Raw genomic sequence first — 230,686 nt, 5'->3', positions numbered from 1 at the left:
GTAGCTCAGCGCCTGTTGGAGCCGGTCGGAAAAGAGTGCGCGGTTGGGCAGCCCGGTTAAGCTGTCGTGCTGCGCCATAATGCGGTGTCGCTCTTCGCTTTCGCGCAGGGCTTCAATGGCCTGTTTGCGGCCTATCGCAATCTCGGCCAGATAAGCGGACTCTTCAATCAGTTTGATGTCTTCAGCGCTGGGTTCGGCAACCTGCGCCTGATAAATCGCAAAGGTACCCAACACTTGGCCGCGGTGGTTGATAATGGGCTCCGACCAACAGGATGCCAGCCCCGCCTTGGCGGTCAGTTCCTGTATGTTGGCCCAAGCCGGATCATTCTGGATGTCTTTGCTAATCACCCGCTGGCCGGTAATGATGGCGGTGCCGCAAGAGCCAATCGCCCGTGCGATGGGTAGGCCATCGACCGCTTCATTGTAAAAATCGGGCAGACGCGGGGCGGCGACCAGCTTGAGTGTATTGGTGGCGCGCTCAACCAACAGAATGCTGCAGAGCATGTCCGGTTTGATGTGTTCGACCCCTGCGATAATCCCCAACAGTATGTCTTCCAGCGGATCATCGGCCACTATCTGCGCTAGCACATGGTTGTGGCCGCGCTGCCATACATCGGCACTGCGCATCAGGCGTACCATATTGCGCAACTTCTGGTTAACCCGGTTGATATGCGCGGCAACCAGAAAAACGACAAAAGCGCCTATCAACGAAGCGGCGGTGATGTATAACCAGCTGCGGTCAACCGCAATGTTGGTGCGGTACAGGAATCCGTCCAGTGCGTGGTTTTGGGGGAGTAACCCCAGGTCGGCATAGGTGTCGGCAATATGCCGCCAGCGGCCGGGGTTGCTGTAACCCAGCTCAATCAGCTCGGGCTGGATGAGTTCACGGGTGTGCGCCATCTGCTTACTGAGCAGCCCCGCACTCTGTTGTTGGTTGTATTGGTTGCGGATGAGCTCAACTATTTCTTCCGGATGATCCATCGCGTACTGCCAGCCGAGTAGGCTGGCTTTGCGAAAGGCCTCCACCACAGCGGGGTTGCTCTTGAGCAGGCGGGTAGAGGTAAACAGGTTGTCGCCATAGAAATCAATACCGACAGAGCGCGGGCTATACACCTGCACCGGGTATTGCATCTCCTCAAAATAGGGTAGTGCGATGCTGGAATAGGTAGACAGTGCATCGGTCTTGCCGGTAATCAGGTCATTGAGGTTGGCGCTATGGGGCACCAGCGAATACTGGTCGTCACCGAGACCTTCCTGCTGCAGATAGGCCACCAGCTCATCTGGGGTTTTGGTCAACATCAGGCGCTTGCCCGCCAGATCGTGGATATTCTGGGTCGGGCTCCACTGCCGGGCGACCAGCGCCAGGGCGGAGTGTTGGTAGATATTGGCCAGCACGACGACCGGTTTGCCGCGATAATGCTCCAGCAACAGATTGCTGGAACCCACCCCAAAATCTGCTGCACCACTGGTGACCGCAGTGACCACATCGGTCTCTGGTGTTGCCTCCATCAGGCTCACGTCCAGACCAGCGTCTTTGTAATATCCCTGCTCAAGCGCGGCGTAGTAACCCGCAAATTGGGGGCTGTGGTGCCATTTTAATTGCAGCGTCACCTGTTCGGCGGCCAGCGTATTGGCGCACACCAGCAAACTTGTCAGGGCGGTAATGCACCGCCAAATACACCTGTTATTCACCGATATCCTCATTCCATAAGTAATGCGATGCGTGGGAAAGTGGTCGCCCGGCAAGTGTTCCAACCGCAACCAATACTGTGCCGATTTTAATGAACCCTGCGTATGTCTTTGTGGTTAGGGCCTGTCTATGTAGATCCGTAAGCATGACTAAAGCTCCTGTACATCGGTATTCCTGAGTGTAGTGTCAGTTGATTGTCCGGGTTTGTTTTTTTCAGGAAATGCGCACCCGTTACTGTTGCCAATACACACGTAATGAAAGTCTTGGCAATAACTGTGCCTTGGAGGGATTTTGCGAACCAACGTTCAATAAAACGTGGATCTGGGTAGCATTATTAACGCGCCAAATTTTAAAAATTGTAAAAAAGCTCGACTGGTTCGAGTGGGAAAATCGCGCCAAAACGGATTTTTGGAATAAGCCAGTAGAGTTATTTCATTTCAGTTTGCAGCTCAGTTGGCCTGGATCAGGGCGGGCGCTGTGTTGCGGAGCCGCACCAGATCGCGCACCGGTGGCAAGCCAAACAAGCGTTGGTATTCGCGATTGAACTGCGATGGGCTTTCATAGCCAACGCGATGACTGGCGGTGGCGGCATCCAGATTTTCGCTGAACAACAAACGCCGCGCTTCTTGCAGCCGCAGTTGTTTCAGGTATTGCAGTGGCGTCATATTGGTGATGCTTTTGAAGTGCGCATGCAGGGCCGAATTGCTCATGCACGCCATCTGCGCCAGCTCTTCAATCCGCCAGTTTTTATGATAGTTGTGCTTTAGCGTCTTGATGACCCGCGTGATTTGCTGGGCATGGCTATCGGTCTGCGCGGTTTGCTGCAGGATCACCGCCTGCTCATCCAGCAATAACCGGTACAGGATCTCCCGCTCGACCAGTGGTGCCAACACCGCAAGGTCATCTGGAGTATCAAGCAAGCGCATCAGGCGCAAGACTGCATCCAGTAATTGATAATTCGCCTGGCTCACAAACAACCCGCGATGCGGCATTTTTACCGGGCGCAACAACTGGCGGTTCTCCAACAGCATTTCGCTGATCTTGTGCGGTTTCAGCCCCAGGCGGATACACAAATACGGCTGTTCAGGGGTTGCCTCGATCACTTGGCCGCGCACCGGTAAATCTACCGCCGCCACCAAATACGTGGATGGGTTGTAGCTATACAGCTCCTCACCCAGCCGCGCCTGCTTTTGCCCCTGCGCAATGATGCATACGGAGGGCTCATAAAGTGCGTGGGTGATTTCCGTGGGCTGGTTGCTGCGGAACAACTGCATGCATTCCAGCGCTGTGCTGGTCATGCCTTCTTCGGTCGCCAGCCGTTTGGCTCGCAGCGCCAATTCAGGCAAAAGGTTGTTGATATCGCCGCTCATATATCACTCTCGTTCGATGTGGAAATGGCTTAACGAGTGTAGCGGCTTGCCCGATGTGATTGAACCTGTTGGCTGTGAGTCTGGAGTTTTAGGCAATCATCGACGAGGAATTGGCTACCGACGAAAACAGGCGGGTTTCTATAGTGGCTCCATCGGGACGGAATTCTTCTGCCCCTCTTATCAGGAGCTGAACCTATGTCTACATCACACTTAACCCCTCAAACCAGATGCTATCGCGCGGGCCATTGTGTATGCGATTGAGCAACCGGCAGATGTGGATGTCAGTGAAATTATTATCCGCCCGACCCAAAGCCCATATTGATCGATACCCGTATTGATTAATAACAGGATCAGTAATCTGGGTAGCAACTGAGCAGTAACCTGAACAGCACAGTAATCAAGTGACGCTGGATACAAACTGTCACAGTTTCCCGCCAGCTTACTGACATAATTTGCAGGTGCTTGACCTTACCATAATGGAAGGTTCCAGACTGCAGCCTGTTTTACCGAACTCGCTGTGCACTTATACGATCTTCGCAAGAGGAAAATCCCCACAAGGGAAGGAGTCAGTATGCATCACCACCAACATCTGGCCGCACAGGTCAGCCAATTTTTGAATAGCGCCTTATCGGCATCGCATTCACAGACAGAGCGTTTTCTCTCCCAGCAGGTGCGCTGCTGGGGGTTTCCCGAGTTTGATCCGTCCACCCCGGATGAGTATCAAGGTTTTTTTAACTATCTGATCGATGTATTCGACCAGCGTCAATGGTCAATAGAGCAGCTGCTGGCGAGCGACGCGCAGGTGCTGGTGCGCTTTCGCATGAGCGGATTTCACCATGAGGAATTCATGGGGTTGCCAGCGACAGGTGCGTTTTTGGAGTTCAGTGCCAATCTTCTGTTCCGCGTGCGCGATGACTTGATTGAAGAGTCCTGGATGTACAAAAAATCCCTGCGGATGACGAGTAAAAAAGGCAGCGTGTTTGAGTTATTACCAGCGCCCGCACAAGTTGCTTATCCGGCCACGGCGAAGATGTACACCGCCTGCTCCTAGGCGATGTTGTGGTTTGGATGTTGTAGCTGTTCCTTTCAGTGGGTGATCGAGTAAAATTACGCGCTTGATTCGGGCCATTTCCTGCTAGCGTCCTGTTAGCGGGGGCATGGCCTCTGGCCGCTATGAGATCCCCCCATGAGACAACTCCTGCTTTTTTGTGCACTGGCATGTACCAGCTTTGGCGTCCGCGCTGATATTTTTGCGGTTTTCCGGGAGGAAGATGGCAGTACCAAGTGGCAGTACGTAGCCAATACCACGGCCAGTGTATTGATCCTCACGCTGGTGATTGTGCTGGCATTTTTGATCCGTGCTCACTGGCGTGCAGTCCGCTCCAATCGCGCGCTCACCGAAATTAAAGCCACACTGGAAGATCGCGTGGCGCGCCGCACTGCGGTATTGCAAGAGCGCGAGGCCTACATCGCCAGCATCGTCAACTCCATGCCGGTGATGCTGATAGGCCTTAACCAGGAACTGCAAATTACCCAGTGGAACCAAAAAGCCGAAGAGATTACCGGCCGTCCTTTTAAAGACGTGGTCGGGCAAAACCTGTGGACGGCTTATGCGCAAATTACCCTGACGCAGGAACAGGTCAAAACTGTGTTGGCCACAGGTGAAACGCTCAATCTCAAGCACACCCAACGCGGTCAATATACTTTTGATATCACGCTCTATCCGCTGAACAACCAGCAGGAAACGGGCATAGTGATTTTGATTTCCGATGTCACCAAACAAGTGAATGCAGAAAATAAATTGGCCGAGCGCGATAAGGTATCGGCGATGGGTGAGCTTGCATCAGCAATGGCGTATGACATCAGCTTGCCGATCAATACCATTTTTGCGCGCGTCTCCAGTGCGCGTCAGGAAATTGAAGCGGCAGAGTTGGGGGACGTAAAAGAATTTTTATTGCAGGAAGTGGAAACCGTGCGCCAGAGCGCGCATCAGGCAACGGCAATTGCACAAAACTTATTGCAACTGGCGAGCAGTCATCGCGACAGCAAACAATTGGCCGATGTGCCACCGATTATGGATCACAGCATTGAATTGGCGAGCGGATTATTTTCTGATGCCAATGGTCTCACCTTCAAACACATTAATATCCGCCGTAATTACGCCGATCAATTACCGCAAATTCCCTGCTATCCCGCAGAGCTGGCGCAGGTATTTGTACGCTTGATGCGCAATGCGTTTTACGCACTCAATGCCAAATCCTGGGATGACAACAACAAGCCGTGGATCAATATTGAGATTGGCGAGTTTTATGATTCGCTATGGATTAAAGTGGAACACAACGGCAAATGTTTGAGTCCTGCTGAGCAATTGGAAATCTTCCAGCCTTTCTTCTCTATCGAGAGTCAGACCAGTACTTGTCCGGTTGAGCAGCGCCTATCGTATTCTTATTTTATTATTACCGACCATCACCGTGGACAAATGGCGGTTACGTCCGATGAGCAGAATGGCACGTGCTTTAATATCCAATTAGCCTTGAGCTGATCATGGCGTGCAATTGATGCCATCAAAATAGTATTTATTTAAACAAAAATGCCGGCGTTAATGCCGGCATTTTTTGCGTTGGTTTTCAGTTTACACGTTTCCAATGTTCTTCAATTAACACACCGTCTTCCATGCCTTTATGAATCCAGATGCCGTCTTTAAAGGTGCAGTTGAATTCATAGGTTTTCCCCATGAGCCGCGCTTCAGATGTGGCATCAACGGTTTCGTTGTAATTCTCGCCTTTCAAAGTGTAAGTGCCGGAGCCAGCCACAATAAACTTTCCGCTTTTATCCCAAGTGATAAAGGTAAAGTGATTGTCAGACAACACTTTGCGCGAGAGCGTGGCTTTGTCTTTAATTTCACTGACGACTTCGCCTTTGTCATTTTTGTATACGGCGTATTCCAATTCCCATGCGCCGGTTAATTCGCTTGCCGAAACCCATTGGCTGAATACGACTAGCAGGGCGGCCAAACCTATGATCATTTTTTTCATTGTTATCTCTCTGTAATTTACGCAAATCGCAACCCGATTATGCAGCAGGAAAATAGCGCAACCAAACGATTAAACAAAAATTAATAATAATTAAGAACGATCAGAGCAGGGCAAGTGCGGAATTCAGTTTTTGTTCCAGTTCTGCTTTTAATTGTAGATAGTGGCCTAATTGTAAGCCGGTCTGTTGGGCGAGGGTGTCTTGGCAGAGTGATAAGTCCAGATCGGTAATGTAGCAAGGATAGCGCTCACCTTGCTTTCTTCTGCGCACAATATAACTGGCAACTGCTTTAAATAAATCGTCGCCATACACCAGCGATGAAAATTCCTGCTCATTACAGAAAATAGTAAAACGCAACGCTTGCGTGCTATCCATTTCAGCAATGGCTTTGATATTAATGTAATGCAATTGGTTAAGGTTGTTGTGCAACTCTCTGCGCTCGGCAATACCTTGGTGCTGTTTGATATTGCCGGTTAACTCGTAAATCTGGATATCCTGCGGATTGGTGCCATTGTTAAAGTCGATATTGTGCGATTGGCGTTGCAGTGCTGCGCGGATAAAATTTACCATTGGGCGCAACAAGGTTTGCTGGTTGTGATACTCCGTGGTGGTGGTAAACAGCGAGCCTTTTTCGTCGATAATGGTAATCTGTGCTTGCTGTTGATCCAATTGATAAAAAAGATAAATGCCGCACTGCTTGGCAATGTCGCCAATAATGCGCAGTGGTTTATCGCGCAGTGCATAGCGGTCTATCACCATTGGACTAAAGTCTGATTGTGCTTGCGCTAGTTTGTTCAACAGTTTGTCGTAGGATTTGAATCGTTGTATTTGCGGTTGCTGTTGGAAAAATTGCAAGAGCAAATACTCGTCGCCCATCTCCAAAATATAACGGCTGCTGCGCGGCCGTGTGCCGGAATAAAAACAGCTAATCAGGTCGCGCCATAAATCGGTAAGCCGCTGTGCAATATTATTGCCTTGGCCGGTGCTAAAACAGCGAATACTCAGCTCGGGCAAACTAAAATGTTTTCCCGGTGGGAACAATCGGCAATAGTGTTGCAAACAATTGATTAGCGCGTCGCTCGGATAATGCCGGCAGACTAACTCACCCCACGAATTGACCTGGATGATATCGGCATTGATCATTAGATTTTCACGCAAACCGCTATAGCCAAGCGCATCTTTTTGGTTGCTGAGCATTTGCATACCTTTTTTGTGCAAATCGGCTTGGGGCTCAACACCGGTATTGACCAAAATCAGCATGCGTTCAACCGCGGCAGGGCGCATAAATTGTTGGTGGTCGCGCAGCATTGGCAGTGGCAACCACTGTTGCAAAGTTTGAATCAATAATTGTTTTTGGTTGGCACTGATGGAAAAAGTCGGCGCGATAATATCGACTTTGGTATGACTGGCCAGAATCTCATTGGCGTGGCACCACAACAGCAATTCAACCAGACTGCGCGCATGTTTAATTGGTTCAACGTTGATATTGCGCAGCGCCAAATCATTTTGGCTGCCGCGAATCACTTGCCAGTTTTCCTGTTGTTCTTGTTGCTTATGGACAAAACACAATGCATCCTCACTTAGGTCGCGCGAAATGCCGGGGTTGATCCATTCAATTTTTCCTGCTTTGCGTTCAAATGCGGCGTGTAACTTGCGGCCGAGTATTGCCAGTTCATCGCTGCTGATCGCAATATCCTGATACTGATGTTTGCTCAGCTCGCTAAGCAGGCGATAACTTTGGTTGAGCTCGTTCACCAACAAAGTGCGCTCGCTAATAACATGAGGTGCTTTCCAATAAGCGCGGTTATCCAGCATATGTAACTGATGCGAAGACCAGTTCCACTCTTTTACCAATCCTTCCAATAGTTTTCGCTGCCAGGATTTTTGTGTGTGCCTGCTGGTGCGTGATAGCGCTTTATTCACTTTAAAATAAAAACAGCGCCGCACTAATTCCAGGCGCTGCAACTGCCCATGTTCTAGTAGATACTGTTCAATACGGCGATACACCATCACATAAGGGTCGAGCGCATCAGCATCGGGCGTGTCGTTATAAATAGCGCGTTTTAAACTCAGTGCCAGAGGTTCTGCCGCAATATTCGCCGCGCTTTCTTCTTCGGCAGTAGGTGTGTGGAAGTGTGGTTCAGAAAAATCATCCAGACCATCGGCTCCGCTCATTGCTGGCATATCATCAATAATATGGGCGCTGGCATAAACCTCCAGCAGCAATAATTTCAAAACTGATTTATAGGGAGACTCAATCGCTTTGTAGAGTTGCCAAATGCCCGCGCCAATAAATTCATTGGGGGGAATGTGCGGCAAGCTGCCAAAGTCCACCAGATCTTCTTCTTTTAAAAAACGCTTGCCCAGCAATGTATCGCGATAGGCGGTGTAATTTTTTTCTTGCGATGCTGGCACAAACCACCACAGCGGTATTTTTCCGGCGAGCCACAAGGCGGTGCGATAAAACTCATCAAGCAATAAAAAATGCTGTGCAGAGCCACTGGCTTCGCTGCTTAAATGTTGTGTGCGGCTATGGGTGAACTCATCGCAGCGCATTAAAAAGAAATGCACTTCAAGCCGAACTTGTACGGCAGCCCATTGGCTGATGAGTGTGCATTTACGCTCCAGTTCTTGCAGTAGCGGATTGTCCTCGTTGAGGCTGTGGCACACCCATAAATCCAGATCGCTGGAGTCGCTTTGCGCAATAGTGCCGACACTGCCCATAATAAAGAGCGCATCTATCGCACATTTTTTTTCGGCAAGGTCGCGGTTGTACTGGAAGCTGCGGGCAATAATTTTTGCAATGCGAAGGTCATCGTTAGACGGGGCATACTGATAAACCCCTGCCGGAGTACTGTGAGAAATATAGCCGGGCAACATCGGGTGGTTGACGTGAAATAATAATGGCAATACTTGTACAAATTGCTGTTGCCGATCAGTCAGTGCAGCACAGGTCCGCTCATGGCGTTGTGCGTTTAGATCGAGAAAGCGTTGCTTAAGCTGGCTGAGTTGTTTGCGGTCAACGCCGTCATCTATGTTGTGAATGTCGATCGGTCGTGAGTACATAAATGTCAGTGCTGGGTGTTCCCGTTGGATATTTTTTTCTTGCGCAAGATATCGGCGAGAGTGGTGTAGAGTAATTCAGGATTAACCGGTTTTGATAAATAACCATTCATTCCTGCTGCAAGGCAGCGTTCGCGGTCACCGCGCATAGCTTGTGCTGTTACTGCAATAATAGGAATGTCTTGCAGTTGCTGGATGTGTCCGGCGCGAATGCATTGGGTTGCTTCAATGCCATCCATTTCAGGCATTTCCAAATCCATCAAAATTGCGTCGAATATTTCGCTGCTGCTTTCCAATAATTTTAGCGCTTCTATGCCGTTGGCGGCTATGACGCTGCTGATTTTTTTCTTCTTCAAAATACCGCGGATCACCTGCTGGTTGACGACATTGTCTTCAGCAATTAACAGATGGCAGTTTTCCAGTAGTTCCAGAGCTTCATTAGTGATAGTGATTTCCGGGCTGATATCTTGCAGCAATTGCTCGCGGCCTATAGTTTGGCTGATGGCATCGAACAGACGCGACTCGCTCACCGGTTTACTTAAAAATTCATCGACCAGAATCGCGTTAGGGTCAGAGCTTGAAATTTCATCGCGATGATAAGCCGAAATTAAAAACACATGCGGTTTGCTTTTGAGTGTGCGGTCAGTTTTGATAAGGCCGGTGAGTTGTAGCCCGTTCATATTGGGCATGCGGTAATCCAGCAATATAAAATGATAGGGCTGACCCAAATTATCCGCTTGGCGAATCCGCTCTATGGCGCTGACCGGATTATCGATTTCATCCACTTGCAAATGGATGCTCCGCGCCGTGCTGGCAATAATAGTGCGCGCAATTGAATTGTCATCCACAATCAGTACGCGGATATTATTTAGATCGCGCGGGTGATTGACTAATGTTTTTTCGCCAAAGTGACTGCGTTCAAACGATGCGCTGAACGTAATTTTGCAGCCGTGGTTGAGGCTGGACTCAATGGCGAAATCACCTTGCATCAAATGCACAAGATGGCTACAGATGCCCAAGCCGTAGGAATTTTTTTCATGGTCTTGTGCGTTGTGGTTGAACACCAGACGCTCTTTGATGTGCGCCAGTTTTTCTTCCGTCATTCCCAGTCCGCTGTCTTCAACGGTAAATTCCAACATCACTTGCTTGGCGCTTTGCGCGCGGCGGCACACGCGCACGACAACCTGATTGGTGTTGGAGTATTGGAACGCGTTGCTAATCAAATGACTGAGAATTTGGCTCAGGCGCGAAGCATCGCCACGCAAAAACCGCGGCACATCGGGTTTGATGTCGTAAATAATATTGACTGAGCGATGCAGTGCACTAATTTCAAATAGGCGCGATATTTTTTCAAACAATTGGTCAAGATCAAAATGCGCATATTCCAGAATAACGCGGCCCGCTTCGATTTTGGAAAAATCGAGCAGTTGATTAATGATTTGCAAGAGTGAATCGGCTGCGGAATTAATGCTGGAGAGATAGCTTTGTTGCTGTTCATCCAGTTGCGTATCGTTAAGTAAATAACCAATGCCGATGATCGCATTCATGGGTGTGCGGATTTCATGGCTGATGCGCGCGAGAAATTCGCTTTTGGTTCTGCTTGCCAAATCGGCTTGCGCTTTGGCGTTGATCAATTCCTCGCGCGATGACATAAAATCGGTGATGTCGGTATTCACACCAACACAGCGCGTGGCTTTGCCGTTGTGGTCTGGCTCGAATAATTTGGCCTTGGAATTAACCCAGAGTTCATGGCCGTCGCGGTGCAACATGCGGAACTGCAACTGCAAGGATTCGCGTTGGTTTTCAACCGCGGTCTGGTATTCCACGAGCATATTGTCTACGTCGTCAGGGTGGACAAAATAATCGCGCAGCGTATCCAAATTGCCGGGCAGGTCTTCGTAATCGTAGCCGAGCATGCGCAAATAACTGCGGCTGAAATAAATCCGGTTGGTGAGTAAGTTCCAGTCCCAGAGGCCGTCATTGGTCGCTTCCATCGCGTATTGGTGGCGTGTGTCCCGGTCCACCATTATTCGCAGTTGCTCATGTTGCTGCATAAAGCGGAACAACCAGGCAAGCAAGCTGCCCAGCGCCTTGTTGTCTTTCGGGTGCCAAGTGCGTGGATTGTCGCGATGCAAGGTTATCAATCCACGCACTTGCCCTTGTTCGCACAGCGGGATCAGCAGGCTGTTATAAATCCCCTGGGTGCGCAGGCCGAGTGTTACGTCTGCCATGTCGTGGTCAGTAGCGCGCACCTCCAGTGGGGTGCCCTCCTGCAATTGGCGCAGGCTGGCAGAGTCAGGTTGCAGCAATGACTCTAGCCATGCCGGATTTTGCAAATGGCTGCGTGTGCCATCAGGCAGGTCAGCGGTGCACCACTGATACTGAAATTGGTTGGTGTTGGAATGGTTATCCCGGCTCCAGAGCGCTATTTCACGCAGTGCCAGCAGTTCTCCCACTTTGGCCAGAATCTGTTGGATGCTGTTGGGCCGCTGTTGTTTGACCAGGAACTTGAGCGTGTCCAGCACCCAGCTTTCATCAAAGATAGCGCCTTCACCAACGAGGGTCGTGCGGCTGGCAGGTGTGGGTACTTCATCGATAATTTGGGTGATCCCAAACGATGAGTTCTGCAGTTGTTTGACGGTGCGTTTTGCATGCAGTGTCTGTTTTAAGGAGGCGAGTTCATTCTCCAGCAGCCGGATTTTGGCTGCCAGGTCTTCTTCAGAATCTCCTGAATGCACTGATTTTTTACCCATATCCCTTATTTTCGCCTCAGTCGATCCGGACAAAAAATAAACTTTTAGACTCTAAGGCTAGCCCAAGTTGGTGCAAATACCAGTAATGGCGGCAATTTAAAGATGATTTAGGTGACAGGTGTGAGCGAGGCGGTGATGGGTTTCGCAAACCAAGATCAATCGATTGATCTTGGTGGTGTTTGTGGTGATAAGTCATTGATAGGTAAAAGTTGATACGCAAAAACAAAAAGCCGCACAGAGAAGACAATGTGCGGCTTTTCAGGGGCTGGCGTAGTTATTAGCGACCAGCAAGGCTCGCTTTAGCGCGCTCAACCGCCGCTTTTACCTGCGCCGGCGCAGTGCCGCCGATGTGGTTGCGCGCGGCCACCGAGCCTTCCAGTGTCAGCACGTCAAATACATTGGCTTCAATCACGCTGGAGAACTGTTGCAGTTCTTGCAGAGTCATCTCAGACAAATCTTTGTTGGTCTGCACACCATAGGCCACTGACTTACCGACGATTTCATGGGCATCGCGGAAAGGCACGCCTTTGCGCACCAGATAATCCGCGAGGTCGGTCGCGGTTGAGAAGCCGCGTTTAGCCGCTTCGTACATTTCCGCTTTGCGCGGTTGGATTGCAGGCACCATGTCGGCGAAGGCGCGCAGGCAGTCTTTGACGGTATCAATCGCGTCGAATACCGGCTCTTTGTCTTCCTGATTGTCCTTGTTGTAGGCCAAGGGCTGGGATTTCATCAGCGTCAGCAACGCAATCAAATGGCCATTCACGCGCCCGGTTTTACCGCGCACCAGTTCGGGCACGTCGGGGTTTTTCTTCTGCGGCATGATGGAGGAGCCGGTGCAGAAGCGGTCGGGCAGGTCGATGAATTTGAATTGCGATGACGTCCAGAGCACCAGCTCCTCGCTCATGCGCGACATGTGCGTGAGCAAAATGCTGGCAAAGGCGCAAAATTCGATGGCAAAGTCGCGGTCGCTTACCGAATCCAGCGAGTTCTCGGTGGGCGCTTCAAAGCCGAGCAGTTGCGCCGTGTAGGCGCGGTCAATCGGGTAGGTAGTACCGGCCAGTGCAGCGGCGCCGAGTGGCAAATAATTCATGCGCTTGCGGCAATCCAGCAGGCGGCCATAGTCGCGCTGCAGCATTTCAAACCAGGCGAGAATGTGATGACCAAAGGTCACCGGCTGCGCGGTTTGCAAATGGGTAAAACCGGGCATGATGGTATCGGTATTGGCTTCCGCCAATTGCAGCATGCCCTGTTGCAGGCGGGTGAGCTCTTTGGCGATAGCGTCGATTTCGTCGCGCATATACAGGCGTATGTCGGTGGCGACTTGATCGTTGCGCGAGCGACCGGTATGAAGCTTTTTACCGGTGATGCCAATGCGCTGGGTGAGCAGCGCTTCGATGTTCATGTGCACATCTTCAAGGCTGACTGACCAGGTAAATTTACCGGCGACGATTTCCGCGCGAATCTCTTCCAGCCCCGCGATGATTTGATCGCGCTCGGCATCGGTCAGCACACCCACTTTGGCGAGCATAGTGGCGTGGGCGATGGAGCCGTTGATGTCGTGGTGGTAGAGGCGATAATCAAAACCGATGGAGGCGGTAAAGCGCTCGACAAAGGCATCTGTCGCTTCGCTGAAGCGGCCGCCCCAGGGTTTGATGGGCTGATCGTTTTGGCTCATGAGGATGTGTCCACAAACTAGAAATAATGAAAGAGATGGCGACCGGTGTTGGGCTAGAATCCAAGGCGATGCTTGCGCAAATGTCGCTGGATAATCACGCCCCGTGCCGCAGGCCGCGCATTATAGCCCAACAGCGTTTTAAAAAGACCGATTAATCAAGCCAGCAGACAGGTATCTGGACTGCTCGTTATGGAAACCGTATCGACAATGACTGCACCGGAAACCGATAAAAAACAGCCCGTATCACCGGTACAGCCGTCATCACTGGCTGAACCTGCCAATCCATTTTTACCGGAGTTGTGCACTAGCCAATCGGTATTTTTGCTGGTGTTGGTGGCGGAGTTACTGGCGCTGTTGCTGACCATCAGTGCATCCTCCGGGTTGCAGCATTTTGACTGGGACAAGCTCGCGCTGATTTCGGTGCAGGTGCAATGGGTGGTGGTATTCAGTGCGATTGCGCTATGCCGCCTGCGCTTTTGGCTCGCGCGGCAAAGCCATGTACGCGCCGGTTGTACCAGTTATGCATTGGTGCTCGCGATTACACTGGTGCTGAGTGTATTAGGGCAGTGGATCATTTACGGTGTGAGTGGCATGGCATTTATTGAACACCAGGGCTTTGAATTTGATGGTTGGCAGTTACTTAACAATATGGCCATCGCTGCAATTCTGTCGGGTGTTTTGCTGCGCTATTTATATTTGCAGCAGCAGCTGCGCAATCAACAGCAGGCGGAAATGCAGGCGCGCATACAAGCATTGCAATCGCGCATTCGCCCGCACTTTTTATTTAACAGTATGAACTCTATCGCCAGTTTGATTGCTACAGACCCGGATACCGCGGAGCGGGTGGTGGAAGATTTATCGGAATTGTTTCGCGCCAGTTTGGCGGAGCCGAGTTTGATTCCGCTTGAGCGTGAATTGGAGTTGTGCAAACACTATCTGGATATAGAGCAGCTGCGCCTTGGCCGACGTTTGCAGTTGGATTGGCAAATTAGCAATTACAATAAAGATATAAAAATTCCCAGTTTGATGATGCAGCCTTTGGTCGAGAATGCCATTTTTCACGGTGTAGAACCTTTGCCTAAAGGTGGAAAAATCACGGTCAAGGTTTCGCAGAACGATAAGCAGCTCAGTATCGTCATCAGCAACCCTTACTTGCTGGTGAAAAAAAATCATTATCAAGGCGGCTCACAGCGCCATAGCGAACAAAAGCATAATCGTATGGCGCTTGATAATATTCGCCGCAGGCTCACGGCGCACTTCGGGGCGGCAGCGCGGTTATCCAGCAGTGCAGAGAATGGCATTTTTACGACTTATATTTTTTGTCCTTTGACGGTTTGATGTTTGCTTTTTTTCATATCGATTAAAACTGAAAACAATAACAACCAGAGACATAACAATGGATATTTTAATTGTTGATGATGAGCCCCTTGCGCGGCAGCGGTTGCTGCGCATGGTGGAAAAAATTGAAGGGTTTTGTGTGGTGTCCGAGGCGGATAATGCAGAAGATGCGCTGGTTGCTATTACCGCGCATGACCCGGATATTGTCTTGCTGGATATCCGTATGCCCGGGCGCGATGGTTTGAGCCTTGCGCAGGATATTGCCGAATTGGAGGATGCGCCTGCCGTTATTTTTTGTACCGCATTTGATCAATACGCACTCGATGCTTTTGGCACCAATGCTGTCGGGTATTTGCTCAAACCAGTCAAAGCTGAACAGTTATTGCAGGTATTAGAGAAGGCCAAAAAGCTCAATAAAATCCAGCGTGTCGCTGCACAAAAAAATCCTGCCACTGCAACAGAGGCGCAGCGCACCCATATCACCGCCAAAACGCGCCGCGGTGTAGAGCTCATTCCGCTGGAGGATGTTCGCTATTTTCTTGCGGATCACAAATATGTCACTGTCTATCATCGCAACGGCGAACATTTGCTGGATGAAACCTTAAAGGAATTGGAAGAGGAATTCAGTGGGCGCTTTGTGCGTATCCATCGCAATTCATTGGTGTCGATCAAACATATTGAAGCGTTGGAGCGCAATGCGCAGGGGCAATATCATGTGCGCCTCGCCGATACCGAATTGCGTCCTGTTATCAGCCGCCGTCATGTGAGTGATGTAAAAGAATTGCTCAAATTAATTTAATTGAGCATGTGAGCGCGGCGAACCAATGCCGTGGCGATGGGAATGATAAGGCTCGCATCGGCACCTTCCAGCATTGTTAATGTGAGCCAATACCCAGCGCGTTGGTTGTTAAGTAGGAAATAGACTTGACGATGTTGTTGGTTGTTTGTGTTGTATTCGTACATGCGAAAAAATACAGCGATATTCTGCGTTGTACTGAAACTACCTCTTTGGCGAATTGTGAATTCGTTACGATCACTCTTCCTGCGGATCTGATTCTCCAATCGATTCCATAATAATGCATTTTTTTCCCAATCATTAATGCGGGTAGCGGCGATAAAATAACTTGCTTCGCCATTAATATTGCCAGCAATTATCGGGTGTTTAAATTGCTCATGCGGCGCAATCACTTGGAGCGCGAGTGAACCGGGCAATGTTACTTCCAGTCCATATGCTAACTGAACAATCGGTGCTGGTGCTGGTGCTGGTGCTGGTGCTGTCGATGCGTATATTGTAGTTGTATAAAGCAACAGTGCGGCCTGACCAAGTACGGCCAAATAAAATCTGAGGTTGTAAAAGATGCAGGTCACCATGTGGTTACCCTCATCAAGGAATTGCCCGGAAAAATGGGAGCATTGGTTCACTTTATTGTAGAGCTTATGGTTTTGAAACCTGATTTATTGTTGTGGCTATTTTGTATCATTCCACTGTGTTTTTATATTTTTCGGACTTGCCCGAGTGAATACAGTGTAAATAAAAAAGGGAGGTCTTGCGACCTCCCCGGCGATAAATGTGCCTTAAGTGCGTTACATGGGAAATAACTACCCACTATCAACGATAGTGGTATTGCAGCAATCCGTTGCTTCCCTCGTTAAAGGGAATAACGAACTCCTACCAGAAATTGTCTACCGGTGTGGTTGATCTCTCTGGTCATATCCATAGTGCCGTCACCGGTGCCATAGATACGCTCTTTTTCATCGGTCAGGTTGATCATTTCAAGTGTTAACGTCAGGTTATCATTGAAGTGATAGAACGATGAAAAATCGATGTGGGTCGGGCCGTATTTCATTTCTGAAGCGTGGCCGTTATCGCTCGGTTTGCTCAGCAGATAATCATCGCGATTATTGGCTGATACGCGCATCCCGTAATTGTCTACTTCATAGAATACGGTCATGTTGTAGGAGTTTTCCGAAACGCCCAGCATGTCTCCTGCATTTACGTGGGTGTAGTTTGTGACCACGCCAAGATTGGATAAAAAGCCCGGTAAGAAACCAAAGGTTTGCTGATAAATAAGCTCGTATCCTTTTACGTCATAACCTGAGCTGTCATTTACCGGAATGTAGTGGGTGTACAACACTGTGCGCGGATCAGCATTGTAAGCTTCATCGTATTGTGGATCAGACAAAATTGCGTCGTGATATTCAGGATCAATCAGTTTTTCGACGATGTCGGTCTTCAATGAAGTCGTTACATTTTTAAAGAAATAGTTGAATGCAAGCAAACTTTCCTCTGCAAAATACCATTCGGTGCTCAAGTCGATATCATTTGATTCGAATGGATTTAAACCAGGGTTACCAAGATTACTTACCGTGCGTGTCGTGTAGCCAAAACTGGGTGCGGCAATATTTAATGAGCCCAAGTCCGGGCGCGTCATGGTTTTGCCGTAAGAAAGACGAGCGACAACATCTTCGGTAACATCTAATGAGAAATTCATCGATGGCAAAAAGTTTTTATAGCTGCGATCCACTTCAACAGCGCTGCCATTAATCCAGGCTTGGGAGGTTACGTCAGTATTAACAGCGCGAACCCCGAAGTTGGTTTTCAACAGCATGTCGCCCACATCAAAATCACTGTTCAATTCAACGTATGCGGCCAGTGTTTCTTCACCTACTATCCATGCGGATGACAGGTTGTCGGTATAGTCTTTTGAAATGCGGTTATCGCGATAGATTGCATCAAAGTCAGCGACCAAAAATGGAACCAAATTGCCATCCAGTCCTTTACCAAAATCAGACACTGGCAACATTTTGGTATAACCCACAGCAGAAAATGCGGCGGGATAATTGCCATTACCTTCACGCGATTCTACTTTGCGGTCATTGTAGGCAATGCCGGTTTCAATTGAGTAGCGCTCTTGTGTGAAAGTTAAATCAACCTTCGAGGTCAGATTATCTTTTTTAACAAAGTTGGAGCGGTTGTTGGCAGTAGTGACGCTATAGTTTTCCGGGTCATAATAATCATAACCTTCACCCAAAGCGACTGCGGGAATGTCCATGTTATCGGTGAAATCAAACGAATATTGGTGCGAGTCGGAAATGTAATAGAAACGAACTTCTTCGCGATCAGCTTCGTTTGTTGCTTTGCCGATCATGGTGTTTAATTTAAGTGAATCGCTAAGTTCAAATTCGCCTGATAACACGTATTGATCAAAAATAGACTCTGAGGTTTGGTCGCGGCTTTCAATCCAGGATTCAACATCATCGTAGGTTCCCGCCATAATGCGTTTGCCATCCGGATGCACAGTGATTTCCAGTGGTGTAATTTCATTGTGTGTCAGGAACCACTCCATGGAATTGTAATTTACGCGATTATTGGCAAGTTCAGAATGCAAAATATCGAGCGTTACAGTGGCGGTGTCTGATGGGCGATACTGAAGCGATGTAGTGACACCCAAGCGTTCCTGATCGTTACCGAAATAATCAGCGCGCGGTAAACGCGGTGCCCATAAACAGTTGGTTGCCGCAACGGCACTGCCATTGAGTTGGCAATCATCTTCAGCGATATTGCCATTGATGATTGGGTTAGCGCTGGCTGGATAAATATTGTTTGTTGCAACAGGTGTTGTCCAACGTACGGTACCAAAACCTTCCTGACGTACGGTGCGTTCAGAATAGGCAACAGAAAGCAGCGCGCCGAATTTATCATCGGCGAAAGTATCGCTCACCATAAATGCGAGGCGAGGGTCATTTTTTTCGCTCAGATCATTGAAGCTGTTTTGAATGGATGTTGCTAATTTAAAGCCGTCAAAATCAAAAGGCTTTGCTGAGTACAGATCGACGGTGCCTGCAATGCCGCCTTCTTCCATCGATGCAGTTGTCGATTTTTGAATATCAACGCGGTTAAATAATTCCGAGGCAAATACATGGAAGTCAAACGCGCGGCTTGCATTAATGGTTACGCCGCCAGAATCCAGTCCGTCGCTGCCTGCAGGCACTTCCATGCCGTTCAATGTGGTGCGAGTAAAGGATGGGCTAAATCCGCGCAGCGTAATGTTGCGCCCTTCGCCGCCTTCACGTGAGATGGCAACACCGGGAATGCGCTGGATAGATTCGGCGATATTCAGATCCGGAAATTTGCCGATGTCTTCCGCCATGATAGATTCCTGGGCGTTGACAGCGTTGCGTTTTGCATCAAGGCTTTTTAACAGCGAGCCACGAAATCCGGTAACAATTAATTCTTCTACTTCTTGCGCTTGTGAATCCTGCGCAATAGATTGCGCTGCTGCAAGTGATGATATGGCGAGTACAACAGCGGTTGATAATGTGTTTTTTTGCAGCATGGAATGCTCCCCTTCTAAATCGTTATTAGTACGAATAGAAAGCTGGCCGCTGTTATTCACAGCAAGGTAGAGGCCGGAACCTTCAAGCAAGGTTATTGCTCCGTCAACTACCGAATAAGTCCCTACCAATTCACGTGTTCTCACCGACATCACCTTATCGTAAGGAACAATAATGGTGAGGTTGGATTGCCGCGCAAATTCTGTAAGGGCAAGGTCAGCTTTATTTTCAGGAATGCTGAATGAAATTAATTGCGCAAGGTTCGTGTTATCCGCATGTACCTTGTAAGCACAGGTCATGAGTAGGGCAGCTAGCGCAATATTATTTTTATTCAATTCAACTTTCTCCGAGGCGGTTATTCACCGCTATACCAAAGACGATCTAGCGTGTTTTTTCCTCTATTGCATGCAAAAAAAATTAGATAAATAAAATCACTTTTATGGTTTGAGCTTGGCTGTCTATGATAAGCATGATTATTTTTGCAGTGAAAGCTCGATCACTCCCTCGGGCGTGCGAACACTGGTAATGTTGAAATTTTCTTTGAGTGCCGATAGTAATCCATCGACATCGCCCGCTTTATAAAGTCCGGCGATACGCATGCTACTAATGCGTTGATCGATGATTTGAAAACGATCCGGTGTATATCGGCTTACCTCATTAAGCGCGTCCTGTAATGTTTCTCCGCGAAATACCAGATTGCCATCGCGCCACGACAAGCGATCATTAATAATCGCCGCGCCAATACTTTCCACTGCAACCGGTTTGCTGGCGCGCGCACTTAATTTTTCGCCTTGCGCTAATTCCTGAATAATACCGGGTTCTTTAATTGTATCGGCGATGGTATTGGTTTTATGCGTTACCGGTTTTACATGAACCTTGCCTTCCGTCACTATCACATCAAAATCCAATTTGTCTTTCAGGTAGACATTAAAGACGGTACCGACTGCTTCAACGACACGGTCGCCTACTTGCACACGCAAAGGGCGTTGTTTGTCATGTGCAACATCGACTAATAACTCCCCTTTATTTAATACCAGGAGCCGCTCGTGTTCGCTGTAAGTGACTGAAACCTGCGTATTGGTGTTGAGCGATAGCTGGGTTCCGTCTGGCAAATTGATAGTTGAGTTAGCGCCAACACCGGTTTCGTACAGTGTGTTGGTCGTCGTGTCTTTCGCTGGCGGTTGTTGTGCTATTTCTTGCACGGGAGTTACGGGAGCCAGTAAATTAAAGGCGACTATCGCAAACAATGTCGATGCAGCTATGCCCCAGGTTGTGTGCTTTAAACTCCATTTTGTCTTGGTGGTTGTTTGTGTTTGTGCGACGGGCGGGTCAAACAATTCTGATAGCACTGACAAACTATCCATGCGATCCCAGAGTGTCGCCATCTCTAACAGACAATGTTTATGTTTTGGATTTTGCGATAACCACCGGCGCAGCGTATTGGTTTCTTCGTCCGATAAGCCGCGATCGAGGCGTGTCACCCACAGGCTGGCCTCTTCATAAATTTGGTTATCCGTCTGGAACTGATAAATATTTGTCATCACATTACATCCCGGCTTTTGATGGTGCCGGAATCCTCATTAGCAGAAGTGCGATTCATAAATTGACGGCAGCGGACTAAGCCCATAGCGATATGCTTTTCAACCGTGTTTTCACTGATGTTGAGATTCTCCGCAATTTCTTTTTGCGAGTATCCATACACTTTTTTTAATACGAATGCTTTTCTGCATTGCAGTGGCAAGTGGCGAACCGCTTCGCAAAAGTGCTCGAATTCCTGTGTGGCCGATACCTGGTTGTAGACTTGATCAACATCGTCTTCAATCAAATCCAATCCTAAATTGTCATCGTCCAGGCTGACATTTGATTTTGTCTCTGCCCGCTTTAGATGGTCGAGCGCCAAATTTCGCGCAGTGCGATACAAAAATGACCGCGGGTGCATAATCTGCTCGGTTTTATTGACCGCGCAAATACGCACATAGGTCTCTTGCACTATGTCTTCAATTTCTTTTGGCGGCACCAGGCGCGACACAGCCCTCATCAACCCGTTCCTGATGGACAGGTAGACGCTCTCCAAGTTTTCTCTATTTGTCATGATTATTCTTCTGGAATCTGTAGTGTCAAACATTCCTCTGATCATGAGAGCAGGGGAGGTTTGTATCATGACGATTGGCAGGGGAAAATCCGCCAGTCACAGGTAAAGAATAGCATCAACAATAGCGTATGCCCTTGCTGCATGGGCTGGTTCAGCAAGGGCTTGTCCAAAACCTGAAGGTTGATGCGATAGGGTCGATCAGCGTTTGAAGTGCTCGTCCAAAAACGTCACAACCACTGCCGCTGCCGGTTTGATGTAAGGATCGTACAGCCAGAAGGTGTGCGGTGTGTTGGGCAAAGTCACTACTGTGGTGGGGATATTGTAAATATCCATTTTCTTGACCATTTCATCGCGTCCTACATGAAAGCGCTCCTGCGCGCTGTTGAGATAAAGTATGGGCGGACTGGTTTCGCCTACATAATATGTGGGCGATGCATCATGCCAGAGGTCGCGTTTCTCGGCGTAACTGCCACCGAACCATGCCCCGGCAGATGAGCGGCCTACACCGGGTACATCTTCGTGTTTACGCGCTTCTACAGAGGTAAAATCAGACAGCCCATCAATATTTAAAATCAGCTGTGCATCGCTTGAAATGGGGCTCTCTTTTGCCTGCGGATCAAAGCGTTGTAGTCCATTGGTCATTCCTGTCAGGCTGGCAATTTGCCCTCCGGCCGATGAGCCCCCGACCGCAATTTTGGTTGGGTCGATAGCGTATTCGGCGGCGTGGGTGCGCATCCAGCGAATTGCCGCTTTTACATCGTAAATTGCAGCGGGATATTGCGCTTCAGGCGCGAGGCGATAGGTAATGGTGGCGGCAACATAACCGGCTTTGGCCAGTTCAATTGCCATGGGCGTGAGATGCGTGCGATAACCGGAGCGCCAGCCACCGCAGTGCACAAGAATGACCCCGGGTGACAAATTGCTCTGTGCATTGATCGTCAATTTTTGGGGCAGATATAAATCCAATTGCAATTCACGATTGCCGTAGCGCACATAAGTGATATTTTTTCTCTCAACTACATCACTGGGCACAATTGTGCTGGCAATTTGAATTTCAGGAAAATTTTTTACATCACCCGCAAAGCGATTTTCTACCGTGTAAGTATTTTCGTAAGGTGCGGGCGCAGTTGCTATTGGTGATGAGCAGGCAGCGAGCCCAATTAACATAAGTGCTGAACCTATTAAATCAATCGGTTTCATAAGCATTCCTGTTACAGCAGGTTATTGTTCAAAACATTGAGTGGAAAAATATCCGTTGTGTAGGCTCGCCATTAATGGTTGTGCTGTGGTTGCCAATCAACAAATATTTTTTCCAGCGAATAATCTGCCGCTTGTTCGTCGGTTAATTGTGGTCGTTGTGAATTAATCGCTGCACCGGGGCCGCTGCTGCGATATTCAAAGAAGCGCGATTCTTCCGGCGTAAAAATCCGGCTCTTGGTGCCATCGCGCGCGGTGCCTGGCATGCTTGACCAGCCTTGTGGATTGATGTGGCTATCCATGTGGGTGCGGATAAAAACTGCTTTACCTATCGCATCCGGATCGGCGTAGCGGCCGTCGGGGAAGTTGGTGGTCGGGTGCCAGGGGCGGCCCAAGGTAATGCTGTGATCGGGCACACCTTGTTCGCGCATCAATTTGCAATCGATAAACGTTAAACCATATTCGCGTGAAATATGGGTGGACGGTGCGGTAATAAAGCTGTGAATTTCGCCCTCGGCAAATGTGCTGTTGCGCGGGCGGCTGATAATGGTGGATTGATCAAATATCACTGTGCCTTGACCAAAAATAAAATCGACATTGCCGCTAATCGTGCTCTGATAAAAATACGCGCGATACCCATGTACGAATAATGTGTCCTGATAGCCATTCAGTGTGACTCTACTTGCGCTCACGCGATCACTGCGCGTATCCAGCAATAATGCAACGGCTTGGCTGTCTGCGATTGCGCTTGGGTCGTTGTTCGCTTGTTTTGCATCGTTGGTTAAATAATCAAATGTATTTTCGATGGTCAGATCGGCGAGATGTACATCGGTCGAGTTGATCGCCAGAGTTGCTGAGCCGGGTGTGCCCCAGCCATCTTCACGATAATGGCGCGAGTTGGCCGCGTGAGCATCGTAATAAATAACGGTAGCCGTTTCGCCTTCGCCTTTTATGTCCACATTTGCACGAGTAATGGTCAGCTTTTCGTTGTAGCGGCCAGGCTTGATTAAAATGTGGTAGCGGATGGTTTCATCTTTTGGTGCCGCATCCAGCGCAGCCTGGATCGTGGGAAACGCAGACGGTGAATCGCCGCCGACAATAGCATCGTAGGCAGGCGCTACAGATTGGGAGTGGTGAAGTTTATCGCTGCAGGCGCTTAAGCTTATCAGCGCCAATAGTAAAAATAATTGTGTCGTTATTGTCATTAGATGCTCTCTGTCGTGTTGTGCAAGATCAGTGACGTTACACGTTGAGGTAACGCTGCAACCTTAATGACGATTGAAGATAAAAAATCCGTTAGTGTTTTTAATCTGTTCGATGATTCTGGTCATAGCCCTGGTCAAGGCTAGCGGCGCAAGTCCAGGTATCGGTTTAAGTATGAGTATGGAGCAAGCGCTAGCGATTAAATAAACGCTGCCAGAACGATTTGCGTGGCGTAGGTTGGGTGGGTTCCGGTGCAACTGCCTGGGAGGCTTGTGCCGTAGAAGGTGTAGATGTGTCCGGGTCGGCCGACGCTTTGGATTGTTGAAAAAAGATGAGCAGCCGCCCAACCATCTCGCGATCATAATTGAATGGGGAAAACTCGGTTAATCCATGTTGGGCGAGAAAATCGCGCAGGCTTTTTTCGGCCGGTAAATATTTCATGCTCCACTCTTCAAACAAGCGGCGTTTGGCAAAACCTTTTAATAATACCGTGGGGTTTTTGTGGCGGGGGTCGGTGCAAATGCGCTGGTAGGTCTCGATCACTGCATCGCGCGAGCCTTCGAGGCATTGAAAAAAATACCCGTTACCGTAATAAAGAACACCGCCTACCTGAGCGCGCGCATTGTTGCGGCGCGACTGAGCCAAAATGCGGCCCACTTCGGGTTCTATGCCTTGCTCGGCATTACTGCTATTGAATGTTGCTTCGCTGGCGTACACCAGCCTGACCAAATCACTCACGTTTTCTTCTCCTGATGCGAACAAATGCCCTTACGACATGGGTCACATCACGGCGGCACCACCGTGCCTTATCAAACGGTGGTGCCGATCCATTGAGCGTGGTGTCGTGAAAGCTTATTTTTTGCGGAACAACAGGGTTATACGATTGGATTCGCCAATTAGACGATTTTTGGCTTTTTGCTCTTCGCTGCCACTCAGGCTCGGTGGCAAGCGCCAGACGTTATCATCGGCCTGCGGATCGTCTTTGGGGTTTTTATTGATATCGCTCTCGGCCACAAATTCAAAGCCTGCCTTCGTCATCATATTGATCACCGCCGAACGTTTCAGATAACCGCGCTCGCCGGTTGCCCATGCATCGGGTTTATCTTCTGCCATGGCATGTTGGACGATACCTACTACGCCGCCGGGTTTGAGCACGCGATGGGTTTCTGCCAGTGCTTGTTGCAAGTATTGGCCTTTGGCATCAAAGCGCGCGAGGTTGTGCAGGGCGCGGATGAACAACACGGCATCCACTTTCCCGGTCAATTCTGCGGGCATGGTGGCAAAGGTATAGGCCTCGGCTGCAGCGCCATCGGCACCGCCCCAGTTTTTTGCATCCGCAGCCCATTGTGCGGGCCAGGCTTTGCGCTCAGCCAAAAATTTCGGGTCTTTACCCCATGCTCCGAATTCCGGCCACATCGCGTAGTTGTAATCTACCCCGATCAACTTGCCTTCTTTACCCAAATACGGGAACAGGATTTTGGAATACCAGCCTTCACCGGGCAGTGCTTCAATCACGGTATCGCCCGGCTTGATGCCAAAAAACGACAGGGTTTCCACCGGATGGCGCGCGGTATAACGGGCCTGGTGTTCAGTGGACAGGTTTTGGGTGACGCTAACCAAGCGCGCTTTATCTTGCGCACTCAATGCGGGTGAGTGGGATTCGGCAGAGGTATTGAGTTGCGATGTACAGCCGTGCAGCAGGAACGCCGCGGCCAAAAATGCGATTTTTTTCATCTCAGGATTCCTTTGTAGGTAAACAAATACAGCTAAGTGAACGCAGCTAAACAAAACCCTGCGAGTGTGCCAGCCCGCAGTGCTTGCCGACAGCGAGGAAGGATCATTTTTTGTTAAGGGTGTGAGTTTGCAGCCAATAAAAAACCCGCCGAAGCGGGTTTTTTGTGTTCAGTGGGTTGGTTTTGACCGAATACCCTTTTAATCAATACGTCGGGTTAATCAATACACCAGCGTTTGCATCGCGTGCGCAGGAATATTCACGGTGGTTTCCTGGGTGCCGATGTACAAGCGGTAAGTCACGGCTGCATCGCTGTTGTTCATCACGATGGTGGCGAGTTTGTTGTCCGCGTTCATCCAGGATGTTGTTTGCAACACGCTGCGGCTAGGCACTGCGCTTACGCGTTTGGCATCGGGGCGGATAAATTTGGAGAAGTGGCCGATGTAGTAATAGGTTGGGGTATAAATCAGTTCGCCGTTGTTTTCATGGATGGGTGCGAAACAGAAATTGCCTACGTGGTTCGGGCCGCCTGTGTTGTCGAGCAAAATATTCCAGTCAGTCCAGGCTACGGCGCCTGAGTTGAAATCGTTAATGATGGAATCGCCATAGCGCTCTGCGTTTGGCCAATAGTGGTAGCGCTCTGCATTGAATTTTTCCACGGTTGCTTCAGTCACCAGCAAATTTAATTCGGGATAAGCACGGTTTACTTCGGCTACGTTGCCGTACATTGGCTTGCCGCCCGCCCAGGTTTCATACCAGTGGAAGCCAACGCCCCATACATATTTTGCTGCTTCCGGGTCGGCCATGATGGTGTTGACGCGATGCACAATCAAATCGCGGTTGTGATCCCAGACGATAATTTTTTTATCGCCCAAGCCTTCTTTTTTCATCACCGGGCCGAGATGGTTTTTGAGGAAATCGCGCTCTTCTTCAGCGGTGTAAATCATCGACTCCCAAGTTTGTTTTGCCATGGGTTCGTTTTGTACGGTAATGCCCCAGATTGGAATGCCTGCTTTTTCGTAGGCTTTAATAAATTTGGTGTAGTACATCGCCCAGGCGTTGTTGTATTCAGGCAACAATTTTCCGCCTTGCAACATATTGTTGGTGTCTTTCATGAACGCGGGCGCGCTCCAGGGACTTACGTAGGTGGTAATTTTTCCGCCTGCTGCTTTGATGGCCGCTTTGAGCATGGGAATGCGATATTTTTGGTCGTGTTTGATGTTGAAGGTTTTTAATTCTTTATCGCCTTCTTCAATGTAAGTGTAGCTGCCGCTGGCAAAATCTGAACTGTGGATAGTGGTGCGCAACAGGCTGTAGCCGATACCGTCTTTTTTGTCGTAATAGGCTTTTAAAAATTCCGCTTGTTTCTTTTTATTTAATTTGGCGAAGGTTTCCGCGCTCGCATCAGTAATTGCGCCGCCAAAACCTAAAAATGTTTGAAAAGTTTTGTCCGGGTTTACATAAACCGCAATTTCATTTTCCGGATTTTGTGTGGCAGCTTTGAGGCTGAGTGTATCGGTGAGGCTCAGCTTGTGCCCAGTGTCTTTTGCCGTGGTGTAAACGCTCAGGGTTTTACTGTTTTCGGCGGCAAAAGCGCCCAGTGTGGGGCTCGCAAGTGCCAGTGCGATCACCAGTTTTTTTACATGTTTATTCATAACGTGCGTTCTCTTGTGGTGGTGAAAATTAACATCAAAATCTGTATTTCTTTTATGCCAATGATTGGCACAAGCGCTATTGGCATAAAACGATGGACATAAAAGCGACTCACATAAACGATTGGCACTAGACCTTCAGTACTTGAGTAGCTGCGCGCGGTATGCAGCGCGGCAAAGTCATTTATCGGCTCTGCTGTGCTGTTATCCGCGCGCGATGCATTACTGCTGATTATTGTTTTTTGAGCTCAAACCAATTGAGATTCCATTCTTTGCCAATCGAACGGAAGCGCAGGGTGTGGTTGCCCGCGGTCATGGCAAAGGATTTACCGGTTTTGGTGATGTAGGTTTGCCAGCCGCCAGTGGCTGCCAAATCCATGGTGTCTACCACCACATCATCAATCAGCACTTCAAAGCCGGTGCTGCCGGTTTGGCTCGCAAGGCGATAATCAATGGTGTAGTTGCCATCGCTTTCTGCTTTGATTTTGAACTCAATGTAATCGCCTGCTTCAAAGTGGCCGACGTTAGTGCCGCCACCGGTATCGCCCGATGCCTCTGTCTGTATGCCGCTCATCGCAGTGAATTTCTCCGCTTCGATTTTGGCCGGTACAGGGACGTACAGCAGTGGGGTATTGGCGGGTGCACTGGTGTAACCCTCGGCGATGCTGTTTTTGGCAGCGACCGAGTAGTAGTAGGTCTCTTCTTCGCTCAAGCCGGAATCGTTAAAGCTGGTGGTGGTCAGCCCTTCAGCGACCAAGGTGCCTTTGGCACCGGCGGCGGTTGAACGGTAGACGTTGTAGGTGATGCCATTGCCAGCCACTGCACTCCAGGTCAATGCGACACTGGTGCCGGTTTGGGTCAGTGTGACGTTGGTTGGGCGCTCGGGGTAATCGAACACATCGTTGTGTTCATCGGTCACCAACCACTTGGCCAGACCGGCGTTCACGTCGTAGCCCACTTCGCCATAGCTTTTGAACAGAGCTTCAATCGCTGCCACGGGCGCGGTGGTGAAATCCACTTTACCGGCGTTATCGACCACGTCTTTACCTGCGACAGGTGCATCTTCAATCAAGTAGATTTCAGCCCAGGTGTTTACGCTGGTGTTGCCTTTGAAGGTGCCGCTGAATGCATAGCTTTGGCCTGCTTGCAGGGTGATTTGTTGATACACCGCGCCGTTGATTTCACCGCTCACACCATCCGGGCGGGTGATGTGCAGGAAGGCACCCTCGCTACCGGTGGGTGCTTTGCTGGCATCGGCTGCGCTGTAGTTGTAGTTGAGCGATCCGCTGATACTCAATTCGGTCCAGCCACTGCCACTGCCAAAGCCACCATTCACCAGTACTTCTTCATTGGTGGCGGTATTTTTCAGGCTGATGCTGTCGTAGGTCACGTCCGGATTGGCACCGCCGTTCGCGCCGGTTTTCACCACCAGATAATAGGTCTTGCTGCCGGTGCCATTGACCTTGATGGTTGGTGCTTTCTTGGCGCACGCCTCGGCAAAGGTGGAGTTCCAGTTGTTGCAATCCCAGGTGCTGGCTTTGGTGATCAAGCCAACGCCGGTGTCCAGACTGGTATTGATCTCATTGGTCACCATACCCCAGGTGCCTCTACCCTGACCGCCCGCCACCGAGACCAGCTTGTAAGCCCAACTGGTCGATGCCCAGTCATAGGAGGCGTAAATGTCATAAGTCGCGCCGCCGATTTTGCCGCCCAGGTCATTTTCACCCGCGCCTGCGCCCTGCCAGGGTTGGAATTCACCCATCAGCATCGGGGTTTTCAGGGCATCCAGTTTGGTATCCCAGAAGCACACGCCGCCTTTGCCATCGTTACCGCATTTGAGCCAGTCGCGGTGGATGTCGTAGTGGCTGTCGTTCGGGCGATCGCCAAACAGGCCGGGGTAGGGGTGAAGCTCAAATGCGACGTTGGTCATGCCTTTTTCAGCCGGGTTGCCGTAGCCTTCAATGCTGCCGTAGTGGCTTGGGAGCATCACGATGTGTTTATCGTCGATGGCGCGGATTACCTGATACAGCTCGGTGACGCGCGTCACCATATCGGCTTCGGTTGAGCCCCAAGGCTCGTTGAGCGGGTCATAAGCGGCGACTGCTGGTTCGTCTTTATAGCGGGTGGCGATTTGCTCCCACAGCCATTTGGTGCGCTCCTGATATTCCGGTGTGCTCCAGTATTTGTTTTGACCGGAACAGCCGGTGTGGTCGTTAGGGGTTTGGCCGCCCAGCGCGCCGTGCAAATCGAGGATCACATAAATGCCGCGCTTCTTCGCTTCGGCAATGGTCCAGTCGAGGTAGTGCCAGGCATCCGGGCGCAGGGTTTTGGGGTTCTTCTCATCTTCAATCACGCTCCACAAAATCGGCAGGCGGATGATGTTAAAACCGAAATCTTGCAACTGATCAAAATCGCGCTCCTTGATCCAGTTGTCGCGGAATAATTTGATCAGGCGTTCTTTTTCGTCGTAGCCAAAACGGTCGGTAAGTTCAGCTTCCAGGGTGCACTGGTCAGTAACGCCATTGCCACCTTGTCCCATCATCCAGAATTCCTGTACCAGCCAATTGCCGAGGTTGGTGCCTTTGAGGTGGATCTGGGTACCGCTGGCTTTAACCCACTTAGTGCCATCGGTTTTGAGCATGGTCATGCCTTCATCGGGCGCGATACTGCTCGCAGCGCTTGAGGATGAGGGTGCGACCGATGCGGCGGATGAACTGGCCGGTGTGGATGATTTGCTGCCACCGCCGCCGCTGCCACCACCACCACAGGCCACCAGACCAATGATCATGCTGCTGAGCAGGGATGCTTTCAGGATGCCGGCTTTGGATACGCCCGGCAGGGGTTGTGCACTGTTGTTGTGATTAGTCATCGCGGGTTCTCTTATCGTTTTTTAAGTTTATTGTTAGTGCTGCGCCAGAGAGCAAAAACCTCTGGACAGCTATTGCCGCATGTATCCTGACCTAATCAAAAAGGGCTCGCGCCCGACTAAATTTACTCGAACTGGCCCAGCTTGGGTTCTAACTAAACTGGGAACTGATTTGCTCGAACCTACGCGGGAAAAACCGTCGTTTGCGCAAGAATTGGATCACGTCATTACCGTTAATGGGTTCGGATAATTTATCCGAACCTGTTTTTGACGAAGGTGGGATTCATTTCGTCGAATAAAAAAGCCCCGTGCGGGCACGGGGCGCAAGAGGTTTCAGGAAAAATCACCACCGCAGGTTTGCCCGGATTGGGATAAGACAAACCGCGATAGCAACTGACTGATTTCCTGGAACCCAGGGAGAACCCTCCGAAGAAGGTTTTGGTACCTGACTAACAAAGCTTTTAGAAGTTGTAATTGGCGCGAATACCGTAAAAGCGCGGCATGGAAACTGGCCCTTTAATCAAACCATCGCCGCCGGGCGGCTATCGCTAAAGGCTTCGGGGGTATCGGTCACGAACTTTTCGGTGTGTTTATCCACGTTGAAGTAGCTGTAGTAGCTGTCATCGCGCCAGTTCACGCCCATCCACGGTTGTACTAATCCCCCTCCGCGCAGATGAAAGTCATGGCTGTAGTTCAGGTTGATGCAGAACTTGGGCGATGAGGGCAGCTCGTTACCTTTGGTTGGGGTCGTAGTAGCCATCCAAATAAGAATCGTGCTTTTCAGTCATAGTTGTTTTTATGGTGAGTTGTTATGTGTTGTGAGTTGTTTTGTTATGGGTATTAATGCTCTGCAGGAGCAGTGGCACCGCATTCCCTGTAAACCAATAACAGCGATACAAGGTGGGCAGTGCGAGAGCGATTAAAACGTGAGGAGCCATGCGCCGCGTCCGGCCACATGCAAGCGAACCAAAAAGTTAAAACAAGGACGGGTTTTGTTGGTGGGGGCGAGCCGAACGCGGTGAGATTTCAATAAATACAAATAGATAAATCACTGCGCCAGCAGCGATGCGAAAGAAAGCGCTGCACAACAATGTAAAAACTGACCGGATTTTTTTGGCGGGTTTGGTTGGTGAGGGAGTGAATTTCAATTATCCGAACGGGGAGTTTAAAAAGTATCTGTTCGGTAAGACTAATGGAAGCGGCTAGGCCGCTCGCCACTCATAAACTGTCAGCTGGTAGCAATAGCCCGATTGCTATCAGGGCTAAGAATATCGAGCCTAAGAAAATCCACACGCAGTTAGCCAAGGTGAAATTGCTATTGGATTTTCCTTCGGGGTCATTGCAGCTAATGTTAATGGCATATTGAGCCTGCAATAAAGCAAAGCCATAGATAACCATTAAAGGTATCGGAACAAATTCAATTGCTGTTGTCAGCGACCCGGATGCAGTGAGCCGATCAATAATTCGCGATGCCAGTAGCGCAATTACCGCAATAGTTGCCCACAGGTTTGGCTTCCATGAAAAAGCCTTCTCTTTCATGCGAAGGCGGGTGTCAATTGCTGCAAACAGTGCATGGGTAAAGAAAATAGAAAATATCGAACGCATAATTGGCATGGGGGTGTGGTCATCGTAAGCAATTTTGTACTGTTTCCAATTCTTAAAGTGCCAATACAGCCCATACAAACTAAATGTAAAAAAGAATAAGGTTAAAAACTTGGCTGTTGATACCACATAAAAAGCTGGTTCTACTGAATCTGCGTCAGTGTTCGTTAAAGTGGCTTCCGGTGCGGCGTAGATGTTTTCTTCCATACAAATCCCCTTGAGTTGGTTGCTTGTGTTTTGCATAGACTTTTGAAGAGTCGCGGGGTTTTCAAAAGTCTATTTATACATTGCCGTTTTACATTACCGATCAGACTCGCATCGCGCCAACAACGTGCGCCGTTGTTGGTCATTAGTGGCGATGGTGTAGGGCGTTTGCTGCATCGCCCAAGTGAAATGCATCATTTGGTCTGAATGCCACATATCACCTTTAAGGTTGCAATGCCTCCGCTCATTCTCTTCATGTTGTGTAGCTGCTTGATCGGCATAAATCCATGCGTTCTGGCATTGTGAAATCGCAATTTGTCTGACGTTATTTTCAAATTCGGCAGTAGCTTTTCCTATAGTAGTTGCAAAACGTTGATGCTCCTCAACATCGCTGTGCCATCGCTTGTCGCCATAGTCACAGCGAAGCTCAATATTTTGTTTCTGGTAAGTAACTGCCTTAAGGGCATATTCCGCAGCCCAGTCAGGGTAAGTTCCGGCACATGCAGTGTTTACTGCAAATAAAGTAGAGATAAATGCGATTGTCTTTTTCATTTGGTGTTCCTTTCGGTTTTATCCTAATTTTGTTCTTACTTGAAATTCTTTTAAGCTTTATGTTTTTTTACGGGTTAATTCTTTTGCAGTTTTTACCGCAAATAAAGAGTTGGGTGGTAAACCCAATTTGCTGGCTAGTAGCTTTCTGTCACAGTTGAGTTCAATTGGATCAAAAACTCCGCAAAATTCTTTCTAAGAGACGTATCAGTGGCATATTTAATTCTTAATGTGGCATCTTTAGCGTTAACTGGTGTTCCTGGATCTGGGAATCCAAATTCTAAATCTTCCTGTCTTGAGGGGCGATAGGTGTTTGTCTTCTCTATTCCTTTGCTGAATTTAGCCTGCCCCGTGAAGGCGCCTGTTACTAAGCCTTCTATCAATGGTGCCAACATGCTAGTTTTTGCTATTGCCTTGCTGTCTATTGTCCTGGTAAAGACGATAGTGTCAGTAAGTGTGCTGACGACTTCATATTGAATAGACAAGATAACCTCCGTTGTAAATGCTCCGTTTATATCTCCTTTTACAAGATTGACATTAATTTTGAATTTGTCGCTCTCGCTTAGGTAATCATTGCCGGAAAGACTTTTGGCGAACGCTTCTTTTAAGTCTTTAGCAGGGATCTTTCTATAAGACGAAGTCACTGCGCCTATTCTGATTGATTCGTGCAATATATTATTTGGAGTAATTGCCCCAGCTCGAAGATGATTGTATTTGATAGAGTTGGATTGGCAGCCAGTGAATAAAACGAGCGCTATGGTTACAATGATCAGCTTGATTTTCATCGAAATTAATTCAGTTAGATGATTTGTGTTATTTTTTTTAAAGTACGTCATAAACAATGTTAATTATTTTTTCGCTGTTGGAGATAGGCTTAAGGCAATCGTTATCTTCACACAGGGATAATGTAATTGTTCCCTGATAAGTTCCTTTCTTCAATCCTGTGTAGTATGGCTGGGCTGCGTATATCGTGACTGTTGATTCGCTCGACATGCTCACAATAGGCAGATAAACCCGTTCAATTAACTTGGGGCTATTGTTTTTAGCGGAGATGTATACACCGTCGCCAATGTTTTTAATTCTGAATGGCATCTCTTCTTTGTAAACGGTTGTGCTCCCACCTTCCTTTCCTTGTATATAGAGAACAGTTTTCTCCATTGTTATTGTCGGAGTCTTAGATGAGCCTTCGCTTTCTGTTCCTGCACCACCACAAGAAGCCAGAAGTATTGCAGTAGCGGTAATAAAAAGATGGTGCTTCATAATTTTCCTTTTTTTGATCGTTAATGATTTTGTTTGTTTGTTTGTTTGTTTTGGTTTCAGGTTGCTGTATAAAAAAGTCGCAAGAAAATAGAAATGCCACTCTTTATTTTGGGTACGAATTTTACGAGCAGGGAGGATGGAAATAGCGGGAGTATGCGGGAGTGCTTAATATCCATAATTCCATAGCAGCCGAGTGTGTATCCAAAATCCGTAACGCCAATCCTTGGGCGGTAACTGCTGTGGTCATTCCTGTGACGGCAACTGCATAGCGTTTAGGCTATGCGGTTTGAAGTGCCAGATCATATTACAGTTTATTTCAATGGGAAATAGATCTCGGTCAGTAAGTCGCACTCATCGACTTCGTGGATGAAGTTGATGTAGTGGAAAAAGCAGGGGAAGTCGCGGACTTCTTCGCCGCTGTTTGGCAGCCACTCGCGATAAAATGCGTAGATGGCGGTATCGACATTATCGAGACTACCCTGGTGGCGGATCACCGCGCATTTGCCGCCGGGAATGCTGCCAGTTTTTACACCGAATTCATTCGCTGGTACATCGCCATCGATACTGCCGCAAACATCCCAGCGAAACTCATCGGGTGGTGTGGTTTTGGGATCGCTGTAAGGAATGCCAAAGGTTTTGCTGGTTTTTACCGGCGAGAGGCCAGTGGCCTTGCGCCATGCAATAAATTTTCCTGCAGTTTCCAACACATTTTCCGGTGCGCCCAGATGTTCCAGCAGCGCAACTTTGGTGGTTTCAAATTGAATGATGCTAACGTTCATAGGAATGGCTCCAAAAGGCTTTGGCTGAAATTGAAACCGCAAATGCCATGCAGGCCAATTGGGTTCACCCCTGAACGCAGATGGCGATTGGTCAAACGTGCGCTTGAATGCGCGTGCAAACGCTTCGGGGCTTTCAAAGCCCGCTTCCAATGCAATATCAATAACCCGTTTTGTATTTTCAAAAGCCAAACGGTATGAGGCGCGTTTGAGTCTGGCGAGCTGAACATAGCGCGTCACACTCATGCCGGTATGAGCCAAAAATACCCGATGAAAATGGTATTTTGAAAATGCGGCCACATCGCTCAATGCCTCAAGCGTTAATTCCTGATTGAGGTGTTGATCGATGTGTTCGCACACGCGGGCGATGCGCACGTCGTAGCTGTTAATCGTATTGCTCATTCAATTGTCACGTTTATTGTCGCCTTGGTTCAGGTGCTGCGCATTGTGAAAGTTTTGCGCGCGCGCATCCTGATCCAGATTGCTAAGTTGCTAGAGATCTTACCGCGCCTTTGCAAACTCAGCTTCGATCTCTTCAATACTCGGCAAACTGGATTTCAGATTCTCCGGCAGTGCTTGGGTTAATTGATAGGCGGAAATCCCTATAGGTTTGTTGATATCGCAAAGCGCATATTCAGCGACGAGTTTATCTTTTTGTTTGCAGAGTAGTAGACCGATACTGGGATTGTCGTGTTCGGTTTTTAATTGTTTATCGATGGCAGTCAAATAGAAGTTAAGTTTTCCGGTATGTTCCTGCGTGAAGTCACCGGATTTTAATTCAATGACAACATAGCTGCGCAGTTTGAGATGGTAGAAAAGTAAATCGAGATAAAAATCTTTGCTGCCGACGGTTAAGGGTACCTGTTTGCCAACGTAGGCAAAGCCCGCGCCTAGCTCTAATAAAAACTGGGCAATGTGTTGCGTTAGTGCCTGTTCCAGCTCTCGTTCGCTGTAATCGTGGGTGAGGCTTAAAAAATCGAACACATAGGGATCTTTAGGGTTTGCAATGCCAAGTCAGATTGCAGCGGTGGCAGGGTTTGTTCGAAGTTAGTAATTGCCTTGGCATCGCGCTGGTAGAGGCCACTTTCTATCTGGTGTACCAGTACATTACGGCTCCAGCCGTGTTTGAGGGTGTTTTGTACGTAAAACAGTGCTTCGACGTGGTTTTTGCACTTTTGCATAATCGCAATATTGTGCCCCCACGGAATGAGCGGCAATTGCGAAACAGCCTGTTTCGCAATTGATGCCTCAGACCAAAAACGCACCCAGCGCCGTATTAATTCCAGATTTCGTTTGGAAAATCCCTGAATATCAGGAAACTCACTTATCAGGTCTTGACTGAGTTGATTGAGAAAACCATCGCCCCATTGGGCATTCTTTTGCTTTTCAATAATCTCGCCACCTAACTGCCAATAAAATTCGAGCAGTGATGTGTTTACGCTGATGGCGGCTTTGAGTTGTGTTTGTAAGAAGGATTGTTTTATCCCTTTGAGCCAATGTGTGTATTCAGAATTGGTTTTGATGATGCTGTCAGTCACGGCTTTTGCTCCTGTCCTTGTTTAATGTTGTCCTTTGTTCTCGCCGATTGAGGCGAGAGCGGATGCTACCGGTTTTGTGCTTTGCTACACAAACAAAAAAAGCCGATACATTTCTGTATCGGCGAAGGGATCATGATTAACCAGGGTGGAAAATCATGAAGCTATGGAGAGGGCTACAAAATTTCAAACACGAGATAAAACAACTTTCAAAAAAGACCGACACATTGCTGTGCCGGTTAACACTTCGTAGACACTAACGGGCTGAACTATTGTTTGGTGAGTTGCCACCAGTTGATATTCCAGCCACCTTTTCTCACGAAGATCGACAGGTCTTGTTGACCTGCTTGTAAGTTGACGGTGATGCTCACTGTCTGCCAGTTTTGCCAGCCGCCAGTGTTAGGTACAGTCACTACACCCAGATCACTTCCGTTTCTGCTCAGCACCAACGTGCCGCCGCTGTAGGGCGATGCCACGCGCACTTGCAGTGTGTAGTTGCCTGCGGTTGGGATGTTGATTGGATAGCTCATCCAATCGTTGTCATCGGTGCTGCCTGCATTGAAACCGCCACCGGAATCGGTAGTGGTTTCCATGCGGATGCCGTTGTGGTCTTTAAACATTTCGGCTTCGATGCGTTGGCCCACTTCGGCTTTCCAGTTCATCCAGTAGGCGATGCTTTCGTTGCGTACCAGTGGTTGGGTGCTGAATTGTTTGAACCAGTTTTCGATCTGCGCGGCGCTGGCGTTACTCACGTTAATGCCGCTCATGCCGCCACCGTTGGATGAGTTGGTCACCATGCCCCAGTTCCAGCTGCTGGTGTCGCCATTGGAGCCGGTAGCGGATGTGGTTTTCCATGCCCAGTTGGTGGCTGCCCAGCCGTAACTGTTGTAGATGTCGTAAGTTTTACGCGTCATCTGGCCGCCGTAACTGCCGAGCAAGGTCCAGGGTTGGAACTCACCCACCAAGAAGGGGGTTTGCAGGCCGATGATTTTGTTGCGCCAGTCGCAGCTTTCACCCAATCCGTTCTGATTGCAGTGCAGCCAGTTGGCGTGCATGTTGGCTTGGCCTGCGCCGTAGGCGGCGGTGTCATTCCATCCCCACAAGCCGGGGTAGAAGTGCATCCAGGTAGAGACGTTGGTCAGGCCGCGGCTGTTGGGGTTGCCGTAAGCATCGATGCCGGAGTTGTGACCAGGCAAGAGGATGATGGTATCCGGGTCTTTGGCGCGCACCACGTTGAACAGTTCGTAAGAACGGTTGGCGAGGGTGGTGGCATCGGTTCCCCATGGCTCATTCAGCAGGTCATAGGCGACCACGGCGCTGCGACCACGGTATTTCTGCGCGATCATATCCCACAGCCATTTGGTGCGATCCCAGTAATTGGCGTTGGTCCAGAGTTGTGCGGCACCCACGCAGCCATCGTGCTGTTCTGCGGTACCGGCTTGCCCGCCCACTGCGCCATGCAGGTCGATGATGGTGTACATGCCGCGTTTTTCCGCTTCATCGATCGCCCAATCCAAATACTGCCAGGCATCGGCGCGCAGGTTGTAAGGGTTGTATTCGTCTTCGATCAAGCTGTACAGGAATGGGATGCGTACCACGTTCATGCCCATGGCTTTCATCATGTCGAAGTCGCGCGCAGTGATGAAGTTGCTGCGGAACACTTTCATCAAGCGCTCTTTTTCAGCATTGCCAAAGCGCTGGGCGAGGGTCGCTTCCAGCGTACATTGGTCGCCAATGCTGCCGTTGTTGGTGGACATAATGCCGCCCATCATCCAGAACTCCTGGATTAACCAGTTGCCGAGATTGGTGCCGCGCAGGTCAACACGCTGGTTGTTGTTGGCGTTTACCCACAAGTGGCCGCTTTGCTTAACACGCGGTAGCGGCGTCCAGCCTTGGGTTTGCACCGGAACGACTCTGAACCAGTTAAGGTTAAAACCGCCTGCAGGAATGGCGATACCAAAGCGGCGGGTGCCTGCTGCCAGATTTACGCGCTGCTTGATGGTCGTCCAGGTCTGCCAGCCGCCGGTACTGGGTACGGCGATGGTGCCGTAGTTAACCGATCCGCCCGCTTCTTCCAGGCGAATCGTGCCGCCACCGCCTTGGCTGGCCACGCGGTATTCAATGTCATAGACACCGGCGGTGCTGATGGTGACGGGGCTGTTGCTGTAGGCCATCCAGTCATTTGCATCAATCCAGCCGACGTTTTGCCCGCCGCCGGTATCCGCTGTGGTTTCCAATTGCACACCATTCATATGGCTGTAGGCTTCGGCCTGTATGGTGGTGGGCACTTGTGCATTGCTTAATTGGCTGAGGAAGGCACCAGTAAGGCCGAGTGCCAGAGCCGGCCATTTGCGTAGCAAAAAGCCTGATTTGTGGTTGGTTGTCATTTCAAAGTACCTGTAAAAGTTATTGTTATTGCTCACAGAGTACGAAAGCCGGGTCCGCTGTTACGACATTCCTTTATGGTTGTTATCGGGGTTTCGCAAGGCTAGGTTAGGGGTGATGCTAGTGTGCGTCGTTCGACAATAGGGGCAGGTGTAAAAAAATATCGACGCGAACGGGTTCGACTGTCTAAAAAAAGCTAGTACGCCCTTGGGGAAAACCCTGATGCGCCATTTTTTCTGGCTCGCTGGCATCATCTTCTATAGTATCCGGCTACAAACAGCCACCAGATGGGTTGGCAAAAAACAACAACTATAAGCACGAGAGAAGAGAGTCATGTATCTAAATCAGGTCGTCTTTAACTTTCACGATGTCATCTTGCTGATGACCGCCATGCTGTGCTGCTTTTTTGCAGTGCTGCTGATTGCGACCAATCCCCCCAAAAATATCAGCAACTATTTTTTGGCCGCGTTTCTGATTGCCCACGCGTTTATTCCGCTGCATGAGCTGATTATGTGGGGCGCAGAATTCAAACTGCATGTGCGCAACCATTTGCCCCAGGTCTACTTCATCGGTTCCTTTGCCTATTATCTGGATGCGGTGTTGTTGTACTTCTATGTGAAGTCATTGGTGTTCCGCGATTTCCATCTCCGCCGCAAGGATTACTTGCACCTGATTCCTTTTGGCCTGTTCGCAGTGTTTATGGTGGTGGCGTTCTATCGCTTTCCGGCAGAGGTACGTCAGGAATGGATTAACACCGAAACTTTTGTTTACAGCCATGGCTATATCGGTATGGATCTGATGGTGAAGGTGATGCGTGTGGCTTACTGCATCGCGGCGTTCCTGTTGATTTTCAAATACAAGGACATCCTCAAAAATACTCACTCCAACATTGAGAAGGTGGATATTCTCTGGCTTAAAATCCTCGTGGTCGGGTTTACGCTGGTCACCTGTATGGAGGCCTTCCTTGCGCTGTCCAAACTGGTTGGCTTGCTTGCGAATTACGATTTCCAACATCCAGACCCCGATGGCAATGTGATCGAATACATCGGCCTGAGTGGTTACTACGCGCTCTTTTTCCTGGTGTGCACATTGGTGTTTACCAGCATGCGTTACTTCAGCAACTTTGAAGCGGTCAAACAAAAAGAAAACAAAGAACCGGCCAAAAAGACAACGCAAGAAAAGCTGCTTAACCCTGAATACGCTGCCAAAATCGACAGTGTGATGCGCTCGCAAAAAACCTATCTCAATCCGGAGCTGACGCTGGATATGCTGGCCGATACCCTGGGTATTCCCGCCAAAGATTTATCCATGATTATCAATCGCCATTTCAATTTGAACTTCTATGAATTTGTAAATGGCTACCGCATTGAAGAAGCGCAAAAGCGTTTGCTAGATCCGGCGAACAAAGACAAAACCATCACCGATATTTATCTGGAGGTGGGTTTTAACAGCAAGTCGGTTTTTAATACGTTTTTCAAAAAATTGGTCGGGAAGACCCCATCAGAGTATCGCCAACAGCCAGTGGATGCGGCAGTTGCACCTTAATTTATTATTCATTACAACAAGAGCATTCACTCATGACTTACACATCTAGCTTGGGAAGAACTTATCTGCGTAATCCATTGTTTATTACGTGCACCCTTTTACCAATGATTAGCGCTCCACTGGCTTTAGCTGACACAACTGCATCCGTAGAAGAGGTTGTAGTGACCGCGTCCAAGCGCAACCAAAGCCTGCAGGATTTTTCCGGATCGGTCAGTGTAGTGAATGATTTTTCCGGGATTAAAAATCTGGGCGATATTGCCGCACAGGTGCCGGGGTTTTCGCTGGTAGATGTAGGTCCGCGCAACCCCGCCGTATTAATTATGCGCGGTTTGCGCTTGGATGAAATTGGCTCCAATGATTTGGGCGGCGACGGCTCTGCCATTGCGAGCTACGTGGATAACATTCCGCTGCAAGGTTATTTTGTGCCGCCTGCATTTAGTTTAAAAGATTTGCAACAAGTAGAAGTGTTGCGCGGCCCGCAGGGCACGCTCTACGGCAATGCATCGATCGGCGGCCTGATTCGCTACGTGACCGCGAAACCGGATGTAAAAAAATATTCCGTGCGCGTGAGCGGCGAATTATCGCAAACTGATCACAGCGATGACCTGAATTACGATTCTGATCTGGTGGTGAATACGCCCTTAATTGAAGACACTCTTGCACTGCGCCTGATGTTGGGCAAAACCGAAAATGCCGGATTTATCGATAACCCCTATTTATTATCCGGCGCACAAGACGATATCAATGACGATGAAACCAAGCAGGCGCGCATCAGTTTGCTGTGGCAAGCAAGTGACAATTTCTCGCTCAACAGCAGTTATCACTATCAAAAAATCAATGTAGGCGACCGCCAGGCTACGAACGAAAGTTTTACTGGTGATGAGTACGCCGCATCCAGCCGTTATTTGCAGCCGATGCAAGGCGAATTGCAATTGGCGAGTATCGATGCCAATTATGAAATGCCTTGGGCAACGCTCACCGCCAGCCTGAACCACTACGACTATGCACACCATGAGCGTGCAGACCAAACCGATTTGTACATTGGTCTTGACCCGACTGTGGAGTACTACAACCTTTACGAGAATCTCTCTGCGTATAACGCGAGTGATATTGATATTGTAAAAGACAGTGCGGAATTGCGTTTGGTATCACCTGATAACCAACGTTTGCGCTGGTTGGTCGGTGCGTTTTATAGCCGCGATGATCTGGATGCCTACATGGGTGATTACACCCCCGGTCTGGGCGAGTTTTTTGAAATGGATTTACCCGGTGATCTGGAATATCTCGCCACCCAAACCGAAACGCTGGATGAGTACTCTACCTACGCTGAAGTCACTTACGATCTCACCGAAAAATGGGAGGCAACTGTCGGTGCGCGCCATTTCCGGTATGACGATGATCTTGATGTATGCATCAGCTATTTTCCTGGTCCCATTGAGGATTGCAGCAATGGCGATGACGTTAGCAAAGACACGCTCGGAAAATTCAGTACCAGCTATAAATTCAGCGACGATAAAAAAATCTATTTTCTCGCTGCAGAAGGGTATCGCCGCGGCGGTGCCAATACGGCTCCAGCAGAGGTACTCAACAATCGCTTCTATCGCCCGGATGTTGCTACCAATTACGAACTCGGTTTCCATTCCCTATGGTTGGCGCAGCGCCTGGAATTAAATGCAGCGCTGTTCAATATCGAGTGGGATGATTTGCAAGTTCAGTTGGAAACAGTCGATGGTCGCACGGCGTGGGATAATGCCGGTAAAGCGCGCACCAAGGGCATTGAATTTGATGCATCGGCGCAATTGAGCGATGCCTTTGCCCTGCACGCGGGCTATGCCTATACCGATGCAGAAATTACCGAATCGGTTGCGGAGATAGGCGTGTATAGCGGCAACCAATTGCCCGGCTCACCGCGCACGCAGTGGAGTCTCTCGCTGGATTTCAATCAGGAATTCAATGGCACATTGTGGGATGCCAGTATTGGTGTGAACCGCATTGGTGATGTTGCTACAGCGCTTAATCCTGAGTTTTCCAACTATCAAAAGCTGGACTCCTACAGTATCGCCAGCGCACGCGTTGGTGTAACACGGGGTAATTGGCGATTGGGTGCCTTCGTGAATAATATCGACAATACGCGCGCCATCACGAGTGGCCGTGCAGATGATTTTTTTGGCGAGCAAGGTCAGTTTGAATACATCACCCGCCCGCGCACGATTGGTTTGTCGGTGAGCTATCAGTATTAATGCGTCTCGTGATGCGTATTGGCAACTCATATGGCAGTTGCCTGCGCATGTGCATTTTATGATCTATGCTTGCCTTGCGATATTTGTGATCGTTCTATTTACAGCTGCTTTCTGGGAAGAAGGCAGCACACAATCAAAAAGCCGTTATTTTTGATGTGATGATCATTTAGGGAATTCACACACTTAATTAACAGGAAAATTCAAGATGGCAGCAGAAAAGAAAAAAACAGAAAAGAAAGCAGCAGAGAAAAAGACTGCGAAAAAAGTTGTTGCGACAGTCGCGAAGGCAGCAAAAACGCCAGTGAAAAAAGGTAAGAAAAAAACCGAAGGCGATTACAGTGTTGAAATTAATGTCCCAAGAGGCGGTCAGGTTATCCAGAATTTTAACTTGGTACCTGCATTCCCAACCGCGACTGGGGCAGGGGATTGGATTTTTTCAGAGCCCGGCAGCACAACAGACATTACAGGTTTAACTGTACGCTTTCAGTTAAATCCATCTGCGCTGGAGCGCACCTTCGAACGTGCAATTTTAGTGGTCAGCATGCAGCAAAATCCAGCCACTAATGGAACCTGGCGTTTTGCATTAGATGGCGTTGCTACCGCCGATGGTGATTGTGATCCAGACAACGACATTGTTGTAGAGGTCATTGATAACGGGTTTACTCTGCTGATTTACGTGCAGGTACTGGAAAACTCAGAGGAAATGATCCCGTTCCAGTTTGTAGCGTCGTTTACAGATGCAGTGACTGGCGCTGTATCTATATATCAGTCGCAAGATCCAACAATTTACCCCAAGAGACCTTAACGTAAAGATTCGGGGCATCTATTTGATGCCCCTGTGCTGTTTATCAGGTGAATGAAGCTTTCTTTTTTGCAAAGAGAATCGAACCAAGAAAAGCTGAACCATGCAGGGTGCATTCCATTTTTTAATGAAATTGAGATATTCAAAATTGCCGATGAATCATTATTGGCGAGCGTGTGGACTAGAGCTGCGGTATAAGCGGTTTCTATATTCTGTGGATCTAATTTTTCCAATTCTCTGAGAGAGAGCAATGCTTTTTCAATTTGTCCTATATGGGCATATGCCTGTGCGAGCCTTAGATGGTGCTCGCTTAAATATGCATCTTTCTCTAATGTGGATATTATGCTGCTGTAAATGATCCGTGATTCAGCAATGTCACCTTTCAGATTATAGGCGTCCGCTTTATTTAATTTGTGAGCCGTATTTTGAGGGTCAAGTTTTTCGGCTTGAGAAAACTCTTCAATTGCTTTGTCAAAGTTTTGTGATAGCAAGTAGCATAGACCAAGATTTCCACGGTTATAAATGTCATTCGGATTTTCATTGACGGCTACTTCAAACGCTTTTTTTGCACTTTCAATGTTCCCTTCAAGTAACTCTATTAATCCGTACAGGCTATGAACTTTATAGTTCTTAGGCGCCATGAGCATTGCTTGTTTCAGAGTTTCTTTGGCGTTCAGCATATTGCCAGCGTAACGATAGGAATTTGATAGTCCAATTAAATTTTTCACGCTATTTTTTGAACTGACTGCTTTTTTGTAGAGTGTGATGGCGGCATCAAATTTATTCTGAGCATTCATCAGGTATGCTGTTAGTGCATTTATTGATGATTGATTGGCGTCAATGGCTTTTATTTTTGAAATTGTTTCTTGTGCTTCCAGGAAGTTTCTTTGCGCAGTTTGCAAATAAAAGGTGTTGTATAAAAAAATTATGTGATCGTTTTTTGTGTTGCCTTTATCAAGTAGCAATTCAATTTTACTTAAAATGTCTGATGATTGTGTCTCATGGTACAAGTCAAGACCTATTTCACTGAATAGGGACTGCGTTGTTGAAAGTTTTTGTGTGTTTTTGCTCAGCGTTTCTATGCTATTAAACAGGGCTTCGCTCGCACCTTTCTCATAGTATGAAACGTTAACCGATAGTAATTTCTCATACTCCCCTTGATTCAGTTGTTCAAAGGAGCTTGAAAGACTGCTTTTATACATCCCGCCCACATTAGATTGTACTATCCCTGCTATTGATAAGTAGTTCTCGGTGAGGATGTCAATGGTCTTGGTGTCATGCGCCTTTAAGCGGCTATTAGGGATGCTATTTTCAGGTGTGAGCCGTGATAGCCTGATTGTACATATCTCAATTTTACACTGAAGCTCTGTGGTAATTAATTCATCTGCTGCGGTTGCATTGCGAACCGTTTCATTATCCCCATTTACGTCCACCACTTCTTCTCTAGGGATTAAATAGTACCCGTCTAATTGAATAACGCTTTGTTGAATCGCATCATAAACAGCCTCTTTCACAAGCTCTTGCTGTGACTCCTGCATTCCCTCTGCAATCATCTTTGGTGGAATGACAGCTACATACTTTGGCGGCTTCGGTTGTAGTTGCCACGCGATCACACCCGCAACAATCAATATGCTGATAGCGGCTGAACTCACCGTAATAATATTGGCGGCGATGAATTGTTTAATTTTTTGCCATGCCGATACTTTCGGAATCGTCGGTGATGCAGCAAATCGCGTTTCAAATGTCGGGTGATCTTGCGTGTGCGATGAGCGGGTGTTTGCCGCTGGCGCGATCAGCGCCTGGGTTTCATCGCCCAGCGCGGTTTCTTGCCAGCGCAAGGTTTTTAGTTTTTCAAATTGCGCGGCAACCCAATGGGTATTGTCTGGGCGCTTGTCCGGATCTTTGCTGAGTAATTGACCGAGTAGATCAATACATTCAGGGGGTAAGTCTGGATTGTATTTTTGCGGCGCGGTGGGCGGGTGGGAAATAATCCGCTGCATGGTTTGCAGTTTGTTGGTGGTATCGCCAAATGGATGCGCGCCGCACAATAATTGGTAAGCCAGAATGCCCAGTGAAAATAAATCGCTCTTGAAAGTGATGGCCTCGCCCATTGCCTGCTCGGGCGACATAGAGCAATAGCTCCCTGCAATGTGATCGGTCAGGGTGCCTTTAAAGTCTTGTGATTTTGCGATGCCCAGGTCAGTAATTTTTGCCTGGCCGCGTTTATTGATGAGGATATTTTCGGTTTTTAAATCGCGGTGGATGATGCCGGTATCGTGCGCCGCTGCGAGTCCTTCGGCAATTTGTGCCAGCCACTGCAAACGCTGTGCGACAGGTGCGATGTGCTCGCGCAAATAAGTTTGCAGGTTTTGCCCATCTACCAATTCCATCACCAGCGCCAGTTGGTCAGGCGCTTCAATGTAATCGTAAATCTGCACAATATTCGGGTGATTTAATTTGGCGAGCAGCAAGGCCTCGCGTTTGAATCGCTCAACGTAGTGCGCTTCAAATAATTCGGTGCGCAAACATTTCACCGCGACCTCGCGCTCCAGCTTGGTGTCGCGCGCGCGATACACCAAACCCATACCGCCACGCCCGATGCAATTGCGCAGCTCATAGTGGCCGATGCGCAGTGGCTCGGTGGTGCTGTTGGATGAGTGTGGCGGATTGGGGTTGGTCATTCAGCGATCAACAATTTTTATAGGGCGAGGCAAGCGTAAGCTGGTCGCCTTTATAGATTTTGAATTTTTCGCAGCCAAAGCGGATTTTGCCTCCGCGCCTTTCCAGCAAGCATTGCTGTCCTGCGGTATCGGGCAGGCAGTCGGCCAATTGTTTGCGTGCGCGGAAAATCTGGATGTTCAGATGCGTACCATCAACCCCCAATTCTGCCGCAAGTTGGTCGGCATAAACCCAGCCCTGGCTCTTGCTGTCCAGCCCGCGCTCGGCGTCTTCGGCGCGGTGGCGGGCGAGCTGCAATAACAGATAGTGATGGGTGCGCACTGCCAAATCCAGGGTTTGTTGGTGGTGCAATTCGAGCTGGGTAGTTTCTTCATCCATGCTCATATTAAAAATAAATTCGTAATCATTCAGGTGGCGCGATGCTTTGGCTTCGGTCGGGCCGTAAATTTGCGCACGCACAAATTGCCAGTGGCTGTTACCGAATTGCACCAGATCGCCATCGTTCAACTCAGGCTGCTCATTTTCGTTTTGTTGGTGCAGGGCTTCGCAGTGCCACTGTTGGGTTTGCTCGTTATAAAACACCGCGAGCTCCGGTTCATTGGCATCGGGCAGCAGGTGATAGCGCGACAGGGCGATGGGGCGCAGCTGGTCTACCGGCTGGTCGAGTGGCCAGAGCATATCGGTCGGCGGGGTGAGGTCGGCGACGATAAACCCGGGATCGGTCTGCTCGGCAAAATGGATTTCATCGTGGATGTTTAGGTCGCGGCTATCGCCCTGGCTGAGGCTGATCCCATTGATCCAGGTGCCATTGAGGCCGAGGTTTTTAATCCGCCATTGGCGACCGTTCCACTCAATAGCGGCATGCAGCTTGGACACATAGGGTTTATCGATATGCGTCTCCACACTGTTGGCGAGTCTGCCAAAGGTGTGGTGGGGGGCGAGAGGAAAGTGCGTCTTCGCAGCTACATCCAGCAAATAAGCCATAGTTTTTCCGCGTAAAAAGTCTGCAGTTAAAGGTCGTGGGTGCCGGTTTCAGTCGCTCCTTTAAGTGATTTCACCCTGCGCCTGTAATCTCGTGTAATTGCCTGTAATTGGCAGTTCCTTATTTGCGCTATAGATTGCCACAAGATGTCGGCATTTTCCCAATTTATTGTCTTGGTGAATTGATTGTAGACCGTACCGCTCTTGAGAGATAAAACGAGATGGCCGCTATATTTGCCTTATTTCAAGCCGCAATAAATTACAAACCTGTCTCCCGTGCGATTCACAAGTTCAACCAATCGGCGACTGCCAAGTGGGTTCCGGTCAATAAAAGCTTTATCAGCCTGAATAAAATTATTCTGCGCGCGGCGGTAGAGCGTCTGGAGCTTGTCCATGTTGCCATCACTCTGCGCTGCGTCACCCATCAGGGGTATCGCCATTTATTATTAGTCAACGATGAGCGCGATTTGCAAATTGCCGCCGCTGGCCGCGTGGATGATTTTATTATTTCCACCCAGGAGGCGAATGCATCGCCATTTGAATATTTTGAGGCGGAGAAGGCGATCAGTTTGCCGCTCAACTTTAAACAGCCGCAAGGACAACCGCAACGCTTGGGGTATCTGGTTGCGCAAATTGCACCTGATGCCCGCCTGAGTCGCGAGCAATTGGTGAAAGAATTGACGCTGGTTGCGGATGAAATTATCCGCACCATTGGCCGCTACCAAACACGTTACCGCGCCATCCATATTTATGGCGACCAAAGTTATTGGGTGGGTAATAGCAAAGCATTGCGCCAGTTAGATCAACGGATCGATCAATTGGCCAAAGGGAGTCAGCCGGTGTTGATCCGCGCTGACAAAGGCAGTGGCAAAGTGATTGCCGCGCGTTCGCTGCATTGTTTATCGCGCGCGGATACTGCTCCTTTTATCGAATCGGATTGCCGCGAATGGGAACAGGGCGGTGCTGCAGGGATTTTGCAATCGCTGCATACCTACGCCAAGGGCGGCACCTTGTTCCTGCGCAATATCGATGTGTTATCGCGCAGTGAATTCCAGTCGCTGTGTAATTTCTGGAAACAGGCGGCAGTTACCCGGTTTGATAACAGCTACAGCCTGCGTTTGATTATGAGCCTGAGTAGCCAGCATGTTGCGCTGGAGTCATTTCAGGTGCAGTGGCTCGCCCAGCATACGCAAGAATTATTGCTGCCGAATTTGCTTGACCGGCGCGATGATGTGCGCGATCTGGCGCAGTTTTATATCCGTGAATTTACGCTCTCGTCTGAATTTGATCTCACCGAAGATGCCTGGCAGCTGCTGGAGTCCCATCACGAGTTGATCAATGTCGAACAATTAAAAGCGCTGATCCAGGCCTTGGCGCTGACAACAGATGGCAAACTGGTATCTGCGGAGGAATTGCGCGCGGCCCTTGTCTGATCCTTCCTGTTCGTATTTCTGCTGGCCCCTTCTTGATTCCGCATCCGAATTGCGTCGCTTGTGCGTGGGGTGACGCTGGCTATTGCGCGAGGTTATACTGCCCCGTCTTTAATAATGCCCTGAGTAATGCAGGGTGATGCCGGATGCCTGGTTATGAAAATTACTGCTGCCTGTTTATTGTTCTGTATCGGCCTTGCTGGTTGTGGCCAAAAAGGGCCACTGTATTTGCCGCAGCCTGCAAAGCCGCAGCCTGAGGTGTCCCAGCCTGATACGCCCGAACAAACCCAACCCCGGCAGGATGAGTCCTCATCCCTCTCTGCTGATCCAGCCTGATTTCCTTTCTGGTTTTTTTGATCGAGATTTTTTATGCAACATTTCACTGAACGCAATGGCGAACTCTACGTTGAAGATACTCCGCTCGCTGCAGTGGCAGCGCGCTTTGGTACGCCCTGCTATGTGTACAGCCGTGCGGCATTTACGCAGCAATATTTATCTTACGCGCAGGCCTTGGGCTCGCATCCCGGCATGATTTGCTATGCGATAAAAGCGAACTCCAATTTGGCGATCCTCAATATGCTCGCCAAACTCGGTGCGGGTTTCGATATTGTTTCTGGCGGTGAATTGGAGCGTGTATTGCTCGCCGGTGGCCAGCCCTCGCGCATTGTGTTTTCCGGTGTGGGAAAAAGTGCGGACGAAATGGCGCGCGCGCTCGATGTCGGTATTTTTTGTTTCAATGTTGAATCGGAAGCAGAATTGGAATTGCTGGCAGAAGTTGCCGCACAAAAAGGCAAGGTTGCGCATATTTCCCTGCGCGTGAATCCGGATGTGGACGCCAATACGCACCCGTATATTTCTACCGGCTTGAAAGAAAATAAATTCGGCATCGCGATTGAGCGTGCACCTGCGGTTTATGCGCGCGCGGCACAATTGCCCAGTCTCGCTATTAAAGGTCTGGATTGCCACATAGGTTCACAACTGACCCAGCTCACGCCCTTTTTGGATGCGCTGGATCGCCTGCTGCTGTTGGTTGATGAATTGGCGAGCAAGGGTATTGAAATTTCCCACTTGGATTTGGGTGGCGGATTGGGCGTGACCTATCGCAATGAAACACCACCACCCGTTGCAGATTACATGGCTGCCATTAAAGCTAAATTAGGTGATCGTAAATTAGCGTTAATGTTTGAGCCTGGCCGTTCTATTTCGGCAAACTCGGGCGTGCTGCTCACGCAAGTGATGTTCCTGAAGCCAACCGAACACAAAAATTTTGCAGTGATCGATGCGGCGATGAACGACAACATCCGGCCATCGCTCTATCAAGCCTGGCAAGACATAAAAGCCGTCAAACCACGCGCGGGCGAGGTAAAAAAATGGGATCTTGTTGGCCCGATTTGTGAGACCGGCGATTTTCTTGGCAAAGACCGTGAGCTCGCGATTGAGCCGGGCGATTTGTTGGCAGTAATGTCCGCCGGTGCCTATGGTTTTAGCATGAGCTCCAACTACAACACCCGTGGTCGCGCCGCTGAAGTGGTTGTCGATGGCGACCAGATGCATCTGGCGCGCGCGCGCGAAACTTTTGAAGATATGATTCGCGGCGAAGCGCTTTTGCCGGAATAATTGTGAGATTCCCGTATCCCATGTATTTCATGCGGGCTGCGGGATAATCAGTCACTCAAACGGAAAGAATCATGCGTTTACGTTTTAGCAAAATGCACGGCCTCGGCAACGACTTCGTAGTGATCGATGGCGTCAGCCAAAGTGTGCGTTTAACACCGGAAAAAATCCGCTACATTGCCGACCGTAATTTTGGTGTGGGCTGCGACCAAATTTTATTGGTTGAAACACCGGATACGCCCGATGTGGATTTTCGCTACCGTATTTTTAACTGCGATGGCAGTGAAGTTGAAAACTGCGGCAACGGTGCGCGCTGTTTTGCGGTGTTTGTGCGCGAGCGCAAACTCACCGGTAAAAATATAATCAAGGTGCAAACAGCGGGTGGTTTGATCGAACTGCGCGTACAGCAGGATGAGCAGGTGAGCGTCGATATGGGCGCGCCGCGTTTACAACCTGCGCAGGTTCCTTTTATCGCCGATGCCCAAGCGGTGACTTATCCGTTTGAAGTAGCAGGTAAAACCTACGATATTTCGGCGGTATCCATGGGCAACCCACACGGCGTATTGGTGGTCGATAATGTGAAGACTGCACCGGTTGCCGAGCTCGGGCCGTTGATCGAAAGCCACGCACGTTTTCCGGCGCGCGTGAACGCGGGTTTTATGCAAATTGTGTCGCGCAATGAAATTAATTTGCGTGTGTATGAGCGCGGTGTGGGCGAGACGCTCGCGTGCGGCACAGGTGCGTGTGGTGCGGTGGTCTCTGGTCGTTTGCGCGGTTTGCTGGATGAAAAAGTCAAAGTGAATTTGCCTGGCGGTAGCTTGCAAATTTATTGGCCGGGCGAAGGGCAATCGGTCATTATGACCGGCCCCGCTGTTACCGTGTTTCATGGACAAATAAAAATCTAATTATTCTGAAAGCGACTTCTATGACCGAACATATCGCCACACTTGCTGATCCTCTGGAGCCGGAACAAATCGAGGCTTATCTGCGCGAGCATCTGGATTTCTTTGAGCAGCATACTGATCTGCTCGCCGAGTTAACGCTGCCACATGAGTCTGGAACGGCGGTGTCATTAGTCGAGCGGCAAGTGGCGATACTGCGTGAGCGCAATATTGATATGCGCAATCGTTTGAGCAAACTACTCGATAACGCGCGCGATAACGATAAGTTGTTCGATAAAAGCAAACGTCTGGTGCTGAGCCTGCTCGAAGGTCAGGATATGGGCGATATTATCGATGCCTTGTTGTACAGTTTCGATAAAGATTTCGGCATTCACTTTACCCGCATTATTTTGTTCGGTAATCCAGACAAGGTGCCCAGCAGTGAAGCGCGTGTGGTGAATATTGCAGAAGCGCGCGAATATGTTGGCCCGTTGCTCAAAAATAGCCGCGCTATGTGTGGTACGCTGGGTTCAAAAGAAATGGAATTTATTTTTGGTGAGCATGCGTCAGAAATTGGCTCTATTGCCACGGTTCCGTTGGTGCATGGCAGTGTGTTTGGCTTGCTCACCATCGGCAACCGCGACCCACAATACTATCGCTCCAGTATGGGTACGCTGTTTTTGAGCTATATTGCGGAAGTGCTTAACCGGTTATTACCAAAATATCTGCCACGCTAACCTTGTTCACTGGAGATTTATGAACGACATTTCTCCACCCGCCATAGCTTTACCTTTCACTGAACAGCTCGCTGCGTTTTATGCCTATATGCGCAGCGAGAAACAATTTTCTCCTCATACCCAGAACAATTACGCGCGCGATCTGGAAAAATTCCAACAATTTTGTGCGCAAAAATCTGTTATGGCACTGCCCGATCTTGGCGTGAACCATGTGCGAATGGCAGTCGCGCATTTGCATCGCGAAGGCTTGGGCGGTAAAAGCTTGCAGCGCTGGCTTTCATCGCTACGCAGTTTTTTTCAGTTTTGCGTAAGACATGGATGGATGAAAAATAATATTGCCGATGGCATAAGCGCACCGAAAGCGCCCAAGATGTTGCCCAAAACACTGGACGCGGATCAAGCTGCGCAGTTTGTGCAAATCGAAGGAGATGAATTTATTAATAAGCGTGACCGCGCACTGGTTGAATTAATTTATTCATCGGGATTGCGTTTGGCGGAAGTGGTGAGTCTCAATCTGGTGGATATCGACTGGAGCGATGCGATGTTGACTGTCACCGGTAAAGGCAACAAAACGCGCATGTTGCCGATCGGCTCTTATGCAGTCAGTGCACTTAAAGAGTGGTTGGTTGAGCGTAAACAATATACGCAGGATGACGAGCAAGCATTATTTACCACCCAGCGCGGTGGTCGCATTAGCCATCGCGCAGTGCAAATGCGGATGCAGCAATTGAGCACCCAGCAAGGCATGGATAATCCGGTCCACCCACATATGTTACGTCACTCATTTGCAAGTCATATGCTGGAATCCAGCGGCGATTTACGTTTGGTGCAAGAACTGCTCGGCCACTCCAATATTTCCACCACCCAAATTTATACCCACCTCGATTTTCAACACCTTGCAAAGGTTTACGATAAAGCACATCCGCGCGCGACGAGAAAAACAAAAAACGAAGAAGAGTAAACCAGGTTAGTTATGTTTTTCTTGATCTTCTCAGGAGGATGCTGTGATTTCTTGTTTTGCATAGATGCTATTCAATAGCGTGAAATAACTCTCAGAGTTTCACGTGCACAGTTATTTAATTGCGAAATTCAGAATTTTATAATGAGCTTCAGTTGGAAACTTCTAGGGACAATACTATGACGTCAAGAATGGATATTATTGATGGTGCTCAAGCTTCTGGTCGTAAATATGGATTAATCTATACCAAAAAGTGTGGGTGGATTGATTTGGGGCATGCTAATCCCGAGAGCGCTCTTGGTTTGTGGAATCAAATAATAAATGAGAAAGACAGTAGTGCTGCGCTTGAAGGTTATTTCAGGGTAACGTATAAGCAACTAATGGGACGGCCTTATTTCAAAGTTGGTATAACAAAAAGGTACGACATTAAAAAAGGACTTTCTATTGCAGATAAAAAATCTATTGCGCTCTCTATTTTTATGGATGTTTCGCACTCATTTGAAACATTGCAATCAGATTGGCCATTCAAAAAGTTCACTAACAGTGGATATAGTGCCGAAGATCTTGTCTCCAATTTAATTGGTTTTTATCGTGCTGTTGAGCCGAGCGGACAACACATCCAACTTTGTGAGCCAGTTAATAAGAGAATCGCGTTGGAAATATGGGATAAATATGGTGCTGTTGGTGATATGAAAAATTATACAACAGTGCCTTATGTGTATCCGATTCCTCCTGTTGCTGGCGGGCCAATGTCTGCTGAGTTACCTTATGCCTTGACAACGATAAAGCCTGCTAAAGAAGGTATTTATTACCGCGAGGCTAAGTAGAATGAAAGTCAAATTCATGTTCTCTATGGTTATAGTGTTGTTAGTAGGGTTTGGGTATTTTGTAGTAGCTTCATTTTCAGAGCACAGGGAATATCAAAAATTCAGCGCTGATTATTGGATTTTAACGCCTAAAGAAATTGCCAGCCTCTCGGGGTTTTGCAGTGACACACCTGGCTTTATTTATAGTGCGGCAGATGGCGCAAAGCCATTGATAGTTCAGTTGAAGTGCTTGGCGAAAAAAAGCGAAATTGTTGATTATCTAGAGCGCGACGGATTTTCCAAAATTGATGAGAAATCTTACCGAAAAGATAAGCAAGAAATTGAGCTTGTCTATGATGACGGTGAAAAAATTAATATGGCTACATTAATGATTTCTTTATAATGCAATACCTGTATTCATATGTTGAATGATAAAAAATGGCGCATGTGCGCCATTTTTTATCATCTTTTTAATTCGGGAATTGTTTGGGTAATGTTTAATGTTTAATGTTTGATGTTTAATGTTGTGGCTGGGCGGTAACCAATTTTCCATTTTCCAATGGAATTTTAGTGCCTGGGTCATAATCCATTTTGATTGAAGACTCTTTGCCATCCAAACGATACACAACATCGTAACCGGTAATATCTTCGCGTGTTTCATAAGTAGTTTTGCAGCGCTGCTCTACGGTTGTGTAGGTATCATTTTGCTGCATGTTGGCTTGGACTTTATCGCCTGCATAACCACCGGCAACAGCACCTGCAACCGTGGCGACTTTTTTGCCGCTACCTCCGCCAACCTGATTTCCCAGTGCGCCGCCGACCACTGCACCAATCACTTTCCCGGCAATACGGTTTTGGTCTTTCACTGGTTTCTGTTTAACCACGGTTTCGTCGTGGCATTCCTGATGCGGAATTTTAGTTTGCTTGATAATCGGTGTGCTGCTAATGACATCAGCGTGATCGGGATCTTTCAATAATTGATATCCGCCAATTGCACCGCCCGCGGTGGCAATACCTGCCCCCAACACTATGCCCATAAACATGGATTTGTTCATATTTTTCCTCCTGCAGCTTGCGCTGTTTGCCATATACAATTTCATGTAAGCAAGAGTTTGATGAACAAAAACTTAATACATTTTTGATGTGTTCCACATTGAGATGCGGGTTGCAACAAAGGTGTGACGCAGTTTGGTTTATTGCATGTAAATTTTATAAAAAGCTGATTCATTGCGATGGATTTTGTTGTTGGGCAAGATCGCGCAATGCCTGAGCGTAGACATCGGGCGATTGCGCACCTTGCAGCAAATGCTGGCGATTGATCACCAGGCTCGGGACTGCGCTGATACCTGCATTGACCCATGTTTGTTGCCGTGCGCGTACATCCTGAGTGAATTCGTTGCTCGCCAAAATGTTTTCTGCCCTGTGCTTATCAAGACCGACTTGCCCAACGACATCTACCAAGATTTCTGTCTGGCTGATATTGCGTCCTTCACCTTGATAGGCTTGCATGAGCGCACGTTTTAATTGCACTTGTTTTTCGGCGGAATACTCTTGTTCTGCCCAATACAAAAGGCGATGGCAATCAAAGCTGTTCCATAAAAATTCACGCTCGGCAAAGGTGAATTGCAATTCGCGTCCACGTGCGGCGATGGTGTCGTGGACGCTGCGGATTTGCGCATCGCCCATGCCATATTTCTGCTGCAAATAGTCTTTCAGTTTTACCCCGCCTGCAGGGAGCTGCGGATTTAATTCAAACGGTTGGCAATGAATTTCCACGGGAATTTCATCGCCCAGTTGTTGAATAGCCGCGTCCAATGCGGCCAGCCCCAGTGCGCACCAGGGGCAATTAATATCGGAAATAAAATCAATGCGCAGCATGAGTGACTCCTGTGAGTGCGGTTTTAATGGATTCTGCCAGTGGTGTGGTGGCGCGGCCAATCAATTGGCTGAGCTGGTGCGAGTTATCACACAATGCGCCTTGCGCAGCGCTGGCATCGGAAGAGGCCAGTAATTCTGCAAGCCATTCGGGCAAGCCGGCATTTTGTAAGATTGCCCGGTATTCCGCTTCCGGTAAATTGTTGTAGGGAATGTGCTTGCCAGTTTGCTGCGATAGCTCCGCTGCAAATTCTGCCAGTGTATAGGCCTCATCACCGGCAAGTTCATACACTTTGCCCGCCTGGTTGTCACGCACCAATACTTCTGCCGCTGCTGCGGCGTAAAGGTTGCCTGCACGCAAGTTCAGGGGCAGAATAGCAATCAAGCTAACTTTTAGTAAGTACGCACAAAAAGGTAAGTATGAAGAAAATTCAATCGATGGCTGATGTGGATCTTATTGATTCGGGGGTAAGGGCGGGTGTAGAGGTAGGGGCAGGGCCTGCACCGGGGTATGCTTCCATCACCGAGGCGCTGGCGGCGGGCAATGTATTTGCCGACAAATGCCCCTCGCGCCTGATCCTCAACCACATCACCAGCCGTTGGGGTGTGCTGGTATTGGTTGCTTTGCTGGCGGGCACCCATCGCTTCAGCGAATTGCGCCGCAAGATTAATGGTGTCAGCGAGCGGATGCTGGCGCAGACCCTGCAGGTGCTGGAGGGGGATGGTTTTGTCGATCGCCGCTCCCTACCTGTGGTGCCGCCCCATGTGGAATACAGCCTCACGCCTTTGGGGGCAGAAGTGGCCGAACAAGTGCGCAGTCTGGTGGACTGGATTGAGCAAAATCTGGGGCGGATTAATCTTCCCGGGGATGAAACCCATGCAGCAAATGGCACCGAAGGTTAATCGACTGCTAGTATTTCTTCACGAATAAAAACCACGACGAGTTATTTATGCTGAATTTCACCGGCGTACCTGCCGAGCTACAGCCTGCTGCCCAGCGTTTTTGGGAGCAGTTTACCGCCGCCCTCCAGAATCAGGATTTACCCCAGCCACAAACGTTATTGCCGGAATCGGTGAGCGAAGACGTATTTTTTGCGCAGCTAACCCGCGCTTTTGTGGCGAGTGAATTTATCGCCAAAACCGCCGCCCAAAAACCGGCCCTGTTACTGGATTTAATTGAGTCAGGTGCCTTGTTCCGCGCGCAGACCGATGCCGATCTTGAGCGCTTTGCGTCGGCGATCAATGCCGGAATTAATGATGCGGATGTGGATGCCCGCCTGCGCCGCGAGCGCAATAAAGCGATGGTCCGGGTGATCTGGCGCGACCTGAACCGCCTTGCGGGGATGAGTGAGGTGACCGCAGAGTTGTCGCGTTTTGCGGATAAATCCATCCAGCTGGCCGCTGAATATCACTACCGCGCGCTGGAAAAAATCTATGGCACGCCGATCGGGCGTGAATCCGGTTTGGCGCAGCCGTTTATGGTGTTGGGGATGGGGAAACTGGGTGCCGGGGAATTGAATATTTCGTCCGATATCGACCTGATTTTTACCTACCCCGAAGGCGGTGAAACCAATCACGCAGCGCGCGCGGTGAGCAATCAGGAGTTTTTCGTCAAGCTTGGCCAGCGCTTGATCAAAAGTCTGGATACGATCACTGCCGAGGGTTTTGTGTTCCGCACCGATATGCGCTTGCGCCCGCACGGGGAAAGCGGCCCGCTCGCCATGAGTTTTGCGGGTATGGAGGATTATTACCAGACGCAAGGCCGCGAGTGGGAGCGCTACGCCATGATTAAGGCGCGCACGGTGGCGATGGCTGGCGGCGAGCGCCAAAAACAGGTGCGCGCGATGCTGCGTGAGATGCTGCAGCCGTTCACTTACCGCCAATACATCGATTTCAGTGCGATTGAATCCCTGCGTGAGATGAAAGGTCTGATCGCGCGGCAAGTACAGCGCAAGGGCATGAATCTCGACGTAAAACTGGGCGAGGGCGGCATCCGCGAAGTGGAATTTGTGGTGCAGGTCTTCCAGCTGATCCGCGGTGGGCGCGATGCCAACCTGCGCAAGCGCAAGGTGCCGGTGTTGCTGCCGATCCTGGAGCAGGAAAACTATCTGCCTCCAGGTACAGGTGCGGCGCTGTTAGAGGCGTATATCTTCCTGCGCAACACCGAGCATGCTATTCAGGGCTTTCAGGACAAGCAAACCCAGGCGCTGCCAGTTGATCCGCTCGGTCAGTTGCGGTTGGCTTGGGCGATGGGCTTTGACACTTGGGAAAGTTTCTTTGCGGTGCTGAGCCAGTATCGCCAACGGGTGAATAGCGAGTTTAAAGCGGTGATCGCCGCGCCCGATGAAGAGGAGTCCATCGACCAGCAATCGCTGACTTTCTGCCTGAGCTTGTGGGAGGGCAGTTTGCAGGGGGATGATGCCGTTCAGGTGCTGGAGGCGCGCGATGTGGAGACCGCGCCGGCGCTGGTAAAAAATCTGGCCGATCTGCGTAATAGCCGCTCGGTGTTATCGATGCAGGCCAGCGGCCGCACCCGGCTGGATGCGTTTGTGCCACGTTTACTGCATATGTTATTTCAGGAAGCGGGTGTTGGTAAGTTACCACTAACTATCGCGGAAACCTTTGCCAGAATTGAGCCTTTCATTGAGGCGGTCGCTCGTCGTACGGCTTATCTGGTACTGTTGGTCGAGAACCCCACGGCACTGCACCAGCTGGTTCGCCTTTGCGCCGCAAGCCCGTTAATCGCCGACCAAATCACCCAATATCCGGCCTTGCTGGATGAATTACTGACACCGGAAAGCCTCTACACCCCGCCGGACAAATCCCGCCTGCGCGACGAGTTGCGCCGCGATGTGTTGCGTCTGACCTGGGATGATCTTGAGGGTCACATGGAGGCGCTGCGCTATTTCCGCTCCGCCCACGCTTTGCGTGTCGCCGCCAGTGAAGTGACCGGTGCCCTGCCGTTGATGAAGGTGAGCGATTATCTGACTTACATTGCCGAGGTGGTGCTGGAGCATGTGTTGCAACTTAGCTGGGAGCATTTGGTCGAGCGTCACGGCCGCCCGCGCCGCGCCGATGGCAGCGTCGATCTTGCGCCGGAATTTGTGATTGTTGGCTATGGAAAATTGGGCGGGATCGAGCTGGGGCATGGCTCGGATCTGGACTTGGTATTTATCCACAATGCCGATGCCAATCTTGGCACCGATGGTGAGCGCGCTATTGATAACCTGACGTTTTATACCCGTCTTGGCCAGCGGATTATCCACATCCTCAATACCTATACACCTTCGGGCAAATTGTACGAAGTGGATATGCGCCTGCGCCCCTCCGGCAACTCGGGTTTGTTGGTGTCGTCGCTGGTGGCGTTTGAGAAATATCAAGCAAACGAGGCTTGGACCTGGGAGCACCAGGCACTGGTGCGCGCAAGGGTAGTAGCGGGTGATGCGCAGCTTGGCGAGCAGTTTGATCAGGTGCGCCAGCGCATACTTAGCCGCCCGCGCGATCTGGATAAATTGCGTGCGGATGTGAGCGACATGCGGCGCAAAATGCGCGAGCAGTTGGGCAGCGAGTCCAAAGCCAAAAACCCATCGCAAAATGCCGCTAAAACACCGGCTTTATTTAATTTGAAACAGGATGCCGGTGGTATCGTGGATATTGAATTTATGGTTCAATACGCGGCCTTGGCTTGGGCTGCGCAAGCGCCCGAGGTCATCCGGTACACGGATAACATTCGCATACTCGGATCACTGGAAGAGGCAGGCTTACTCGATGCCGAATCCGTGGCCCACCTGATCGCGGCTTACAAAGCATACCGATCCACTGGCCATCGCCTCGCGCTACAGCGACAGGAGGCGGTGCTGGAAGGTGACAATCATTTCATTGAAGAGCGTGCACGGGTCACGGCGATTTGGGATCGCGTGATCGGTCACCCCTGATGACACAGACTTTTTTTGATAAAGAATTTTGGAGTTGCTATGTCTTTTGCCGACCGCGACGGCGTTATTTGGCTTGATGGTGAACTCATTCCCTGGCGCGATGCCAAGGTTCACGTGTTGACTCACACACTGCACTACGGCATGGGCGTTTTTGAAGGCGTCCGCGCGTACAAAAGCGATAGTTTGGGTACCAGTATTTTCCGTCTGCAAGAACACACTGATCGACTGTTCCGCTCTGCGCACATCATGCGCATGAAAATGCCTTACACCAAGGATGTGGTAAACGAAGCGCACAAAATGGTCGTGCGTGAAAATGGCTTGGAAGAGGCCTACCTGCGCCCAATGGCGTTTTACGGTTCCGAAGGTATGGGGCTGCGCGCCGACAACCTGAAAGTACATATCATGGTTGCTGCATGGCACTGGCCGTCATACATGTCGCCGGAAGCGCGCGATTTGGGTATCCGTATCCGCACCTCCAGCTACACTCGCCACCACGTGAATATCTCCATGTGTAAAGCGAAAGCGAATGGTCACTACATCAACTCATTGCTTGCGTTGCAAGAAGCACTGGACAGTGGTTGTGAAGAAGCGTTGTTGCTGGATAACGAAGGTTATGTGGCAGAAGGCAGTGGTGAGAACTTCTTCCTGGTGCGCGATGGCATTATCTACACACCGGAACTGACCTCTTGTCTCGATGGCATCACCCGCAACACCATTTTCCATTTGGCGGCTGATTGCGGTTATACCATCAAAGAAAAACGCATTACCCGCGATGAAGTTTATGTGGCGGATGAAGCATTTTTCACCGGTACTGCGGCAGAAGTATTGCCGATCCGCGAATTGGACGGCCGCCAGATTGGCGAAGGTCGTCGCGGGCCAATTACTACTCGTTTGCAGGATTTGTATTTCAAATCCGTGCGCGGGGAATTGCCCGGGCACACCAACTGGTTGGCGCCAGTTGCAAAATAATCGCCACCCAAACGGAGCCGAATGGCTCCGTTATCATTTTTGCCCCCAGTAAATATTATTCGCGCCTATGATTGATATTGCATTCCCGACAGAGCTGAAAAAAATCCAAAATATTTTGGTGGTTGGCCCTGCATGGATTGGCGATATGATGATGGCGCACACGCTGATCCAATTATTAAAGCAACGTAACCCGGCTGCGCAAATCGATGTATTGGCTTCCGGTTGGACGCGGCAATTGCTGATGCGTATGCCGGAAGTAAATCACGTGATTGAGATGCCTATCGGTCACGGCAGTTTTGCGTTTGGCGAGCGCCGCGCATTGGGAAAGTCATTGGCGCAACATCGCTACGATCAAGCCATTGTATTACCCAATTCTTTTAAATCTGCTTTCATTCCTTTTTTTGCGGATATTCCACTGCGCACTGGTTGGCGTGGTGAAATGCGTTATGGACTGCTAAACGATATTCGTGTGCTAGATAAAAAACGCTATCCATTAATGGTACAGCGCTACGCTGCACTGGCTTTTCCAAAAGCAAATGAACCGCTCAATGAGTTCCCCTATCCGCGTTTGACGGTTGATCAATATCAACGCCCACAATTGTTAACAAAATTTGCATTGCAGCTGAATCGCCCGCTGTTAATAATTTGCCCTGGCGCTGAATACGGCCCGGCCAAGCGTTGGCCTGAACATTATTTTGCCGAAGTGGCGGATAAAAAAATTCGTGCAGGCTGGCAGGTGTGGTTAATGGGCTCAGCCAAAGATTGCGAAGTGACCGATGCCATCCGCCAATTACTATTGGACGATGAGCGCGAGTATTGTTTTAACCTTGCAGGCAGTACCAATTTGGGTGAGGCGATTGATTTAATGGATTGTGCTGATGCAGTACTCAGCAATGATTCCGGATTGATGCATATCGCGGCTGCACTGCAAAAACCCTTGGCCGTTATTTACGGTTCTACCTCGCCGGAGCACACGCCGCCGCTTGCGCAGCGCGTGTCCATCATCAGCAACAAAATTGAATGCGCGCCCTGTTTTGAGCGTGAATGCCCCAAGGTTCACCACAAATGCCTGCGCGAATTAATGCCGCAACAAGTGATCGCTGCGTTGGATGCATTGACTGCACAAACCGCTGTATTGCAAATGGATAGTAACGGATGAAATTAGCGATCGTTATTTTTCGCTATTTTCCGTTTGGCGGTTTGCAGCGCGATATGCTCGCGCTTGCACAGGCCGCACAGGCGCGCGGTCATGCGGTCACTATTTTTTGCGGTGATTGGCAAGGCGAAAAAGTTCCCGGTATTGATGTTGTGGTTATTAAGCCATCCGGTCTTTTTAATGTCGCCGGTGTAAAACATTTTGTAACTGCGTTTTTGCAACAGTTTCCGCGCAATCAATTTGATCTGCTGCTCGGCTTTAACAAAATGCCTGGCTTGGATGTGTATTTTGCGGGCGACAGCTGTTTTGCACACAAAGCTTATGCTGAGCGCAGCGGCATGTATCGATTGGCGCCGCGTTCGCGTTTGTATCTCGCGTACGAACGTGCAGTGTTTGCAGCAGAGTGTGATGTACATATTTTGTCGCTAGTTGAGAGCGAGCAAAAACAATTTGTGCGCTATTACGGAACACCGGCAGAACACTTTCATTTTCTTCCTCCGGGAATTTCGGCCGCGCATATTGCCTGTGAAAACCCACGGCATGCGCGCATGGTGCTACTGCACGATCTAGGTCTCACAACCGATACTCGCATTATTTTATGCCTGGGCTCCGGTTTTAAAACCAAAGGTGTTGATATCAGCATCGCCGCATTTGCGGATTTGCAAACGCGCGTGTCCTATCCGGTGGCGCTGGTGATTGTCGGTAGTGATGATCCCTACGATTACCGTAAGCAGGCGCAGAGTCTGGGGGTCGGGGATCAGGTTTTTTTTCTCGGCGCGCGCAGCCCTGTAGGTGATTTATTGCATGCCGCAGATGTGCTCTTGCATCCGGCGCGTAAAGAACTTGCGGGTAATGTCATTCTGGAAGCGATGCTGTGCGGTTGCCCGGTCGTGGCGTCTGCGCATTGCGGCTATGCACATTATGTCGCGCAGCAAGCGATGGGCCAGCTCATCCCCGCTGGTGCGACACCTGTTGCTATCGCAGCAATGGTTGCCTCTGTCTTGGCTGTTGATGTTGCCGTGTGGCGCGAATGCAGCGAAGTTTTTGCAAAAACTTCGGATGTGTTTTCGCGCGTAGATATTGCATTGCAAATTTTGGAGCGCATTGCAAATAACAATCCTATTGCCAGCCAGCAGCAGGTGTTATCGACGGCGAACCAACATGTGGTTTTGCTCGATGAGTTAGTCGATGTATGGCAAGCTCAGGATGTGTTTTCAGTCATGGAGCAAATGCCCGGCAAGGTCGCGCGGGAATTGCGTGATCGCCAAACCATACGCTTTGAAATAAATGGGAGAGGTTACTACCGCAAATGGCATCGCGGTGTTGGCTGGAAAGAAATTATTAAAAATCTACTGCAATTGCGCTGGCCAGTATTGGGTGCAACTAACGAATGGAATGCGCTCACTAAATTGCGTGCATTGAATATCCCGAGTTTAATTCCGCTCGCTTATGGTGTGCGCGGTAAAAACCCTGCGAGACAGCAATCTTTTATCGTCACCCGCGAGTTAGCTGATGTTATTCAGTTGGATCATTTCTTTGAGCGGCATAATGTCAGCTTCAAGGCTAAACGTCGCATTCTGGCGCAAGTGGCGTACATGGTGCGCGAACTTCATGCGGCAGGAATAAACCATCGCGATTTATATTTCTGCCACTTTATGTTGAAGAGAGTCTTTCTTGCTAATCAGAATGCGGAGCCGGATATTTATTTGATTGATCTGCACCGCGCGCAGATGCGCATGCAAGTGCCGGAACGCTGGCGGGTAAAAGATGTTGGCGGACTATTATTCTCAGCGTTGAATTTGCAATTTACCCGTCGCGATTATCTGTATTTTTTGCAAATCTATTTTGCACAGGATCTGCGCAGTTTGTTAAAGGAACAAAAGTCTATGCTGGAAAAAATCACAGCGCGGGCGATCAAGATGTATCGCCGCGATTTTGGCCATGCCCCGCAATATTTCGGGGTTAAAAAATAATATGCCAATAGCACTCTTACAGCGCGAATGGCGTGAAGCAAAAATATCGGCCTGGTCGTACGCCGGCTTATGGATATTTGTCAGTGCATTTTTATGGGCACCTTCGCGCGATGGATTGGAAGCAATATTCGCGCTCACATTGTTTATACCCATGTTGCTGCTCTTGCCATGGCGTAAACCGGAATTCCAGCAATATGGCGGTGCATTTACCAGTGTTGCACTTGCCTATGCAGGGTGGTGTTGCCTGACGAGCCTATGGGGCGATGACTCCGGATTTTTTATCTTGCAATGGTGTGTGCTGGCATCATGGTTGGCGGGTTCAGCGTGGGTGTTGCAAAAAAAATCGCTCGATTGGGATCAACTGTTGTATTGGTTTGTGTTGGTGGGGGCAGTCGCTGCGCTCATCAATATTGCCGTGTTTTATTGGAGCCATCCACTTGCGGCGCGTATGGAAGGCATTACTGCTGCGCGTGCGCCCACTCTGGTGGGGCAGGTGTTCGGTGTGGTTATCCTGCTGGGGATTTTATTGTCCTGGCGAACTGCTAGCGTCAAACGCGCTCTCGGATTGTCGCTTGCCTGCATTCCTGCACTGGCTGCGCTAGGCTTATCGCAGAGCAGGGGGCCATTGTTATCTTTGGTTGTGGCATTGGTGCTCGGATTGCTTTGGCTGCGCCCCAAGCGGAAAATTTTATTAGTACAGATAGCGGTTGCTGTGCTGGCAATAATGGCACTGTGTGTAATTTTTCCGGTAAATCAATTATTGCTGGAACGGGGGGCGTCTTTCCGCGATCAAATTTGGCTGGACATCATCCGGCAGATGTGTGCCCAACCGGGTTTGTTTTTATCGGGAATTGGTATAAGCGAAGTGACTCAGATCCACACCAGCATCGGGGAATATCATCATGCCCATAATGCCTGGTTGGATATCTTATATCGCACCGGTGTGATCGGTCTGGGTTTGGCTCTGGTTCATCTGGCATTGTTATTGTGGCGGGCTCGTCTTCATTCGCATTTGGCACCACTGACGTTGTGGCTTCTTTATGGTTGCGGTTGTTTGTTTGTGGATTCGCGCAGCCTGTTTTGGGAAATTGATGTGAAGTGGTTGCTGTACTGGGTTCCTGCCGCACTCCTGACGGCAGGTTTGCAGCAGCTGAAAAATACGGATCGCCTGGAGGCGAAACGGTAAATTGGTTGTGGAAATATTATGAGTTCTGTAGCAAATCAAAATCCGGTCATTGGCGACGCATCTGCTTGGGCGGTTTACAAGCGCTTGCTCACTTACGTCAAACCCTATACCGGATTATTCGTGTTGAGTTTTATGGGCTATGTGTTGTATGCCTATGCCAACACCTTGTTTGTTTCCATTCTTGAAAATTTGATTAATGTGATTGCGGAAGATGATCCGAGCAATCGCTATCTGGTTCCGTTGCAAGTATTGGGTGCGACTTTTTTGCGCAGCCTGGGCTCTTTTATTGGTGTGTATTTGATGTCGCGTATCGCATTTAACGTCATACACAATTTGCGTGTGCAAACTTTCAACCATATGACGCGCTTGCCTAATTCGACCTACGATGAAAAAAATTCCGGCCATTTAATTTCGATTATTACCTACAACATTAATGGGGTGACGGCGGCTGCAACAGATGCAATCAAAATTTCACTGCGTGAAGGCCTCACCGTAATCGCCATGTTTGCGATGCTGCTGTATATGGATTGGCGATTAACAATGACATTTATTGTGATCGCGCCAATCCTTGCGTTGATTATTGGAACCGTCGGAAAGCGGTTGCGTCGCCTGAGCAATAAAGTACAAACAACGGTAGGTGATCTCACCCAAGTCACAGGTGAAATGATTAATGGCTTTCATGTCATGCGCAGTTTTGGCGGCGAGGCGTATGAGAAGCAGCGCTTTGAAAAGGCGAGCAAAACCAACTTCCAACAAAATATGAAAATCGTCACCACCGCTGCGGCGAATACGCCGTTGATCACGTTGATTATTGCAGTGGCAATGGCAGCGTTGATTTTTATTGCGCTGACTTTTATGGAAATGAAAGACCCGGCAAAGTTTGTTGCCTATATGACTGCTGTGGCGGCGATCTTGCCATCGCTGCGCCGTTTGGGGGAGGTGGCACCGACAATACTCAAAGGAGTCGCTGCAGCCGATAGTGTATTTACCCTGCTTGATTCGGCCGTTGAAGAAGATACGGGCACCCATAAAGCGACGCGTGTGAAGGGCGACGTCGCTTTTAAAAATGTAACATTTTGTTATCCAAACCAGCCTAAGCCAGCGCTGAATCATATTGATTTGCACGTTGCCTCCGGTGAAATTATTGCGCTGGTAGGTCGCTCCGGCAGCGGCAAGTCCACGCTGGTCAGCCTTCTTAACCGGTTTCACGATCCGGATTCCGGAACCATCCTGATTGATGGTGTTCCTATCCGCGATTACGCATTGCAAAATTTGCGCGAACAAATCGCGTTGGTGAACCAGCAGGTCACCTTGTTTAACGATACTGTTGCGGGCAATATTGCTTACGGCAGTCTGCAATCGCGCGATATGGAGGCCATCCGTCGCGCGGCAGATGCGGCTTATGCGACCGAATTTATTGAAAACCTGCCTGAGGGTTTCGATACTTTTATTGGTGAATCGGGTGCGCGTTTGTCGGGCGGGCAGCGACAGCGTTTGGCGATTGCTCGCGCACTCTTGAAAGATGCACCTATCCTGATTTTGGACGAAGCTACATCGGCGCTTGATAATGAATCCGAACGCTATATTCAGGCGGCTCTGGATACCGTTATGAAAGGGCGCACGACATTTGTGGTCGCGCATCGGTTATCGACAATTGAGAAAGCTGATCGGATCCTGGTGTTGGATCATGGTGAAATAGTAGAACAGGGCACTCACGCCCAGCTGCTCGCCCAACAGGGGCATTACGCCAAGCTTCACGCCAAACAGTTTAGCGATGATGAATCGGCAGCAGAAAACCCGTGACATATAGCGGGTGGTAAACAAGCAATGGTTTTTAACGGAAGGCGTTAATGGACTTTACTATTTGGAGTGATATATGCATCTGACAATGCCCTATTTCGAGCGTGCACACATAGTGGTGGTAGGCGACATTATGCTCGATCGCTATTGGCATGGAATGAGTTCGCGTATCTCTCCTGAAGCGCCTGTTCCGGTTGTCAAAGTTAACCAGACCGAAGATCGCCCCGGTGGTGCAGGTAACGTCGCCCTGAACATGGCAGCTTTGGGGTGCGGTGTTTCACTTATCGGTGTTGTCGGGGACGATGAAGCTGGCCAGATTCTCTATAGCCGCCTGAGGGCAGCGAAAATCCATACTAACTTCCAGGTATCGGCCACCAAGCCCACGGTGACCAAACTGCGCGTGGTGAGCCGGCATCAACAATTGTTGCGCATGGATTTTGAAGAAAAGTTTGATCTGGCTGACAGTTCTGAATTTGTCGATAAGGTGAAGGGCCTGATTAATCGTACTGATGCTCTGGTGCTGTCTGATTATGCCAAAGGCAGTCTGGTGGATTGCCAGTCATTGATCCGCATGGCGCGCGATGCCGGTGTGCCGGTTCTGGTGGATCCTAAAGGCAATGATTTTTCCCGTTACCGCGGTGCCACCGTTCTGACTCCGAACTTTCTTGAGTTCGAATCGATTGTTGGCCGGTGTGCAACGGAGATGGAGTTGGTGAGCAAAGGGCAGGCGTTGATACGCGACCTTGATATTCAAGCGTTATTAATCACGCGCGGCGAGCAAGGTCTGACCTTATTGCGCGAAAACCAGAGCGAGTTGCACTTGCCCGCGCGCGCGCGCGAAGTATTTGATGTGACTGGTGCTGGTGATACTGTGATTGCAACGCTGGCTGCTGTGATCGCCGCGGGCCAAACTCTGCCGGAGGCTATGGCGTTAGCAAATTTGGCGGCGGGGATTGTCGTGGGCAAGATGGGGACGGCAACAGTCAGTGCGCCGGAGTTGCGCCGTGCCGTTATCGCCGAGCAGGGCGCTGAACGCGGTGTGGTGACTGAAGAGCAATTGCTCTTGGCGTTGGAAGATGCGCGCGCAAGTGGTGAGAAGATTGTCTTCACCAATGGCTGCTTCGATATTATTCACGCGGGGCACGTAGGTTACCTCGAAGAGGCTCGTAAGCAAGGCGATCGCTTGGTGCTGGCCGTCAACTCCGATGATTCGATCCGTCGCCTGAAAGGAGCGGGAAGGCCGATCAATCCACTGGATCGTCGTATGGCGGTGCTGGCGGGGTTGGAAGCAGTGGACTGGGTAGTCTCTTTTGATGAAGACACTCCCGAGCGCCTGTTGCGCAGGGTAAAGCCTGATGTATTGGTCAAGGGTGGCGATTACCGTGAAGATCAGGTCGTTGGTGGCCAGATCGTCAAGGCCTATAACGGCTCGGTCAAGGTACTCAGTTTTTACGATAACTGCTCAACCACATCAATCGTGAATAAGATTTTGCGGCAATAAATCAACCAGCGCGGCGCGCCCGCACCAATTCATCCAATCTTGGCTAGACTTCGTATAAACCTCAATTAAGAGGAAGTCTAATGTCTGGTTTGCCCTCCCCCCAAGTTGCCAATCGTGGCAACTTGATCGATTTTGTAACCAACTATCACGTCTATATTGACCGCATCATGCTCTGGGTGACGTTTGCCGCTTGGGCGATGTCATTTCTCTACGCAACGGTAAACAATACCTGGTTTCTGGCGTTGTTTATCGGCGGCCTCTTTACTGCAATCAATTGGTTTGCCATCCGGGTTGTGAAGCACACTCACATTACGCCCTGTGTTATAGCAGTGGTTTATATGCTGTTTGTCAGCCTGCATGTCCATCAGCTGAAAGGCATGATTGAAGCTCACTTTGGCTACTTTGTTTTTCTGGCGGCTTTATTTACCTACCTCAACTGGCGTCCGTTGGTATGGGCTGCAGGTGCAGCGGCGGTACTGCATGTCGTGCTTCATATGATGCAAAACGCCGGAATAGAAATTTACCTGTTCCCTGACCATATGCATTCATGGACGATTGTGGCCATGCATGCGTTTTATGTGGTGATTGAGACGGCCGTATTGATTGTGTTGGTCAGGCTGGTGAGCCGTTTATTGGTGGTGGCACAGGAGCTGGTTGGTGTGACCGAAACAATGATTGTGAATGAACAGCGGATTGATTTGAGTGTGCGGGCCAAAGTGCGCAACAACGCGATTCTCGATCACCTGAATTGGCTGCTGGATGGTATCAATAGTGCCATCCGCTCTGCGTTGGGCGCACAGGAACAGGCGGATCAAAATCTCGGTGCATTGACCACCAATACCCAGCAGCTTGTCAAAATGGCCAGCCAATCCAGCTCCGCGGCCGACGTCATTCAGATCGCTGTGGACAATATGCACCAATCTTTTGTGAGTGTGGCAGCGCAAGTTCAGCGAGCGGCTGTGCTGGTTGATGATACGGTTGCGGCGCAACGAGAGGGGAAGGCGGCAGTCAAAGTATCGCGCGAGGGGATTGTTGGCCTCTCCAGTGTATTGGGTGATACCGCGCAGGCGATTAATAGTTTGTCGGCCGACTGTGATGCGATTACCAGTGCGGTATCGGAAATCCAGGGCATTGCAGAGCAGACGAATTTATTGGCACTCAACGCGGCCATTGAAGCGGCGCGCGCGGGCGAGCAAGGGCGCGGCTTTGCCGTGGTTGCTGACGAGGTAAGAGCACTCGCACAGCGTACCCAAGTGTCTACCAAGAATATCAAAACCATAGTGGATCGCCTGGTATCTGGCTCTACCAGTTCCGTTCAGGCGATGGCTCAGAGCCGTGCAAGGGTATTGGAGAATGTGTCCCACTCGGAAGCGGTAGAGCAGATGTTTGAGCGTATCGCCAGTGCGATTGGCGAGCTTAACCGCATCAGCCAGCAAATCGCGGCGGCCACTGAGGAGCAGACCCAAGCATCCGAATCGATTGCGCAACAAACGTCGCAATTGTCCATTTTAAGCAGCGATACCACCCACATCGTCAACCAAAACCGGCAAATGATCGGCAAGCTGCAGTTGGCATTCAGCGATTTGCAGTTGGCATTGACCAAGTTTCACTAACTGTGGTGAAACTAAAAAAATCCCCGCCAGCAGCGCTGACGGGGATTTTTAATAACAGGGTGCCGGTATGTATCAGGCAGCCAGTTCCAATATTTCACGAGAAGCTTCCGGTGTGATTGCTCCATGCTCACCTAATGCCAGCAACTCGTGTTTGACCAGCATATCCACAAGTTTAGGGATAGATTCGCGACCCACGCCATAACCACTCAGGGTAGTCGGGGTGCCCATTTGTTCAAAGAATTGGCGGGTAGCCGCAATCGCCGCATCAATCAACTCATCCTCATTGGTCTGTGTAAGCCCCCACACGCGGCGGCCGTATTGCACGAGTTTGGCGTGCTTTTTGGCGCGCTGATGTTGCATCACGGCAGGTAATACCACTGCGAGTGTCTGGGCGTGATCCAGCCCATGCATCGCGGTCAGTTCGTGACCAATCATATGGGTTGCCCAATCTTGCGGAACACCTACGCCGATCAAACCATTCAGTGCCATGGTGGCCGCCCACATAATATTGGCGCGCAAGGCATAGTTGGTGGGATCTTTCAGTGCGCGCGGGCCTTCCTCTATCAAAGTCATCAGCAAGCCTTCTGCAAAACGATCCTGCACCTTGGCATCAACAGGGTAAGTCAGGTACTGCTCCATCGTATGCACAAACGCATCGACAACCCCGTTAGCGATCTGGCGCGGTGGCAGGCTATAGGTGGTCGTTGGATCGAGAATCGCAAATTGTGGATAAACCAGCGGGCTGCCAAATGACAGTTTTTCCCGAGTGGCTGCTTTGGTGATAACCGCGTTGCCATTGCTCTCGGTGCCCGTGGCAGGCAAGGTCAATATGCAGCCGATAGGCAGTGCGCTGAAGAAGGGCTGGTGTTTTGCCATGATGTCCCATGGCTCGCCATCAAAATTCACTGCAGCCGCAATCAATTTGGTGCCATCAATCACACTGCCGCCACCCACGGGCAGGAGAAAATCGATCTTCTCTTTTTTGGCCAGTTCCACTGCTTTCATCAGGGTTTCATAGTGTGGGTTGGGCTCAATACCGCCAAACTCAAACCAGACTTTGCCTTCCAGTGCGTTGCTTACTTGCTCGTAAACACCATTCTTTTTAATTGACCCGCCCCCATAGGTGACGAGGATGCGTGCATTGGCGGGAACTAATTCGGCGAGCGCTTTTATTTGGCCTTCGCCAAAGACAATTTTAGTGGGATTGGAAAATGTGAAATTTTGCATGAGCTTCTCCGCGAACAGGGTTAATAGCGATGGGATTGCGTAAGGTTGGCCAGTCAAATCATCTGTGGCCGATAAAATCAGTCGGGTTAATAAAATCAGGTCTGGTCGATAAAAATACTGCCATCAATCAGCTTGTAAGGCACTGGAATAAGCGTTTTACCACTACATGGGCCGGCAACACATTTGCCTGACTGGATCACAAACAGCGCGCCGTGATTGGCGCACATAATCATGCTTTTACTGCTATCCAGAAATTCGTCATCCTGCCATTCAAGCGGGATGCCCAAATGAGGGCAGCGGTTTTGGTAGAGATAAATCTTGCCTCGCTGGTTGACCGCAAATAACCTGCGCTCAGCTAGCGTAAAACCTTTACTGGTGCCCTCAGGGATATCCTCAAGGGCACAGAGTCGGAGCTGTCCAGGTGAATTAGGCATTACGTTTTAACGGTTACTTTAGATTATCGTGGGGCAGCAAGCGCAACACTGCGCGTTAGCAATTTGCCGTTGCGCACCACGCTGACTTTGACTTTGTCGCCGGGCTTGTAATGCTCCAATGCGCTGAGTAATTGATCGTCGTTGGCGACGGGATAATCATCAATTGCCACAATCACATCACCCAGGGTGATTTGCCCCCAGTTGTTGCGTTTGGCACCTTCAAACCCTGCCTGAGCTGCAGGTGAATTGGGTTCGACTCGCAGAATCGGTACACCTTCCACCCCAATTTGCTGTGCCCATTGATCCGGTGCGACAGCAATACCCAATATCGGGCGCACGAGTCGGCCATGGGTAATCAGCTCGGGCACCACTTCTTTAACGGTATTCACTGGAATCGCAAAACCGATACCGGCACTGGCACCGCTAGGGCTGTAAATCATGGTGTTGACGCCAATCAATTTGCCTTCAGAGTTGAGCAAGGGGCCGCCCGAGTTGCCGGGGTTGATGGCGGCATCGGTCTGGATCACATTGGTGATCTTGCGCTGATTGGGGGAAATGATCTCGCGCCCGAGAGCGCTGACCACGCCTGTCGTCAGGGTTGCATCCAAACCGAACGGATTGCCAATCGCCAATACCTTGCGGCCAACACGTAAATCGCTCGAATCGCCTAATGGCAAGGCGTTCAGCTTGGCTTTTTTGCCATCGATTTTGAGCACAGCGAGATCGCGCTCCGGTGCCAGCCCGACCACTTCAGCCGGCCAGTTGGATTGGTCTTGCAGGGTAATGGTGATTTGCCGGGCACCTTCTACCACGTGGTAGTTGGTGACGATGTAGCCTTTTTCATCCCATACAAACCCGGTGCCTGAGCCGCGCGGCACAGTCACCAGATCAAATGAGTAAGGATCGCGGGCAAGTTGTTGGTTGGTGACAAACACAACACTCGGGCGCGCCGCATCAAACACTTCGACACTGTTGCGTTCATCGTCAGTGGAAAAGGCTTGGGCGGTTGTACTGATCGCACTCGCGCCCGTTAAAAACGTGATGCCTGCTAAAAACGTCGTAATCGTCCAGCGCCAGAGTTTCATGCCCTGTCTCCACTGGTTAGGCGTTATCGCGCAGAGCCTGGATACGGGCTTCCAGCGGTGGGTGGCTGGCAAACAGATTGCGCATACCGCCGCTGATACCAAACGCACGCATGCTGCTCGGCAAAGGACTTTCCACACCGGCATTGGATTCAGCTTGCAGGCGCTGCAAGGCGCGGATCATGGCGCCACGGTCAGCGAGCGTTGCACCGGCATGGTCGGCGCGGAATTCGCGATAGCGCGAAAAGGCGGCAACGATCATTGAGGCAAGGAAGCCCAGCACAATTTCAGCCACCATGGTTGCGATCATAAAACCAAAGCCGCGGCCACTTTCGTTCTTGAGCAGCACGCGGTCAACGAAATCGCCGATGATACGTGCAAAGAACATCACGAAGGTGTTCACCACGCCTTGGATCAGGCTCAGGGTAATCATGTCGCCATTGGCAACGTGGCCGATTTCGTGTGCCAGTACGGCTTCCACTTCATCGCGTTCAAAGCGTTGCAGCAGGCCAAGGCTCACCGCAACCAGCGCATCGTTGCGATTCCAACCGGTCGCAAATGCGTTGGATTCCTGCGCGGCAAACACACCGATCTCAGGTGTCTTGATACCGGCTTTTTGGGATAACTTGGTCACTGTATCAACCAGCCATTGTTCATCCGCATTGCGTGGTTGCTCTATGAGCTGGACGCCCATTGTGCGTTTTGCCATCCATTTGGACAAAAACAGCGAAATAAAGGAGCCGACAAAACCGAACACGGCACAGAACACCAGCATGCTTGATAAATCCAGCCCGCCTGCTGTGCGATAGTTACCCACACCCAGCAAACTCAACACTATGCCTGCCACAACCATGACAGCGATGTTGGTTAATAAAAACAAGCCAATGCGTAACACGATAGTCTCTCCCATAGAGTTATTGGTTAACCGCAGTAAGCGCGGTCTCGGGCGATATATGTGTGCATGCGGACAAAATTTCAATTGCCGGTGCGTTAAGAATTGCTATGCACCAAGAGGCGTAATTGCGCGAGTGAGTGAAGCGGGGAAAGGGCAAGAAAAATGGCCGCCACAAGGGCGGCCCAAGCAACCGTGTTAGCCGAGAGACCTTCGGAGAGGAAAGCCCCAAGGGGTGAGTAGAGTCATTAACCGACTTGCAGGGCGATTAAAGATTCCGCTCAACTGCTGTGCGGGAGATGCCGTACAGCAGTGAGTTAACAATAATCGTTCTCATTAAAGGGGTCAAGGTTTTTTGAGAAATATTCTCATTTGTGGTGATTTAGTTTGCGGATTGTCCTTTTGACTGCAGTAGCTGGTTATTCAGTTGATTAATTTTGGCGGCCATTTCTTCAATCAGCCCAAGACAAATTTGTGGTTGGTGATCAATCAGTTCAATGAATTCCTCTTTGCGCACCGCAAGTACTGTGCATTCATCGGCGGCGATAACAGAGGCCATGCGCGGCTGGCGGGTAAAAACAGCAAGTGCCCCAAAGATTTCATTAGCGTGGATTTCGCCCACTTTGATGCCATCGCAAACAGCATCGGCTGAGCCCTCAAGCAGTGTGTAAACCCTGTCAGCGGTGTCACCTTGCTGGATAATCGTCTCCCCTTTGCTGAAGTGCACAAAGCCAGCCGATGGTTGGAAGGCCGAGCGCAGCTCCTGGGTTAATGCTTGCTCCTGATAGCTGATCATGCACAGCAGCATGTAGGCCCAGTTGCGTTGGGATTTGAGGTCGCTATTGGCCTGGGCGACCAAGGTATCGCGTTCATAGGCTACTAATTTGATTGGGCCGGTGCAGCTGAACTGGCCGCAGGGGAGATTGAGTGAGCGCGGTAAGCCGATCAGATCCCCCGCTTCATAATGCATGATCAGCTTGTTTTGCAGGTGGTAATCCACTTGGCCTTCGGTAATCAAAAACACGCTGGTTAATGGTGCATCGGCAAAAATATCGCTGGTGGCGTTCACCTCAAAGGGTTCATCTGCCGGCGAGGTTTGGGAGCACAAAAGCTCGGTCAGGCCGCGCAACTTGGCGGCCAGATCGGACATAAGGTCAGACTGTTTGGTTGGAAGATACATAGACCCCTCGGTTACAAAAAAGCACGGCTAAAGCGCTTTTAGTGTAGCCTGTGTCGCGAAAAATTCTGCGCAACCCGCCTCAGTCTGATGATGCAATGTGTTCTTTTGCGCCTTAAGCCGTTACTTTATCCAGATCATTCTGATCCGGCATTTCGGCCTCGCTGACCAATCGGGCTTTCAGGTCGGGTGGGATATCATTCCAGTGCACGTTCATTAGCGCACCTTGCAATGCGTAGAGCATGACTTTGGATACATTAATGTCGCGGGCGCGAATGCGGCGATAAGCCTCAACGGCTCCGGTGCGTTTGAGGTCGGCGTGGGTGTTGATCCCTACAGCGCGCAGGATGTTTACCGATGCCATTCCGAGGTTCTTTAATTGCAATAACTCACTATGACTCGCAGTCATACAGTGCAATCTCCATTTATTATTATCGGGGTAGTATTGAAATTTCCGTTTACAGTGCAGGCTTATCTTACATACTTGGATGCCTTGTGCAATTGTTTTCTCTTCAATGTATCGGAAATAGGAATGAGCGGTTCGTTGCAATGAATCCGATGAAGGTAATTGCGTGAATTTTTTATCAATTATTTTGCCCTGGCGGGATTTTTATAATGCGCACGCTCGATAATCTGTTGCTCGGTTTGGATGAAACTCATCTGGTGGATATGCCGGAGTTGAACGCACGCGTGCATCACGCGCTCGTCGCTCCATTAATGTCCCTGCGCGCGCGCGCGGCCGATGCGGGATTTGAATTGAAAGTGGCCAGCAGTTATCGCAGTTTTGAGCGGCAATTATTCATCTGGAATAACAAAGCGCGCGGTTTGCGCCCGGTGCTGAATGATGCGGGCGAACCAATGGATATGGGGCAGCTTTCTGCGCGCGATAAAGTCATGGCAATTTTGCGTTGGTCGGCATTGCCCGGTGCGTCGCGGCATCATTGGGGGACGGATATTGATGTTTACGGTGCTGCAAATCTTGACCCTGCCTATTCATTGCAGCTCACGGTAGAGGAAACGCAGGGCTCGGGCCCTTTTGCTGATTTCCATCGTTGGCTTGATGATGAACTGGTGCACAGTGACGGCCATTTTTATCGCCCTTATGCACAAGATCGCGGAGGCATTGCGCCCGAGCCCTGGCATTTGAGTTATGCCCCATTGGCAAAGGATTTTATGCAGGCATTAACCGTCGATGTGCTGCGCGCGCAGCTTGAGCAAACGGACTTGGAGCTCAAACAAACGGTGCTGGATAACCTTGATGAAATTTACCAGCGGTTTATCCGCGTCGATTGATTTTTTATAAGGAATAACTGCGTGAGCCAAATTGATTTTTCTCCTGCGCCTAAAAAAGCCATTCGCGCCTGGATGCTGTTTGATTGGGCGGCGCAGCCTTTTTTTACGGTTGTCATCACGTTTATTTTTGGCCCTTATTTTGTATCGCGCTTGGCGACTGATCCGGTTGAAGGGCAAGCGGCATGGGGTTACACCATTACCATCGCGGGTATATTGATCGCAGTGCTTGCGCCCGTGCTCGGTGCGCTTGCCGATGCAACAGGCCCGCGCAAACCCTGGATCGCTTTTTTTGCAGCCATCAAAATTATTGCACTCGCTTTGTTGTGGTTGGTGGCACCCGGCTCGGCACTATGGTTGCCAATGCTGTGCGTTATTTTTGCGATGGTCGCTGCAGAATTTTCGATTGTATTTAATGACTCGATGATGCCACGTTTAATTCCTCAGGAAGATATCGGCCGTGTTTCCAATCTGGCGTGGGGGTTGGGTTATGCCGGTGGTTTGGTTGTCCTGTTTAGCGTGCTGTTGTTACTGGCGGGCAATCCTGCCACGGGAAAAACATTAATTGGCATTGCGCCATTATTTGGCTTGGATGCAACGCAAGGTGAAGATGCCCGCATCACTGGCCCTTACGCAGCACTCTGGTATTTGCTCTTTATTTTGCCGATGTTTTTATTAACGCCCGATTCAAAAAAAGCAGCACCGCTTACGGCAGCAGTCAAACGCAGTGTGGGTGAATTAAAAAATACGCTGCGTGAATTGATGCAGCGCCCCGGATTGTTTCGTTTTTTAATTGCGCGCATGACTTACCAAGACGGTGTGAATGGTTTGCTGGCATTAGGCGGCACTTTTGCGGCGGGTATGTTTGGTTGGCAAACGATTGAAATGGGCATTTACGGTATTTTGTTGCTGGTAGTCGCGATTGGCGGATGTGCAGCAGCGGGCAAAATGGATATGCATCTAGGTTCGAAAAAGGTGGTTGTGATTGGGTTGTGTTGTTTGGTTATTGCAACGCTTGGCATTATTTCTACCGGCCCCGGTTACACCTTGTTTGGCTTGATGCAATTATCACAGCAGGATAGTGGCGGTTTGTTTGCAACTGCAGCTGAAAAAGCCTACATCGTGTTTGGGTTATTAATTGGTCTTGCATTCGGCCCGGTGCAGGCATCATCGCGTTCATTTATGGCGCGCAGCGTTTCTGCCGATGAAGCGGGTCGCTATTTTGGTGTTTATGCGTTGTCGGGGCGCGCTACAGCATTCCTTGCACCTATGGCAGTCGCAAGTCTCACGCTCTATGCCGATTCTGCGCGTATCGGTATGGCGGCGTTGGTTGTATTTTTAATTGTCGGTTTGATTATTTTGCTGAAGTCGCCTTATCCGGCGCGATCGTCTACCGTGTAATTTTTTAGTCGTGTTATAGCTGTTAAAAGCAGAGGTAAACAATGTTGGTGATTTTTGATTGTGATGGTGTGTTAGTTGATAGCGAAATTATCTCTGCGCAAGTATCGAGTGATTGTTTAAAAGAAATTGGTGTTGAGTTGTCTGCGCACTACATACTGGAAACCTATCGCGGTAAATCGGTCGCGGATTGTATTCGCATGATTACCGAAGAATTATCCCAATTGGATTCCTGGAAAAATTTAAGTGCAGAGGAGCAAGCGGAGCGCGGCGCACAGTTTTGGCGTCACGTGCAATTAGAGACATTGGTTGCTTGTGAAAAATCATTGGAACCTGTGGCAGGTATCATGGATGTGTTGGATAGTTTGCAAGAAAAACACATTGCGTTTTGCGTAGCATCCAATGGCAAGCACGAAAAAATGCGCATGACCTTGGCCAAGACCGGGATCATGCCTTATGTGCAAGGCCGTGTATTCAGCTTTGAAGATGTGACGCGCGGCAAACCTGCGCCGGATTTATTTTTACATGCCGCGAAAACGCTGGGCGTAGAGCCAGGCAATGCGATTGTGGTGGAAGACTCCCTCACCGGAATACAAGCTGCCGTTGCTGCCGGTATGCGCCCTTTGGGATATTGTCCACCTAATGCTGACGGCAGCGATAATTGTTTGCTTACCGATATGCGCGCGCTGGGCGCAGAAGTATTTTTTGCGATGGATGAATTAATGCCGTTGATTTTGAAATCGCACTAAACGAGACGTTAAGAAAACCTATGCAAACACCCCTACATAATTTTGCGCATGTAGATGTATGGCAAGAAATTCGCGCCGAAGCGCAACACGCGAGTGCTGCGGAGCCGGTGCTTGCCAGTTTCTATCACGCTGCGATTTTGAATCATCCCACCTTTGCGGCGGCGATCAGTTTTCATCTTGCGAATAAATTGGATAGTCAGGCTTTGCCTGCAATGATGTTGCGCGAAGTATTTGAAGATGCAATGGCTGATGATCCTGGCATTGAACAGGCGATGCGCGCCGATATACGCGCGCACCGCGAGCGCGATCCAGCGTGCAATAAATTTTCCATGCCGTTTTTATTTTTTAAAGGCTACCACGCGCTGCAATCCTGGCGGATTGCGCATTGGTTGTGGCTGCAAAAACGCAATGCACTGGCGCTCTATTTCCAGAACCAGATTTCGCAAGCGTTTGGTGTTGATATCCATCCAGGCGCGCGTATTGGCAGCGGCATTATGATTGATCACGCAACCGGTGTAGTCATCGGTGAAACCACCGTGATTGAGGATGATGTCTCTATGCTGCACAGCGTAACTCTGGGCGGAAGCGGCTGCATGAAAACCGACCGTCACCCGAAAATCCGTCGCGGGGTATTAATCGGTGTAGGCGCAAAAATTCTGGGCAATATTGAAGTGGGTGAGGGCGCTAAAATTGGTGCGGGCAGTGTGGTGTTGGATGCTGTTGCGCCGCACACCACCGTGGCGGGTGTGCCGGCTAAACCCATCGGCAGGCCGAAGGGGCAATCACCGGCATTGGATATGGATCATCACCTGAGCGACGATGCGGATGTGTGATGCCCGCGTTGGTCAGGCGCTGTGTCTATCGCTGATGTAACTGGTCTCGTCGTCGCAGCCATCCAGCAGCCACTTCAGCACAGATTCGCGGCTCTTGAGCATGGATTGGTAATGCTCAATCAGCATGGTGTTGGGGCGAGGGTGCGCTTTCATGGCGGCAATCCTGTCGTTCAGGAACGCGATATCCTGCTCCACTTTGATACGGGCGTTCCCGTGCGGGCTCAGCTCTCCATCTATTAGTAAACGGTTGTCCTGCAATTTCTTTTGAATAAAAGGCAACATAGTTCGACACCTCCCTCGCGGTCTGAGTGATAAGTATGGTTGGCGTTTACAGCGGCCGCCAGCCACAGTTAAGACCGATTGGTTACATTCTGTGTATTACTTATCGCTCTTGGTCTTCCATGCCGGGTCTTTGCCGCGCGGCCTGCGGCTGGGTGCTATTATCTTGCTGACGCGGGTTCCTTCTGATCACCCCACAGCCTTAATGAGTCACGCCCCATGAGTCAGTTCGATATTATTTTTCGCGGCGATATTGTGTTTGGCCATCAGCTTGCCGATGTGAAATTGCGCCTTCAGCAGTTGTTTAAATCCGACGCAGCCAAGATAGATTCCCTGTTCACCGGCCGTCCGGTTCCGCTCAAGCGCAATTTGGATGAAGCCACCGCCAACAAATATCGCGATGCACTGTTAAAAGCCGGTGCGATGGTAGAGGTGTGCCCAAGCGATAAAAGTCCTGCCAATGCTCCCGCCAAACCAGCACCGGCGGCTGCGCGTGCAGAGCAGGCCCCTGTTGTGCAGGCTCGAAAACCGGAGTGGACACTCGCCCCGGTGGGGGCTGATCTCTTGCCAGAGCGCGAGCGCCCGCCCCAGCCTGCGCCCGTCGTGGTTGATGTCTCCGGCCTCAGTCTGCGCCCGGCAGACGGCAATTTGGTGGATGCCGTGGAAGTCCAGCATGAACTTACTGCGACTGTGGTTGTACCTGACCTGGGGCTGGCTGCCATCGGTGAAGACCTGATTAGTGCCGATGAAAAACTGGCCTTGCCACTGGTAGAAATCGAGTTGGAAGATTGGGAGATCGCGGAGGCGGGCAGTGATTTACTGACGGAAGATGAACGCCCGCTGGTTGTGCCCGCCGTAGTGGATGTGGGCGATTTTGGCTTGGCACCGGTAGGCAGTGATTTGGGGCAATTAAAACCCGATGTCAAACCTGTAACGCCGGACATCAGCCAAATACGTTTGGCTGACTAGCGCGTTATTGACGGGCTTTTGTGTGAATCCCGTCCGGTTTTGGCTGGCCGATGGGCACTTTAGCGTCAGGTTCCGCTCTAACACGGGAATGCGCAAAGGACGCAAATAACAACGGCAAATAACAGCGCCAAATAACAACGGACGTGGCTAGCGGAGGAATGGTGATGAAAGTACTGCTAAAAAGTGTCGCGGCACTGCTGCTTATCGTGTTGTTGGCGGTGGTTGCCTTCGTTCTGTTGGTAGATGCCAACCGCTTTAAACCCCACATTGAGGCGATTGCCGAAGAGCAGGGGATCGCCCTGCACATCAACGGCGATCTGGGGTGGGACCTATGGCCGCGCCTCGGGGTGGCGGTAAACGATGTCAGCGTGGCCGCGTTGGAATCCCCCGATGAGCCCGTCGCCCGATTACAGCAAGCCAGTTTGATGTTGGCATTAATGCCGCTATTGTCTGGCGATTTTCAGGTTGATCATGTCGCGGTGGAAGGTGCTGCTATCACATTGAAGGTTGATGCAGCGGGCAAGAACAATTGGGATGCGCTTTCACAATCGGATTCACCCGCAAACGCCACTCATGCCACGTCGGCATCCGCGCCAACGCCTGCTGCTTCTGCAGAATCCGGCCTGAAACTGGATATTGAGCGTCTCAGTTTTAGCAATTCAAGCGTGCGTTATGAGGATGCGCAAACCGCACAAACCATCAACCTGCGCGATATCAATTTGACGATGAGCGATGTGAATACACAAGCGCGTCCATTTGCAATGGAGTTGTCGCTGGTAATGGAGCTGGCTCGCTCAGGTGCCGATGCTGTATTGGTTGACGCGGCGCTAAAAAATTCACTCAGTATCGATTCCACTATCAGCGCGATCAAATTGGATGAAGGCAATTTACGCATGCAATTAAAAGCGGCAGACAGCGCATCGCTGGATGTGGATTACACCCTGATGCTGACGGATGTGCAAAAAAATATCGCCTATCAAGGGCAAATAAAATTGACCGAAACCAATGCACGTAAACTGCTCGCTGCATTTGGCGTAACAGTGGAAACTGCCAACAGCAGTGCGCTCAGTAAGCTGGCGTTTTCGTCAGCGGTTGCGGGGGACGGCAACAAAGTCCAGTTTGATAATGTGCAACTCATCGTGGACGACACTGTGTTTAGTGGCAATCTTGCCGTTACCGATTTTTCCACCAGTGCAATAAAAGCCATTCTGGAAGCAGGTCAATTCAATCTGGATGATTATTTGCCGCCACCAGTCACGCCACAAGCGGAATCCACCGCTGCCGCTCCAGCAGACGATACTCCCTTGCCGTTGGACAGTTTGCGCGAGCTGAATATCAACGCAAAGCTGGCGTTTAAAAAAATCATTGTGAACAAGATTGCGCTGGAAAATGCAGCGCTCAAAGTCGTTGCAAAAAATGGCATGATTGAGCCCAGCCTGAAAGCCAATGCATATTCAGGCACGCTTTCAACCAAAGGCCAATTGGATGCGCGCGGCCAGCAGGCGCAGTTGCAATTTGATGCTGATATTGCCGGGCTTGAATTAGCACCGCTATTGAAAGACATGGAAATGGATTCCTCCTTTGGTTTGCAGGGCGCGATACAAGCGCGCGCTTTAGGTACTAGCAAAGGTAATTCAGTTAACCAGTTGTTGAAATCCCTCAGTAGTAACGCGACATTTTCCGGAGCCCAGGTAAGGGTGTCGCCGATTAATCTTGAGCAACAATTTTGCAAATTAGTCAATTTGGTTAATAAAGCGGAAGACCCTGCTCAAGACTGGGAAAAATACACCGAATTAGAGGAGCTATCGGGCAGTGTTAAATTGCACAATGAAATTGTCACCATCGATACCTTCAAAGCCGGTATTGAAAAACTGCAAGTGGGATCGCATGGAAAAATAAATCTCGCTGCCGATACTTACGATATTTTCTTGCCCTTCAAATTAATTCAAAACAATACCGACACTGTGACGGCTGAGCAGGTCGCAGTCACCACCAGTGCCAATGGTTGCAGTGTGGGCAGCGCGTACTGGTTGGAACGCGGTTTGGAATTGTTGCGCTGCAAAGGTTCATTTGCGGAGATAAATCCATTGTCTGATTGCCGCCCCGACAAAGACTTGATGTTGGAACTCACCAAGGATTACGCCGCCTATAAAATTAAAGAAAAACACGGCGCAAAAATTGAAGAGAAAAAAGAAGAGCTCAAGCAAAAAGTGGAAGATGAAAAACAGCGGCTTCTGGATAAGCTCCAGCAGCGGTTAAACAAAGGTAAATCCTCTGCTGCAACAACGAGTGCTGCCGCAGTGCCGGATGGGCAGACGGCGCAATAATCGTTAGAATTCGCGTTTTGGCGATAGCTGTTAACGTGAGTTTCTATGTCCACTGGTTCCGCTTCTTTTTCAACGTCCGTGCTTAAGTGGTTTGATAAGCACGGGCGCAAACATCTTCCCTGGCAGCAAAATATCAATGCTTACCGAGTGTGGCTGTCAGAAATCATGTTGCAACAAACGCAAGTCACCACGGTGATTCCGTATTTTGAACGGTTTATTGCACGCTTTCCGGATGTGAAATCCCTTGCTGCTGCGCCCATTGATGAGGTGCTGCATTTATGGACAGGATTGGGTTATTACGCCCGTGCGCGCAATCTACATAAATGCGCGCAGGTGGTGGCCAATCAATACGGCGGTGAGTTTCCAGCCACCGTTGATGCGCTTGCAGATCTTCCCGGTATCGGGCGATCAACCGCAGGTGCAATTGTCAGTATCGCCTTCCAAAAACGTGCAGCGATTCTGGATGGTAATGTCAAACGCGTGCTTGCACGTTATCACGCGGTAGAAGGTTGGCCTGGGCAATTGGATGTGGCCAACCAGCTGTGGGAAATTGCCGAAACCTACACACCAAAAACGCGCGCAAACCACTACACGCAAGCGATGATGGATATGGGGGCAACCCTGTGCACGCGCAGTAAACCGCGTTGCACGGAATGTCCGCTGCAAGGCGGTTGTGTTGCTTTCGCAACGGGCAAGCAGAGCCAATATCCCGGCAAAAAGCCCAAAAAAATATTGCCGGAAAAAGCGGTGCATCTGGTTATGCTGCGCAATCCTGCCGGTGATTTATTATTGCAACAGCGCCCTGCGCAAGGTATTTGGGGTGGCTTGTGGAGTTTCCCTGAAGTGGCTATCGATACGGATGTGCACGGTTATGTGGAAGATCATTTTGGTAAAGTGAGTGCGCTGGAAGAATGGAGTAGTTATCGCCACACCTTCAGTCATTATCATTTGGACATTACCCCGGTGTTAGTGCAACTCGCCAAAACCCCAAACGCAATAGGTGAGGCGGCAGTGCACTGGTTTAATCCCCATCAGCCCAGTGAGTTGGGGCTTGCTGCACCGGTCAAAAAATTGCTGGAAAAAATTGCACAGCTTGATCCCCGTGTCAGCGCAACAAAAATGGCAGCATCAGTCACAAAATCTGAACGTAAAAAACGTAAGTGAGAAATGGTTATGGCACGCATGGTATTTTGTCGCAAATATAAAACTGAACTGGAAGGCCTTGATCTACCACCTTACCCCGGTGCAAAAGGTCAGGAATTATTTAATAACGTTTCGAAAAAAGCCTGGCAAGAATGGATGGCGCACCAGACGATGCTCATCAACGAGAAGCGTTTAAATGTGATGGATCTGGGCACCAAAGTCTATTTAACTGAGCAGATGGAAAAATTCTTGTCCGGCGAAAAAGTAGATGATGCTGAAGGATATGTCCCGCCTGAAAAAACAGAGTAAGTTGTTGCTTGAGTTGCTGTAACAGGCTCTCAGTATTTGATGTAAATAAAAAGGAAAATTTTATGCAAAAAATAGGTTTTATCATTGTTTCTTTAGTGCTTTCTTCATGCGCAACACCACCGAAAGATATAGCGCCACCTGTTGTAATGGATACTTGGGTGGCGAATATTAATGTGGATGAATTTACCGATAAAAAAACTTGTACTATTTCTCTGAAGGATGTGGGCACTGAAGATGCCTTTGCGTTAATTCATCGTCAGTACGTTCCCTATGTTGAAGTAGTCGATGGTGATTTGCATGTGGGTATAAAAAGTGACGACAGTAAATCGCCTTTCGCAGTAGGTGATGTACAGCTTCGAATCGATAAAAACCCTATGTGGAATATCAATACGAGTGAGACACCACTTGGCGATTACGATACCAGCGAATTGCGTGATGTTGAGATTGGCATGGAGGGAATGCCTGAAGAGAGTTTGGCAATGGCTAGATCTATTCGTAAAAAAGCACTGGAATCGATATTGCGATCAGAATCTACTTTTACAGCGACCTCTGGCAATAAAGCACTCTCGATTGTGCGACAAATGTATCTCGGGGATAAACTCCGGTTTCGTGTGCCAAGAGGTGGTAATTCAGAGATGTTTTCTTCTGTGCATGCTCTAGGTGCCTCATTTAAAGTGGCTGCCGATAAATGCAATATCAAGTTATAACGTGCATTGATAACGAGAAGTTGTGCACGTTTTATTTTTACCGGCTTAATCTGGTCAGTTTCCATTAATGTTGAGCTGGTAAAAACCTGCTATCCATTAAAAATCCTATTGTGTTTGCTGTCTGAATGCTGATGTTATTCATGCAAACGATGTGGGATTTTTTTAAATCAATAAACTCCAAGGCGCAGTAATAGATGATCTCATCTGATTTGCAAGCATTTCGCGCGCGCATTTTACATTTTACGTCGGCACCGGATATTCACACCGGTGCAGGTGTTGAATATTTTGATGATGGTGTGTTGTTGGTTGAGCGCGGTTGTGTAAAAGCACTTGGTCGCGCAGAGGATCTTGCGCGGCAAGGGTTGGATTTACAATCCTGCCGACACTACCCTGAGTACGTGTTGATGCCAGGGTTTATTGATACGCATGTTCACTATCCGCAAACGCGGGTTATTGCATCCTATGGTGAGCAATTACTGGATTGGCTAAACGATTACACCTTTCCTGCTGAAATGCAGTTTTCTGATCCTGATGTTGCAGCGCAAGCCGCGCAAGAATTTTTACAATTGCTGCTTCAAAACGGCACTACCACAGCAATGGTTTATACCAGTGTATTTGCGCAATCGACCCATGCGTTTTTTTCTGCCGCCGAAAAAATGAATTTGCGGATGATTGCCGGCAAGGTGATGATGGATCGCAACGCTCCTGCAGGGCTGCTTGATACGCCTTCAAGCAGTGAAGCGGAATGCCGTGAATTAATTGAAGCATGGCATCAGCACAAGCGGCTGCATTATGCGATTACACCGCGCTTTGCGCCCACCAGTTCTCCTGAACAATTGGCAATTGCAGGGCAGCTTCTACGTGCCTACCCTAATTTATATTTGCAATCGCATCTCGCAGAAAATATTGATGAGGTTGCCTGGATAACACAACTTTTTCCACGCGCACGCAATTACGTTGATGTATATGACCACTATGGATTGCTAGGGGAGCGCAGTGTATTCGGTCATGGAATACATTTAAGTGATGCTGAAATTGCGCGACTTGCACATACCCAAACGGGCATTGCATTTTGTCCCACTTCAAATTTATTTCTTGGTAGTGGTTTATTGGATATGGCACGGCTGGAGCAGGCGGGTGTGCCACTCAGTATTGCGACCGATGTTGGCGGCGGCACCAGTTTTTCACAATTGCGTACACTCTCGGAGGCGTACAAAATTTTGCAGTTGCAAGGGCAGCGTTTGCATCCACTGAAAGGCTTTTATATGGCGACGCTTGGCAATGCCAAAGCATTGAAGCTGGATCAGCGGATTGGCAATTTTGAAAAAGGTAAAGAAGCTGATTTTATTCTGCTGAATATGAAGGCCACACCATTGCAGGCCATGCGCCAGCAATCGGCAACACAATTGATCGAACAATTATTCGCATTGATGATGCTGGGTGATGAGCACAGTATTGCGCGCACCTACATCATGGGCAAATTGGCTTTTCGTCGCGCCGAAGGCGATGTGTTGTGGGTGGAATAATTTTCCGCCTTGATAAATGATTTCGCCCTGCATTTTCTTTCTTCCCATTTGTATAGGTAATGTGTAAACCATTCTGTATCGCGCTAGTGATGGCATCGGTATATAGTGTGCGCTTGCCATTATTCAGGGGAGAATGTCGTGCAGCTGTTTGCTTACAACCCAATTGGGCAGCCGGATGAATTACTGGTGTGGGTAGGTGTGCTGGATATTGCTACACCACCGGAGGTTACATTCACCATCGGCGCCGAAACGATAAAACCATTGCCGGGGTGCACAGCATTTGAGCCCTTGGGCGATGGCGTGTGCGATAAGCTGGGGCGCGCGTTAAATCATCGCGCGATTTTCCGATTGCCCTGGCCCGCGACCGATACGCGTTTTACACTTCATGTATCTGCAGGCAACCAAACGGTGAGCCTGAGTAGTAGGCGTATTCCTGCACAATTGCCATCAAAAGGGCGCGACAGTTTTAATCTGTTGTTGTCATCTTGTTATTACCAACCGAATGACAAATCCTTACCGCTTTCGCGATTGATCGACAATATAAAACCATCGCCTGATTTCACGTTATTGGCAGGCGATCAGGTCTATCTGGATTTACCTTCATCGCAAAACTTGCCGCAAAAAAAACATGAACTGGCGCGCGTGTTGGGCAAGAAATACCAAACCAATTGGTTTTCTGCGCATCTGCAGCAGCCTGGTCTTGCGGATGTGTTGCGTCATGGCCCGGTGTTATGTGTGCCGGATGATCATGAATATTGGAATAATTTTCCGCTGTCCCAGGTTCAGTTGAATAACACCCATTGGGAAAAGGATCGCAACAACTGGCGCGATCTGGCCAAGCAATTGTATGAGCGCTATCAAATGTCGCCTGCACAGTGCGATGGTTATTTCCGTCAGGACATTGCGCCGTTAAGCATGTTATTTCTTGATGGGCGCACCTGGCGCGATGAAACAGGTGTGCAAATGTTTAACGATGCCACCCACATTGCGATAGACCAATGGGCGCAGGATTTAATTGCGCGCAAAAAAAATAATTTACCGGCAGTGGGGTTGTTGAGTTCAGGACAAGCGCTGCTGATTGAAAAGCCGGGGCGCTGGTCGCGCAAATTGGCCGACATGGAAATGCCCAATTACAACGACTTTGCCGTGCTGACCAGCGCCTTGGCCAGATTATTTGCGTTGGATATTCCCATGCTTTATGTCACCGGCGATGTACATTGGGGGCGTATTGTGGAAGGTAAAAATCCGCGCGGCAAAACGATTTTTTATGAAGTGATTGCATCGCCATCGCGCTTGATTGATACGGTCATCACCGACCAAATTAATTGGGCCAAAGAAATGTGGCGCGATGCAAAAGGTAAAGGCAAAGATTTTCCGTTGCATCCGGAAGCGCCACCTCATCTGTCCGATATCAAGCTCGCTAATCTTGCTTTATCCAGTGTGCATCGGCAGCAGGGCGATCATGTTGCCTTGCTGCGGTTTCATGCAATACCGGGCGGGTTGGAGTTTAGTGTGGATTATATTTGTACCGACGCGGATGAAAAAAAGCGCCGGGAACATTCATCCACACAGGGGCCATTTAAATTGTTGAGTCTGTAAATTCACAGTACTGAATCTGTAAACACACATAAGCCTGTCAATTCGGCGTTCATAATATTGAGGAAAGGATAATGATCAAACAAACACTCTCCATTCAGTCGTTCTCCCAGTCGTTTTCCCAAAGTGATGTGCAAAAACTGGATCGCGTCAATCGCGAGCCCAATCTGGAATGGTTGAAGCGCGCCTACCATAGTTTTGCATTGGAAAACCTGGCGGATTGGAGTTTTATTATATTGGCTGGCGGCAAAGATGTTGCGTCCTTCCGCATTCGCGTTGCGCAATCCCATTTGCGCGGCGATATGCTGCCATCGTTTTGGTCTGAGTGCGCATTTTTCAAAATCGAACAAGGCGATTTTTCTACGGCGAGTTTTTTTAATTTGCCGTTATTCCAACCGGCAACCGCAAGTTATGCTCCCACTCGTAATGGATTGATTGAGTTGCCCTTGAAACAATTGCCCACACAAAAAGATTATCCCAACCTCGCCTTGCTTGCGATTCCTGTCGCACAAGAAAAAATTGTGGCTTCATTGGATGAATACCGTAAGTCGCGCGTGAGTTACGATGCGGTAGAAAACATTCTGCCGTGGCTTGCTTTTGTGTGGGGTGCGGGAAACGCAGTAAATCCTTTGATGCAGCACAATGGTTTTCCTTCGGCGATGATGCTCAACCAAATTTATGCTGCCAATGGTTTTGATCTGGCGCCCGGTGTGAATGCCAATTTATCTGCGCCGGAAACATTTTGGAGTGGGGTAAAACACTGGCAAGATTATTACAGCAAAACCCAGGAGAATGGTTTGCTGCCCAAAGCGCGCTATGTGCTTGGGCATATGTATGACATTGATGAAAACTAATAAGGTTCATCCTGCGCCGTTAATTGCAACTCAAGCCGGTTGTTTATTTGTGCCAACCGGTTCCATTCGCCGGCATTCACACTGGGAATGCGTTCGGGGTATGGCTCAGCTCCCGGTGCAGCAGTGATGGCAATCTGTACATTGGAATTCACATTGCGCGTCAGGTTACCCAACATCATAGTGGCTTCGCGCGCGTAATCATCCATTAACCGCGCAAGCGTATAAATCTCACTGGAGAGCATGCAGTCGCCAAGGGTTTTATTGGCGGCTGCCAATTGCGCCAGCCCCATGTTATCTACTGCAACACAAAAATCCCCCACGTAAATATTCACTGTCGCCGTTCCTTTAAAACCTTTGCTTGCCAGGCGATGCAACAGCTCATGCAGGCGCAATAATGGTTGCGGGTCGATAGTATTTTGATGAAATTGCAACGCTGCGTTTTGATTAAATGTCCACGCCAGTTCATCAATTAATTTGCGCTGGCTGATGAGTGACGATGAACCTGTTGGTGTTGTGGATACTGGTGTTACTGCTGCTGTTGCAGGCGGTGTGATATTTACCTGTGCGGTATTTGCTGAAGTAACGTCTGTCGCGATAACTGCTGTGTTTGTATCCGGTTTTGCGCTGACTTGATTCTTTAAATTCAGCAGTTGTTGGCTGATCTGTTGTTGCTGCTGTTGGGTGTTATTGAGTTGGGTAGTGATGTGCACTAACAGATAAACCATTGCCACTAACGCCGCCAGCACAAACACAATACCGATGAAAGACAGGCCGGATTTTTGTTGAGTAACTGCTTGCGGTTGTTCGGTGAGTGCCGCGTTCGGAGTTGTTGCCGCTGGTTGCTGTTGCAACATAGTGCTGAATTCCTGCCGCAAGCTTTGGCGCAGCCCCTGAAGCTCGCGCACCACCCGTGAAGTAATAAAGCGGCGATTATCTTCAAGGCTGTGCTCCATATGGCTCAAGCGCAATTCCAGATTGCGCGCTTGCTCAACCGATGCTGTGCGTCGCTCGGGTTGTGCTGCTGGCTTATCGGCCAGCGCGCCTGCCATTGCCGAGACCTGATTCGCCGCGGCAATGAGTTCAGGGCTTTCTATCGGATTATTGGCTAGCGGTTGCGATGGATAAATATGAATAGTTTCCATCACTTTGGATAAATCAGTCGCATTGATCCGCTCTTTGTTGACCACATCCAATGCGCCCAGTGCGCGCGCTTGGCCGGTGTACACATCGCCACTTTTGGAGGTGTACATAATGACCGGAATCATGGCTGTTTCAGGGTTGGATTTAATAATTTGCAGCGCGCGGAAACCGTCAATGCCGGGCATCAGGTGATCCATAAAAATAACCGCGGGCGCATGGCGGGAGAGATAGCGCAGCGCGGCCTCTCCTGAATCGACAATATCGATATCCAGCGGATAGCGGCGCAACATTTTTTTCAATCGATATTGAGCCGTGGTGGAGTCATCCACAATCAGTGCGCGTTTGATGGTCATGGCAGTAATCCCCGCGATAAAGCATGGGTGGTGATGAATCGATGGTGTTATCGATGATGATTATTTGCGCAAGACTAACAGAAAAACGGAATGTGAATGACTATTCAAATCACAAGATGCAGATGCGTTATCGGCAGCTAATTATCCCTGCGGCCAAACAATTATTGATAACGGCTGAGGAATAGGATAACCGCCACAATCCAACCGCTCAGCGCAAGTATTTTCCAGAGGGTATCGGGGTGTGTTTCGATTAACGGCTGCGCGCGTTGGCTGAGCCAGTTGGGGTTGGGGCGTTTTAAATCTTGCAGCCATTCACTGAGTGCTTCATAGCGGTGGGCGGGATTAATGCTTAGTGCTTTTTCCAGGGCTTTATCCAGCCAGTAGGGCACCAGCGGATTGTGTTTCATCGCCGAAATATATTTCAATTTGTGGAAACTTTTGGCATCCATCGCTTTGCTGTAGGCGCTGCCATAGGGCAATTTTCCGGTGAGCATTTCATAGAGCAAAACCGCTAGCGAAAATTGGTCAGACGCTGCGCTGGCGCTTGCACCATAGCGATATTCCGGTGCGGAGTAATCCAATGTGCCGAGAATATTATCGCGCGTAAACGGTGCCCCGGCTTCCTGTACGCCTGCCACCCAGCAGGAACCAAAATCGACAATCATCGGGCCTTTACTGCTGATCACAATATTGTCCGGCTTTATATCCTGATGCAGTGTTTCTTTGCGATGAAATGCGCGTATGCCACGAATCAAACCTTCGGTCAGTTCCACTGCATCCAGAATCGATAAAACACCGCGCTCCTTGAGTAATTGGGTGAGTGTCGGGCCGGGAATATATTCGGTGAGGTAATACAAACACGAGCGCGATTCCGCAGCGGGGATCACACGCACAACGGCGGGGCTATGAATGCGTGCGCCTATCCAGGCTTCCATCACAAAGCGTTCGATATAGGCTTTGTCATCCTGATACAACTCCGACGGCGTTTTCATCACCAGTAAATTATGCTGGCCATCTTCAACAAGATAAACCTGGCTGCGCGTTGACTCATGCAGGATTTTTTTAATGCATAAACCATCAATACTTTGGCCGGGTGATAGCACCGGTGGAAATGGCAAGCGCGATAGCACCTGCACTGCATCGTCTTGCGCTGCAGTGCCCAGATTTTCTATGCGCAGCGCCTGGATACTTAAATTGTCATTGCTATTGTGTTGCAGCGCGAGTGGCAATGCCTGATTCACCAGCTCATCCAAATTGTCGCGATGGTTCAGGATCAGCGCTTTAAATTCTGCCGTGGGTATTGCCTCGTGTATTCCGTCGCTGGTCAAAATAAAAATATCATCGCGCTGTAATTCCAGGCTGTGCATATCCACTTCCAAATAAGGGTCTGCGCCCATGGCGCGGCTTAAATGAGTGGTGTGTTTGTCGATGCGCTGGGTGTGATCGCGGGTAAGTAATTCGAGCGTGTTATCACGCAGGCGATAAACGCGGGTATCGCCCACATGAAAAATAAATCCGCTATCGCCTTTTAAAATGAGCGATGAAAAAGTAGTGAGATAGCCTTCGCCGTAAATAGAATTTTGGCTGCGCCCCCACAGGCTGGCATTCAAACTTTGGATAACGCGCATCGCTGATTGTTGCGTGCGCCAGGTGTCGGGTGTTGCGTAATAATCACTCAGGAAACCGGCAATTGCAGTTTGGCTTGCCTCGCGCGCTGCGTTACTGCTGCTCACGCCATCGGCAATCGCAATGGCGATGCCTTTGGTGGTGAGCAAATTGCCCTCGGGAATGCGCGCGCCGACCGTATCCTGATTTTCCGGTTTACGGCCAGCTTCACTTTTTTGCGCAAAACGGATGTGCAGTGTTGATTGCAGGTGATCCATATGATTTTCTATTTTAGAAAAAGAAATTGCCGACAGCATAGCGGTCAGCAATTTATTTGTCGTCATTCCCGCACGCGGGTATGACGACTCCAGCAATAATTAACTCACTTCAATTTTATGCAGCGAGCCGTCTTCATTGACTTCAACCACATGGCCTTTTGGTTCCTTCAGGAATTGCACAAATACCAAACCAATGGCCGCTGTGCCAGCGAGCATAAAGAAAAATGTTTGGATATCGATAAACGTATTCATGGTTAAAAAGAACAATGCGCCCACATTGCCGTAAGCACCGGTAAGGCCAGCGATTTGTCCGGTCATGCGGCGTTTAATGAGCGGCACAACCGCAAACACTGCACCGCAACCCGCTTGCACAAACAGCGAACAAATAAATACGGCAGCGAACGCAAGGTATAAAGGCCAGCTGGCGTTGATTTGTGCGAGCAGCAAATAACCGGCGGTAACACCGGCCAGAATAATAGTCATACTGAAGCGACGGCCACATTTATCGCTCACCCAACCGCCACCGGGGCGGGCCACTAAATTCATAAACGCGAAGGAACCGCCCAGCATGGCCGCTTGGGTTACGCTTAATCCGGCGAAGGTTGTCATAAAAAATGCGGGTAATACAGAGACAACGGCAATTTCAGAACCGAAGGTGGCGAGATAAGCCCAGCTTAAAATAGCCACTTGTTTGAATTCATATTTGTCGTGCTCTGCCACGCTGCCTTTTTGCAACATCTCTTTGTTGACGCGATAAATTTGTGAAAACTGGAATACAAACAGCGCGAATAAAATCACGTAGAGCGCATAGGTGGTGCCGTAACCGAGCAAGCCCAAATTGGTCGGTGACATTTTCCATGCGAGCACCGCGAGAATTAAATACATAGGCACGTTCATCATCACGTAGAAAATAAAATCTTTTCTGTTGCTGACTTCCAAACCGCCAGATTTTTTCGGTTTGAAATACGTAGAGCCTTTGGGCGTGTTGCGCACGGTGAGATAAAACGCCACACCGTAAATCATTGCGATAATTGCCGCGGTGCCCATCGCGTAACGCCAGCCGTCATCGCCGCCGAATACGTGAATCGCTAAAAATGGCAAGGTAAAACCCGCGGCCGCTGCGCCAAAGTTACCCCAGCCGCCGTAAATGCCTTCTGCCAAACCGACTTGGCGCGCCGGGAACCATTCACTCACCAGGCGAATACCAATCACAAAGCCCGCGCCTACAAATCCTAATAAAAAACGAAACAGTGCAAGTTGTTCGTAGGTTTGTGCACTGGCAAATGCAATCAGGATCGCGCCGGAAAAAATCAGTAATGCAGAATAAATTGCTCGCGGGCCAAATTTATCCACCAAACTGCCCACCACAATACGCGCAGGAATAGTGAGCGCCACGTTGAGTGTCAGAAGCGCAGCCCATTGTTGCGGTGTCATCACAATAGACGCGGTAATCAGTGGTTTAAGCGAAGGCAAACTAAACCACATCACAAAGGAAAGAAAAAACGCGAACCAGGTGAAGTGCAGGGTCGCAACAGATTTATTGGAAAAATCCAACAGGTTTAAACGATGAGTGCTCATGGAAAATCGTCCAGTCAATTAACGACAGCGTGGTAGATGCGCAGCGATTCCTGTTTTGGTGCAGGGTATTCTCGCTGCGTATGATTGGCTCTTTTGCAACGCGTATGCCAAGGCGTAAATAGTGCGTATCAGGTAGGGTTTGTGTTGGTTTTGTGCATTTATGGTGCTTCTGACGCGGATGTTGATGTTCCAAATAAATGCTTGATGCTGTCATTTTGTTAGATGTTGGTGCGTTTTGTTTTGCCAAATGGAATCCTGATTGCGCAAAGTTATGCAAATCTGTTTCCTTGGTCTTTTAAAAATCGCCTTCATGAACGCTCGGGGAAGGTTGTTGGTATATGATGCGACCGAGCAAACAAGGCAAAATCAAATAGGGAAAGAGAAAAGAGGGTTAAGCCCCGGCTGCCGAATGTTGATACAAATGGCCTTTATCGGCTCATATATGTATTGATCACTACACTAATACAAGACTACTGCTGCCCACTGAGTTGTTATTCCACAATAATGATTACGAGGTCGTAATGAAAAAATTGAACATGGGTGCCCTCACAGGCGCATTACTTGTGGCGGTTGCCGCTGCCCCTCTGGCCTACGCCCAAACAACCGATTATGTTGCGGATAATGTATTCACCCAGGGCATTGAAGGCCCAGCGGTAGATGCGCACGGCAATTTGTACGCGGTGAGTTTTGGTAAAGATGGCACCATCGGCATTGTCGATAAAAAAGATAACGCGCAATTGTTTGTGGCCTTGCCGGAAGGCAGCACCGGCAACGGTATTCGTTTTGATCGCGACGGATTTATGTATGTGGCGGATTACACCGGTCACAATGTGTTGAAAATCGACCCTAAAACCAAAGCGATTTCTGTGCACGCCCACAGCGATAAAATGAATCAGCCCAATGATATTGCCATCGCAAAATCCGGCGTGATTTACGCGAGCGATCCAAAGTGGGCAGACAACACCGGCAACTTATGGAAAGTCGCCACCGATGGCACAGTCACCTTGCTGGAAGCCAATATGGGCACTACCAACGGCGTGGAAGTCAGCACCGATGAAAAACATTTGTACGTTAACGAAAGCGTGCAGCGCAATGTGTGGAAATACGATATCGATACCAAAACCGGCGATGTCAAAAATAAACGCTTGTTAATTCAATTCCCCGACCACGGTTTGGATGGCATGCGTTGCGATGAAGATGGCAATTTGTATATTGCGCGCTATGCCGCGGGTGAAGTCACGGTGGTATCGCCGCACGGCACAGTGATCGAACGCATTAAATTAAAAGGCCAAAAACCCACCAATGTTGCTTTTGGTGGGGCTGATGGCAAAACCGTTTATGTGACTTTGCAAGAGCGCGGCGCGATTGAAACCTTCCGCACTGAACGCGCTGGGCGCGAATGGTTGCTTTTGCAAAAATAAAATCAAGAACTGCAAAAATAAAAACTAATAGCGTTCACACCGTTAGTGTTTTAAAAAAGCCCGCATTGTCTGCGGGCTTTTTTATGCTTTGCATTCGCGGATGCTAGGCCACATTGCGCTTTAACGCGCGCATGCGGTTATGGCATTCCTGCATGGATACGAGGATGTAATTCAGTGCGACATTGAAATCGACAGAGGCGACTTCCTGTTGCGCTTTTTTAATGTATTCCAGTGTGCGGTCTTCCAGTTCTTCCAATTGCACAATATAGGTTTTGGATTTGTTGGATTTAATTTTAGCAAGCAGGTCAGCGTAGGTTTTACGCAGTGAGCCTTCGATGGTGTTGCCTTCTTCTACATCGCCTTCGCGGGCGTAGAGCAGAGGTTGCAAACGCACGAGCGCATTTTGGCGCACATCAATCATTTCCTGAAAGACAGATTCATAACCAGAACCCTTGAGTTCAATTTTGGCGTCCGTATAAAAATTAACGCCATCGTTCAACACTTTAATCAGGTCGCGAATTGCAGTAATTTCGTTGTTAGCCATGATGGTTCTCCATTATCAATGCGATGGTTAATGGATTATGTTTGGATAAACATAACGTCACAGTGATAGTTGCAGAATGTATGCCATGCACTTTAAGTGACTGAAAAACAGAGAATTCCATTATGTTAAGTGGTGGATATTTTGTAACTATTGCAAAAAAGCAAAACGTGTTTTTGAAAATTATTTTTGTGAGTCAATACACTTCAGCTCTATTTCTGAAATAAAAATCGCGCGCGCAATCATTTCAGTGCATAACAGATATGTATTTTTTTGGTGATATTTTTTTACCGATCAGTTTTTTATTAAGAGAATTTTTATTGATAGTGGTTTTATTGATGGGTTTTTTATTGGCAGGATTTGTATTGATAGTATTTTCAGAAAGCTGCCGCCGCTGAATCCCTGCGGCGGCGAATCCATTATTTCTTTCGCTTAACAGCCAAGGCTACCTGGCCCTGCTGTTGTTCCTAAAATATTCAGGAAACGGTTGAAGTCATTAATGCGGCTTTGCACCTGTGCAGGGTTGCCTCCGTTGCATTCCAGTGCGCCATTAATGGTGCGGATGGTTTCACCAAAACCATTGCCATTGACGATAGAGTCATGCGCAGGGCGGAAACCGGCACCGGCTTGTGTCATCCAGAACCACAGTGCGGTTTGCCATGCGACAGTTGCGTTTTGTTGTACCAGATCGGGGTTGGCGCGCAGGTCAAGCCCAAGCGCAGCGCCTGCGGCGCAATAGTTACCGTTCCAACTTAATTGGATGGGCCCGCGGCCATAGTATTTTTTGCCGGGTGCACATGGGCAGGTCGCGGGGTTGCCATCCCAGTCGCCACAGTAATCGCCTTGTGCAATTTCGGTCACATACACCAAGCCGCTGGTTTCGTGGGAGAAGTTTGCCAACGCCGCTGCCGCTTCGCGCTTTTTCATCGCCAGATCACCGGTGCCTGCAAAGGCGGGGTAGCTCGCTGTGGCTGCCACTAACCCTGCATAGGTGTAGAAGGGGTTGCGGTTGGGGAACATCTGGTTGAATTGTGCCTCGCTCACCACGGCACCAAATCCGCTTGCAGGGGGATTGGTAGTGGCAGTGCGGACAATCATGGATGACGCGCGATCATTGAAATTGCTGATGCAGCTGTTGTCGCCACGGATAGTGACCGAGGCACCGGTAAAGTCCCAGTTCTCATAGAGCACCGCCTCGTAGCCTGCGGCAACGCGGATGGAGGATATTTGGTCGTTGCGTGCTCCAAGCGAGTTCATCGCATTAACATCAAATGAGCCCGCATTAAAGCCTGCTGACCAGCCGCCATAGTTACAGTGCTCATAGGCGGTGACGAGGCCGGTGGTGCCGCCACCGCTGCCGACGACTTCAATCCAGTTAAAGTTCCAATTGGCGGTTTGGGCAAATACGCCCAGGTTGTAGGTGCCCGCGTTGATGTACACCGTGCGGCTGACGGTAGTCCAATTTTGCCAGCCGCCGGTATTGGGGATGGCAAAGTTGCCCAGCTGTATCGCTCCTGCGTTTAAATCGACCGATGCGGTTGCGCCGGATGGGCTCGCCACGCGCATACGGATGGTGTAGTTGCCGCTGGTGGGAATAGAAAGGTTGTTGTACACCAGCCATTCGGTTGCCGCTATCCAGCCGATGTTGTAGCCGCCGCCGGAATCGGTCGTCATCTCAATATCTACCGCGTCATTGCGGAAGGCTCCGCCACTGTTGCCTGCGGTGGTATCAAAAAAAGCGTTGTAATTTTCAGCTTGGTAAACCACTGCCTGGCTTGGAGCCGCAAGTGCGGCACACAGGAGCAGGGCGGGCGTGGCCAAAAGCGGTTTATGGCGTAGCCGGGTAATACAGCGAGGGAGACCGGAAAATAGGTTGATCATTGTTATTGTCCTCATTGGATGGGTGCGGTTAATCAGGCCCCCGTTGCGCCGGAGTCAGAGGGGTGATGGAGCCTGATGCCAGAATGCAGATACATGACCGGATGTGAGCGGTTGTTATTTTATGGTCGCTTGTGTTGGTGATCCGGCGTGTATCCGGCTGGGCAAAAATCACCGGTGCGGTGTACAGCCGTTTTTTGCCAGCGAGTTGATCATTAAACATGCGGCTGGGGATTGCCAGTCCCAGTTTGGCTTTGCCTTTAACTGCCACTTTGGTGCAAAGGTGCGACTTTTTTAAAAGGCATCAGCAACCAGGCGAAAGTGAAAACTCGAACTTTGATGACTTTTACCCGTGCTGCTGGTCTGGCGTTCGGGTTTTGGATAGATGTGACAGCGGTATCATTTTCTGTTGAGGGAAAAAGGCTGTGTTTTGTGCCATGGAATTTTCATGAAAGTGATGGAAAATCTGCCATTCTTGTAAATTATTTTCTTTTCATGGCGTTTTTTTAGTGGTAGCCTAGAAAAAATGATCGTTTTTTCTGCTTTTGTTACGAAAAAAACTATGCACAAAGAAAATAATTTACAAAAAGTGCTAATGGATCGGCTGCTTAGCCCAACCGGTAAGGGGTTGGGTGATGTCAGTTTGCAGCCATCGATAGCCGCCACTCCCCAATTAGGCTGGAACCTGCTTAAAGAGCAAGTGAGCCTGCCCGTCGCGGTGCTCAGCCAGACGCGCATCCAGCACAACCTGCGCTGGATGGAATCCTTTATTAGTACCTATGGGCTGAAACTCGCACCTCATGGCAAGACCACCATGAGCCCGGCACTCTTTCATCAGCAACTCGCCCATGGTGCATGGGGAATTACCCTGGCAACCGCGCCTCAGGTGCAGGCTGCGCATCACTTTGGCGTGCGCCGTGTGCTGATGGCCAACCAGTTGGTAGGGCGCGCCAATATGGCGATCATCTCCCGCTTGCTGCAAGACCCTGAATTTGAGTTTTTCGTGATTGTCGATTCCGCCGCTAACGTCGAGCAGCTTGGGCAATTTTTTGCGCAGTCCGGCCAGACATTGAATGTGCTGCTGGAGTTGGGTGTTGACGGTGGCCGTACGGGGGTGCGCGATCCTCAAACCCGCGACTCGGTATTAGACGCCATCGCCCGTTACCCGCAGTCGCTCGCGTTGCGGGGAATTGAAGTGTACGAGGGTGTGCTCAAAGACGAAGCTGCCATCCGCGATTTCCTGCGTCTGGCAGTGCGCGAGTTGATGACGCTGGAAGCGCACAGCCAATTGGCTGATGGTCAGATCATTCTCACTGGTGCCGGTTCCGCCTGGTTTGATCTGGTCGCTGAAGAGTGGACAGGTGTCACCCTTGGTCGCCCGCTCGACATCATCCTGCGCCCTGGCTGCTATCTCACCCACGATGTGGGTATCTACAAAGCCGCTGAAGCGCGTATCCACGCCAGCAACCCGGTTGCCCGCGCAATGCAAACCAGCCTGCTGCCTGCGCTGCAGTTGTGGGCTTATGTGCTTTCCATTCCTGAGCCCGGCCTTGCGATTCTTGGCCTTGGCAAGCGCGATGCCGCGTTTGATGCCGGCCTGCCTATTCCTGCTATGCACTTCCGGCCTCAAAACATGGGGCGTTCCGGAAGCGAAGCTCCTATTGCTGCCCCTGCCGATTGGCAACTCACGGCGATGATGGATCAACACGCGTTTATGAAGGTCTCGCCTGATGCTGACCTGCAAGTAGGCGATATGCTCGCGCTGGATATTTCCCACCCCTGCCTGACCTTTGATAAATGGCGGCAGCTGCTGGTGGTTGACGATCACTACACGGTAGTCGATGCCGTGGAAACGTTTTTTTAGGGCGCGCCATGGACGCTTTTTTCTCAACCTTGCTCACGCCCGGCCAATGGTTATTGGTGTACGCGGCCATCAGCATCATTGCGTTGATCTTGTTGATTGCACGCTACCGCCTCAATCCGTTTATCACGCTTACGTTGGTGTCGCTCGGTTTGGGGTTGATGGCGGGCATTCCGGCAAAAGATGTGGTGTTCGTCTATGAAGCTGGCGTGGGCAAAACCCTCGGCCACATTGCGTTAGTTGTTGCACTGGGCACCATGCTCGGAAAAATGATGGCGGAATCCGGCGGTGCCGAACAAATCGCGCGCACCATGATTCGTTTGTTTGGTGAAAAAAATGTGCACTGGGCGATGGTGTTTATCGCCTTCCTGGTTGGCTTCCCGATTTTTTTCGAAGTCGGTTTTGTGTTGTTAATTCCGATTGCTTTTAACGTGGCGCGTCGCACCGGCACCTCCATGTTGTTAGTCGGCTTGCCGATGGTGGCGGGTTTATCTGTCGTACACGGTTTGGTACCGCCACACCCGGCGGCGATGATTGCTGTTGGTGAATATCAGGCAAACGTCGGGCGCACGATTTTTTTTGCATTGATTGTGGGCATTCCCACGGCGATTATCGCCGGGCCCATTTTTGCAAAATGGATTGCGCCCAAAATCCAATTGCCTGCGCACAATCCACTTGAAGAGCAATTTATTCATGCCGATGCCGAGCGTCAGCTGCCCGGTTTTGGCATTACCTTATTCACCATCATGTTGCCGGTAGTGTTGATGTTGTTGGGCGGTTGGGCTGATCTGATTGCTGAACGCGGTACGCGCCTGAATGATTTCTTGTTGTTCATCGGCAACTCTGTTGTTGCGCTATTAATTGCAACCCTCGTGAGTTTTTACACACTCGGATTAGCACGCGGATTTAATCGCGATTCTATTTTGAAATTCAGTCACGACTGTTTGGCTCCCACCGCGGGGATCACGTTATTAGTGGGCGCGGGTGGTGGTTTAAATCGCATTTTGGTGGAAGCGGGTATCGCCAAAGAAATTGTGACCTTCTCATCGGATATGGCATTAACACCCTTGATGATGGGATGGCTAGTTGCTGCGTTAATGCGTATCGCCACCGGTTCAGCCACCGTTGCCATGAGCACCGCTGCGGGAATTGTTGCGCCAATCGCGCTTGCAGCGGGTTATCCGCATCCTGAATTGTTGGTGATTGCTACCGGTGCAGGCTCATTGATTTTGTCGCACGTAAATGACGGCGGCTTTTGGCTAATCAAAGAATATTTCAACATGACCGTTACCCAGACTTTAAAAACCTGGACGGTACTGGAAACCATAATCTCTTTTGTTGCGCTTGCATTTGTGTCGCTGCTCGCAGCCATGATGTAAGCGAATTGAACCTTTAAAAACAGGTTGTAAAACGATGACGGCTTTGTTCGATATTGTGTACCACATGCGCGCCAGCCGCGACCGCTTGTCTGCGACCGAGCAAAAAATTGCCGATGCAATTTTGGATGATATCGCATTCGCTGCCGCTGCCAGTATTGATCAGCTTGCGTTAAAAGCGGCGGTGAGCATCGCGACCATTTCGCGTTTTGCAAAGTCCGTAGGTTGTGAAGATATCCGCGATCTGAAATTAAAACTCGCACAAGCGAGCGCTGTCGGTACACGTTTTTTGGCGGAAGTGCCCTCGGTGGAAGAGAGTGCATTTTATTCGCAAATTTGCAGCGAAGTGGAATCAACACTGCGCGCTAATTTATCGCGTTTTGTAGAGGCAGATTTTCGCAATGCGGCGGCGTTATTAAACAGTGCGCGGTTGATTTATATCGGCGGTATGGGTGGCGGTTCCACCATGCTGTCGGAAGAAGTGCAGTTCCGTGTGGCGCGTTTGGGGTTGGCTGTAACGGCCTACCATGATCCGGTGTTGTTGCGCATGTTAGCGGCCACCCTGACGGAAAAAGATGTGCTGGTGTTGCTGTCGGTCACCGGTGTTACACCGGAATTGTTGGAAGTGGCAGATATCGCCCGCGAATACGGGGCGCAGGTGATTGTGTTCTCTGCACCGCAATCACCGCTGGCGAGTAAAGCCAGTATTTTTATTCCAATCGTGACTGAAGAAACCGATTTTATTTACAAGCCCTCGGCTTCGCGTTACGGCATGTTGTTGGCGATCGACATACTCGCTACTGAATTAGCGCTCGCGCGTAAAACCGAGAGTAAAGAATTATTGCGCCGCGTGAAATTTGCGTTGGATGAATACCGCGGCGGCGATAACCGTTTGCCATTAGGTGATTAATTACGAATTGTTATGGCCTGTTGTTTTTCACTATACACAGGTGCGAATAGATGCAAACAGGTGCAAACAGGTGTAAGTAGGGAGCAAGTGGGTGAATTTTGATTTAATTATTCGCAATGCGCAGATTATTGATGGCTCCGGTTTACCGGCCTATCGCGCAGACCTTGCGATAGTTGCAGGGCGCATTGCCGCGATCGGCGATCTTGACGGTGCACATGCTACTGCAATTCGCGATGCACAAGGACAGGTGTTAGCGCCGGGTTTTATTGATGTGCATACGCACGATGATTTGCAAGTGATTCACGCGCCCAACATGTTGCCCAAAATTTCGCAAGGCATTACCACAGTGGTGGTGGGAAATTGCGGCATCAGCGCAAGCCCTGTCACCTTGAAAGGAAGCTTGCCTGATCCGATGAATTTATTGGGTACACCAAACGATTTTTGTTATGCCGATTTTTCCAGTTACAAGCAAGCGGTTAATCGCGCGCAACCTGCGGTCAATGTTGCGGCGCTTGTCGGGCATACAGCGCTGCGTAACAACCACATGGACCGCCTTGATCGTGAAGCAACGCGCGACGAAATTGAATTGATGCGTGTGCAATTGCGTGAAGCGCTTAAGCAAGGTGCGTTGGGTTTGTCGTCGGGTCTGGCCTATGCGTCGGCTTATGCCAGTACAACGCAAGAAGTGAAATTATTGGCTGAAGTGCTGAATGAAACCGGTGCAGTTTATACCACGCATTTGCGCACGGAATTTAACGAAATTATTGCTGCACTGGATGAGGCATTTGATATTGCCGACCATGCCAAAGCGCCGGTCATTGTGTCGCATTTAAAGTGCGCTGGTGCGGGTAATTGGGGGCGCAGTGGTGAAATATTGAAGCACCTGGAAAGTGCAGCTGAGCATCATCCGGTAGGTTGCGATTGTTATCCTTACAGCGCGAGTTCATCGACGTTGGATTTGCAACAGGTCACCAGTGATTTCGATATCGTGATTACCTGGAGTACGCCGCATCCTGAGCAGGGTGGAAAAAAATTAGCCGAGATCGCCAATGAATGGGATGTGAGTTTGTTGGACGCTGCAAAAAAATTGCAGCCGGCTGGCGCTGTGTATCACGGCATGAATGAACAGGATGTGCAAAAAATTCTCGCGCATCCGTTAACTATGGTTGGGTCCGATGGTCTGCCCGTTGATCCGTTGCCTCATCCACGTTTGTGGGGTGCATTCCCGCGTGTGTTGGGGCATTACAGCCGCGATTTGAAGTTGTTCAGTTTGCCTGAAGCGGTGCGCAAAATGACGCGTATGTCGGCTGATCGTTTTGGGTTGGATGATCGCGGCCGCATCGAAGTCGGCGCAGCGGCAGATGTGGTGTTGTTTGATGCGGAAAAAGTACGCGATGCCGCCACCTTTACCAATCCACAGCAATTGGCCGAGGGTATCAATGCTGTGTGGGTGAATGGTGTATTGACCTACTCGCAACAACATTTAACAGGCAATCGCGCTGGAAAGTTTTTGGAACGCCAGCGTGATTTACGGATTGGGTTTTATTAAAGAGATTTTTTTATGACAGATATAAAACGTTATGGCGTTGAAGGTGGAAAGGGAACTGGCGGGCAGCATTTGCCATTCGCTCGTGCAGCAGGCGCAGATGGTTGGTTATTTGTGTCAGGGCAAGTGCCCATGGTGAATGGTGAAATTATCGATGGCGGCATTGTTGCTCAATCACACCAAACCATTAAAAACGTATTGGCTATTTTGGCCGAAGCAGGTTACGGCCCTGAGCATGTGGTGCGTTGCGGTGTGTGGCTGGATGACCCGCGTGATTTTATGTCATTCAACCGTGTATTCATGGAATATTTCGGTGCTAATCCACCTGCGCGTGCTTGTGTTGTATCGAGCATGGTGGTGGATTGTAAAGTTGAAGTAGATTGCGTGGCTTATAAAAAACCATAAACCACGAATGTAGATAAAACCGTTAGATAAAATTAGATAAAAAGAGAAAGATAAAAACAGTTTATGAAAAGGTGTTTGTTGTTCATCGTTGTCGCATTGTTTCCGCTACTGGCCACCGCCAATAGCGGGCAACTTGCTTTGGTGCCCTATCCACAATCTGTAGTGGAGCAACAAGGGCAATTGGTAATGAATGAACAATGGCTGTTTGCGGCAGATGGAAAAGTAACGAAGGATCTTAATGTAACTTTGGATCTATTTGCTGATCGGGTAAAAGCGCAAACCGGAAAAACGATTCGCTGGAAAAAAACCAGTGAAAAAAAATCGCGCGTGCTGATCCGCATTAAAAATGCAGCGCCACTCTCAAGTAGTGTGGCGCAGTGGGATGAATCCTATCAGTTAACAGTTAATGCAGATCGAATCGAATTATCGGCTGCGCAATTAGCCGGAGCGCAACGCGGCTTGGAAACGCTGTTGCAATTGATCGGTACCAACGGCCAGTTGGCGATTCCGTTGGTGACGATTAATGATTTTCCCCGCTTTAAGTGGCGCGGTCTGTTGTTGGACACATCGCGGCACTTTTTTTCGGTGGATACAATCAAGCGCCAGATTGATGCAATGGCAGTAGCCAAATACAACATTTTTCATTGGCATTTAACCGATGACCAAGGCTGGCGTTTTGAATCCAAACGCTATCCAAAATTGCATACATTAGCGTCCGATGGCGAATACTACACCCGCGCACAAATGCGCGATGTTGTGGCCTACGCGCGTGCGCGCGGCATTCAGGTTCTGCCTGAAATAGACATGCCTGGTCACGCGAGTGCGATTGCAGTTGCCTATCCGGAGCTGATGTCTGCGCCTGGGCCTTATGCAATGGAATATCGCTGGGGTGTGCACAAGCCCACGTTAAATCCTGCGAATGAAAATGTATATAAATTCGCAGATGCGATTTTTAAAGAAGTTGCTGATATTTTTCCGTTTGAATATATCCATATCGGCGGTGACGAGGTTGATCCCGAGCATTGGAATACCAATCCGTCTATACAAGCGTTTATGAAAGCAGAGGGCTTAAAAAATCATCGCGCATTGCAGGCCTATTTCAACCAGCGTTTGCAAGCGCTATTGGAAAAACACCAACGCAAAATGATTGGCTGGGATGAAATACAACATCCTGACTTGCCTAACAATATTGTCATTCATTCCTGGCGCGGTCCGGATGGTGTAAGCGATGCGGTAAGCCACGGTTTTCAATCCGTATTATCAACCGGATATTATTTGGATCAGCCGCAAGCGGCTGCCTATCACTATCGCAATGATCCCATTCCTTCTGCACCTGTAGTGATCGAAAATATATCCGCTAACGAAACAATCACAACCTGGCGTTTCGAGATGCCGCGTAAACGTGGCAAGCCGGTTACAGGGACTTTTACACTAATAAAATCCAGGAGTGGCGATAAAAATATTGGCAGCGATGAAAAAACAATTCATGGCGTAATTGATTTTACGGGCAAGTCTCGCCGTGATGTGCTGTTAAAAAATATCTCCGATGCGGGCGCGCGTTTTTCAGTGGATACCTGGATGGGGCCGGTGGAATTTTACGTAAATTTCTTGGGCAATAAATTACAGGGGCGCGCGCTGGTAGGTAACACGCCCTACAGTGTAAGCGGTGAAAAAGTAGTAACCGATGTTGCACAAAAACAGTTACCGAAAACCGAGTCTGTGGCGCATTTGGGTGCACAGCAGGAGGCGTTGGTTCTGGGTGGGGAAGCGGCACTTTGGGCCGAGATAGTGAATGAGCAAAGTATTGACGTGCGTTTGTGGCCGCGCGCCTTTGTTGTTGCAGAAAGGCTCTGGTCGGCGCGGGAATTGCAAGACGAAAATAGTATGTATGTGCGGGTAAATTCAATCGCACTGCTGGCTGAAAAATCGGTTGGATTGCAGCACCGACTGCAGCAAGACAGAGCGCTGCAAACGTTGGCGGGTAAAAACAATATTGCACCGGTAAAAATATTTGCCGAATTATTGGAGCCTGCCCATTACTACCATCGTCAGCACGAAAAATCTGCTTACGAAACCTATTCCAAACAGGATCCTCTCAATCGCCTGGTTGATGCATTGCCGGCCGAAAATGAGAATTTGCGACAATTCAACCAGAGGTTAAGCCGCTGGTTGGCAAATCCGCAAAACAATGCAGATTACGCTGCATTAAACGCGCAACTGCAGTTATGGAAAAACAATCTTGACAATCTAAAACCGGTTTTGCTGCTGAATCCCCAGTGGCAATCACTGGTGGAAAAATCGAATAGTGTTGTTGATAGCAGCATGCGATTACTGGCGTTGCGAATGAGTGGCGCTGGGCTCTCTGCGGCAGAAAGAGCGCAAGTAGAGGCGCTGATCTGGCAGGCGCGAACACTGGATCAGGAATTGGTAATCGCCGCTGCGGTTTCGTTGGAATTAATTCTGGATTCGTTTACAACTTTTTAACCTTGATATTAGGGGGGAAGTTTTGTAAATACGATTGACAACGTTGTCCAGCTGGATGTAAGTTTGGGGAGCCGACAGCTAAGTCTGAAGGCTCAGGTGACGAAGAATAATTGAAGGTGCGCAGCAGACATTACGGTGCCGATGCATAAAAAATTCGCTCATAGACCAGCGTAGCTGGTGTAAAGGGGAGGGCGAAGCATAGGCAAGTTACTGCAGCGTTAAATATAAATACGTTATCTATGATGACCTGCGCTATTGGTAGACTGATATGGTTGAAGTAGCCCTGTTTAATATTAATGACATTCCACTCTTATTCAGTGGATTCCTTGCGTTAGTGTTGGCTTTTTTGTTGTTTTTTGCCCAACAACCGGGGCGCATCAAAAAGCTTTACTGGCAATTGTTGGGCTTGTTCTTTTTCCTAAGTGCACTGCGTGTATTCGATACGTTGATCTATTGGAATATCAACTTGCGCGATACCTTGTCTCTCGTATCCGCGAATTTTTTCTTTCTGTTTGGATTCGTGTTTTTTTTGCAGGGGCCACTGTTGCTATGGTTTACGCGCGCAGCCATTTTTCGCGATTTTGAACTTAAGCGCCTTGATGCGCTTCATCTGGCACCTGCAGCGATTTATCCGATTTATATCTACCACATTTATCATGGTTTGGATCCAGAACAAAAAATGCAGTATGTGCATGATTGGGCACATGTGATTAGTAACCCCTATTTTGAAGCGCTCATCTGGATTCAAAGAGTGGTGTTATTTGCATATAGCCTGTATTGCGTTTACCACTTGTATCAGTACAAACACCATTTGATTACACGCCATTGTGAGCTGAATAAGGTGGATTTGCATTGGCTGAAACTGTTGGTTATCGGATTTTGCTGTATTAATGGATGGACATTCTTGACCTTGATTGATACCCGTTTTTTGCAATTGGCGGATGCCAGCATACTGGGTGAATCAGAGAGTTTTCTGTATTTGGTATTCATGAGTGTATTGATTGTTTATCTATTAAAAAACTCACATGGTTTTTCGGATATTCAAATTGAGCACACGATTGCACCGGAGCCCACACCGGAGGAGCCCCAGCAGCAATTGGTAGAGAAGTTGACGCATTTTATGGAGCAAAACAAACCTTATCTGGAGCCGCACATAACGGTTGAGCGCTTGGCGATCAAACTCAATGTGTCTCCCAAACTTTTGTCGTGCACCATTAATAATAAGTTGCATATGAATTTTTTTGAGTTGATTGGCACCTATCGCGTCGCAGAGGCGAAAAAACGTTTGGCTGACTCAGAGCTGCGTCAAAAGCCGATCAGTGAAATTATGAAAAGTTGTGGCTTTAACAGTAAATCGGTTTTCAATCAGGCGTTTAAGAAAACCGTCGGTGTTACCCCAAGTCACTATCGCCAACAGCATTTGCATTAAGTGAAAGGTAATACTTTTGGTAGTGCGGGTTTTATTTTGAGGATGCAGGTAGCACAGGTTTGTCGGTCGCTGTTACTAATTCGGCACCATTACAAATCCGTGTAATGAATAACAGTGGAGTACCTGTGATGAAGATGATTAACAATATCCGTGAGCGATTAATGCAGCGCCTGTCTGTAGTGAGTGCTTGTATGCTGCTGAGCATGATGTCTATCAACCTATGGGCAGGTAGCGCATCGGCTGAGACAAAAGTCATCGGATACATTGCCAGTTTTACTGACATGAAAGCGGCGATTGATAAAACTGATTTAAGCAAGTTAACCCATATCAATTTGTCGTTCACCAACCCCAATGCGCAAGGGAAACTGGTGGAAAATGGGGTGATGACCTGTATGCCCGGCATGCTAGGCGGCAATGTAACCGCAGCAGACGTGCGTTATGTGATTGATAAAGCGCAAGCGGCAGGCGTGAAAGTGTTGGCATCAGTTGCCGGTGGAGTTATACCAGCCTGTTCGGGTAATTGGGAGACATTATTGCAGCCTGCCAATCGCCAACAATTGGTCGATAACCTGATCGCTTTTATGGAAGAGTTTGGTCTTGATGGTATTGATGTCGATATCGAAGGCGTACTGCTCACCAATATTGATAACGCGGGTAATTACACTCCTTTTATCCAAGCGCTCTCTGCGCAATTAGTCGCCCGCAATAAATTGCTTACCTGCGCTACGGCAAGTTATGTCGGTGGCATGATTCCGGTTTCGTCCATTCCCTATTTTGATTTCGTCAACATCATGTCTTATGACGCGATTGGCCCAAGTTGGGGCGCAGCCGGTACACAGCATTCGACGTATGCGATGGCGGTTGACCACGTTAATGTATGGAAAAACCGCGGCCTGACCAAAGAGCAATTAGTGCTGGGTGTGCCGTTTTATGGTTATGGATTTGGCACTTATAAATCCGACTATACCTACGCCAGTATTCTCAATGAATTTGGTGCCGATGCTGCAAATAACGATTTAATCGGCAATGCCTGCGCAGGTTGCAATTACATCACCTACAACGGTGCAGCAACTATTCAGGCAAAAACCAAACTCGGTTTGGAACATGGCTCAGGCATTATGATTTGGGAATTATCGCAAGATGCAGCAGGCGCGAATAGTTTGCTAAAAGTGATTGACGACGAAATTAAAAAATCAGCCAGTACGTCCAGCAGCAATAATTCATCCGCAGCCAGTGAAGCTGCCTCGTCTGTTGCGCTCTCATCAACTGCAGCGTCCGTTGCGCCTACTTCCTCAACAGCGGCGTCCTCTGTGAAATCCAACGCTGGTCAATCATCTGGTGGCGGCGGTGGCTCAATCGGTTTGTGTTTTCTTGCGCTGTTAGTGCTGTTTGTCATCGCAAGACAATCTGGTGCTGTTGGGCAATCTGACATTGTTGGAAAGACGGGGCGCAACGCATAGCCATGAAAACTGAATGCCTGCAAAACATTGTTATCGTCGGGGGCGGTACTGCCGGTTGGATGACCGCAGCCGCGCTCGCGAAATTTTTGCAGCCAAAACAATACCGCATCACGCTCGTGGAATCGGATGTGATTGGAACTGTCGGCGTGGGTGAAGCGACGGTTCCGCACATTCGTTATTTCAACGAAGTTTTGGGTATTGATGAAAATGAATTTATGAAAAAAACCAATGCCACTTACAAATTAGGCATTGAGTTTTCAAACTGGGGAAAAGTAGGCGATGCCTATATTCATCCGTTCGGGATTTATGGCCAAAGCCACAATGACATCAGTTTTCATCATTATTGGCTGAAAGCAAATCAGGCGGGTGATACCAGCAACATTAGCGATTATTCCGTTGGTGTTGCGGCGGCCTATGCAGAAAAATTTGCTTATCCTGCGGCGGATTCACGCTCGCTTTTTTCCAAATACAGTTATGCCTTCCATATCGATGCCTCTATGTATGCACGTTTTTTGCGTGAATACAGTTGCGCTCGCGGGGCAACGCGTTGCGAAGGGAAAATCACCACAGTTGTGCAGCATCCCGATACCGGTTTTATCCAATCAGTACAGCTTGACTCCGGTGAAATAATTGCAGGTGATTTATTTATTGATTGCTCGGGTTTCCGTGGTTTATTGATTAATGAAACGCTGGGCACCGCGTTTGAAGATTGGAGTCACTGGTTGCCGTGCGACCGCGCTATTGCGGTGCCGTCGGCAAAAACCAGTGAGCCATTGCCTTACACCAAAGCAATTGCGCGGACAGCCGGTTGGCAGTGGCGTATCCCCTTGCAAAACCGCACCGGCAATGGGCAAGTGTATTGCAGCCACTACATCAGCGATGATGAGGTTGCTGCGAATTTGCTTGCCAGTCTTGATGGTGAGCCACTCGCCAATTTGAATTACCTGCGTTTTAAAACGGGCCGTCGCATAACTTCATGGAATAAAAACTGTATTGCCATTGGCCTTTCAAGTGGTTTTCTTGAGCCATTGGAATCCACCAGTATTTATTTGATCCAAATTGCGATCATGAAGCTGATTGAATTTTTCCCCTATGCGGATATGGATGCTGCCAACACGGATGAATTTAACCGTGAGCTGGCGATGGAATATGAACGCATCCGCGACTTTTTAATCCTGCATTACCACGCGACCGGGCGTGATGATTCTGCTTTCTGGAATTATTGCCGGACGATGCAAATTCCTGAAAGCTTGAAATATAAAATGGATTTGTTCCGCGAGCAGGGGCACGTAGAGCGCTACAAACGCGGCATGTTTTTGGAGCCGAGTTGGGTTGCTGTTTATTTGGGGCAGGGCATTGCGGCCAATCGGTATCATCCATTGGCGGACGCAATGGATATGAGTCAATTGCAACAGTATTTGCGCAGCATGCGCGATGCAATTACCGCGGGAGTGCGCACTATGGCCTCTCACAGCGACAGTATTCAGCGCTATTGCCGCGATGACCATACTGAAAAAAGTTGGCCGCCTGCGGCAATGAGTTTGTATGGGGTGTTCTCATGATAGAAAACTCCAAACACACCGGTATTTTTTTGTCCGAAAATGACAACGTTGGCTGCGCGAAAAACAATACCGCCGCGATAAAACGCATTGCTATTGTGGGCGGCGGCATAACGGGCTGGACGGTTGCTGCCGGGTTGGCCAATGGCTTGCGCGGATTGAATATTGAAATAGCGCTTATTGATAACCCTGCGCAGATTGAAATCGATTTGCATACCGAAGCCACGACACCAGCCTGTGTTGCGTTTCATCGTGCGCTGGGTATTTCCGAGTTGGATTTGGTAATGAAAACCGGAGCCAGTTTTTTATTGGCGACCGAATTTAATGCCTGGTCTTCTGCGCAACAGCACTACTTTATGCCGTTTGTCGATCACGGTTTTATGCTCAATCGGATTGAATTCTCCCAATATACAATCAGCCACCACCTTGGTGGTAAGCCATTCCACTTCAACAGCTACGATGACTACGCACTCGCCTCTGTTGCCGCCAAAGCGGGGCGTTTTTGCCATCCTTCTGCGCAGTCATCATCACTTTTTTCTACGTTGGATTATGGTTTGGCGTTGAACACCAATGCCTATGCAGAATATTTATCTGCGTTTGCGGTACCTATGGGTGTGGCACACATACAGGCACAAACTGACGGCGCTGTGGTGGATGAAAGCGGAAATATCAAAGCTATTCGTTTGGGCAGTGTTGATTCAACAGTAAACCGCAACATCAATTCCCTTTGGATAGATGAAAGCGGATTGCTCGCCGCCGATTTATTTATTGACTGTTCCGGTATTACGGCCGCACTCATTGAAAAAACATTACAGGTGGAATGGCTGCCATTAGCAAATGTTACGCCTGTTTCCGGTAAGTCCCCTGTGACACAAGTGGCAAGCAGCTTGCAGCCATTAGGTGCCGACGCGGCTATTCCTGTTGCGCGCCAATTACAACCGGCTGCGGCTGGTTGGATTCAAACCTGTACAACACAAACACATGTTGGAAAAAATTATTTTTATCACGCCGATTTTGCAAACGATGAGCAAATATCGGTTGCGCTGAATGCGGATCTATCTGCAGTAAAAATTCACCCATTACGCACCGGGCGGCGCGCAACCTTCTGGCAGAACAACTGCATTGCGATAGGCCAGGCTGCCAGTAACCCCGATCAATTGGCTGCAGGAAAATTACATCTGGTTCAAAGCGCGGTGCTGCGTTTGCTCAGCCTTTTTCCTGCGCAAGCGGATGCGGTGTTTAACCGCGTTGAATACAACCGCCTCACTCATCTTGAGCTTGACCACATAGACGATTTCCATGCGTTGCACTATCAACTGGCTGCAGTAACGGATTCCGATTATTGGCAGAGCATCGCACGCGCGCAATTATCCGACCGGCTGTTGCACAAGCTGGAACTGTTTAAAACACGCGGGTTAATTCCGCATTATGAAAATGAAACATTTTCTAGCGGAATCTGGACGTCCTTATTGTTAGGCAATGGATTTTGGCCGCAGCGCTGCGATCCGCTGGTGCGCACAATGGATCAGGTGTGGATTAACCAGAATTTGGAAAAAATGAAAACCATGATGGCATCTGCGGCAGGCGCTATGCCTATGCAAGCCGATTATCTGCAAGCCGCGCGCGAAAAAATGCAGCTGTCGGGTGGCGAGATGAAAACGGGTAAAAACATTAAGGTGGGTTATGCCGTGGCATAACCGAAAAACATCAGCCAATTTTTTGAATATACATTAAGTTTTTTGAAAGGTTGGTGTATGTGTAAAGCCATTTTTTAATGGCATGAAGTAAGAAGTTCGACTTTTAGTAACGCAGCGTTCGATTTTGATTTGCATATAGAGTCGATAAAAAGCAGGTGTTAAATTCGGACGTTGCTCCGTTTTTAATAGTTTTGATGTTGTCGCATTGCCGAAGTATTTTTTGCGTTTGCACAAAAACAACGACAAGTGAATTAGCAGTAAAAAGTAGTAAAAATGCAGTAAATGGAATGCTCAGTTAGGTGCGTATGGCTTCTCTGGTTATACGCTTCCGTGGGTTTAATACGAGAGAAAACAACTAAGGGGTTGGATATGTTTAAAAGTAAAAACAATGTGACCGAAATGCGCAGTAAAGGATTCAAAAAATCCTTGCTCGCCGTTTCAATCATGGCATTGAGCGTACCTACGTTCGCGCAAACTGCTCCTGCAGATGAAAATCTGGAAGAGGTAGTTGTTACCGGCATGAAGAACAGTATTAATTCTGCACAAGAATTAAAGCGTAATGCGGATACTGTTGTTGATGTGATTACTGCAAGCGACATCGGCGCGCTGCCGGATAAATCAGTAACCGAAGCATTGCAACGTGTTCCTGGTGTAACCATTGAGCGTTTCGCATCATCTGATGACCCCAAGCACTATGCTGATGAAGGTACTGGTGTATTGGTGCGTGGTCTTGACCGTGTTCGCTCTGAAATTAACGGCCGCGATGCATTCAGTGCAAACCCATGGGGTGGCCTGAGCTATGAAGATTTCCCGGCGGAATTGCTGGGGGCTGTAGAAGTTGCCAAAAACCAAACGGCTGACAAAATTTCTGGTGGTATTGCCGGTACTGTTAACCTGATTACCCGCAAACCATTTGATTCGAATGAACGTTTGCTTTCTTTCAATGCTAAAGCTAACTACGGTGATTTCCGTGAAGAAGTAACGCCGTCTTTCTCTGCATTGTTTGCTGATAGCTGGGAGACCAGTGCCGGTAAGTTTGGTTTCTTGATTGCGGGTTCCCAATCAGAGTATCAATCGCGCGGCGATGGTGTTGGCTTGGGTAACTTCCAGAGTCGTGGACCTGTAGATACTTTCTCTTATGACGTCTGGGGTACTCCGTCTCCTGGTGTTGTTGCCGGTCAATGGTCAGCTCCTTGTATGATTGGTATTGGCGACTGGCGTGAATGTACTCCTGCGCAACTCGAAGCGGGTGCAGGTCAGTACACTGAAGAAGATGCAGCAGCCTATGTACCAAAATATGAAGGTACTGCAATTACCGGTCAACCTGATGGTGTGACTTATTACACCCCTTCACAGATCCATATGAGCACGGCGGAAAACGACCGTGAGCGTACCGGCTTCACCACCTCGCTGCAGTGGGCTAATGCCGACGAGACTATTACCGCAACCTTGGAACACATCAATTCCAAGGCATCGCTGGAATGGCAAGAGCGCCGTGTTGGACATGCAGCCCAAGGCTTCAAAGGCTTTATGGCGGGCTCTCACGATTGGCTGGATAAATCAGACGAAGGTTATGAGCGCACCTTTGATAGCAACGGCTTCCTGACTTCAGGTGTTGGCGTTGGTATCAGTGCTGATGTACCACTCTTTTACATCACTCGCTGGAACTACAACGAAAACACCGTTGAAGATACCTCGTTCAATTTGTCGCTCACACCCAACGATCGTTTGAAAGTCGAGCTGGATTTCCAACACATCGATTCCGAGAAGTTGGTTCACAACTACAGCTTGTCTGGCCAAACCCGTGGTGGCGCTGCCGCTGTTGGTACCTTGCTGCCTTACTATCTGGATTTGCGCGGCAGTGTTCCCAATATCGAATTCCTGAGCGATACCGACTTCACTGGTTGGATTGATCAAGCGGCATTCCAGCCTGAAGTATTTATCGGCTCAGGTATGCAGCAAGAAGAGCTGAACAACGCCAAAGCAGATGCCTTTAAAGTCGATGTGGAATACGCGCTCGATGGCGTGATAACCGCAGTCAAGAGCGGTATCTACTTCACCGATAAAACCCTGACCGTGCGCGACACCGAATATGCCGGTTGGTCTCCTATCTCTACCCCATGGGTGAATGAGCAGCGTGTGATGTCAGCAGCGGCGAACCGCCCTGACTTGTATGACCGCGTTGATTTCTCTGATTACTACAATGGCAAGGTGCTGAATGGCGATGTACAGAGCTTCCTGTTCCCACGTCTCGACCTGGTAAGAAACTATCCTCAAACATTGCGTGATGGCTGTGCAGATGGTTGGTCTACCCAAGGTGATTCTGCTGGTAACGCGGCCGACGGCAGCGGCGGTTGTGCAATTCCCTATGAAGATATGGAAGGCCGCAATAGCCACTTCGCGAATCACGATGTCAGTGAATCGAATGAAGAACGCACCGAATTCTACGTGCGTGGTGACTTCGAATTCGCTGATCTGGCAGTGCCGATCAAAGGTAACGTTGGTTTACGCTACGTGAGTTATGAGTTGGAATCGTCCGGCTTTATGGTATTGCCACCAACCACCAGCCGTGGCGGTGAAGCAGAAGTATTCCTTCAAGCGGAATACCCAGCGCTTTACGCACTTGCCAGTGGCGAATCGCTGAAGAGCACCGTTAAAGGCACTGATTACGACACCGTATTGCCAAGCTTGAACATGACCTTTGGTATTACTGATGACGTAGTGATTCGCTTTGGCGCATCCAAAGGCTTGTACTTCCCAAGTCTGGTAGATACTCGTAACCGTGTAATCGTTGGTTTGGATGTTGATCCAGAGCTGCAGGATGAATCACAGCCGCAAAGCTCGACCAACAAGCCAATCGGTATCGAGAGCGTGTCGTTGAATGCTGAGGCGAGCAACCCATTCCTTGAGCCGGAAGAGTCAGTTAACTTTGACTTGACCACTGAATGGTACTTTGCAACTGCGGGTTCATTGAGTGTTGGCCTGTTCCACAAAGAGCTGGACAACATTATCCGCAACAGAGGGTTTGATCTGGACATTGAGCACGAAGGGACTATGCACACCCTCGCTGCTTACGGCCCGGCGAACACCGGTTCCGGTACCATCCGCGGTGCTGAGTTTTCTTACTCGCAGTTCTACGACATGTTGCCAGGTGCCTGGAGCGGTTTAGGTCTGCAATTTAACTTCACCTACATCGACCAGAATGGCTTGGAAGATCCAAATGGTGCAGTAGGCCCAAGCACTCGCTTCAACTCGGCGGGTCAGCCTATCGTAGATGAGCGCAACACCTTCCGTGTATTCAGCGGCTTGCCACTGCAAGGTTACTCCGACGAGAACATGAACATTGTTGGTATGTACGAATACAACGATATTTCATTCCGTCTGGCCTACACCTGGCGTTCAGAATACCTGTTGACCTTGCGTGAATCTGAGGACTTCTCTCCGGTTTATGCGAAATCTGCCGGTATGATGGATGCGAGCTTGTACTACACCATTAACGATAACTGGAAAATCGGTGTTGAAGGCAGCAACTTGCTGAACACCGAAACCAAAACCTCTTATCAAATGAATGAGGCTGGTACCAGAACTGACGCGTTGAATTTCACTACCGACCGTCGTTATGCGCTGAGCCTTCGCGCAACCTTCTAATTGGCTATTGTTGTTAAAAAATAGTTAATTGGATGTTGTACAAAAAAGCGCGCAGCAATTTTACTGCGCGCTTTTTTTATGGTTGCTACTATGATTGCTAGACACTTAATCGAATAGATACTGACAATGCAAAAAAATACCTTGAATTCAATCTGTATTGTGGGCGGTGGCACTGCAGGTTGGATGGCCGCCAGTTTGCTCTCTTCTGCATTGCAAGGTAGCCGGATAAAAATCACGGTAATTGAAGCACCGGATATTGCGACCATTGGAGTAGGTGAATCCACCGTGCCCACAATCATGGATTTTTTGCGCACCTGCCAGATCAATCTTAAAGAATTTGTTGAAGCCACATCGGCCACATTCAAGTTGGGCATTCGCTTTGATGATTGGCTAAAACCGGGTAAACAATTTTTTCATCCGTTTGGCCGTGTCGGGCAGGATGTGAATGGTTTTGAGTTTTATCAGCTGTGGTTAAAAAATGTTACAGATGGCAATGCCACCCGTTGGCTTGATCATTCACCTTGCGCCATCATGGCTGAAAACCAACGCTTTATGCTGCGCCCGCCCCCACAACAAAACTGGGTGTTGAATAGTTTCAGTCATGCACTGCATTTGGATGCGATATTGGCCGCGCGTTATTTACGTGAATTGTGCAAAACGCGCGGCGTAGAAAGAATTGAAGCAACTGTTAATAAGGTTGTGGTGGATGAACGGCAATTTATTCATTCACTTGAATTGGATAATGGGCAGACCCTTACCAGTGATTTTTTTATTGATTGCACCGGCTTTAAAGGATTACTGATTGAAGGTGCGCTTAATATTGGTTATGAAGATTGGACACATTACTTGCCGTGTAACCGTGCGGTTGCGGTGCAAACAGAAAACACCAGCGGCTTGCATCCTTACACTATCGCGACTGCACGCGAGGCCGGTTGGACCTGGAAAATTCCATTACAGCATCGCACCGGCAATGGTTACGTGTTTTCCAGTCAATACTGTTCGGATGAGCAAGCGATTGATACTTTGCGTAAAGCGGTCACAGGCAAGCTACTCAATGAACCGCGAGTTATTCCTTTTACCACCGGGCGGCGCAAAAAAATTTGGCACAACAACTGTTTGGCCTTGGGGCTGGCATCGGGTTTTCTTGAACCCTTGGAATCTACAGCGATTCATCTGGTGCATAAAACTCTGGTGCATTTTATTCGTCACTTTCCTGACCGCGATTTTGAAGCTTATACAGAGCAGGCCTTTAATCAAAAAATGAATGTGGATTATCAGGAAATTCGCGATTTTATTATTTTGCATTATTGCACCAGTGGCCGCGATGATACTGAGTTCTGGCATTGGTGCCAGACTATGCCGGTGCCGGATTCTTTGCGTGAAAAAATCAGTTTATTCCGCGAGCGCGGTCAGATAGAGCATATTCCTGGCCAGTTCTTCACCATGGATAGCTGGTGTTCGATCCTTGAAGGCATGAAGGTTCGGCCGAGAAAATATCATCCGTTGGTTGATGCATTTGATAAAGAGCATCTCGCAACTTTGATGCGAGAGAATGCACGCAGCGTTCGCGAAACAGTTATGAAAATGCCAGATCACGCAGAATATATCCAGCAGCATTGCGCAGTAAAAAAAACCTCTGTGTAGGCAGCTATATCAAGAGCACATAAATATGACGGTGTACAAACAAATACCGGAATACCATCAGCTGAGCGCTGACCAGTTTTTCGGGCAGATAGCACCTGAGCACAAGCCGGTGGTTATTCGCGGTTTTGCAAAACGTTGGCCGCTGGTTGTTGCAGCACAACAATCCCCGCAGGATTTTGTATCCTATCTAACGCGTTTTTATAACGGTAAAAAAGCCCGTATTTTTGTCGCTCCGCCGGTAGCGAAAAAACGGTTTTTTTATAACGATGAATTAACCGACGTGAATTACATCAGCGGCGAAGAGCGTGTTGATTTGTTTTTGGGGCGCATGCTGGAGTTAATGGATCGGGAAATTTATCCGGCTATTTCTATGCAAAATTCGTCGCCAAGTGAGCTCTTGCCCGGTTTGAGTGAGGAAAATACCTCAGAGTTTTTTCCCACAACCGAGCCGCGTTTATGGGTTGGCAATGAAGGTATTGTGAGTGCGCATTACGATGGCGCAGACAATATTGCCTGCGTTGTTGCCGGCAAGCGGCGTTTTATATTATTTCCACCGGATCAAACCGGCAATTTATATCCCGGCCCACTCAACTTCACACCTGCAGGAGCACCAGTGAGCATGGTGGATTTACATGCTCCGGATTTTGAACGATATCCATTATTTAAAACGGCATTGGATAATGCTTATTGCGCAGAGCTTGAAGCGGGCGATGCCATTTTTATCCCTATGCTCTGGTGGCATCATGTGGAGTCATTGGCAAAAGTAAATGCGCTGATGAATTATTGGTGGAATGGTTCTGCCGCGAAAAGTGCAACATCGCCAAGCCCGATCGACAGTTTAAATATTGCGCTGCTGGCCATGCGCGATTTGACCCCCAACCAGCGCAAGGCATGGCGTTATATGTTTGACCATTATTTATTTAAACAAGGGGTAGATCCTGCCTCGTATATTCCTGAACACCAACATCATGTGCTGGGGAAAATGTCGCTCGATTATGTAAGGTCGGTTAAAGATTATTTTATTGAAAAGCTGAAAAAGTAATTTTGTGAAACCAGTGCTGTGCGCAATCAGTAGGCGCAAATCCGGTAGCGCGTATTCAATAGATTCATGTATGTAAAAGCGAACTAGCCAAATGACAAGCGAAGCAAAAAAACCTAAAAAAATACTGATCGTCGGCGGTGGCACAGCGGGGTGGATGGCAGCCAATTTATTTGCCACTCGTTGGCGCGATATGGAAATTTGTCTGCTTGAGTCCAGTGATATTGGCATTATTGGTGTGGGCGAGGGTTCAACACCGCATTTGAAATTCTTTTTTGATGAAGTAGGTATTGAAGAATCTGATTGGATGCCGCGCTGCAATGCCACTTACAAAAACGGTATCTCATTTGTTAATTGGTCATCGATTCCGGGCTATGAGAGTTACTTTCACCCATTTCCTGCGCAGACAGATGATATATTTACGGTGCCTGCTTTTTTTGCAAACATTCATGCGCGCATGCAGGGTTATAACGTGAATGCGCATCCGGACACTTATTTTTTAGAAACCTATATCACCCAAAAAAATCTGGGCCCTATACCAACGGAAAATTTTCCGTTTGGCGTCGCCTATGGTTACCATTTTGATTCGGGCTTGTTGGGACAATATCTTGCCGAAAAAGCGATTAGCCGTGGTGTTAAACGCATTTTTGGCACAGTGACTGAAGTCATTATGAATCCATACGGAGAATTGGCTTCGGTGCGTCTGGAAGATAACAGCCTTATTGATGCGGATTTTTTTATTGATTGTTCCGGTTTCAAATCGCTGTTATTGCAGAGCGCATTAAAAGTCACTCACATTAGTTTTAAAGAAAATTTGTTTAATAATGCGGCGGTGGTAATGCCGACCGCCATTTCAGATGTGATTCCACCCGAAACTAGATCAACTGCGCTTTCAAATGGTTGGGCGTGGAAAATTCCACTCATCAATCGTTTTGGCAACGGTTATGTTTACAGTGCTGATTACATTACGCCAGATCAAGCTGAAACTGAATTAAGACAACATTTGGGAATGCTGGATAGCGATGTTGCTGCCAGACATTTGCAGATGAAAGTCGGGCGAGTTGAAAAACATTGGGAAAAAAACTGTGTAGCGGTAGGTTTGTCGCAAGGGTTTATTGAGCCATTAGAAGCTACTGCGCTTGCACTCTCGTTTAATACTCTTTCGGCGTTTATTAAATGCTACGAAAAAGGCGCGTACACCAATCAATATGAAAATGAATTCAATAAAGAAATGAATGCCCGATTTGACGGCGTGAGGGATTATATTGTTTGTCATTACAAAGCGAACCAGCGCAGAGATACAGATTACTGGAAAGATAATGCGGCCAATACGCATTTATCGGAATCGCTCAAACAAGTTCTGCATTTTTGGCAAGCCGGTGGTGACTTTGCCAAAAATATGTACGCCAATAACTTAATCGGCAGTTATCAACCCAAATCATGGGCATGTTTACTGGCCGGTTATGGCGTGTTCCCGCCGTTAAGGGAAGATGCACTAAATAACCAAGTGAAATCCGGTCAGGATATAGCGCAATTGGCGGATTTTATTCGTCGATGTGGTTTGAACTTTAAAACACACAACGAGCTGCTTGGGATCAATTGATTAGCTGGTCTTTTGAAATCTTATTTTTTATTAATCTATTGGCCAAAGCCGTTCCATTTTTAACAGGGTAAAATTGAGAAGGGTTCTGTTTTTGCCTGAAAAGTTCGACTTTCATTCCTACCAAAATACGTTATTGCTGGCCTGTAATAGCGGTGCTAATGTGGTTTTAAGGTATATGTCGGACAGTTTTTTGAAGGTGGGTGTGCTTATGGCAAATTTTATCGCTTGCACTTCGGGTGCACCCACCAGCGATAAACCGTCGCAAGGTGGCAAATGGTTGACGTGGTTTTATTGCGTTAATACTGCGTTGCTTGTGGCTTTTATCGTGCTGTTGTCGTTCTGTTGAACAGCTATTAAATTCCTGCCTTGATATTTTTGCCTTACGGTTTTTAACCGTGTTTTCCCGTGACTTGCCAGAGCTCAAAATTCTGGCTTTTTTATTTATGCCGTTTCTGTTTTTGCTTCTGTATGGATTTGTTCGCCTGTCAGATATAGCCCGCGCGCAACGTCTTATCCCACTCCCGTTTTTCACCAAAGTGGCACATTCATTTTAATGTGACCGGTTTGTCATTTTTGCATCCCACTTGTTTATTCCCAGGTAAGACTTTGCGGCGATCGGGTGCGATCTTGATGTCGCGCGTTGAGGTGTTTTTTAGCCGGTGTTAGCGTGGATTTGATGTTATTGCTTGATTACACAAATAACGAACAGAGGCTAACTTTCTATGCGTGCAGATCTTTCTTCTTTTTCACAATCGTATTGCGTCATTAAACGTTGGCTAGGTGTGGTGTGCGCGGCCGTTGCAGTATCGGCCGGTGTTGCGCAGGCGGTACAGGCGCAGACCAAAGTAGTTGGTTACATTCCCTCCTATAAAAATATGCCGGCTGTTATTGACCGTACAGATTTAAGTAAATTAACCCATTTGAATTTGTCGTTTCTCAACCCGAATGCGAGCGGCGCGTTTTTAAGTGGCGGTAATCCGGTGTGTATGGAGGGAGCCAGCGCTGCGGATATTCAATACGTAGTAAATAAAGCCCATCAAGCCGGTGTAAAAGTATTAGTGTCGGTTGCCGGTGGTGTGTTGCCACCTTGTTCCGGCAATTGGCAAACGCTGTTGCAACCGGCAAACCGCGCGACGGTAGTGAATAATTTATTGCAGGTGGTTAATACGTTTAATCTGGACGGTTTGGATATTGATATTGAAGGTGTGGTACTCACCAATATCGATAACGCCGGAAATTACACGCCGTTTATCCAGGCGCTGCGCAACGGATTACCTGCAGGAAAATTACTGACCTCGGCAACCGCGTCTTATGTTGGCGGAATGGTGCCCACCTCATCGCTGCCGTATTTTGATTTTGTAAACATCATGTCATACGACGCAATTGGCCCGGGTTGGGGGCCTGCCGGTGTTGAGCATTCCCCTTATTCAATGGCGGTGTCTGACATTAATATCTGGAAAGCACGCGGCCTCACCAAACAAAAAATGGTGTTAGGTGTTCCATTTTATGGTTATGGATTTAATGGTTACGCTGCTGCGTATGATTTCAATTCCATCGTCAGCCAATTTGGGGCGGGCGCTGCACAGGCCGATGTGATTGGCACTCGCTGCGCAGGTTGCAGTTACATTACCTACAACGGTATTCCCACTATTCGTGCTAAAACCCAACTCGCGCTGCAAGAAGGTTCGGGTGTGATGATTTGGGAATTGTCACAAGATGCTGCGGGCGCAAACAGTTTGCTCGCGGCAATTCACAGCCAGATTGGTAGCGGCGGCGGTTCAAGTTCCTCAACATCAACTGCCTGCCCTGCGTGGGTCAGCGGCCAAAATTATGCCGTGGGCGATAAAGTCACTTATCAAGGCGGTTACTACATCGCGGAATACGCAAACCCCGGTTATATCCCTAACGTAAGCACGTATTTTTGGGAGCCGATTGCGGCATCGGCTTGCGGCGGTACTTCTTCATCGAGTTCATCATCGGCTGCATTTACCCGTTTGATTCAAGCGGAAGCCTATACCTCAATGAGCGGCGTGCAACTGGAAACCACAACCGATACCGGCGGCGGCCAAAACGTGGGCTGGATTGATGCGAATGATTGGATGGCACACGCCAATATCAACTTTCCTTCGAGCGGCACTTACCGTGTTGAATACCGTGTGGCCAGCCCGAGTGGTTCGCGTTTATCACTGGATTTAAATGCCGGTGCAATCCAGCTTGGGCAAGTGAATATTCCAGCAACCGGCGGTTGGCAAACCTGGACGACTGTGTCCCACAATGTGGCGATTAATGCAGGCACCTACGCCATTGGTATTTTTGCCCCGCAAGGTGGCTGGAACCTGAATTGGATTCGCTTCACCAAGCTGTAATCCCCAAACATTAATCGCAAGGATGCGGTCTGACCTGGCGCCGTCACTCCCGCTAGCGGGAGTCCAGCTTTAGATTTAAGACCTGTGGATCCCCGCACGCGGGGATGACATGTAAAGAACCTGATGCTGAGCTCACGATTATCGACTAACGGGCCAAACGATTAATCTCACATTACTGTTTTCATTCTCCCCCGGATTTGCGGATCGTTATGATCCGCTTTTTTTTGCCCATTTTTTGTCTGGCTTTGAGTCATGACGTTATCGAACCGGGAATTTGGTAATCATCTGCACTTCGGCAATTCATTTCTGTATCTTTCTTGTTCAAAAATCGATGCATTACCAAAAGTCACACTCAAAATAGTGGGTTCGACTTTAAGAAATTGTTTTAGGTGCGACTTTTAGTAGATGTGGTTCGAGTTTTTTTGGCCTGTAGAACCCCTGAAAACACGAGTGTTAGATTCGAAATGACCGTGTTTGCGGCTTTTACCGCGCAACGGATGGTCAATTTCTACTTCGTGAAAATTACAAAGGGGTTGGTTATGCGCAATAACGCAAACAAACAAACAGACGAGAAAAAAAGCGGGATAGGCGGTGAGATTGGCAGTAAGAAACCAGAGCTGAACATTGGCGGTCGGGGATTCAAGAAATCCCTGCTGGCGCTTTCCATCATGGCGATGGGGGCGCCGGTGTTGGCGCAAACGGCTAATACAGCTGATCCGGATCTGGAAGAGGTTGTGGTGCAGGGTATCCGTACCAGCCTTGAGGATGCGCAAGCGCTCAAGCGCGAAGGCGATACGGTGAAGGATGTAATTACCGCATCGGACATTGGTGCGTTGCCGGACAAAAGTATCACCGAAGCCTTGCAGCGTGTGCCGGGTGTGACCGTTGGCCGCTTTGCCGCACCGACAGACCCAAACCACTTTGCGGCCGAAGGTCGCGGTGTCCTGGTGCGTGGTCTTGACCGCGTGCACAGCCAGTTCAATGGTCGCGAATCTTTCAGTGCCGGTAACTGGACTTCCGGATTGAGTTACGAAGATATTCCACCGGAGTTGGTGGGTACGGTTGAGGTGATAAAAAACCAGACCTCAGACATCATCGCCGGTGGTGTAGCGGGTACGGTGAATTTGATTACGCGTAAACCGCTCGATATGGATGGCTGCAAAATTTTTATCTCGGCCAAAACCAGCTACGGCGATTTGGTCGATGATTGGTCGCCCTCTTACTCGGGCTTGTTCAGCGACCGCTGGGATACCAGTGTGGGTGAATTCGGATTGTTGATCAGCGCATCAACATCGGAATTTACCGCGCGCGGCGATGGCATCAATCTGAGTAACTTCTATGAGCGCAGTGCGACCCAAACGGAATATCCGACCTTGGGTAACACCGAGTTGCCGGGTTATGCCGGGCAGAAATTATTTATGCCGACCGGCCCCTGGATGCAAACCGCTGATTCCAATCGCGACCGCAACGGTTTTGATGTGGCGTTGCAATGGCAAAATCCGGATGAAACACTCAGGGCGACCGCTGAATTTATCCGCTCGGATTCCGAGGAAAGCTGGCGCGAGCGCGTGCTCTTCCCAACCACCAGTTCACAAGGGTTTGATGCCGATCTGATGAATGCGGTGTTGGTAGGCAATGACGCAACCTTTGACGAAAACGGCTACTTCACCAGCGGTACTATCAGCTACCCGTGGAACGTGGCTTACCTTGCCTCCTCGCGCGGCGACCGCACCGAAAGCATCGTGGAAGATGCCAGTTTTAATCTGGTTATCACGCCCGATGACAAATGGAAAATCGAATTGGATTTGCAAACATTGGATACCAGTTACGACCGCGAAAATAACACCATCAACAACCGCTTTGCGATGTCGGATGTGTTCCTCGATTTGCGCACCAAAGTGCCAACGGTGAAATTCCTGGGCACCAATGCCAGTGGCGGCGCGCCGGATTGGATGGGTTGCCCTGCTGGTGCAAATCCGGGCACAACCGATTTGTCTGACCCTGCCGGTGCCTGTGATTACTATCAGGTATCGATCATGGATACCAACGTGGACGCAACCGGTTCGATGGATTCGTTCACCGCCGACGTGGAATACCAGATTGATGGCGGCTGGTTAAAATCGGTTGCCGGTGGCGCTTATTTCGCTGATATCGACCGCACCACACAAGACGACGAATACATTAACTGGGGCGCTGTCTCGCACACTTGGGGCACAGTGCCAACAGCGGGCATGGCGGGCAATCCGGAGTTGTATGAGGCGGTGAATTTTGGCAGCGATTTTATGGGCGGCAGAGGTCTGGCCGGAGATAACCGCACCTTTTTGTTCCCGCGCATGAGCAACACCCAGGAAAAAAATCTGCTGGCCTACGATGCATTCCTGATGGAAAACGGATTGAACAACGGCGGTTGGCACAACCGTGCAACGCGCGTGACGATCGATGGTAAACCTACCGATGCCAAAGGTTATTTGCCGCACGAAACTGTCACCACCGGAATTGACCGTGAAGAAGCCTACATCCGTTTTGATTTTGTAAACGATGAATTGGCAATGCCGATCAAAGCCAATCTCGGGTTGCGCTACGTAAGTTATGGCGTGGAGGCTTCAGGCACATCGCGCTTTAACAAACCGGGTTTGGGCGATGTTGCGCAAGCGTATTACGAACAAAACTTTCCTACTTACGCGCAATTTTTTAATGGCGATGGTTCAACGGTAAATACCGCAAAACCGGACACCTACACCACAACTCTGCCCAGTTTTAATTTGAGTGTGGGCGTGACCGATGATGTGATCGCGCGTTTGGCATTATCAAAAGCAGTGTTTTTCCCATCGCTTTACGATATGCGCAACACCGTCAATTACAACGCTGCCGTAACCTCAACAGAAGATCCTGCTAACCCCGGCACCATTGTGGATATGCAGGTCAGTGCAAATGGTGTTGGCGGCAACCCATATTTGCAACCGGAAGAATCTGACCAAATTGATTTGACGGCGGAATGGTATTTCAGCGAAGTGGGCTCTTTGACACTGAGTGTGTTCCATAAAAACATCACCAATTTATTCCGTGAACGAAATTACTTAACCACAGTGACGAATCCAGTGAGCGATGTATCGCTCGATATGTTGGTGCGCAAACAAGTCAACGAAGGTGAAGGAAAAATCCAGGGCTTTGAAATTGCGTATCAGCAATTTTACGATTTCCTCCCCGGCTTCTGGAGCGGATTGGGTACGCAATTTAATTACACCTACGTATCGCAAGATGATTTGGAAGATACCAAAAACGGCACCAGTGTTTCCGTTGGGGGTGACCGCAATGCGTTCCGTAATTTCAATAATTTGCCATTGCCCGGATTGTCGGAAGACACCTATAACTTCGCGTTGATGTATCAGTACGAAGGTATAGAGGCGCGATTTGCTTACAACTGGCGCTCCGAGTATTTGATTACGCGTCGCGATGCCAATGCCTTTGCACCGATTTTCAGCGAAGACCAGGGCTATCTGGATGCGTCCATCTGGTACACGATCAATGACAACTTCCGTATCGGTATTGAAGGCAGCAACCTGTTGGATGAAATGACGCTCACGCGCACGCAGTTTAATCAGGATGGTGTCACTACACCGAAAAACTTCTCGTTAACGGATAGACGTTACGCGTTATCAGTACGTGCGACGTTTTAATTTTAACGCTTCATAACCGTACAAAAAAACACATTGCACATTCCCTGACAATATCGGGGGTGTGCAATGTGTCTACTTAAAAACAACAACGAAAAAATACTGTAACTCAAGCGGGGAAGGGCAATTGTCATGAATGAGCGATCGCATAGAGAGCATCAATCGCATAGAGAGCATCAAGCGGATGCAAGCCGATCAGAAAAAACGATAAAAGATATTTTAATTGTCGGTGGCGGTACCGCGGGTTGGATGGCTGCCGCGGCGTTATCGCATGTGTATAAAAATCGCCAGTGTCGCATCCGTTTAGTGGAGTCAGATCAGATCGGCACCGTGGGAGTAGGCGAAGCCACCATTCCGGTTATCCAAAAATTTAATCAAATGCTGGGCATTGATGAAAATGATTTTATTAAGCACACCCAGGGCACTTTTAAATTAGGTATCCAATTTGTGAATTGGGGGAGTATTGGCAATAGCTACGTACATCCCTTTGGCCCTTACGGTATGAGCATGGGCTATTTAAGTTTTTACCATTACTGGTTGCGCCATGCAGCGGCTGGTAAAACGGTTGACCCCGGTGAGTATTCCATTGCAATCCAGGCGGCGTTGCGCGGGCGTTTTATGCCACCGGCAAAAATGCCCAACTCGCCGTTATCGCAAATTTCCTACGCCTATCATTTTGATGCAGGGCTTTACGCAAAATATTTACGCAATTTTGCTGAAGCGCGCGGCGTTGAGCGTATTGAAGGTGAAATCGAACACGTAAAACTGCGTGAAGACAATGGCTTTATTGAAAAAGTGATTTTGAAAAGCGGGCAGGCATTATCGGCGCAACTATTTATTGATTGCACTGGCTTTCGCGGATTACTCATCGAAAAAGCCATGAATACCGGCTACGACGATTGGACACATTGGCTGCCGTGCGATACAGCCGTCGCAGTGCCCAGCAGTAATGTATCGTCTCCCTTGCCCTATACCCGTTCAACGGCGCACGCCGCTGGCTGGCAGTGGAAAATTCCATTGCAGCACCGCACGGGTAACGGCCATGTGTTTTGCAGTAAATACATGAGCGATGAACAAGCAAAAAAAATTCTGCTGGAGAACATTGAGGGTGACGTACTGGCAGCGCCGCGCTTTATCCGTTTTAAAACCGGAATGCGAAGAAAATTCTGGAATAAAAATTGTGTGGCTATGGGGTTGGCAAGCGGGTTTTTGGAGCCGTTGGAATCTACCAGTATCCATTTAATCCAATCCAGCATTTCCAAACTCATTGCGCTATTGCCGATGGCAGAGATAGATCCAACTGTCATCGACAAATACAACGAATTACTCACATCTGAATTCACCTATGTGCGTGACTTTATCATTTTGCATTACAAGGTCAGCCAACGCACAGATTCTGAATTTTGGAATTATTGTCGCCATATGCAGGTGCCAGAATCTTTGCAGAAAAAATTGGATTTATATCATGCATCTGGCCGGTTGTTTCGCGATAACAATGAATTATTTGACGAGGTAAGTTGGTTTGCGGTCATGCAAGGGCAGGGGCTGCACGCGCGGGATTATCATCCACTTGCAGATCAAATTGAAGCGGCTGAATTTCAGCGAATAATGCAGGAAATAAAATCCGTCATCAGTCTCGCTGCCGATGCTATGCCAAGCCATGCTGACTATATTGCAAAACACTGTAGCGCACATAATTTGCTGAAAGAGGTGATGCAGATGGAATCAGCATAATTACCCGGTTTTGGTATATCTACAAGCGCTAGTGTTGTTAAACGATTGATGTGGTTTGAGTGATGAAGGCATTAACAAGTTCTACCCGTTATCTCGCATTGGATGCGCTGCGCGGGCTTACGATTGCGATGATGATTTTGGTAAATACTCCGGGCTCCTGGGAATTTATTTATCCCCCTTTTGCCCACGCCGACTGGCATGGCTGTACACCAACTGATTTGGTGTTTCCGTTTTTTTTGTTTGTAGTGGGTTCAGCCATGTATTTCGCTTTTTATAAAAATGGATTGGATCAAAGCGAAAAATGGTTGCTGCCATCTATGTTCACAATAATTGTGCGCCGGGCGCTGATTATTTTTGCACTTGGCCTGGTATTCAATGGCGTGCTTGGTGGATGGGAAAATCTGCGTGTGATGGGGGTGCTACAGCGAATCGGACTTGCCTATATGCTCGCTGCATTCATTGTATTGAGCGTTAATCAAATGACGGTGTACGTGGTAGGTGCACTGCTATTGCTGGGGTATTGGACGTTATTGGTTTCAGGTGCTCAAGGTGATCCATTTGGGCTAACCAGCAATGTCGTTGTTGCGCTGGATGTAATACTGATCGGTCCTGATCATATGTACACCGGAAAAGGCATTCCTTTTGATCCGGAAGGTTTGCTCAGTACCTTACCTGCCATTGTGAATGTATTGATCGGTTTTGAATTAACACGTTTTTTGGTGTTGCAACCAAACCGTTTTTACAGTGTGAAAATATTATTGTTAATTGGTGCAAGTGGAATTCTATTTGGGCTGTTATGGAATATTTGGTTACCGATTAACAAATCGCTGTGGACCAGTTCTTTTGTTATTTATAGCGCAGGGTATTTTTGTATCGCATTGGCAGTATTTGTGTGGTTGGTCGATATCAAACAACAATATTCATTTGCACAGCCGTTGATTGTTTATGGTTCCAATTCCATTTTTATTTATATGTTGGCTCCGTTTTGGGTTCACGCTTATCAATATTTGCAGATAGGTAATAAAGGCATAACGTTTTACAATTTTTTATATGGTGTATTAGCACAGGTTTTTCCGCCCGCTATGGCATCGCTTGTTTTTGCGCTGTTGCATGTTTTGCTTTTTTGGTGCGTAAGCTGGGTTCTGTATCGTCGTAAAGTGTTTATCAGAGTGTGATGTGGAAACAAAATTGGCGCACGGAGTGGATGTGATCAATCCGGCACTAATCGGAACCACTTTTGTAGCCTATGTTCGACTTTTGTTCGCAAAGGTTTGACTTTAGCGCCGCGCATTGTTGCGCTTTCGGGCTGGTGCTAGCGTGGTCAATGCACTCTGTAGATTGGTGAACGTGTGATATTTGTTTGGTAGTCGTCTAGTAGTAACGTTTCAGAGTGCTGCGTTATCGGTATCGGGTCAATTGGATTGTTAATGTAATTGGTCTCGATCAATTTTATTGATGAAAACTGGTGAGAGGGAACAATAATGAAATTTCCACTAAGTAAACCATTACAACAATTGTGCGCTGGCGCAGCCAGTGTACTGTGTTTGTCCGCCCTGCCTGTAGCAGCGCAAACAGAGCAAATTTTATTTGATGATTTTAGTTACACCAATAACACCCAGCTTACTAATAATGGATGGCGGTTACGCACATGGTCTGGTGGTCCCGGGTTGGCAAATGGAACATGGAGTGAAAATAATATTTCGTTTGTGACCGATCCTGCATCGCCATCCAATAAATTCATGCGTTTGAAAGCGGGCACTAATATTAACGGCAGCACTATTGCAAATAATAATTCAACCTCGGGCAGTGTGTCGCAAGCAGAAGTTGCCCGCACGGAACAAATTTATAAAAACGGAACCTGGGCTGCGCGCATGTATTTTAATGATTCGCCCAGCACCGGTGCCGATGGCGATACGGTGATTCAAACGTTCTTTGGTTTGACGGATTACATCGAAGGTGCGGAGCCTTACAGTGAAATTGATTTTGAGTATTTGCCCAACGGTGGTTGGTGGACTGGTTCGGCTACGCCGAGTATGTGGTCGGGTACCTATCGTATCGTTGATTGGAGTGATGAAAGCAATCACGGTGTAACGCGTACCCAGGGAAGCTTGCAAGGCTGGCATACACTCGTTATGCAGGTGCAAGATGGTCATATTGCGTTTTACATCGATGGCAATTACCAGACGTCGTTCAGTGGTGCAGTTGCGCCGGATTACCCAATGTATCTGATGTTCCAATTGTGGTTCAGCAACGATTGTTTTGATGCGGCGTGTAATACACACGGTTACATCAACAACAGCAATTACCGCGAATATTATGAGGACGTTGACTGGGTTTATTTTGAAAAAAATAACATCGTCTCGCCAACATTAATTCCACAAAAAGTTGCGAACTTGCGCGCAGCGGGAACAAGCTACATACAAAACATCAATGGTAATAGCACCAGTTCAATCCCCGCATCATCAACGCCTGCAAGTTCAAGTAGCGCGGCCGCACAGCAATGCAATTGGTGGGGAACGCTTTATCCTATTTGTACGCACATCAGCTCCGGTTGGGGTTGGCAAAATAACGCGGATTGCGTTGGTATCCAAACATGCCAAACCTTATCGCCTCCCTATGGTGTGGTAGGCGCAACTGCATCCAGCAGCTCGCGTTCCAGCACACCGCAAAGCTCCAGCAGGGCATCATCCAGTGCTGCGCCGTTTACACGTTTAATCCAGGCGGAAAGTTATTCGGTAATGAGCGGTGTACAACTTGAAACCACAACGGATTCTGGTGGTGGGCAAAATGTTGGCTGGATTGATACGGGCGATTGGATGTCATACGCGAATATTAATTTCCCTACCAGCGGTACTTATAAGGTGGAATACCGTGTTGCAAGCCCGACAGGTTCTGCGCTGTCGTTGGATTTAAATGCCGGCGCAATCCAGCTAGGCCAAGTAACCATTCCGGCAACCGGTGGCTGGCAAAACTGGACAACGGTTTCGCACAATGTACAAGTCACTGCCGGTACTTACAGTGTAGGAATTTATGCCCCACAAAGCGGCTGGAATGTTAACTGGCTGCGCATCACCAAAATCTAAAACGCCTTATTGGTAAGGCGAGCAACAATTTTTCACTCGTTATGTCCTCCCCGGACTTTTGCGGATCTGCTTGCAGATCCGCTTTTTTATTTATCCGCAACGCACATCTGGCTTGCGAATCGGGTCGGTAAGGATTGGTTAAGTAGCACCGTCATGGCTTTTATTGCATCCAAAAAAGCATAGACTTCGTACTGATTGTGTTGGCGTGTCGCCAATGCCCTGAGAATGGAGAAACAGTTGTGAACGTATTTATGAAAACTTCACTGAGTCTTGTTGGAGTGGCAATGATGAGTATGGCAAGTGCTGTTGTATCTGCATGTCCGGATTATATGAAAGGTGAATACCGTAAGTTGCATTCCAAAGATTCGGTGAATATTTGCGAGCTGATGGAAAACAAAACGGTGTTGGTGGTGAATACTGCGAGCCATTGTGGTTTTACATCGCAATTCAAAGAGCTGGAAGCTTTGCATAAGAAATACAAAGACAAAGGTTTGGTCGTGGTGGGTTTTGCCAGTGATGACTTTAAACAAGAGGATGCCGATGAAGAGAAAGCTGCTGAAATTTGTTACCTGAACTACGGCGTGACCTTTACCATGCTGGCACCTACCCACGTAAAAGGTGAGCAGGCCAACTCATTGTTCAAGGCTTTGGCGAGCCAATCCAAAGAGCCCAAATGGAACTTTAATAAGTATCTGCTGGGTAAAGACGGAAAGGTTGTTGAGCATTTTGGAAGTATGACAAAGCCGGATTCAGCGAAGTTGGCGGGAGCGATTGAGAAGCTTCTCTGAGTTGATAAATATTTAGCTGTATCCAAAAAATCAAAAAGCCCTTCATTTTCATGAAGGGCTTTTTTTGATTTTCGCGAATGTGATTTTGATTAAGGTGTAAAAAATACGTTGACTGTTTCAATATAGGTCACATCGCCACCGGGTGTAGGAACAGTAATTTCTACATTGAAAGAGCCTGAAGGTATGCCTGTGGAAGCTGGTGTGACTGTCACTTCAACAACTGCGGGGTCTGCCGACGCGATAATAGGACCCTTGGTATTGATGGTGGCATCGGCATTTTTTAGGCTTTCAGTATCTACATCAAGCGTTGTGCCTGCAGGTAATCCATGGCCATTCTCATCAGCCATCCAGAATGAGGTAGTTCTAATGGGGGCGGCGCCGGTAAGCGTTATGTTTTTGTTTATGAACGGGAACACTTTATTGCGCATCAGCATACGAGTGCTGTTCATAACAATTACTACTTCGTCTCGAATGGAAACTCCTGTTTTTGTGCAACCATCCCCTTCAATCTGGCACAACACACCATTGTAGATTCCATTTTCTATAGAGTGTGCGTTGTCTTTATTAAAGTCGACGAACTCCTCATCTGTGTCGCGTTTCCCATTTTCATTTTTGTCTATATAAGCTTCAACCAAGTCATCGCAAGGTATAACGCCGGAGTTGGACGGTGTTTTGGCTGATGATGGGGGGACGTTTGCATCACAATTTCCGCCGTCGTTGAATGATTTAAAAATATCTACTCCTTTGTCGTAGTAACCATTGCCATTCGTATCAATAAAGCTTTCATTACCAATAGCTGTTGCCAAAATGGTGACGCGCCCCGCACGTTCCAGAGCACAACGATTGTAGTCTGCATCATTTAATCGCGTGCCCAATGCATCCACACAAAGTATGCGTTCGGGAGAGTTATTCGCACTGTTACGAGTTGGTCTTGGCGCTTGGCTGACCCATCTGACTGTACAGGCTCCGGCCTCGGCCGGGCAGCCCGATTCTATTGCCCCGCCTTCGGTGGTAAAGGTAATCGCCGTTCCATTCGGAGGTGGGTTGTTAAAAGCGTCGGCCATGCGAATTGTGAGTTGGGATTCGATACCATCATAGTCCCATGCTCCGATAGGAAAGAGCTCTGTAGCTGACAGCGACATACTGTCTTGATCGGGAATGCCGGTTGATACGATCAGTTGGCTTGATTGTGTCGATATTTCGGTGCCGCGCGCTTTGGCAGTTACGCGCACGGTGGTGGCAACTGCACCGGCTTGCACGGTGGTTTTTGCATAACCTGCGCTATCAGTTTTGGTGGTTGTATCCGTCAGGCTGAGGCCGCCTACAGAGGTGCTAAGTGAAAAATCAACATCTACCCCTTTCATAGGGGCTCCAGTCGCACCCAGAACACGGAAGCGAATGTTGGACACTTCTTTCCCTCCTGTGCCCTTCAAATTCACCAGTGTTGGGTCCGCCTCAATAAAAGAAACGGTCTGGATGGTATCTGGGGCGATATTCAATATTGCTCTGGCTGTTTTAGTGCTGCCAGCAAGTACCGCGCTCGCAGTGATTTCATCGTTACCTACGCAACCATTAGCGGTATACGTGATAGTGGCCTGACCATTGCTGGTGGAAACATTATTAGTGGTTGTGTCGCCGTTCTTGAGGATGGCCTCACCGGAAGCAACGCATACTGAGTTGAATGTCACATTGACCGGATTCGTTACCAATGTGTTGGTTGGGCTTACAACATTGATTGTCAGTGTTGTGCTTCCACCGGGAGACAGGGTCGCATTTCCGATGCCCACGCCAATCTGGCCAGAAACGAAATCAGCGCCACTGCCGAGTCCTATAGATGTTGGGGTTGTGGTATCTACTGTGCCAGAGCTGACGCTACTGGAACCACCGCTAATCAGCGGCGAGTCGCTGCCGCCACCGCAAGCAGAAAGTAACAGGCTCAGAGCAGCTGCACTGACTATCGTCGTCGTTTTTAGAGTATGCATGGTGTCTTCCTAGGTTTCCGAACGCCGAAAGATGGGCATAAGGCGGCGGCTGGTATTGAATTCAATGATATAAACGGCATAAAGAATCGGCGCTAAGCTCTTGAGCTTATTGATACTTATTGGCCAAAGCTAACGTTAGCTCATATCTTTTGAATGATAAAGAGCTGGGCGTTTAAAAAACGCGCTCCTGAGTGCAAAACACGGGATATTTGTGCGTTTATTAGCATTTTATGCGTCACTTGGAGCTTTTTCCCTTTCGCATTTTGCCGCCGGGCTGTTTTTATTTCTGTGTCCCAGTCGCACAAGCCTTATAATCTGCGCACTTTTTTATCATGTGAGTGTTGCTATGAATCTGCCTGTTCTTGTTCTTAATCCCCAAGCTGATCGCCGTTTGAAGCTGGGGCATTTATGGATCTATAGCAATGAGGTGGATACTGCCAAATCGCCACTCAAAGCCTTTTCTATGGGGCAGCAAGCTCTCGTCACAAGCAGTAATGGTAAGCCGCTAGGGATTGCTTTGATCAATCCTAATGGGTTGATCTGTGGCCGCATCATCAACCGCGATGAAAAGCATCCGTTAAATAAGTCCCTTCTGGTGCATCGTATCAAACAGGCGCTTGCGTTGCGTGAACTGGCTTTTGATGAGCCTTTTTATCGCTTGATTTATGGCGATTCTGATTTGTTGCCAGGGTTGGTGGTGGATAGATTTGGTGATTATCTGGTGGTACAAATTGCCAGTGCAGGCATGGAATTGGTCAAAAATGAGATTGTCGAGGCATTGGTCCAGGTGCTGGCACCCGAGGGCGTTTTACTTGCCAATGAGCATAGCGCGCGAGTATTGGAAGGATTGCCTGAATATACCCAGGTGGCTTACGGCGAGGTGCCTGAATTTGTCGAGTTGGTGGAAAACGGTACGCGTTTTATGGCCCCGGTGCATGGTGGGCAAAAGACAGGCTGGTTTTATGACCACCGTATGAATCGTGCACTCTTGCAACAATACGTTCAGGGTAAGCGTGTGTTGGATGTGTTTTCTTATATCGGTGGGTGGGGGGTTCAGGCCGCAGTGGCGGGTGCCAGTGAGGTGTTCTGTGTGGATGTTTCTGAAGCTGCGGCAGATGCGGTATTAGAGAATGCGCAGCTCAATGGGGTGGCTGATCGTGTTGCAGCTATTCAAGGTAAAGCGATCGATGTTCTCAAAGAGTTGATAGCGAATGACGAGCGGTTTGATGTGGTGGTGCTTGATCCTCCTGCTTTTATCAAGAAGCGCAAAGACCAAAAAGCGGGCGAAGCGGCATATCGTCATATTAATGAATTGGGAATGCGTTTATTGGGACGTGACGGATTGTTGGTGTCAGGCTCATGCTCCATGCATTTAGGCAAAGATACGTTGGTAGAAATTGTGCGTGCGGCGGGCCGTCATCTGGATCGTCATGTACAGATTATCGGTCAGGGCGGGCAGGGTGCGGATCACCCTGTTCATCCTGCCATCCCTGAGACTGACTATTTAAAAGCGGTGTTTGCGCGTGTGTATCTGGCGTAAACACTCTCTGGTTAACTAATCACGCAGGCTTAGCATCGTCCAGTTGCGTTCGCGTGCGATGTGGCTAAGGCGCTCATCCGCATCCACGGCAACTGGATTGTCAACCAGCTCAAGGAGGGGCAGATCGTTGATTGAATCACTGTAAAAATAAGCGCCTTCCAATGAGTGATGACTGCTCTTAAGCCATTCATGTAGATGGGTAATTTTTCCTGCTTGAAAGCAGGGGGTGCCCACAAAGTTACCGGTGTAGCGGCCATCAACCACTTCCGGATCGGTAGCTAATATGTCATCTACGCCAAGACGTTTGGCGATGGGGCGCGTCACAAATCCGTTGGTGGCAGTGATGATCAGCAGGTGATCACCTTGGTCATGATGTTTCTTTAAAAGCGCCACCGCTTTGGGAAGCATCAGAGGCTCGATGTGTTTCTGCATAAATTCTGCGTGTAATTTTTGCAGGTCTTCCATGCTGTGTTGGGTCAAGGGGGCAAGTGAAAACTGCAAATAAGCGCGGATGTCCAATGTTCCATTTTTATAATCGGCGTAAAAGCCATCATTGGCGCGACGATAGACGTCCGCGTCTACCAATTGTCTTTCCACTAGAAATACGCCCCAACTGTGGTCGCTGTCGCCAGCAATGAGGGTGTTGTCGAGATCAAAAATAGCCAGCGCCACAATATTCCCCGTTTTGGTTAGGTCTTCAGGTACAAAAATGCTTGTAAAGGGGCGCTAGGATAGCGGGCGATATCCATAGGCTCAATGCAAATCCATTTCTCAGATTCAGGGTTGCGGGTTTGGGTAAGCCTGATATAGTGCGGAAAACGCTGTTTTGTGGAACATGTTGCACCCTGATTTGGTGGTGCAAATTGGCGTGATTCCCCACAGTAAAACCTTTTATATGGACCGTTCCCCCGTGATAGATTCCGATGGATTCCGCCCGAATGTGGGCATTATTTTGACCAATGATCAGGGGCAGCTCCTATGGGCCCGGCGTGTCGGGGGGCAGGATGCCTGGCAATTTCCTCAGGGTGGTATTAATCCGAATGAGAGCCCTGAGCAGGCGCTTTATCGTGAGCTGCACGAAGAAATTGGTTTGTACCAGAGTGACGTAGAGATTCTGGCATGTACGCGGGGGTGGTTGCGTTATCGGCTACCGCATCGACTGGTACGTCACAACTCGCTTCCGCTGTGTGTAGGCCAAAAGCAAAAGTGGTTTCTCTTGCGCATGTTGAGTGATGACTCAAAAGTCAGCCTTAATAACGGTGGGCGAGCTGAATTTGATGATTGGCGCTGGGTGAGTTACTGGTATCCTCTGGGGAAAGTGGTCTCATTTAAGCGCGATGTGTATCGACGAGCCTTGAAAGAATTGTCCTTGTATCACTCGCATTTGGAGGAGCGCGGCCTCCGTCTTCGTTAGTACCAAAAGCATAAAATAGAAATTAATCCATCTGACAGGTTTGATCATCACCCTTATGTTGAACTCACTTCGCTCCATCGTTCAGGAAGTAAACGCCGCGCGCGATATGAAAACCGCGCTGGCGATTATTGTTACGCGAGTGAAACAGGTGATGGCCACCCAGGTGTGTTCTGTCTATTTGCGTGATGCCAAAGGCGATTATGTGCTCATGGCAACCGATGGTCTTAATGCCGATGCGGTAGGACGGGTGCGTCTGGCGGCGGGCGAAGGTTTGGTTGGGCGTGTTGTAGTGCGTGAAGAGCCTATCAATCTTGAGCATGCGGAGGCTCATCCCAGCTACCAATACTTTCCTGAAACCGGAGAGGAGCGGTATAGCTCATTTCTAGGGGTGCCGATTATCCACCATCGCAAAGTGTTGGGGGTATTGGTTGTGCAACAAGTGGAGCAGCGCCGTTTTGATGAAGGCGAAGAGGCCTTCCTTGTCACTATGTCTGCTCAATTGGCGGGTGTTATTGCCCATGCTGAGGCGACTGGTGGCGTTATGCCTGTGGGCACCAAAGCCAAGGCCGCTCAATCCAAATTTGTGGGGGTGTCGGGGGCATCAGGGATTGCTATAGGAGAGGCGGTTGTTATCGCCCCAGCGGCAGACCTACGCTCTGTTCCCTATCAGACTTGCAAGGATATTGAGGCGGAAATCGACTTTTTCCAGCGTAGCCTGATGGCTGTGCGCGAAGACATCAAGTCGCTTGGAGAGCAGCTAAAAGCCCGCATCAATCGTGAAGAACAGGCGTTATTCGATGCTTACCTTGCTATGTTGGATGATGCATCCGTGGCCAGTGAAGTGGTTGGTCGTATCCGCAAAGGGGCGAATGCCTCGTATGCCTGGAGCGAGGTGATCATCGAGCACGAAAATATTTTCAACAGCATGAATGATCCTTATCTGCGCGAACGCGCTACCGATCTGCGCGATCTGGGGCGTCGTGTACTGGCTTATTTGCAGGAATCCAACCAAAAAACCCGTGTATATCCTGATAAAGCCATTCTTATTGGTGAAGAATTGACGGCATCTATGCTGGGGGAGATTCCCAAAGAAAAACTTGCCGGTTTGGTTTCGGTGCACGGTTCATCTAACTCTCATGTGGCAATTCTTGCTCGTGCGATGGATATCCCCACGGTAATGGGGGTTGTGGATTTACCTTTCACCCAGATTGATGGCAGGCCAATCATCGTTGATGGCTACAAAGGCACTGTCTATTGCGACCCTGGTGCCCAGTTGCGCAAACAATATAAAGCGATTTTTCTGGAAGAGCAGGCTTTGGTCAAAGGCCTTGAAGCGCTGAAGAATCTGCCTTGTGAGACTAAGGATCGCTATCGCCTGCCGCTCCATGTCAATACCGGGCTGATGGCTGATGTTGTTCGTTCACTGGAGCGTGGAGCGGAAGGTGTGGGTTTGTATCGCACAGAAGTTCCCTTCTTGTTGCGCGATCGCTTTCCCAGTGAAGAGGAGCAACGCGCCATCTATCGCGAGCAGCTGGAGGCATTTGCACCCCATTCTGTGACCATGCGGACGCTGGATATCGGTGGTGATAAAGCCTTGCCCTACTTTCCAATCGAGGAAGACAACCCGTTTCTGGGATGGCGTGGAATCCGCGTCACCCTGGATCACCCCGAAATTTTTCTGGCACAGATCCGCGCTATGATCAAAGCGAGTGAGGGGCTGGATAATCTCCGTATCCTCTTGCCAATGATCACTAACGTACAGGAAGTGGATGCATCTAAAGCGTTGATTCTGCGTGTCTACAAAGAGCTGCTGGAGGAAGGCTTCAAAGTTCGCAAGCCACAAGTTGGCGCGATGATCGAGGTGCCTGCCGCTGTTTATCTTGCGCCGGAGCTGTCCCGTCGCGTGGATTTCTTATCGGTGGGTAGTAACGATTTAACCCAATACTTGCTAGCTGTGGATCGCAATAACGCTCAAGTTGCCGATCTTTATCAGGCTTTCCATCCCGCTGTGTTGCGTGCGCTGCAATATATTGTTTATGCCGCTCATGATGCAGGTATCAGTGTCAGTATATGTGGCGAACTGGCGGGCGATCCGGGGGCTGCCATCTTGTTGATGGCGATGGGCTACGATGTCTTGTCCATGAACGCAACCAATTTACCCAAGGTAAAGTCTGTTATTCGTGGCATTACTTATGACCATGCCAAAAAATTACTGTCAGATGTTATGCGTATGTCAAATGGCGAACAGATTCGTGAGTATATTGCACGTGAGTTGCGTGACTCAGGGCTGACGCGATTGATTCGTCCAGTTACTTCGGATGCTGGTTAAATAAATGTCTTTGGTTGGTCATAAACGGACGCCATAATCGCCCCCCCCCACTTCAGGACGCCTCAGGTTTAACTGCTTATGTTGCAATACCCCGATCTTGACCCCGTAGCCTTTACTATACCTATCGGCCCCATCACTTTTGGCGATATCACTATCGGCCCTTTTAATGTGCACTGGTATGGGATTATGTATCTTCTTGCGTTTGCCAGTGCCTGGTTGTTGGCTTTATATCGCGCCAAAGCGCCGACAGCGACGATCAATAGGGCGCAGGTTGAAAACCTGATTACCTATGGTGCCTTTGGTGTAATTCTGGGTGGCCGATTCGGGTATGTTGTTTTTTACAGCTTTGAACAGTGGATGGCTGACCCTCTTTTGCTGTTCCGGGTTTGGGAAGGTGGGATGTCCTTTCATGGTGGATTGATAGGCGTTATTACGGCCATGCTTATTTACTCCTATCGGATTGGTCGCCCTTTTATCAGTGTGATGGATTTTGTGGCTCCCATAGTGCCGCTAGGTTTGGGATTTGGGCGCTTGGGCAACTTTATTGGGCAGGAATTGTGGGGGCGTATTAGTGATGTCCCCTGGGCGATGGTTTTTCCAAAGGCGCTTCCAGAGGGGGTTGCGCGCCATCCTAGTCAGTTGTACCAAGCCTTTTTTGAAGGGCTGGTGTTGTTTATTATTGTGTTCTGGTTTTCGAGCAAGCCGCGTCCGCGCGGTGCGGTATCGGGTATTTTTCTGATAGGTTATTCGGTTTTCCGTTTTAGTGTTGAGTTTGTACGCGAGCCTGATCAAGGTATTGGATTTGATCTGATGGGATGGATGACTCGTGGGCAATTGCTGTGCGTCCCCATGTTTTTGCTAGGGCTAGGACTGCTGGTTTACGCCTATAAGTTTGCGGACAAAAAAGCTAAGGGTTGATCATTTTAATTTTGTGTGAGTTGTTTGATGAAACAATATCTTGATTTGATGCGCGATGTGGTTGAAAGCGGAGTGCAGCGAGGGGATCGTACTGGCACCGGAACCCGTTCGGTTTTTGGTAGGCAGTTGAGATTTAATCTAAACGATGGGTTTCCGTTGGTAACAACTAAAACCGTCCATCTCAAGAGTGTTATTGTCGAGCTGTTGTGGTTTTTACAGGGGCGCACAGATGTTACCTGGCTGCAGGAACGTGGTTGTAATATCTGGAATGAATGGGCGACCGAGTCCGGGCAATTGGGCCCTGTTTACGGAAAGCAATGGCGTAGTTGGGCGTGTCCGGATGGTTCCACAATCGACCAAATCTCGCAAGTTATCGAGCAGATCAAAAAGAATCCGTACTCCCGTCGCTTGATTGTCAGCGCGTGGAATCCAGCTGATTTACCAGATGAATCCATGAGTCCGCAGCAAAATGTAGAGCATGGACGCATGGCGTTGGCGGCTTGCCATACGTTGTTTCAGTTTTATGTAGCGGAAGGCAAGTTATCTTGTCAGCTGTACCAGCGTAGTGCGGATTTATTTCTTGGGGTGCCTTTCAATATTGCCAGCTATGCATTGTTAACTCATATGATCGCGCAACAGTGCGATCTTGGTGTTGGCGACTTTGTGCATACCTTCGGTGACTGTCATCTATATAACAATCATATTTCTGACGACATAGTTTACGAACAATTAACACGCGAGCCCAAAAACTTGCCTACACTTAAGATCTGTCGCAAACCTGAATCGATTTTTGATTACGAGCTTCAGGATTTTGAATTCGAAGGTTACCAACCTCATCCGCGTATAGTTGCGCCTATTGCCATTTAGTGGTTTGTTGGTTGTTGGCAAATAAGTAGTCAATAAGAAGGCGAATCCTCTGCATGAAATTAGCCATCATCGTGGCCGTCGCCAAAAATGGTGTTATAGGGCGCAATAATCAATTGCCTTGGCACCTTCCGCAGGATCTCAAATATTTCAAAGCGGTAACATTAGGAAAACCAGTAATAATGGGGCGCAAAACCTATGAGTCCATAGGTCGTCCCCTGCCTGGCAGAATTAATATTGTTATCTCTCGCAATAGTGCGTGGGTCGCTAATGGTGTTGAGGTTGCTCACAGCTTTGATGAGGCGGTGCAAGTGGCGAAGAGGTTTGATGCATCAGAGACCATGATTATTGGCGGTGCAGAAATCTACAGATCTGCTCTGCCAGCGGCGCAGCGTGTTTATCTCACGCGCGTTGATTTGACGCCAGAAGGCGATGCTTTTTTTGCTGAGCTCGATCCTGCAAAGTGGTCACTGGTATCTAGTATTGAAGGTGAGGCGGATGCATCTGCGCGTCACACTTTTTTGATATATGACCGTCTGGATGAGAATTTGGGTGACAAGTAGTCTATCGCCCGACTAAAAGTGCGACATAGGTTTTGTTTTTGTTTGTTGTGTTACTGGTGAGCTTATTGATTGCAATATGTGTTACCAGAGTGATACCTAAATACACACGTAAAAAGCTTAAGGATAAATCATTGGAAAGTAAGCCTTGGCGCTTATTACAATGCGGCCGTTCTTAGCTGCCTCTATACGAGGCTACGTGGATAACGCGTCTGCGGCAGCGGGTTGCCGCAAACTCACTTGATTGAACACCCAGTTGGGGGGATTATGAAAAAGCAGCGATTGAAAGCAGTGGCTATTACCACCATGCTTTCTGCCGGCGCGCTAATGGGTAGCGTTGCCATGGCAGATCAAAGTCTGGATGCAGTACTTAAAGCAGGCCAAGCCAAGACTACTCTGGCGCAAGATTCTCAAAAGCGTATTGATAGACTGGCTCAAGAAACCGATGACTTGACTCAAGAATTCAAGAGTCAAAATAAGTTGATCGAAGATCTGCGCGTTTTCAACGCCCAAATGGAAAAGCAAGTTGCCAAACAATTGACCGTAGTAACCGAGTTAGAGCAGTCAATCGAGAAAGTAACTGTAATCGAGCGCCAAATTCAGCCATTGATTTTCCGCATGCTTGATAGCCTTGAGCAATTTGTTAATTTGGATAAGCCTTTCTATCTGGATGATCGCAAAGCAAGCTTGGAAATGGTTCGCGCCAACCAAGATCGCGCTGATATCTCTGTATCAGAGAAATTCCGCCAAGTGTTGGAAGCCTACAAAATTGAATCTGCTTACGGCAGCACTATTAGTGCTTACAAAGCGACCCTTAATCTTGATGGTCAAGATCGTGAAGTAAACGTCCTCCGTGTAGGCCGCATTTCCCTGATGTATCAAACAACTGATGCTCAATCCAGCGGTTATTGGGATGTTGCCCAAAAATCTTGGTTGCCATTGGATAGCTCATACAACAGTGAAATCCTTAAAGGCTTGAAAATTGCTCGCGATCAGGCGACTAAAGATATTATGACCATGCCAATTCAAGCTCCGGAGGCAGCACAATGAAAATGAAGTTTGTTAAAAGCTGTCTGATGCTAGCAGCTGCTGGCTTGCTGAGTACCAGCTTTGCTGTTGCACAAGAAAAGGCTCAGACTCTTGATCAGTTACTCGACATGGTTAAGAAGTCACAAATCAGTGAATCTGCTGAGCACAAACAACGTGAGGCTGAATTTGCTCGTGATAAAGCAAATCAAGCTAACTTGTTAGCTCAAGCCAAAGCGACTCGTCAAGCGGAAGAAAACCGTTCGCAAACGCTTGAGAAAAAGTATGCGGAACAACAGCTGCTCGTAACTCAAAAAAGAGCTCAGCTGAATGAGCGTTTAGGTTCCATGCGCGAATTGTTCGGTCACTTGACCTCTACAGCAGGTGATTTGCGCGCAACTTTGGATACTTCTCTGGTGAGTGCTCAATATCCAAATCGTGGTGATTTCCTCGATGCGTTGATCGAGAAAATGAACGGTAGTACCCAGTTGCCGGATATCGAAGAAATTGAACGTCTTTGGTATGAAGTTCAGCGCGAGATGGTAGAAACTGGCCGTGTTGTAAAATTTAACGGTACGGTTATTAAGCCTAATGGCGAACAGTCACAGCAAGAAATTGTACGTATTGGTGCTTACAACCTGGTATCAAATGGCACTTACCTGAGCTACAACTCTGGAAAAATTGAAGAATTAGGCCGTCAGCCTGCTTCTGACATGTTGTCTGCTGCCAGTGCATTGCAAAATGCATCAACAGGTGTAGTGGATGTGGGTATTGACCCAACAGGTCCTGTTGGTGGTCAGTTGCTAGCAGCGCTGATTCAAAAGCCAAATCTTCAAGAGTATCTTGAGCAGGGTGGCTCTGTAGGTTGGGTGATTGTGTATGTAGGTATTTTCGGGATTTTGCTAGGAGTCTGGCGTATGATTGTACTCTTCGGTATGAGTGCAAAAGTTAACTCTCAGCTGAAAAATCCTGCTAACCCAAGCGCCAATAACCCCTTAGGGCGTGTATTGATGGTGGCACAGGAAAATAAAAACGTCGATGTTGAAACGCTTGAACTCAAGCTTGAAGAGGCTGTTTTAAAAGAGCGTCCTTCAATTGAAAGCGGATTGGCAATATTGAAGATTATCGCTGCAGTTGCTCCTTTGTTGGGATTGTTGGGTACTGTAACCGGTATGATCACTACCTTCCAGGCAATCACAATCTTTGGTGCTGGGGATCCTAAGAACATGGCTGGCGGTATTTCTGCTGCACTTATCACCACTGTTCAAGGTCTGTTAGTTGCTATTCCAATGGTTCTGATGCACACGTTCGTCAATGGTCGTGCCAAGTCAGTAATTCATGTCTTGGATGAGCAGACTACTGGCATTATTGCCGAAAATACCGAGCGCAAGTAGGAGATTAAACCATGCAGGCTTTAATGGATTTTTTCGGAAACCTTAAAGCCTTCTTGGATCAAGGTGGTTTTGTAATGTATCTCATTGCTGCCTTGACCTTTGTTATGTGGGCACTCATTTTTGAACGAGTTATCTACTTCAAAGGTAATCTAAGAGGGCAGATTCAAAGTCAATTAAATGCTTGGGAGGCTCGCAAAGAGCGCAAGTCCTGGAATGCTCACCAAATCCGCAATGCAATGATTTCTCGCATGAACGATAAAATTAGCGCAAACCTTGATTTGATCGGCGCACTCGTTGCAATTTGTCCATTGATGGGGCTGCTGGGTACGGTAACAGGTATGATTGACGTATTTGGTGTTCTGGCGAATACCGGTGGCGGTGATGCCAAATCAATGGCTGGTGGTGTATCAAAAGCTACTATCCCTACAATGGCTGGAATGGTTGCTGCAATTTCAGGTGTTTTTGCCAGTACTTATTTGACTCGTGTCTCTGACAGTGAAAAGGCATTGTTTGCAGATCATTTGACAATGGATCACTAATTATAGTGATCCATTAGTGGTGATAAATTTTAACCTGTATGAAAGAGATGTCTCATGAGCAGGAATAATCCCAAACGAGAAGAAGAGGCTCAAGCAATTGACTTAACGCCCATGTTGGACGTTGTGTTCATTATGTTGATCTTCTTTATTGTTACTGCAACTTTCATCAAAGAAACCGGTAAAGATGTAACCCGGCCAGATGCGAACACTGCGGATGACAAGCCAAACGCAAGTATATTGATTGCCGTTGGTGCTGATAACGAAATCTGGATGGATAAGAAAAAAATTGATTCGCGTAATTTGCGCCAAGCAATAGAGCGTATGCGTGTAGACAATCCAAAGGGTGCTATTTCTATTCAGGCTGATAAAGATGCTGATATCAAGTTTGTAGTTGAGATAGCGAACGCAGCTCGCACAGCTGGCGTGACCGATGTAAGTGTATCTACTGAGAAGAATTAATAGCTATGAATCCTACTAAAGTAACCATAGCGGGAATCCTCGGGGTAGTTACCACACTTGGACTCCTGTTTTTGATGAATAGTTTGGTTAACACAGAGTTTGCTCCACCTGATGAGTCAAAGTCTGTGAAAATCCCAGATATTCGTATGTCTGATACCAAAATTGAAACTCGCATGGAAGATGCAAAGCCAGAGAAACCACAAGAGCCTGAAACTCCTCCTGATCTGCCGGAGCCAGAGTTTGAAGCTCCGGATGTTTCTGGCGATGCGTTAAACATGAGTGCGCCTGTTGCCAAAGCTGATATTGATGTTGGTGGCAACTCATTGGCTTTTAGCGAGGGTGAATACCTGCCTATCGTGAAGGTTCCGCCTGAGTACCCAAGTACAGCTTTATCGCGTGGAATTGAAGGTTTCTGCACAGTGGTTTACACAGTAACGGAAACCGGTACTACCCGTGACCCACAGCCTATTCCTGATCAGTGCATCACAAAAGAAGGCAAGCCGACTACTGTATTCAACCGTGCATCTGTTAAGGCTGCACTGAAGTTCAAATACAAGCCGAAAGTGGTTGATGGGAAAGCGGTAGAAGTTCCCGGTGTGAAAAACCGCTTCACTTACGAGATGCAGAAATAAGGGGTAATGAAATGAAACAAGTATTTCCTGCCGTTTCAGTTGCTCTTAATCGCACTCTGTTGGCTGGTTTGATAGCTGTATCGCCTGTATTAATAAACAATATCGTTTCAGCAGTAGCACCCGGTGTGCAGTTATCGTTATCTGTTGCTCATGCTCAAGTAACGGCGAAAAACAAATATGCTGGTGCGCAGCAACGTAAGTTTCCAAACGTATCTGAGTCGTTCGGTAAAAAAATTACTGAGGCTGCTAACTTTCTGCAACCGCAGGATGAATCTGTAAAGCCCGACCCACGCAAAGCAATGCAGCTTTTGAATCAGATGGAAGCTAACTCTGCGAAAGCAAATCCTTATGAAAAAGTACTGTTGCATCAGTATATGGGTTATGCATATTTAGGTGTCGAAAACTATGCGAAGGCTATCGAGAGCTTTAATAAAATGCTCGCATTAAGCCCCAACATGCCGTTAGCAACTGAATCATCAACTATTCGTATTGTTGGTCAGCTGTATTCGCAACTTGATAATCCCAAGAAAGCGTTAGAAACGTTGCTGAAATGGACAGACTTTGCAGAAAAGTTAAAGCCTGAAGATTCTTATATGTTCGCCACTTTGTATTATCAATTGGATGATAGTAAGAATGCTTTATTAAATATAAACGAAGCTGTGAAAGCTCAGGAAGCTGCAGGCAAAGTGCCAGCTGAGTCCTGGTTTATTTTGCAGCGTGGTTTGTATTTTGATAAAGAAGACTATAAGAGTGGTTTGGTTGTTTTGGAAAAGCTGATTAAGCATTATCCAAAGGCACAATACTGGAAGCAGCTCTCTCAAGTCTATCGCGTGTTAGATCGTACAAATGATGCGCTTCATGCAATGGAAACGTGTTATTTAATGGGTGGTCTGACAACCGAGAGAGATCTGGTTAACTTGGCTTATTCTTTCCTTGAGGCTGAAACCCCTTACAAGGCAGCTAAGGTTCTGAGAAAAGGTATCTATACTGATAAGGTCATAGAGCCAACAGCTAAAAATCTGAAAACTCTTGCTGATGCATTGCGTCTCGCGCAGAACGCCAAAGAATCTTTGGTTGAGTATGAGCGTGCTGCAACGAAATCAACTGATGGCGAGTTAATTATTGGTTTGGCTCAGGCTTATCTTGCGAATGATAAATTCAAAGATGCGTCCAAATGGGGGCGTGATGCTTTGCGTAAAGGCGGCATCAAGCGTGTTGACTACGCTAACTTAACTGTTGCTCAAGCAGAGTTTGAATTGAAGAATTATGATGAAGCTATCAAGTTCTTCAGAGAGGCTGGTAAAGATGCTCGTTCATCTAAAGTGGCCGCTCAATGGATTGCTTTCTGTGAAAGAGAAAAGAAAAAACAAGAGTTGGCTAACCAAGACTAGCTCTTGTCATTCAGCTAAAAACAAAAAAGCCAGCATATGCTGGCTTTTTTGTTTTTACTCTATTTGAAACAAAGAACTTCTGATTAACTAAATTACACCGGTGAGCAAGATTTACCAGCGAGAAATAATTTTGCCAATACCATATCGTTGTTACTTATAGATATTGGCAGAATCATTTAATCCAATTTGCTTAAATCCCTGACGGCTCCCTTATCGGCGCTGGTTGCAAGCATGGCGTAGGCTTTGAGAGATGCTGTGACCTTGCGTGGGCGAACCTCTGAAGGTTTCCAGGCGAGCGGGCCTTTGGCATTTTCTGCGATACGGCGTGCGTCCAATTCTGCATCTGATAAAAGTACGTTAATACTGCGGTTGGGAATATCGATATGAATAATATCACCGGTTCTAACTAAGCCAATCGCACCTCCAGCTGCTGCTTCTGGTGAGGCGTGGCCAATAGACAGGCCTGATGTTCCACCTGAAAAGCGACCATCTGTAAGCAGTGCACATGCTTTGCCCAAGCCTTGGGATTTAAGATAGCTAGTTGGGTAGAGCATTTCTTGCATGCCAGGGCCGCCTTTAGGGCCTTCGTAGCGGATTACAACTACATCACCTGCTTTTACTTTACCATCGAGAATATCTTTAACTGCTTGATCCTGGCTTTCAACCACATAAGCCGGCCCCTCAAAAACCCAGATGCTTTCATCGACACCAGAAGTTTTAACGACACAGCCATCTAATGCGATATTGCCCTTCAAAACAGCGAGGCCGCCCTCTTTGGAATAGGCATGTTCAACCGAGCGAATACAGCCCTCGACGCGGTCGGCATCCAGCGTAGGCCAGCGGGTGGCTTGACTAAAAGCGACCTGGGTTGGGATTCCTGCTGGACCTGCGCGGAAGAATTGGGCAACAGATTCATCGCTGGTACTGACGATGTCCCATTTATTCAATCCTTCCTGTAGCGTTTTGCTGTGAACAGTAGGAACTTGGTTGTGGATCAGCCCGCCGCGATTCAATTCCGCAAGAATGCCAAAAACACCACCGGCGCGATGCACATCTTCCATATGGTATTTCTGGGTATTGGGTGCAACTTTGCAGAGCTGCGGCACTTTACGGCTCAGGCGATCAATGTCTGTCATGGTGAAAGGCACTTCCCCTTCTTGAGCCGCTGCGAGTAAATGAAGAATGGTGTTAGTGGAGCCGCCCATTGCTATGTCGAGCGCCATCGCATTTTCGAAAGCTTCGAAACTGGCAATAGAGCGCGGCAATACACTTTCGTCGTCTTGTTCGTAGTAACGTTTGGTGATTTCAACGATGCGACGGCCTGCTTCAAGGAACAGGCGCTCGCGGTCCGCATGGGTCGCCAAAGTTGATCCGTTACCGGGGAGTGATAGACCCAAGGCTTCAGTGAGACAGTTCATCGAGTTGGCAGTAAACATGCCGGAACAAGAGCCGCAGGTTGGGCATGCAGAACGTTCGTAAGCTTCAACAAGTTCGTCGCTGGCGTTTTTATCTGTACCGATGACGATGGCATCGACCAAATCGAGCTTGTGATCTGCCAGTTTGGTTTTACCGGCCTCCATTGGCCCACCCGAAACGAAAATAACCGGAACATTCAGGCGCATTGCTGCCATTAACATTCCCGGAGTGATTTTGTCGCAGTTAGAAATGCACACAATAGCATCAGCGCAGTGAGCATTGACCATGTATTCAACTGAGTCGGCGATGATGTCGCGTGATGGCAAGCTATAGAGCATACCGTCATGTCCCATAGCGATACCGTCATCTACCGCTATGGTGTTGAATTCTTTTGCCACACCGCCGGCCTTTTCGATTTCACGTGCAACTAACTGACCCAAATCCTTAAGGTGTACGTGCCCTGGCACGAACTGGGTGAATGAGTTGGCGATGGCGATGATGGGCTTTTGGAAATCTTCATCCTTCATGCCTGTAGCACGCCACAAGGCGCGTGCACCTGCCATATTGCGGCCTGCTGTGGTGGTTTTGGAACGGTAGATTGGCATAACGCTTAACCTCATAAAGCCTGTTGCTTGTGCTAACGGCGGTGGGGAAAATCAGTATTGTAAAGGGTATTGAAAGGATAAGAAGCATACCAGAAAAGGCGGAATTCCGGCATTGACATCAGGTGCCGTCATGCAGAGTACTGCCCCGGAACCATTGAGGCAGAAAATAAAATGACTATTCCAATGGCTTCATAAAAATCTTGGAGTTGCGCTGGTAGTTATATAAAAGTTGCTTCTGTACTGGTAGATCTTCCAATTTACCCTGCATAAAACCTTGTTCGATAAACCAATGTGCCGTTTGTGTGGTCAGTAAAAATAATTGTTTGATTTTTTGCTTGCGCGCTTGCGCCTCAATTTGTTGCAACAGTTGTGCTGCGCGCCCACCATTCCGATAATCCGGGTGCGTGGCGACGCAAGACAGTTCAGCCATATCGCCATAAGGGTAAAGCGCGGCGCAAGCGATAATGGTTCCGTCTTTTTCCATGACATGAAATTTATTGATTTCGATTTCCAATGCTTCGCGTGAGCGCCTCACCAGAATTCCTTCCTCTTCAAGAGGGCGAATTAATTCGATAATTCCACCGACATCATCGATAGTGGCAGAGCGCAACTGCTCGTAATACCCGGAGTAAATCATGGTTCCCAGACCGTCGCGGGTAAATAATTCGGTGAGCAAAGCACCGTCAGTTTCATAGCTGATGAGTTGTGCGCGTTGTACGCCTTGCAGGCAACTCAAATAACAAGCACTGATAGCTTGCTGTAAATCAAAGCCGATTTGATCGCCTTGTTCGGTGAGGTAGGTTTTGCACTCTTGCAAGGATAATTGACGAATCAGGTTTCCTTCGTTGTCACTTACACCATTGCCTGCGACGAACGCCAAAAATTTATCCGCTTTAATTGCGCTGGCAACGTGGGTCGCTACATCGTTGAACGATAAATTAAAAATTTCGCCCGTTGGTGAGTAGGCAATTGGCGATAGCAGTACAACTGCACCGGAATCCAGCGCTGCATTTAATGAGCGAGTGTGCACCTTGCGTACTTTGCCGGTATGTTGCAAATCCACACCATCAATTACACCGTAAGGCATGGCGACAACAAAATTGCCGCTAATTACTTGCATATCGGCATCGTGCATTGGCGAATTTGGCAGACTGGTGGAAAGGGCTGCTTCAACAATCGTTCTCGCCTCGCCAATCGCTTGAATAACAAGGCTCAAACTTTCACTGTCGGTGATACGTAAGTTTTTATGAAAACTGCTGTAGGTATCGGCAGTTTGCAAGCGCTCATCAATTTGTGGGCGCGCGCCATGTACCAGAACCAGACGCACATCGAGGCTGCATAGCAGCGCAATATCATGGACGATATTGTGAAAGTTGGTGTGGGTGATGGCTTCGCCGGGCAGCATGATCACAAACGTTTTATCGCTGTGTCTGTTGATGTAGGGCGTGGAATGACGAAACCACTTTACGTAATCTTGAGTGTTGGTCGGCACAATAGTTCTCGTTGTTAATTGCACATTTACAAGCAAAATTTTTCGATCAGTTTGCGCAGTACAGTAACTGCTGGTGCAATCTGATCCAATGGAATAAATTCATCCGGTTGGTGTGCCTGATCGATTGAGCCAGGCCCTAGAACCAGTGTCTGCATACCCAGTTGTTGCATAAACGGAGCTTCGGTAGCGAAGGCAACGCTGTCGGAGCGGTTACCGGTTAGTTGTTCGCAGGCTTTTACCAGATCGCTATGTTCGTCTTCACCAAATGGATCGACGCCTTCAAACAGCGACGATAAAACAATATCGGTTCCGCTATGTTCGGCAATCGGTCGCAAGCGCCGTTGGATGATAGCGCGCAATTCATCGTTATCCATTCCCGGCAATAAACGCAAATCAAAATGTAATTCGCAGCTTCCACAAATGCGGTTTGCTCCGTCACCGCCGTGAATACAGCCCAAATTCAGTGTGGGCGTTTGCACGGCAAATGTCGGGTTGCTATATTTCAATTGTAGTTCGCCACGCAATTGCATGAGTTCGGTCATGACCAGATTCATCGCTTCCAATGCGTTTTTTCCGAGTGCGGGATTGGATGAGTGGCCGCTATGGCCTTGCACGCGTATCGCTTCCATCATGATGCCTTTGTGTGCGCGAATCGGCACCAGATTAGTTGGTTCACCAATCACCGCGTAACGTGGCGTAGCGCCGGGTATGCCTGTGCGGGCCAGCGCACGCGCGCCACTCATACTGCTTTCTTCGTCAGCTGTGGCGAGTACCACAAGTGGATGGCGGAAGGCGTGCGACAAATAGGGTTTGACCGCTTCAATAATGACCGGGAAAAACCCTTTCATATCGGTGGCACCCAAGCCGTACAGCTTGCCGTTTTTTTCAGTGAGGGTGAACGGATCGGTTTGCCAACGGTTGGCATCGTAGGGAACAGTATCGCTATGACCTGCGAGCACCAGGCCTCCATCGCCGCTACCGAATGTAGCCACCAAATTGGCTTTGCCGGTTTGCTCAAGTGGCAGTACCTGAGTATTAAAGCCCAAATCCGCAAAACAATTAGCGAGATAATCAATGACCGCGCGGTTGCTCATGTCCCACTCGGGCACCGCGCAGCTTACCGATGGTAATGCCACCAGTTGCTGCAGGTGATGTTGGTAATGTTTGAAATCAACGCTCATGAATGATCCACGGGTAACCGTTAAAGACTATGCCGGTGTTATCGATGATTGCCGGTAAAAATGCAAGTACCCCGAGGTAGGGCAAAGCCACTGAAAAGCAGGCAATAAAAAACCCGAGGCGGAGTTCCGGCTCGGGTTTGGCGCGAGCACAAAGGCTCCAATACGTCGTTGAAAAATTAGCTGAAGACGCCTTTGAAGAAAAAGAAGAACAAAATCGAAAGACCTGCACCTGCGGGCAGAGTGATTACCCATGAGGCAAAGATGCCGCCGATCACGCGCAGGTTAAGTGCGCCAATACCGCGCGCCAAACCAACACCGAGTACTGCACCTACCAATGTGTGGGTGGTGGAGATAGGCAAACCAATACCGGATGCGATAACAACCGTTGCGGCCGCAGCCATCTCAGCAGCAAAGCCACGGCTTGGGGTGAGTTCGGTGATTTTTTTACCGATGGTTTGCATTACTTTATAGCCATAAGTGGCAAGACCAACAACGATACCGATACCACCCAGCAGCAGCACCCAGGGTGCTACAGCCGCTTTTGCACCTACTGCACCGGATTCGACAACACTGATCACGGCAGCCATAGGGCCTACCGCGTTGGCAACATCGTTGGAGCCATGGGCAAATGCCATAGAGCAAGCCGTGAAAATCATCAACACGCCGAATACGCGCTCAACGCTTGAGAAGCGGTTGTTTTTGTCCGCTGCGGCATCCTGGGTGATGCGGCTGAGTAAATACATACCTATACCCGCCACAAGCACGCCAATCACTGCCGCGATCATAACGGCTTGTATAAAGCTGAAATCAAGATGATGTTCTTTCAGTACGTACTTCAAACCTTTGAGGATGGTCACCATGGAAAGGAAAAACCCAACGGCAAACATATAAATCGGGATGTAACGCTTGGCGTTGGTGAAGGGATCTTCAGTGTCGAGAATAAGATGTTGTACAGAGCGGAAAATCCAGAAGGAGAGAACACCGGCAATTACGGGTGTGATGACCCAGCTGCCCACGATGCCCCAGACCTGACCCCATTGCACCGCATCAACCGAAATGCCCACTGCGGAGAAACCGATAATCGCGCCGACGATGGAGTGGGTGGTGGATACTGGCCAACCGAGGATACTGGCAATTAACAACCAGGTACCTGCTGCAAGGAGTGATGACAACATGCCAAACACGAATAAATCCGGATGACTGGTCATTACATCCAGCTCAACGATGCCGCTGCGGATGGTTTCTGTCACTTCACCGCCTGCAAGATAGGCACCGGCAAACTCAAATACCATCGCAATCAGGATTGCCTGTTTCATGGTCAGGGCGCGTGAGCCTACTGAGGTGCCCATTGCGTTGGATACGTCATTCGCACCGATACCCCACGCCATAAACAGGCCGAAGACACAGGCTAGAACGAACAGCACTTGGCTGTATTCAGCAAATAAAGTCATGGTGAATTACCTAAAAATAAAGAACGGTTAGTGCGCCAGCAGCAACTGCAAACGGCCACCCACATCGTGTGCGCGGTTAGCGATATCGCCCACCCAGTCAATGATGTTGTAGAGGAACATCACATCGACCGGCGGCAACTGGGCTTCCAAGGCGAAAAGAGACGTACGCACACCAATTTCGAGTTGGTCGGCTTTCTCTTCGAGAATGTCCAATTCCTTGATCATGTTTTCAACGACGGTCAGCTCGCGGCCACTAAAGCCGGTTTCGAGCAGCTCATCGAGTTCGTTGATGGCGGTGAGGGCTTGTTCGGCAGCGGCGACGCTTGCGTGAACAAACTCATTCATTTGGTCTTTCATGCTCGCGGGGATGGTCATGCGGCGCCCCATAATGATCCCGGCGATATCTTTAGCGCGGTTGGGGATGCGGTCTTGCATGGTCAGCAGTTCCAGCAGATCGGTACGGGGTACAGGCAGGAACAGGCTTTTGGGAAGATGGAGGCGGAGGTGCTTTTTGATTTCGTCAGCTTCGTTTTCAAACTTGACGACTTGCTGCTGGATTTCACTGGCGCGAGTCCAGTCATCGCTGGTCACTGCTTCAAAAAAGCTGGTCAATTCAGCAGCGGCTTTCACAGCCAATGCCATGTGTTCTTGCATCGGCTTGATGGGCGAGCGGCCAAACAGGTTCGACAGGTTAGCAAAAGGCATGGACTACCCCTCCGGTTAAAAGTGTGCGCAGTATAAAAAGATCGCCTGCCAAGGTCACGCAGCTTTATTGCGTTTTTATGACAAACTTATGATGCTTTTTGGTTGGTTATTTGCTAGGCATTTATCCCCTTTGTGATTATCAAGAGGCTAGATGATGCTTGTGTGAATGCCAGTCTGTGACGGGGCAGGTGGTGGGGCGAGGGGCGAGTTGTGTGGTGATGTGTGCAGACGCTTGGTGCTGGAGCCGCTACAATCCTTGGCATCCCCTCATTCGCAAACAGGAATAACAAGATGGCGCAGGTGTTGGACCGGGTATTGGATTTACGTGGCTTGATTCAGGATCTGGTCGCCGATGGCCGTATGCGCCAGATTGACGCCAACCTGTTGTTGGGCGCATCGCGCACGCGTGAGCAAGCTATCATGCATCCGCTTGCGTATGTCGCCAGCCAAAATATGGAAGATGTTCTGCGCCCCGGCAAAAATCTGGATGGCGATACCTTGACTGAATGGCTGGCTGCCAAAGCACAGTTGCCGCTGGTGCATATCGACCCGATGAAGATCGATGTGGCCAAATGTACCGAGGTGATGAGCTACGCCTTTGCCAAACGCCACGGCATACTCTGTGTGAAAGTCGAGGCCGATCATGTGGTGATCGCCTGTACCCAACCGTTTATGGCGGGCTGGGAGCCGCAAGTCGAGCATGTGGCACGCCGCGCGGTGAAGCGCGTGGTGGCCAATCCGGCCGATATCGAACGCTATATGGTGGAGTTTTACACCCTTGCGCGCTCGGTGTCGGGCGCGAGCGGTGCATCGGCTGGCTCAGCGATTACTAACTTTGAACAGCTGGTGGAGTTGGGCAAGGCGAGCGACCCGGATGCCAACGACCAGCATATCGTCAAGATCGTAGACTGGCTCCTGCAGTACGCCTACGACCAGCGCGCGTCGGATATCCATATAGAGCCGCGCAGGGAAGTCGGGCGCATCCGCTTCCGTATCGATGGTGTGCTGCATTATGTGTACGAATTGCCTGCCAACGTCGCCACTGCCGTGACCAGTCGCTTCAAAGTGCTGGCGCGTATGGACATTGCCGAAAAGCGCAAGCCACAGGACGGCCGTATCAAAACCCGCCGCAGTGACGGCAGCGAGATCGAGCTGCGTATGTCTACCTTGCCAACCGCCTTTGGCGAGAAGCTGGTGATGCGTATTTTTGATCCGGAAGTCTTGCAACGCAGCTTCAGCGATTTGGGCTTGGTGGGCGATGACTACAATCGCTGGAATACCATGCTCAACCGCCCCAACGGGATTTTGCTGGTCACGGGGCCGACCGGTTCCGGTAAAACCACCACGCTCTATTCGTCGCTGCGCCAAGTCGCAACCGATGAAGTGAATGTGAGCACTATTGAAGATCCGATCGAGATGGTGGAAGAGCGTTTTAACCAAACGCAGGTGCACCACAAGATTGGGCTGGATTTCGCCGCGGGTATCCGCAGCCTGATGCGGCAAGACCCTGACATCATCATGGTAGGTGAGATCCGCGACTTGGAAACCGCGCAGATGGCGGTGCAGGCTGCGCTCACTGGCCACTTGGTGTTATCTACCGTACATACTAACGATGCTCCTTCGACGGTTGCCCGTTTGTTGGATCTTGGAATCCCATCGTATCTGATCAACGCCACTTTACTCGGGGTAATGGCGCAGCGGCTGGTGCGCACCCTGTGCCCCCATTGCAAGGAGGAGGGCAGTATCTCCCACGAGCATTGGCAGGAACTGGTAGCGCCCTGGAAGGTTGCCGTGCCTGCCAGGGTGTATCGTCCGGTGGGTTGTCTGGAGTGCCGCAATACCGGCTACCTGGGGCGTCAGGGGCTGTATGAAATCCTGATGCTGTCCGATAACCTCAAAGACAAGGTGGTTCCTGATTGCAACCTGCAAGAGCTGCGCAAGCTGGCAATGAAAGAGGGAATGCGCACCTTGCGCTTGTCCGGCGCGCAGAAAATCGCAGCGGGTTTGACGACAATGGAAGAAGTCTTGCGTGTGGCACCGCCGCCGGATAAGGCGGGTTAGTAAAAGCGGTTTAGTAATTGGTGCGATATAAATAAAAATGGCGACCTGCAAGTCGCCATTTTTTTGCGGATTAATGTGCAGATCAAAACAACAATTTGAATCCCACAAACACCAACATGATCGCCAGTGCCGGGCGCAAATAGTGGTCGGCTACGCGGTTGGCGAGGTGGCTGCCTAAATAAATTCCCGGCAGTGAACCGATCAGCAAGTTGGCGAGCAAATGCCAGTCTACATTCCCCAAGCCTGCATGCCCCATTCCGGCAACCAGTGTGAGCGGTACTGCGTGGGCGATTTCTGTTCCCACCAAACGGACAGTAGGCAATAGCGGGTAGAGCATAAACAGGGCGACAGTACCCAAGGCGCCTGCGCCAATGGATGTAATGGTAACGACAGCGCCGAGAATCACGCCGGTCACGACTGTCGCAATCATCTGGCTGCGGCGACTCATGCGCGTTATCCAGCTGTTATTTTTTTTGCTGTAATCAAAAATCCGGCGTTTAAATAAAATTGCAGTCGCGGTCAGGATCAGCGCATAACCGAGCGTGGTTTTGATAATGCTGTTCAGCGTATCAGTATCTACGCGGATACTATGTAGCGCCCACAAGGTGAGTGCCGCCGCAGGCAAGCTGCCTAATGCCAGCTCACCGGTAATTTTCCAATCGATATTTTTCTTTTTATGGTGGACGTGGATTCCACCCGCTTTGGTGATGGCGGCGTACAGTAAATCGGTACCCACCGCATTGGCTGGGCTCACACCAAAATAGAGCAGGATAGGTGTCATTAATGACCCGCCGCCCACGCCGGTCATACCTACGATAAAACCGACCACCAAACCAGCGATCACATAGCCAATCTGAAAATCCATAAAACTCCATGCACAATCGGTTCAACATAAAACCAATTGCTGGGTATATAAGTGTTGAAAAATAAACAGGGCGCGCAGGCTAACAGCCGAGGTGAAGGATGCCTAATGATAATTAGTTTGGTACTTATAACCGGAAGTTTTTAAGCATCATGTTGCGATGGATGATTTCCTGCAATCTGATCGGTCATCTGTGGGGTGCTAACCACTTGGTTGCGCCCGGTTTGTTTGGCTTGATAAAGCGCTTTATCGACCCGTTCCATGAGTGATTCCAACGTGTCATCAGTATTGAATTGCGTGACACCGATACTGATTGTCACCGGTGTTGCAAGGTTGAATGGGTACTGTGCAATAACACTGCGCAAACTTTCTGCGAGCGTGGCTGCGCCCTCCAGCGAGGTTTCCGGGCAAATCACCAAAAACTCTTCACCGCCCCAGCGTCCCGGTGAATCGTTGGCGCGGCTGTAGTGACGCAGTTGCGCAGCAATAGTGGCTAACACGGAATCGCCCGCGGGGTGGCCATAGGTATCGTTGATGGCTTTGAAGTGATCGACATCAATCATTAGCACAGACAACTCAATGTCATAGCGTTTGCTGCGTTCAATTTCATCGCGCAACAATTGGTTTAACTTGAGACGATTGAATACACCGGTTAATGGGTCGGTGATCGACAGCAATTCCAGTGCGCGATTTTTTTCAATCAGCTCCTGGGTGCGCCGCTGGATTTGTTCTTCCAGATTGCGCTCGGAACTTTGCAGTGTTTCCACCACTTGTTGCTGCGCGGACAGCGCTGCTATTTGGGCGGCCTCTTTTTCTCTGCGCGTTGTGTAAAGCCGGTCGGCAAGGGCGTAGGCGAGCAAAATCATTTCAATCGCCGAGCCAATTTGCAATCCATTCACGGTAAATAAATTAGTGGGCAGCAAACCTGCGACGCGCAACGAATTTATTGGTGATGCAGTGCAAATCACCACAAACGCGGCAACAAAAAAATAGGCGCTGCGTTGCCGTTTGAATGCGCAGTAAATACCAATCCCCAAAATCAAAGTGGAGGCAACCACATTCAGCAACATCGCAAACGGAATAACGGTTTGGTAGGCGAGAAAAAAGGCGATGGGTGAGACGATATAAATCGCCACAATGGTTTTTACGATGCGATCAATACGCGGCAATACGCTCGCGGTATTTAACATGCTGCGGGTAAATAACAGCAGCGCAGCGAGTGTGTAGGAATAGCCAATCGCCATGGAATAATTTGACCAAAGCGGCGAGTTGGGCCACAAAAATTCATTGGCCAATCCATTTTGTGCGGCGAGAGTCAGTGCAAATGAGGCGACAAAAAATACATAGAGCGCATACATACTTTCGCGCAAGAGTATGAATACCAACAGGTTGAAAATCACCATCGCCAGCGCGATGCCGGTGTACACCGAATAAAAAATATAATCGCTGCGCTCGTAAGCGTAGAAGTCATCGGTCTGCCAAAGCGTAGCGGGAATCTCAAGCGCAGCCACACCTTTTACGCGAATGTAAATGGTGTGTTCACCTTGCGTCAGCAGTGTTAATGGAAACACAAAACCGCGATTGGGGTGAGGGCGGGTCGCGAAGGGAAAGTCGGTGCCGGTAGTCCAACTCAACACCTGGCCATCGGGCGATTGATGATACAGCTGGACGTTGGCAAGCCGCGCGTAATTGATATCCAGAAATCGCTCAACCAGATTGCTATGCGGATTGTGTAAGCGCAGGCGAAACCAATAGGCGGAGCGGGTAAAACCGTAAATCAGCGATGCAGCGGGCAGTTGTCCAGTAGTGAACCGCTCCGCCCATTCGGGTTGCCGGATGTCATCAAAGCCGAGTTTGTTACTGGAGTCTTCCAGAATGGCGAAGTACTCGGTGAGTGATACCGATGCCTGGTCGGGATGATTGCTTAATACCAGCGGTTTTTCCTGCGCGTGGCTGGTCTGCCACATCAGGGCGAGGAAAAAGCAGAACATCAAACGGTTGAGCGATGCGGTTTTGCCGGGCATAACCATCCTGTTGTTGCAGCAAGTTGTTAAGGGCAAGTTATCACAAGCCAATTGCTCTTAAGCCTAGCAGCTCGATGGTATAAATCTGCACACAGGAAATTTAAATTTCGCAGGTCTTCCCTACCAAATGCCTGTCCCGCTCCAGTAGTTCGGTGAGGTTGTCAGTTTCCAGTGCACCGTCGATCAGGATTTCTTCTGTGGTTTGTTCTTGGGTGCGCAAAATACCGATCTGGGTAAACATCAACGCATCTTTGGTGGGAAGATTTTTGAAGTGATGTTTACCCATGTGTTTGCCATTCACCCAGACTTCCGTCGAGCCCAATTTCGGGTCGGTTGACCAGTGGATATGCAAGGCAACGCGATGCCATTGCCCGGGCGCTGCCCCTTCGGGTAACTTCCAGAGTACATCGCTTGCGGCGGATTCCTGAAAACTTAAGTCGCTGCCGTGAATGTTGAAGCGAAACATTTGTTGCCAGGATTTATCGGATTCCCAATAACCCAATTCATGTTTGTGCTCACTGAATTTTTGGGGCAGATAAAAACTGAACGCAAAAAAAGTGTCTTTACCTTCATGGGTATTACCTGCGGCGCGGCGATGATGGAACTCACTGCGGTTCAGAAATTTATTGCCGCGCCATAAAAAAGAATCATCTCCCGTCAGCGTTACTTTGCCTGCGTGTTTTCCATCAAAGGTGCATTCACTGGTGAGCGATAATCCGGCGGCGTTAATCGGCGAATTCCATTGCGACATATCGCCTGTTTCAAAATCGCCCTGCCAGAGAATGCTGGCATTGCTAAAAGAACAAAAACTGGTGAGTGCGATAAAACAGGGCATCAACAAGCATGATTTTTTCATGGCACAGATCCTTGGAATTATTGTTGTGGGCGATATAAAAGGTCAGGAATTTTTGTGGTGGATAAAGCAAAACGCCGATACTGGCATGCAGTATCGGCGTTTTGTATTGTGCTGTCGATGTGTCGGCAGTTACACCGGCTGTGAAATCACGCCGTTGCAAATGGGGGTGAACGCGGTGATTTTATCCAGCGCGGCGGCATTGCCCAAACTATTTCCGGGGAACAAATTGCCGAATTGGTTTTGTTGCCCGTGCAGCGCCATGTAATTGAGGATCACCGTCTCCACCAGCGAGTTAACGTTGTTGGCCGCGCCTACGCCGGAGCCTGTTTCCACATCGCCACTGGCGCGCATATGGCCAATTTGCTGGTGTACGCGCTGTACATCGCTAATGGTAGCTGGATCGCTACTGCTGCCGCCCATGAGCACCGGGCGGCGTGCGGGGTTGTAGACCAGGAAGAAGGAGGCACCGGTCTGCTGGTCGTCGCCCGTCCAAACGCCTTTACCTCCGCCCATGGGTGAGTCGTCAATCATGCCGTTGCTGAATACCGAGCCATCGCTGAATACATAAATCATCAGCGGCATACCTTTGCGTGCCGCGTATTCAAGGCAAGCACCTATGCAGCGGCCTGCGCGCAAATCGCGTGTTTCGCCGGTGGAGCGGTCGCCGGTGTGATAGTCGTAACCGCCCATGGTAATCGTACCGGCACCGGCATAGCCGTTAATGACCAGTTTGGCGACCGATGCGGTTTTGCGGAATTCACCATCGCCATCAAATTCGGCCTGACTAAATACACCGCCAGCGCCTACCAAATCCGCATCTGCAACCGGATCAATCGCAGATGGATTACCAAAGCGGTCGGCGAGGTCGGCGCTTTTCACATAGCCGCAGCGCACCATGTCTTTGATCACCGCATCGTTACTGGTGCCGGTGTTGACGGCGCTGAGCTTTTTGTCGCTCAGGCGATAAATCGATTCCATCACCGCCACAGTGTCTTGTTGATCGAGCAGGCTGACCAGATCGCCCACATCGACAAGGCCGGTGACGTCATTGGGGTTATCGACTTTAGTCGGGCGCACCTCGGGGTTGATCATCATCGCCGGTGCCATGGAGTTGCCGCCGGAATCGCTGGCGCGCGAGCCGATCAGTGCCAGCAGCGAGCCATTGGCTCCGGCGCGGTTGATGCCGTACATAGGGTTGTGCGGATTGTTGCCGGTGTCATTTTCCGAGCGTGCAGGAATGACTGCACCGTTGGTCAGGGCGCGGTTGCCCACAGCAACTTTTTCCAAAATCCCCTGCAACATGGCGCTGGTGGAATGGAACGAAAGGCCTAGCTCATTGTTGATCAGCGGATTGACTGCGCTGGAGGCGGCCGGACTCATGGAAAGTGGCAGGCCTTGTTTGCTGTATCCGCCCGCGCTTAAAAAATCCAATTGGCCGCCGCGCTGGCCGATCAACACATTGGAGCCTGCGATATTGGCTCCACCGGCCAAATCAAAGCAGATAAACGGGATCTTGCCTGCGCCCTGCGCGGCGATACCGCAACTGCTGCGCATCGCAATCAGATCCGCCGAGAGCGCGGCTTCAGCCTCACGGGGATTGGCGAACAAGCTGAAAATCGAGCCGCCTAATACGGTGGCAGTACCGGCGCGGAAACCTTGTGATACCAGTTCGCGGCGGGTCACCGGACGGCTGTGGTTATTCAGCAGTAGCGGGGCATCGGGATGAAGTGGTGTGGTCTTTTTGGCCATGATCTCGGCTCCCTTACTGCAATAACATAATGGCGCTGCCCATTGCGGCGGCGCAGGTGGCTTTAACTGTGGTGGCGGTGCGGTTGCTGGCGCAGCCACTGCCACAGGCAGTCATACGGTTGATCAGGTTGTTCAGCTCCGCACGGATCTCGGTCGGGCTGGCCTGATTGCTGAGTGTGCCGCCGGAGGCGATATTGCCCGCCAGCAAATTGCGCAACAGCGGGTCGATAATCTGGTTGCGGCCATTGGTATCAAACGCGGTCGCGGCACTGGCACCAAAATTAAAACCGCTGAAATAGCTGGCGCGCAGGCTGGTATCGTTCACCAGTGCATTGCAATAGGCTACGGCGAGTTGGGTGATCCCCATCTGCTGTGCTGCCAAAAAGCCTTCAATGTTGGTGAGTGTGGGCAGTTGTTGTTCGACTTTGGTGTAAGTCGCTTTCACTGCTGCGTTGGTTTTACTCACGCCGGTCATGGCCGACAGCGCCGCATTGATCTCGGCAAAATTGCGCAGGCCGATATGCGCCTGGCCGGGAATATCAGCCGGTACCGCCGGTGGTGGTACGGCAACGGGCGTGCGGCTGTAAGAGTTGCTGCCGATCTGGTCAAAGGTCAGGAAGAACTGGTCTTGCTCAGGCCCCTGTTTCATTTCAATGATCGTCCCCAAGCTCGATAACGGCTGGCGTCCTTCAACCATCTGTGCTGCGCTAATCTGTGTATCCAGATTGGCAAACACTTGGCCGACGGGCGCTTCGGTGCCATTCACACCAATACGCAAACCTTTCAAATCCACACTGCCCGAAACTTTTTCATCGCCCAGATTGGTAAAGAAAGGCGAGCTGAACAGGTAGGCGTAGTCGTCAAATTGCTGTACATCGAACACGATAAAACTCAGCGGCGTACCTACCAATTCCGACACGTTGAACAGCAACAAATATTTCGCACCAACACCGACATCAAAATTGGTTTTGATGTCGCCTGCACTCATCGCGCGTTTGTGGATTGCTAAAAAGCGAATGCTGCCCGCCCAGGGGCGGTTGTTGGAGACATCGTTACCAATCGCAAGCGCAAAACTGCTGTCCCAATCTTTGAGTACCGCACCGGCTTCCGGGTCGGTATCGCCGGTGAATTCGCCATTCACGTAGATGCGACGGCCGCGGATGGGGTCAAACGTGACCACCACATGTTGCAAGCTGGCTTGTAACACTTCGGCGTTGGCGGCGGTGGCCAGCTCGGGTAGGCCGTTGGCATCGCTCATGGAGGTGCGGTTTAAAAAGCTGTAGTTGTACTCATACTGGCCGAGGGTGAAATTGCGGCTGGTGTTGCTGCCGGAATAGGTGACGATGCGCGCCGGATTGTTGTCGTTATCGCCCTGCACCACATTGTCGGGGATCACCCAGGCCTCAATGGAGTATTCGCCCGCGGCGCGCAGTAAATCATAAAATTTGCGGCTGTCCGCAGTGGCGGCCTGCGCCTTGCCGGTGTCTTTAAATTTCAAACCCCAAGCGCTGCTCCAGCCGACGTTGCCGATCAGGTTCAGGTTGGCGACCGGATCTACACCCGAGGTGTCGTAGGCGATGCTGCCCTTTCCGGTTTTGAATTCGTACTTGGCGATAATATCGGTATCGATGCGGCCGCCACTGGTGACCACAAACGCATCACTTAAGCCAACGGCTTTGCTGATGACCAGATTCGGGTCAACGGTGATGGGGGCGATGCTATCTGCAAACGCGGTAATTGCCGCCTGCATTTCTGCGGCGTTCTGGCTGCAGTTGCTCCAACAGTTGTGGCCATCAAACGACAAGCGCTGCACAAAACGCGATGCGGATGGGTTATCCAATCGCATACGGGTTTTGGCGGCCTCATAGGCGACATCCACACGGCTGCTCGCAAAATAGGGTTGTTGGCGGGTGATGGCGCTCTCACTGTGGCACTGGGCGCAATACTCTGTCAGCACCGGATACACCGTTGTGGAAAATGCAGTGGGGCTGCTTGGAAATACCTTGCTGCTGCTCACGTCTTTTTCGGCAGGCGGTGTTAACACTGTGCTATTTGCGGTAGTGCCGCTATTGCCCGCCCAAGCGGTAATCCAGGTGGTCATGATATCGCCGCAGGCGACCGGATCTGCCAGCCAGCAGTTGTGGCCAGCCGCGACCTTGGTGACCAAGCGCGATTGCGCCGGATTACCCAGCGTCACCAAGCCGTTATCAATCACCGCTGCATAGGCGAGGTTGATGTCATCGCCACGCGCAAATTCCGGTGCTTGCTTGCCTTGGGTATGGCAGCCGCCGCAGCGATTTTCGCGCGCGATGTTGATCCACAGGTTGTTCTGGAATTTGGTGATGTCAGCGGTCGATGCCGGTTTTTCACCTTTGTAGGAAAAGTCTTCGCCGTTGCCATTGCCGGGATTGGTATTGGGGTTGGGTTCGGTTTTGGCACCCGAGCCGGAACCGCAGCCAATCAGGGCGGTAATCAAGCTGAGGATAAGCAGCGAGGAGCGCAATTGAATAGTCTTCACAGTCATCACCCCTTATTGGCCTTTGCAGTAGTTGGCGGTGTCGATAAACACCTGCTTCAACTGGTAGTTGTGGGTGGCGAAGTTTTGGGTGAACTCCTCAACTTTGGCGCGATCGGCGGCATCGCCCGGTTTGCGCAGGCACACGTTTTGAAACACTTTTTCAACCTGGCAGCTGGCAAAGGCTTTGGAGTGAGCAAGCTCCATGTTCATGGTTTTGGCTCCACTGCCGCTGCCCGTTAATGCCGGTGAATTCCACGCCCAACCCAAGTGGCTGTTCTGGCCCTGCCGCCAGTAGTTTGTCCAGTCATCGTTGGTGGTGACGTAGCCGGGCTTGAAGGTGGAGCTGTTGATGCGGTATTTCTTTTCCACGCGCGAATTGGTGTCCGGATCGAGTGTGCCCTCGGTGTTGTAGTGAATGGCACCGCTTGCACCATCGGGGTCTGCGTCGATATTAAATTCGTAATCGTAATAAGCGTAGGCTTTCGCCAGTGGGTCCATGCCGTTGTGGCAGCCGATGCAATTGTTGAGAAACACGCGGCTATCGCCACCGGGGCTGCGGCTCACATCCTGACGGATATAGTCCGGCACCAGCGACGTGTCATGAACTTGTTCCAAATCGCGGCATAAGTGGTTGATCAGGGTAAAGCGAAACATGGCGCGGTTGGTTCCGGCGATAAAAAATGCTTTGGCTGCCGCACGGCTGGTGATCACGCCGGAGGTGGCATCGGATGGCAAGCCATTCAAGCTCGATTGGGTGCGGCGTACCAAGGTGTCTTTCAGGCTGACGCTCTGGTTTTCAATGGCAACATAGTGATCGTTATTGCTGTTGGAATAGGCGGGTAAACCGCCCGCGCTGCTGGTGTAAACCACATCGTCATAAAGCGCCGTGCGGAAATCGGCGTTGTCGCGCACCAGACCGATAATAGTCGCGGTGTAGTCGTTGAGTGGTGCGAATACCGTCTGCTCACGGTTGGTCCAGGGAGTCGCCATATTTTTCAGTGTGACGCTGTAAAACGCCTCGTTGTCCATGGCGATTTTTACTGCTTCGGCAGTTTGGCCCGCGTCTATCTGCGCGGTCATTTGCAGCAGCACCGCTTCAGTGGGCGGTACACCGGCGACACGGTTGTGGATTTGCAGCGCTTGCTCGCGTGAGCCTGCCTGGGTGGCGGGCGCAATCAGCGCCAGTGCGAATAATCCGGCGGGCAGATAAAACGCCAGCTTGCGGAATAAGCAGTTAGAGGGAATAGTCACGGTGGCTCCCGGTCAATGGCTGCAACAAGCGTGGCAGCGACATGCAGACAGTGTTAAACGATAAGTACGATAGCGAAGCGATAAACGTGGTGACTATGCAGTGAATATGCCGAAAAAGTGGGCACAAACGTGTATCGGCCTGCATGTTTCCAGAATTAGAATTGGTTCTCTCTTCCTGTTTGCGGTGGCGCTTTTTCCTTGTCGTTTGGGCGTGATTTTAGCCCTATCCCAGCGGTTTCCTTCTGCCGTTAGTCGGATAGTTTACCGCTGTTTATGTGGCATAAATTGTCACTTTGGTGTGCATATGGGCAGAGTGAGAACTGGTTCAACTCCGTAGGGGTCAAGGCCAGTAAGCGCTTTGTGCCGGTAAAGCGAGAAGGGGATCACATCGCTTTCTGTGGAATCGGATGAAGATCGCGCCTTTGGCTAGTATTGGCTGAATGCAATCGTGTTGGCGCGGCTTTTGATGATCAAGCTGCGCGAATCGCTCTATAACAACATTGGCAACCGTTTTATGAAATGCGAATTGGGGTTTTCTCTGCTCACTCTCAAGGCTGATTTTCTGTTTTGGCGGAATGCCTGTTTGGCCTCGCTGACGAGCATTCTGTTGGTGTTGGCCGGCTGTGGTGGTGGCAGTGGAGGTGGCAAGTCCGATGGCGGGCAACAGCCTGATCCTGTTGTGGTGGATTTGCCTATCGCCTACATCGAACGCCCTATTCCGGTTGATGAAGACGGTGAGCCAGTTTTCCCTGATGTGTTTGAGCCAGCGGCTTTTAATCCCGGTGCCAAATTAATCCTGAAAGAGCGTGCCACTGCGCAGGCAACGCCGGTTGATATCAGTTCGGCCGCTTTTCCGCTGGAGGATTTTCCCGTTGAGGACTATCCCGATGGCCCGCTCTACGATGTAAAGGATATTTCGGTCCACCCCGATGGGCAGCGTCTGGTATTTGCGATGCGTGCGCCGGAAATCGAAGATGCTGACGAAGACGAGCAGCCCACCTGGAATATCTGGGAATACCATCTGGAAAGCAAAACCCTGCGGCGCATTATTGCGACCGATATAGTTGCTGAGGCAGGGCAGGATATTTCCCCGCGCTATCTGCCCGATGGCCGCATTTTGTTTGCCTCCACTCGCCAAACGCGCAGCAAAGCCATCTTGCTGGATGACGGCAAGCCCCAGTATGCCGCCGGTATCGAGGACGACCGCAACGAACCCGCGTTCGTGCTGCACACCATGAAAGACGACGGCACCGACATCCAACAAATTACTTACAACCAAAGCCATGATATCCAGCCCGGCGTTTTGCCTGACGGGCGCGTGTTTTATATGCGTTGGGATGCCATGGGTAACGATAATCTCAGCTTCTATACCGTCAACCCCGATGGCACCAATAGCCAGATTTATTATGGCTACAACAGCCTGAACGAAGAGCCGGAAGATGACACCCAAAGCACGCCGCGCTTGTTTGGCCTGAACCCCATGCCAGACGGACGTATCGCTGCCATCCTCAAACCCAGCGGCGCGCTGTTGGGGGGCGATATGGTGGTGATCGATGGTGCAGGGTTCCGTGAATTCGACCGCCCGGTTCAGGGGGCTAACAGTGCAGGCGCGGATGGGCAGACCCGTATATCCATACTGCCGGTTAATATCCGCGAAGGCGAAAATGAAATCTCACCGCACGGGCGTTTTGCCTCGCTTTATCCGCTCTACGATGGCACCAATCGCCTGCTGGTGAGTTGGAGCCAGTGCCGTCTGCAAGAGCCGGAAACCGAACGTCTCCTGCCGTGTACTGAAGCCAATCGGGCGATCCCTGATATCACCGAAGCAGAGCCGTTTTACGGCATCTGGATTTACGACATCACCCAGCAAACCCAACAGCCGGTAGTGCTGGCAAAGCCGGGGCTGATGTATACCGATGCGGTCTCGCTGGAAAAAATTACCCCGCCCACCTTTTTCCGCTCGGAAGTGGATACCCAGCTGGCGCAGGAATCGGTCGGGGTGCTTCATATCCGCAGTGTGTATGACATCGATGGCAGCTTTGGCCGCTACGGTGTGACCAGTGCGCCAGCAGACCTGGTGGCGATGGCTGCTGCTGCCCCATCCCAGCGCCCCGCGCGCTTTTTGCGTTTGATCAAAGCTGTTTCCATGCCCGATGACGATACGCTCGATTTTGACGGCTCTGCTTTTGGTGTTAGCGGCGGGGTGATGCGTGAAATATTGGGTTATGCGCCCATCGAGCCGGATGGTTCGGTCAAGGTAAAAGTCCCTGCCGATGTTGCGTTTACCATTGAAATTCTGGATGTGAATGGTCGTCGTATTAGCCCGGCACACAATAACTGGTTGCAGCTGCGCCCGGGCGAAGTGCGCGAGTGCAACGGTTGCCACGACAATCGCAACGATGTCGCCCATGGCCGTGCCGATGCCGAAGTGGCTGCGCTCAATCAGGGTGCGGTAACCAGCGGGATGCAATTTTTAAATACCATCCGCTTTGACAGTTTCGGTACACCCATCACCCCGGCGATGGGTGAAACCATGGCTGAATTTGCCGCGCGCTCGACCTTCTGCGCAGAGGCAGGAAATGCCGCGAGCTGTGCACCCGTTGCGCAGCGCCAGCCGAGTGTGGATATCGTCTTTAACGATGAATGGACAGACCCTGCAGTGCGCGCCAAAGAGCCTGCTTTTGATTATCGCTATAGCACCCTTGTAGATGATCCCGCGCAAATCCATGCGCCTACCTCTGAAGCCTGCATGGAGCCGGATGGCTGGAACAGCTTGTGCCGGATCACCATTAACTACGAAACCCACATTCAACCTTTGTGGGAGCGCAGCCGCATAGTCAATGCCGTTGAGCGCCAATGCACGGGTTGCCATAGCCGCAACACCACCGATCTCAACGGCAATGCGCTTGTGCAGGTTCCAGCCGGTCAGCTAGAGTTGACGAGCCAGCCGTCGGATATGAATAACGATCACATGACCTCTTACAGTGAGCTGCTTGTGGATGATCTGCGGCAGGTTCTGACGGGTGACATGGCAGGTCTTACCGATAACATTCCGGTGTGCGAATTTGTTGTCGATGAAGATGCGATTCCCGAGTGTCAGGTTGTATTTGATACCGACGGAAATCCTACCTGCGACGGCGTTGTGGATTGCCCGTTTGTACAGCAAGACATAACTAACGAATTGGGTGAAGTTGAACAGGTATTGGTATTGGATGCCGAGGGCAATCCGATCCCTCTTACCGAGCAAATCGATGTCACAGCATCTATGTCGGCGGGTGGCGCGCGTGCCAGCGCACGGTTTTTCAGTCGCTTTGCTAATTTTGACGCGGCGACGGATACTGTTGACCATCGCGGCTTTTTAAATTCCAGTGAGTTGAAATTATTATCCGAGTGGCTCGATATCCGCGCGGCCTACTACAACAATCCCTTTGATTCGGTAGATTGATTTTCAATGACGATTTTCAGCGCAGCACAACAACAAAAACAGTCGCGCCGCTATTTTTCAGTAGTCGCCGGTTTGTCAATGGTGCGCTTGCTTTTGTGTGGTTTACTGTTGGCCGCGCAACCCGCATTGGCGCAAAGTTGGTTTGGTAATTGGTTTGCAGAAGATGAGCCGCTGCAGGTCATTGTGGACGATGCATTTATCAATGTGTATTCCGGCCCCGGTCGTGGCTATCCCATTTTTCATGTGGTCGAGCGCGACGAAATTATTACGCTTATCAAGAGCCGCACGGATTGGATAAAAATCAAAACCAAACGCGGAATAGTCGGTTGGATCAAGCGCGATGATATGCAATTTACCTTGGCGCTGGATGGCAGCAAACCGGAGTTTCCCGATACCAAGCAAGCCGATTATTTGGTGAACCGATTTGAAATGGGTGCAGCCTATGGTGACTTTGCCGGTGCAGACAGTTTGTCGATGAATGTGGGGTATCGCTTCACAAAAAATTTATCGGCGGAATTGCGCTACGCCGAAAACACCGGCCAGTTTTCCGACAGCCAAATTATCGCAGCGGGCATTTTATTCCAGCCGTTTCCTGAATTGCGCGCATCACCTTTTTTAAGTATCGGCGGCGGTACGATTAATACCTTTCCCAGCTCGACACTGGTACAAACCGAAGATCGCGAAGACAATTTATTACAGGCAAGCATAGGCACTTATGTGCATTTGACGGGCCGTTTTTTCCTGCGGGTGGAATACACCAATCACTACATACTCACCAGCCGCAATACCAACGAAGAGGTTAATGAATGGAAAGTCGGATTCAACGTCTTTTTTTAATCGCACTATTGCTTGGTACGACTTGCGTTGGGCAGCTGACCTATGCGCAGGATGACTCCAGTGAAAGCGAAGATGATGAGCTTGAGCAGATCATCACGCCGGACATCAAACGCCGCACCATTAAAGAAGATGATCTTGATAGTGAAAATTTTGAAATGGGCGCGTTTTTTGGGTTGCTCAGTATTGAAGACTTCGGCACCAATGAAGTGCAGGGGATTACCTTTGCCTATCACATAACCGAAGACTTTTTTGTTGAGGCTGCCTACGGCATCAGTAAAACCGAAAAAACCAGTTATGAATTGTTGAGCGGCGGTGTAGAACTGCTTACCGATGACGAGCGCGATTTGAATTATTACAACCTGTCACTTGGATACAATTTCTTGCATGGGCAAGTATTTATTTCCGATAAATGGACGTTCAATAATCACTTTTATATTTTGGCAGGTGCAGGCAATACCGATTTTGCAGCGAAAGATTATTTCACTACCAATATTGGTGCTGGGTTGCGCTTTTACACCACCGACTGGATGGCGTTGGATATCAGCATGCGCGGCCACAGCTTTAAGCACGAACTATTTGGTGAAAGCAAAACCGTAACCAATCTGGAATCGCGCATAGGTTTATCGTTATTTTTTTAATGGCTATTTTTAATACGGTTATTTGAGTGGTGAATTCAATGATGTTATTGCAAAAAATGTTTGCACGTTTGTTGATGCTGGTTTCTGTCGGCGTTTTTTCGTTGCACGCAGCGGCTGATGCCGCTCCCGATTTCACCCTGCAAAGCAGCACCGGTGAAAATGTGCGCTTGGCTGAACAGCGCGGCCAAGTGGTGATGTTGAATTTCTGGGCCTCCTGGTGCGGCCCTTGCCGTAAAGAAATGCCGCTGCTGGACGAAATGTCCAAGCGCTACAGTGCCGCGGGTTTCGTGCTCTATGGTGTGAATGTTGAAGAAGACAATACTGACGCAAAAAAACTGATTAAAGAATTGGGCGTGACCTTTCCTATTTTGTATGACACCGAAAGCAAAGCGAGCAGCTTGTATAACGTTGATGCTATGCCGACTACGGTTGTGATCGATAAAAAAGGCCAGATTCGCTACGTCAATCGCGGCTACAAAGCGGGCGACGAAAATAAATATCGCGATCAAATTCGAGAGCTGATTAAAGAATGATCCTGCGCCGCCTCACATTACTCGCGCTGCTGTTGTGCATCGCTGCCTGTAGCTCGTTAAAACCTTGGGTGAAGCCTTACGAGCGGCAAAAAATTGCGGATGAAATCATGAGTTTCGAGCGCGATCCGGTCGCTGATTCGTATTTGCATCACGTTTATGATGCGCGCGAAGCCGCGCGTGGTGGCGACGGCGCATCGGGAGGTGGCTGTGGCTGTAATTAATTCTTCATCGTCATTCCCGCGTATGCGGGAATCCAGTTTTTGTTTGCTTTTATCGTTTCTTTTACTTGTGCTATCGACGCTAACGCAAGCCGCCGTATTACCCGATGAACGCATCGATGTGTTGTACCACGGTTATGATGGTGGCGGCGCAACCATCGATGGCCCTTCGATTTTGGTGCGCAAAAATATTGGTACCTCGGTATCCTTGGCGGCCAATTATTATGTCGATATGGTGAGCAGTGCATCGATTGATGTGCAAGCAACTGCCAGCCCCTACAGTGAAGAACGCAAAGAAACCGGCCTCAGTGGTCAATACATGGTTGATCGCTCCACCATCAAGTTCGGTTACGTCAGCAGTAAAGAAAATGATTACGATGCATCGACCTATTCATTGGGTATCGACCAAAGTTTTTTTGGCGATTTAACCACGCTCGGATTTGGTGTGAGTTTTGGTGAAGATGTGGTTGGGCAAAATACCGACCCGACTTACACGCGCGATTTGCAGCGCCGTAAGTACAGTGTCAATGCATCGCAAATTGTCACCAAAAATTTACTGGCCTCGCTGAGTTTTGATAGCGCCACCGATCAATGTTTGAATCTCACTCAGGAAGAGAGTTGTTTAAATAACCCTTATCGTTCGGTGCGTTATTTAAGTGGCACCGGCGGTTATCTGTATCAATCCGAGCGCTACCCGCACACGCGCAACAGCGATGCACTGGGGTTGCGCGCCATTTATTATTTGCCCTATCGCGCCTCTGTCCGTTTTGAAGCGCGCCAGTTTTCTGATAGCTGGGGTATTGATGCAGAAAATATCGAGCTGCGCTATTTGCATCCCTACGGCGAACAGTTTTTGATTGAAGTGAAATTCCGCATGTACGAGCAAACCGGTGCAGATTTTTACGCGGATTTATTCCCCTATCGTGATGCCCAAAACTTTTTGGCGCGCGATAAAGAATTAAGCCCGTTTTCATCCACCACGCTGGGCTTGGGTGTGACCTATAAAATTCCACCAGGTTATATTCCCTGGTTCGACAAAAGCACCGCGAATCTCTATTGGGATCACTTCAATATTGACTACGACGATTTCCGCGATGCGCGTGTCTCCCCTGAGGAATTTGCTGCGGGTGAGGAGCCGCTTTACAGCCTGCAAGCCGATGTGATCCGCTTATATTTTTCCTTTTGGTTTTAGTTTCCGGCAATTCCCCTGATCGGGCGCAAAGGTTCATCCGTAAGATGATATTTTGTGCCCCTATCTCTATAATCCCGAGCCTTTTTCAAGGTTGCCGATTGTGGCAATCATTGCCTTTTTGCGAATAACAAGTGAGAGAACTGTGTCTCCTGAGTCCATAGTAATTGTCGATTATGACGCGACCTGCGCCGCCGGTAGCGGTATGCATGAGCTGCGTGTGGCGCTGGCCAATCAACGCTCCGGCCTGCGTCCCAATGACTTCCCAGGCTGCGATTTGCCGACCTGGATTGGCCGTGTCGCGGCGATTGATGACTATGTGTTTGCGCCCAATATGGCCGCGTGGCAGAGCCGCAATAATGCGCTCATCGCCTTGGGGTTACAGCAGGGCTCGTTGCAGCAATCGCTCGCCAAACTGATTGAGCGTTTTGGTTCAGTGCGCATCGGTGTGGTGATGGGTTCCAGCACCTCCAGTATCGACCGTTCGGAAGAAGCTTATCGCCAGCTGGATGCGCAAGGTCAGTTGCCGCCGCAATTCCTGCAAGAGCAGGTATTAAACCCTCATGCGCCGGGTTTGTTTGTCGCCGAATTGCTGGGGCTGGATGGCCCAAACATGACGGTGAATACCGCCTGTTCCTCCTCCGCCAAAGTGTTTGCTACGGCGGCTCGCTGGCTGCGTGCCGGTATTGTGGATGCGGTGTTAGTCGGCGGTGCCGATACGCTTTGCCAAAGCGTGCTTTATGGTTTCCACTCTCTGCAGCTGGTATCTGAATCCCCCTGTCGCCCCTTTGATGGCGCGCGCGATGGCATCAATCTGGGTGAAGCCGCTGGTTTTGCGATTTTGGTGCGCGGCAGCGATGCTGAAGCTATTGAGCACACCGGCATTCAAGTGAGCGGCTACGGCGAAAGCTCGGATGCGCACCATATGTCCCACCCGCACCCCGAGGGCGAGGGCGCGCGCTTGGCGATTGAGCAGGCGCTGGCGCAAGCGGATTTAACCCCGGCGCACATCGACTATATCAATCTGCACGGCACCGCCAGTCGCGCCAACGACCATATTGAAGGCAATCTGGTTGGCGCACTGTTTCCATCATCCATACTTGCCAGCTCCACCAAAGGTTGGACAGGTCATACGCTGGGTGCGGCTGGAATCCTCGAATCGATTTTTGCGCTGGAGGCGCTGCGCTCCGGTCTGGTGCCGGGCACACTGAATTTGGCGCAGGTTGACCCTGAGATCGCCATCCGCATGAGCGCCGCCAACCAAACCGCAGAGCTAACCCATGTCATGAGTAACTCCTTCGGTTTTGGCGGCAACAATGCCTGCCTGATTTTTAGCCGTGCGGAGGTGGCCGTATGAGCCAGCAGAAGATGGCGGTAGATCTGGTGGGTGCAGATCTTGTGGGGATAGGCGTTTGGGGGCCAGCCTTTAATAACTGGGCGGAACTGCAGACGCTGTTGGCTAATCCTGCGATTGGCGAAGAGCTGCAGTGGGCGATGCAAACGCCAAAGCCAGAGATTATCCCCGCCAATGAACGTCGCCGCGCGCCGCTGCCGGTGCGTGCTGCGGTGGAGGTGAGTTGGCAGGCGCTGCAACAGGCGGGTTTGGCATCCAGTGAGGTGGCCTGCGTATTTGGCTCTGGTTTGGGCGATACTGAAATCACCGACTATATGTGCCGTGTGCTCACTACGCCGGAAAAGCAGTTGTCGCCCACCAAATTCCACAACTCGGTACACAACGCCGCAGCGGGTTACTGGACTATTAGTACCGGCTGTATGAAATCCGCCAACTCCATCGCCGCCTACCAAAATACCGCTGGTTTGGCACTGCTGGAGGCGATGATCCAGTGCCAGCAGCACAATGAGCCGGTACTGGTGACCCTGTTCGACACCGCCGCGCACGACGCCTATCGCCAGATTTTTGCCTGCGAATACAGCTTTGCGGTAGCGCTGCTGATTGTCCCTGCGGGCACGGCCGCGGCTCCCCTGGCGCGCTTGGCCATAAGTGCTGAAAACAGCGAGGCGGTCGCTGCGCCGGAGTTGCCCTGTACCCAATTGGCCGCGCTCTATCGCGACAATCCCTCAGCCAAGGTGCTGGGTCTGTTGCAACAATTAGCGCAGAAGCAAACCGGGCAGTGTGCATTTGCTCTCAGCCCCGCGCGCGCGCTCAATCTTGAGGTGAGTTTTTAGGTGATGACGCAAAACCTGTCCTATTGGGATGTGATTATCGCGGGTGGCGGCTTGGCCGGTTTGGGTTTGGCCAAGCAGCTCAAGCAGGCAAATCCCGAATTGGCGATTGTGGTGGTGGAAAAGCAGGGCTTTCCGCGTCCGCGCGCCATCGCCAAAGTCGGTGAATCCACGGTGGAAATCGGCTCCCACTATTTGTCGCACCACCTGGGGTTGATGCAGCATCTCAAAGAAAACCACCTTAAAAAATTCGGCATCCGTATTTTTTTTGGTGCGCCAGCGGAAGATTTCTCCCAACAGGACGAGCTGGGCGCAAGCCAGACCTTTGGTATTCCCACCTATCAAATCGACCGGGGCGATATCGAAAATCACCTGGCTGATGAGGTGCGCGCACTGGGCGTCAGCCTGATCGATAATGCCGATATCCTGCAGCTGGGCACCCAGGCTGAAACTGGTTCGGCGCAGGACAAACAACTGCTGGTTCGCACCGCTGCAGGCGAGCAAACCTTGCTCGGTCACTGGCTGGTGGACACCGCCGGGCGCGCCGGTTTGCTAAAGAATCACCTGAAGCTCGCCGCCAAAAACGAGCACAAATCCAACGCAATCTGGTTTCGAGTGGATCGCAAAATCACCCTGGACGACTGGTGCAATAGTTCCGAATGGCACGCCCGCTGTATGCCCGAAGGTCGCCGCTGGCTCAGTACTAACCATTTGGTCGGGCCGGGTTACTGGGTGTGGATTATCCCGCTCGCCTCGGGTGTGACCAGCATCGGCATAGTGATGGACGACGTTGCCTTTGATGCGGCGGCAATTAGCGACCAAACCTCGGCAATGGCGTGGTTGGCGCAACATCAACCACGCTGTGCAGCGTCAATAGGCGATGCGAACTTCCTCGATTTTGTCCTGCTGCGCGATTACTCCTACGACTGCAAACAACTGTTCAGCGACCAGCGTTGGGCGGTGGCGGGTGAGGCTGGTGTTTTTGCCGATCCGTTTTACTCACCCGGCAGCGACTTTATCGCCTTCGCCAACGGTTTTATTAGCTCGCTGATCACCGCCGAGCGGCGCGGGCAGGATATCCGCGTGCAAACCGTGGTTTATGAGCGATTGCTGCGCTCCATCTACCAAAACACCCTGTCGCTCTACACTGGCCAATACGGCGGTTTTGGCGACCGGGTGATGATGGGGCTAAAACTCCTGTGGGATTACAGCTACTACTGGGGCGTACTCTCGCTGCTGTATTTTCGCGACGCGCTGTGCGACTTTGAGCGCATCCGGCCTTTGGGGGGTGAATTGCACAAAGCCCAGCAACTCAACCAGTCCATCCAAGCCCTGTTCCGTGCGCGCGCCGAGCGCCGCTTGCAGCTGCCTAATCGCGGCGTGTTTATGGATCAATACCAAATCCCCTGCCTGCAATTTTTTAACAAGGTATTGATGGAAGAGCCCCAGCTGCCACTTGCCGATGAACTCGCGCGCAATATGGCATTGGTTGAACAAGTCGCCGAGGCGGTGCGGGATATGTTGGGTGACATGCCAACGCTCGACATCAGCGCTGCCGAGAGTGAGTTGTTGGGTGACTATCGGTTAAAAATTCTAGGCTGACGGTTAAAAATTCCAGGCTGAGGCTAGTGGCCGCGCAGCTGCCGGTAAAACGCCAGCAGCTTGGCGCGCGGTAATTTGCCGTTATCTTCGCGCGGCAGTGCATCCACCAGTAACAGCGGGCGCGGCATAAATACCGGGTCCAAATGCGCGGCAAAACGCGCGCTTATATCCTGTTTGCTGGCGGTTGTGGCGACCACCAAGGCGACCGGGCGGGTGACTGCTTGAGTGCCATGCTCTGGCATAAACACCACACCATCCACTACGCCGGGCGTGGCCAACAAAAGCTTATTCATCTCTTGTAGCGAGCCGCGTTTGCCGGCGATTTCGATCATGTCGTCACTGCGCCCCAGCAGGCGAAAGGTACGACCATCGCGGGTCTCGATACGATCCTGCACTGGTTGTTGCTGCGGCAGGTGATCGCCGCGAATCACGCTTAACTCCTCCGCAAATTCCAACCCTTCAAACAGCTGCCACACATCGCCTTGCGCTGTGCGACGGCGCGCCATAGAGCCGACTTCGCTGCAGCCGTAAACCTCTATCAACTCACCGTCAAAACAGGTTTCAGTGGCTTGCGCAAGTTCAGTGGATAAGGGCGCCGTGGCGCAGAGCAAATGCGCTGCTTGCGGCATGGTCACGCCGCTGGATACCAGGGCGCGCAAGTGCACCGGCGTGCTGATCAGCAAACGCGGTGCCGGTAGTTGTTGCAGGGCATTGGCCACATCCTGCGGGAACAGCGGGCGCGCATCGCTAATACACAGGCGCGCAAATAACGGCAGCAGCAGGGAAGTTTCCAGCCCCCACATATGTTGCGCGGGCACTGTGGCGAGCGCGAAGCGCAGCTGGTCGAGGTAGTTATCTCCCAGCATGGCCTGGGCGTTCATCCGGCTGCTGGTGACAAAGGTATGCCAGGGTTTCAGGTTGGCTTTGGGCTGACCGGTAGAGCCAGAGGTAAAGGCGATGGCGGCGAGCTGGTCGGCGGGGATTGTGGGAATCGCGGTGGCCGCGGCGGCGCGTAAATCCAGTTGGTTCAGGTTGCGCTGGGTACAGCCGTCAAGCAGGGTTTCCAGTCCATCGTGCAATACATAGCTGTGCGGATATTGATCCAGCAGCTGTTGCTGCGTGGCGAGCGCGCGATTTTGCGGTAGCAGGTTAGTTTGCCCGCGCAGCAACGCGGCGCAAAACCCCAGGGTAAACAGGTAGCGGTTATCGCAGAGGTTGATAACCGCTTCTGCCTCGGGCAAACGCGCAGCCAAGTGCATAACCTGCCCAATAAACTCGTCTACCCTCACTGTGCCTGTATGCTCGCCAAGGGCGGGCAAGGGCTGGTTGATCCGGGCAAAGTAGTCATCCAATTGCCGCTCAAGTAGCGGCAATTGGTTGGTGGTTGGATTTTTTATCGAGGTTTCACAAGCCATAGCAAGGCAGCTAGTGCTTACTTACTTTTATTGGCTTGAACAAAGTCGGTAAGGGTGGCGAGGCTGGTGAATGCCTTGCGGGTGCTTTCATCTTCCGCTTGCATTTGCACGCCGTATTTTTGGGAGATGGCGAGGGCAATTTCCAATGCATCGATAGAATCCAACCCAAGGCCATCGCCAAAAAGCGATTCATCCGGGGCAATCTCATTGGCTGCTATATCTTCCAGATTCAGTGCTTCTACCAGTAATTCGGCCATTTCCAATTGGGCAGCAGTTTGCGCAGACATAAATACCTCGGCGTTATTGTCGTTTGATTGTGTGGAGCTAATCTTGTGTGGATTGGTGTTGAAAAGGCGCGCAGTTTAGTCCTTTTGTGCTCCAAAATCACCCGCGCTTGCGCCATGCAGCGTTAACTTGACGCGCGTTTTTGGTTACACTCGCGCCCTTTCACGCCATCGACCAAAGTGACAAGACGCTGTTATGCCCATACTTCGCCAGGAATATTTATCTGCCAACGCGGTGACGGATACCGCCCAACTGCTCGCCCAGCCCGGGGTGCTTGCGTTGGTTAATTTTGGCGACCTGTGCGAGCCCGGTGAGCAGCCGGGCATTATCCCGCTGGGGATGCCGTCGCTGAGTGATAAACCCTGGGAGGTTATCCGCTACGGCGATTCTGTTGCACAGCGCGGTACCGATGAGCACTGCCAGTGGAGTTTGATTGAGGATGTGCTCTGCGTCGCCACCTGGATCGCCCCGCAAGATTGCAGCGATATAGAAGCCGCGACCGAGGTGGCCTATGGTCGCTTGTTCCGCGTCATCCAGTCCAAAGGTTTTCCCTACCCGTTCCGCATTTGGAACTTTATGCCGGACATTAATCGCGGCGATGGCGACCGCGAGGAATACAAGAAGTTTTGCGTTGGGCGTGAGCGCGCATTTGATGATTATCATGTCGCGCCACGGGAATATCCGGCGGCTTCCGCGCTGGGGCATCACACACAAGGTGCAGTGATTTATTTGCTGGCCGGGCGCAATTCCGGTGTGCATCACGAAAACCCGCGCCAGCAACCCGCTTACAAATATCCGCGCGAGTACGGCCCAAGCAGCCCGAGTTTCGCTCGCGCAACCAGTTTGGCGCTGCGCAGCAAGCCGCAGGTGTTTGTCTCTGGCACTGCCAGTATCATCGGTCACAACACGCAGGCAGTGGGTGACTTGCAACAGCAATTGGCGATCACACTCGACAATATCCAGCACTTGCTGCAACACGTAGAGCAAGCGGAAAGCGAGTTAAGTGCAGTGCGCGTGTATCTTCGCCACCCGCAAGATCTTCCTCTGGCGCAAGCATTGATTAGTGCCCGTTTGCCGGAGTCGGCCGTCAACTTTATTTATGCCGACATTTGCCGCAGCCAGTTATTGGTTGAAATCGAGGCGCTGGCTACGCCTTCATCGCCATGAAACAACTCAATTGGTGCTGGCGTTTGCTGGCGACCGCCTTTTCTTTTGTCCTTTTTGCGCTAGGGGCCTTGCTGCTTGCGATCCTGCTTGCGCCCCTGATCCGTCTGCTTCCCTGGCCTGAGCAACGTCGCCGTCAACTGGCGCGGCGATCTATCCAGCGCTGGGTTAGATTTTATGTGTGGATAATGTGCGCGCTGGGGCTTCTAACGGTTGAGTTTGAAGGCGAGGCTGCGCTCAGCCAATCCGGTGTTCTGGTGGTTGCCAATCACCCCACTTTGCTTGACGCGATTCTGTTGATGGCGGTAATGCCCAACGCCACGTTTATTATGAAAGCTGCAATGGCGCGCAACCCGTTTACCTGCTGGATTGTCAGCCTTGCCGGTTACATTCCCAACGACGAAGTGGGGGTGGAGCTGGTCGAAAAAGCGGCGGCAGCGCTGCGCAGTGGTGAAACCCTGATGATCTTCCCTGAAGGTACCCGTACCGATGGCGACGAGCTTAAGCTCAAGCGCGGTGCCGCCAATATCGCGCTGGCGGCAGCTTGCCCGCTCTTGCCGGTGGTCATTGATTGCCAGCCCATGACCCTGCGCAAAGGCGAACCCTGGTATCACATCCCGCCTGCCAAACCCCATTTCAGCCTGCGCGTGTTACCGCTTATAGCGCTGGATGAAGTGGTCGATAAATCCCAGCCTCCCGGTTTGCAGGCGCGCACTCTCACGGCAGCGCTGCGCGATGTCTTACAAGGCAGGCAAGGCTAACTGCTTACTGGCCGATAAAACTTGTATAATCCCGCGCCTGTTTAATCCGGTTGCAAAGTGCCTTCTATGATCCATACCCGCGAAAGTCTGTTAACCCGTATCGCTGCGATACTCCAGGAACAATTTGATGTGGAGCCAGACTCCATCACTCTGGAGTCGCGCCTGCGCGAAGATCTGGATATCGATAGCATCGATGCCGTGAATTTAATGATCGAATTAAAATCCATCACCGCCAAAAAAATCACCTTGGAGAACTTTCACCAAGTCAAAACCATTGGTGATTTGATTGAAGCGATTCTCGCGTTTTTACATCAGGATCAGGCAGCCAACTAATGCAGCGCCGCCGCGAGCCAGCCGCAGTGCTCAGTGTGGATACTGCCATCACTGTGCCGTTTTTTGATGTGGATTCCATGAACATCGTGTGGCACGGCCACTACTGCAAATATCTGGAAGTGGCGCGCTGCAATTTGCTCGATAAACTCGGTTACAACTACACCGATATGAAAGCATCGGGCTTTATGTTTCCGATTGTGGACATGCAAATTAAATACATCCAGCCGCTGGTGTTTGAACAGCAAGTGATAGTGACGGCGAGTTTGGTGGAGTGGGAATATCGCTTAAAAATTCATTACGTCATTCGCGATGCGCTCACTCATGCAGTATTGAGTAAAGCCCACACGGTACAAGCAGCGGTAGATGCGCACACCAAGTTGCTGCGTATCGGCAGCCCTGATGTTTTGATCGATAAAGTAAAGCAACTCTTAAATAACGCAGCTCTCAAATAACGCAACTTTTAAATAACGCGTAAAGCGGTTTTTAGAATAACGAGTTAGCCTAAAGAAAATGCTCCCATGTTGATAAACCAAACGCAATTGCTAAAAACCATAACAATACTGATGCTGGGTGTGTCAGCCTTCTGCTCTGCTGTGGTTTATGCAAATGGCAATACAAACCTGCTCGATGCCTACCTGCCGGAAACCTGTAACCAGACAGGTCTTTATCAGCAGCAAAAATCTATCGCAGGCATTAGTAAGCAACTGGAAACCAGTGGCAGTTTTGTATTTGCCTGTGACAAAGGATTGTTGTGGTACGCCGGCGCGCCGTTAAATGAAACGCTGGTATATGAACTGCAAGGCAGCACCCAGTTAATTCCCGCTGCGGGCGCGCCGAAAAAAATTTCCGGTGCGGTACAAAAACACTTGGGCAAAATGCTCAACCACTTGATCGGCGGCGACCATCGCTATATTGAAAAAACCTTTTCAGTTGCGCAGACCGATACCGGTGTTCGCCTGATGCCGCGCAATAAGCGTATGGAAAAATTCCTGCGTTCAATTGATATCACGCGCACTGACGGGGCGGTGAGCATTTATATGCAGCATCAAGGCGAAGAATTTACTGCAATCAAGGTGTATCAATTACAGGCATTGGCGAGTGCATCGTTTGAACAGTGCCAGCAATTAGCCCCGGAGGCAGCACCTTCGTTTTCGATTGCTTGCCAACATTTATTTCGATAATCAGTTCTATTTCAATCACAGCTTTAGTTGAGTGAAGGCTTTATGACGCAGCATGTTTATCGTCGCTGGTGCAGCGTCGCCCTCCTGATCCTTACGTTGGTATCCCTTGTCTGTTTTTGGTCGATAAGCCGTACAGGTTTGCAAATCGATACCAATCTGCGCAGCCTTTCACCTTCATTCTCTGTCGATGCCTCGGTAAATCAGGCGCTTAATAAAATGTCTGCCGATGCCGCGCAGCAATTTATGCTGGTGCTGGTGCATGAGGATGAAGATTCGCTCACCGATGCCAGCGATTATTTGCGTGAATTAATCGAACAAGAAGCGCAGGTCATTCGTTACGTTGATCACACCCCATTGCTTGATACCTATGCGGCGCAGTTACAGCAGCACTCATTTCATATTTTGGGATCGCAAGCGCAAGCGGTACTCGCCCAAGGTGAGGATGCTGCGGTATTGAAACTGGGAGAAAACAATCTCTACGGCACTGGCGGTATGCTGCGTTTGGTTCCTGTGGTTCGCGATCCATTGGGTTTTGCGAATGAATACGCAGTGGGGTTATTAGATCGCATTGGCGTAAATAACAGTGACGAAATCCAAGCGGTAACACGCGCAGGGAAAGACATCTTTATTGCGCCCCATCAATTGCGCTTGGCTAGCGATGCGATGGAAATGAAACAGCAGGATCTGGCGCTAGCGGAACTTGAAAAAATTACCGCACAATTTAAAACGGAATATCCCGATGTAGAAATAGTAGAATCCGGCATTTTATTTTTTGCAGCTGACTCGGCCCAGTCAGCGCGGGCGGATATTGAAACCATCAGCACCGGTTCTACGATTGGTGTGTTGTTATTGGCGCTGTGGATTTTTCGTGGGCCGCGTGCCTTGGTATTGCCTGCGTTATCAATCGGCTTGGGTTTGGCGTTTGCGTTTAGTATTTGCCATTACTGGTTGGGTTCAATCCATGTATTAACGTTGGTGTTTGGGTCGAGTTTGATCGGCGTGGTGGTGGATTATGCGTTGCACTATTTTTATTTTCAGGCACATCACCCGCAGGGCGAAAACCGTTTGCCGCTTTACCGCGCACTGATGTTGAGTTTGTTGTCCAGCGTAATCGGTTTTAGCGCATTGGCCTGGTCGGGGTTGGCGGCGCTGCAGCAGGTGGCCGTGTTTGCGGCCTTGGGTTTGGTCTACGCCTGGTTGGTGGTGATTTCACTCGGCCATTTCCTCACTAAAAACGTAAAAGTGTACGATGCCGGTTTGCAAAAAGCGGTGCTGGGTGTGCTGCGTTTGTTTGGCAAGTTGCGCGCGGTGCATGTCATTGCGGCCATGTTGATGGTGCTGGGTGCGAGCTTTTGGGTGAATCGTTTTGACTTTCCGGTGAGCGATAATCCGCGCAGTTTTTTTGCCGCCAATCCACAATTGATTGAGCAAGAAAAACAAGTCAGCGAATGGGTTGCGAGCCACGAGCCAGCGAGTTTTATTCTGGTTCACGGTGAGAATGCGCAGCAAGTGTACGATCGCATCGCGCTGGTGCAAGCCGCTGTAGAAAATTCGGCACAAGAAAATGAAGCATTGCTGCCGCTGCTTGGCGTTCATCAATTTTTTCCATCACCCGCCCAACAGCAAACGAACTATCAGCTCAATCAACGTATTTATGGTGCAGATGGTCTCGCTGCAACATTTATCCAGCAGCAAGGGCTCGCGGAAATTTCCGCGCAAGCCTTGGCTGAGGCGTATCGCGCGCAACAGAATAATGCGTTGAACCCAGCGGAATTTTTTACCGAAGGCGCATTTTTATTGCCGCCACTTTGGATTGAAAGTGATAAAGGTGTGGATGCCTTTTTAATGCTGCCCAAGTCAATGGATCTACATAAAGTGGCCGAGCAGGTTGCAGCAATTTCCGGCGTTCGTTTTTTTAGTGCGATGCAAGACGCAGAAATGGGTATGAAAAACCTGCGCCAATCTTCAATGAAATTGCTGTTGCTGGCCTTGGCGTTGATGGCGGCGCTATTGCTTATTCGCTATCCCTGGCGAACCGTATTGCAGCTGATGGCGGTGCCTGCCTTTGCTATTTCAGCCAGTTTTATTTTGTTGGCCTTATTTAATGTGCCGCTGACATTGTTTCATGTCATGGCGCTCTTTTTGGTGGTCGGCTTGGGCATGGATTACGTCATCTTTATTGCCGAGATGAGCGAAAATTCAGTAGAAACCTTATCTGCAGTGGCGATTTCATCCACCACCAATCTTTTATCTTTCGGTTTGTTGGGCTTGAGTATTTTGCCTGCGGTGAGCGCCTTTGGTTTGGCCTTATTTATTGGCAGCAGCTTTAATCTATTGGGTGCATTACTTCTGGCCAGCCGTCGCTGGAAAAATCATTAGTGTGATATTGGTGTAGGCAATTGTAAGTAAATTACAGTTAGCAAAAATGACGAGTAAACAACTATGAGCAAAAAACGTGTATTGGTGACCGGTGCCAGCCGTGGAATTGGCAAAGCCTGCGCCTTAAAACTCGGTGCCGATGGTTTTGATGTGTGTGTACACTATCGCTCCGGAAAAGCTGAAGCAGAAGCCGTTGCCGCTGAAATTATTGCCAATGGCGGCAGCGCCAGTTTGATTCAATTTGATGTGTGCGAGCGCGAAAAAGTGAGCGAGGTATTATTGGCTGATGTTGAAGCCAATGGTGCTTTTTACGGTGTGGTTTGCAACGCGGGCATCGCGGCAGACAATGCTTTTCCTGCGATTACAGGCGAACAGTGGGATTCAGTCATTCACACCAATTTGGATGCGTTTTACAACGTGCTCTATCCGCTTGTTATGCCAATGATCCGCTTGCGCAAGGGTGGTCGTATTGTGACGATATCATCCGTTTCTGGTGTGATTGGCAATCGCGGCCAAACCAATTACAGCGCTGCAAAAGCGGGCATTATCGGTGCCACCAAAGCGCTGGCGATTGAATTGGCCAAGCGCAATATCACCGTAAACTGCGTAGCGCCCGGCGTGATTGAAACCGATATGATCGAAGGCATTTATCACGACGAAGCCATGAAATTAATTCCCATGCAGCGCTTCGGTAAAGTGGACGATGTTGCAGCAACCGTGAGCTTTTTAGTGTCCGATGCAGCGGGTTATATAACGCGGCAAGTGATTAGTGTGAATGGGGGAATGTGTTGAATCCCCCGCCCCCTTTTACAAAGGGGGCGGGGGATTTGCTGTTAAACCCGCTTAAAAATCAGCGATGTGTTAACACCGCCAAACGCAAAATTATTACTCATAAAATATTGCGCGGTTAATTCGCGCACTTCATGGCGGATGTAATCCAGCTGGCCGCAATTTTCATCCAACTCATCCAAATTTAAATTGGGCGAAAACCAATTTTCATTCATCATTTCTATGCCGAGCCAAGCTTCTAATGCGCCGCAGGCACCAAGACTGTGACCGATATAACTTTTCAAACTGCTAAAGGGGATATTGCTGCCCATCACAGTTTGGGTGGCATGGGATTCGGCAATATCGCCGTGGACTGTGGCGGTGCCGTGGCCGGAAATGTAGTGAATTTGATCGGCATTTAATTGCGCATCCTGCAAACTTTTTTGCATGACTTTTGCCATGGTGGCTTGATTGGGGCGCACTAAATGATTGCCATCGCAGTTGGTAGCAAAGCCAACCACTTCGGCAAGAATGTTAGCGCCGCGTGCGACGGCGTGATCCCATTCTTCCAGAATTAATGTGCAAGCGCCTTCGCCCAATACCAAGCCATCGCGTTGGGTATCGAATGCGCGTGGCGATAAATCGGGCGTCGCATTTTTTAAACTGGCGGAGTAAACCGTATCGAATACAGCGGCTTGTGTCGGGCAAAGTTCTTCTGCGCCGCCGGCGATCATAATGGTTTGCTGACCGCTGCGAATGGCTTCATAAGCAAAACCAATACCCTGGCTTCCGGCAGTGCACGCGCTGCTGGTGGTGTACATGCGCCCGCAGGTGCCGAACAGCACGCTGATATTGACCGCAGCGGAATGGCTCATCATGCGCAAATAGGTTGTGCCATTTAATTTGGCCATGGATTTGTGTTCGAGCAAGCCAAAAAATTCCATCGCCGCATCACTGCTGCCCGTGGCAGAGCCGTAAGCAACGCCGGTTTCATCGCTGCTGATAATCGGATCTTTAAATAATCCGGCGTGAATCAACGCTTGCTCGGTTGCGACAACCGCCATCTGTGCCACACGCCCCATGCCGCGTTTTTTCTTCATGGTGTAATGCGCGGGTATTACAAAATCATCCACGGGCGATGCAAGGCGGGTTTGCAATTCCGGATACTGATCCCACTCGTGCATGTAACGAACACGATTTTTTAATTGCAGAATATTTTCGCGAATGGTTTTCCACTCGTGACCCAATGCTGATATGGCACCGGCTCCGGTAATGGCGACACGTTTTGTCACGCGCTTGCTCCTGTTATTGGTGGAATTTCCTGTTGTGCTTTAGCTTCTTCGTTCGCTTGTTCTTGCGATTGGTTTTCGTACTCGCTCAGCGGTTTGCGGAATACTGATAATTTAGCGCGTGCCACACAGCGTTGATCGCGCAGGTTAATTATCTCGCATTGAAAATTAGCCAGGCTTTCGCCAACAACGGCGCTTTCCGAACAGCGCACTTGCAATACATCGCCCGCGCAAAAATAGGGAACAAATACCTCGTATTTGCGGGTTCCTAATAACAATCCCAAATGCGGCGCGACTGTACCTTGCTGCAGTTGATAGCCTGCAATCAATGCCGCTGTTTGCCCCATGTATTCCACACCAATCCAACTGGGTACACCTTTGCCTGCAACAAAAAAAGAAGACTGTTCGCTAATGGTAATTTCTGCGCAGGAAAAATTGCCAGCCAACTCAATAATGCGATTGATCAACAGCATGGGCTCGCGATGCGGTATTAAATCGTAGATGCGTGAATCAATCATCTGGCAGATTCCTCGGCAGATTCATTGGCAGACCGGCTGCTCGCCCAATAGGGATAAAAATTAAACCATTGCAGTGGCGCACGTGCCGCTTGTTGCTCCAAGGCGTTGGCATACTGCTGGGCGTAGGCGTGTAATTGTGCTCCGCCGTCTTTGCGTGGCAGTGTCACTTGTTGTGCAAAGGGAACCAATTCAAAAACAATTTTGTGCGCGCTGCGATAGGAAAACATCAATTGCACTTCGCACTGCAATACTTTGGCGAGCATATAAGGGCCGATAGGTAATTGCGCGGGGCGGCCTAAAAAATCTACCGTGACGGTGCGCGCCTCTCCGCTGAGTGGAATCCGGTCGCCGGCAATAAATAGCCATTCGCCATTATCAATTTTGGTTTTCAATTGCAGGATGAGTGGAATATCCAGTTCATTGACTTGGTAAATATGAATGCGCGATTCCGGATTAATTTTTTGCATCGCACTGACAAAATTGGCGGAGTGTTGATCGTAAACGAGTGCATTGATCGTGCGCGCTTTATAGCGTTGCACAAAGCCACGGCAATATTCCAAGTTGCCCAGGTGGGAGCCAATAATTAATTGGCCATTGGTTTTTGCCATAAATTCAGCCAGCAAGGGTTCGTTGGTGATTTCAAAATCCTGCTCGTTGATGGGCGTACTCCAGGCGAGGAGTTTGTCCAGGATGCATTGTCCAAATGAATACATATGACGAAAAACATCGCGATAACCGGGTGTTTTTCCTTGCCAATAATCGGGATATTTTTCGGCATGCGTACGTAAAAATTCGAGTGATGCACAGCGTGCGCGGCGGTTAACCAGAAAAAAATACGCCATGATCGGATACAACAATGCGTTAAAAAATCCTCGTCCGAACATGCGTTGTATCCACAGCATAAATAGAATGCCGCGAATAGTGCCGGACTCTTGTAACGTTGACCAATGCGCTTGTTTTTCGGCTGCAGTTGTTGATGCTGTACTGGTGTCCAACTCTGTCATTATTGACCTCGCAAACGCTGCCATAGCAGCACCGGCAAACGGATCAACATGCCCAGCATTAAACGGCTGTGTAATTTAATCAGCAACAGGTTATCGCGCAGATAATTAAAGTGCGACACACTTTGCTCGGGATAGATGACATGGGTATTGAGAAATACCAATGTGGTATTGCTCCACACCGCTTTTACCAATAGCTCGGTATCAAAATCCATGCGATTGCCGACGAAGTGGCGGTCGAGTACATCTTCAGCTGCGTGGAGTGGATACACACGAAAGCCGCACAGCCCGTCTTTAATCCGCAGTGACAAAGTTTCCAGTGCGACCCAAAAATCAGTGACTTTGCGGCCATAGACGCGCGCTTTGGGGGCGGATGTATCAAACACGGGTTTGCCACAAATAATGGCATCAGGTTGTTGCTGTGAACACTGCACAAACTTTTCAATATCGGCGACGTCGTGTTGCCCGTCGGCATCAATCTGAATGGCGTGGGTAAAACCCAGATTGCGCGCAAAAGTGAAACCGGCTTTTACTGCCGCACCTTTACCGCGGTTGCGCTGCAGTGCAAAAAAATGCACGTTGGTGTAATGCGTAATCGCTGCTTCTACTTGCGCGCGGCTATCGGGATTGCTGCCGTCATCCACAATGACCAGCGGTAATCCACTCGCGACTAACTGCGGTAAAAACGCAATAAATTGACGCTCATGGTTGTAATGCGGAATTAATAAACAATAACTCATGATGTATTACTGCGTTACCGGTGATTGGCCTTGGAAAACCAATTTACCTTCAGAGAAAAGAGTGTCGTTTTGACTGTAGCGAAATTTTACCGTTGTACTGCTGTAGCTCAGTGTTAATTGCAAATGCTGCCCGGGCAAAATGACCTGCTGGAATTTCAGGTTATCGATACGGATAAATTCATCGCCAATATTAAATAGCGATTTGGCAAGCTCGCCTGCCCAATGGGTTTGTACAACGCCTGCGACTACCGGTTGTTGCGGAAAATGCCCTTCCAGCCAATGCATATCATGGGCGATATACATATCGATGACGCATTGATCTTGATCGCGGCTAATGTTCTCCATGCGCGGCCAGTGCGCAGAAGAGAATTGTTCGCGCAGTTGCGCAAGGAGATTTACATCGGTCATTGGTTTTTATCGCGTGAATGCAGCCTGTTGGGTTGGGCGACATGATACTCCAGCCAGCGGTCTAACCCAATTGTCCGATTTTAGTTCTGCTCGTTGTGCTTGCGGATGTAGTGCCGACGGTAGGCGTATTCGCACGCAAAAAACAGCGCAAAAAAACCATAAGAAAGCAGCCCGGTATAGAGTACCCAGCTTTTCATGCTGGCAAATGAGGCAAGATAAAGTGCAATCAGGCCGTTACCGATCAGTAAGAAAACCCACACCAATGTCAGTACGCGAATGTAGTGTTTTGCCTTGGGGGTAATCACTGCGCCGCCAAGGCGAGCCATGCGCTCAATAACAGTTTCTTTGTGACGAAGGCTGACCGCAAACAGCGCGGCGACGGACCAACTGATGATGACAGGATAAAGCTTCAGCCAATGCTCGCTGTTGCTGAGCAATAATCCTGCACTGTAAACCGACACTGCAGCGAGTAGCAGGATTTGGCTGGTGTCGGATTTATTGTTCGTACTTAAAAATTTGACCAGCCCCAAAACGAAAATAATGATCGCAAATGTGGCCGGATTAAGGTGCTGGATTCCAAAATACACCAGCACCGGATAAGCGATAGAGACGATGGTGAGCAGTAATGTCAGTAACGATTTCATGAATGCAGGGCAGGTGTGTGGCGGATAGGACAATTCTATTGATTGAAAGTGTGTCGATCCTGCCACAATTATCGTTAAAAGTCGCGTGATCTCCCTGTTGCCGCAACGATCCCGATAGCTGCGCAATTGTGTACAGAATTTGAGCGTGATATAAATGACAATGTTGTCATAAGGGGTTGGTGGCGTTTTTGATCCAGATCTCCCGGCAGAATTGGCGACAAATTTTATAACAATAAAACGGATGTATTTTCTCTAGAGAACAAACGAACGTGTCGTTATTAACGTCGATTCGTTGGCAGTCGCGAAGTAAGCATTCAATAAAACCTAACGCCTTTGGGATTTGTTAAGCATTTCCAATGGACGTTTTTGCCTGAACTTTTTTCTGAACTTTTTTGAACCTAGAGAGGGAATCATCCAGTGAAACAGTCATTATTCGCTGTGGCGGGCTTATGCCTTGCCGCTGCATCCGTTCAAAGCCATGCGATCAGTTGTGCGGGTATCCCGCAGTGGAACAGTAGCACCGCCTATGGTGGTGGGAGCCAGGTGCAAGAAGCCAGTAAAGCCTATAAGGCGAACTGGTGGTCACAGGGGCACAGCCCTGCAAGTTACTCCGGCCAGTGGCAAGAGTGGGCACTGCTAGGCACATGTGATGGTGCAAGCTCCAGCGCACCATCATCAGTGCGTTCGTCTTCAGCACCTTCTAGTATTGCACCGCCCAGTTCGGTGAAATCCAGCACCGCACCCTCAAGTATTCCAAGCTCCCATTCAGCCAGTTCAGTTGCGCCGTCCAGTTCATCGGTTGGTGGCAATTGCGCCTCATCGCAATATGTTGCGGGCACCGCTTACTCAGTCGGGCAATTAGTGAAGAATGCGGGTAATGAATACCGTTGCACGGTTGCTGGTTGGTGTAGCTCAACCGCTGAATGGGCCTATGCGCCAGGAACAGGTGCACATTGGCAAATGGCGTGGGAATTGGTGCGCAGCTGCGGTGCTACGTCGTCTTCCAGTGCAATGCCCAGCTCTGTAGCAAGCTCATCGCGCTCATCCGTGAGTTCATCGGTATCGAGTGTAGGCACGGGTCGTTACCGCATTATTTCCGGTTATTGGCATAACTTTAATAACGGTTCAGGCGTGATTCCGCTGGATCAGGTATCGGATGCTTACGACGCGATTAACGTGTCTTTTGCCGAGCCTACAGGTCGAGCGCCGGGAGAGATAGGTTTTGTGCTGGACCCTGCATTCAATATGGCCGCGTTTAAAGCCGCGATCAAATCCAAACAGGCGGCAGGCAAAAAAGTCATCATCAGCATTGGTGGTGCTAATGGCCAGGTGCAATTACCCACTGCTGCTGCGCGCGCGAACTTTGTTAACTCAATGAAAGCAATTATCGATGAGTACGGGTTTGACGGGCTCGATGTGGATTTTGAGGGGCACTCATTGTTCCTTAATTCGGGCGACAATGATTTCCGTAATCCAACAACCCCGGTGATTGTTAACCTGATCGGTGCACTGCAGGATTTGACCAATCACTATGGTGATAAATTCGTGCTGACCATGGCTCCAGAAACCTTCTTTGTGCAATTGGGTTACAGCTTCTATGGTGGAACCTGTTCAAGTTGCGATACCCGTGCAGGTGCGTATTTACCGGTGATTTATGCAATGCGTGACAAGCTCGATTGGCTGCAGGTGCAGAACTACAATTCCGGCGCGATCATGGGCACGGACAATAAATATCACTACATGGGTGGCGCGGATTTCCATGTCGCAATGATTGATATGTTGTTGACCGGCTTTAAAGTCGCGGGCACTAATTTGACCTTCCCGGCGTTGCGTCAGGATCAGGTGTTGATTGGTTTGCCTGCAAACGTAAATGCCGGTGGCGGTTTCACCAGCGTGGCTGATGTGCAATCGGCGATGAACTGCCTGATCAAAGCGCAAGGTTGTACAACCTATCAACCGGCGGCGGCATGGAGTAATTTGCGCGGATTGATGACCTGGTCAATCAACTGGGATCAATTCAACAATTTTGAATTCTCCAAAAACCATCGCCAGTATCTGGATCAGTTGCCAACACCTTAAGCGTTGCAACAGCTCGCTGGCGATAAAAAAACGGGGCGCAAGTTGCGCCCCGTTTTTTTATTGCTGCGATCCAATTGTTACATTCCAATTGCCGCATTAGCGGGTGATGTGAAGGTAATCATCCATTTCGCGATGCGGCATATCAGTCCAGTTATCGGCCGGTAATGCTGGAATAGGCGCGGGGGTTTCCAGGTTGGGATGTTCGATGGCGAGTAGCTCATCCAAATGAACTAGCACAGGGTCTTCGATCGCCTCACTTGGGCTTAAAAATATATTGTGCTGGCGTGTGCTGCGCCCCCAATCAAGGCTGCTTGAATAGCGCACCAATGCCGATGCCAGCACAAGGCCGGTGATGACCGGTGTCAGCCACCAGAAAAAAACCGGTGCGTAGATATAGGTCATGGTGCCCCAGATAATGGCTGCAGTAGTCATCTTTGAGGTGCGGGCAATACACTCGCCCCAAGGCAGTAAACGCCCTTCGCGATCCTGCGAGTCCCAATTCACTTTGAATCCAAGCAATACTGAAATCACAAAATAGGCGTGGTAGACCATCATGATCGGCGCGATCAGCACCGCAAAAATGGTTTCAACGAACGCGCCTTTGATGATCGCACGCGCGCCGCCAAATTGTTTGCGGCGATGAACCAACGCCACCACGACACCAAGAAATTTAGGCCCCATCAATAGCATGGTAGTGAGCAGGATCAACGCAATAATCAATTCTGTTTTGGCGATCGGCCAGTTGGGGTAAAGCTGGTACACCTCAGTGAAATACACATTGGAATTGATGGCGCGCACAACGGCATCTGCAGTGCTCAGCACCAGCATCAGCAGCCAGATAAAAGAAGTAATGTAAGCAATTGCGCCGAGCAAAAAATGCAGGCGGCTGATGGGGTGGAGGTCTTTGGTATCGACAATTCCCAAGTGCTGGATATTACCTTGTACCCAGCGGCGGTCGCGCTTGGCGTAATCGATAATATTGCAGGGTACTTCTTCGTAGCTACCCTCCAAATCCGCGAGCAAAAACACATCCCAACCAGCGCGACGCAGCATCGCCGCTTCCACAAAATCGTGACTGAGGATATCGCCACCAAAAGGCGCTTTACCGGGCAGGGTAGGTAGTCCGCAATGATCGATAAAAGCGCGCATACGAATAATCGCGTTGTGCCCCCAATAGTTAGCGGCATCGGTCTGCCAGAAGGCAAGGCCAGTGGCGAGCATAGGGCTATAGAGCACCGCTGCGAACTGTACAAAACGGCCGAAGAAAGTAGTCTGGCGAACGGGGATCGGGATGGTTTGGATTAATCCGGTGCGTGGGTTTGCCTGCATGGCGCGCACCATTTTTACCAGACAGTCGCCGGTCATGATGGAGTCGGCATCGAGCACAATCATATGCTCATAGTTGGCACCCCAGCGCTGGCAGAACTCGGCAAGGTTGCCCACTTTGCGCCCGATGTTCTTCTCGCGGCGGCGATAAAACGTTTGCTTGCCCAGATCGCCCAGACGTTGCTGCAACAATTGCCATGCATCGCGCTCGGCTTGGGCGATGGTCAGGTTGGTGGTATCGCTGAGCAGGTAAAAATCGAATTTGTCGATCTCACCGGTTTTTTCCAATGAACGCAGGGTTGCTTCAAAACCAGCGATAACGCGGTGGGTGTCCTCGTTGTATACCGGCATTACCACGGCTGTGCGGGTGGTAATTGGTGATGTGTCTTCGAGCATGCCCTTGGTGGATTTCAAGGTCAGGGGGTCGATACGCAGCATCTGCAATACAAATCCAAACAGCCCACTCCAAAACGCTAGGCTAAGCCAGGTAAAACTGATACCGAACAAAATCAGGATGATGGTTTCCAGCGCAGTGAGGTCATTGGCGCGCAGGATGTCAAACATGATGTAGACGCCGCTTACGGCGGTCAGCACGCTCAAAAATGCATAAATCCAGCGGCGCAAAGACTTGGCTGGAATTTGGATTGCATCTGCAGGTGCGGAAGAAAGGTCAGCCACGGGACGGCTGACCTTGGGGTGCGGTGTGGGCATGTGGGTCATATCAAATTGCGTCCGGATACCAGACATAACTCCAGACTTCGCTTAAACGTTGGTCGCGCAGTTTGAGGAACAAGCGCATGTCGGCAACCTTATCGCCTTCGGGGTCCAGCTTGAATGATGCGCGCCAGGTGCGGCCATCGGGCAATTGGCGCACTGTCAGCTCGCTCACTGTGCCAGCAGATTTTTGCATTTCAGCCACTAAAGGTGCATCGGTAGACAGGTTGTCTAATTCACCGCCGCGGAAATCGATCACGAATTTGCGTTTGCTCGGTGGTGGCGGGTTGGCTTGGCCAGGGTTTGCGCCCCAGCCGATGCGGGTGCGGATAACTTTGGCAGCAGTATTTTCAGTGACATGATCATCCATCGCGCGCAGGCGATATTTGTAGGTTGCACTGCTGCCTGCTTTCATCGCCTTTGCGGGCACCCAATAGGCAACAATGTTGTCATTGGTTTCGCTGTCGCTCGGGATTTCCACCAGCTCGGCGCGGCCTTTACCCCAATTGCCTTCGGGCATAATCCACATACTTGGGCGTTTCTCGTAGCGGGCTTCCATATCCATGTAATGGTCAAAGTCGCGGTCGCGCTGTAACAAACCAAAACCGCGTGGGTTTTCATCCATCATTGATGACACGCGTAATTGGCGATGGTTACTGATCGGGCGCCAGATCCATTCGCCGTTGGATGCCGCCATCAACAGGCCGTCAGAGTCGTGTACTTCGGGGCGGAAGTCATCCACAAAGCGGGTATGGTTCTCACCCCACATATACATACTGGTCAAAGGCGCTATGCCCACTTTCAAAATATCGGTGCGGGCAAAGAGGCGCGCTTCCACGGCCATCTCGGTTGGTGCACCGGGAATGATTTCAAAGCGATAGGCGCCGGTAATCGATGGGCTATCGAGCAGCGCATACATCACCATACGGGTATCAGTCGGCCCGGGTTTTACCAGCCAGAATTCGCGGAATACCGGAAACTCTTCGCCTTTGGGTTCGGCGGTATCAATGGCCAAACCACGTGCGGATAATCCATATGCCAAGCCGGGACCAACCATGCGGAAATAGGAGGCACCCTGAAATACGACAAACTCGTCTTTGTATTCATTGCTATTGAGCGGGTAGTGAATGCGGAAACCGGCAAAGCCGATATTGTTGGGTGCTACGCCTGCTAACGGAGCTGCAGGGCCGTCGTAGTTGAAATACTCTTGTTTGAATTGCACAAAAGCGTCTGGGCCATCAGTGGCCATGTGCAGGGTAACGGGTTCGCGGTAGAGAAATCCTGGATGAAATAATTGCAGCTCAAACAGGGATTCGTTGTGCCATAGCGATGCTTCCGGGCGGAAGCGGATCGAGCGGTACTGGTCGTAATCCATATTGGCCAGTGCTTCTGGAATGTTGGCTTGAATAGGTTTGTATTCGCGCTTGGCCAGCAGCTTTGCCCGCGATGCAATGGCATCGAATAAAGCGGGCTGGGCAATTTCGGTTGCGGCCGCCGGTGCTACAGCGGGCTGCTGTGCATGTGCGATGCTGCTACTCAGTAAGCAGCTCATCGTCAGGGCGACAATCCCTGCACCAACAAGCAATCGATTATTTGCCTTTTTGTTGCTAGACAGCATGCTCATCCACTTACTCTCTCCATTTCGGATTGTTGGGCTTAATTACAGTAAAAAGTCAGGTTTGGTTTGCCAGTGCCACAGGAGGTTGCACAGAGGTAAGAATTGGCGCGCATTGTAAACCATCTGCCTGTGAAAATAGCGGGTTGGAGAGCGGGCTGCCACGTTTTTTTTTACAGTTCTTTGCAGTGCCCGTGCGAGGTTTAAAGCTGCTACACTCAAAAACAATATTCTCTGTCCTGTGCGGTTGGTGTAAATGCCCGGCATTAGAAATTACATGCGTGAAAATCCCATAGCAGCGCGCTTGTTGGGATTGATCATTATCAGCAGTTCGATTGTCACATTGGTCGCTATTTTGCTGCAGTTGCATGGCAATTTTAATGATGACATTGCGGCACTGGAAAAGCGTATTGATCAGGTGCGGATCAGTACCTTGGCCAGTATCACCAAAAGTTTGTGGGGCTTTGATCAGGAGCAGTTGAACATCCAGATCAACAGCGTCCTTGATGTTGAAGATGTTGTGCAGGTCAAAGTGGTGTGGCACGACTGGAACAATACCGAGCAAACCCTGGTAGCCAGCAACAACACTTATGATGCAAAAGATCTGGAAAATAAACGCAGCCAATTTTTGGTGCGCTCTTATCCTCTGATTTATGAAGACGCAAGCACCCCGGAGCAGCAATTGGGGGTGTTAACCGTTACCGCCAGTCTCACCAGTATTTACGACAAGCTGTGGGAGCGTGCATTTTTTACCGCCTTGGTCCAAGGTGCGAAGACGCTGGTTATTGCGCTTTTTATCGTGTGGTTAGTGCATACCTTGCTGACGAGCCATATCAAAACCATCGCCAATTATGCGCGCAACCTTAATTTGGAAACACTCACTAAACCGCTCAAACTCAAGCGCCTGAAAGTGAATTCCCACTCTGATGAATTGGATAATGTGGTTAATGCAATTAATCACATGCGCGAAACGTTGCTTGACGATATTGAACAACGGCACGCAATTGAAATGGCGTTGCTCACAGAAAAAGAAGAGAAGCTTGAAACCCGCCGTCAAAAAAATGCGGCAGAAGATGCGAGCCGCGCTAAAAGCCAATTTCTTGCCACTATGAGCCATGAGATACGCACGCCTATGAATGGTGTTATCGGCATGCTGGAAATGCTGCGCGATACTCCGCTCGACGATAACCAGAAACACTACATCGATGTTATCCATCGTTCGGGTGAAACCCTGCTGGCCATCATTAATGACATCCTCGACTATTCCAAAATCGAAGCCGGAAAAATGCGCCTTGAAGAAACGGTTTTTGAATTGGAAGAATTGATCGAAAGTTGTGTGCAATTATTTGGCGCCAGTGCGAATAAACGTCAAATAGAGCTTTTTGGTGGCGTCGATCCTGGCATCCCTAAATGGTTTAAAGGCGACCCTACGCGCTTGCGGCAAATTATCATCAACCTGTTGGGAAATGCGTTTAAATTTACCAGTGAGGGTTTTGTTTCCTTGCAGGTGACACAGGTGGGCACGCAGCCGGATGGCAAAATTGAATTGCGCTTTAGCGTGCAGGATAGCGGCATCGGTATCGATGCCCAGAGCGCAGAGGGCTTGTTTGATTCATTCAATCAGGCTGATGCCTCTACCACCCGCAAGTACGGCGGCACGGGATTAGGGTTGGCTATCTGCAAAAGCCTTGCAGAATTGATGGGTGGAAAAATTGGTGTAGATAGCAAGAAAGGAGATGGTTCTACCTTTTGGTTTACTGCGCTACTGGAGCAAGAAAATGTGTACGATGCCAATGCGGCCAGATTGCAAGCGCATGAGGGTGTATTAACGGGCAAAAAATTATTATTGGTTGAAGCGAACACTCATCTGACCGATTTTATTTTTCATCACTGCGCTACCTGGGGAGTGAGTGTTGATGCGGTCGCCTCTGCGAAAACGGCGATGACACAAGTGAAGCATGCGATGCACTCCGGCGAGCCTTACGATTTTGTCGGCTTTGACTATGCATTGCCGGATGCTAACGGATTTGAGTTGGCGCAATGGCTGCGTGAGGTTCCCGAGTTGCGTGAGCTGCCCTTGTTTATGTTCAGCGCTGGCGATATTTATCACGATCAAAGCCAAATACGCAGCTTGGGTATCCACGCGGTATTGCGTAAACCTGTTTCGATGCGCGTCTTTTATCAGGAGCTGGTAGCCTTGCTGGGCCATGCGCCTATTCCAGTGGCAATGCCAGCACGCAGAATCCAGAATCTGGATAAGTTTTCGCGCTTGCGGGTATTGGTCGCAGAGGATAACCCGGTTAACCGCATGGTAATCAAAGGCTTGTTGAGCAAGCTCAATATAGTGCCGGTATTTGCTGAAAATGGCGTTGAAGCTTGCGATATAGTCACTAACGCCAGTGAGCGATTTCACGTCATTCTCATGGATTGCGAAATGCCGGAAATGGATGGTTTTGAAGCTACACGCACTATCCGCGATTACGAACGGCGCGAGGGGCTTTCTGCAATACCCATTATTGCCCTTACGGCCCATGCATTGCAGGAGCATCGCGATGCCGTATTTGCCTGTGGGATGAATTATTACCTTTCCAAGCCCGTCACCTTCGATAGTTTGTATGCAGCATTTGAGGCAACAGAGCTGCTGGTGCCATCCGCTTAATCCCTGGTGGTTTGCTGTTACAGCATAGAGTTCCCCTATTGTAATGATTGGTTTTTTCTCCTTGCCTGCACTGGAGTCAATCCTTATCATGGCTTCAGCAAATTTAGGGGCTACCCCCATTACCAATTAACCGTCAGGTTTGGAGTTTATCTATGAGTAGCGATGCTATTGTTCATATCAGTGATGCCAGTTTTGAACAGGAAGTACTGGGTGCAGATGTGCCAGTACTGGTGGATTTCTGGGCTCCCTGGTGTGGTCCATGTAAGATGATTGCTCCCATCCTCGATGATTTGGCCGAGCAATTTGCCGGCAAATTGAAAGTGACCAAATTAAATGTGGATGATCACAAAGAAACTGCAGCCAAATTTAATGTGCGCGGCATTCCTACGCTGATCATCTTCAAAAACGGTGCAGCTCACGCCACCAAAGTCGGTGCCGTCAGCAAACCACAACTGGTTGAGTTCGTTAACAGCGCAATCTGATTGATCATTAGGCCATCGAAAGATGGCCTAATTTGTTTTTGCACTGTGTGATTTTTGCCGCTATACTCAGCCCAATCTGATGTTTGTTCCTCCTGAATCACCTTCCCGATTCCCAAAACCAGACGAACAAACCCAATTCCCTGCTGTTGTTCTTGCCTCGGCCTCTGGATTACCAGATCAGCCTCTCAAAATTAAAAACAGGCAACATTAAATAGGACTATAGCGGCTTAATAACAGCAACAATCGCAATCCTTTTCTACAACTGGCATCGAGCCTCCGATAATTATCTGCAATAACTCACATCCATCCATAAAGTCTTTCTTATGAATCTAACCGACCTGAAAAAAAAACCCATTGAAGAATTAATTGATATTGCCCATGAAATGGGTTTGGAAAATATCGCCCGTTCGCGTAAACAGGACATTATTTTTAATATCCTCAAACGCCACGCCAAAGGCGGAGAAGATATTTACGGCGATGGTGTATTGGAAATTCTGGTAGATGGCTTCGGATTTTTGCGTTCAGCGGACAGTTCGTATTTAGCAGGCCCTGACGATATTTATGTTTCACCCAGCCAAATACGCCGCTTTAACTTGCGCACTGGCGATACTATTTCTGGCAAAATTCGCCCCCCCAAAGAAGGTGAACGTTATTTTGCCCTGTTGAAAGTTAACGATATTAACTTCGACAAACCGGAAAACTCCCGCAATAAAATCCTGTTTGAAAACCTCACGCCGTTATTCCCCAATATTCGCTTGCCGCTTGAAGCGGGTAATGGTTCTACCGAAGACCTCACCGGCCGCATCATCGATTTGATTGCTCCTATCGGTAAAGGTCAGCGCGGTTTGATCGTGGCGCCGCCCAAAGCCGGTAAAACTATCATGATGCAAAATATTGCGCAGGCGATTACGCGCAATAACCCTGAATGTCATTTGATTGTTTTGTTGATTGACGAGCGTCCGGAAGAAGTAACTGAAATGCAGCGTTCAGTGCGCGGCGAAGTGGTTGCCTCTACGTTTGATGAACCGCCAGCGCGTCACGTACAAGTGGCGGACATGGTGATTGAGAAAGCCAAACGTTTGGTTGAGCATAAAAAAGACGTAGTGATTTTGCTCGACTCTATTACCCGTTTGGCGCGCGCCTACAACACGGTTATTCCTTCATCCGGTAAAGTGTTGACCGGTGGTGTGGATGCCCATGCACTTGAGCGTCCGAAGCGTTTCTTTGGTGCTGCACGTAATATCGAAGAAGGCGGCAGCTTGAGTATTATCGCCACCGCCCTTGTTGATACCGGCTCCAAAATGGACGAAGTTATTTACGAAGAATTTAAAGGCACCGGTAACCTTGAATTGCATTTGGATCGCAAAATTGCTGAAAAGCGTATTTACCCTGCAATCAACGTGCGCCGTTCCGGTACTCGCCGTGAAGAGTTGTTAATGCGTGAAGATGAGTTGCAGCGCGCGTGGATTTTGCGCCGTTTGTTAAACGATATGGAAGACGTAGCCGCGACTGAATTCTTGCTCGACAAGCTTAAAGACTTTAAAACCAACGACGAATTCTTCCAATCGATGAAGCGTAAGTAATCGATACATCAAGAAGATATTTGCAGGGCGGAACGTGAAACGCCTTCCGCCAATTCTACTAACGGCGGAAGGCGTTTTTGTTTTTCCGCCCTGTGAGTTTTTACCGCATGAAATATAAAGATCTCCGCGATTTTATTGCTCTGCTTGAAGCGCGTGGTTTGTTAAAGCGCATCAAGCAAGAAGTTGATCCTCATCTTGAAATGACCGAAATTTGCGATCGCACCTTGCGCGCAGGTGGCCCCGCATTACTATTTGAAAATCCCAAAGGCTATTCGATTCCTGTATTGGGAAATTTATTTGGTACCCCGGAGCGGGTTGCATTGGGAATGGGGCAGGAGTCAGTGGGCGCTTTGCGCGACGTGGGAAAATTGCTCGCGTTTTTAAAAGAGCCAGAGCCACCAAAAGGTTTTAAAGATGCCTGGGAAAAATTGCCTATCTTCAAACAAGTATTGAATATGGCTCCCAAAGTATTGAGCAAAGCTCCGAGTCAGGACATTGTGTTGGAAGGTGACGCTGTCAATCTTGATCAGATTCCCATCCAAACTTGTTGGCCGGGCGATGCCGGCCCGCTGGTAACCTGGCCATTGGTGGTAACGCGCGGTCCGCACAAAGAGCGACAAAATCTGGGTATTTACCGGATGCAAAAAATCGGAAAAAACCGCTTGATTATGCGTTGGCTTTCGCATCGCGGTGGCGCATTGGATTTTCGCGAATTCCAAATCCAACACCCAGGCAAACCGTTTCCGGTTGCGGTTGCGTTGGGTGCTGACCCCGCAACAATTCTCGGTGCAGTAACTCCTGTGCCTGATACGCTTTCCGAATACGGGTTTGCGGGTTTGTTGCGCGGTGATAAAACAGAAGTGGTGAAATGTATCGGCAATGATTTGCAAGTGCCTGCATCGGCTGAATTTATTTTGGAAGGTTTTATTGCACCGGATGATATGGCCCCCGAAGGCCCTTTTGGCGATCACACGGGTTATTACAACGAAGTGGATGATTTTCCTGTATTCACGGTGGAGCGCATTACTCACCGGCGCGATCCTATTTATCACAGCACTTATACCGGTCGTCCGCCGGATGAGCCTGCAATTCTCGGCGTGGCATTGAACGAAGTATTTGTGCCGATTTTGCAAAAACAATTTCCGGAAATTGTGGATTTTTATTTGCCGCCCGAAGGTTGTTCCTATCGTATGGCTGTGGTCACTATGAAAAAACAATATCCCGGCCACGCCAAGCGCGTAATGATGGGCGTATGGAGTTTCTTGCGGCAGTTTATGTACACCAAATTTGTCATCGTTACAGATGATGATGTGAATGCCCGCGATTGGAACGATGTGATTTGGGCAATGACCACGCGCATGGATCCCGCGCGCGATACCGTGATGGTAGAAAATACACCAATCGATTATCTGGATTTTGCATCGCCCGTTTCCGGTCTTGGTTCCAAGATTGGTTTTGACGCTACCAATAAATGGCCAGGTGAAACCACTCGCGAGTGGGGCACGCCGATTGTAATGGATGAGCATATTAAGCAGCGCGTTGATGAAATATGGGATACGCTGGGGATTGATTCGCCTACGGCATATTAATGTCGGCAGCTTGGTTTCTGGCGGCGGATGGGCTATAAAACTTTAGCGACAATAACAACTGTTTTTAAACTGAAAGAAGGGGAATTTTGATGAGCTTTATTAAAGACTTTAGAGAGTTTGCCGTGCGCGGCAATGTAGTGGATATGGCAGTAGGTATTATTATCGGTGCGGCTTTTGGCAAGGTGGTCAGCTCGTTGGTGAGCGATGTCTTTATGCCGCCGCTGGGCTGGTTGATTGGCGGCGTGGATTTTTCTGATTTGGCGATTATCCTGCCGGAAATTATTGAGGGTAAAGGTACAGTTCCAATCATGTACGGTAAGTTTATCCAGACGATTTTGGATTTCACCATAGTCGCATTCGCGATTTTCATGATGATTAAAGTAATTAATCGGCTGAAGAAAAGAGAAGAAGAAAAACCAGCTGAACCTGCAGCTCCTTCCAATCAGGAAGTGTTGCTGACTGAAATCCGCGATTTACTTAAACAACAGCAAAAATAATCACTCGTTAATATGCTGGTGATGTTTCGGGATTAAGTAACTTCCACTCTTCTAATGCGGGGTGGAAGAAACCGCACTCGCGATAAGCTCGCTCTATTGTTCCTTCCTTGCGCATTTTTGCGACTCCTTTTATCAGCGCACGATAAAATTCGTCACCCAGTGGATGGCGTTTACTCACAGGCCAATGCCTGCTGCCTTTAATGGCAATTTTCACACCTTCAATCGGGACTAGTCGGATATTTTCCACCTGAATTTCTTTTGCCGGATTTTGGTGAAAAGGGGAGAGTGTAATATCGACGCGCCCGGCATTGATCATGCGCGCCATGTTGACCCAATTGGGTGTGTGCATAATATTGGTGAATCCCAAATTTTCGAGCGTTGTCAGGTCGGGTTTCCATTGGCGGCTGGTGACGACGCGCAGCTTGTTAATTTGCTCAAGGCTGGTGCTGGACAGCGCGCGTTTATTGGTGGGGGATGTATAAATACCCACAATAAATTGACCTTCTTCTACGATCGGCGGAGAGATATGCAGCCTGCTCACCTGAGGTAATAAATCCTGATACCAGATGGTGCCACTCATCGTGAGTGTTTTGCCATCCAACACATTGCGGATACTGCGGAAATAATTTTCTTCATCGACAAAGTTGAGTGAGTGCGCGAAGCCGCCCAGCGCCAGTGCTTGTTGGAGCAGCACCAGCTCGATCACGTCGCGGCGGGCGTGATTGCCGCCGTAATAGGTGACATCAACCGGATTGCGTTCACCTAAAAAAAGTGTGTAGTCATTATGGATATCGGGCAAAACAGCGATATTGGCAATAGGTGCGGCATCACTATCGTCTGCAGCAAAAGCATGGCGACACAAGACTGCTGTCAGCAATATGCAGCAGTAAACAAAACGATGCTGATACCAAAAAGCGTTCATAGTCTGCCAAACGGGGTTGGATTATTGGATAAGTGCGCCGAGGAAGGAGAAATCCAAGAGTTGCTCTAATTCTGGATGTGAACGTTCTTGTCGTCCAGAAAAGTTTGTGCTTTTTAACGACAAACCCAACTAGACAATCACCCTGTGGCCGCGATACATGCGCACAGGTTTTTCCGGGGTGATATCCGCGACTAACAATTCACTGCGCTGTGGCGCTTCTACCAGAATGGTTTGGCCGCGATAAACTTTGACGACTTGTTTGGGTGGTTCAATCGCCAAGGGTGTCGGTTCCAGCAGCTGTCGCCATTCATCCCCTGCCATGGTGAGAAGCTCCTTGATCAGGGTTTTGGTAATTGTATCTTTCGTGATTTGGTAGTGATCAGCCAATTCTTTAAGAACATCGGGATTGGCCATTTTTACGCTGGGCTTCATGTTCGCATCGACACGGCGACGAATTTCGTACACCAAATCAATCATTGGCTTAGTGTATTGCATGGTCAGTTTCCTCAAGCCGGGATTTTTTGTTGTGATAATCCTCGGTTGAGCAAAAAGTAGACCAATGGCAAATCAAGGCCATTGTGGCTTGCTCTGGTAAGTGGCCGGGCAAAATACCGGTCTATTTTGGTGCGGGATGGCTATTCTGGGGCGAAATGGCGTTTTGGATGGCAAGTTGACACTTGCCGATACAAATGCCAACTGCACAAACATCAATACGCGAGCACTAGCGAATCAGGTGATCCATCTCGCGCGCGGGTTGGTTGCAAGAGGTCTCGCAGATGATTTGGGCGGGGACGCCTGCCACTGTTGCGCGCGCAGGCACATCCTTCAGCACCACACTACCGGCACCGACTTTGGCGCATTCGCCGACGGTGATGTTGCCGAGGATTTTGGCACCGGCACCAATCAATACCCCTTTGCGGACTTTCGGGTGGCGGTCGCCCGCTTCTTTGCCGGTGCCGCCAAGGGTGACGGATTGCATGATCGACACCATATCTTCTACGACGGCGGTTTCGCCAATCACTATGCCGGTGGCGTGGTCGAACATAATGCCTTTGCCGATACGCGCGGCGGGGTGTATGTCTACCGCAAACACGGCCGATATCCTATTTTGCAAAAACAGCGCGAGTGAATTGCGCCCCTGTTGCCACAACCAGTGAGCAATACGATAGGCCTGCAAGGCGTGGAAACCTTTGAAGTACAGCAAAGGTGTGACCAGTGAGCAGCAGGCAGAATCGCGCTCGCTGACGGCCATCAAGTCGGCCCGCACGGATTCGATGATCGAACTGTCTTTTTCCATCGCCTCTTCAATCACTTCGCGAATCAGCATGGCGGGCAGGGCGGGGCTGTCGAGCTTGTTGGCCAGATGGAAGCTCAGTGCGCCTTCCAGAGAGTCGTGATTAAGGATGGTGGAATAAAGAAAACTGGCCAGTACCGGCTCGGTTTCCGCCTGCTTGCGGGTTTGCAAACGGATGGACTCCCACAAGCTGTCAGCCACGTTGGCACTTGGCGATACGGCAGTAGCGGAGGTTGCGGCGGAAATAGTGGCATTCATGGCCAGATCCTTACGTGGGGTAAATCGTGGGATAAATACTGACAAGCAAAATCAAACAGCACATTAACGACAATTATTGGGTGTTGTTGCTGAATTTCCAACACAATTCCACTGCAGGGTATCAATAAATGACCAGCGGCGGTTCGTTCAGCATCGCCAACTGTTCGCGCAACTCCAGAATGTGCTCACCCCAGTAGCGCTCGGTATTGAACCAGGGAAAGTGATGGGGGAAGGCCGGGTCAGTCCAGCGCCGGGCAAGCCAAGCGCTGTAATGCATGATACGCAGGCTGCGCAGCGATTCGATCAGCGCCAGCTCGGCCAAATCAAAATCGCAGAACTCACGGTAGCCTTCCAGAATTTCGCTCATCTGCGCGGTTTGTTGCTCCCGCTCGCCCGAGAGCAGCATCCATAAATCCTGGATTGCAGGGCCCATACGCGCATCGTCAAAATCCACAAAGTGCGGCACGTCATCGCGCCACAAAATATTGCCCGGGTGACAATCACCATGCAGGCGGATGGGCGTGTAAGCCACGCGCTTGAACAGGGTTTCGCAGCGCGCCAGCACATCTGCGCCCAGGGTGCGGTAGGACTCGCGCAAGCTCGCCGGAATAAAGTCATTGGCCAGCAAAAAGTCATAGCTGTCGCGGCCAAAGGTCTGGATATCCAGCGCCGGGCGATGCTCAAACGCGCGCGCCTGCCCCAAGGCATGCATGCGCCCCAGCGTGCGGCCGAGCGATAGCAGCGCATCAAAGTCATCCAGATTGGGCGCATGGCCACCTTGGCGAGGGTAGAGCGCAAAGCGGAAGCCCTGGTATTCACGCAGGGTGTTGCCTTCGGCATCTGCCAGCGGTGGCACGACTGAAATTTCCAACTCTTTCAATGCGGCAGTGAATTGGTGTTCCTCGATGATCTGCGCATCGCTCCAGCGTCCGGGGCGATAAAACTTGGCGATCACCGGGCTGCCACCTTCGATCCCCACCTGATACACGCGGTTTTTATATCACCCTTAACGTTGATATTAGTGTACATCATTAACGTATTGATTTAATTACCTTTTAATAAAATACTAAATTTAGTGTGTATACATATAAATCTTTAAGGGTTATGTACAAATATGGGGCAAGGCGTACACAGGTTGGCGGTGAAATTTGGGGGTACCAGTTTCTATGTGATATTAAGTGTTTGATATTTAGGGAAAGTTCAGGGTTGTATGCGGTGGCGAGTTGTCTCAAAGGTGAAGCGTTGTTTGGATTTGATAAGGTTAGATGCGATCAGGTAGATGGGGACATTGCTCTGAGTCGGCAAGCATTATTTTCAGGCCTTCGGCTGGATCAAGTCCAAGTGCGGCACAGTACACTGTGTATTCAAAGACATCTAGTCTTCTTTCCAGTTGCTCGATTCGTTGCACGAAGCTATGTGGCCGATTAAGTAATTTCGATAAGTCTCGCATGCTGAGATCTAAAGAAATGCGTCGATTGGTCAGCCATTTGATTAGCGTTAAATATTGAGAGCTAGAAATAGTTTTCTTCATTCATATATTGTGCTTATAATTACGGACTGTACTCAAAATGAGTACAGTTGATTTGGATATAAAATCGGTCTTGAAAATTGAAGTGCATTTCTATTTGCGGGGGGAAAGCGAAACGGTTGATTGCTCGCTGTTGCGTATCTTTCAAACTACTACTGGATAAATAGTGGATATTTCGTTGAGATGGTATTTGACCACCTAAAAGCTAATGGTCTGAGTAGAAATGCGTGTGTTGAATTAGGGAAGGTTATCATTGAGGTAGTGGGGGGGCAAAAGTGGAACAGGCTAAGAATTTAAGTAAATTTAAGGAAGAGGTATTGTCAAACGGTGTGAATGCTGTTCTTCCTGAGAATCTAAGTGATAGTTGGCTAGAATATTTAGTTGATCAAGCAGAGCAGTTTATTGCAAAAGACAAAAATGCTAAACCATCAGCGGTAGTTGCTGCAATTATGACGATTCTTCTTTTTCGAAATAATTATACAGAGCTAAGTATTGAGCTATCTGAGTTGTCTAAATATATCCATCTTTACGCTTTAGAGTTGTCTATTGAGGCAATCAATAGATCGTCTGACAGAAATATCGGTCGCCCAACTTTAGAAAATATTCTTACGAATCGAGAAATACATAATTATTCCGATATTGCATAGTACGGGTGCTATTTTATTGCGTCTGACCTATCCCCAATCTCAGTACCACTTCAAGGATGAGATTTCCATGTTAAGCCGCCAGCTTCGCGAAAGCCACTGGCGACAAATAATTTAATGAACTGTGTGGTCTTTCATGGTTGTAGTGATTACGCCATAAATCAATTTCATAACGCGCCTCTTCAATCGTCCGGAACCAATGCAGATTCAAACACTCATTACGGAATTTGCCATTAACACTTTCAACAAATGCATTTTGGGTGGGCTTGCCTGGTTGGATAAAACCCAGTCCAACTCGCGATTCCTTACTCCAGAAAAACATGGCCTTACTGGTAAACTCAGTGCCGTTATCACAAACAATTCGGCTGGGTGCTCCGCGTGCTTCAATCAACAGGTTTAGAAAGCGTGTTACTTGATGACCGCTGATTGAAAACATCACCAACTGGACTTCCCAGTCTTTACTAGACGCTTTCGAGCCTCTGAAAAAAACGCTTCTTCATATTTGAGAAGAGATTTCCTGCCATTATTTGTTCAAGTAGCGACTTGATCTGACGCTTCTACTTGAAGGAAGAGCGTTACCATTTTAAATCGATTTCGTTCTTCGATTTCATGCTTCCGGAGGCCCGCTGCCGCTGTTTGCCTTGCAGTCTGGCCAACGAGATTGGTGAAATCGGTTGGGGAGGCAAAAACAGATCTAGAGACTCGACAAGATCCATAGCTATCAAAATAGCAACGAACGTTTCAAGTCGCACATCACCTTTCTCTGCATTCACAATTACTTTTCTTGTTAAGCCCAGTTGGGCGGCAAGCTCAGCCTGAGTCACGTTTCGATTGAGACGAGCTTGTTTTAAACGGGAACCCAGGTCTTCCGCAATTGCGACATAAGAATTTCGACTAATCACACAAAACTCCTCATAACAACAGGCCAATTTAATGATCCATTTAGAGATCATTATCGATAAAAAGTGCCACTATGTCCACTTTTTGGATCATTATGAGCATCAAATATACGAGACCTGTACTGGTTATATCGAAGCTTTAATTCCTCGAACCTGATTAGATTGAGGTATCTATTCAAACCAAAAAGCCTAACTTCTTGATTTGAATATTCACCCTAAGATTAATAGGAGTATGCATTTTGACTTAAGCAAGGAGAAGATAAGTTCCAGCCAATCACTATACGGCTACGCAATTGACTAAATTTACGTCGCAAAAATTCCTAAAGACCCCAAAAAGCTCCCGCCTTAGGATGGCAGTTCCATTTCATCCATTTAGGAGCAGACATGTCTAAGCAATCTAAACCTCAGTTAACTCAACAACAACTCAACCATAAAGCAGATATGCTGAATAAGAATATCGGGACTTCGGGTACTAACCCGACAAATGCTAAAGTCCATGGAAATAAAGGAAAACAATTAAACCCAAACAAACGATAGATTAATCATTGAGCCCACCACTTTGCGTGGGCTAATTTTTATATTTCGAGAGAAGCAGAATAGTTATGCACGCGACCTTTGTTACCCTAGGCCAGCTTTTTAAATTCGCCTTTGACGCAACCGGAATTTTGCCAAGAAAGCATAGTAAAGAAGACGGACTTAGTTTTAGCGAAGTAAGGCGTCTATCAAAGCAGATTGAGCGCCTTACAAAAGAAGAGGGAGATATAAACAGAAACAGTGGAGAACTAATTAAGTCACTAGTATTTGAGCTGACTGGCACAATTCCAAACTTCAAAGTTAACATGGCTATCGGTGAAACACTTCTGGATCTATTTGAAGTCTATAGTTCTGTCGTGCGAAATGAAGCAACATTTCTTTCACAAAAAGAAAGTGTGCGTTGGTTTTGCAAAACACATGCTATACAAAGACTAGTACTTTCTATTACAAAACACACCATCCACTTCAATATTTCGAGAGAGGAATTTTTCGCTCCAGAAGAAATCGATTGGTATCTTCCGACATTATCTGAAGATGGCATTATATGGCCACTCCAAAAAGTAATTGAATGGATTTATTCCAAATGTCAGACAAACAGAACCCAATTTCACATTCCAGAAGATGTAAATAGATCTACAAATCCTGAGCTTCGCAAAAATTACGAAAATGCCTATAAGTGGGCTACGGAAAAAACGTTTCCGTCCTGGCATGGCTTACATAAGAACTTCTCTGACTCAATCGATAATCTCAATAATGCACGCGAATCTTACCATCGATCCATAAGCACTAAAGAAAAAGAAAGCTATCTTTACATTCTATTTATAGCTCGATTAAGTACTTCTATCGGTAAGCAACTGAACGAAACCTATGGATCAGATTTCTTAATGGAGATGGCGACACTCTTTAAAAAACATAAAGATTGGCTAGATATCGATACCAGTACATTTAAGCAGCAGGTTAAATCACATATAGAAAATATCCAAAAATCAGAAGAAGAGCGAAATAAAATTTGGTGGTACGCTGCACAGGATTACTGGAGTATGTTTAAAGATAGAGCTGAAATTTGCTCAAATACAATGGATCAGATATACCGTAAAAACGATTTCAAAATACCCGAATCCTATATAAATCCATTAATCAATCAATTCGGATACCATAGTGTTCTTACAATACGTGACTATTTGGTTAAAGCAGAAGAGCTCGTTTACCCTAGCGAATTTCCTCAAGCATTAATGCGCGGCTTAGGTTTGGCGAAGAGAGCGTCTAACCTAGAAGAAATCGATGAATATAATGACTACATTGAATCCTTTGGTTTGAATTTTTCTCTCGAATGGATAGTACATTGGAATCGATCTGTATTCTATTACCGTCGCAATGACTTCAAGGATTCATTTAACCACATTCAGAAGGCATTTCAGTTAGCAAAATATGCAGCAGGAACGAATCAGTACGAGTTAGTGAATAGCTACATTGAATTATCTGCAAAAATTGATAGTTGGAAAACTTTCAAAAAAGGAATTTCATGGGCGACCTATTTGGGGTTTAAAGTTAGATGGCTGAGAGATGATGAGCAAACGGAAGAAAATCTGCGGAGTGTTTTCGAACGAATGAAGTTAGTAAAATATTAAACCCTATGTCAACTGGGCTGATAGGTAGTAATCCGCTCAAGTATTTGATATCTACTCAATTACAACTTTTGAACTATGACAGAGGTTTTAACAATGTAGACATCAACAGGGATGCTTAAATTAAGTGCCCAAATGTTTATACAGTTATCAATTGGTATTATTTGAAAATGATCTCTAAACTGGATGTAATTCGAAACAAGGATTTGTTTTTCTCTTTCCGTAATATTTGTTTCGTTTAGCGATGATAGATCTTCAACAATTTGGTCTTGTAATACTTCTAAATCTCGCGCGCGAAATTGTTTAATGGAGTGTCCCCCATTTTTAAAATGAAAAAAAACGGTAAAAAAGTTATTCATGTAGGATCGACCTATTTTGAATCGTTGTTAAAGATTAACAACGTAAAGTTTGGCTAACTGTATCGATCAGCTGTAATCGACTCTAAATAGTCTTTCAATTGCAAAAACCGTTCAAGCGATGGATCTTTCAGCAAATAATCTCTGATAGAAGAGCCCTGTAGGAAATCCCCACTATTCAAGCTGTTGAAAAACAATGATGAATCTACGTTTTGAGGGCTTATCGAATTGAGGAGACGGTGAAACTTTAGAAGCAAACTTAGCCGAATGATTCTTTCTTCATCTAATTCAACTAAGCTTCCACTGAGACAGGAAGACTGGACATCCCAAGTTTTACTAGACACTATCAAGCCTCTGAAAAAACGCCTCCTCGTATTTAACGGGAGATAGCCCGCCGTTGTGCGAGTGGCGTTTGACCGGATTGTAGAACATCTCAATAAAATTAAATATTTCTGTTTTGGCTTCTTCCCTCGTGCTGTAAATCTTTCTGCTGGTCACTCGCTTCTTGAATGTTGCAAAAAAGCTTTCAGCAACCGCGTTGTCATGACAGTTTCCTCGACGACTCATGGAAGGAATGAAATTGTTTACCTCCATAAAAGCCGTGTAATCATGACTCCCATATTGGCTGCCCTGATCGCTGTGGATGAGAACAGCATCTCTTGGCTGGCGCCGTAGCTTCGCCATAAGTAGTGCATCAATTACCAAGTGGCGGTCAATATTTTTACCCATAGACCAACCAACGATACGTCGAGAAAATAAATCCAGTACTGTTGCCACATACAAAAAGCCTTCGTAAGTTCGCACGTAAGTAATGTCACTAACCCACGAAACATTTGGCGCTTCAGGGCTAAAATTCCGGTTTAACAAATTGGCGGCCACCTTGGCGGTTTTGCTTCCTTTGATGTAACGTCGCTTATAGTCAATCTGTGCTTTGATTCGGTGTTTACGCATGATTTTAGCTACGCGATGCACACTGCATGCCTCTCCCGCTTCACGCAAATCCTTGTGTATCCACGGACTGCCATAAGTACCGCCGCTCGCCAAATAATGCTCTTTAATTAATACCAATAGCCGCTGATCTTCTTGCTCGCGTTTTGATACCGGATTTTTTAGCCAAGCGTAGTAGCCACTGGGGTGAAGCTTTAAAACATGGCACATCAAGCGTACTGAATGCACCTTGATGTGGGCGCGGATAAAGGCGTACTTTATTCGTGCTCCCTTGCAAAGTACGCGGCGGCCTTTTTTAAAATATCGCGCTCCTCGGTCACCCGTCTGAGTTCTGCTTTGAGTCGCGCGATTTCGGCTTGCTCGTCAACGTGGGTCGCCTGGCGGGGTTGTGGTTCGTTGTATTTCTTTAGCCAGGCATACAGGCTATGGGTTGTAGTTCCAAGCCGTTCGGCAACTTCCGCAACGGAATAGCCTCGCTCGGTAATCTGCTTGATGGCTTCTTTTTTGAATTCTTCGGTAAATCGTTTGCCTGACATAAACACCTCATCTTGGAGTTAGATTATGAGGCTTTTAGGTGTCTAGGGAAATCTGGGAAGTCCAGAGCGGGTTTCAATAACATCTCCATCGCTGAGTACCGGCGCTGTGTATATGGCAATCGAAGGGCTGGGTGGTCCGAAAAGAGAATGTAAATACTGTGGAAGCCTGCTCACAGTCATCCACAGCGCTGGACGTTGGGGTTCCCGGTGGACTATCCTTAAACTTTCGTTGCTTCATTCCGGTTATTCATGGTCATTCAACAACGTCACTCTGTGTGGTTAATCGCACTGCTTACCTTGGTCTTTTTAGGCCAATCGTTGGCGGTTGTGGCTATGCCATGTCAGTTGATGGACGTTGCTCCCATGAGCCATAACATGGAATCCATGGATCATTCGATGATGGGTATGCATCACGATATGAGCCAAATGGATGCCCAGGATAACGCCATGAATATGAAAACCACCCACGATTGTTGCAAAACCATGGGGCATTGTTCTTCCAGTAGTTGTTCAGCACCGGCGTTGAGCTACAGCGTCGCGTTTGCAATCCAATCTGACACCTCCGTGAATACCAACTCGTATCACCAACACATCCCCAGCTCGCCCGTTTCATCTCTCTATCGTCCCCCCATTTTCCGCTGATACAGGACAGTTACGCCTGAAATTTGGCGTATAGATCTTCCAATTGTATTCGCGGGAGTGACATTAGCTCCCTCCGTAGATGTTTAACAACCTTCGCGTTGTTTTGGAGCTTTTATGGTTTTCCAGCGTTTTATAGGCGCTATCGGTAGCCTGGCGATCACGTTTTTATTGATAAGCCACACAGCACACTCCTCATCCATCCCATCGCTAGCTGCGGCTGCCGATAAACCCGTTCAGTTAGCGGTATACAAAAGCCCGACTTGCGGCTGTTGTGAAGAATGGATTTCCCACCTGCAATCCCATGGACTGAAATCCACTATCCATCATCCCGATGATCTGAATGCGATCAAAAACCGCTATCGGATCAGCCCCCAATACCAGTCCTGCCACACCGCTGTCTCCCCCGAGGGGTATGTGTTTGAGGGGCATATTCCGGCTCCGGTCATTACCCGTTTCCTCGCCGAAAAACCTCAAGGGGCCATAGGACTGGCCGTTCCCGGTATGCCTGTGGGCAGCCCCGGTATGGAAATGGGCGAACGCTTCACACCCTACGATGTGCTCTTGCTGAAAAGCGATGGCAGCAGCGAGGTATACATCCGTATCACCAGTTTGACGCAAACCTTCTAAGGAGAAATGGGCATGAAAATTCCCGATACCCGCACAGCGGGGATACAAACAACAACGGAGTTGGTTGCCGCAATGGATCGCTATCCAGTGGTACCTGATCTGTTGCCATCAGACCAGTCACGCCGCCGCTTTGTACTCGGTGCTTCCTCCTTGGTAGCCCTGAGTGCATTACCGTTATCCAGCCAGGTATTTGCCGACGCGCCTCGGCCAACCAATGGTCCCCAAACCCTGACCGGAAACCAGTTTGATCTTTCGATCGGCTTCCAGAAGGTTAACTTTACCGGCAAACAACGCATCGCCACCACGGTTAACCAAAGCTTGCCTGCGCCCATCCTTCGCTGGAAAGAAGGAGAACGCGTGACATTGCGAGTCACCAATACGCTAGATCACGACAGTTCCATCCACTGGCACGGCATCATTTTGCCCTCGGAAATGGATGGTGTGCCGGGCATGAGCTTTGACGGTATCAAACCGGGCGAGACCTTCGTGTACGAATTCGATGTGAATCAAAACGGGACTTATTGGTACCACAGCCATTCCGGATTTCAGGAGCAGACCGGGTTGATGGGCGCCATCGTCATTGATCCCAAAGATCCTGATCCGGTTGCCTACGACCGGGATATGGTTGTGCTGCTGTCTGACTGGACGGACACCGCGCCGGAAAAGGTGTATAGCACCCTGAAAAAGATGAGCCACTACTACAACTTCCGTGAGCGGACAGTCGGTGATCTGGTGCGTGACCTCAAAACCAAGGGTTTATCAGCCACCTGGAATGAGCGTGCCATGTGGAACCAGATGCGCATGAGCGAGACCGACATCTCGGACGTCACCGGATATACCTACACCTACCTGATGAACGGGGTTACGCCGGATCAAGGCTGGTTGGGACTGTGTAAACCCGGTGAGAAAGTACGCCTGCGCTTTATCAACGGCGCAGCGATGGCTATTTTCGATGTACGGATTCCGGGATTGAAAATGACGGTGGTTGCCGCTGATGGCCAGAATATCCAGCCGGTGGTCGTCGATGAATTTCGCATCGGGGTAGCGGAAACCTACGATGTGATCGTAGAACCCGCTGCCGATAGCGCCTACACGATCTTCGCCCAGAGCAATGACCGTACCGGGTATGCCCGTGGCACCCTGACGACAGACATTGCCTTGCGTGCCGAGATACCGGCGATGGACCCAGCTCCGACATTAGGTCACCGCGAAATGGGGATGGATATGTCCGGCATGGATCACAGTGGCCACGATATGGGCGGTATGGACCATAGCGGTCATGATATGTCGGCGATGAAAGCCATGGATCACGGCAACCAGGGTGAAAAGACGATGGATCACAGTGGTCATGATATGTCAGGCGGGATGCCGGGTATGGACCATAGCCAACATTCTAAGCCTGCAATGGAAGGCATGGAGCATTCCGGCCATGACATGGGCGCGATGGATCACAACGGGCACGATATGTCCGCCATGAAGATGGATCACAGCCAGCACAACGGCAAATCGCGGTTGGCCAAAGCGGGTTTTGGCAGCAATTTTGATCCGCTCGCTAAGATCAATCATGCCGATACGGAATTCGGCCCCCATGTGGATAGCCATTCCGAAGCCCCACAAAGCGGCTTGGCCGATCCCGGTATTGGCCTGCGCGACCATATGAAATTGTATGGCCGACGCGTATTGACCTATGCGGATATTCGCGGCCTGCATCCCACTTACGACAAGCGCGAACCCTCACGGGAAATTGAGCTGCACCTGACCGGCAATATGCGCCGCTACATGTGGTCGATCAACGGCCTCAATTTTGCCGATGCCAAGCCGCTGGAACTGAGCTTTGGCGAGCGTGTGCGCATCATCCTGATCAACGACACCATGATGACGCATCCCATCCATTTACACGGTATGTGGAGCGAATTGGAAACCGGTGATCCCCACTACATCCCGCGCAAGCACACCATCATTGTCCAGCCCGGCTCGCGCATCAGTTATCTCGTGACTGCGGATGCCAAAGGCCGCTGGGCCTACCACTGCCATCTGCTTTACCACATGCCCGGCATGATGCGTGAAGTTCGGGTCGTTTAGGAGAATACCCATGAAAAATCTACCTCAAAAACTGACCCTTGCTCTCTGGGCAACTGCAACATCCAGTCTGCCGGTGCTTGCCCATGAGGGCGGCGATCCCTTGTTAGCGCGCGTGATGATCGACCAATTTGAGTGGCGCGACGGCGGTGATGAAGCTGATCCTTACGTCCTGGAGGCGCAGGCCTGGATCGGTAAAGACCTGCACAAACTCTGGATCAAAACCGATGTGGAACGCGTAGACGGTGAAACCGAGGAAGCCGAAATCCAGGCGCTCTATAGCCACGCGATAGCGCCGTTTTGGGATGTTCAAGTCGGCATACGGCAAGACCTGAAGCCCACACCTGAGCGCGAGTGGGGTGTGATTGGTCTCCAGGGGTTAGCGCCGTATTTCTTTGAAATCGATGCGGCGTTGTTTGTCGGAGATTCGGGTGATACCGCCGCACGTTTATCCGCAGAATACGAATGGATGTTTACCCAAAAAGTAGTTTTATCCCCGGAAATCTCGGTGAACTTTTATGGCCAGAACGATATGCACCGGCTGACGGGTTCAGGTCTCTCGGATGCCCAGGCAGGCTTACGGTTGCGTTACGAAATTCGTCGTGAATTTGCACCCTATATTGGTGTGAACTGGACGAGAAGCTTCGGCAATACCGCCGATTTTGTAAGAGACCATGGCGAATCAACCAGTGATACCCAATGGGTAGCTGGCGTTCGGGCCTGGTTTTAAATAGCTGTTTATCCAACGTTAACTAACGAGGACTTAATGATGAAAAAAATACTGATGAATGCTGCTCTGATCTTGTCCAGCACACTACTGATCGCTCCTGCGTTTGCGCATGATCCGGCAGAACACGCCAAAACGGCGGAAGCACCCGATTGTGAAGCCATGAAAAAAATGGATCATTCCAAGATGGATATGAACGATCCGGTCATGCAAGCGCTGATGAAAAAATGCAGCGCTGCACACAGCGAGCATGGCGATCAACACCAGGGAATGGACCATGGTAAGACAACTACCACCAGTAAAGCGGCATCCAGTACAAACCACGAAGGTCATGGCGGCCATTAACAAATTGATGGGAGTGCGACGGTCGTCGCCCTCCCATCTCTATGAGGAGAAGACTGTATGACGTTGATCAAAGTGATACTGCTAACAGCCATTATTATGCTGCTCGCAGGGCTGGGTTTTATTTATTCCGGCGTTTACCCGATGGGTGCCGATGTCCCGCATAACCGGCTGACTTATAGGGCATTGGAAACCTTGCGGGAACAATCGATTGCACGTGCTGCCGCCGATATTCAGGTACCGGATCTTTCGGATGCGGAATTACTCTTAACGGGTGGACCTGACTATAACGACATGTGCGCCCAATGCCATTTGAAACCGGGCGTGAAGCGCAGTGATATGAGTATCGGGCTTTATCCCAGCCCACCTAATTTGTCTCTAGCGCTGGATGATCACGAGCACACCCATGCAGGTGGTAACGCAGCCAGTGCGAAGCGCCAATTCTGGATCATCAAGCACGGCATCAAAGCTAGCGGTATGCCAGCTTGGGGGCCGACCCATGACGACCAACGGATTTGGGCCATGGTGGCGTTTATCCAGAAATTGCCGACCTTGACTCCAGAGCAATACCAGATCCTGACCGCACGCGAGCCAGCTGAAACCAGCCACCACTAAGCGCCCGATAAATAGGGATCGGTTTGATACATCTCAAACAAGCACTATCAGTGACCCCTATGATTACTGAATAACTCAACTGCCAAGAGGTTTACTGATGGAACACACACACGCGCATTCTCACCATGAACAAAAGGCGAACCTTACATTGAAAGATCCGGTTTGCGGTATGGCGGTCACCCCTGCATCGCCCCATCACATTGAGTATCAGGCGAAAACCTATCATTTCTGTAGCGCGAGCTGTCAGGCCAAGTTCAAAGCTGATCCCGGCAAGTATCTGAGGACACCAAGTAACGGCAATGTTGGCGATACAGCACCGGCAATATCTGGGTCCGGAGCCGTTTATACCTGCCCAATGCACCCCGAGATTCGTCAAGATCATCCCGGCAGTTGCCCAAAGTGTGGAATGGCTCTGGAGCCACTAATTCCCGAATTAGAAGAGGAGGAAAATCCTGAGTTGCGGGATTTCCAACACCGGTTTTGGTGGACATTGCCACTAACCATTATCGTTACTGTTCTGGCGATGTTTGGTCATCAGCTTCATTTGTTTGATGTACTTACCCAAACCTGGATCGAATTGATCCTGACGTTACCGATTGTATTATGGGCTGGAGCTCCTTTTTTCGTACGCGGCTGGCAGTCGATTATCAATCGCAACCCCAATATGTGGACGCTAATTAGCTTAGGGACAGGTGCGGCGTTTGTTTACAGCCTGGTGGCCACGTTGGCTCCCAGTGTATTTCCGGATTCCTTTGTATCCATGGGACGAGTTTCTGTCTATTTCGAGGCGGCGGCCGTCATCATTTCGCTGACCCTTTTAGGGCAATTACTGGAATTAAAGGCGCGCTCGCAAACCTCGGCGGCGATCAAATCCTTACTCGGTTTAGCTCCAAAAACAGCGCGACGCATTCGCGATGATGGGAGTGAAGAGGATGTGCCACTGACGCATGTCCATGTCGGCGATAAGTTGCGTGTTCGCCCCGGCGAAAAAGTGCCGGTAGATGGTGTCGTTGTGGAAGGTAGCAGCGCAGTGGATGAGTCCATGCTGACCGGCGAGCCGCTGCCGGTGATGAAACGCGCGGGTGATAAAGTCATTGGAGCGACAATGAATACCAATGGTGCACTCACCATTGAATCTGAGCGCGTGGGGTCGGCGACCATGTTGGCGCAGATTGTTCAGATGGTGGCGCAAGCGCAGCGATCCAAAGCACCGATGCAACGCATGGCGGATTCCGTCGCCGGTTATTTTGTCGTTGCTGTAGTCGCGATTGCCGTGCTGACCTTTTTTGCCTGGGGACTGTTCGGCCCTGAACCGCGTTGGGTATTCGGTTTAATTAATGCGGTAGCGGTACTGATTATTGCTTGCCCTTGCGCGTTAGGACTGGCGACACCTATGTCAATCATGGTGGCCACCGGGCGTGGTGCCACACAGGGTGTGCTGTTTCGGGACGCCGCCGCCATCGAGAACTTTCGCAAGATAGATACCCTCATTATCGATAAGACGGGAACCTTGACTGAAGGACGACCTGCATTTGATCGTGCGGTACCGGCTCAAGGATTTAATGAAGACGATGTGTTGCGCCTTGCCGCAAGCCTTGATCAGGGAAGCGAACATCCGCTGGCCGATGCCATTGTCCGCGCGGCGCGCGAGCGCAATCTCGCATTGGAAAAAGTCGAACAATTTGAATCGGGTTCTGGCATCGGAGTGTATGGAACCGTTTCGGGGCGCAAGCTGGCGCTGGGAAACACGGTGCTAATGGAGCAACAGGGTGTCGTTGTTGCACCGCTGGTGCCCGAAGCCGAAACCTTACGCAGTGAGGGTGCCAGTGTTATGTACCTGGCAGTGGATGGGCAGCTCGCGGGTCTGTTGGCGGTGTCTGACCCCGTCAAGGCCAGTACACCGGAAGCCTTGGCGACACTAAAAGCCGCTGGTTTACGCATTGTTATGGCGACGGGCGATGGCCTCACTACAGCCAAAGCCGTGGCGGCGCGCCTGGGTATCGATGAAGTCCACGGTGAAGTGAAACCAGAGGATAAATTGCGTTTGGTTGAACGCTTGCAAGCCGAGGGCAAGGTTGTTGCCATGGCGGGCGATGGAATCAATGATGCCCCCGCTCTGGCCAAAGCCGATGTGGGTATTGCCATGGGCACCGGTACTGACGTAGCGATGAACAGCGCACAAGTTACATTGGTGAAAGGCGATTTACGCGGTATTGCGGTCGCGCGGTTTTTATCGGAAGCCACCGTGGCCAATATGAAACAAAACCTGATGTTTGCATTCTTGTACAACGGTTTGGGAATTCCAATTGCTGCCGGAATACTTTTTCCCTGGACGGGCTGGTTGTTGTCGCCAATGATCGCAGCACTGGCAATGAGCCTCAGCTCTGCATCGGTGATTGGAAATGCCCTGCGGTTGAAACGGGGAAAAATCTCTGTCAACGATCAATAGACTCGGGGGGAGTGAGTTTTGAGGGCTTACCCCCCTAATCCTGGATGACGTATTTTTCTGTCGCCTGCATTGAGCTATGCTGACACTATGCGCCGTTATTCATTGTTTTTTATCTTACTTCTGAGCTTCGTGATGCCTCTGCAAGTCGCGGCAGAAATTCTGCTGTCCGCGTCGCCGTGCCCTGAAGAAATGACCATGGTAATGGATGAATCCGGTGGTAGCGAAACTATGCCTTGCTGCCCTGATGCAGATGAAGGTGATGCTATAAATTCCTGTGAAACCGCTAAATCCTGTCATCTCTGTAAAACACCCGTGCAGGTATATCTCTATACACCCGCGTCGTTTTTCTCTCTTTCAAGCTTGTCGGCACGCTCAAAAACTCGCCCATTGAATCTTGCTGTCTTCAATCCCGCCAGTATCTGGCGACCTCCGAACGCCTCCTGAGTTAATACGATTTCACCTCGCTTGAACCGGTAAAGATGCCGGGTGTTTAGGCGGGACGTTTTTTATCGTCTCTCAGGAATCATATGAATGAACAATAATCTCTCTGTACGCCTACTTGCAGTCGTTGGGCTAAGCACGTTGGTACTTGGCATTGCGATAGGTATTGGTTGGCAGCACCTGCATAAATCTCTCCCTATACCGTCACCTCAAAAGGATGCTGCTGATAAGGCCAAACAGGAACCCAAGGTGCTCTATTGGTATGACCCCATGGTGCCTGACCGGCATTTTGACAAACCGGGGCCATCACCTTTTATGGATATGGATCTGGTACCCAAATATGCGGCGCCATCAACCCAGGAATCGGGGCTAACCATTGATGCAGCCCTGGTGCAAAACCTCGGTATGCGCAAAGCCAGGGTGCAGCGCCTACCAATACATAGCGAGCTGGAAGTCGCTGGGCAATTGCAATTTAACCAGCGCAACCAGGCGATAGTGCAATTGCGCGCGGCGGGGTTTGTGGAAAAAGCCTGGCCGCTAGCGGTGGGTGACAAGGTCAGTGCCGGTCAGCCGCTTGCCGAATTCCAGATACCCGAATGGCTGGACGCCCAAAATGAGCTGCTCTCCCAACCGATTGACCAGAATCCTCATTTGTTAGCGACATTGCGTGCACGCCTGCAATTACTCGGGATGCCCAATGCCTTGATTGCCAGAGTGGAAAAAACCCGCCAACCAGAGACCCGTGTAACCATCACGTCACCCATCTCGGGTGTGGTGGATATGCTGGATGTTAAAGTCGGTATGGCGCTGACCGGTGGTGCTACTCTGGCAAAAATTAACAATCTGGACAGCCTGTGGCTGGATGCTGCCATTCCTGAAGCACGAGCAACCGGCTTGCGCGCAGGTGACAAGGCAATTTTCAATTCCGCTAATCCCGGTGACCCTGTACTGATCGGCACGCTGGAATACCTGTTGCCATCTATCAATGTCGGCTCCCGCACCTTGACTGCCCGTATCCTGTTGGATAATCCCGAAGGACGCCTGAAACCCGGCACCAGTGGACGTGTAATCTTGCAATCATCCACTGGAGAAACCGGATTGTTTGTACCCACTGAGTCGGTAATCCGCACGGGAAAACGGGTGTTGGTGATACTGGCTGAGGCTGGTGGCAAATTTCGCCCAGTGGAAATTATCACTGGCCATGAGGTGGGTAACCAAACACTCATCAGCGAGGGTTTAGAGGAGGATCAGGAGGTGGTGGTCAGCGGCCAGTTCCTGTTGGACTCTGAAGCCTCCTTTTTGGGAATTGCACCAAAAACAGCGGGAGGACACGACCATGATTAGCCGGTTGATTCATTGGTCTGTCGCCCACCGGGTTTTGGTGCTTTTAACCTCGCTGTTGCTCAGCGGCTGGGGAGTTTGGGCCATCAAATCCACACCCATTGATGCCTTACCCGACTTATCGGATGTGCAAGTCATTATCCGCACCAGCTTCCCCGGCCAAGCGCCCGAGCTGGTGGAAAACCAGGTGACTTACCCCTTGGCCAGCAAAATGCTTTCGGTGCCCGGCGCTAAAACCGTGCGCGGTTATTCAATGTACGGCGATAGTTTTGTGTATGTTTTGTTTGAGGATGGCACCGATCTTTACTGGGCGCGCTCCCGCGTTTTGGAGTCCTTGAGCCAAATGCAAGCGCAGCTACCGGCCAGCGCCACTCCGGCATTGGGGCCGGATGCCACCGGTGTGGGCTGGATATTCCAGTACGCCCTGGTCGATAAGACGGGCCAACAGGATATTGCCCAATTGCGAGCATTGCAGGATTGGTTCCTGCGTTTTGAACTGGCGCCTTTACCGGATGTGGCCGAAGTCGCCGCTATCGGCGGTATGGTCAAGCAATACCAAGTGGTGCTGGACCCGATCCGCCTTGCAGCCCATAACTTGTCCCATGAGGCGGTGATTACCGCTGTGCAGCAGGCTAATCAGGAAACTGGTGGCGGTGTTCTTGAGCTGGGTGAAGCCGAACTGATGATCCGTGCCAGCGGTTACTTGCGCACCCTAGATGATTTCAAATCCATACCGTTGAAGCTGGTGGATAACATCCCCGTGACCCTGGCCGATGTCGCGCATATCCAGCTCGGGCCGGAAATGCGCCGGGGTATTGCGGAACTGGATGGAGAAGGTGAAGTCACCGGCGGTATTGTGGTGATGCGCTCGGGCGGAAATGCCCGCGCGACCATCGCAGCGGTTAAGGAAAAATTGGAGCAACTCCAAAGCAGTTTGCCCGCCGGGATCGAGATCATCGCCACTTACGATCGCAGTCTCCTGATCGACCGCGCAGTTGCCAACCTGACCTATAAACTGCTTGAAGAGTTTTTGGTGGTGGCGTTGGTCTGCGCCTTATTCCTCTGGCACTGGCGCTCTGCGTTGGTAGCGATTGTCGCCCTGCCACTTGGAGTGTTGATCGCTTTTGTCGTTATGCGCTACCAAGGTATCAATGCCAATATCATGTCACTTGGCGGTATTGCCATTGCCATAGGGGCAATGGTGGATGCAGCCATCGTCATGATTGAAAACGCCCATAAGCATCTGGAACGTTGGCAGCAACAACATCCCGAGCAAGACCTCATCGGTGAAAAACGCTGGCAGGTATTAACCCAGGCTGCTGCTGAGGTGGGACCCGCGCTGTTTTTCTCGCTGCTTATTGTCACTCTCTCGTTTATTCCGGTATTTACGCTAGAAGCACAGGAAGGTCGGCTCTTTGGCCCACTCGCGTTCACCAAAACTTACGCGATGGCAGCAGCAGCTGGTTTGTCTATCACGCTAATTCCAGTGCTGATGGGTTACTGGATTCGTGGCCGGATTCCGGAGGAACACCAAAACCCCATCAATCGCTGGCTGATCCGGGGTTATCGTCCACTGTTGACCGGAGTTTTGCGTCACCCGAAAACGACACTGGGTTTTGCATTGGCGGTATTACTGAGCACCGCCTGGCCACTGAGCCAGCTGGGCAGTGAATTCCTGCCGCCGCTGGACGAAGGGGATTTACTGTACATGCCCAGTGCCTTGCCGGGGTTAAGTGCCCAGCAGGCCAGCCGCTTGCTGCAACAAACCGATCGGCTGATTAAAACTGTCCCGGAAGTGGAGCGCGTGTTTGGTAAGGCGGGCCGCGCCGACAGCGCCACCGATCCTGCCCCCTTGGAGATGTTTGAAACCACCATCCAGTTTAAGCCGCGTGATCAGTGGCGCCCCGGCATGACGCTGGAAAAACTCATGGCTGAACTGGATGCACGGGTCAAAATACCGGGGCTATCCAATATCTGGATTCCGCCCATCCGCAACCGTATCGATATGCTAGCCACCGGGATCAAAAGCCCCATCGGCGTCAAGATTGCAGGCCAGAACCTGGCCGATATTGATGAGGTTGCGCAACAGGTTGCGCAAGTTGCCAAAACCGTCCCCGGTATCTCCTCGGCAGTTGCCGAGCGCTTGGGTGGTGGGCGTTACCTTGATATCCAGTTCGACCGCGCGTCACTCGCGCGTTATGGTCTGAGTATCACTCAGGCGCAATCGGTAGTAAGCAGTCTGATCGGCGGCGACAATATTGGTGAAGTGGTTGATGGTCGTGCACGTTTCCCTATCAACCTGCGTTATCCGCGCGATTGGCGTGACAGCATTGGCAAGCTGCAAAACCTACCCATCATTACGCCACTCGGCAGCCAAATCACATTGGGTACGATTGCCACCATCAAAGTTACCGATGGCCCCAGTATGCTCAAAAGCGAAAATGCCCGTCCCACCAGTGTGGTTTACATTGATGTGCGCGACCGCGACTTGGGTTCGACGGTGAGGGATCTGCAACAAACCATTAACCAAGAGGTGACTTTACTACCGGGCACCAGCATTAGCTACGCCGGCCAGTTTGAATTTATGGAACGCGCCAATGCCCGCCTGCGATGGATAGTCCCGGCAACGCTCGTTATTGTTCTGGTGCTGTTATTCCTGACATTTTCCCGCCTGGATGAAGCCCTGTTAATCATGGGCACCTTACCTTTTGCGTTAACCGGAGGCATTTGGCTTTTATATTTAATGGATTACGAGCTCTCGGTTGCAACAGCCGTCGGGTTTATTGCACTGGCCGGAGTGTCCGCCGAATTCGGGGTGATTATGTTGCTCTACCTGAAACAGGCATGGCAGCGGCGCATCGAATTGGGCACAACAACACAGCAGGATTTGCTTGATGCCATTCAGGAAGGTGCAGTATTGCGGATTCGTCCCAAGATGATGACGGTAACTGTGATTGTCGCGGGTTTGCTACCGATATTTTTAGGCGGTGGTACGGGTTCGGAAATCATGGGGCGGATTGCAGCACCGATGGTGGGTGGAATGATTAGCGCACCTTTGCTTTCGCTATTGGTATTGCCTGCGGCGTATTTGTTGATGCAACACAAGAAACATAATGTAAAACAATAAACCGAGCAATTAACTTAGATTAATGCTCCAACAACTCTTTCATAATGCCGCAATCTTTCACTGCTTGGTGAGCATCACATTTGGTTCTGAGTTCACCAAGCTGCCGACGCAATTCCTGTAGCTCGGCAAGACGCACATCGACTTGCTGGATATGGTTATCGATAATCTTATTGATACTATTGCAGGCTTCATCCGGGGTACTGGAGTAACCGATCAACTGGCGGATTTCCTCCAATGTCAATCCGAGGTTCCGGCATTGTTTTATAAAGAAGAGATCATGGGAGGCCGTCTCATCGTAAAAGCGATAATTGCCTTCAGTGCGAGGGGCTGTAGACAACAACCCTTCGTGTTCGTAATAGCGTATGGTTTGAACACTAAGACCCGTAAGTTTTGCGAGCGCACCTATTTTCATACACAGTCCGGTATTGACTCTATAGTTACTGTAGACTTTATATTGTTTCATAGTTCTACGCACTGTGAGCAAGCGTATGAACTTATAGAGGCGAAGACCCTCATAGTTTCTGAGTACTACAGGGCTGTTATTTGAGGCGCCACTTTTTATAATATGGCAGTCTTCACTACAGACAATCGCTGGTTTGCTGCCATAATCCAACCAACTTTTCTGGAACTAATAAGTAATCGTGAATTACTTCCTGCGTTATAAGTATTGGGCTTTGTTGTCCACACTGCTCTGGCTGATGGCTAGTTGGGCTGGTGTGCACGGGCACTATTGCTTTGATGGTCAGGAACCTCCTATTTCCATTCATCTCGATAATATCGATACACATGAGGAACATGGTGCAGACAGTGCGCATGTCGATATGGATATCGATCTATCCCAATCAGTTGTCGCCAAACTGCTGAAATTCGATGCAACATTGGCGTTATTACTGGTTGCCGTTTTTGTGTTTTTGGTATCGCCACGAGCCGCATTTTTCTCCCCGGTTTCTCAAACCGCTCACCCACGCCGTATTATCGGTTTACGCCCGCCGCCACGCGCGCCTCCCGTCACTCCAGCCTGATTACCCATAACGCCCCTTTTTTTGACAGGGGTAATTCGTGTATTTCCATTGTGCGTCCACGTGCTGCGCCGGGAAATACCTATATGGCTGGAGCTTTCTATGCAATTTATCCATCGGGCATTAACCGTCTCGGTTATTGCCATTACCTGTAGTGCCTATGCTGCGCCCTCAGCTGCACAATCAACACTCACGTTGAGTGAGGCAGTCCGGGCAACCCTGCAACAAAATCCTCAACTGGCGGGCTATACCTTTAAGGTCAATGCCTTGGCCGGAGAAAAACAAACTGCCGCGCTGCGGCCCGAGTATCGCATCAGCGCTGATCTTGAGAATGTCGCAGGGTCCGGAGAATTTAGCGGTACCGATGCCAGCGAACTGACCATTTCATTGTCATCCGCTATTGAGTTGGGTGGTCAGCGCGATGCGCGCATGAATCTCGTTACCGCCCGCCAACAGCAACTGCAATCTACCCAACGCCTACTGACGTTGGATGTGATTACAGCGGTGACTCATCAATTCATTCAATTACTGGCTGCGCAAGAACAACTGGCGTTACAGGAAGAGGCGCACCAGTTAATCCAGCAAACCCTCAGCTCACTGACCAGGCAGGTTCAGGCAGGCGGTACGGCGGACAGTGAGCTCTTGCGCGGAAACGCCGCACTGGCGCGCTCCAAAATTGCCTTGCAACAAGCCCGACAAACAGTGAGTAGCGAGCGAGTCAAACTCAGCGCTTATTGGGCAGATTCCTCGCCGGATTTTACAGCGGTAAAAGCCGATCTTTATGCGGTTCCAACGGCAATGCCGTTGCCGACGTTGTTGGGCAAGCTGTCGGGCAATCCGGATTTGGAACAATTAACCAAAGAAGTAGATGTTCGCATAGCCGAAGTGCAACAAGCGCGTAGCGAACGACGCCCCTCCCTGGAATGGAATGCGGGCGTTCGTCGTCTTCAGGCTTCCGAGGATTCCGCTGTCGTGCTTGGCTTGAGCATGCCTTTAGGTGCAGGCAGTAGAGCCGGTGGCGCAATCACAACCGCTAATGCCAATCAACAAAGTGCTGAACTCGCACGAGACAGCGCGCGAGTGCAATTGGAGGCTCAACTCATCGCCACTTATGAGGCTAATCGGCAAGCAATTGATGAAGTCAATGTGTTGCGTGACGAGGCCCTTCCTTCGCTAAAAAAAGCCATGCGCAGTACCGCCGATGCATTTGACCGGGGGCGCTACAGCTATCTGGAATTAAACCTTGCGCAAAGCCAATTGCTGGATGCCCAGCAAGCCTTGGTAGAGGCCGCTGCCCGCATGCAGGAAACCCGTATTGAGTTGGAGCGAATGATTGGCTCCCCCCTGAACGAACAGAATTTTGAGGTTAACCCATGAAAACATCGAACAAACATCTAACGAAACCTTCATCCAAAAATTTGCTGAAATCCGCTCCGGGCGTGGTTTTAATTTTGGCACTGCTATTGGTGATGTTTTTGGCCGATATTTATATGGCCAGTGCAGCAACGAAGAGCGACGATCACCAACATCAAGAAGATGAACACACTGAAGAGTCAGGCTCTCATGGGCATGACCATGGGGAGGGCGAGAAGCACGAAGGGAAACACGAAGACGAAGAGCACGGACATGAAAGCAAACAGGAAGGTGACGATGGTCATGCGGAGAGTGGCGGACACGGCCACGAAGATGAAGAGGGAACCAGTCAAATTGAAGACACCATGGCACAAACTGTAGGTATTGTGACGGAACGCTCTGGCGAACAAACACTTCATCAAACCATTCTTACCTATGGGCGATTAACCACAGCTCCCGAACAAACCAGCCATGTGCGTGCACGATTTTCCGGTGTTGTAACGTCGGTACAGGTAACTATTGGTGAGACAGTGGCAGCCGGTGATCTTCTGGCTGAAGTTGAAGCCAACGAGAGTTTGAGGAAATACAGTATCCGCGCACCCATTGCCGGGATGATTGTGCAACGGCACGCTAATTCGGGCGAGGTGACAGGAGATCAAATACTGTTTTCAATTTCGAGCTTCGACAACTTGTGGGCCGAGTTGCGTATTTTCCCCTCTCAACGTTCCTCTGTTGCTATCGGGCAAGAAGTTTTTCTGAGCATAGGCGAGCAAAAAGTTAAAACAAAAATTGAGCACCTCCTCCCGGCAGGTGACGAGCAGCCGTATCTCATTGCGCGCGCAAAACTAAGCAACGACCTATCCATGCTCTCTCCAGGTTCAATGGCAGAAGGACGTATTGTTATCGATGAATTTAACGTAGACGTAGCGGTAAAAATAGATGCTCTGCAAATCCTGGGAGGGCGCACCGGGGTTTTTGTCAAACACGGTAATAAATACGAATTTATCCCCTTGATCGTGGGCCGAAAAGATGACAGCTATGCCGAGGTCATATCTGGCCTGAAACCAGATACAGAGTACGTAACCCGAAACAGCTATCTCATTAAAGCTGACATCGAAAAATCTGAAGCCGAGCACGAACACTAAGGGGTGTAGCATGATTGATTCACTACTACGCTTAGCCATCGAGCGGCGTTATCTGTTTTTAAGTTTTGTTTTATTAATCGTCGGCATCGGGTTTTGGAGTTACCAAAAACTCCCTATTGATGCGGTGCCCGACATCACCAATGTCCAGGTGCAAATTAATACCGCTGCACCAGGTTACTCGCCGTTAGAAGCCGAACAGCGGATTACCTACCCGATAGAAACCGCGTTGGCAGGGTTACCCAACCTGTCCTATACGCGGTCGTTATCCCGCTATGGTTTATCACAGGTTACCGTGGTGTTTGATGAAGGTACCGATATCTACTTTGCCCGGAACCTCATCAACACCAAACTGGGGTCGATGAAAAGCGTGCTGCCTCCCGGCATGGAACCCGAAATGGGACCCATCTCGACAGGTTTGGGTGAAATCTTTATGTATACCGTTCAAGCGGCTCCCGATGCGCGAACACAAGACGGTAAGCCTTACGATTCTACCGCCTTGCGTGAAATTCAAGACTGGATAATCAAACCCCAGTTGGCGCAGGTAAAGGGTGTGGTAGAGGTAAACAGTATTGGTGGCTATAACAAGCAATACCACATTACGCCAGATGTACAGAAACTCCTGCACTTCGGGGTGTCGATGGAAGATTTGGTTGAAGCGCTTGAATCCAATAATGATAACCGTGGTGCAGGTTACATCGAGCGCAATGGGCAACAATTACTGGTGCGCTCGCCCGGCCAATTGGGAACCTTGGATGACATCGCCAACGTCATTGTTGCGCAGCAGGATTCTGTTCCTGTCAAAATTAGTGATGTAGCAGAAATCGCTATCGGGAGAGAGCTTCGAACCGGTGCAGCAACCCAGGATGGTGTTGAAACCGTGCTGGGTACGGCCATGATGCTCATCGGAGAAAACTCACGCACGGTGGCGCGAGACGTAGCAGCACGGCTGATTGACATTCAAGCCTCACTCCCGGATGGCATTATTGCGACCCCCGTTTATGATCGTACGGCTTTAGTTGATAAAGCCATTGCAACGGTCAGTAAAAACCTTCTGGAAGGCGCCTTATTGGTGATTGTGGTGCTTTTCCTGTTACTTGGAAATTTGCGCGCAGCACTGATTACAGCAGCAGTAATCCCGTTATCAATGCTTGCCACCATAACCGGCATGGTACACACCGGGGTGTCCGCAAACTTGATGAGCCTCGGGGCATTGGATTTCGGGATCATCGTCGATGGCACTGTGATTATCGTGGAAAACGCTATCCGACGTTTATCACACGCACAACGTGAAGGCGCTCTTGGCCTGCGCGAACGCTTGAACGTTGTTTTCGAAGCAACCTCTGAAGTGATTCGGCCCAGCCTGTTTGGTGTCGCGATCATCACCGTTGTTTATATCCCGATTTTTTCCCTCACCGGTGTGGAAGGCAAAATGTTTCACCCTATGGCCGCAACGGTCGTGATGGCACTTGTCGCCGCAATGGTTCTATCCCTCACAGTTGTGCCAGCTGCGGTCGCGGTTTTTTTAAGCGGGAAAATCAGTGAACAAGAAGGTGTTGCTATTCGCAGTGCGAAGCAAATGTATAAGCCTTTATTGTTGCTGGCATTTAAATTCCGTTGGTTTGTGATTGGCGGTGCTACCGGTCTTGTCATCATTTGCACGTGGCTTGCCACAACGCTGGGATCCGAATTTATTCCGCAACTTAACGAAGGCGATATCGCGTTACATGCCATGCGAATCCCCGGTACCGGCCTCGAACAAGCGGTCGAAATGCAGGAAATTCTCGAACAGCGTATCAAGTCGTTTCCCGAGGTAGATAAGGTCTTTGCACGCATAGGTACTGCCGAAGTTGCGACCGACCCAATGCCCCCGAATGTTGCCGATAACTTCGTCATCTTGAAGCCTCGATCCGAATGGCCCAATCCCGATAAGACCAAAGAGCAGTTGGTGGAGGAAATGGAAAAATCGCTTGAGGAATTACCCGGTAATAATTATGAGTTCACCCAACCTATCCAAATGAGGTTCAACGAACTCATTTCAGGCGTCAGAGCCGACCTGGGTATCAAGGTGTTTGGTGATGACCTCGATCAACTGGTGCTGACCGCTAACGACATACTTGAAGCCTTGAGCCAGGTAGAGGGTGTGGCCGATGCGCGTGTTGAGCAAGTGACGGGATTGCCGACACTTTCAATTATTCCTAAGCGAAGCGCGTTGGGCCGCTATGGATTGAATGTGTCAACACTTCAAAACTGGGTCGCCGCTGCCGTTGGCGGTGAAAGTGCGGGCATATTGTATGAGGGTGATCGGCGCTTTGAACTCATCGTGCGATTACCTGAAGCTGTGCGGCGCGATGTCGAGAAGCTCAAGTTTCTCCCGGTGCCACTGCCTAACGGCGATTACGTTCCGCTCTCTGAAGTGGCCACCATCGACATTTCTCCCGCGCCTGCACAAATTAGCCGGGAAAATGGCAAGCGTCGGGTGGTTGTGACGGCAAATGTACGAGGTCGCGACCTCGGCGGATTTGTGCAAGATGTTAAAGCGCACATTGCCGCCAAGGTGGATATGCCCCCAGGGTATTGGCTGGATTACGGGGGCACGTTTGAGCAACTCGAATCGGCAAGTAAACGCCTTTCTCTTGTGGTGCCACTGACATTGTTACTGATCATCGGCATTCTCATTATGGCTTTTGGCTCACTAAAAGATGCGTTAATAATTTTTAGTGGAGTGCCTTTGGCGCTCACGGGTGGAGTGCTGGCGCTAGCCATTCGAGGTATGCCCATGTCCATATCGGCGGGTATAGGCTTCATTGCACTTTCCGGTGTAGCAGTACTCAACGGTCTCGTCATGCTCGCTTTTATTCGCGACCTCTGGCATGAAAAAGGGGATTTGATGTTGGCTGTGACGGAAGGGGCACTTGTTCGCTTACGCCCTGTCCTGATGACCGCATTAGTAGCAAGCCTTGGTTTTGTGCCAATGGCACTGAATACGGGAACGGGTGCGGAAGTCCAGCGCCCCTTGGCCACAGTGGTTATCGGCGGGATTATTTCCTCGACGCTGCTGACGCTGTTGGTGTTACCGGTTTTATATCACTGGCTTCATAGCAAATTTAGCTCGACCCCATCAAAGACTTAATTTTCTCCGGAGACTCAGTGTTTGGCGGTGATTGCATACGTTAAATGAGCACCGATGACCGGGACACATTGCCCGGTCATCAACCGGTTTTTTCACAGGAGCATTGACTATGACTACTTTTAAAAAATTAATTATTTTGCTATCGATTGGGATGTTACTGACTGCCTGCCAATCATCGTCAGTGATTTTGCCTGAAGTCGCGTTTGAGGATGGGGAACTTCGGCAGCATCACTTGAGCCTTATGAAAGCGGCGGCCAAATTCGATAAGGGAACCCTTACCTTGAGCGGCGGTGTTTGGCCCGAACACAAGCAAGTGCATGTGAAGTGCGGTCAAATACAACTTCAGGTATTCGACACTCAAGGCGAGTTATTAAAAACCATCGTCACTGATTATTCTCCCTGCCATCTTCACTTCAAGCCGAATACCCGACGCGCGGGTTATTTTTCAATAGTGATCAATAATATCCACCCGAAGAAATTGATTATTAAAGCCAGCTATCAAAAAAAGCCGCATGAGGCTCACTGATTTTTTGTGATATGAACCTTCATTTTCTATCACTATTTTCAAGTAAAGGAAACGCTATGGAACATACACACGAATATGATGAACAAGGCAAACAACTATGTTGCACAGAAGAAGAAAAAATAAATAACAAAACAGATGTGCTAATAAAAAATAGCCCTTCGAAAAGCTGTAGTTGTTCCGGTGACGATCAAGATCAGCATACCGATGATGATAGTCATGATCATGCCAGCGAAGGCGGTAGCAATATCAGGCTATTTCTGCCTGCCGCACTGAGTTTCGTTGCACTGCTTATGGCGATAGTGCTGGATAATTATTTTCCACAAACCTGGTTTACCGGTTGGGTACGCATTGCCTGGTACGTTGCAGCCTATTTGCCGGTTGGCCTGCCGGTGTTGAAAGAGGCGGTCGAAAGCATCACCAAGGGTGAAGTATTTTCTGAATTCTTATTGATGAGCATTGCCACCATTGGCGCCTTTGCGATTGGCGAATATCCGGAAGGTGTTGCCGTAATGCTGTTTTACTCGGTGGGCGAAGTGTTCCAGACCCTGGCAGTAAAAAGAGCGAAAACCAATATCAAAACACTGCTCGATCAACGCCCCGACGAAGTAACCGTGTTGCGAAATAATCAAGCGATGACCCTGAAGGCAGAGACTGTCAGCATTGGCGATATTATCCAACTCAAAGCAGGTGAGAAATTAGGATTGGATGGTGAACTCCTATCTGAAACCGCCTCATTTAATACCGCCGCACTGACCGGCGAGAGCAAACCTGACACAAAAACTAAAGGTGATAGTGTTCTGGCAGGCATGATTAATCTCAATGCAGTGTCACAAGTAAAAGTGACCACTGCCTATACCGACAGCAAACTGTCCCGAATTTTAGAATTAGTACAAAACGCTGCTGCACAGAAAGCACCTACCGAATTATTTATCCGAAAATTCGCCAAAATATACACACCGATTGTAGTTGCGTTGGCCGTTGCGATTTGTGTGGTGCCATACGTATTCGTGGAGACTTATGTATTCAGTGAGTGGTTGTACCGTGCATTGATTTTCCTGGTGATCTCCTGCCCGTGTGCATTGGTCATTAGTATTCCACTGGGCTATTTCGGCGGCATAGGCGCAGCCAGTCGAAACGGTATTTTATTCAAAGGTAGTAATTTTTTAGACACGATTTCTACCATTCAAAACGTGGTGATGGATAAAACCGGCACCATGACGGAAGGTGTTTTTAAAGTACAAGAGGTCAACCTGAAGCCTGAGGTCAATCGCGATGAAATCCTGAAAATAGTCAATGCACTAGAAAGTCAAAGTACGCATCCAGTAGCAACCGCCATTCATCAATTTGTTGGTGATATCGATAGCAGCATTACATTAAATAATGTTGAAGAAATATCGGGTC

Annotated in this window: 183 protein-coding genes and 2 pseudogenes (1 of these 185 cut by a window edge); 112 read left to right on the top strand and 73 right to left on the bottom strand. The window is 49.5% G+C overall.

Annotated features, from left to right (window positions below; translation table 11 throughout):
* Together B2739_RS05125 and B2739_RS05120 are read right to left on the bottom strand one after the other, a co-directional pair.
* Positions 1–1,692, bottom strand: partial view of an ABC transporter substrate-binding protein gene (locus tag B2739_RS05125; protein WP_331344795.1) — the 5' portion only. The gene continues 414 nt to the left of window position 1, outside the view; 1,692 of the gene's 2,106 nt are visible here — the first part of the coding sequence; its start codon is at positions 1,690–1,692; the stop codon falls past the left edge of the window.
* Positions 1,693–2,139: 447 nt separating this feature from the next.
* Positions 2,140–3,060, bottom strand: a complete 921-nt coding sequence (locus B2739_RS05120) for an AraC family transcriptional regulator (RefSeq protein WP_331344794.1) — start codon at positions 3,058–3,060, stop codon at positions 2,140–2,142.
* A 571-nt stretch (positions 3,061–3,631) separates the two neighbouring features.
* Here B2739_RS05120 and B2739_RS05110 point away from each other — a divergent pair.
* Both B2739_RS05110 and B2739_RS05105 read left to right on the top strand, forming a co-directional pair.
* A complete protein-coding gene (locus B2739_RS05110) occupies positions 3,632–4,111 on the top strand; it encodes an ester cyclase (protein WP_331344793.1) in 480 nt (159 codons plus the stop codon).
* 135 nt (positions 4,112–4,246) lie between these two features.
* Entirely contained in the window at positions 4,247–5,602 is a 1,356-nt protein-coding gene (locus tag B2739_RS05105; RefSeq protein ID WP_331344792.1) for a PAS domain S-box protein, read from the top strand.
* Between the two features lie 85 nt (positions 5,603–5,687).
* On the opposite strand, the gene B2739_RS05100 is transcribed toward B2739_RS05105, so the two are convergent.
* The 4 genes from B2739_RS05100 to argH form a co-directional block, all read right to left on the bottom strand.
* Entirely contained in the window at positions 5,688–6,095 is a 408-nt protein-coding gene (locus B2739_RS05100) for a DUF4488 domain-containing protein (RefSeq protein WP_331344791.1), read from the bottom strand.
* A 100-nt stretch (positions 6,096–6,195) separates the two neighbouring features.
* A complete protein-coding gene (locus B2739_RS05095) occupies positions 6,196–9,159 on the bottom strand; it encodes a class I adenylate cyclase (protein WP_331344790.1) in 2,964 nt (987 codons plus the stop codon).
* Between the two features lie 5 nt (positions 9,160–9,164).
* Entirely contained in the window at positions 9,165–11,909 is a 2,745-nt protein-coding gene (locus B2739_RS05090) for a response regulator (RefSeq protein WP_331344789.1), read from the bottom strand.
* Positions 11,910–12,186: 277 nt separating this feature from the next.
* Positions 12,187–13,584: an argininosuccinate lyase gene (gene argH, locus B2739_RS05085; protein ID WP_331344788.1), complete on the bottom strand. Its 1,398-nt coding sequence runs from the start codon at positions 13,582–13,584 to the stop codon at positions 12,187–12,189.
* A gap of 189 nt (positions 13,585–13,773) precedes the next feature.
* Here argH and B2739_RS05080 point away from each other — a divergent pair, with 189 nt between their 5' ends.
* Positions 13,774–14,922 (top strand): sensor histidine kinase, encoded by a 1,149-nt coding sequence (locus B2739_RS05080; RefSeq protein ID WP_331344787.1) that lies wholly within the window; start codon positions 13,774–13,776, stop codon positions 14,920–14,922.
* Between the two features lie 58 nt (positions 14,923–14,980).
* Positions 14,981–15,721, top strand: coding sequence for a LytTR family DNA-binding domain-containing protein (locus B2739_RS05075; protein ID WP_331344786.1), 741 nt, complete (start codon positions 14,981–14,983; stop codon positions 15,719–15,721).
* Here the strand turns inward: B2739_RS05075 and B2739_RS05070 are convergent.
* From B2739_RS05070 to B2739_RS04980, 19 genes are all read right to left on the bottom strand, one after another.
* Positions 15,718–16,293 carry a hypothetical protein gene (locus tag B2739_RS05070; protein WP_331344785.1) on the bottom strand — a complete coding sequence of 192 codons (576 nt, stop codon included), beginning with the start codon at positions 16,291–16,293 and terminating at the stop codon, positions 15,718–15,720. The two genes, B2739_RS05075 and B2739_RS05070, sit on opposite strands and share 4 nt — an antisense overlap.
* 278 nt (positions 16,294–16,571) lie before the next feature.
* The gene (locus B2739_RS05065; RefSeq protein ID WP_331344784.1) at positions 16,572–19,592 is read right to left on the bottom strand and encodes a TonB-dependent receptor; all 3,021 of its coding nucleotides are present in this window, start codon (positions 19,590–19,592) and stop codon (positions 16,572–16,574) included.
* A gap of 138 nt (positions 19,593–19,730) precedes the next feature.
* Positions 19,731–20,798 carry a FecR family protein gene (locus B2739_RS05060; RefSeq protein WP_331344783.1) on the bottom strand — a complete coding sequence of 356 codons (1,068 nt, stop codon included), beginning with the start codon at positions 20,796–20,798 and terminating at the stop codon, positions 19,731–19,733.
* On the bottom strand, positions 20,798–21,295 hold the full coding sequence (locus B2739_RS05055; RefSeq protein WP_331344782.1) for a sigma-70 family RNA polymerase sigma factor: 498 nt from the start codon (positions 21,293–21,295) through the stop codon (positions 20,798–20,800). The genes B2739_RS05060 and B2739_RS05055 overlap by 1 nt, the downstream gene beginning before the upstream one ends.
* A gap of 252 nt (positions 21,296–21,547) precedes the next feature.
* Complete coding sequence (locus tag B2739_RS05050) at positions 21,548–22,549, bottom strand: alpha/beta hydrolase (RefSeq protein WP_331344781.1); 1,002 nt, start codon at positions 22,547–22,549, stop codon at positions 21,548–21,550.
* A 71-nt stretch (positions 22,550–22,620) separates the two neighbouring features.
* The gene (locus B2739_RS05045) at positions 22,621–23,751 is read right to left on the bottom strand and encodes a pectinesterase family protein (RefSeq protein WP_331344780.1); all 1,131 of its coding nucleotides are present in this window, start codon (positions 23,749–23,751) and stop codon (positions 22,621–22,623) included.
* A gap of 190 nt (positions 23,752–23,941) precedes the next feature.
* A complete protein-coding gene (locus B2739_RS05040) occupies positions 23,942–24,487 on the bottom strand; it encodes a BLUF domain-containing protein (RefSeq protein WP_331344779.1) in 546 nt (181 codons plus the stop codon).
* 114 nt (positions 24,488–24,601) lie between these two features.
* On the bottom strand, positions 24,602–25,483 hold the full coding sequence (locus B2739_RS05035; RefSeq protein WP_331344778.1) for a class I SAM-dependent methyltransferase: 882 nt from the start codon (positions 25,481–25,483) through the stop codon (positions 24,602–24,604).
* A 219-nt stretch (positions 25,484–25,702) separates the two neighbouring features.
* Positions 25,703–27,136, bottom strand: a complete 1,434-nt coding sequence (locus tag B2739_RS05030) for a glycoside hydrolase family 30 protein (protein WP_331344777.1) — start codon at positions 27,134–27,136, stop codon at positions 25,703–25,705.
* Between the two features lie 229 nt (positions 27,137–27,365).
* Positions 27,366–30,002, bottom strand: a complete 2,637-nt coding sequence (locus B2739_RS05025) for a cellulase family glycosylhydrolase (protein ID WP_331344776.1) — start codon at positions 30,000–30,002, stop codon at positions 27,366–27,368.
* A gap of 517 nt (positions 30,003–30,519) precedes the next feature.
* The gene (locus tag B2739_RS05020) at positions 30,520–30,759 is read right to left on the bottom strand and encodes a hypothetical protein (protein ID WP_331344775.1); all 240 of its coding nucleotides are present in this window, start codon (positions 30,757–30,759) and stop codon (positions 30,520–30,522) included.
* A 458-nt stretch (positions 30,760–31,217) separates the two neighbouring features.
* On the bottom strand, positions 31,218–31,808 hold the full coding sequence (locus tag B2739_RS05015) for a hypothetical protein (RefSeq protein WP_331344774.1): 591 nt from the start codon (positions 31,806–31,808) through the stop codon (positions 31,218–31,220).
* A gap of 93 nt (positions 31,809–31,901) precedes the next feature.
* Positions 31,902–32,357, bottom strand: a complete 456-nt coding sequence (locus B2739_RS05010) for a hypothetical protein (RefSeq protein WP_331344773.1) — start codon at positions 32,355–32,357, stop codon at positions 31,902–31,904.
* Positions 32,358–32,491: 134 nt separating this feature from the next.
* The gene (locus B2739_RS05005; RefSeq protein ID WP_331344772.1) at positions 32,492–33,139 is read right to left on the bottom strand and encodes a hypothetical protein; all 648 of its coding nucleotides are present in this window, start codon (positions 33,137–33,139) and stop codon (positions 32,492–32,494) included.
* 37 nt (positions 33,140–33,176) lie between these two features.
* Complete coding sequence (locus B2739_RS05000; RefSeq protein ID WP_331344771.1) at positions 33,177–33,614, bottom strand: hypothetical protein; 438 nt, start codon at positions 33,612–33,614, stop codon at positions 33,177–33,179.
* Positions 33,615–33,925: 311 nt separating this feature from the next.
* Entirely contained in the window at positions 33,926–34,792 is an 867-nt protein-coding gene (locus tag B2739_RS04995) for an AraC family transcriptional regulator (RefSeq protein ID WP_331344770.1), read from the bottom strand.
* Positions 34,793–34,891: 99 nt separating this feature from the next.
* Entirely contained in the window at positions 34,892–35,374 is a 483-nt protein-coding gene (locus B2739_RS04990) for a DUF1016 domain-containing protein (RefSeq protein WP_331344769.1), read from the bottom strand.
* Positions 35,359–35,928 carry a DUF1016 N-terminal domain-containing protein gene (locus tag B2739_RS04985; protein ID WP_331344768.1) on the bottom strand — a complete coding sequence of 190 codons (570 nt, stop codon included), beginning with the start codon at positions 35,926–35,928 and terminating at the stop codon, positions 35,359–35,361. The genes B2739_RS04990 and B2739_RS04985 overlap by 16 nt, the downstream gene beginning before the upstream one ends.
* Before the next feature lie 266 nt (positions 35,929–36,194).
* Positions 36,195–38,312 carry a carbohydrate-binding protein gene (locus B2739_RS04980; protein WP_331344767.1) on the bottom strand — a complete coding sequence of 706 codons (2,118 nt, stop codon included), beginning with the start codon at positions 38,310–38,312 and terminating at the stop codon, positions 36,195–36,197.
* A 331-nt stretch (positions 38,313–38,643) separates the two neighbouring features.
* Here B2739_RS04980 and B2739_RS04975 point away from each other — a divergent pair, with 331 nt between their 5' ends.
* From B2739_RS04975 to B2739_RS04965, 3 genes are all read left to right on the top strand, one after another.
* Complete coding sequence (locus B2739_RS04975) at positions 38,644–39,855, top strand: helix-turn-helix domain-containing protein (RefSeq protein WP_331344766.1); 1,212 nt, start codon at positions 38,644–38,646, stop codon at positions 39,853–39,855.
* A gap of 32 nt (positions 39,856–39,887) precedes the next feature.
* Positions 39,888–42,095 (top strand): TonB-dependent receptor, encoded by a 2,208-nt coding sequence (locus tag B2739_RS04970; RefSeq protein ID WP_331344765.1) that lies wholly within the window; start codon positions 39,888–39,890, stop codon positions 42,093–42,095.
* A gap of 205 nt (positions 42,096–42,300) precedes the next feature.
* Positions 42,301–42,900, top strand: coding sequence for a DP-EP family protein (locus B2739_RS04965; protein WP_331344764.1), 600 nt, complete (start codon positions 42,301–42,303; stop codon positions 42,898–42,900).
* On the opposite strand, the gene B2739_RS04960 is transcribed toward B2739_RS04965, so the two are convergent.
* Together B2739_RS04960 and B2739_RS04955 are read right to left on the bottom strand one after the other, a co-directional pair.
* Positions 42,897–45,578 (bottom strand): protein kinase domain-containing protein, encoded by a 2,682-nt coding sequence (locus tag B2739_RS04960; protein WP_331344763.1) that lies wholly within the window; start codon positions 45,576–45,578, stop codon positions 42,897–42,899. The two genes, B2739_RS04965 and B2739_RS04960, sit on opposite strands and share 4 nt — an antisense overlap.
* A 7-nt stretch (positions 45,579–45,585) precedes the next feature.
* Positions 45,586–46,560, bottom strand: a complete 975-nt coding sequence (locus B2739_RS04955) for an FHA domain-containing protein (protein WP_331344762.1) — start codon at positions 46,558–46,560, stop codon at positions 45,586–45,588.
* A 218-nt stretch (positions 46,561–46,778) separates the two neighbouring features.
* Here B2739_RS04955 and B2739_RS04950 point away from each other — a divergent pair, with 218 nt between their 5' ends.
* The 8 genes from B2739_RS04950 to B2739_RS04915 all read left to right on the top strand — a co-directional run bounded on the left by B2739_RS04950 (position 46,779) and on the right by B2739_RS04915 (position 53,386).
* Positions 46,779–47,990: a sigma 54-interacting transcriptional regulator gene (locus tag B2739_RS04950; protein ID WP_331344761.1), complete on the top strand. Its 1,212-nt coding sequence runs from the start codon at positions 46,779–46,781 to the stop codon at positions 47,988–47,990.
* A 153-nt stretch (positions 47,991–48,143) separates the two neighbouring features.
* Positions 48,144–48,323 (top strand): LPS translocon maturation chaperone LptM, encoded by a 180-nt coding sequence (gene lptM / locus B2739_RS04945; RefSeq protein WP_331344760.1) that lies wholly within the window; start codon positions 48,144–48,146, stop codon positions 48,321–48,323.
* Between the two features lie 33 nt (positions 48,324–48,356).
* Entirely contained in the window at positions 48,357–49,604 is a 1,248-nt protein-coding gene (lysA, locus tag B2739_RS04940; RefSeq protein ID WP_049631654.1) for a diaminopimelate decarboxylase, read from the top strand.
* 71 nt (positions 49,605–49,675) lie between these two features.
* On the top strand, positions 49,676–50,506 hold the full coding sequence (dapF, locus tag B2739_RS04935) for a diaminopimelate epimerase (RefSeq protein ID WP_331344759.1): 831 nt from the start codon (positions 49,676–49,678) through the stop codon (positions 50,504–50,506).
* Positions 50,507–50,526: 20 nt separating this feature from the next.
* Complete coding sequence (locus B2739_RS04930) at positions 50,527–51,219, top strand: DUF484 family protein (protein WP_331344758.1); 693 nt, start codon at positions 50,527–50,529, stop codon at positions 51,217–51,219.
* Positions 51,220–51,238: 19 nt separating this feature from the next.
* The gene (xerC, locus tag B2739_RS04925) at positions 51,239–52,180 is read left to right on the top strand and encodes a tyrosine recombinase XerC (protein WP_331344757.1); all 942 of its coding nucleotides are present in this window, start codon (positions 51,239–51,241) and stop codon (positions 52,178–52,180) included.
* Positions 52,181–52,368: 188 nt separating this feature from the next.
* Positions 52,369–53,004: a DUF4056 domain-containing protein gene (locus tag B2739_RS04920; RefSeq protein WP_331344756.1), complete on the top strand. Its 636-nt coding sequence runs from the start codon at positions 52,369–52,371 to the stop codon at positions 53,002–53,004.
* A 1-nt stretch (position 53,005) separates the two neighbouring features.
* Positions 53,006–53,386, top strand: coding sequence for a hypothetical protein (locus B2739_RS04915; RefSeq protein WP_331344755.1), 381 nt, complete (start codon positions 53,006–53,008; stop codon positions 53,384–53,386).
* 115 nt (positions 53,387–53,501) lie between these two features.
* On the opposite strand, the gene B2739_RS04910 is transcribed toward B2739_RS04915, so the two are convergent.
* The 3 genes from B2739_RS04910 to B2739_RS04900 form a co-directional block, all read right to left on the bottom strand.
* Positions 53,502–54,026 (bottom strand): glycine zipper 2TM domain-containing protein, encoded by a 525-nt coding sequence (locus B2739_RS04910; protein ID WP_414633212.1) that lies wholly within the window; start codon positions 54,024–54,026, stop codon positions 53,502–53,504.
* A gap of 181 nt (positions 54,027–54,207) precedes the next feature.
* The gene (locus B2739_RS04905) at positions 54,208–54,861 is read right to left on the bottom strand and encodes a DsbA family oxidoreductase (RefSeq protein WP_331344753.1); all 654 of its coding nucleotides are present in this window, start codon (positions 54,859–54,861) and stop codon (positions 54,208–54,210) included.
* The gene (locus B2739_RS04900) at positions 54,848–55,243 is read right to left on the bottom strand and encodes a hypothetical protein (RefSeq protein ID WP_331344752.1); all 396 of its coding nucleotides are present in this window, start codon (positions 55,241–55,243) and stop codon (positions 54,848–54,850) included. The genes B2739_RS04905 and B2739_RS04900 overlap by 14 nt, the downstream gene beginning before the upstream one ends.
* Before the next feature lie 35 nt (positions 55,244–55,278).
* Between B2739_RS04900 and B2739_RS04895 the strand changes: the two genes are divergently transcribed.
* The 9 genes from B2739_RS04895 to B2739_RS04855 all read left to right on the top strand — a co-directional run bounded on the left by B2739_RS04895 (position 55,279) and on the right by B2739_RS04855 (position 68,991).
* Positions 55,279–55,761, top strand: coding sequence for a helix-turn-helix domain-containing protein (locus B2739_RS04895; RefSeq protein WP_331344751.1), 483 nt, complete (start codon positions 55,279–55,281; stop codon positions 55,759–55,761).
* Between the two features lie 47 nt (positions 55,762–55,808).
* Entirely contained in the window at positions 55,809–58,793 is a 2,985-nt protein-coding gene (gene glnE / locus B2739_RS04890) for a bifunctional [glutamate--ammonia ligase]-adenylyl-L-tyrosine phosphorylase/[glutamate--ammonia-ligase] adenylyltransferase (RefSeq protein WP_331344750.1), read from the top strand.
* 39 nt (positions 58,794–58,832) lie between these two features.
* Positions 58,833–59,762, top strand: a complete 930-nt coding sequence (locus B2739_RS04885) for a branched-chain amino acid transaminase (protein ID WP_331344749.1) — start codon at positions 58,833–58,835, stop codon at positions 59,760–59,762.
* 67 nt (positions 59,763–59,829) lie between these two features.
* The gene (gene waaF, locus B2739_RS04880) at positions 59,830–60,921 is read left to right on the top strand and encodes a lipopolysaccharide heptosyltransferase II (protein WP_331344748.1); all 1,092 of its coding nucleotides are present in this window, start codon (positions 59,830–59,832) and stop codon (positions 60,919–60,921) included.
* Positions 60,918–62,891, top strand: a complete 1,974-nt coding sequence (rfaP, locus tag B2739_RS04875; RefSeq protein ID WP_331344747.1) for a lipopolysaccharide core heptose(I) kinase RfaP — start codon at positions 60,918–60,920, stop codon at positions 62,889–62,891. The genes waaF and rfaP overlap by 4 nt, the downstream gene beginning before the upstream one ends.
* 1 nt (position 62,892) lies before the next feature.
* The gene (locus B2739_RS04870) at positions 62,893–64,077 is read left to right on the top strand and encodes an O-antigen ligase family protein (RefSeq protein WP_331344746.1); all 1,185 of its coding nucleotides are present in this window, start codon (positions 62,893–62,895) and stop codon (positions 64,075–64,077) included.
* An 18-nt stretch (positions 64,078–64,095) separates the two neighbouring features.
* On the top strand, positions 64,096–65,880 hold the full coding sequence (gene msbA, locus B2739_RS04865; protein WP_331344745.1) for a lipid A export permease/ATP-binding protein MsbA: 1,785 nt from the start codon (positions 64,096–64,098) through the stop codon (positions 65,878–65,880).
* A 73-nt stretch (positions 65,881–65,953) separates the two neighbouring features.
* Entirely contained in the window at positions 65,954–67,378 is a 1,425-nt protein-coding gene (gene hldE, locus B2739_RS04860; RefSeq protein WP_331344744.1) for a bifunctional D-glycero-beta-D-manno-heptose-7-phosphate kinase/D-glycero-beta-D-manno-heptose 1-phosphate adenylyltransferase HldE, read from the top strand.
* An 80-nt stretch (positions 67,379–67,458) separates the two neighbouring features.
* A complete protein-coding gene (locus B2739_RS04855; protein WP_331344743.1) occupies positions 67,459–68,991 on the top strand; it encodes a methyl-accepting chemotaxis protein in 1,533 nt (510 codons plus the stop codon).
* A gap of 72 nt (positions 68,992–69,063) precedes the next feature.
* Here B2739_RS04855 and B2739_RS04850 read toward each other — a convergent pair whose 3' ends face one another.
* The 6 genes from B2739_RS04850 to B2739_RS04825 form a co-directional block, all read right to left on the bottom strand.
* The gene (locus B2739_RS04850; protein ID WP_331344742.1) at positions 69,064–70,218 is read right to left on the bottom strand and encodes an iron-containing alcohol dehydrogenase; all 1,155 of its coding nucleotides are present in this window, start codon (positions 70,216–70,218) and stop codon (positions 69,064–69,066) included.
* 95 nt (positions 70,219–70,313) lie between these two features.
* Complete coding sequence (locus tag B2739_RS04845) at positions 70,314–70,652, bottom strand: Rieske (2Fe-2S) protein (RefSeq protein ID WP_331344741.1); 339 nt, start codon at positions 70,650–70,652, stop codon at positions 70,314–70,316.
* 23 nt (positions 70,653–70,675) lie between these two features.
* The gene (locus B2739_RS04840; RefSeq protein ID WP_331344740.1) at positions 70,676–71,737 is read right to left on the bottom strand and encodes a S1C family serine protease; all 1,062 of its coding nucleotides are present in this window, start codon (positions 71,735–71,737) and stop codon (positions 70,676–70,678) included.
* Between the two features lie 16 nt (positions 71,738–71,753).
* Positions 71,754–72,629, bottom strand: a complete 876-nt coding sequence (gene htpX / locus B2739_RS04835; RefSeq protein ID WP_331344739.1) for a protease HtpX — start codon at positions 72,627–72,629, stop codon at positions 71,754–71,756.
* A 379-nt stretch (positions 72,630–73,008) separates the two neighbouring features.
* Positions 73,009–73,806 (bottom strand): cyclic nucleotide-binding domain-containing protein, encoded by a 798-nt coding sequence (locus B2739_RS04830; protein ID WP_331344738.1) that lies wholly within the window; start codon positions 73,804–73,806, stop codon positions 73,009–73,011.
* Between the two features lie 112 nt (positions 73,807–73,918).
* Positions 73,919–74,212: a TfoX/Sxy family protein gene (locus B2739_RS04825; protein WP_331344737.1), complete on the bottom strand. Its 294-nt coding sequence runs from the start codon at positions 74,210–74,212 to the stop codon at positions 73,919–73,921.
* Between the two features lie 206 nt (positions 74,213–74,418).
* Here B2739_RS04825 and B2739_RS04820 point away from each other — a divergent pair, with 206 nt between their 5' ends.
* Genes B2739_RS04820 through cysE (B2739_RS04805) form a run of 4 tightly spaced genes read left to right on the top strand, consistent with a single transcriptional unit; the run spans position 74,419 to position 78,073 of the window.
* Positions 74,419–75,096, top strand: coding sequence for a M15 family metallopeptidase (locus B2739_RS04820; protein WP_331344736.1), 678 nt, complete (start codon positions 74,419–74,421; stop codon positions 75,094–75,096).
* 21 nt (positions 75,097–75,117) lie between these two features.
* Positions 75,118–76,494, top strand: coding sequence for an MFS transporter (locus B2739_RS04815; protein WP_331344735.1), 1,377 nt, complete (start codon positions 75,118–75,120; stop codon positions 76,492–76,494).
* A gap of 41 nt (positions 76,495–76,535) precedes the next feature.
* A complete protein-coding gene (locus B2739_RS04810; protein ID WP_331344734.1) occupies positions 76,536–77,240 on the top strand; it encodes an HAD family phosphatase in 705 nt (234 codons plus the stop codon).
* A gap of 20 nt (positions 77,241–77,260) precedes the next feature.
* The gene (cysE, locus tag B2739_RS04805; protein WP_049631677.1) at positions 77,261–78,073 is read left to right on the top strand and encodes a serine O-acetyltransferase; all 813 of its coding nucleotides are present in this window, start codon (positions 77,261–77,263) and stop codon (positions 78,071–78,073) included.
* A gap of 12 nt (positions 78,074–78,085) precedes the next feature.
* Here the strand turns inward: cysE (B2739_RS04805) and B2739_RS04800 are convergent, their stop codons facing one another.
* Positions 78,086–78,355 (bottom strand): hypothetical protein, encoded by a 270-nt coding sequence (locus B2739_RS04800; protein WP_331344733.1) that lies wholly within the window; start codon positions 78,353–78,355, stop codon positions 78,086–78,088.
* Between the two features lie 216 nt (positions 78,356–78,571).
* Here B2739_RS04800 and B2739_RS04795 point away from each other — a divergent pair, with 216 nt between their 5' ends.
* The 8 genes from B2739_RS04795 (at position 78,572) to B2739_RS04760 (ending at position 87,783) form a co-directional block, all read left to right on the top strand.
* Positions 78,572–79,321 (top strand): hypothetical protein, encoded by a 750-nt coding sequence (locus B2739_RS04795; protein ID WP_331344732.1) that lies wholly within the window; start codon positions 78,572–78,574, stop codon positions 79,319–79,321.
* A gap of 164 nt (positions 79,322–79,485) precedes the next feature.
* Entirely contained in the window at positions 79,486–81,648 is a 2,163-nt protein-coding gene (locus B2739_RS04790; RefSeq protein WP_331344731.1) for an AsmA family protein, read from the top strand.
* 45 nt (positions 81,649–81,693) lie between these two features.
* Complete coding sequence (gene mutY / locus B2739_RS04785) at positions 81,694–82,812, top strand: A/G-specific adenine glycosylase (RefSeq protein ID WP_331344730.1); 1,119 nt, start codon at positions 81,694–81,696, stop codon at positions 82,810–82,812.
* Between the two features lie 9 nt (positions 82,813–82,821).
* On the top strand, positions 82,822–83,100 hold the full coding sequence (locus B2739_RS04780; RefSeq protein WP_331344729.1) for an oxidative damage protection protein: 279 nt from the start codon (positions 82,822–82,824) through the stop codon (positions 83,098–83,100).
* Between the two features lie 62 nt (positions 83,101–83,162).
* Positions 83,163–83,807, top strand: coding sequence for a hypothetical protein (locus tag B2739_RS04775; protein WP_331344728.1), 645 nt, complete (start codon positions 83,163–83,165; stop codon positions 83,805–83,807).
* Between the two features lie 194 nt (positions 83,808–84,001).
* Entirely contained in the window at positions 84,002–85,333 is a 1,332-nt protein-coding gene (gene guaD, locus B2739_RS04770) for a guanine deaminase (protein ID WP_331344727.1), read from the top strand.
* Positions 85,334–85,471: 138 nt separating this feature from the next.
* Positions 85,472–86,932, top strand: coding sequence for an alkaline phosphatase D family protein (locus B2739_RS04765; RefSeq protein ID WP_331344726.1), 1,461 nt, complete (start codon positions 85,472–85,474; stop codon positions 86,930–86,932).
* Between the two features lie 71 nt (positions 86,933–87,003).
* Positions 87,004–87,783: a hypothetical protein gene (locus B2739_RS04760; protein ID WP_331344725.1), complete on the top strand. Its 780-nt coding sequence runs from the start codon at positions 87,004–87,006 to the stop codon at positions 87,781–87,783.
* Here B2739_RS04760 and B2739_RS04755 read toward each other — a convergent pair.
* The 3 genes from B2739_RS04755 to B2739_RS04745 all read right to left on the bottom strand — a co-directional run bounded on the left by B2739_RS04755 (position 87,780) and on the right by B2739_RS04745 (position 92,737).
* Positions 87,780–89,276: a response regulator gene (locus B2739_RS04755; protein ID WP_331344724.1), complete on the bottom strand. Its 1,497-nt coding sequence runs from the start codon at positions 89,274–89,276 to the stop codon at positions 87,780–87,782. The genes B2739_RS04760 and B2739_RS04755 overlap by 4 nt on opposite strands.
* A gap of 161 nt (positions 89,277–89,437) precedes the next feature.
* Positions 89,438–91,159, bottom strand: a complete 1,722-nt coding sequence (locus tag B2739_RS04750; RefSeq protein ID WP_331345124.1) for a bifunctional protein-serine/threonine kinase/phosphatase — start codon at positions 91,157–91,159, stop codon at positions 89,438–89,440.
* A 99-nt stretch (positions 91,160–91,258) separates the two neighbouring features.
* Complete coding sequence (locus B2739_RS04745) at positions 91,259–92,737, bottom strand: MFS transporter (protein ID WP_331344723.1); 1,479 nt, start codon at positions 92,735–92,737, stop codon at positions 91,259–91,261.
* Positions 92,738–93,258: 521 nt separating this feature from the next.
* On the opposite strand from B2739_RS04745, the gene B2739_RS04740 reads away from it, so the two are divergent.
* Entirely contained in the window at positions 93,259–94,158 is a 900-nt protein-coding gene (locus tag B2739_RS04740) for an SMP-30/gluconolactonase/LRE family protein (RefSeq protein ID WP_331344722.1), read from the top strand.
* 103 nt (positions 94,159–94,261) lie between these two features.
* Here B2739_RS04740 and B2739_RS04735 read toward each other — a convergent pair whose 3' ends face one another.
* Together B2739_RS04735 and B2739_RS04730 are read right to left on the bottom strand one after the other, a co-directional pair.
* Positions 94,262–94,702, bottom strand: a complete 441-nt coding sequence (locus tag B2739_RS04735; protein WP_331344721.1) for a PA2169 family four-helix-bundle protein — start codon at positions 94,700–94,702, stop codon at positions 94,262–94,264.
* 429 nt (positions 94,703–95,131) lie between these two features.
* Positions 95,132–96,580 (bottom strand): glycoside hydrolase family 19 protein, encoded by a 1,449-nt coding sequence (locus B2739_RS04730; protein WP_331344720.1) that lies wholly within the window; start codon positions 96,578–96,580, stop codon positions 95,132–95,134.
* A 336-nt stretch (positions 96,581–96,916) separates the two neighbouring features.
* Here B2739_RS04730 and B2739_RS04725 point away from each other — a divergent pair, with 336 nt between their 5' ends.
* From B2739_RS04725 to B2739_RS04625, 21 genes are all read left to right on the top strand, one after another.
* Positions 96,917–97,087, top strand: a complete 171-nt coding sequence (locus tag B2739_RS04725) for a hypothetical protein (RefSeq protein ID WP_331344719.1) — start codon at positions 96,917–96,919, stop codon at positions 97,085–97,087.
* 52 nt (positions 97,088–97,139) lie between these two features.
* Positions 97,140–98,441, top strand: a complete 1,302-nt coding sequence (locus tag B2739_RS04720; RefSeq protein ID WP_331344718.1) for an amino acid deaminase — start codon at positions 97,140–97,142, stop codon at positions 98,439–98,441.
* Between the two features lie 8 nt (positions 98,442–98,449).
* A complete protein-coding gene (locus tag B2739_RS04715) occupies positions 98,450–99,817 on the top strand; it encodes a GntP family permease (protein WP_331344717.1) in 1,368 nt (455 codons plus the stop codon).
* A gap of 34 nt (positions 99,818–99,851) precedes the next feature.
* Entirely contained in the window at positions 99,852–100,724 is an 873-nt protein-coding gene (locus tag B2739_RS04710) for a MurR/RpiR family transcriptional regulator (protein WP_331344716.1), read from the top strand.
* Between the two features lie 91 nt (positions 100,725–100,815).
* Entirely contained in the window at positions 100,816–102,273 is a 1,458-nt protein-coding gene (locus B2739_RS04705; protein WP_331344715.1) for a D-aminoacylase, read from the top strand.
* A gap of 12 nt (positions 102,274–102,285) precedes the next feature.
* Positions 102,286–102,675 (top strand): RidA family protein, encoded by a 390-nt coding sequence (locus B2739_RS04700; protein WP_049631697.1) that lies wholly within the window; start codon positions 102,286–102,288, stop codon positions 102,673–102,675.
* A 63-nt stretch (positions 102,676–102,738) separates the two neighbouring features.
* Positions 102,739–105,159, top strand: a complete 2,421-nt coding sequence (locus B2739_RS04695; protein ID WP_331344714.1) for a beta-N-acetylhexosaminidase — start codon at positions 102,739–102,741, stop codon at positions 105,157–105,159.
* 268 nt (positions 105,160–105,427) lie between these two features.
* Positions 105,428–106,588, top strand: coding sequence for an AraC family transcriptional regulator (locus B2739_RS04690; RefSeq protein WP_331344713.1), 1,161 nt, complete (start codon positions 105,428–105,430; stop codon positions 106,586–106,588).
* 128 nt (positions 106,589–106,716) lie between these two features.
* The gene (locus B2739_RS04685; protein ID WP_331345123.1) at positions 106,717–108,048 is read left to right on the top strand and encodes a glycosyl hydrolase family 18 protein; all 1,332 of its coding nucleotides are present in this window, start codon (positions 106,717–106,719) and stop codon (positions 108,046–108,048) included.
* 2 nt (positions 108,049–108,050) lie between these two features.
* Positions 108,051–109,610 (top strand): tryptophan halogenase family protein, encoded by a 1,560-nt coding sequence (locus B2739_RS04680; protein ID WP_331344712.1) that lies wholly within the window; start codon positions 108,051–108,053, stop codon positions 109,608–109,610.
* A complete protein-coding gene (locus B2739_RS04675) occupies positions 109,607–111,304 on the top strand; it encodes a tryptophan 7-halogenase (RefSeq protein ID WP_331344711.1) in 1,698 nt (565 codons plus the stop codon). Before B2739_RS04680 ends, B2739_RS04675 begins: the two co-directional genes overlap by 4 nt.
* A 369-nt stretch (positions 111,305–111,673) precedes the next feature.
* Positions 111,674–114,952, top strand: coding sequence for a TonB-dependent receptor (locus B2739_RS04670; protein ID WP_331344710.1), 3,279 nt, complete (start codon positions 111,674–111,676; stop codon positions 114,950–114,952).
* Between the two features lie 126 nt (positions 114,953–115,078).
* The gene (locus tag B2739_RS04665; RefSeq protein WP_331344709.1) at positions 115,079–116,596 is read left to right on the top strand and encodes a tryptophan halogenase family protein; all 1,518 of its coding nucleotides are present in this window, start codon (positions 115,079–115,081) and stop codon (positions 116,594–116,596) included.
* A gap of 25 nt (positions 116,597–116,621) precedes the next feature.
* Complete coding sequence (locus B2739_RS04660; protein WP_331344708.1) at positions 116,622–117,638, top strand: cupin-like domain-containing protein; 1,017 nt, start codon at positions 116,622–116,624, stop codon at positions 117,636–117,638.
* Positions 117,639–117,729: 91 nt separating this feature from the next.
* Positions 117,730–119,238, top strand: coding sequence for a tryptophan halogenase family protein (locus B2739_RS04655; protein WP_331344707.1), 1,509 nt, complete (start codon positions 117,730–117,732; stop codon positions 119,236–119,238).
* Positions 119,239–119,960: 722 nt separating this feature from the next.
* A complete protein-coding gene (locus B2739_RS04650; protein WP_331344706.1) occupies positions 119,961–121,604 on the top strand; it encodes a carbohydrate-binding protein in 1,644 nt (547 codons plus the stop codon).
* 539 nt (positions 121,605–122,143) lie between these two features.
* The gene (locus B2739_RS04645) at positions 122,144–125,281 is read left to right on the top strand and encodes a TonB-dependent receptor (RefSeq protein ID WP_331344705.1); all 3,138 of its coding nucleotides are present in this window, start codon (positions 122,144–122,146) and stop codon (positions 125,279–125,281) included.
* 129 nt (positions 125,282–125,410) lie between these two features.
* On the top strand, positions 125,411–127,012 hold the full coding sequence (locus B2739_RS04640; protein WP_331344704.1) for a tryptophan halogenase family protein: 1,602 nt from the start codon (positions 125,411–125,413) through the stop codon (positions 127,010–127,012).
* Between the two features lie 62 nt (positions 127,013–127,074).
* Positions 127,075–128,187: a DUF5009 domain-containing protein gene (locus tag B2739_RS04635; RefSeq protein ID WP_331344703.1), complete on the top strand. Its 1,113-nt coding sequence runs from the start codon at positions 127,075–127,077 to the stop codon at positions 128,185–128,187.
* Positions 128,188–128,493: 306 nt separating this feature from the next.
* Positions 128,494–130,095, top strand: coding sequence for a carbohydrate-binding protein (locus tag B2739_RS04630; protein WP_331344702.1), 1,602 nt, complete (start codon positions 128,494–128,496; stop codon positions 130,093–130,095).
* Positions 130,096–130,346: 251 nt separating this feature from the next.
* Entirely contained in the window at positions 130,347–130,883 is a 537-nt protein-coding gene (locus tag B2739_RS04625; RefSeq protein ID WP_331344701.1) for a glutathione peroxidase, read from the top strand.
* Positions 130,884–130,972: 89 nt separating this feature from the next.
* Here B2739_RS04625 and B2739_RS04620 read toward each other — a convergent pair whose 3' ends face one another.
* The gene (locus tag B2739_RS04620; protein WP_331344700.1) at positions 130,973–132,865 is read right to left on the bottom strand and encodes a hypothetical protein; all 1,893 of its coding nucleotides are present in this window, start codon (positions 132,863–132,865) and stop codon (positions 130,973–130,975) included.
* Positions 132,866–133,211: 346 nt separating this feature from the next.
* Between B2739_RS04620 and B2739_RS04615 the strand changes: the two genes are divergently transcribed.
* Entirely contained in the window at positions 133,212–134,405 is a 1,194-nt protein-coding gene (locus B2739_RS04615) for a class I SAM-dependent rRNA methyltransferase (RefSeq protein ID WP_331344699.1), read from the top strand.
* Between the two features lie 15 nt (positions 134,406–134,420).
* On the opposite strand, the gene B2739_RS04610 is transcribed toward B2739_RS04615, so the two are convergent.
* Positions 134,421–135,077 carry an HAD family hydrolase gene (locus tag B2739_RS04610; protein ID WP_331344698.1) on the bottom strand — a complete coding sequence of 219 codons (657 nt, stop codon included), beginning with the start codon at positions 135,075–135,077 and terminating at the stop codon, positions 134,421–134,423.
* Positions 135,078–135,315: 238 nt separating this feature from the next.
* On the opposite strand from B2739_RS04610, the gene B2739_RS04605 reads away from it, so the two are divergent.
* The 11 genes from B2739_RS04605 to B2739_RS04555 all read left to right on the top strand — a co-directional run bounded on the left by B2739_RS04605 (position 135,316) and on the right by B2739_RS04555 (position 145,931).
* On the top strand, positions 135,316–135,819 hold the full coding sequence (locus tag B2739_RS04605; RefSeq protein ID WP_331345122.1) for an RNA pyrophosphohydrolase: 504 nt from the start codon (positions 135,316–135,318) through the stop codon (positions 135,817–135,819).
* Between the two features lie 55 nt (positions 135,820–135,874).
* On the top strand, positions 135,875–138,148 hold the full coding sequence (gene ptsP / locus B2739_RS04600) for a phosphoenolpyruvate--protein phosphotransferase (RefSeq protein WP_331344697.1): 2,274 nt from the start codon (positions 135,875–135,877) through the stop codon (positions 138,146–138,148).
* Positions 138,149–138,226: 78 nt separating this feature from the next.
* Positions 138,227–139,066, top strand: a complete 840-nt coding sequence (gene lgt, locus B2739_RS04595) for a prolipoprotein diacylglyceryl transferase (RefSeq protein ID WP_331344696.1) — start codon at positions 138,227–138,229, stop codon at positions 139,064–139,066.
* Positions 139,067–139,093: 27 nt separating this feature from the next.
* The gene (locus tag B2739_RS04590; RefSeq protein ID WP_331344695.1) at positions 139,094–139,933 is read left to right on the top strand and encodes a thymidylate synthase; all 840 of its coding nucleotides are present in this window, start codon (positions 139,094–139,096) and stop codon (positions 139,931–139,933) included.
* Between the two features lie 53 nt (positions 139,934–139,986).
* Positions 139,987–140,493 (top strand): dihydrofolate reductase, encoded by a 507-nt coding sequence (locus tag B2739_RS04585; RefSeq protein ID WP_331344694.1) that lies wholly within the window; start codon positions 139,987–139,989, stop codon positions 140,491–140,493.
* 264 nt (positions 140,494–140,757) lie between these two features.
* A complete protein-coding gene (locus tag B2739_RS04580; RefSeq protein WP_331344693.1) occupies positions 140,758–141,540 on the top strand; it encodes a DUF3450 domain-containing protein in 783 nt (260 codons plus the stop codon).
* Positions 141,537–142,910, top strand: a complete 1,374-nt coding sequence (locus tag B2739_RS04575; protein ID WP_331344692.1) for a MotA/TolQ/ExbB proton channel family protein — start codon at positions 141,537–141,539, stop codon at positions 142,908–142,910. The genes B2739_RS04580 and B2739_RS04575 overlap by 4 nt, the downstream gene beginning before the upstream one ends.
* 11 nt (positions 142,911–142,921) lie before the next feature.
* Positions 142,922–143,449: a MotA/TolQ/ExbB proton channel family protein gene (locus B2739_RS04570; protein ID WP_331344691.1), complete on the top strand. Its 528-nt coding sequence runs from the start codon at positions 142,922–142,924 to the stop codon at positions 143,447–143,449.
* Positions 143,450–143,503: 54 nt separating this feature from the next.
* Positions 143,504–143,908, top strand: a complete 405-nt coding sequence (locus B2739_RS04565) for a biopolymer transporter ExbD (protein ID WP_331344690.1) — start codon at positions 143,504–143,506, stop codon at positions 143,906–143,908.
* A gap of 5 nt (positions 143,909–143,913) precedes the next feature.
* Positions 143,914–144,540 carry an energy transducer TonB gene (locus B2739_RS04560; protein ID WP_049631720.1) on the top strand — a complete coding sequence of 209 codons (627 nt, stop codon included), beginning with the start codon at positions 143,914–143,916 and terminating at the stop codon, positions 144,538–144,540.
* Positions 144,541–144,551: 11 nt separating this feature from the next.
* Entirely contained in the window at positions 144,552–145,931 is a 1,380-nt protein-coding gene (locus tag B2739_RS04555) for a hypothetical protein (RefSeq protein WP_331344689.1), read from the top strand.
* Between the two features lie 176 nt (positions 145,932–146,107).
* Here the strand turns inward: B2739_RS04555 and ilvD are convergent, their stop codons facing one another.
* The 5 genes from ilvD to B2739_RS04530 form a co-directional block, all read right to left on the bottom strand.
* The gene (gene ilvD, locus B2739_RS04550; protein ID WP_331344688.1) at positions 146,108–147,952 is read right to left on the bottom strand and encodes a dihydroxy-acid dehydratase; all 1,845 of its coding nucleotides are present in this window, start codon (positions 147,950–147,952) and stop codon (positions 146,108–146,110) included.
* Between the two features lie 175 nt (positions 147,953–148,127).
* The gene (gene argA, locus B2739_RS04545; protein ID WP_331344687.1) at positions 148,128–149,444 is read right to left on the bottom strand and encodes an amino-acid N-acetyltransferase; all 1,317 of its coding nucleotides are present in this window, start codon (positions 149,442–149,444) and stop codon (positions 148,128–148,130) included.
* Between the two features lie 26 nt (positions 149,445–149,470).
* Complete coding sequence (argE, locus tag B2739_RS04540; RefSeq protein WP_331344686.1) at positions 149,471–150,625, bottom strand: acetylornithine deacetylase; 1,155 nt, start codon at positions 150,623–150,625, stop codon at positions 149,471–149,473.
* Between the two features lie 176 nt (positions 150,626–150,801).
* The gene (locus tag B2739_RS04535; RefSeq protein ID WP_331344685.1) at positions 150,802–152,076 is read right to left on the bottom strand and encodes an inorganic phosphate transporter; all 1,275 of its coding nucleotides are present in this window, start codon (positions 152,074–152,076) and stop codon (positions 150,802–150,804) included.
* Positions 152,077–152,103: 27 nt separating this feature from the next.
* Positions 152,104–152,781, bottom strand: a complete 678-nt coding sequence (locus tag B2739_RS04530; RefSeq protein ID WP_331344684.1) for a TIGR00153 family protein — start codon at positions 152,779–152,781, stop codon at positions 152,104–152,106.
* Positions 152,782–153,072: 291 nt separating this feature from the next.
* On the opposite strand from B2739_RS04530, the gene B2739_RS04525 reads away from it, so the two are divergent.
* Entirely contained in the window at positions 153,073–154,842 is a 1,770-nt protein-coding gene (locus B2739_RS04525; protein WP_331344683.1) for a GspE/PulE family protein, read from the top strand.
* An 82-nt stretch (positions 154,843–154,924) separates the two neighbouring features.
* Here B2739_RS04525 and B2739_RS04520 read toward each other — a convergent pair whose 3' ends face one another.
* From B2739_RS04520 to B2739_RS04495, 6 genes are all read right to left on the bottom strand, one after another.
* Positions 154,925–155,707, bottom strand: coding sequence for a sulfite exporter TauE/SafE family protein (locus B2739_RS04520; protein ID WP_331344682.1), 783 nt, complete (start codon positions 155,705–155,707; stop codon positions 154,925–154,927).
* A 140-nt stretch (positions 155,708–155,847) separates the two neighbouring features.
* Positions 155,848–157,728: a diguanylate cyclase gene (locus B2739_RS04515; protein WP_331344681.1), complete on the bottom strand. Its 1,881-nt coding sequence runs from the start codon at positions 157,726–157,728 to the stop codon at positions 155,848–155,850.
* Positions 157,729–157,828: 100 nt separating this feature from the next.
* Entirely contained in the window at positions 157,829–158,584 is a 756-nt protein-coding gene (locus B2739_RS04510) for a polysaccharide lyase (RefSeq protein WP_331344680.1), read from the bottom strand.
* Between the two features lie 129 nt (positions 158,585–158,713).
* Positions 158,714–160,333, bottom strand: coding sequence for a hypothetical protein (locus B2739_RS04505; RefSeq protein ID WP_331344679.1), 1,620 nt, complete (start codon positions 160,331–160,333; stop codon positions 158,714–158,716).
* Between the two features lie 13 nt (positions 160,334–160,346).
* Complete coding sequence (locus B2739_RS04500; protein WP_331344678.1) at positions 160,347–162,857, bottom strand: LamG domain-containing protein; 2,511 nt, start codon at positions 162,855–162,857, stop codon at positions 160,347–160,349.
* A 6-nt stretch (positions 162,858–162,863) separates the two neighbouring features.
* A complete protein-coding gene (locus tag B2739_RS04495) occupies positions 162,864–164,102 on the bottom strand; it encodes a hypothetical protein (RefSeq protein WP_414633209.1) in 1,239 nt (412 codons plus the stop codon).
* 466 nt (positions 164,103–164,568) lie between these two features.
* Here B2739_RS04495 and B2739_RS04490 point away from each other — a divergent pair, with 466 nt between their 5' ends.
* From B2739_RS04490 to B2739_RS04450, 9 genes are all read left to right on the top strand, one after another.
* Entirely contained in the window at positions 164,569–167,547 is a 2,979-nt protein-coding gene (locus B2739_RS04490; RefSeq protein ID WP_331345120.1) for a hypothetical protein, read from the top strand.
* A gap of 6 nt (positions 167,548–167,553) precedes the next feature.
* Complete coding sequence (locus tag B2739_RS04485) at positions 167,554–168,384, top strand: SH3 domain-containing protein (RefSeq protein ID WP_331344677.1); 831 nt, start codon at positions 167,554–167,556, stop codon at positions 168,382–168,384.
* Positions 168,354–169,022 carry an outer membrane beta-barrel domain-containing protein gene (locus B2739_RS04480; protein ID WP_331344676.1) on the top strand — a complete coding sequence of 223 codons (669 nt, stop codon included), beginning with the start codon at positions 168,354–168,356 and terminating at the stop codon, positions 169,020–169,022. Before B2739_RS04485 ends, B2739_RS04480 begins: the two co-directional genes overlap by 31 nt.
* Before the next feature lie 38 nt (positions 169,023–169,060).
* Complete coding sequence (locus tag B2739_RS04475) at positions 169,061–169,555, top strand: TlpA family protein disulfide reductase (protein ID WP_414633208.1); 495 nt, start codon at positions 169,061–169,063, stop codon at positions 169,553–169,555.
* Entirely contained in the window at positions 169,552–169,776 is a 225-nt protein-coding gene (locus tag B2739_RS04470) for a DUF4266 domain-containing protein (RefSeq protein WP_331344675.1), read from the top strand. The genes B2739_RS04475 and B2739_RS04470 overlap by 4 nt, the downstream gene beginning before the upstream one ends.
* A gap of 22 nt (positions 169,777–169,798) precedes the next feature.
* Entirely contained in the window at positions 169,799–170,965 is a 1,167-nt protein-coding gene (locus tag B2739_RS04465; protein WP_414633211.1) for a DUF3570 domain-containing protein, read from the top strand.
* Positions 170,966–171,107: 142 nt separating this feature from the next.
* Positions 171,108–172,319 (top strand): beta-ketoacyl-ACP synthase, encoded by a 1,212-nt coding sequence (locus B2739_RS04460; protein WP_331344673.1) that lies wholly within the window; start codon positions 171,108–171,110, stop codon positions 172,317–172,319.
* Positions 172,316–173,149 (top strand): beta-ketoacyl synthase chain length factor, encoded by an 834-nt coding sequence (locus B2739_RS04455; protein ID WP_331344672.1) that lies wholly within the window; start codon positions 172,316–172,318, stop codon positions 173,147–173,149. The genes B2739_RS04460 and B2739_RS04455 overlap by 4 nt, the downstream gene beginning before the upstream one ends.
* Before the next feature lie 3 nt (positions 173,150–173,152).
* Positions 173,153–174,748, top strand: coding sequence for an NAD(P)/FAD-dependent oxidoreductase (locus B2739_RS04450; protein ID WP_331344671.1), 1,596 nt, complete (start codon positions 173,153–173,155; stop codon positions 174,746–174,748).
* A 23-nt stretch (positions 174,749–174,771) separates the two neighbouring features.
* Here the strand turns inward: B2739_RS04450 and B2739_RS04445 are convergent, their stop codons facing one another.
* Both B2739_RS04445 and B2739_RS04440 read right to left on the bottom strand, forming a co-directional pair.
* Positions 174,772–176,163 (bottom strand): AMP-binding protein, encoded by a 1,392-nt coding sequence (locus B2739_RS04445; protein WP_331344670.1) that lies wholly within the window; start codon positions 176,161–176,163, stop codon positions 174,772–174,774.
* Between the two features lie 17 nt (positions 176,164–176,180).
* Complete coding sequence (locus B2739_RS04440) at positions 176,181–176,450, bottom strand: phosphopantetheine-binding protein (protein WP_331344669.1); 270 nt, start codon at positions 176,448–176,450, stop codon at positions 176,181–176,183.
* 193 nt (positions 176,451–176,643) lie between these two features.
* Between B2739_RS04440 and B2739_RS04435 the strand changes: the two genes are divergently transcribed.
* The 7 genes from B2739_RS04435 (at position 176,644) to B2739_RS04405 (ending at position 183,058) form a co-directional block, all read left to right on the top strand.
* Entirely contained in the window at positions 176,644–177,615 is a 972-nt protein-coding gene (locus B2739_RS04435) for a dioxygenase (protein ID WP_331344668.1), read from the top strand.
* The gene (locus B2739_RS04430; RefSeq protein WP_331344667.1) at positions 177,612–178,373 is read left to right on the top strand and encodes a lysophospholipid acyltransferase family protein; all 762 of its coding nucleotides are present in this window, start codon (positions 177,612–177,614) and stop codon (positions 178,371–178,373) included. Before B2739_RS04435 ends, B2739_RS04430 begins: the two co-directional genes overlap by 4 nt.
* A gap of 66 nt (positions 178,374–178,439) precedes the next feature.
* Complete coding sequence (locus tag B2739_RS04425) at positions 178,440–178,706, top strand: acyl carrier protein (RefSeq protein ID WP_049631741.1); 267 nt, start codon at positions 178,440–178,442, stop codon at positions 178,704–178,706.
* The gene (locus B2739_RS04420; protein WP_331344666.1) at positions 178,706–179,158 is read left to right on the top strand and encodes an acyl-CoA thioesterase; all 453 of its coding nucleotides are present in this window, start codon (positions 178,706–178,708) and stop codon (positions 179,156–179,158) included. The genes B2739_RS04425 and B2739_RS04420 overlap by 1 nt, the downstream gene beginning before the upstream one ends.
* Before the next feature lie 66 nt (positions 179,159–179,224).
* Positions 179,225–179,887, top strand: a complete 663-nt coding sequence (locus B2739_RS04415) for a hypothetical protein (protein WP_331344665.1) — start codon at positions 179,225–179,227, stop codon at positions 179,885–179,887.
* Between the two features lie 42 nt (positions 179,888–179,929).
* Complete coding sequence (locus tag B2739_RS04410; RefSeq protein WP_331344664.1) at positions 179,930–182,266, top strand: MMPL family transporter; 2,337 nt, start codon at positions 179,930–179,932, stop codon at positions 182,264–182,266.
* 63 nt (positions 182,267–182,329) lie between these two features.
* Positions 182,330–183,058 (top strand): 3-ketoacyl-ACP reductase FabG2, encoded by a 729-nt coding sequence (locus B2739_RS04405; protein WP_331344663.1) that lies wholly within the window; start codon positions 182,330–182,332, stop codon positions 183,056–183,058.
* Positions 183,059–183,099: 41 nt separating this feature from the next.
* On the opposite strand, the gene B2739_RS04400 is transcribed toward B2739_RS04405, so the two are convergent.
* The 6 genes from B2739_RS04400 to B2739_RS04375 form a co-directional block, all read right to left on the bottom strand.
* Entirely contained in the window at positions 183,100–184,326 is a 1,227-nt protein-coding gene (locus B2739_RS04400; protein ID WP_331344662.1) for a beta-ketoacyl-ACP synthase, read from the bottom strand.
* Positions 184,323–184,841, bottom strand: a complete 519-nt coding sequence (locus B2739_RS04395; RefSeq protein ID WP_331344661.1) for a hypothetical protein — start codon at positions 184,839–184,841, stop codon at positions 184,323–184,325. Before B2739_RS04395 ends, B2739_RS04400 begins: the two co-directional genes overlap by 4 nt.
* A complete protein-coding gene (locus tag B2739_RS04390; protein WP_331344660.1) occupies positions 184,838–185,845 on the bottom strand; it encodes a hypothetical protein in 1,008 nt (335 codons plus the stop codon). The genes B2739_RS04395 and B2739_RS04390 overlap by 4 nt, the downstream gene beginning before the upstream one ends.
* A complete protein-coding gene (locus tag B2739_RS04385) occupies positions 185,845–186,582 on the bottom strand; it encodes a glycosyltransferase family 2 protein (RefSeq protein ID WP_049631749.1) in 738 nt (245 codons plus the stop codon). Before B2739_RS04385 ends, B2739_RS04390 begins: the two co-directional genes overlap by 1 nt.
* A gap of 6 nt (positions 186,583–186,588) precedes the next feature.
* On the bottom strand, positions 186,589–186,990 hold the full coding sequence (locus B2739_RS04380; protein ID WP_331344659.1) for a hypothetical protein: 402 nt from the start codon (positions 186,988–186,990) through the stop codon (positions 186,589–186,591).
* Positions 186,991–187,070: 80 nt separating this feature from the next.
* Positions 187,071–187,634 carry a septation protein IspZ gene (locus B2739_RS04375; RefSeq protein ID WP_331344658.1) on the bottom strand — a complete coding sequence of 188 codons (564 nt, stop codon included), beginning with the start codon at positions 187,632–187,634 and terminating at the stop codon, positions 187,071–187,073.
* Positions 187,635–188,051: 417 nt separating this feature from the next.
* Here B2739_RS04375 and B2739_RS04370 point away from each other — a divergent pair, with 417 nt between their 5' ends.
* On the top strand, positions 188,052–189,713 hold the full coding sequence (locus B2739_RS04370; protein WP_331344657.1) for a chitinase: 1,662 nt from the start codon (positions 188,052–188,054) through the stop codon (positions 189,711–189,713).
* A 96-nt stretch (positions 189,714–189,809) separates the two neighbouring features.
* On the opposite strand, the gene mdoH is transcribed toward B2739_RS04370, so the two are convergent.
* Positions 189,810–191,759 carry a glucans biosynthesis glucosyltransferase MdoH gene (gene mdoH, locus B2739_RS04365; protein ID WP_331344656.1) on the bottom strand — a complete coding sequence of 650 codons (1,950 nt, stop codon included), beginning with the start codon at positions 191,757–191,759 and terminating at the stop codon, positions 189,810–189,812.
* Position 191,760: 1 nt separating this feature from the next.
* The gene (locus B2739_RS04360; protein WP_331344655.1) at positions 191,761–193,371 is read right to left on the bottom strand and encodes a glucan biosynthesis protein G; all 1,611 of its coding nucleotides are present in this window, start codon (positions 193,369–193,371) and stop codon (positions 191,761–191,763) included.
* A 253-nt stretch (positions 193,372–193,624) separates the two neighbouring features.
* Between B2739_RS04360 and B2739_RS04355 the strand changes: the two genes are divergently transcribed.
* From B2739_RS04355 to mscL, 5 genes are all read left to right on the top strand, one after another.
* Positions 193,625–196,027, top strand: a complete 2,403-nt coding sequence (locus B2739_RS04355) for a response regulator (RefSeq protein WP_331344654.1) — start codon at positions 193,625–193,627, stop codon at positions 196,025–196,027.
* Between the two features lie 152 nt (positions 196,028–196,179).
* Positions 196,180–196,509 (top strand): thioredoxin TrxA, encoded by a 330-nt coding sequence (gene trxA / locus B2739_RS04350; protein ID WP_331344653.1) that lies wholly within the window; start codon positions 196,180–196,182, stop codon positions 196,507–196,509.
* 323 nt (positions 196,510–196,832) lie between these two features.
* Complete coding sequence (gene rho, locus B2739_RS04345) at positions 196,833–198,092, top strand: transcription termination factor Rho (RefSeq protein WP_331344652.1); 1,260 nt, start codon at positions 196,833–196,835, stop codon at positions 198,090–198,092.
* Between the two features lie 107 nt (positions 198,093–198,199).
* Positions 198,200–199,681, top strand: a complete 1,482-nt coding sequence (gene ubiD / locus B2739_RS04340) for a 4-hydroxy-3-polyprenylbenzoate decarboxylase (RefSeq protein WP_331344651.1) — start codon at positions 198,200–198,202, stop codon at positions 199,679–199,681.
* 89 nt (positions 199,682–199,770) lie between these two features.
* Complete coding sequence (gene mscL, locus B2739_RS04335) at positions 199,771–200,178, top strand: large-conductance mechanosensitive channel protein MscL (RefSeq protein ID WP_331344650.1); 408 nt, start codon at positions 199,771–199,773, stop codon at positions 200,176–200,178.
* A 7-nt stretch (positions 200,179–200,185) separates the two neighbouring features.
* Here mscL and B2739_RS04330 read toward each other — a convergent pair whose 3' ends face one another.
* The 4 genes and pseudogenes from B2739_RS04330 to B2739_RS04315 form a co-directional block, all read right to left on the bottom strand.
* Positions 200,186–201,100 carry a hypothetical protein gene (locus B2739_RS04330; RefSeq protein ID WP_331344649.1) on the bottom strand — a complete coding sequence of 305 codons (915 nt, stop codon included), beginning with the start codon at positions 201,098–201,100 and terminating at the stop codon, positions 200,186–200,188.
* Between the two features lie 129 nt (positions 201,101–201,229).
* The gene (locus B2739_RS04325) at positions 201,230–201,595 is read right to left on the bottom strand and encodes a hypothetical protein (protein WP_331344648.1); all 366 of its coding nucleotides are present in this window, start codon (positions 201,593–201,595) and stop codon (positions 201,230–201,232) included.
* Positions 201,596–201,821: 226 nt separating this feature from the next.
* Positions 201,822–202,652 (bottom strand): serine O-acetyltransferase, encoded by an 831-nt coding sequence (gene cysE, locus B2739_RS04320; RefSeq protein WP_331344647.1) that lies wholly within the window; start codon positions 202,650–202,652, stop codon positions 201,822–201,824.
* A 121-nt stretch (positions 202,653–202,773) separates the two neighbouring features.
* Positions 202,774–203,652: pseudogene (locus tag B2739_RS04315) on the bottom strand (serine/threonine protein kinase); the annotation flags it as partial.
* Between the two features lie 803 nt (positions 203,653–204,455).
* Here B2739_RS04315 and B2739_RS04310 point away from each other — a divergent pair.
* Positions 204,456–204,827, top strand: coding sequence for a hypothetical protein (locus tag B2739_RS04310; protein WP_331344646.1), 372 nt, complete (start codon positions 204,456–204,458; stop codon positions 204,825–204,827).
* Between the two features lie 70 nt (positions 204,828–204,897).
* On the opposite strand, the pseudogene B2739_RS04305 reads toward B2739_RS04310, so the two are convergent.
* A pseudogene (locus B2739_RS04305) lies at positions 204,898–205,272 on the bottom strand (integrase core domain-containing protein); the annotation flags it as partial.
* A gap of 127 nt (positions 205,273–205,399) precedes the next feature.
* Positions 205,400–205,726: a helix-turn-helix transcriptional regulator gene (locus B2739_RS04300; protein ID WP_331344645.1), complete on the bottom strand. Its 327-nt coding sequence runs from the start codon at positions 205,724–205,726 to the stop codon at positions 205,400–205,402.
* A 381-nt stretch (positions 205,727–206,107) separates the two neighbouring features.
* Between B2739_RS04300 and B2739_RS04295 the strand changes: the two genes are divergently transcribed.
* Both B2739_RS04295 and B2739_RS04290 read left to right on the top strand, forming a co-directional pair.
* The gene (locus tag B2739_RS04295; protein ID WP_331344644.1) at positions 206,108–206,260 is read left to right on the top strand and encodes a hypothetical protein; all 153 of its coding nucleotides are present in this window, start codon (positions 206,108–206,110) and stop codon (positions 206,258–206,260) included.
* A 65-nt stretch (positions 206,261–206,325) separates the two neighbouring features.
* Positions 206,326–207,885: a hypothetical protein gene (locus tag B2739_RS04290; RefSeq protein WP_331344643.1), complete on the top strand. Its 1,560-nt coding sequence runs from the start codon at positions 206,326–206,328 to the stop codon at positions 207,883–207,885.
* 689 nt (positions 207,886–208,574) lie between these two features.
* Here B2739_RS04290 and B2739_RS04285 read toward each other — a convergent pair.
* Positions 208,575–209,722, bottom strand: a protein-coding gene (locus B2739_RS04285) for an IS3 family transposase (RefSeq protein ID WP_331344642.1) whose coding sequence is annotated in 2 segments (ribosomal slippage) — positions 208,575–209,479 and positions 209,479–209,722 — 1,149 coding nt in all. Because the reading frame shifts where the segments join, the coding sequence is not laid out codon by codon here.
* Between the two features lie 249 nt (positions 209,723–209,971).
* On the opposite strand from B2739_RS04285, the gene B2739_RS04280 reads away from it, so the two are divergent.
* The 10 genes from B2739_RS04280 (at position 209,972) to B2739_RS04235 (ending at position 222,112) form a co-directional block, all read left to right on the top strand.
* The gene (locus B2739_RS04280; RefSeq protein WP_331344641.1) at positions 209,972–210,364 is read left to right on the top strand and encodes a hypothetical protein; all 393 of its coding nucleotides are present in this window, start codon (positions 209,972–209,974) and stop codon (positions 210,362–210,364) included.
* Between the two features lie 114 nt (positions 210,365–210,478).
* Positions 210,479–210,991 (top strand): DUF411 domain-containing protein, encoded by a 513-nt coding sequence (locus tag B2739_RS04275; RefSeq protein WP_049629734.1) that lies wholly within the window; start codon positions 210,479–210,481, stop codon positions 210,989–210,991.
* Positions 210,992–210,997: 6 nt separating this feature from the next.
* Complete coding sequence (locus B2739_RS04270; protein ID WP_331344640.1) at positions 210,998–213,073, top strand: copper resistance system multicopper oxidase; 2,076 nt, start codon at positions 210,998–211,000, stop codon at positions 213,071–213,073.
* 10 nt (positions 213,074–213,083) lie between these two features.
* Positions 213,084–213,800 carry a copper resistance protein B gene (locus tag B2739_RS04265; protein ID WP_331344639.1) on the top strand — a complete coding sequence of 239 codons (717 nt, stop codon included), beginning with the start codon at positions 213,084–213,086 and terminating at the stop codon, positions 213,798–213,800.
* 36 nt (positions 213,801–213,836) lie between these two features.
* Entirely contained in the window at positions 213,837–214,142 is a 306-nt protein-coding gene (locus B2739_RS04260) for a hypothetical protein (RefSeq protein WP_012487445.1), read from the top strand.
* Positions 214,143–214,199: 57 nt separating this feature from the next.
* Entirely contained in the window at positions 214,200–214,754 is a 555-nt protein-coding gene (locus B2739_RS04255) for a cytochrome c (RefSeq protein WP_331344638.1), read from the top strand.
* A 169-nt stretch (positions 214,755–214,923) separates the two neighbouring features.
* Complete coding sequence (locus B2739_RS04250) at positions 214,924–217,203, top strand: heavy metal translocating P-type ATPase (protein ID WP_349681268.1); 2,280 nt, start codon at positions 214,924–214,926, stop codon at positions 217,201–217,203.
* Positions 217,204–217,335: 132 nt separating this feature from the next.
* Positions 217,336–217,647: a hypothetical protein gene (locus B2739_RS04245; RefSeq protein ID WP_331344636.1), complete on the top strand. Its 312-nt coding sequence runs from the start codon at positions 217,336–217,338 to the stop codon at positions 217,645–217,647.
* An 87-nt stretch (positions 217,648–217,734) separates the two neighbouring features.
* Entirely contained in the window at positions 217,735–218,988 is a 1,254-nt protein-coding gene (locus B2739_RS04240) for an efflux RND transporter periplasmic adaptor subunit (RefSeq protein WP_331344635.1), read from the top strand.
* Positions 218,981–222,112 carry an efflux RND transporter permease subunit gene (locus B2739_RS04235; protein WP_331344634.1) on the top strand — a complete coding sequence of 1,044 codons (3,132 nt, stop codon included), beginning with the start codon at positions 218,981–218,983 and terminating at the stop codon, positions 222,110–222,112. Before B2739_RS04240 ends, B2739_RS04235 begins: the two co-directional genes overlap by 8 nt.
* A gap of 19 nt (positions 222,113–222,131) precedes the next feature.
* Here the strand turns inward: B2739_RS04235 and cadR are convergent, their stop codons facing one another.
* Positions 222,132–222,524 carry a Cd(II)/Pb(II)-responsive transcriptional regulator gene (gene cadR / locus B2739_RS04230; RefSeq protein WP_331344633.1) on the bottom strand — a complete coding sequence of 131 codons (393 nt, stop codon included), beginning with the start codon at positions 222,522–222,524 and terminating at the stop codon, positions 222,132–222,134.
* 229 nt (positions 222,525–222,753) lie between these two features.
* Between cadR and B2739_RS04225 the strand changes: the two genes are divergently transcribed.
* The 6 genes from B2739_RS04225 to B2739_RS04200 all read left to right on the top strand — a co-directional run.
* Positions 222,754–223,134, top strand: a complete 381-nt coding sequence (locus B2739_RS04225; RefSeq protein ID WP_331344632.1) for a hypothetical protein — start codon at positions 222,754–222,756, stop codon at positions 223,132–223,134.
* A 99-nt stretch (positions 223,135–223,233) separates the two neighbouring features.
* On the top strand, positions 223,234–224,508 hold the full coding sequence (locus B2739_RS04220) for a TolC family protein (protein ID WP_331344631.1): 1,275 nt from the start codon (positions 223,234–223,236) through the stop codon (positions 224,506–224,508).
* Positions 224,505–225,629 carry an efflux RND transporter periplasmic adaptor subunit gene (locus B2739_RS04215; protein WP_331344630.1) on the top strand — a complete coding sequence of 375 codons (1,125 nt, stop codon included), beginning with the start codon at positions 224,505–224,507 and terminating at the stop codon, positions 225,627–225,629. The genes B2739_RS04220 and B2739_RS04215 overlap by 4 nt, the downstream gene beginning before the upstream one ends.
* 10 nt (positions 225,630–225,639) lie before the next feature.
* Positions 225,640–228,759, top strand: coding sequence for a CusA/CzcA family heavy metal efflux RND transporter (locus B2739_RS04210; protein WP_331344629.1), 3,120 nt, complete (start codon positions 225,640–225,642; stop codon positions 228,757–228,759).
* 109 nt (positions 228,760–228,868) lie between these two features.
* Positions 228,869–229,285, top strand: coding sequence for a hypothetical protein (locus tag B2739_RS04205; protein WP_331344628.1), 417 nt, complete (start codon positions 228,869–228,871; stop codon positions 229,283–229,285).
* Between the two features lie 56 nt (positions 229,286–229,341).
* Positions 229,342–230,686: HAD-IC family P-type ATPase (locus B2739_RS04200; protein WP_331344627.1), on the top strand; the 1,345-nt coding region annotated here is incomplete at its 3' end.

This window comes from Cellvibrio sp. UBA7661, assembly GCA_002483365.1.
GTDB lineage: Bacteria > Pseudomonadota > Gammaproteobacteria > Pseudomonadales > Cellvibrionaceae > Cellvibrio.
This window is presented reverse-complemented; position numbering and strand designations above follow the sequence as displayed.

Excerpts from the sequence above, each read along its gene's own strand:
- B2739_RS05120 (WP_331344794.1), bottom strand. The coding sequence starts at position 3,060 with ATGAGCGGCGATATCAACAACCTTTTGCCTGAATTGGCGCTGCGAGCC.
- B2739_RS05110 (WP_331344793.1), top strand. The coding sequence starts at position 3,632 with ATGCATCACCACCAACATCTGGCCGCACAGGTCAGCCAATTTTTGAAT.
- B2739_RS05105 (WP_331344792.1), top strand. The coding sequence starts at position 4,247 with ATGAGACAACTCCTGCTTTTTTGTGCACTGGCATGTACCAGCTTTGGC.
- B2739_RS05100 (WP_331344791.1), bottom strand. The coding sequence starts at position 6,095 with ATGAAAAAAATGATCATAGGTTTGGCCGCCCTGCTAGTCGTATTCAGC.
- B2739_RS05095 (WP_331344790.1), bottom strand. The coding sequence starts at position 9,159 with ATGTACTCACGACCGATCGACATTCACAACATAGATGACGGCGTTGAC.
- B2739_RS05090 (WP_331344789.1), bottom strand. The coding sequence starts at position 11,909 with ATGGGTAAAAAATCAGTGCATTCAGGAGATTCTGAAGAAGACCTGGCA.
- argH (WP_331344788.1), bottom strand. The coding sequence starts at position 13,584 with ATGAGCCAAAACGATCAGCCCATCAAACCCTGGGGCGGCCGCTTCAGC.
- B2739_RS05080 (WP_331344787.1), top strand. The coding sequence starts at position 13,774 with ATGGAAACCGTATCGACAATGACTGCACCGGAAACCGATAAAAAACAG.
- B2739_RS05075 (WP_331344786.1), top strand. The coding sequence starts at position 14,981 with ATGGATATTTTAATTGTTGATGATGAGCCCCTTGCGCGGCAGCGGTTG.
- B2739_RS05070 (WP_331344785.1), bottom strand. The coding sequence starts at position 16,293 with ATGGTGACCTGCATCTTTTACAACCTCAGATTTTATTTGGCCGTACTT.
- B2739_RS05060 (WP_331344783.1), bottom strand. The coding sequence starts at position 20,798 with ATGACAAATATTTATCAGTTCCAGACGGATAACCAAATTTATGAAGAG.
- B2739_RS05055 (WP_331344782.1), bottom strand. The coding sequence starts at position 21,295 with ATGAGGGCTGTGTCGCGCCTGGTGCCGCCAAAAGAAATTGAAGACATA.
- B2739_RS05050 (WP_331344781.1), bottom strand. The coding sequence starts at position 22,549 with ATGAAACCGATTGATTTAATAGGTTCAGCACTTATGTTAATTGGGCTC.
- B2739_RS05045 (WP_331344780.1), bottom strand. The coding sequence starts at position 23,751 with ATGACAATAACGACACAATTATTTTTACTATTGGCGCTGATAAGCTTA.
- B2739_RS05035 (WP_331344778.1), bottom strand. The coding sequence starts at position 25,483 with ATGAAAAAAATCGCATTTTTGGCCGCGGCGTTCCTGCTGCACGGCTGT.
- B2739_RS05030 (WP_331344777.1), bottom strand. The coding sequence starts at position 27,136 with ATGAATAAACATGTAAAAAAACTGGTGATCGCACTGGCACTTGCGAGC.
- B2739_RS05025 (WP_331344776.1), bottom strand. The coding sequence starts at position 30,002 with ATGACTAATCACAACAACAGTGCACAACCCCTGCCGGGCGTATCCAAA.
- B2739_RS05020 (WP_331344775.1), bottom strand. The coding sequence starts at position 30,759 with ATGGCTACTACGACCCCAACCAAAGGTAACGAGCTGCCCTCATCGCCC.
- B2739_RS05015 (WP_331344774.1), bottom strand. The coding sequence starts at position 31,808 with ATGGAAGAAAACATCTACGCCGCACCGGAAGCCACTTTAACGAACACT.
- B2739_RS05010 (WP_331344773.1), bottom strand. The coding sequence starts at position 32,357 with ATGAAAAAGACAATCGCATTTATCTCTACTTTATTTGCAGTAAACACT.
- B2739_RS05005 (WP_331344772.1), bottom strand. The coding sequence starts at position 33,139 with ATGAAAATCAAGCTGATCATTGTAACCATAGCGCTCGTTTTATTCACT.
- B2739_RS05000 (WP_331344771.1), bottom strand. The coding sequence starts at position 33,614 with ATGAAGCACCATCTTTTTATTACCGCTACTGCAATACTTCTGGCTTCT.
- B2739_RS04995 (WP_331344770.1), bottom strand. The coding sequence starts at position 34,792 with ATGAGCAATACGATTAACAGCTACGACGTGCGCATCGCCCGCGTGTGC.
- B2739_RS04980 (WP_331344767.1), bottom strand. The coding sequence starts at position 38,312 with ATGACAACCAACCACAAATCAGGCTTTTTGCTACGCAAATGGCCGGCT.
- B2739_RS04975 (WP_331344766.1), top strand. The coding sequence starts at position 38,644 with ATGTATCTAAATCAGGTCGTCTTTAACTTTCACGATGTCATCTTGCTG.
- B2739_RS04970 (WP_331344765.1), top strand. The coding sequence starts at position 39,888 with ATGACTTACACATCTAGCTTGGGAAGAACTTATCTGCGTAATCCATTG.
- B2739_RS04965 (WP_331344764.1), top strand. The coding sequence starts at position 42,301 with ATGGCAGCAGAAAAGAAAAAAACAGAAAAGAAAGCAGCAGAGAAAAAG.
- B2739_RS04960 (WP_331344763.1), bottom strand. The coding sequence starts at position 45,578 with ATGACCAACCCCAATCCGCCACACTCATCCAACAGCACCACCGAGCCA.
- B2739_RS04955 (WP_331344762.1), bottom strand. The coding sequence starts at position 46,560 with ATGGCTTATTTGCTGGATGTAGCTGCGAAGACGCACTTTCCTCTCGCC.
- B2739_RS04950 (WP_331344761.1), top strand. The coding sequence starts at position 46,779 with ATGGCCGCTATATTTGCCTTATTTCAAGCCGCAATAAATTACAAACCT.
- lptM (WP_331344760.1), top strand. The coding sequence starts at position 48,144 with ATGAAAATTACTGCTGCCTGTTTATTGTTCTGTATCGGCCTTGCTGGT.
- lysA (WP_049631654.1), top strand. The coding sequence starts at position 48,357 with ATGCAACATTTCACTGAACGCAATGGCGAACTCTACGTTGAAGATACT.
- dapF (WP_331344759.1), top strand. The coding sequence starts at position 49,676 with ATGCGTTTACGTTTTAGCAAAATGCACGGCCTCGGCAACGACTTCGTA.
- B2739_RS04930 (WP_331344758.1), top strand. The coding sequence starts at position 50,527 with ATGACCGAACATATCGCCACACTTGCTGATCCTCTGGAGCCGGAACAA.
- xerC (WP_331344757.1), top strand. The coding sequence starts at position 51,239 with ATGAACGACATTTCTCCACCCGCCATAGCTTTACCTTTCACTGAACAG.
- B2739_RS04920 (WP_331344756.1), top strand. The coding sequence starts at position 52,369 with ATGGATATTATTGATGGTGCTCAAGCTTCTGGTCGTAAATATGGATTA.
- B2739_RS04915 (WP_331344755.1), top strand. The coding sequence starts at position 53,006 with ATGAAAGTCAAATTCATGTTCTCTATGGTTATAGTGTTGTTAGTAGGG.
- B2739_RS04910 (WP_414633212.1), bottom strand. The coding sequence starts at position 54,026 with ATGTTTATGGGCATAGTGTTGGGGGCAGGTATTGCCACCGCGGGCGGT.
- B2739_RS04905 (WP_331344753.1), bottom strand. The coding sequence starts at position 54,861 with ATGCTGCGCATTGATTTTATTTCCGATATTAATTGCCCCTGGTGCGCA.
- B2739_RS04895 (WP_331344751.1), top strand. The coding sequence starts at position 55,279 with ATGAAGAAAATTCAATCGATGGCTGATGTGGATCTTATTGATTCGGGG.
- glnE (WP_331344750.1), top strand. The coding sequence starts at position 55,809 with ATGCTGAATTTCACCGGCGTACCTGCCGAGCTACAGCCTGCTGCCCAG.
- B2739_RS04885 (WP_331344749.1), top strand. The coding sequence starts at position 58,833 with ATGTCTTTTGCCGACCGCGACGGCGTTATTTGGCTTGATGGTGAACTC.
- waaF (WP_331344748.1), top strand. The coding sequence starts at position 59,830 with ATGATTGATATTGCATTCCCGACAGAGCTGAAAAAAATCCAAAATATT.
- rfaP (WP_331344747.1), top strand. The coding sequence starts at position 60,918 with ATGAAATTAGCGATCGTTATTTTTCGCTATTTTCCGTTTGGCGGTTTG.
- B2739_RS04870 (WP_331344746.1), top strand. The coding sequence starts at position 62,893 with ATGCCAATAGCACTCTTACAGCGCGAATGGCGTGAAGCAAAAATATCG.
- msbA (WP_331344745.1), top strand. The coding sequence starts at position 64,096 with ATGAGTTCTGTAGCAAATCAAAATCCGGTCATTGGCGACGCATCTGCT.
- hldE (WP_331344744.1), top strand. The coding sequence starts at position 65,954 with ATGCATCTGACAATGCCCTATTTCGAGCGTGCACACATAGTGGTGGTA.
- B2739_RS04855 (WP_331344743.1), top strand. The coding sequence starts at position 67,459 with ATGTCTGGTTTGCCCTCCCCCCAAGTTGCCAATCGTGGCAACTTGATC.
- B2739_RS04850 (WP_331344742.1), bottom strand. The coding sequence starts at position 70,218 with ATGCAAAATTTCACATTTTCCAATCCCACTAAAATTGTCTTTGGCGAA.
- B2739_RS04845 (WP_331344741.1), bottom strand. The coding sequence starts at position 70,652 with ATGCCTAATTCACCTGGACAGCTCCGACTCTGTGCCCTTGAGGATATC.
- B2739_RS04840 (WP_331344740.1), bottom strand. The coding sequence starts at position 71,737 with ATGAAACTCTGGCGCTGGACGATTACGACGTTTTTAGCAGGCATCACG.
- B2739_RS04830 (WP_331344738.1), bottom strand. The coding sequence starts at position 73,806 with ATGTATCTTCCAACCAAACAGTCTGACCTTATGTCCGATCTGGCCGCC.
- B2739_RS04825 (WP_331344737.1), bottom strand. The coding sequence starts at position 74,212 with ATGACTGCGAGTCATAGTGAGTTATTGCAATTAAAGAACCTCGGAATG.
- B2739_RS04820 (WP_331344736.1), top strand. The coding sequence starts at position 74,419 with ATGCGCACGCTCGATAATCTGTTGCTCGGTTTGGATGAAACTCATCTG.
- B2739_RS04810 (WP_331344734.1), top strand. The coding sequence starts at position 76,536 with ATGTTGGTGATTTTTGATTGTGATGGTGTGTTAGTTGATAGCGAAATT.
- cysE (WP_049631677.1), top strand. The coding sequence starts at position 77,261 with ATGCAAACACCCCTACATAATTTTGCGCATGTAGATGTATGGCAAGAA.
- B2739_RS04800 (WP_331344733.1), bottom strand. The coding sequence starts at position 78,355 with ATGTTGCCTTTTATTCAAAAGAAATTGCAGGACAACCGTTTACTAATA.
- B2739_RS04795 (WP_331344732.1), top strand. The coding sequence starts at position 78,572 with ATGAGTCAGTTCGATATTATTTTTCGCGGCGATATTGTGTTTGGCCAT.
- B2739_RS04790 (WP_331344731.1), top strand. The coding sequence starts at position 79,486 with ATGAAAGTACTGCTAAAAAGTGTCGCGGCACTGCTGCTTATCGTGTTG.
- mutY (WP_331344730.1), top strand. The coding sequence starts at position 81,694 with ATGTCCACTGGTTCCGCTTCTTTTTCAACGTCCGTGCTTAAGTGGTTT.
- B2739_RS04780 (WP_331344729.1), top strand. The coding sequence starts at position 82,822 with ATGGCACGCATGGTATTTTGTCGCAAATATAAAACTGAACTGGAAGGC.
- B2739_RS04775 (WP_331344728.1), top strand. The coding sequence starts at position 83,163 with ATGCAAAAAATAGGTTTTATCATTGTTTCTTTAGTGCTTTCTTCATGC.
- guaD (WP_331344727.1), top strand. The coding sequence starts at position 84,002 with ATGATCTCATCTGATTTGCAAGCATTTCGCGCGCGCATTTTACATTTT.
- B2739_RS04760 (WP_331344725.1), top strand. The coding sequence starts at position 87,004 with ATGATCAAACAAACACTCTCCATTCAGTCGTTCTCCCAGTCGTTTTCC.
- B2739_RS04755 (WP_331344724.1), bottom strand. The coding sequence starts at position 89,276 with ATGACCATCAAACGCGCACTGATTGTGGATGACTCCACCACGGCTCAA.
- B2739_RS04750 (WP_331345124.1), bottom strand. The coding sequence starts at position 91,159 with ATGGATCACCTGCAATCAACACTGCACATCCGTTTTGCGCAAAAAAGT.
- B2739_RS04745 (WP_331344723.1), bottom strand. The coding sequence starts at position 92,737 with ATGAGCACTCATCGTTTAAACCTGTTGGATTTTTCCAATAAATCTGTT.
- B2739_RS04740 (WP_331344722.1), top strand. The coding sequence starts at position 93,259 with ATGAAAAAATTGAACATGGGTGCCCTCACAGGCGCATTACTTGTGGCG.
- B2739_RS04735 (WP_331344721.1), bottom strand. The coding sequence starts at position 94,702 with ATGGCTAACAACGAAATTACTGCAATTCGCGACCTGATTAAAGTGTTG.
- B2739_RS04730 (WP_331344720.1), bottom strand. The coding sequence starts at position 96,580 with ATGATCAACCTATTTTCCGGTCTCCCTCGCTGTATTACCCGGCTACGC.
- B2739_RS04725 (WP_331344719.1), top strand. The coding sequence starts at position 96,917 with ATGACTTTTACCCGTGCTGCTGGTCTGGCGTTCGGGTTTTGGATAGAT.
- B2739_RS04720 (WP_331344718.1), top strand. The coding sequence starts at position 97,140 with ATGCACAAAGAAAATAATTTACAAAAAGTGCTAATGGATCGGCTGCTT.
- B2739_RS04715 (WP_331344717.1), top strand. The coding sequence starts at position 98,450 with ATGGACGCTTTTTTCTCAACCTTGCTCACGCCCGGCCAATGGTTATTG.
- B2739_RS04710 (WP_331344716.1), top strand. The coding sequence starts at position 99,852 with ATGACGGCTTTGTTCGATATTGTGTACCACATGCGCGCCAGCCGCGAC.
- B2739_RS04700 (WP_049631697.1), top strand. The coding sequence starts at position 102,286 with ATGACAGATATAAAACGTTATGGCGTTGAAGGTGGAAAGGGAACTGGC.
- B2739_RS04695 (WP_331344714.1), top strand. The coding sequence starts at position 102,739 with ATGAAAAGGTGTTTGTTGTTCATCGTTGTCGCATTGTTTCCGCTACTG.
- B2739_RS04690 (WP_331344713.1), top strand. The coding sequence starts at position 105,428 with ATGGTTGAAGTAGCCCTGTTTAATATTAATGACATTCCACTCTTATTC.
- B2739_RS04685 (WP_331345123.1), top strand. The coding sequence starts at position 106,717 with ATGAAGATGATTAACAATATCCGTGAGCGATTAATGCAGCGCCTGTCT.
- B2739_RS04680 (WP_331344712.1), top strand. The coding sequence starts at position 108,051 with ATGAAAACTGAATGCCTGCAAAACATTGTTATCGTCGGGGGCGGTACT.
- B2739_RS04675 (WP_331344711.1), top strand. The coding sequence starts at position 109,607 with ATGATAGAAAACTCCAAACACACCGGTATTTTTTTGTCCGAAAATGAC.
- B2739_RS04670 (WP_331344710.1), top strand. The coding sequence starts at position 111,674 with ATGTTTAAAAGTAAAAACAATGTGACCGAAATGCGCAGTAAAGGATTC.
- B2739_RS04665 (WP_331344709.1), top strand. The coding sequence starts at position 115,079 with ATGCAAAAAAATACCTTGAATTCAATCTGTATTGTGGGCGGTGGCACT.
- B2739_RS04660 (WP_331344708.1), top strand. The coding sequence starts at position 116,622 with ATGACGGTGTACAAACAAATACCGGAATACCATCAGCTGAGCGCTGAC.
- B2739_RS04655 (WP_331344707.1), top strand. The coding sequence starts at position 117,730 with ATGACAAGCGAAGCAAAAAAACCTAAAAAAATACTGATCGTCGGCGGT.
- B2739_RS04650 (WP_331344706.1), top strand. The coding sequence starts at position 119,961 with ATGCGTGCAGATCTTTCTTCTTTTTCACAATCGTATTGCGTCATTAAA.
- B2739_RS04645 (WP_331344705.1), top strand. The coding sequence starts at position 122,144 with ATGCGCAATAACGCAAACAAACAAACAGACGAGAAAAAAAGCGGGATA.
- B2739_RS04640 (WP_331344704.1), top strand. The coding sequence starts at position 125,411 with ATGAATGAGCGATCGCATAGAGAGCATCAATCGCATAGAGAGCATCAA.
- B2739_RS04635 (WP_331344703.1), top strand. The coding sequence starts at position 127,075 with ATGAAGGCATTAACAAGTTCTACCCGTTATCTCGCATTGGATGCGCTG.
- B2739_RS04630 (WP_331344702.1), top strand. The coding sequence starts at position 128,494 with ATGAAATTTCCACTAAGTAAACCATTACAACAATTGTGCGCTGGCGCA.
- B2739_RS04625 (WP_331344701.1), top strand. The coding sequence starts at position 130,347 with ATGAAAACTTCACTGAGTCTTGTTGGAGTGGCAATGATGAGTATGGCA.
- B2739_RS04620 (WP_331344700.1), bottom strand. The coding sequence starts at position 132,865 with ATGCATACTCTAAAAACGACGACGATAGTCAGTGCAGCTGCTCTGAGC.
- B2739_RS04615 (WP_331344699.1), top strand. The coding sequence starts at position 133,212 with ATGAATCTGCCTGTTCTTGTTCTTAATCCCCAAGCTGATCGCCGTTTG.
- ptsP (WP_331344697.1), top strand. The coding sequence starts at position 135,875 with ATGTTGAACTCACTTCGCTCCATCGTTCAGGAAGTAAACGCCGCGCGC.
- lgt (WP_331344696.1), top strand. The coding sequence starts at position 138,227 with ATGTTGCAATACCCCGATCTTGACCCCGTAGCCTTTACTATACCTATC.
- B2739_RS04590 (WP_331344695.1), top strand. The coding sequence starts at position 139,094 with ATGAAACAATATCTTGATTTGATGCGCGATGTGGTTGAAAGCGGAGTG.
- B2739_RS04585 (WP_331344694.1), top strand. The coding sequence starts at position 139,987 with ATGAAATTAGCCATCATCGTGGCCGTCGCCAAAAATGGTGTTATAGGG.
- B2739_RS04580 (WP_331344693.1), top strand. The coding sequence starts at position 140,758 with ATGAAAAAGCAGCGATTGAAAGCAGTGGCTATTACCACCATGCTTTCT.
- B2739_RS04575 (WP_331344692.1), top strand. The coding sequence starts at position 141,537 with ATGAAAATGAAGTTTGTTAAAAGCTGTCTGATGCTAGCAGCTGCTGGC.
- B2739_RS04570 (WP_331344691.1), top strand. The coding sequence starts at position 142,922 with ATGCAGGCTTTAATGGATTTTTTCGGAAACCTTAAAGCCTTCTTGGAT.
- B2739_RS04565 (WP_331344690.1), top strand. The coding sequence starts at position 143,504 with ATGAGCAGGAATAATCCCAAACGAGAAGAAGAGGCTCAAGCAATTGAC.
- B2739_RS04560 (WP_049631720.1), top strand. The coding sequence starts at position 143,914 with ATGAATCCTACTAAAGTAACCATAGCGGGAATCCTCGGGGTAGTTACC.
- B2739_RS04555 (WP_331344689.1), top strand. The coding sequence starts at position 144,552 with ATGAAACAAGTATTTCCTGCCGTTTCAGTTGCTCTTAATCGCACTCTG.
- ilvD (WP_331344688.1), bottom strand. The coding sequence starts at position 147,952 with ATGCCAATCTACCGTTCCAAAACCACCACAGCAGGCCGCAATATGGCA.
- argE (WP_331344686.1), bottom strand. The coding sequence starts at position 150,625 with ATGAGCGTTGATTTCAAACATTACCAACATCACCTGCAGCAACTGGTG.
- B2739_RS04535 (WP_331344685.1), bottom strand. The coding sequence starts at position 152,076 with ATGACTTTATTTGCTGAATACAGCCAAGTGCTGTTCGTTCTAGCCTGT.
- B2739_RS04530 (WP_331344684.1), bottom strand. The coding sequence starts at position 152,781 with ATGCCTTTTGCTAACCTGTCGAACCTGTTTGGCCGCTCGCCCATCAAG.
- B2739_RS04525 (WP_331344683.1), top strand. The coding sequence starts at position 153,073 with ATGGCGCAGGTGTTGGACCGGGTATTGGATTTACGTGGCTTGATTCAG.
- B2739_RS04520 (WP_331344682.1), bottom strand. The coding sequence starts at position 155,707 with ATGGATTTTCAGATTGGCTATGTGATCGCTGGTTTGGTGGTCGGTTTT.
- B2739_RS04515 (WP_331344681.1), bottom strand. The coding sequence starts at position 157,728 with ATGCCCGGCAAAACCGCATCGCTCAACCGTTTGATGTTCTGCTTTTTC.
- B2739_RS04510 (WP_331344680.1), bottom strand. The coding sequence starts at position 158,584 with ATGAAAAAATCATGCTTGTTGATGCCCTGTTTTATCGCACTCACCAGT.
- B2739_RS04505 (WP_331344679.1), bottom strand. The coding sequence starts at position 160,333 with ATGGCCAAAAAGACCACACCACTTCATCCCGATGCCCCGCTACTGCTG.
- B2739_RS04500 (WP_331344678.1), bottom strand. The coding sequence starts at position 162,857 with ATGACTGTGAAGACTATTCAATTGCGCTCCTCGCTGCTTATCCTCAGC.
- B2739_RS04490 (WP_331345120.1), top strand. The coding sequence starts at position 164,569 with ATGATCAAGCTGCGCGAATCGCTCTATAACAACATTGGCAACCGTTTT.
- B2739_RS04485 (WP_331344677.1), top strand. The coding sequence starts at position 167,554 with ATGACGATTTTCAGCGCAGCACAACAACAAAAACAGTCGCGCCGCTAT.
- B2739_RS04480 (WP_331344676.1), top strand. The coding sequence starts at position 168,354 with ATGGAAAGTCGGATTCAACGTCTTTTTTTAATCGCACTATTGCTTGGT.
- B2739_RS04475 (WP_414633208.1), top strand. The coding sequence starts at position 169,061 with ATGATGTTATTGCAAAAAATGTTTGCACGTTTGTTGATGCTGGTTTCT.
- B2739_RS04470 (WP_331344675.1), top strand. The coding sequence starts at position 169,552 with ATGATCCTGCGCCGCCTCACATTACTCGCGCTGCTGTTGTGCATCGCT.
- B2739_RS04465 (WP_414633211.1), top strand. The coding sequence starts at position 169,799 with ATGCGGGAATCCAGTTTTTGTTTGCTTTTATCGTTTCTTTTACTTGTG.
- B2739_RS04455 (WP_331344672.1), top strand. The coding sequence starts at position 172,316 with ATGAGCCAGCAGAAGATGGCGGTAGATCTGGTGGGTGCAGATCTTGTG.
- B2739_RS04450 (WP_331344671.1), top strand. The coding sequence starts at position 173,153 with ATGACGCAAAACCTGTCCTATTGGGATGTGATTATCGCGGGTGGCGGC.
- B2739_RS04445 (WP_331344670.1), bottom strand. The coding sequence starts at position 176,163 with ATGGCTTGTGAAACCTCGATAAAAAATCCAACCACCAACCAATTGCCG.
- B2739_RS04440 (WP_331344669.1), bottom strand. The coding sequence starts at position 176,450 with ATGTCTGCGCAAACTGCTGCCCAATTGGAAATGGCCGAATTACTGGTA.
- B2739_RS04435 (WP_331344668.1), top strand. The coding sequence starts at position 176,644 with ATGCCCATACTTCGCCAGGAATATTTATCTGCCAACGCGGTGACGGAT.
- B2739_RS04430 (WP_331344667.1), top strand. The coding sequence starts at position 177,612 with ATGAAACAACTCAATTGGTGCTGGCGTTTGCTGGCGACCGCCTTTTCT.
- B2739_RS04425 (WP_049631741.1), top strand. The coding sequence starts at position 178,440 with ATGATCCATACCCGCGAAAGTCTGTTAACCCGTATCGCTGCGATACTC.
- B2739_RS04420 (WP_331344666.1), top strand. The coding sequence starts at position 178,706 with ATGCAGCGCCGCCGCGAGCCAGCCGCAGTGCTCAGTGTGGATACTGCC.
- B2739_RS04415 (WP_331344665.1), top strand. The coding sequence starts at position 179,225 with ATGTTGATAAACCAAACGCAATTGCTAAAAACCATAACAATACTGATG.
- B2739_RS04410 (WP_331344664.1), top strand. The coding sequence starts at position 179,930 with ATGACGCAGCATGTTTATCGTCGCTGGTGCAGCGTCGCCCTCCTGATC.
- B2739_RS04405 (WP_331344663.1), top strand. The coding sequence starts at position 182,330 with ATGAGCAAAAAACGTGTATTGGTGACCGGTGCCAGCCGTGGAATTGGC.
- B2739_RS04395 (WP_331344661.1), bottom strand. The coding sequence starts at position 184,841 with ATGATTGATTCACGCATCTACGATTTAATACCGCATCGCGAGCCCATG.
- B2739_RS04390 (WP_331344660.1), bottom strand. The coding sequence starts at position 185,845 with ATGACAGAGTTGGACACCAGTACAGCATCAACAACTGCAGCCGAAAAA.
- B2739_RS04385 (WP_049631749.1), bottom strand. The coding sequence starts at position 186,582 with ATGAGTTATTGTTTATTAATTCCGCATTACAACCATGAGCGTCAATTT.
- B2739_RS04380 (WP_331344659.1), bottom strand. The coding sequence starts at position 186,990 with ATGACCGATGTAAATCTCCTTGCGCAACTGCGCGAACAATTCTCTTCT.
- B2739_RS04375 (WP_331344658.1), bottom strand. The coding sequence starts at position 187,634 with ATGAAATCGTTACTGACATTACTGCTCACCATCGTCTCTATCGCTTAT.
- mdoH (WP_331344656.1), bottom strand. The coding sequence starts at position 191,759 with ATGACCCACATGCCCACACCGCACCCCAAGGTCAGCCGTCCCGTGGCT.
- B2739_RS04360 (WP_331344655.1), bottom strand. The coding sequence starts at position 193,371 with ATGCTGTCTAGCAACAAAAAGGCAAATAATCGATTGCTTGTTGGTGCA.
- B2739_RS04355 (WP_331344654.1), top strand. The coding sequence starts at position 193,625 with ATGCCCGGCATTAGAAATTACATGCGTGAAAATCCCATAGCAGCGCGC.
- trxA (WP_331344653.1), top strand. The coding sequence starts at position 196,180 with ATGAGTAGCGATGCTATTGTTCATATCAGTGATGCCAGTTTTGAACAG.
- rho (WP_331344652.1), top strand. The coding sequence starts at position 196,833 with ATGAATCTAACCGACCTGAAAAAAAAACCCATTGAAGAATTAATTGAT.
- ubiD (WP_331344651.1), top strand. The coding sequence starts at position 198,200 with ATGAAATATAAAGATCTCCGCGATTTTATTGCTCTGCTTGAAGCGCGT.
- mscL (WP_331344650.1), top strand. The coding sequence starts at position 199,771 with ATGAGCTTTATTAAAGACTTTAGAGAGTTTGCCGTGCGCGGCAATGTA.
- B2739_RS04330 (WP_331344649.1), bottom strand. The coding sequence starts at position 201,100 with ATGAACGCTTTTTGGTATCAGCATCGTTTTGTTTACTGCTGCATATTG.
- B2739_RS04325 (WP_331344648.1), bottom strand. The coding sequence starts at position 201,595 with ATGCAATACACTAAGCCAATGATTGATTTGGTGTACGAAATTCGTCGC.
- cysE (WP_331344647.1), bottom strand. The coding sequence starts at position 202,652 with ATGAATGCCACTATTTCCGCCGCAACCTCCGCTACTGCCGTATCGCCA.
- B2739_RS04295 (WP_331344644.1), top strand. The coding sequence starts at position 206,108 with ATGTCTAAGCAATCTAAACCTCAGTTAACTCAACAACAACTCAACCAT.
- B2739_RS04290 (WP_331344643.1), top strand. The coding sequence starts at position 206,326 with ATGCACGCGACCTTTGTTACCCTAGGCCAGCTTTTTAAATTCGCCTTT.
- B2739_RS04280 (WP_331344641.1), top strand. The coding sequence starts at position 209,972 with ATGGTCATTCAACAACGTCACTCTGTGTGGTTAATCGCACTGCTTACC.
- B2739_RS04275 (WP_049629734.1), top strand. The coding sequence starts at position 210,479 with ATGGTTTTCCAGCGTTTTATAGGCGCTATCGGTAGCCTGGCGATCACG.
- B2739_RS04270 (WP_331344640.1), top strand. The coding sequence starts at position 210,998 with ATGGGCATGAAAATTCCCGATACCCGCACAGCGGGGATACAAACAACA.
- B2739_RS04265 (WP_331344639.1), top strand. The coding sequence starts at position 213,084 with ATGAAAAATCTACCTCAAAAACTGACCCTTGCTCTCTGGGCAACTGCA.
- B2739_RS04260 (WP_012487445.1), top strand. The coding sequence starts at position 213,837 with ATGATGAAAAAAATACTGATGAATGCTGCTCTGATCTTGTCCAGCACA.
- B2739_RS04255 (WP_331344638.1), top strand. The coding sequence starts at position 214,200 with ATGACGTTGATCAAAGTGATACTGCTAACAGCCATTATTATGCTGCTC.
- B2739_RS04250 (WP_349681268.1), top strand. The coding sequence starts at position 214,924 with ATGGCGGTCACCCCTGCATCGCCCCATCACATTGAGTATCAGGCGAAA.
- B2739_RS04245 (WP_331344636.1), top strand. The coding sequence starts at position 217,336 with ATGCCTCTGCAAGTCGCGGCAGAAATTCTGCTGTCCGCGTCGCCGTGC.
- B2739_RS04240 (WP_331344635.1), top strand. The coding sequence starts at position 217,735 with ATGAACAATAATCTCTCTGTACGCCTACTTGCAGTCGTTGGGCTAAGC.
- B2739_RS04235 (WP_331344634.1), top strand. The coding sequence starts at position 218,981 with ATGATTAGCCGGTTGATTCATTGGTCTGTCGCCCACCGGGTTTTGGTG.
- cadR (WP_331344633.1), bottom strand. The coding sequence starts at position 222,524 with ATGAAAATAGGTGCGCTCGCAAAACTTACGGGTCTTAGTGTTCAAACC.
- B2739_RS04220 (WP_331344631.1), top strand. The coding sequence starts at position 223,234 with ATGCAATTTATCCATCGGGCATTAACCGTCTCGGTTATTGCCATTACC.
- B2739_RS04215 (WP_331344630.1), top strand. The coding sequence starts at position 224,505 with ATGAAAACATCGAACAAACATCTAACGAAACCTTCATCCAAAAATTTG.
- B2739_RS04210 (WP_331344629.1), top strand. The coding sequence starts at position 225,640 with ATGATTGATTCACTACTACGCTTAGCCATCGAGCGGCGTTATCTGTTT.
- B2739_RS04205 (WP_331344628.1), top strand. The coding sequence starts at position 228,869 with ATGACTACTTTTAAAAAATTAATTATTTTGCTATCGATTGGGATGTTA.